The 230686-nt window shown below is 47.8% G+C and carries 227 protein-coding genes, 1 tRNA gene, 3 rRNA genes and 1 riboswitch (2 of these 232 running past the window's edge); of the genes, 57 read left to right on the forward strand and 174 right to left on the reverse strand.

Features of this window, described 5'->3' with window-relative positions; all coding sequences use genetic code 11:
* Together MCG46_RS14435 and MCG46_RS14440 are read right to left on the reverse strand one after the other, a co-directional pair.
* On the reverse strand, window positions 1-208 hold the start of the coding sequence (locus MCG46_RS14435; protein WP_240280586.1) for a hybrid sensor histidine kinase/response regulator. Its footprint begins 2432 nt before the window's first position; 208 of the gene's 2640 nt are visible here — the first part of the coding sequence; its start codon is at window positions 206-208; its stop codon lies beyond the left edge, outside the window.
* A 5-nt stretch (window positions 209-213) separates the two neighbouring features.
* A complete protein-coding gene (locus tag MCG46_RS14440) occupies window positions 214-378 on the reverse strand; it encodes a hypothetical protein (protein ID WP_240280587.1) in 165 nt (54 codons plus the stop codon).
* A 386-nt stretch (window positions 379-764) separates the two neighbouring features.
* On the opposite strand from MCG46_RS14440, the gene MCG46_RS14445 reads away from it, so the two are divergent.
* The gene (locus tag MCG46_RS14445) at window positions 765-2222 is read left to right on the forward strand and encodes a GntR family transcriptional regulator (protein WP_240280588.1); all 1458 of its coding nucleotides are present in this window, start codon (window positions 765-767) and stop codon (window positions 2220-2222) included.
* Window positions 2223-2425: 203 nt separating this feature from the next.
* Here MCG46_RS14445 and guaA read toward each other — a convergent pair whose 3' ends face one another.
* Both guaA and MCG46_RS14455 read right to left on the reverse strand, forming a co-directional pair.
* Window positions 2426-3967: a glutamine-hydrolyzing GMP synthase gene (gene guaA, locus MCG46_RS14450; RefSeq protein WP_240280589.1), complete on the reverse strand. Its 1542-nt coding sequence runs from the start codon at window positions 3965-3967 to the stop codon at window positions 2426-2428.
* Between the two features lie 122 nt (window positions 3968-4089).
* Window positions 4090-5403, reverse strand: coding sequence for an NCS2 family permease (locus tag MCG46_RS14455; RefSeq protein WP_240280590.1), 1314 nt, complete (start codon window positions 5401-5403; stop codon window positions 4090-4092).
* 61 nt (window positions 5404-5464) lie between these two features.
* Window positions 5465-5565, reverse strand: a riboswitch (purine riboswitch).
* A 223-nt stretch (window positions 5566-5788) separates the two neighbouring features.
* On the opposite strand from MCG46_RS14455, the gene MCG46_RS14460 reads away from it, so the two are divergent.
* Window positions 5789-6574 carry a copper homeostasis protein CutC gene (locus MCG46_RS14460; protein ID WP_240280591.1) on the forward strand — a complete coding sequence of 262 codons (786 nt, stop codon included), beginning with the start codon at window positions 5789-5791 and terminating at the stop codon, window positions 6572-6574.
* 522 nt (window positions 6575-7096) lie between these two features.
* Here MCG46_RS14460 and MCG46_RS14465 read toward each other — a convergent pair.
* From MCG46_RS14465 to MCG46_RS14490, 6 genes are all read right to left on the reverse strand, one after another.
* Window positions 7097-8296, reverse strand: a complete 1200-nt coding sequence (locus tag MCG46_RS14465; RefSeq protein ID WP_240280592.1) for a cytochrome c biogenesis protein/redoxin — start codon at window positions 8294-8296, stop codon at window positions 7097-7099.
* Window positions 8297-8370: 74 nt separating this feature from the next.
* Window positions 8371-9201, reverse strand: a complete 831-nt coding sequence (locus tag MCG46_RS14470; RefSeq protein ID WP_240281458.1) for an undecaprenyl-diphosphate phosphatase — start codon at window positions 9199-9201, stop codon at window positions 8371-8373.
* A 127-nt stretch (window positions 9202-9328) separates the two neighbouring features.
* Window positions 9329-9829 (reverse strand): GNAT family N-acetyltransferase, encoded by a 501-nt coding sequence (locus MCG46_RS14475; RefSeq protein WP_240280593.1) that lies wholly within the window; start codon window positions 9827-9829, stop codon window positions 9329-9331.
* Window positions 9830-9956: 127 nt separating this feature from the next.
* On the reverse strand, window positions 9957-10466 hold the full coding sequence (locus tag MCG46_RS14480; protein ID WP_240280594.1) for a methylated-DNA--[protein]-cysteine S-methyltransferase: 510 nt from the start codon (window positions 10464-10466) through the stop codon (window positions 9957-9959).
* A 258-nt stretch (window positions 10467-10724) separates the two neighbouring features.
* On the reverse strand, window positions 10725-11663 hold the full coding sequence (locus MCG46_RS14485) for a TIGR03943 family putative permease subunit (RefSeq protein WP_240280595.1): 939 nt from the start codon (window positions 11661-11663) through the stop codon (window positions 10725-10727).
* 4 nt (window positions 11664-11667) lie between these two features.
* Window positions 11668-12912, reverse strand: coding sequence for a CobW family GTP-binding protein (locus MCG46_RS14490; protein ID WP_240280596.1), 1245 nt, complete (start codon window positions 12910-12912; stop codon window positions 11668-11670).
* A gap of 216 nt (window positions 12913-13128) precedes the next feature.
* On the opposite strand from MCG46_RS14490, the gene MCG46_RS14495 reads away from it, so the two are divergent.
* A complete protein-coding gene (locus tag MCG46_RS14495; protein WP_240280597.1) occupies window positions 13129-13626 on the forward strand; it encodes a hypothetical protein in 498 nt (165 codons plus the stop codon).
* A gap of 135 nt (window positions 13627-13761) precedes the next feature.
* On the forward strand, window positions 13762-14286 hold the full coding sequence (locus MCG46_RS14500; RefSeq protein ID WP_240280598.1) for a hypothetical protein: 525 nt from the start codon (window positions 13762-13764) through the stop codon (window positions 14284-14286).
* A 46-nt stretch (window positions 14287-14332) separates the two neighbouring features.
* Here the strand turns inward: MCG46_RS14500 and MCG46_RS14505 are convergent, their stop codons facing one another.
* From MCG46_RS14505 to MCG46_RS14515, 3 genes are all read right to left on the reverse strand, one after another.
* Window positions 14333-15334 (reverse strand): galactose/methyl galactoside ABC transporter permease MglC, encoded by a 1002-nt coding sequence (locus MCG46_RS14505; RefSeq protein ID WP_240280599.1) that lies wholly within the window; start codon window positions 15332-15334, stop codon window positions 14333-14335.
* A gap of 14 nt (window positions 15335-15348) precedes the next feature.
* Window positions 15349-16857, reverse strand: a complete 1509-nt coding sequence (locus MCG46_RS14510) for a sugar ABC transporter ATP-binding protein (protein ID WP_020224418.1) — start codon at window positions 16855-16857, stop codon at window positions 15349-15351.
* Between the two features lie 78 nt (window positions 16858-16935).
* Window positions 16936-17970, reverse strand: a complete 1035-nt coding sequence (locus tag MCG46_RS14515) for a substrate-binding domain-containing protein (protein WP_240280600.1) — start codon at window positions 17968-17970, stop codon at window positions 16936-16938.
* A gap of 312 nt (window positions 17971-18282) precedes the next feature.
* Here MCG46_RS14515 and MCG46_RS14520 point away from each other — a divergent pair, with 312 nt between their 5' ends.
* Window positions 18283-19299 carry a LacI family DNA-binding transcriptional regulator gene (locus MCG46_RS14520; protein WP_240280601.1) on the forward strand — a complete coding sequence of 339 codons (1017 nt, stop codon included), beginning with the start codon at window positions 18283-18285 and terminating at the stop codon, window positions 19297-19299.
* Window positions 19300-19428: 129 nt separating this feature from the next.
* Here the strand turns inward: MCG46_RS14520 and MCG46_RS14525 are convergent, their stop codons facing one another.
* The 7 genes from MCG46_RS14525 to iadA form a co-directional block, all read right to left on the reverse strand.
* Window positions 19429-19683: a signal peptidase II gene (locus tag MCG46_RS14525; RefSeq protein ID WP_240280602.1), complete on the reverse strand. Its 255-nt coding sequence runs from the start codon at window positions 19681-19683 to the stop codon at window positions 19429-19431.
* Window positions 19643-19936, reverse strand: a complete 294-nt coding sequence (locus MCG46_RS14530; RefSeq protein WP_240280603.1) for a signal peptidase II — start codon at window positions 19934-19936, stop codon at window positions 19643-19645. The genes MCG46_RS14525 and MCG46_RS14530 overlap by 41 nt, the downstream gene beginning before the upstream one ends.
* A gap of 205 nt (window positions 19937-20141) precedes the next feature.
* Complete coding sequence (locus MCG46_RS14535; protein WP_240280604.1) at window positions 20142-20900, reverse strand: SDR family NAD(P)-dependent oxidoreductase; 759 nt, start codon at window positions 20898-20900, stop codon at window positions 20142-20144.
* A gap of 41 nt (window positions 20901-20941) precedes the next feature.
* Entirely contained in the window at window positions 20942-21574 is a 633-nt protein-coding gene (locus tag MCG46_RS14540) for a flavin reductase (RefSeq protein WP_240280605.1), read from the reverse strand.
* Window positions 21575-21930: 356 nt separating this feature from the next.
* Window positions 21931-22470, reverse strand: coding sequence for a methylated-DNA--[protein]-cysteine S-methyltransferase (locus tag MCG46_RS14545; RefSeq protein ID WP_240280606.1), 540 nt, complete (start codon window positions 22468-22470; stop codon window positions 21931-21933).
* 59 nt (window positions 22471-22529) lie between these two features.
* A complete protein-coding gene (locus MCG46_RS14550) occupies window positions 22530-23216 on the reverse strand; it encodes a DNA-3-methyladenine glycosylase family protein (protein WP_240280607.1) in 687 nt (228 codons plus the stop codon).
* Between the two features lie 160 nt (window positions 23217-23376).
* Window positions 23377-24510, reverse strand: a complete 1134-nt coding sequence (gene iadA / locus MCG46_RS14555) for a beta-aspartyl-peptidase (protein WP_240280608.1) — start codon at window positions 24508-24510, stop codon at window positions 23377-23379.
* A 100-nt stretch (window positions 24511-24610) separates the two neighbouring features.
* On the opposite strand from iadA, the gene MCG46_RS14560 reads away from it, so the two are divergent.
* Complete coding sequence (locus MCG46_RS14560) at window positions 24611-25702, forward strand: YdcF family protein (RefSeq protein WP_240280609.1); 1092 nt, start codon at window positions 24611-24613, stop codon at window positions 25700-25702.
* A gap of 114 nt (window positions 25703-25816) precedes the next feature.
* Here MCG46_RS14560 and MCG46_RS14565 read toward each other — a convergent pair whose 3' ends face one another.
* The 10 genes from MCG46_RS14565 to pflB form a co-directional block, all read right to left on the reverse strand.
* On the reverse strand, window positions 25817-27163 hold the full coding sequence (locus MCG46_RS14565) for an MATE family efflux transporter (RefSeq protein ID WP_240280610.1): 1347 nt from the start codon (window positions 27161-27163) through the stop codon (window positions 25817-25819).
* Window positions 27164-27457: 294 nt separating this feature from the next.
* Window positions 27458-28366 carry a substrate-binding domain-containing protein gene (locus MCG46_RS14570; RefSeq protein WP_240280611.1) on the reverse strand — a complete coding sequence of 303 codons (909 nt, stop codon included), beginning with the start codon at window positions 28364-28366 and terminating at the stop codon, window positions 27458-27460.
* Window positions 28367-28377: 11 nt separating this feature from the next.
* On the reverse strand, window positions 28378-29886 hold the full coding sequence (locus MCG46_RS14575) for a hypothetical protein (RefSeq protein ID WP_240280612.1): 1509 nt from the start codon (window positions 29884-29886) through the stop codon (window positions 28378-28380).
* A 15-nt stretch (window positions 29887-29901) separates the two neighbouring features.
* On the reverse strand, window positions 29902-30771 hold the full coding sequence (locus MCG46_RS14580; RefSeq protein WP_240280613.1) for a substrate-binding domain-containing protein: 870 nt from the start codon (window positions 30769-30771) through the stop codon (window positions 29902-29904).
* Between the two features lie 13 nt (window positions 30772-30784).
* On the reverse strand, window positions 30785-32317 hold the full coding sequence (locus MCG46_RS14585) for a hypothetical protein (RefSeq protein ID WP_240280614.1): 1533 nt from the start codon (window positions 32315-32317) through the stop codon (window positions 30785-30787).
* A 399-nt stretch (window positions 32318-32716) separates the two neighbouring features.
* Window positions 32717-33376 carry a hypothetical protein gene (locus tag MCG46_RS14590; RefSeq protein ID WP_240280615.1) on the reverse strand — a complete coding sequence of 220 codons (660 nt, stop codon included), beginning with the start codon at window positions 33374-33376 and terminating at the stop codon, window positions 32717-32719.
* Window positions 33377-33678: 302 nt separating this feature from the next.
* Complete coding sequence (pflA, locus tag MCG46_RS14595) at window positions 33679-34479, reverse strand: pyruvate formate-lyase-activating protein (protein ID WP_240280616.1); 801 nt, start codon at window positions 34477-34479, stop codon at window positions 33679-33681.
* A 6-nt stretch (window positions 34480-34485) separates the two neighbouring features.
* Window positions 34486-34728 (reverse strand): autonomous glycyl radical cofactor GrcA3, encoded by a 243-nt coding sequence (grcA3, locus tag MCG46_RS14600; RefSeq protein WP_020224437.1) that lies wholly within the window; start codon window positions 34726-34728, stop codon window positions 34486-34488.
* A gap of 14 nt (window positions 34729-34742) precedes the next feature.
* A complete protein-coding gene (locus tag MCG46_RS14605; RefSeq protein ID WP_240280617.1) occupies window positions 34743-34982 on the reverse strand; it encodes a hypothetical protein in 240 nt (79 codons plus the stop codon).
* 3 nt (window positions 34983-34985) lie between these two features.
* The gene (gene pflB / locus MCG46_RS14610) at window positions 34986-37043 is read right to left on the reverse strand and encodes a formate C-acetyltransferase (RefSeq protein WP_240280618.1); all 2058 of its coding nucleotides are present in this window, start codon (window positions 37041-37043) and stop codon (window positions 34986-34988) included.
* Between the two features lie 362 nt (window positions 37044-37405).
* Between pflB and MCG46_RS14615 the strand changes: the two genes are divergently transcribed.
* From MCG46_RS14615 to MCG46_RS14635, 5 genes are all read left to right on the forward strand, one after another.
* Entirely contained in the window at window positions 37406-38389 is a 984-nt protein-coding gene (locus MCG46_RS14615; RefSeq protein WP_240280619.1) for a LacI family DNA-binding transcriptional regulator, read from the forward strand.
* Window positions 38390-38652: 263 nt separating this feature from the next.
* Window positions 38653-40542, forward strand: coding sequence for a sucrose-specific PTS transporter subunit IIBC (locus MCG46_RS14620; RefSeq protein WP_240280620.1), 1890 nt, complete (start codon window positions 38653-38655; stop codon window positions 40540-40542).
* Entirely contained in the window at window positions 40539-41849 is a 1311-nt protein-coding gene (locus MCG46_RS14625) for a glycoside hydrolase family 32 protein (RefSeq protein WP_240280621.1), read from the forward strand. The genes MCG46_RS14620 and MCG46_RS14625 overlap by 4 nt, the downstream gene beginning before the upstream one ends.
* Window positions 41846-42790: a carbohydrate kinase family protein gene (locus tag MCG46_RS14630; protein ID WP_240280622.1), complete on the forward strand. Its 945-nt coding sequence runs from the start codon at window positions 41846-41848 to the stop codon at window positions 42788-42790. Before MCG46_RS14625 ends, MCG46_RS14630 begins: the two co-directional genes overlap by 4 nt.
* Before the next feature lie 233 nt (window positions 42791-43023).
* On the forward strand, window positions 43024-44196 hold the full coding sequence (locus MCG46_RS14635) for an FMN-binding protein (RefSeq protein WP_020224446.1): 1173 nt from the start codon (window positions 43024-43026) through the stop codon (window positions 44194-44196).
* A gap of 129 nt (window positions 44197-44325) precedes the next feature.
* On the opposite strand, the gene MCG46_RS14640 is transcribed toward MCG46_RS14635, so the two are convergent.
* The 6 genes from MCG46_RS14640 to MCG46_RS14665 form a co-directional block, all read right to left on the reverse strand.
* Window positions 44326-45240, reverse strand: a complete 915-nt coding sequence (locus tag MCG46_RS14640; RefSeq protein WP_240280623.1) for a sensor histidine kinase — start codon at window positions 45238-45240, stop codon at window positions 44326-44328.
* Window positions 45241-45298: 58 nt separating this feature from the next.
* Entirely contained in the window at window positions 45299-46141 is an 843-nt protein-coding gene (locus tag MCG46_RS14645; protein WP_240280624.1) for an ABC transporter permease, read from the reverse strand.
* Window positions 46134-47048 carry an ABC transporter ATP-binding protein gene (locus tag MCG46_RS14650; RefSeq protein ID WP_240280625.1) on the reverse strand — a complete coding sequence of 305 codons (915 nt, stop codon included), beginning with the start codon at window positions 47046-47048 and terminating at the stop codon, window positions 46134-46136. The genes MCG46_RS14645 and MCG46_RS14650 overlap by 8 nt, the downstream gene beginning before the upstream one ends.
* A gap of 78 nt (window positions 47049-47126) precedes the next feature.
* Complete coding sequence (locus MCG46_RS14655; RefSeq protein WP_240280626.1) at window positions 47127-47792, reverse strand: response regulator transcription factor; 666 nt, start codon at window positions 47790-47792, stop codon at window positions 47127-47129.
* Between the two features lie 34 nt (window positions 47793-47826).
* Complete coding sequence (locus tag MCG46_RS14660) at window positions 47827-48612, reverse strand: alpha/beta fold hydrolase (RefSeq protein ID WP_240280627.1); 786 nt, start codon at window positions 48610-48612, stop codon at window positions 47827-47829.
* An 82-nt stretch (window positions 48613-48694) separates the two neighbouring features.
* On the reverse strand, window positions 48695-49126 hold the full coding sequence (locus MCG46_RS14665) for a GNAT family N-acetyltransferase (RefSeq protein ID WP_240280628.1): 432 nt from the start codon (window positions 49124-49126) through the stop codon (window positions 48695-48697).
* A 135-nt stretch (window positions 49127-49261) separates the two neighbouring features.
* Here MCG46_RS14665 and MCG46_RS14670 point away from each other — a divergent pair, with 135 nt between their 5' ends.
* The gene (locus tag MCG46_RS14670) at window positions 49262-50026 is read left to right on the forward strand and encodes an HAD family hydrolase (protein WP_240280629.1); all 765 of its coding nucleotides are present in this window, start codon (window positions 49262-49264) and stop codon (window positions 50024-50026) included.
* Window positions 50027-50168: 142 nt separating this feature from the next.
* Here MCG46_RS14670 and MCG46_RS14675 read toward each other — a convergent pair whose 3' ends face one another.
* Both MCG46_RS14675 and MCG46_RS14680 read right to left on the reverse strand, forming a co-directional pair.
* Window positions 50169-51215, reverse strand: a complete 1047-nt coding sequence (locus tag MCG46_RS14675; protein ID WP_240280630.1) for an Rpn family recombination-promoting nuclease/putative transposase — start codon at window positions 51213-51215, stop codon at window positions 50169-50171.
* A 322-nt stretch (window positions 51216-51537) separates the two neighbouring features.
* Window positions 51538-52257 (reverse strand): bactofilin family protein, encoded by a 720-nt coding sequence (locus tag MCG46_RS14680; RefSeq protein WP_240280631.1) that lies wholly within the window; start codon window positions 52255-52257, stop codon window positions 51538-51540.
* 303 nt (window positions 52258-52560) lie between these two features.
* Between MCG46_RS14680 and MCG46_RS14685 the strand changes: the two genes are divergently transcribed.
* Together MCG46_RS14685 and MCG46_RS14690 are read left to right on the forward strand one after the other, a co-directional pair.
* On the forward strand, window positions 52561-53259 hold the full coding sequence (locus tag MCG46_RS14685; RefSeq protein WP_240280632.1) for a LytR/AlgR family response regulator transcription factor: 699 nt from the start codon (window positions 52561-52563) through the stop codon (window positions 53257-53259).
* 12 nt (window positions 53260-53271) lie between these two features.
* Complete coding sequence (locus MCG46_RS14690; protein ID WP_240280633.1) at window positions 53272-54588, forward strand: sensor histidine kinase; 1317 nt, start codon at window positions 53272-53274, stop codon at window positions 54586-54588.
* Window positions 54589-54684: 96 nt separating this feature from the next.
* On the opposite strand, the gene MCG46_RS14695 is transcribed toward MCG46_RS14690, so the two are convergent.
* A complete protein-coding gene (locus MCG46_RS14695) occupies window positions 54685-55353 on the reverse strand; it encodes a hypothetical protein (protein ID WP_240280634.1) in 669 nt (222 codons plus the stop codon).
* Window positions 55354-55531: 178 nt separating this feature from the next.
* Between MCG46_RS14695 and MCG46_RS14700 the strand changes: the two genes are divergently transcribed.
* Together MCG46_RS14700 and MCG46_RS14705 are read left to right on the forward strand one after the other, a co-directional pair.
* The gene (locus MCG46_RS14700) at window positions 55532-56083 is read left to right on the forward strand and encodes a TetR/AcrR family transcriptional regulator (RefSeq protein WP_240280635.1); all 552 of its coding nucleotides are present in this window, start codon (window positions 55532-55534) and stop codon (window positions 56081-56083) included.
* A gap of 29 nt (window positions 56084-56112) precedes the next feature.
* On the forward strand, window positions 56113-56508 hold the full coding sequence (locus MCG46_RS14705; protein WP_154238392.1) for a DUF2871 domain-containing protein: 396 nt from the start codon (window positions 56113-56115) through the stop codon (window positions 56506-56508).
* A gap of 136 nt (window positions 56509-56644) precedes the next feature.
* Here the strand turns inward: MCG46_RS14705 and MCG46_RS14710 are convergent, their stop codons facing one another.
* Window positions 56645-57016, reverse strand: a complete 372-nt coding sequence (locus MCG46_RS14710; RefSeq protein ID WP_020224461.1) for a helix-turn-helix domain-containing protein — start codon at window positions 57014-57016, stop codon at window positions 56645-56647.
* A gap of 138 nt (window positions 57017-57154) precedes the next feature.
* Here MCG46_RS14710 and MCG46_RS14715 point away from each other — a divergent pair, with 138 nt between their 5' ends.
* Entirely contained in the window at window positions 57155-57463 is a 309-nt protein-coding gene (locus MCG46_RS14715) for a hypothetical protein (RefSeq protein WP_240280636.1), read from the forward strand.
* Window positions 57464-57622: 159 nt separating this feature from the next.
* On the opposite strand, the gene MCG46_RS14720 is transcribed toward MCG46_RS14715, so the two are convergent.
* The 3 genes from MCG46_RS14720 to MCG46_RS14730 form a co-directional block, all read right to left on the reverse strand.
* Entirely contained in the window at window positions 57623-58840 is a 1218-nt protein-coding gene (locus tag MCG46_RS14720; protein ID WP_240280637.1) for a helix-turn-helix transcriptional regulator, read from the reverse strand.
* 143 nt (window positions 58841-58983) lie between these two features.
* Window positions 58984-60411, reverse strand: coding sequence for an FAD-dependent oxidoreductase (locus tag MCG46_RS14725; protein WP_240280638.1), 1428 nt, complete (start codon window positions 60409-60411; stop codon window positions 58984-58986).
* 294 nt (window positions 60412-60705) lie between these two features.
* Window positions 60706-60781: transfer RNA gene (locus MCG46_RS14730), tRNA-Val, on the reverse strand.
* Window positions 60782-60993: 212 nt separating this feature from the next.
* Between MCG46_RS14730 and MCG46_RS14735 the strand changes: the two genes are divergently transcribed.
* Genes MCG46_RS14735 through MCG46_RS14745 form a run of 3 tightly spaced genes read left to right on the forward strand, consistent with a single transcriptional unit; the run spans window position 60994 to window position 64201 of the window.
* Complete coding sequence (locus MCG46_RS14735; RefSeq protein ID WP_240280639.1) at window positions 60994-62229, forward strand: peptidoglycan bridge formation glycyltransferase FemA/FemB family protein; 1236 nt, start codon at window positions 60994-60996, stop codon at window positions 62227-62229.
* Complete coding sequence (locus tag MCG46_RS14740) at window positions 62229-63458, forward strand: lipid II:glycine glycyltransferase FemX (protein ID WP_240280640.1); 1230 nt, start codon at window positions 62229-62231, stop codon at window positions 63456-63458. Before MCG46_RS14735 ends, MCG46_RS14740 begins: the two co-directional genes overlap by 1 nt.
* A complete protein-coding gene (locus MCG46_RS14745) occupies window positions 63455-64201 on the forward strand; it encodes a sugar phosphate isomerase/epimerase family protein (protein ID WP_240280641.1) in 747 nt (248 codons plus the stop codon). Before MCG46_RS14740 ends, MCG46_RS14745 begins: the two co-directional genes overlap by 4 nt.
* Window positions 64202-64373: 172 nt before the next feature.
* On the opposite strand, the gene MCG46_RS14750 is transcribed toward MCG46_RS14745, so the two are convergent.
* From MCG46_RS14750 to MCG46_RS14825, 16 genes are all read right to left on the reverse strand, one after another.
* Window positions 64374-65459, reverse strand: coding sequence for an SIS domain-containing protein (locus MCG46_RS14750; protein ID WP_240280642.1), 1086 nt, complete (start codon window positions 65457-65459; stop codon window positions 64374-64376).
* The gene (locus MCG46_RS14755) at window positions 65460-66284 is read right to left on the reverse strand and encodes a PTS system mannose/fructose/sorbose family transporter subunit IID (protein WP_240280643.1); all 825 of its coding nucleotides are present in this window, start codon (window positions 66282-66284) and stop codon (window positions 65460-65462) included. It lies immediately after the preceding gene.
* Window positions 66277-67047 (reverse strand): PTS mannose/fructose/sorbose/N-acetylgalactosamine transporter subunit IIC, encoded by a 771-nt coding sequence (locus tag MCG46_RS14760; RefSeq protein WP_240280644.1) that lies wholly within the window; start codon window positions 67045-67047, stop codon window positions 66277-66279. The genes MCG46_RS14755 and MCG46_RS14760 overlap by 8 nt, the downstream gene beginning before the upstream one ends.
* Before the next feature lie 10 nt (window positions 67048-67057).
* Entirely contained in the window at window positions 67058-67531 is a 474-nt protein-coding gene (locus MCG46_RS14765) for a PTS system mannose/fructose/N-acetylgalactosamine-transporter subunit IIB (RefSeq protein ID WP_240280645.1), read from the reverse strand.
* Window positions 67532-67533: 2 nt separating this feature from the next.
* Window positions 67534-68010, reverse strand: a complete 477-nt coding sequence (locus tag MCG46_RS14770) for a PTS sugar transporter subunit IIA (RefSeq protein ID WP_240280646.1) — start codon at window positions 68008-68010, stop codon at window positions 67534-67536.
* On the reverse strand, window positions 68007-70703 hold the full coding sequence (locus MCG46_RS14775) for a PRD domain-containing protein (RefSeq protein WP_240280647.1): 2697 nt from the start codon (window positions 70701-70703) through the stop codon (window positions 68007-68009). The genes MCG46_RS14770 and MCG46_RS14775 overlap by 4 nt, the downstream gene beginning before the upstream one ends.
* A 338-nt stretch (window positions 70704-71041) precedes the next feature.
* Entirely contained in the window at window positions 71042-71572 is a 531-nt protein-coding gene (locus MCG46_RS14780; protein WP_240280648.1) for a LemA family protein, read from the reverse strand.
* Between the two features lie 54 nt (window positions 71573-71626).
* Window positions 71627-72481, reverse strand: coding sequence for a DUF3137 domain-containing protein (locus MCG46_RS14785; protein WP_240280649.1), 855 nt, complete (start codon window positions 72479-72481; stop codon window positions 71627-71629).
* Between the two features lie 173 nt (window positions 72482-72654).
* Window positions 72655-73872 (reverse strand): ABC transporter permease, encoded by a 1218-nt coding sequence (locus MCG46_RS14790; protein ID WP_240280650.1) that lies wholly within the window; start codon window positions 73870-73872, stop codon window positions 72655-72657.
* A 12-nt stretch (window positions 73873-73884) separates the two neighbouring features.
* Window positions 73885-75594, reverse strand: a complete 1710-nt coding sequence (locus MCG46_RS14795) for an efflux RND transporter periplasmic adaptor subunit (RefSeq protein WP_240280651.1) — start codon at window positions 75592-75594, stop codon at window positions 73885-73887.
* Between the two features lie 2 nt (window positions 75595-75596).
* Entirely contained in the window at window positions 75597-76295 is a 699-nt protein-coding gene (locus tag MCG46_RS14800; RefSeq protein ID WP_020224472.1) for an ABC transporter ATP-binding protein, read from the reverse strand.
* Window positions 76296-76700: 405 nt separating this feature from the next.
* Entirely contained in the window at window positions 76701-76913 is a 213-nt protein-coding gene (locus tag MCG46_RS14805; RefSeq protein ID WP_240280652.1) for a hypothetical protein, read from the reverse strand.
* A 225-nt stretch (window positions 76914-77138) separates the two neighbouring features.
* Complete coding sequence (locus tag MCG46_RS14810; protein ID WP_240280653.1) at window positions 77139-78536, reverse strand: FAD-binding oxidoreductase; 1398 nt, start codon at window positions 78534-78536, stop codon at window positions 77139-77141.
* Window positions 78521-79720 carry an FAD-binding protein gene (locus tag MCG46_RS14815; protein ID WP_240280654.1) on the reverse strand — a complete coding sequence of 400 codons (1200 nt, stop codon included), beginning with the start codon at window positions 79718-79720 and terminating at the stop codon, window positions 78521-78523. Before MCG46_RS14815 ends, MCG46_RS14810 begins: the two co-directional genes overlap by 16 nt.
* The gene (locus MCG46_RS14820; RefSeq protein ID WP_240280655.1) at window positions 79717-80520 is read right to left on the reverse strand and encodes an electron transfer flavoprotein subunit beta/FixA family protein; all 804 of its coding nucleotides are present in this window, start codon (window positions 80518-80520) and stop codon (window positions 79717-79719) included. Before MCG46_RS14820 ends, MCG46_RS14815 begins: the two co-directional genes overlap by 4 nt.
* The gene (locus MCG46_RS14825; protein ID WP_020224477.1) at window positions 80517-81194 is read right to left on the reverse strand and encodes a FadR/GntR family transcriptional regulator; all 678 of its coding nucleotides are present in this window, start codon (window positions 81192-81194) and stop codon (window positions 80517-80519) included. Before MCG46_RS14825 ends, MCG46_RS14820 begins: the two co-directional genes overlap by 4 nt.
* A gap of 352 nt (window positions 81195-81546) precedes the next feature.
* Between MCG46_RS14825 and MCG46_RS14830 the strand changes: the two genes are divergently transcribed.
* Window positions 81547-82350, forward strand: coding sequence for a Cof-type HAD-IIB family hydrolase (locus MCG46_RS14830; protein WP_240280656.1), 804 nt, complete (start codon window positions 81547-81549; stop codon window positions 82348-82350).
* 176 nt (window positions 82351-82526) lie between these two features.
* Here MCG46_RS14830 and MCG46_RS14835 read toward each other — a convergent pair whose 3' ends face one another.
* The 5 genes from MCG46_RS14835 to MCG46_RS14855 form a co-directional block, all read right to left on the reverse strand.
* A complete protein-coding gene (locus MCG46_RS14835) occupies window positions 82527-82829 on the reverse strand; it encodes a PTS sugar transporter subunit IIB (RefSeq protein WP_240280657.1) in 303 nt (100 codons plus the stop codon).
* Entirely contained in the window at window positions 82826-84289 is a 1464-nt protein-coding gene (locus MCG46_RS14840) for a glycoside hydrolase family 1 protein (protein WP_240280658.1), read from the reverse strand. Before MCG46_RS14840 ends, MCG46_RS14835 begins: the two co-directional genes overlap by 4 nt.
* Window positions 84289-85569 carry a PTS sugar transporter subunit IIC gene (locus MCG46_RS14845; RefSeq protein ID WP_240280659.1) on the reverse strand — a complete coding sequence of 427 codons (1281 nt, stop codon included), beginning with the start codon at window positions 85567-85569 and terminating at the stop codon, window positions 84289-84291. The genes MCG46_RS14840 and MCG46_RS14845 overlap by 1 nt, the downstream gene beginning before the upstream one ends.
* Window positions 85570-85654: 85 nt before the next feature.
* Window positions 85655-85981, reverse strand: a complete 327-nt coding sequence (locus MCG46_RS14850; RefSeq protein ID WP_240280660.1) for a PTS lactose/cellobiose transporter subunit IIA — start codon at window positions 85979-85981, stop codon at window positions 85655-85657.
* A 16-nt stretch (window positions 85982-85997) separates the two neighbouring features.
* Window positions 85998-87890 carry a BglG family transcription antiterminator gene (locus MCG46_RS14855; RefSeq protein WP_240280661.1) on the reverse strand — a complete coding sequence of 631 codons (1893 nt, stop codon included), beginning with the start codon at window positions 87888-87890 and terminating at the stop codon, window positions 85998-86000.
* Window positions 87891-88388: 498 nt separating this feature from the next.
* Between MCG46_RS14855 and MCG46_RS14860 the strand changes: the two genes are divergently transcribed.
* Window positions 88389-89399, forward strand: coding sequence for an SPFH domain-containing protein (locus MCG46_RS14860; protein WP_020224482.1), 1011 nt, complete (start codon window positions 88389-88391; stop codon window positions 89397-89399).
* Window positions 89399-89599 carry a PTS ascorbate transporter subunit IIC gene (locus tag MCG46_RS14865; RefSeq protein WP_020224483.1) on the forward strand — a complete coding sequence of 67 codons (201 nt, stop codon included), beginning with the start codon at window positions 89399-89401 and terminating at the stop codon, window positions 89597-89599. The genes MCG46_RS14860 and MCG46_RS14865 overlap by 1 nt, the downstream gene beginning before the upstream one ends.
* A 70-nt stretch (window positions 89600-89669) precedes the next feature.
* Here the strand turns inward: MCG46_RS14865 and MCG46_RS14870 are convergent, their stop codons facing one another.
* Complete coding sequence (locus MCG46_RS14870) at window positions 89670-91655, reverse strand: FAD-binding protein (RefSeq protein ID WP_240280662.1); 1986 nt, start codon at window positions 91653-91655, stop codon at window positions 89670-89672.
* Between the two features lie 120 nt (window positions 91656-91775).
* Between MCG46_RS14870 and MCG46_RS14875 the strand changes: the two genes are divergently transcribed.
* Entirely contained in the window at window positions 91776-92651 is an 876-nt protein-coding gene (locus tag MCG46_RS14875; protein WP_240280663.1) for a LysR family transcriptional regulator, read from the forward strand.
* Between the two features lie 225 nt (window positions 92652-92876).
* Here MCG46_RS14875 and MCG46_RS14880 read toward each other — a convergent pair whose 3' ends face one another.
* The 7 genes from MCG46_RS14880 to iolD form a co-directional block, all read right to left on the reverse strand.
* Complete coding sequence (locus MCG46_RS14880) at window positions 92877-94055, reverse strand: metal-dependent hydrolase family protein (RefSeq protein ID WP_154238408.1); 1179 nt, start codon at window positions 94053-94055, stop codon at window positions 92877-92879.
* A 364-nt stretch (window positions 94056-94419) separates the two neighbouring features.
* Window positions 94420-95511, reverse strand: a complete 1092-nt coding sequence (locus tag MCG46_RS14885; protein ID WP_240280664.1) for an ABC transporter ATP-binding protein — start codon at window positions 95509-95511, stop codon at window positions 94420-94422.
* 12 nt (window positions 95512-95523) lie between these two features.
* Window positions 95524-96579, reverse strand: a complete 1056-nt coding sequence (locus MCG46_RS14890) for a transaldolase family protein (protein WP_240280665.1) — start codon at window positions 96577-96579, stop codon at window positions 95524-95526.
* Window positions 96580-96590: 11 nt separating this feature from the next.
* Window positions 96591-98027 (reverse strand): aldehyde dehydrogenase family protein, encoded by a 1437-nt coding sequence (locus tag MCG46_RS14895; protein ID WP_240280666.1) that lies wholly within the window; start codon window positions 98025-98027, stop codon window positions 96591-96593.
* On the reverse strand, window positions 98014-99054 hold the full coding sequence (gene iolG, locus MCG46_RS14900) for an inositol 2-dehydrogenase (protein WP_240280667.1): 1041 nt from the start codon (window positions 99052-99054) through the stop codon (window positions 98014-98016). The genes MCG46_RS14895 and iolG overlap by 14 nt, the downstream gene beginning before the upstream one ends.
* A 15-nt stretch (window positions 99055-99069) precedes the next feature.
* Window positions 99070-99966 (reverse strand): myo-inosose-2 dehydratase, encoded by an 897-nt coding sequence (iolE, locus tag MCG46_RS14905; protein WP_240280668.1) that lies wholly within the window; start codon window positions 99964-99966, stop codon window positions 99070-99072.
* 1 nt (window position 99967) lies between these two features.
* Window positions 99968-101893, reverse strand: coding sequence for a 3D-(3,5/4)-trihydroxycyclohexane-1,2-dione acylhydrolase (decyclizing) (gene iolD, locus MCG46_RS14910; protein ID WP_240280669.1), 1926 nt, complete (start codon window positions 101891-101893; stop codon window positions 99968-99970).
* A 173-nt stretch (window positions 101894-102066) separates the two neighbouring features.
* Here iolD and MCG46_RS14915 point away from each other — a divergent pair, with 173 nt between their 5' ends.
* Window positions 102067-102822, forward strand: coding sequence for a DeoR/GlpR family DNA-binding transcription regulator (locus MCG46_RS14915; RefSeq protein ID WP_020224499.1), 756 nt, complete (start codon window positions 102067-102069; stop codon window positions 102820-102822).
* 23 nt (window positions 102823-102845) lie between these two features.
* Here the strand turns inward: MCG46_RS14915 and MCG46_RS14920 are convergent, their stop codons facing one another.
* The 9 genes from MCG46_RS14920 to MCG46_RS14960 form a co-directional block, all read right to left on the reverse strand.
* Entirely contained in the window at window positions 102846-103781 is a 936-nt protein-coding gene (locus MCG46_RS14920) for a carbohydrate kinase family protein (RefSeq protein ID WP_240280670.1), read from the reverse strand.
* Window positions 103772-105154 (reverse strand): hypothetical protein, encoded by a 1383-nt coding sequence (locus MCG46_RS14925; protein WP_240280671.1) that lies wholly within the window; start codon window positions 105152-105154, stop codon window positions 103772-103774. Before MCG46_RS14925 ends, MCG46_RS14920 begins: the two co-directional genes overlap by 10 nt.
* Before the next feature lie 15 nt (window positions 105155-105169).
* Complete coding sequence (locus tag MCG46_RS14930) at window positions 105170-106222, reverse strand: amidohydrolase family protein (protein ID WP_154238416.1); 1053 nt, start codon at window positions 106220-106222, stop codon at window positions 105170-105172.
* Window positions 106223-106224: 2 nt separating this feature from the next.
* Window positions 106225-106935: a PIG-L deacetylase family protein gene (locus tag MCG46_RS14935; RefSeq protein ID WP_240280672.1), complete on the reverse strand. Its 711-nt coding sequence runs from the start codon at window positions 106933-106935 to the stop codon at window positions 106225-106227.
* On the reverse strand, window positions 106923-107390 hold the full coding sequence (locus MCG46_RS14940; protein ID WP_240280673.1) for a hypothetical protein: 468 nt from the start codon (window positions 107388-107390) through the stop codon (window positions 106923-106925). Before MCG46_RS14940 ends, MCG46_RS14935 begins: the two co-directional genes overlap by 13 nt.
* Entirely contained in the window at window positions 107390-108211 is an 822-nt protein-coding gene (locus tag MCG46_RS14945; protein ID WP_240280674.1) for a carbohydrate ABC transporter permease, read from the reverse strand. Before MCG46_RS14945 ends, MCG46_RS14940 begins: the two co-directional genes overlap by 1 nt.
* Before the next feature lie 10 nt (window positions 108212-108221).
* The gene (locus MCG46_RS14950) at window positions 108222-109127 is read right to left on the reverse strand and encodes a carbohydrate ABC transporter permease (RefSeq protein ID WP_020224506.1); all 906 of its coding nucleotides are present in this window, start codon (window positions 109125-109127) and stop codon (window positions 108222-108224) included.
* 75 nt (window positions 109128-109202) lie between these two features.
* Window positions 109203-110483: an ABC transporter substrate-binding protein gene (locus MCG46_RS14955; protein WP_240280675.1), complete on the reverse strand. Its 1281-nt coding sequence runs from the start codon at window positions 110481-110483 to the stop codon at window positions 109203-109205.
* A 389-nt stretch (window positions 110484-110872) separates the two neighbouring features.
* The gene (locus MCG46_RS14960; protein ID WP_240281459.1) at window positions 110873-111664 is read right to left on the reverse strand and encodes a MerR family transcriptional regulator; all 792 of its coding nucleotides are present in this window, start codon (window positions 111662-111664) and stop codon (window positions 110873-110875) included.
* Between the two features lie 438 nt (window positions 111665-112102).
* Between MCG46_RS14960 and MCG46_RS14965 the strand changes: the two genes are divergently transcribed.
* The 4 genes from MCG46_RS14965 (at window position 112103) to MCG46_RS14980 (ending at window position 114912) form a co-directional block, all read left to right on the forward strand.
* The gene (locus MCG46_RS14965) at window positions 112103-112675 is read left to right on the forward strand and encodes a TetR/AcrR family transcriptional regulator (RefSeq protein WP_240280676.1); all 573 of its coding nucleotides are present in this window, start codon (window positions 112103-112105) and stop codon (window positions 112673-112675) included.
* Window positions 112672-113418: a CPBP family intramembrane glutamic endopeptidase gene (locus MCG46_RS14970; RefSeq protein ID WP_240280677.1), complete on the forward strand. Its 747-nt coding sequence runs from the start codon at window positions 112672-112674 to the stop codon at window positions 113416-113418. Before MCG46_RS14965 ends, MCG46_RS14970 begins: the two co-directional genes overlap by 4 nt.
* A gap of 256 nt (window positions 113419-113674) precedes the next feature.
* Window positions 113675-114214, forward strand: a complete 540-nt coding sequence (locus MCG46_RS14975; RefSeq protein ID WP_240280678.1) for a hypothetical protein — start codon at window positions 113675-113677, stop codon at window positions 114212-114214.
* Between the two features lie 47 nt (window positions 114215-114261).
* Entirely contained in the window at window positions 114262-114912 is a 651-nt protein-coding gene (locus tag MCG46_RS14980) for a flavin reductase family protein (RefSeq protein WP_240280679.1), read from the forward strand.
* Between the two features lie 1059 nt (window positions 114913-115971).
* On the opposite strand, the gene MCG46_RS14985 is transcribed toward MCG46_RS14980, so the two are convergent.
* The 17 genes from MCG46_RS14985 to MCG46_RS15065 all read right to left on the reverse strand — a co-directional run bounded on the left by MCG46_RS14985 (window position 115972) and on the right by MCG46_RS15065 (window position 131021).
* Complete coding sequence (locus tag MCG46_RS14985) at window positions 115972-116544, reverse strand: hypothetical protein (RefSeq protein WP_240280680.1); 573 nt, start codon at window positions 116542-116544, stop codon at window positions 115972-115974.
* Window positions 116545-117313: 769 nt separating this feature from the next.
* Entirely contained in the window at window positions 117314-117499 is a 186-nt protein-coding gene (locus MCG46_RS14990) for a biotin/lipoyl-binding protein (protein WP_240280681.1), read from the reverse strand.
* Window positions 117500-117750: 251 nt separating this feature from the next.
* Window positions 117751-118284 (reverse strand): RNA 2'-phosphotransferase, encoded by a 534-nt coding sequence (locus MCG46_RS14995; protein ID WP_240280682.1) that lies wholly within the window; start codon window positions 118282-118284, stop codon window positions 117751-117753.
* Window positions 118285-118644: 360 nt separating this feature from the next.
* Window positions 118645-119532, reverse strand: coding sequence for an RluA family pseudouridine synthase (locus MCG46_RS15000; protein WP_240280683.1), 888 nt, complete (start codon window positions 119530-119532; stop codon window positions 118645-118647).
* The gene (locus MCG46_RS15005; protein WP_240280684.1) at window positions 119532-120815 is read right to left on the reverse strand and encodes a M20 metallopeptidase family protein; all 1284 of its coding nucleotides are present in this window, start codon (window positions 120813-120815) and stop codon (window positions 119532-119534) included. The genes MCG46_RS15000 and MCG46_RS15005 overlap by 1 nt, the downstream gene beginning before the upstream one ends.
* Before the next feature lie 62 nt (window positions 120816-120877).
* A complete protein-coding gene (locus MCG46_RS15010) occupies window positions 120878-122059 on the reverse strand; it encodes an ATP-grasp domain-containing protein (RefSeq protein WP_240280685.1) in 1182 nt (393 codons plus the stop codon).
* Entirely contained in the window at window positions 122056-122832 is a 777-nt protein-coding gene (locus tag MCG46_RS15015; RefSeq protein WP_240280686.1) for an alpha/beta hydrolase, read from the reverse strand. The genes MCG46_RS15010 and MCG46_RS15015 overlap by 4 nt, the downstream gene beginning before the upstream one ends.
* Window positions 122833-122971: 139 nt before the next feature.
* On the reverse strand, window positions 122972-123727 hold the full coding sequence (locus tag MCG46_RS15020; RefSeq protein ID WP_240280687.1) for an esterase family protein: 756 nt from the start codon (window positions 123725-123727) through the stop codon (window positions 122972-122974).
* Window positions 123728-123732: 5 nt separating this feature from the next.
* Window positions 123733-124923 (reverse strand): ATP-grasp domain-containing protein, encoded by a 1191-nt coding sequence (locus MCG46_RS15025; RefSeq protein WP_240280688.1) that lies wholly within the window; start codon window positions 124921-124923, stop codon window positions 123733-123735.
* Window positions 124924-125213: 290 nt separating this feature from the next.
* On the reverse strand, window positions 125214-126287 hold the full coding sequence (locus MCG46_RS15030; RefSeq protein WP_240280689.1) for a type IV pilus twitching motility protein PilT: 1074 nt from the start codon (window positions 126285-126287) through the stop codon (window positions 125214-125216).
* Window positions 126287-126493 (reverse strand): hypothetical protein, encoded by a 207-nt coding sequence (locus tag MCG46_RS15035; protein ID WP_240280690.1) that lies wholly within the window; start codon window positions 126491-126493, stop codon window positions 126287-126289. The genes MCG46_RS15030 and MCG46_RS15035 overlap by 1 nt, the downstream gene beginning before the upstream one ends.
* Window positions 126486-126905: a hypothetical protein gene (locus MCG46_RS15040; RefSeq protein ID WP_240280691.1), complete on the reverse strand. Its 420-nt coding sequence runs from the start codon at window positions 126903-126905 to the stop codon at window positions 126486-126488. The genes MCG46_RS15035 and MCG46_RS15040 overlap by 8 nt, the downstream gene beginning before the upstream one ends.
* The gene (locus tag MCG46_RS15045) at window positions 126902-127369 is read right to left on the reverse strand and encodes a DUF4860 domain-containing protein (protein ID WP_240280692.1); all 468 of its coding nucleotides are present in this window, start codon (window positions 127367-127369) and stop codon (window positions 126902-126904) included. The genes MCG46_RS15040 and MCG46_RS15045 overlap by 4 nt, the downstream gene beginning before the upstream one ends.
* Window positions 127366-127674 carry a hypothetical protein gene (locus tag MCG46_RS15050; RefSeq protein WP_240280693.1) on the reverse strand — a complete coding sequence of 103 codons (309 nt, stop codon included), beginning with the start codon at window positions 127672-127674 and terminating at the stop codon, window positions 127366-127368. The genes MCG46_RS15045 and MCG46_RS15050 overlap by 4 nt, the downstream gene beginning before the upstream one ends.
* Window positions 127675-127678: 4 nt before the next feature.
* On the reverse strand, window positions 127679-128713 hold the full coding sequence (locus MCG46_RS15055) for a type II secretion system F family protein (RefSeq protein ID WP_240280694.1): 1035 nt from the start codon (window positions 128711-128713) through the stop codon (window positions 127679-127681).
* 15 nt (window positions 128714-128728) lie between these two features.
* Window positions 128729-129631, reverse strand: coding sequence for a transglutaminase-like domain-containing protein (locus MCG46_RS15060; RefSeq protein WP_240280695.1), 903 nt, complete (start codon window positions 129629-129631; stop codon window positions 128729-128731).
* Window positions 129632-129866: 235 nt separating this feature from the next.
* Complete coding sequence (locus MCG46_RS15065; RefSeq protein ID WP_240280696.1) at window positions 129867-131021, reverse strand: AfsR/SARP family transcriptional regulator; 1155 nt, start codon at window positions 131019-131021, stop codon at window positions 129867-129869.
* A gap of 144 nt (window positions 131022-131165) precedes the next feature.
* Here MCG46_RS15065 and MCG46_RS15070 point away from each other — a divergent pair, with 144 nt between their 5' ends.
* Complete coding sequence (locus tag MCG46_RS15070) at window positions 131166-132470, forward strand: GGDEF domain-containing phosphodiesterase (protein ID WP_240280697.1); 1305 nt, start codon at window positions 131166-131168, stop codon at window positions 132468-132470.
* Window positions 132471-132681: 211 nt separating this feature from the next.
* Here the strand turns inward: MCG46_RS15070 and MCG46_RS15075 are convergent, their stop codons facing one another.
* From MCG46_RS15075 to MCG46_RS15130, 12 genes are all read right to left on the reverse strand, one after another.
* Window positions 132682-133164, reverse strand: coding sequence for a COG2426 family protein (locus MCG46_RS15075; RefSeq protein WP_240280698.1), 483 nt, complete (start codon window positions 133162-133164; stop codon window positions 132682-132684).
* A gap of 263 nt (window positions 133165-133427) precedes the next feature.
* A complete protein-coding gene (locus MCG46_RS15080; protein WP_240280699.1) occupies window positions 133428-134879 on the reverse strand; it encodes a GntR family transcriptional regulator in 1452 nt (483 codons plus the stop codon).
* Complete coding sequence (locus tag MCG46_RS15085) at window positions 134866-137454, reverse strand: ATP-binding protein (protein ID WP_240280700.1); 2589 nt, start codon at window positions 137452-137454, stop codon at window positions 134866-134868. Before MCG46_RS15085 ends, MCG46_RS15080 begins: the two co-directional genes overlap by 14 nt.
* Before the next feature lie 35 nt (window positions 137455-137489).
* On the reverse strand, window positions 137490-139433 hold the full coding sequence (locus tag MCG46_RS15090) for an ABC transporter substrate-binding protein (protein WP_240280701.1): 1944 nt from the start codon (window positions 139431-139433) through the stop codon (window positions 137490-137492).
* 1456 nt (window positions 139434-140889) lie between these two features.
* Window positions 140890-141165, reverse strand: coding sequence for a KilA-N domain-containing protein (locus MCG46_RS15095; RefSeq protein ID WP_240280702.1), 276 nt, complete (start codon window positions 141163-141165; stop codon window positions 140890-140892).
* Between the two features lie 6 nt (window positions 141166-141171).
* Window positions 141172-141312 (reverse strand): hypothetical protein, encoded by a 141-nt coding sequence (locus MCG46_RS15100; RefSeq protein ID WP_240280703.1) that lies wholly within the window; start codon window positions 141310-141312, stop codon window positions 141172-141174.
* 59 nt (window positions 141313-141371) lie between these two features.
* Complete coding sequence (locus tag MCG46_RS15105) at window positions 141372-141668, reverse strand: hypothetical protein (RefSeq protein ID WP_240280704.1); 297 nt, start codon at window positions 141666-141668, stop codon at window positions 141372-141374.
* A 221-nt stretch (window positions 141669-141889) separates the two neighbouring features.
* Window positions 141890-143317: a 23S rRNA (uracil(1939)-C(5))-methyltransferase RlmD gene (rlmD, locus tag MCG46_RS15110; RefSeq protein WP_240280705.1), complete on the reverse strand. Its 1428-nt coding sequence runs from the start codon at window positions 143315-143317 to the stop codon at window positions 141890-141892.
* 11 nt (window positions 143318-143328) lie between these two features.
* Window positions 143329-144132 (reverse strand): YihY/virulence factor BrkB family protein, encoded by an 804-nt coding sequence (locus tag MCG46_RS15115; protein WP_240280706.1) that lies wholly within the window; start codon window positions 144130-144132, stop codon window positions 143329-143331.
* A gap of 160 nt (window positions 144133-144292) precedes the next feature.
* On the reverse strand, window positions 144293-145429 hold the full coding sequence (locus MCG46_RS15120) for a DHHW family protein (protein WP_240280707.1): 1137 nt from the start codon (window positions 145427-145429) through the stop codon (window positions 144293-144295).
* Window positions 145430-145444: 15 nt separating this feature from the next.
* Window positions 145445-146788 (reverse strand): MBOAT family O-acyltransferase, encoded by a 1344-nt coding sequence (locus tag MCG46_RS15125; protein ID WP_240280708.1) that lies wholly within the window; start codon window positions 146786-146788, stop codon window positions 145445-145447.
* Between the two features lie 55 nt (window positions 146789-146843).
* Window positions 146844-147389, reverse strand: a complete 546-nt coding sequence (locus MCG46_RS15130) for a DUF4358 domain-containing protein (protein WP_240280709.1) — start codon at window positions 147387-147389, stop codon at window positions 146844-146846.
* A 300-nt stretch (window positions 147390-147689) separates the two neighbouring features.
* Here MCG46_RS15130 and MCG46_RS15135 point away from each other — a divergent pair, with 300 nt between their 5' ends.
* Window positions 147690-148229 carry a hypothetical protein gene (locus tag MCG46_RS15135; RefSeq protein ID WP_240280710.1) on the forward strand — a complete coding sequence of 180 codons (540 nt, stop codon included), beginning with the start codon at window positions 147690-147692 and terminating at the stop codon, window positions 148227-148229.
* Between the two features lie 82 nt (window positions 148230-148311).
* On the opposite strand, the gene MCG46_RS15140 is transcribed toward MCG46_RS15135, so the two are convergent.
* The 14 genes from MCG46_RS15140 to MCG46_RS15200 form a co-directional block, all read right to left on the reverse strand.
* Complete coding sequence (locus MCG46_RS15140; protein ID WP_020224536.1) at window positions 148312-148704, reverse strand: hypothetical protein; 393 nt, start codon at window positions 148702-148704, stop codon at window positions 148312-148314.
* Window positions 148705-148830: 126 nt separating this feature from the next.
* Window positions 148831-149853: an alpha-hydroxy-acid oxidizing protein gene (locus MCG46_RS15145; protein WP_240280711.1), complete on the reverse strand. Its 1023-nt coding sequence runs from the start codon at window positions 149851-149853 to the stop codon at window positions 148831-148833.
* Window positions 149854-149946: 93 nt separating this feature from the next.
* Complete coding sequence (locus MCG46_RS15150) at window positions 149947-150768, reverse strand: HAD hydrolase family protein (RefSeq protein WP_240280712.1); 822 nt, start codon at window positions 150766-150768, stop codon at window positions 149947-149949.
* A 63-nt stretch (window positions 150769-150831) separates the two neighbouring features.
* The gene (locus MCG46_RS15155; protein WP_240280713.1) at window positions 150832-151929 is read right to left on the reverse strand and encodes a hypothetical protein; all 1098 of its coding nucleotides are present in this window, start codon (window positions 151927-151929) and stop codon (window positions 150832-150834) included.
* A 133-nt stretch (window positions 151930-152062) separates the two neighbouring features.
* A complete protein-coding gene (locus tag MCG46_RS15160) occupies window positions 152063-152266 on the reverse strand; it encodes a transposon-encoded TnpW family protein (RefSeq protein ID WP_240280714.1) in 204 nt (67 codons plus the stop codon).
* A gap of 53 nt (window positions 152267-152319) precedes the next feature.
* Window positions 152320-153159 carry an ATP-binding protein gene (locus MCG46_RS15165; protein WP_240280715.1) on the reverse strand — a complete coding sequence of 280 codons (840 nt, stop codon included), beginning with the start codon at window positions 153157-153159 and terminating at the stop codon, window positions 152320-152322.
* Window positions 153156-153899, reverse strand: coding sequence for a phage replisome organizer N-terminal domain-containing protein (locus MCG46_RS15170; RefSeq protein ID WP_240280716.1), 744 nt, complete (start codon window positions 153897-153899; stop codon window positions 153156-153158). The genes MCG46_RS15165 and MCG46_RS15170 overlap by 4 nt, the downstream gene beginning before the upstream one ends.
* Before the next feature lie 115 nt (window positions 153900-154014).
* The gene (locus tag MCG46_RS15175) at window positions 154015-154410 is read right to left on the reverse strand and encodes a cysteine-rich VLP domain-containing protein (RefSeq protein ID WP_240280717.1); all 396 of its coding nucleotides are present in this window, start codon (window positions 154408-154410) and stop codon (window positions 154015-154017) included.
* A complete protein-coding gene (locus tag MCG46_RS19515; protein ID WP_275890984.1) occupies window positions 154394-154528 on the reverse strand; it encodes a hypothetical protein in 135 nt (44 codons plus the stop codon). Before MCG46_RS19515 ends, MCG46_RS15175 begins: the two co-directional genes overlap by 17 nt.
* Window positions 154525-156042, reverse strand: a complete 1518-nt coding sequence (mobQ, locus tag MCG46_RS15180) for a MobQ family relaxase (protein WP_240280718.1) — start codon at window positions 156040-156042, stop codon at window positions 154525-154527. The genes MCG46_RS19515 and mobQ overlap by 4 nt, the downstream gene beginning before the upstream one ends.
* A gap of 106 nt (window positions 156043-156148) precedes the next feature.
* Window positions 156149-156418 carry a DUF3847 domain-containing protein gene (locus MCG46_RS15185; RefSeq protein WP_240280719.1) on the reverse strand — a complete coding sequence of 90 codons (270 nt, stop codon included), beginning with the start codon at window positions 156416-156418 and terminating at the stop codon, window positions 156149-156151.
* Window positions 156415-156885, reverse strand: a complete 471-nt coding sequence (locus MCG46_RS15190; protein ID WP_240280720.1) for a sigma-70 family RNA polymerase sigma factor — start codon at window positions 156883-156885, stop codon at window positions 156415-156417. The genes MCG46_RS15185 and MCG46_RS15190 overlap by 4 nt, the downstream gene beginning before the upstream one ends.
* 81 nt (window positions 156886-156966) lie before the next feature.
* Window positions 156967-157395, reverse strand: a complete 429-nt coding sequence (locus MCG46_RS15195) for an RNA polymerase sigma factor (RefSeq protein ID WP_240280721.1) — start codon at window positions 157393-157395, stop codon at window positions 156967-156969.
* Between the two features lie 502 nt (window positions 157396-157897).
* Complete coding sequence (locus tag MCG46_RS15200; protein WP_240280722.1) at window positions 157898-158434, reverse strand: GNAT family N-acetyltransferase; 537 nt, start codon at window positions 158432-158434, stop codon at window positions 157898-157900.
* 155 nt (window positions 158435-158589) lie between these two features.
* On the opposite strand from MCG46_RS15200, the gene MCG46_RS15205 reads away from it, so the two are divergent.
* Window positions 158590-159489, forward strand: coding sequence for a LysR family transcriptional regulator (locus MCG46_RS15205; protein ID WP_240280723.1), 900 nt, complete (start codon window positions 158590-158592; stop codon window positions 159487-159489).
* On the opposite strand, the gene MCG46_RS15210 is transcribed toward MCG46_RS15205, so the two are convergent.
* The 6 genes from MCG46_RS15210 to MCG46_RS15235 form a co-directional block, all read right to left on the reverse strand.
* The gene (locus tag MCG46_RS15210; protein ID WP_240280724.1) at window positions 159448-161349 is read right to left on the reverse strand and encodes a recombinase family protein; all 1902 of its coding nucleotides are present in this window, start codon (window positions 161347-161349) and stop codon (window positions 159448-159450) included. The genes MCG46_RS15205 and MCG46_RS15210 overlap by 42 nt on opposite strands.
* Window positions 161350-161619: 270 nt before the next feature.
* Window positions 161620-162183, reverse strand: coding sequence for a 3'-5' exonuclease (locus MCG46_RS15215; RefSeq protein WP_240280725.1), 564 nt, complete (start codon window positions 162181-162183; stop codon window positions 161620-161622).
* Entirely contained in the window at window positions 162183-162533 is a 351-nt protein-coding gene (locus tag MCG46_RS15220; RefSeq protein ID WP_020224541.1) for an ArsR/SmtB family transcription factor, read from the reverse strand. The genes MCG46_RS15215 and MCG46_RS15220 overlap by 1 nt, the downstream gene beginning before the upstream one ends.
* A 183-nt stretch (window positions 162534-162716) precedes the next feature.
* Entirely contained in the window at window positions 162717-163694 is a 978-nt protein-coding gene (locus MCG46_RS15225) for a transketolase family protein (protein ID WP_240280726.1), read from the reverse strand.
* Window positions 163694-164536: a transketolase gene (locus MCG46_RS15230; RefSeq protein WP_240280727.1), complete on the reverse strand. Its 843-nt coding sequence runs from the start codon at window positions 164534-164536 to the stop codon at window positions 163694-163696. The genes MCG46_RS15225 and MCG46_RS15230 overlap by 1 nt, the downstream gene beginning before the upstream one ends.
* Before the next feature lie 10 nt (window positions 164537-164546).
* Entirely contained in the window at window positions 164547-165665 is a 1119-nt protein-coding gene (locus MCG46_RS15235) for a 4-hydroxybutyrate dehydrogenase (protein WP_240280728.1), read from the reverse strand.
* A gap of 285 nt (window positions 165666-165950) precedes the next feature.
* On the opposite strand from MCG46_RS15235, the gene MCG46_RS15240 reads away from it, so the two are divergent.
* Window positions 165951-166619, forward strand: a complete 669-nt coding sequence (locus tag MCG46_RS15240) for a GntR family transcriptional regulator (protein ID WP_240280729.1) — start codon at window positions 165951-165953, stop codon at window positions 166617-166619.
* Between the two features lie 249 nt (window positions 166620-166868).
* On the opposite strand, the gene MCG46_RS15245 is transcribed toward MCG46_RS15240, so the two are convergent.
* From MCG46_RS15245 to MCG46_RS15310, 14 genes are all read right to left on the reverse strand, one after another.
* Window positions 166869-167240, reverse strand: coding sequence for a VOC family protein (locus tag MCG46_RS15245; protein WP_240280730.1), 372 nt, complete (start codon window positions 167238-167240; stop codon window positions 166869-166871).
* A complete protein-coding gene (locus tag MCG46_RS15250) occupies window positions 167237-167722 on the reverse strand; it encodes a hypothetical protein (RefSeq protein ID WP_020224543.1) in 486 nt (161 codons plus the stop codon). The genes MCG46_RS15245 and MCG46_RS15250 overlap by 4 nt, the downstream gene beginning before the upstream one ends.
* Before the next feature lie 76 nt (window positions 167723-167798).
* Window positions 167799-168860, reverse strand: a complete 1062-nt coding sequence (locus MCG46_RS15255) for a serine hydrolase domain-containing protein (protein WP_240280731.1) — start codon at window positions 168858-168860, stop codon at window positions 167799-167801.
* A 3-nt stretch (window positions 168861-168863) separates the two neighbouring features.
* Window positions 168864-170012: a GTPase HflX gene (gene hflX / locus MCG46_RS15260; RefSeq protein ID WP_240280732.1), complete on the reverse strand. Its 1149-nt coding sequence runs from the start codon at window positions 170010-170012 to the stop codon at window positions 168864-168866.
* A 155-nt stretch (window positions 170013-170167) separates the two neighbouring features.
* Window positions 170168-171118 (reverse strand): L-lactate dehydrogenase, encoded by a 951-nt coding sequence (locus MCG46_RS15265; RefSeq protein ID WP_240280733.1) that lies wholly within the window; start codon window positions 171116-171118, stop codon window positions 170168-170170.
* 251 nt (window positions 171119-171369) lie between these two features.
* On the reverse strand, window positions 171370-172284 hold the full coding sequence (locus tag MCG46_RS15270) for a TPM domain-containing protein (protein WP_240280734.1): 915 nt from the start codon (window positions 172282-172284) through the stop codon (window positions 171370-171372).
* A gap of 3 nt (window positions 172285-172287) precedes the next feature.
* The gene (locus MCG46_RS15275) at window positions 172288-172839 is read right to left on the reverse strand and encodes a hypothetical protein (RefSeq protein ID WP_240280735.1); all 552 of its coding nucleotides are present in this window, start codon (window positions 172837-172839) and stop codon (window positions 172288-172290) included.
* Window positions 172836-173492 (reverse strand): 5-bromo-4-chloroindolyl phosphate hydrolysis family protein, encoded by a 657-nt coding sequence (locus MCG46_RS15280; protein ID WP_020224549.1) that lies wholly within the window; start codon window positions 173490-173492, stop codon window positions 172836-172838. Before MCG46_RS15280 ends, MCG46_RS15275 begins: the two co-directional genes overlap by 4 nt.
* 281 nt (window positions 173493-173773) lie before the next feature.
* Window positions 173774-174760: a Gfo/Idh/MocA family protein gene (locus MCG46_RS15285; RefSeq protein WP_240280736.1), complete on the reverse strand. Its 987-nt coding sequence runs from the start codon at window positions 174758-174760 to the stop codon at window positions 173774-173776.
* A 175-nt stretch (window positions 174761-174935) separates the two neighbouring features.
* Window positions 174936-175049: ribosomal RNA gene (gene rrf, locus MCG46_RS15290) — 5S ribosomal RNA — on the reverse strand.
* Between the two features lie 95 nt (window positions 175050-175144).
* A 23S ribosomal RNA gene (locus MCG46_RS15295) occupies window positions 175145-178040 on the reverse strand.
* Window positions 178041-178293: 253 nt separating this feature from the next.
* Window positions 178294-179829: ribosomal RNA gene (locus MCG46_RS15300) — 16S ribosomal RNA — on the reverse strand.
* Together the 16S, 23S and 5S rRNA genes form the textbook arrangement of a ribosomal RNA operon.
* 257 nt (window positions 179830-180086) lie before the next feature.
* The gene (locus tag MCG46_RS15305) at window positions 180087-180353 is read right to left on the reverse strand and encodes a hypothetical protein (protein WP_240280737.1); all 267 of its coding nucleotides are present in this window, start codon (window positions 180351-180353) and stop codon (window positions 180087-180089) included.
* 449 nt (window positions 180354-180802) lie between these two features.
* On the reverse strand, window positions 180803-181105 hold the full coding sequence (locus MCG46_RS15310; RefSeq protein WP_020225782.1) for a hypothetical protein: 303 nt from the start codon (window positions 181103-181105) through the stop codon (window positions 180803-180805).
* Window positions 181106-181215: 110 nt separating this feature from the next.
* Here MCG46_RS15310 and tgt point away from each other — a divergent pair, with 110 nt between their 5' ends.
* From tgt to MCG46_RS15335, 5 genes are all read left to right on the forward strand, one after another.
* Complete coding sequence (tgt, locus tag MCG46_RS15315) at window positions 181216-182355, forward strand: tRNA guanosine(34) transglycosylase Tgt (RefSeq protein WP_154240556.1); 1140 nt, start codon at window positions 181216-181218, stop codon at window positions 182353-182355.
* Window positions 182356-182357: 2 nt separating this feature from the next.
* Window positions 182358-183380: a tRNA preQ1(34) S-adenosylmethionine ribosyltransferase-isomerase QueA gene (gene queA / locus MCG46_RS15320; protein WP_240280738.1), complete on the forward strand. Its 1023-nt coding sequence runs from the start codon at window positions 182358-182360 to the stop codon at window positions 183378-183380.
* 22 nt (window positions 183381-183402) lie between these two features.
* On the forward strand, window positions 183403-184086 hold the full coding sequence (locus MCG46_RS15325; RefSeq protein WP_240280739.1) for an epoxyqueuosine reductase QueH: 684 nt from the start codon (window positions 183403-183405) through the stop codon (window positions 184084-184086).
* A gap of 296 nt (window positions 184087-184382) precedes the next feature.
* Complete coding sequence (mgtE, locus tag MCG46_RS15330; protein ID WP_240280740.1) at window positions 184383-185726, forward strand: magnesium transporter; 1344 nt, start codon at window positions 184383-184385, stop codon at window positions 185724-185726.
* A 105-nt stretch (window positions 185727-185831) separates the two neighbouring features.
* Window positions 185832-186752 carry a DUF1848 domain-containing protein gene (locus tag MCG46_RS15335; protein WP_240280741.1) on the forward strand — a complete coding sequence of 307 codons (921 nt, stop codon included), beginning with the start codon at window positions 185832-185834 and terminating at the stop codon, window positions 186750-186752.
* A gap of 23 nt (window positions 186753-186775) precedes the next feature.
* Here MCG46_RS15335 and MCG46_RS15340 read toward each other — a convergent pair whose 3' ends face one another.
* The 4 genes from MCG46_RS15340 to MCG46_RS15355 form a co-directional block, all read right to left on the reverse strand.
* Window positions 186776-187477, reverse strand: a complete 702-nt coding sequence (locus tag MCG46_RS15340) for an HAD family hydrolase (protein WP_240280742.1) — start codon at window positions 187475-187477, stop codon at window positions 186776-186778.
* Between the two features lie 107 nt (window positions 187478-187584).
* Entirely contained in the window at window positions 187585-188280 is a 696-nt protein-coding gene (locus tag MCG46_RS15345; RefSeq protein ID WP_240280743.1) for a TVP38/TMEM64 family protein, read from the reverse strand.
* Between the two features lie 30 nt (window positions 188281-188310).
* Window positions 188311-188469 (reverse strand): hypothetical protein, encoded by a 159-nt coding sequence (locus tag MCG46_RS15350; RefSeq protein ID WP_006060135.1) that lies wholly within the window; start codon window positions 188467-188469, stop codon window positions 188311-188313.
* Window positions 188470-188577: 108 nt separating this feature from the next.
* Window positions 188578-189447 carry a YitT family protein gene (locus tag MCG46_RS15355; protein ID WP_240280744.1) on the reverse strand — a complete coding sequence of 290 codons (870 nt, stop codon included), beginning with the start codon at window positions 189445-189447 and terminating at the stop codon, window positions 188578-188580.
* 179 nt (window positions 189448-189626) lie between these two features.
* Here MCG46_RS15355 and MCG46_RS15360 point away from each other — a divergent pair, with 179 nt between their 5' ends.
* The 3 genes from MCG46_RS15360 (at window position 189627) to MCG46_RS15370 (ending at window position 192169) form a co-directional block, all read left to right on the forward strand.
* A complete protein-coding gene (locus MCG46_RS15360; RefSeq protein ID WP_240280745.1) occupies window positions 189627-190559 on the forward strand; it encodes a LysR family transcriptional regulator in 933 nt (310 codons plus the stop codon).
* A gap of 94 nt (window positions 190560-190653) precedes the next feature.
* Entirely contained in the window at window positions 190654-191127 is a 474-nt protein-coding gene (locus tag MCG46_RS15365) for a hypothetical protein (protein WP_240280746.1), read from the forward strand.
* Window positions 191128-191386: 259 nt separating this feature from the next.
* On the forward strand, window positions 191387-192169 hold the full coding sequence (locus tag MCG46_RS15370; RefSeq protein WP_240280747.1) for a hypothetical protein: 783 nt from the start codon (window positions 191387-191389) through the stop codon (window positions 192167-192169).
* A 41-nt stretch (window positions 192170-192210) separates the two neighbouring features.
* Here the strand turns inward: MCG46_RS15370 and MCG46_RS15375 are convergent, their stop codons facing one another.
* The 8 genes from MCG46_RS15375 to MCG46_RS15410 form a co-directional block, all read right to left on the reverse strand.
* The gene (locus MCG46_RS15375) at window positions 192211-192474 is read right to left on the reverse strand and encodes a helix-turn-helix domain-containing protein (RefSeq protein WP_020225770.1); all 264 of its coding nucleotides are present in this window, start codon (window positions 192472-192474) and stop codon (window positions 192211-192213) included.
* A 469-nt stretch (window positions 192475-192943) separates the two neighbouring features.
* A complete protein-coding gene (locus MCG46_RS15380; protein WP_240280748.1) occupies window positions 192944-193384 on the reverse strand; it encodes a peptidylprolyl isomerase in 441 nt (146 codons plus the stop codon).
* A 57-nt stretch (window positions 193385-193441) separates the two neighbouring features.
* A complete protein-coding gene (locus MCG46_RS15385; RefSeq protein ID WP_240280749.1) occupies window positions 193442-193936 on the reverse strand; it encodes a GNAT family N-acetyltransferase in 495 nt (164 codons plus the stop codon).
* Window positions 193933-195723, reverse strand: a complete 1791-nt coding sequence (locus MCG46_RS15390; RefSeq protein ID WP_240280750.1) for a DUF885 domain-containing protein — start codon at window positions 195721-195723, stop codon at window positions 193933-193935. The genes MCG46_RS15385 and MCG46_RS15390 overlap by 4 nt, the downstream gene beginning before the upstream one ends.
* Window positions 195724-195798: 75 nt before the next feature.
* Window positions 195799-197352: an ABC-F family ATP-binding cassette domain-containing protein gene (locus tag MCG46_RS15395; protein ID WP_240280751.1), complete on the reverse strand. Its 1554-nt coding sequence runs from the start codon at window positions 197350-197352 to the stop codon at window positions 195799-195801.
* A 248-nt stretch (window positions 197353-197600) separates the two neighbouring features.
* On the reverse strand, window positions 197601-197906 hold the full coding sequence (locus tag MCG46_RS15400; protein WP_020225765.1) for a hypothetical protein: 306 nt from the start codon (window positions 197904-197906) through the stop codon (window positions 197601-197603).
* A gap of 14 nt (window positions 197907-197920) precedes the next feature.
* Entirely contained in the window at window positions 197921-198508 is a 588-nt protein-coding gene (locus MCG46_RS15405; RefSeq protein ID WP_240280752.1) for a DUF308 domain-containing protein, read from the reverse strand.
* Window positions 198509-198598: 90 nt separating this feature from the next.
* Complete coding sequence (locus MCG46_RS15410; RefSeq protein ID WP_240280753.1) at window positions 198599-199396, reverse strand: Cof-type HAD-IIB family hydrolase; 798 nt, start codon at window positions 199394-199396, stop codon at window positions 198599-198601.
* A 110-nt stretch (window positions 199397-199506) separates the two neighbouring features.
* Between MCG46_RS15410 and MCG46_RS15415 the strand changes: the two genes are divergently transcribed.
* The 4 genes from MCG46_RS15415 to MCG46_RS15430 all read left to right on the forward strand — a co-directional run bounded on the left by MCG46_RS15415 (window position 199507) and on the right by MCG46_RS15430 (window position 202930).
* Window positions 199507-200304 (forward strand): methyltransferase domain-containing protein, encoded by a 798-nt coding sequence (locus tag MCG46_RS15415; RefSeq protein ID WP_240280754.1) that lies wholly within the window; start codon window positions 199507-199509, stop codon window positions 200302-200304.
* A 63-nt stretch (window positions 200305-200367) separates the two neighbouring features.
* Window positions 200368-201111: a carbon-nitrogen hydrolase family protein gene (locus tag MCG46_RS15420; protein WP_240280755.1), complete on the forward strand. Its 744-nt coding sequence runs from the start codon at window positions 200368-200370 to the stop codon at window positions 201109-201111.
* A gap of 411 nt (window positions 201112-201522) precedes the next feature.
* Window positions 201523-201684 (forward strand): hypothetical protein, encoded by a 162-nt coding sequence (locus MCG46_RS15425; RefSeq protein WP_240280756.1) that lies wholly within the window; start codon window positions 201523-201525, stop codon window positions 201682-201684.
* 82 nt (window positions 201685-201766) lie between these two features.
* The gene (locus MCG46_RS15430) at window positions 201767-202930 is read left to right on the forward strand and encodes a glycoside hydrolase family 88 protein (protein ID WP_240280757.1); all 1164 of its coding nucleotides are present in this window, start codon (window positions 201767-201769) and stop codon (window positions 202928-202930) included.
* 126 nt (window positions 202931-203056) lie between these two features.
* Here MCG46_RS15430 and MCG46_RS15435 read toward each other — a convergent pair whose 3' ends face one another.
* Window positions 203057-203893, reverse strand: coding sequence for a MurR/RpiR family transcriptional regulator (locus MCG46_RS15435; protein WP_240280758.1), 837 nt, complete (start codon window positions 203891-203893; stop codon window positions 203057-203059).
* Window positions 203894-204079: 186 nt separating this feature from the next.
* Here MCG46_RS15435 and MCG46_RS15440 point away from each other — a divergent pair, with 186 nt between their 5' ends.
* Window positions 204080-204508 carry a PTS sugar transporter subunit IIA gene (locus tag MCG46_RS15440; protein WP_240280759.1) on the forward strand — a complete coding sequence of 143 codons (429 nt, stop codon included), beginning with the start codon at window positions 204080-204082 and terminating at the stop codon, window positions 204506-204508.
* Window positions 204505-204990: a PTS system mannose/fructose/N-acetylgalactosamine-transporter subunit IIB gene (locus tag MCG46_RS15445; RefSeq protein WP_020225756.1), complete on the forward strand. Its 486-nt coding sequence runs from the start codon at window positions 204505-204507 to the stop codon at window positions 204988-204990. Before MCG46_RS15440 ends, MCG46_RS15445 begins: the two co-directional genes overlap by 4 nt.
* Window positions 204991-205101: 111 nt before the next feature.
* Here MCG46_RS15445 and MCG46_RS15450 read toward each other — a convergent pair whose 3' ends face one another.
* From MCG46_RS15450 to MCG46_RS15460, 3 genes are all read right to left on the reverse strand, one after another.
* Window positions 205102-206352 carry a metallophosphoesterase gene (locus MCG46_RS15450; RefSeq protein ID WP_240280760.1) on the reverse strand — a complete coding sequence of 417 codons (1251 nt, stop codon included), beginning with the start codon at window positions 206350-206352 and terminating at the stop codon, window positions 205102-205104.
* A gap of 161 nt (window positions 206353-206513) precedes the next feature.
* Window positions 206514-206990, reverse strand: coding sequence for a DUF1648 domain-containing protein (locus MCG46_RS15455; RefSeq protein WP_240280761.1), 477 nt, complete (start codon window positions 206988-206990; stop codon window positions 206514-206516).
* Window positions 206991-207337: 347 nt separating this feature from the next.
* Window positions 207338-209278 carry an FAD-binding protein gene (locus tag MCG46_RS15460; RefSeq protein ID WP_240280762.1) on the reverse strand — a complete coding sequence of 647 codons (1941 nt, stop codon included), beginning with the start codon at window positions 209276-209278 and terminating at the stop codon, window positions 207338-207340.
* 177 nt (window positions 209279-209455) lie between these two features.
* Here MCG46_RS15460 and MCG46_RS15465 point away from each other — a divergent pair, with 177 nt between their 5' ends.
* The 4 genes from MCG46_RS15465 (at window position 209456) to MCG46_RS15480 (ending at window position 214254) form a co-directional block, all read left to right on the forward strand.
* Window positions 209456-210352, forward strand: a complete 897-nt coding sequence (locus MCG46_RS15465; protein ID WP_240280763.1) for a LysR family transcriptional regulator — start codon at window positions 209456-209458, stop codon at window positions 210350-210352.
* A 255-nt stretch (window positions 210353-210607) separates the two neighbouring features.
* The gene (trkA, locus tag MCG46_RS15470) at window positions 210608-211966 is read left to right on the forward strand and encodes a Trk system potassium transporter TrkA (RefSeq protein ID WP_240280764.1); all 1359 of its coding nucleotides are present in this window, start codon (window positions 210608-210610) and stop codon (window positions 211964-211966) included.
* Between the two features lie 12 nt (window positions 211967-211978).
* A complete protein-coding gene (locus tag MCG46_RS15475) occupies window positions 211979-213439 on the forward strand; it encodes a TrkH family potassium uptake protein (RefSeq protein WP_020225750.1) in 1461 nt (486 codons plus the stop codon).
* A gap of 179 nt (window positions 213440-213618) precedes the next feature.
* Window positions 213619-214254 (forward strand): bactofilin family protein, encoded by a 636-nt coding sequence (locus MCG46_RS15480; protein WP_240280765.1) that lies wholly within the window; start codon window positions 213619-213621, stop codon window positions 214252-214254.
* 69 nt (window positions 214255-214323) lie between these two features.
* Here the strand turns inward: MCG46_RS15480 and MCG46_RS15485 are convergent, their stop codons facing one another.
* From MCG46_RS15485 to MCG46_RS15515, 7 genes are all read right to left on the reverse strand, one after another.
* A complete protein-coding gene (locus tag MCG46_RS15485; protein ID WP_240280766.1) occupies window positions 214324-215310 on the reverse strand; it encodes an Rpn family recombination-promoting nuclease/putative transposase in 987 nt (328 codons plus the stop codon).
* A gap of 186 nt (window positions 215311-215496) precedes the next feature.
* On the reverse strand, window positions 215497-216690 hold the full coding sequence (locus tag MCG46_RS15490; RefSeq protein ID WP_240280767.1) for a MalY/PatB family protein: 1194 nt from the start codon (window positions 216688-216690) through the stop codon (window positions 215497-215499).
* A gap of 51 nt (window positions 216691-216741) precedes the next feature.
* Window positions 216742-217920 (reverse strand): NAD(P)-dependent malic enzyme, encoded by a 1179-nt coding sequence (locus MCG46_RS15495; protein ID WP_240280768.1) that lies wholly within the window; start codon window positions 217918-217920, stop codon window positions 216742-216744.
* A 4-nt stretch (window positions 217921-217924) separates the two neighbouring features.
* Window positions 217925-219388, reverse strand: coding sequence for an aspartate ammonia-lyase (locus MCG46_RS15500; RefSeq protein ID WP_154238369.1), 1464 nt, complete (start codon window positions 219386-219388; stop codon window positions 217925-217927).
* A complete protein-coding gene (locus tag MCG46_RS15505) occupies window positions 219385-219828 on the reverse strand; it encodes a DUF523 domain-containing protein (RefSeq protein WP_240280769.1) in 444 nt (147 codons plus the stop codon). Before MCG46_RS15505 ends, MCG46_RS15500 begins: the two co-directional genes overlap by 4 nt.
* Entirely contained in the window at window positions 219825-220358 is a 534-nt protein-coding gene (locus MCG46_RS15510; RefSeq protein ID WP_240280770.1) for a Fe-S-containing hydro-lyase, read from the reverse strand. The genes MCG46_RS15505 and MCG46_RS15510 overlap by 4 nt, the downstream gene beginning before the upstream one ends.
* Window positions 220359-221204, reverse strand: a complete 846-nt coding sequence (locus tag MCG46_RS15515; RefSeq protein WP_240280771.1) for a fumarate hydratase — start codon at window positions 221202-221204, stop codon at window positions 220359-220361.
* Between the two features lie 201 nt (window positions 221205-221405).
* On the opposite strand from MCG46_RS15515, the gene MCG46_RS15520 reads away from it, so the two are divergent.
* Window positions 221406-221909, forward strand: a complete 504-nt coding sequence (locus tag MCG46_RS15520) for a flavin reductase family protein (RefSeq protein WP_240280772.1) — start codon at window positions 221406-221408, stop codon at window positions 221907-221909.
* A 102-nt stretch (window positions 221910-222011) separates the two neighbouring features.
* A complete protein-coding gene (locus tag MCG46_RS15525; RefSeq protein WP_240280773.1) occupies window positions 222012-223451 on the forward strand; it encodes an ATP-binding protein in 1440 nt (479 codons plus the stop codon).
* 36 nt (window positions 223452-223487) lie between these two features.
* Here MCG46_RS15525 and MCG46_RS15530 read toward each other — a convergent pair whose 3' ends face one another.
* From MCG46_RS15530 to MCG46_RS15555, 6 genes are all read right to left on the reverse strand, one after another.
* Complete coding sequence (locus MCG46_RS15530; RefSeq protein ID WP_240280774.1) at window positions 223488-224009, reverse strand: putative immunity protein; 522 nt, start codon at window positions 224007-224009, stop codon at window positions 223488-223490.
* A 74-nt stretch (window positions 224010-224083) separates the two neighbouring features.
* Window positions 224084-225337 (reverse strand): ATP-binding protein, encoded by a 1254-nt coding sequence (locus tag MCG46_RS15535; protein WP_240280775.1) that lies wholly within the window; start codon window positions 225335-225337, stop codon window positions 224084-224086.
* A 132-nt stretch (window positions 225338-225469) separates the two neighbouring features.
* Window positions 225470-225883 (reverse strand): peptide deformylase, encoded by a 414-nt coding sequence (locus MCG46_RS15540; RefSeq protein WP_240280776.1) that lies wholly within the window; start codon window positions 225881-225883, stop codon window positions 225470-225472.
* A 33-nt stretch (window positions 225884-225916) separates the two neighbouring features.
* Window positions 225917-226465 (reverse strand): DUF3795 domain-containing protein, encoded by a 549-nt coding sequence (locus tag MCG46_RS15545; RefSeq protein WP_240280777.1) that lies wholly within the window; start codon window positions 226463-226465, stop codon window positions 225917-225919.
* 14 nt (window positions 226466-226479) lie between these two features.
* A complete protein-coding gene (locus MCG46_RS15550; RefSeq protein ID WP_240280778.1) occupies window positions 226480-226785 on the reverse strand; it encodes an MGMT family protein in 306 nt (101 codons plus the stop codon).
* Window positions 226772-227665, reverse strand: coding sequence for a LysR family transcriptional regulator (locus MCG46_RS15555; protein ID WP_240280779.1), 894 nt, complete (start codon window positions 227663-227665; stop codon window positions 226772-226774). The genes MCG46_RS15550 and MCG46_RS15555 overlap by 14 nt, the downstream gene beginning before the upstream one ends.
* Before the next feature lie 143 nt (window positions 227666-227808).
* On the opposite strand from MCG46_RS15555, the gene MCG46_RS15560 reads away from it, so the two are divergent.
* The 4 genes from MCG46_RS15560 (at window position 227809) to MCG46_RS15575 (ending at window position 230536) form a co-directional block, all read left to right on the forward strand.
* A complete protein-coding gene (locus MCG46_RS15560; protein WP_240280780.1) occupies window positions 227809-228375 on the forward strand; it encodes a chromate transporter in 567 nt (188 codons plus the stop codon).
* Window positions 228372-228929: a chromate transporter gene (locus MCG46_RS15565; protein WP_240280781.1), complete on the forward strand. Its 558-nt coding sequence runs from the start codon at window positions 228372-228374 to the stop codon at window positions 228927-228929. Before MCG46_RS15560 ends, MCG46_RS15565 begins: the two co-directional genes overlap by 4 nt.
* A 120-nt stretch (window positions 228930-229049) precedes the next feature.
* A complete protein-coding gene (locus MCG46_RS15570) occupies window positions 229050-229589 on the forward strand; it encodes a DUF4352 domain-containing protein (protein ID WP_240280782.1) in 540 nt (179 codons plus the stop codon).
* Window positions 229590-229783: 194 nt separating this feature from the next.
* On the forward strand, window positions 229784-230536 hold the full coding sequence (locus MCG46_RS15575; RefSeq protein WP_240280783.1) for a copper homeostasis protein CutC: 753 nt from the start codon (window positions 229784-229786) through the stop codon (window positions 230534-230536).
* A 55-nt stretch (window positions 230537-230591) separates the two neighbouring features.
* Here the strand turns inward: MCG46_RS15575 and MCG46_RS15580 are convergent, their stop codons facing one another.
* A protein-coding gene (locus MCG46_RS15580) for a helix-turn-helix domain-containing protein (protein WP_240280784.1) crosses the window boundary here: on the reverse strand, window positions 230592-230686 show its 3' portion. It continues 394 nt past the right edge of the window; 95 of the gene's 489 nt are visible here — the last part of the coding sequence; its start codon lies off the right edge, out of view; it ends in the stop codon at window positions 230592-230594.

Genomic DNA, 230686 nt, shown 5'->3' on the forward strand with positions numbered 1-230686 from the left:
CATAAAGCTTGACATCCCCGCCTGAAATCACCACCTCAAACGGGTGATTCGAAATAATCTCAGTCTGGTCTGCCAAGCGCGCAGAATTATTAATCGTCATCATCAAATAGCAGAGCATCAGCACAATAAGAATGCCCGTACTGATTCCGCTTATCCGCTGAGTGCGGAGCACCGACTTTTCCTTAGCCGGATCTCTTGTTTCCACCATCTTGTTCAGCGCCTCTTTTCCAGGATGCGGCAGGTCATTAGAGCTGCCGGCACAGCGATCAAATCGGTTAAAAGAAAAGGAACAATTTCATAAAATTCCTCCTTCCGATCATTATTTTTTATACTTTTATCCAAGCGATGAGCAGCCCGCTCTATTTCCCATGCCTTCATCTCTGTTCCTTCCTTGATTCATCTATTTCATACAACAATATCGAATGATCAATGCAGCTTCCTGATTTGTTCTTTTTAAATCACGGTTCCAGTGTCTTCTGTTGATTTTTTCCATTCTGCCTGAACAAAACGTCGCATTTGAATCTGATTTGGATTCTGCGGTTATTTTTTTAGTTCAACTTTACTTCATTACCCTATATTCGCTTGTCACCTCATGGGCTTAGACATCAGTAAGCTCAATTGTCCATATACCCATTTATTAGAGTATATCAAATCGTTTCTGAAATAGCAACCACTACGCAAAGATACGCGCTGGAAAAGGCTTTTTAAAAATGTTATACTAAATTTACTATTCGCAGAATTCCCATAAAAATGGAGGCGTTATTTTGGAAAATAGATTGGAATTATGCCATGTTGTCTATCATGTTTTACTGAATCAAATTCAATTTGGCGCTTATCATTGGAAAGACCGGCTGCCTACGATTGAGGAAACCAGCATGCAGCTTCACGTATCTATGGATACTGTCCGGTCTGCTTATCTGCGTCTGAAACATGAAGGCATTATCTCGTTGTCCAAAAATGTCGGAGCCCGAGTCAAAGTTAATTATAATCATTTAGAAATGGAACAATGTATCCAAATGTTCTTTGCATCCCGAAAGACAGCAATGCTGGATCTGGCTTATTCCATGCGTCCATTATTCGCCAAAGCTCAAGGGATCGGGTTGCGTTATGCTTCTTCCCAAACGCTCAAAGAGATTGAGCAGTTATCCGAGCAAAAAGAGGCCATCCCTCCCTACGCCATGCTGGAACATCTGAATCAAAAATACAGCGCTCTCGGCAATCCGCTGCTCATGCGCTTGGTTTGGCAGACCTTTATGTTTCTTCACGATCCATTCTTCAGCTTAAATGAAAATCTGCATTATTTTGATCAAACGACGGATTATCTGCCGGAGCTTTTAAAACATTGTCAAAGTGATGATGAATCTGCAGTCCAGCTTTCCATCAATCAATCGCTAATCCGTCTGGCAGATGCCCTTGATCAGTTTTACAGGACCAGAATCACCTATCCTACTCCAGAAAAAGAAATCGATTTTGAATGGAGTTCGTATAAAAAAAGTCAGCAGCTTCGTTATTCTCTGGCGATGGATCTGCTTCTTTCCATCAGCCGCGGCGTCTATCCTGCCGGCAGCCTGCTTCCTTCCCAAATTGAACTGGCTGAGCTTCATGGGGTTGGAGTGAATACCGTTCGACGAGCCTTAGAACTGCTTAGCAGCATTGGAGCAATTAAATCCGCAAAATATATCGGGACTCGCGTTCTTCCGTTTGACCAAGTAACAGAGAACAGCGACTTCACAAAACCGGTGCTTCAGCGCAGGTTATTAGATATGACAGAAAGTCTTCAATTTCTTGCCCTTTCCTGTCATGATGTTGCATTGACAACACTGAATGCCTTGGATGCGTCGGCCTTCCAAAATATAGCTGATGAGCTACGCGCCCATAAACAACGGCGCAGAGGTGAGGTTTTATCCTATGTCGTCCTGAGTCTGATTGCGGATGCTGCTCCTTATCAAGCGATCCGGACAATCTACAAGGAATTGCTTCAGCAGTTTTTCTGGGCCTATGCACTATTGGGCATGAATGGAAGTCAGCATACTGTTAACGCTGTTTATGATCCATACTTTGATGACCTGATTCAGATGTTAGAACAGAAAGAGAATTTACAGTTCGCTGCTAGGTTGGAACAATTAATTCATTACGAGTTCCAGCGAACGCAGAATACTTTATCTAAGCTTAATATTCCAGGTGCCGACAATATTCTTTCCTTCCCAGCAAATCCTGCTTAGTCAATTCATTTCGTTTATTCTCTTAATAACGAATGACCGCTGATATTAAGCTGACCTTCGATCTTCTCATGTTCTTTACAACAAGATTCATCTGGATTGATTCAATCAATATTTATATCAAAAAAAATCCTCGATGCAGTAATTCCTGAAAGGTAGATCGCCTTCAGAGATTCCTGCAGTTACTGAGGATTTTTCTTGGTCATCTATTCAAATTCAATCGTTCCCGGCGGCTTGGAAGTGATGTCCAGCAGCACCCGGTTTACATGCGGAACCTCATTGACAATCCGACTGGAGATCACGCTCAGAACCTCAAATGGAATATGAGCCCAATCCGCTGTCATCCCATCAATCGAAGTTACGGCCCGAATCGCTACGGCATAATCATAGGTTCTTTGATCCCCCATGACACCAACTGACTTCATATTGGTCAGTGCTGTAAAATACTGCCAGATGTCCCGTTCCAAACCTGCTTTTGCGATTTCTTCACGCAGAATCGCATCGGATTCGCGCACCATCATCAGTTTTTCCTCTGTGATTTCACCTAAGACACGAATCCCCAGACCTGGTCCTGGGAATGGCTGACGCCAGACCATTTCATCCGGCAAGCCCAGCTCTTTGCCCAACTGCCGCACTTCATCCTTGAACAGCGTATTCAGCGGCTCAATCAGCTGAAACTGCATATCTTCCGGCAGACCGCCGACATTGTGATGCGACTTGATCGTCTGCGCCGTCTGCGTTCCGCTTTCAATGACATCAGTATATAACGTACCCTGAGCCAGCCAGTGAATATTCTCCCCTTCGGCCAGCTTCTTAACCTCTTCGTCAAAGGTATAAACGAACTCATTCCCGATGATTTTCCGCTTTTGTTCAGGATCACTGACGCCCTTGAGCTTATCCAGAAATTTCTTCGAGGCGTCGATCTTTGTCAGATTCAGCTGCATGTTTCGTCCGAAAGTTTCCATTACGCTTTCAGCTTCTCCTTTGCGCAGCAAGCCATGATCAATAAACATGCAGTACAGCTGCGGTCCAATCGCCTTGTGAAGCAAAGCGGCGACAACTGAGGAATCAACGCCGCCGGACAACGCTAACAGCACCTTATCCGATCCCACCTGAGCTCGAATCTTTTCAATCTGCATTTCAATGTAATTATGCATCGACCAGTTGTTCTGCGCCTGGCAAATTTCAAATACAAAATTCTTCAGCATAGCATTGCCAAATTCACTGTGCCGGACTTCCGGATGAAATTGAACTGTGTAGATTTTTTTCTCAGGATTGCTTGTAGAAGCAAATTCACAGGTAGAACTGGATGCATCCTTCACGAATCCTGGTGCCAGCTTGGACACTTGATCGCCATGACTCATCCAGACAATCTGCTTCTTCGGCAGTCCCTTAAACAACAGGGAATCCGTTTCAATCTCAATCTCTGTCCGCCCGTATTCCTTGCTGTCACAGGAACGGACATCCCCGCCGTTCATGTAATGCGTCATCTGCATGCCGTAACAGATTCCAAGAATGGGCAGTCCACTCTCAAAAATTGCCGGATCGCACTTAAAGGCCTGATCATCATATACACTGTTCGGTCCCCCGCTGAAAATAATGCCTTTGACATCTTCCAGCGCCTGAATTTCCGCCAGTGTCATGGTATTGGGATGCAGCTCACTGTAAACCCCGAACTCCCGAATTCGCCGGGCGATCAGCTGATTGTACTGACTGCCGAAATCCAGAACGATAATTTTATCAGCCATCGTTTTGCCTCCTTAGTTATAGAATTGAAAAGTGAATTAAAATAGCAGCTATTCTAATTCACTTTTTCCACGTTTATTTTACCATCGAAAGCTGTGGATTACCACAGAAAATGATGGATGGATCAGAGGATGAAATAAAGCATGAAGATGAGGTCGAGAATCCAAATAATCGGCCGAACTTCCTTCGCCTTGCCGCTGCCCAGCATCACTGCGCCATAAGTGATAAAACCTAACGCAATGCCGTCTGAAATGGAATAGCACAGGATCATCATGATGATCGCCATAAAGCCGGTCGAAGCATAGATGAAGTTGTCCCATTCGATGCCGCCCAGCTGCTGCGCCATCAAAATACCGACAACGATCAAAGCCGGTGCTGTTACCGCACTGGTCACAACCGACAGCAATGGAAAGAAGACAATCGACAACAGGAACAGAATTCCGGTAGTGACCGCCGTTAAGCCGGTCCGTCCGCCAACCTCAACCCCAGAGGTTGATTCAACAAAAGATGTCACAGTCGAAGTGCCTAAGACCGCGCCGACACAGGTGCCGACAGAGTCCGATAACAAGGCTCTTTCAATATTCTCCAATTCCCCTTTTTCATTAACCAAGCCCGCGCGGTTAGCAACAGCGACCAAAGTTCCTGCGGTATCAAAGAAATCGACAAACAGAAACGAAAAGATCACAACGATGAAATCTTTATGGGCAAACAGTTCGCCAAAGCCGCTCATAAATGCTCCCAAGGTCGGCATTTCAAAGTTAAACTGCATGATTGAGCTTGGCAGCTGCGGCATATTCGCTATTCCGCACAATCCGGCGATTACCCCGACAACCGCGGTTCCAATCAGTCCCCAGAAAACGGCTGCCGTGACTTTCTTGGCAATTAAAATTAAGGTAAGAGCCAGACCAAAGATGGCAAGCAGCACCACCGGATCAGTCAGACTCCCTAAAGCCACAAACGTCGATTCGTTCGCAACAATGATCCCAGCGTTTTTCATACCGATAAACGCGATGAAGAACCCAATGCCTGCACCAATTGCCAGTTTCAGCTGCTGCGGAATCGCATTGATGATCATTTTGCGCAGTCCGGTTACGGAAATAATAATGAAGACAATCCCGGAAACAAAGACAGCCGCCAAAGCTGCCTGCCAGCTGTAGCCAAACTGCATGCATACAGTATAGGTGAAGAAAGCATTAACGCCCATGCCCGGTGCTAACGATACCGGATAGTTTGCCAGTACACCCATTAAAATCGAAGCCACACCAGATGCGATGGCTGTTGCCAAGAAAACAGACTGGACCGGCATTCCCGTCGCTCCCAACATACCTGGGTTAACCGCCAGGATATACGCCATCGCCAGGAAGGTTGTGAGGCCAGCCAGGATTTCTGTTTTGACCGTTGTTTTGTGAGAAGACAGCTTAAATAACTTTTCTAACATAATTCCCCTTACTTTCTAAAAAAGCTCACCGCAAAATAAAAAACTTCCCCAAGACGGAAGCAAAAAGAAAAGCTTCCATCGTAGAATGGCGGTTATGGCCGCCATGTAGAAACTCCTGCGCCTGATCCCCAGGAATATACGGTGAACTTTTACGTTTGTCATTATAACAGAGGTTGCTGAAGCTGACCAGTATTTTTCCACGATTTCGCTGCTTTCCGATTCAAACAAAGAAGAGAAAGTCAGTTCTGATCAAAACCCTGGAAAGAATTGCAGATTTCGCTGCGGCCGCATCACTTCTGATTGCACTTTCCAAACAGGCAGGCTACAATGAAAACAAATCGAAAAGCAGAAGGTGAATGCACCGTCTGTCGGGAAGGAGATTGTTATGAAGAAACACATTACCGTCGAGGTTTGCTGCGGCAGCGTCGATGACTGTCTGCTTGCACAAAAGCTGGGAGCCGATCGGATTGAATTAAACCACGCCCTGGAATTAGGCGGAATGACGCCATCTATGGGAACATTCCTGGAAGTCAAACGTCAGGTCAGCCTGCCAATCTGTGTGATGATCCGTCCGCGAGGAGCAGGCTTTGATTATACCGAAGCTCAGTTCCAGGCCATGCTGAAAGACGCTGAACTCTTTATAGAACAAGGAGCGGACGGCTTGGTGTTCGGCTTTTTGAATGCTGATGGAAGCATTCATGAAGAACGAACCCGACAGATGGTTCAAGCAGCCCGCGGCAAAGAAGCCATTTTTCACAAAGCCTACGACAGTACAAAGAATTTGGAAGAGTCATTAAAAACCTTGATCCGCTGTGGAATTACACGGGTACTGACCAGCGGCGGAGCTGTTTATCCGAATATTCTGGAAGGCTGTAAAGAATTGGGACGGCTTCAGGATCTTTATGGTGATCAGATTCAGATTCTGCCCGGCGGCGGTGTTCGTGAATACAATGCCCAGCAGGTGCTGAAGCTCGCGCATACAGGCCAGATCCATTTAACGGCAAAGAATACGCTGATCGATGAATCCACAGGTCATTATCCTACGAAGCAGGATCGCTCAGGGCTGGAATATCTGGCTGTCAGCGAAGGCAATCTGCAAAAAATTATGGAACAGATCCGCGGCTTCGATGATGAGAGTTCTGACACCCTGGCCACAATCTATCCAGGATAAACCAGTTTCACTTTCAACTAAAAATAAAAGACTTTCTACCTGTTCCACTATTTCTGGTTAGCAGACTTGTAAAAGAAACATCTTTCATTTATTATGTAATTTTTACAATTTATAGCTGAAAATGACTTGACAATCATTACTAATCCGTTTAAACTAACTTCCATAAACAGAACTTGATGGTCCTGATCAATGCCTGTTTATATCTAAGTAAAATGAAACTTTAACCTTATGAACAGTTTCCTCTTTTTCCTCTCTTTCATTTTACTTAACCCGCGGGTACTGTGCTTCCTTTCACAGTTCCTGATTCCTGGAAAAGTCGGTGGCTCCGGCTTTTTTTCTTTTTCCTGCGGTTTCTGTAAAATAAAAGATAAACTTCCCTACAGAAATTTATCTTCTTTAACGGCTGATTTCAATTTTATTACAGCTTCAGGAAAAACAGACTCTTTTGAGATCTGTCCTTCTGCTTCTCTTTTCAAAGGGAAGGCCCCTTTTTACAAAAATCAGGACCTCCGTATTTTCGCTTTAATAAGCCTCATTGTTGCGGGCCATTTCAATAATTCTGAGCATGGTTTCTTTATCCATGGCTCCCGGCATATAGCCATAAACATTGCCTTCCGTATTGATCAGATAAGTTGTCGGCAGCCCGGTAATTCCATAATTGTAATTAACCTGGCCGTCTTCATCAAATACGGTCGGAAACGTATAGCCGTTCTTATCCAAAAAGTCGATGACGCCTTGCTTATCCGTTTCCCGGCCCCCAGGCTGATTGACCACCAGAATGACCAGATCCTCAGGCAACTCTTCATACAGCTCCTGCACGGAAGGCAGCTCAGCTTTGCAGTAAGTACACCAGGTGGCAAAGAACTGCAGCATCACGATCTTTCCTTTATATTGGGATAACGTATGCGTATTGCCATACTGATCTGTTAGTGTGAAATCATAGGCCGGGATAACTTCGCGGCCGTTTTCATCTGTCGACGGGGTTGCGGTTGGCTGCCCTCCTGCAGAAACCGTTCCGTTATTCGATTGACGCTGCAGCTGATCAGAAATCGAAGCCACAGCCGGCACACTCATCCACAAACCCATAACGATCAATAAGATTCCACCCAGCTTCATCGCTTTCGGCAGCCAGCTCTTTTTTCGATTCAGCCAATTCAGCGCTTCTTCTGTAAACAGCCCCAGAATCAAAAAGGGAACGACAAACCCGAATCCGTAACAGAAGATCAAAAGCGTACTGCTGGAGGAAGCCGCTGCTGCAACCAGCACAGACGAAAGCATGGGACCAATGCAGGGCGTCCAGGCAAAACTGAACAAGAAGCCCATCGCGTAAGCCTGAATCAAACTCCCGGCTTCCTTGCCCGCCTGCTTCTGCGTCACTCTAAACTCCCGCATCAGAAATGGAATCTGAATCCAGCCTAACTGGACTAAGCCGAAGAATACGATTAAAATACCGCCCAGTAAGGAAATCAGCAGCCGATTCTCATTCAGCCATCCGCTGATCCCTTTCGCCGACATCGCAGCGATAAAAAACACCGTACAGATGCCCAGCACAAAGGCCAGCGTAAAGCCGAAAATATGCAGTCGTTTCCGCCAGCCTGTCAAATCTTTTTTCAGCGCATCCTGACTTAAATAAGCCATATATACTGGTAAAATTGGCAGAACGCAGGGGGAGAAAAACGACAGAAACCCCTCCGTCAGCACAAGCCATGCTTGATTATTCATACATCAAATCCTTCCTCTGCTGGTTATAAAACAAAGGAAAATGCCGTTTGCAACATTTCCCCCTTATGCATTTCTTATTTGATTAAGAAAAAGTAAGCTAAGACCAAAACACCCAAAACAATCCGATAAACGCCAAACGCCTTAAAGTCATGCTTGCGGATATAGCCCATTAAGAAACGGATCGCAAACACGGAAACGATGAAGGCAACGATCATACCGACAAGCAGCACGGAAGCTGTTGCCAAGGAGAAAGCGATCTTCATTTTAATCAGTTTCAGCAAGCTGGCGCCGAACATGACCGGAATGGCCAGAAAAAATGAGAATTCAGCAGCAATCCCGCGGGAACAGCCCAGCAGCACGGCTCCCAGAATTGTCGCTCCGGAACGGGATGTTCCCGGAATTAAGGCCAGCACCTGAAAGGCTCCGATCGCCAGCGCTGTTTTGTAACTCATCTTATCAAAAGAAGTCACACTCGGACGGCGATGCCGGCTCTCTATCACCAAGAAGGCTACGCCATACACAATCAGCATGGCAGCCACGGTAATGGGATTGTAGAAATAAGCGTCGATCAGATCATCAAACAAGACGCCGATAATCCCTGCCGGTACTACGGCGACAATAACCTTCAGCCATAAATCAATCGTGCTGCGTTTTTCATAAGCGTTCTTACGCGGGGAAAACGGATTCAGCTTGTGGAAATACAGCAGCAGCACTGCCAATATCGAACCAAACTGAATAACAACCATAAACATGTCTACAAACTCTTTATTGGCGGCAGCATCCGCCAGCACCGTCAGCGGCATCAGCTCGTTGACCAGAATCATATGCCCGGTACTGCTGATCGGCAGCCATTCGGTAATCCCCTGGACGATTCCCAGCACGATCGCTTTTACCATTTCTATCATCAGATTCACGGAATTCACTCCTTCACTGTTAACATCTTAGCAGACAGACTTCGTTATTATACCATCGAAATGCGCCGGACTCTACCTTTTCCGACGCTTTTCCTGTTTTTTTGAACAGCCGCAAGCCTTATTTTCCGCAATCCAGCTCCATGATGTAATCATCCATATAATAACCGCCGCCAATCGGATTTTTTTCTTCACGCAGCGTAACGAATCCCCACTTCTGATAGACCGCAATGGAATCCGCATTGAAGCGATTCACCGTCAGCTGGATTTTCCCAGTGCCTTCCTTCGCTTCATTTTTCAGGACTGAAAGCACCTGTGATGCCAAACCCAACCCCCGTGCTTCTGCTTTAAGATAAAGCTTGCTTAAAAAGAGATGTTCCGGCCGCCAGGCTGTCGCTACATAGCCGCACAGCTTTCCTTGCCAGAAAACACCACGGTAACGATATCCTTGGCTTGCGATCTGATCCTGCATCGCAGGCAGGGATTGGAAATGCTCAACCATATAATTGACCTGATCCAAACCCAAAATCGGTTCATAATGTTCATGCCAGATGGTTTCGGCCACGGCTGCGATCTGTTCCAGCAGCGCTGCATCGGCATCTCGTAATTCAAAGGCTTCCATAATTTTCTCCTTCTGTTCATTCTTTTCAGCTCTATTTTCAAGCCCGGCTATCATCAACGTTTTGTCTGCTGAATCCATTGCTGCCGCGTTTGTTTTCATGGTGCTCAGTCCGGTTTAATTACTGACTTTACTGTGCGGCTTTCGCCATCTCAGCTTCCCGCTGTTTTTCCACTGTCAGCCGCTCCAGATCCAAAAGTAATTGTTTAATTTCTAATCCTCCGTCATATCCCGTCAGCGAACCATCCGCCCCAATCACGCGATGACAAGGAATAAAGATCGGGATCGGATTGCGATGATTCGCCATTCCGATCGCCCGCACTGCTTTCGGCTTACCGATGCTTTCCGCCTGCTGTCGATAGGTCCGGGTTTGTCCATACGGAATCTCCATCAGTGCCTGCCAGGCTGCCTTTTGAAAATCCGTGCCTTCCGGATGCAGAATCAATTCAAAAGTCTGCCACTTTCCTGCCAAATATTCCTGCAGCTGTGTAAACGCTGACCACAAACAGGCTGTTTCTATGACTTCACATTCTTCCTCTTCCGGAAATTCATGTTCAAAATTCAATTTAACAATCCGTTCGTTCCATTCTTCAATCCGAATCATGCCGAGCGAAGTTCGGCGATAAAAACATGCGCGCATAGATTCCTCCTGATTATCCTACATCCACCCAGGATCACAGCTCCTGCTTCTTGAACAACGGCGGATCCTATTTTTCATTTTACTCTAGCCATGCTAAAAAGAAAAGGTTTGTGCGCTGGCTTCTTTTAATTTCGCCTTCTCACAAGAAGTTTCTGAGTCTATTTCTTCCTGTAGAAAACTTCTTCTTCTCTTTTGTCCTTACCTTTCCCCTTTTTGACATAAGAAAAACGCCAGGAAGTTTTCCTGACGCCAATCCTATCAGCTAAAGTAAACCAGATCGTCCTGCAATTCCTCCGCCGGCTCAATCGCCTGCCCATGCGGAACGACCAGATTGCGCTGATATTCCTCATCATATTCAACGACGATACGGGCAGTGAGGGTAATCCATTCATTAATCACTAATTGAACTGGTTTGTCACTTTTGCACAGATAACCGATCAGCGACGTATCTTCGGCGCAGCAGACCATAGCATAACGGCCGATGACAAACGAACGCTTGTCCTTTTCAATATGAACGACTTTACCCTTAAACCGCACGACTTTCCCATCATATTTATAAGGGTGATCCAATGCATCCATATACCACAAACCATAATCATCATCCTGAATATCAATCACTGGTGCATTGATATCAAAGGGCAGATCATCTTCCGGCAGATCATTAATTCCGCCGTCCACAGATTCATAGATGATCTGCGCACCCTTGTTGATCGCTTTGATATTGCTTCGCAGAAATGACTTTTTCGTATTGGAGTCACAGCGGTTAATTAGAATCATTTCCGAGTGAACCAGCTGATCATACATCAAGGAACGCATGTTGTTGACGTACATCATAAAGGTTTGGGCATCGACTGTGGAAATGATCTGCACCAGCATCCAGTTCAGCGGAAATTCTATATCCAGAAATTCCGTCACGCTCCACATCCCGTTGAATTCAATAAACACCTGCTTGGGGCGGTATTCGTGTTCCAGCTTTTCCAGATAGTCCGCCGTCAGCTGTTCCTTATCCTCAATGTTCACCAGAACCGAATGCGTCTGCTTTAAAAACGTTTTATCAAACTCAACTTCGCCTTGTTCGCAAGCCAGAATCAAGGTCTTTGATCCATCGTTGAATTCCGGATCAGACAGGGTTTCCTTCATCATGGAGGACTTGCCGCTCTCCAGAAAACCAGTAAATAAATATACAGGAACGTCCATAAACCTACCCCTTTACGTGAAACAGCTCTGCCAGCTGAGCTTCATCCAGCTTGGAACCGATAACGCACAGCATGCCGGCAACAGCCGCTGCACCCCGACGAATTTCGCATTCTTCCGGCACCATATCAAAATGCAGCCAAGTACCATCGGTACACGGAACGATGCCTTTGGCCCGCAGAACTGTACCGGTAACCGCTCCCGCAGCAATCTGATCTAAGGCCTGCTGCAGCTCAGCTTCCTGATAAACATGGGCGGTCTGCACACCCCAGCTGGTAAACACTTCATCGGCATCATGGCCATGATGGTGGTGATGATGGTGATGATGTCCGCATCCACATTCTTCATCGTGATCGTGATGGTGTCCGCATCCACATTCTTCATCGTGATCGTGATGGTGTCCGCATTCGCATTCTTCATCATGATCGTGATGATGTCCACATTCACACTCTTCATCGTGATCGTGATGATGTCCGCATCCACATTCTTCTTCGTGATCGTGATGGTGTCCGCATTCGCACTCTTCATCGTGATCATGATGATGTCCGCATTCACATTCTTCATCGTGATCGTGATGATGTCCGCATTCGCATTCTTCTTCGTGATCGTGATGGTGCGGCAGACATTCATCTTCTTTCATCAGCTGTTCCATCAGTTCCTTCTGTTCCATAGCCTCCAGAATCTGTGCTCCACTGATCGCTTCCCAAGGGGTCGTAATGACAACCGCTTTCGGATTCTTTTCCCGAATTAAGGCAAGGCATTCCGCCAGCTTTTCTTCACTCAGCTTCTGTGTCCGGCTCAAAACAATGGTGTTTGCATGTTCAATTTGATCGTTAAAGAACTCACCGAAATTCTTCATATACATTTTGCATTTCGTCGCATCCGCTACGGTTGTGAAGCTGTGCAGCTCCATTTCTGTTTCTGCCTGGACGCCCTGAACCGCACCTATGACATCCGACAGCTTTCCCACTCCGGAGGGTTCAATTACAATGCGATCCGGTTTGAACTGTTCTTCGCATTTTTTCAAAGCTTCGGCAAAATCACCGACCAGACTGCAGCAGATGCAGCCTGAATTCATCTCTTTGATTTCAATTCCAGCTTCCTTTAAGAAACCACCGTCAATGCCGATTTCACCAAACTCATTTTCGATCAGGACGATCTTCTCTTTTGGAAAACCTTCCTGCAATAATTTTTTAATTAATGTCGTTTTTCCTGCGCCGAGAAATCCTGAAATAATATCAATTTGTGTCATGATTCATCCTTCTTTCTTTTTTATTCCGCAGATCTTTTCTACTGTGCCGCTGACTTTTCCGCTCCCTATTCAGGATCCGAATAAGCCTGTGTTCCTTATTTTAGCACTTTCCACTTAGAAATGACAGGTTTCTGCCTGTTCTGTTTCATTGTTGACCGATTTCCCATGTTCCATGCCGCTGTGTTATACTTCTTAACAAGAGAGGAGTTGTTCAATGTGAAAATCCAATGTGAACATTGCGGCGAGAACCTGACGAAAACGGTACGCACGGCTTTTGCCTGTTATGACGCCGGTCCGCTTGAGTGTCCTCATTGTCATGCCCTTCAATCGCGAAGTCTGACAGAAATTGATTTTCTGATGGATCAGCTGCTTACACTGTTGTTGATCCTTGGATTGATCCTGCTGCTGCCCTCGCTTATGCAAGTCCGTTCTGAGCTGTTGCCGTTGGCTAATCTTATCTCATTGGGCGGAGGTATTTTGCTTCTGGATCAATTTCGTTTATTTCTTTATCACTTCTCTCCGAGCATTTCCAGGCCGCTGTCTCCGCAGGCTCAGCTCAGCGTAAAAAACCGTTTCAATGCTTTGCGGCTGATTTATATTGGTATTCTTGTCTTCATTTTCATGGTTTTTAACGCGGTCTTTCCGCTCTTTATCCTGCTTTTGATCAGTCTGGTTCTTGTCAGTATACGGCTTATGTATCTATTGTTTCACTGATTTTTTGAAAGCAGGATATTCCTTGGATTTCAGCTTTTGTTTTTCTAATTTCATCAGACTCTGTTCAGGTCAAACTGCTCATTTTCCGCTATTTTCACAACCTGGAATATGGTACAATAAATCAAGGTGATATCTATGAAAGTTAACTGTGAAAACTGCAAAAAACCAATCACATCGCAGGTCAATACTCTTTTTGAACAATTTGAACCCGGTTCGGTCGTCTGTCCGCACTGTCATCATAAGCAAAAGCGTTATGTCAGCGAAGCTGATTTGTTGATTTATTTCTGTTTCAGCGCCGTACTTTACTCCGCAGTTCTCGTTTTGATCTTCTTCCTGCTGAATTGGAAGATGCAGGCCTGGGTTCTGATCCTGGCTGTCATCTTGTTTGTAATCACTTATTTTGTGATGAAATACGGCAGTGCTCAGATATATGAAAAAGCTTATTTTAAAGCAGATATCAAAAACAAGGTCATTCAGGAAGACGCCAATACCGTGCGCAAACGTTTAAAAACCCAATTTATCCTGTTTATGCTCGTGGCCTTTATGTTTGGGACTCAGCCTGAATTTGTACCATTCTTCTTCATCCTGATCTTTGCCTTTCTTTTGCTTACCCTCATTAAAGTGCGGTTGGCAATACGTAACGAAAGAGCCCAGAAGTAAATTCCGGACTCTTTTCTTTTTTGGATAAATTTCTTTAGGCTGTTGTTTATTTCTTGGCCGTATATTTACGGATATCCAACGCAACCGCGACGATAATAACAATGCCCTGTACGATGAACTGGTAGGAAGTATCGATCCGCAGGTACTGCATCGAAGTTTTCAGCAATTCAAAGACAAGCACACCCAGCAGAATGCCGGATACCTTGCCGACGCCGCCGTTGGTTGAAACACCGCCGATCGTACACGCCGCGATCGCTTCCAGTTCATAACCCAAGCCCAGGTTTACCGAGGCACCGCCGGATTTTGCCGCCAACAGGAAGCCTGCCAGGCCATACATCAAACCCGCCAGCGTATAGATTTTCAATTTCGAACGATTGACATTGACACCGGAGACTTCCGCTGCATTCTCGTTGCCGCCAATCGCATACATATATTTGCCATAGCGGGTTTTGTTATACAGGAACCAGAAGATCAGCCCTGCCGCAATTGCGATCAAAAATAACCACTTAAAGCTGAATTTCCCGATGACAAACATCGGATTGGTTGCTACTCCGGTAAAATCAGAACGCAGGCCGCCGACCGGATCTGCGCCGGAATAAACAAGGTTAATGCCATACACGATTGTCTGCATACCCAAGGTTGCCAAAAACGGCGGAACTTTCAGATAAGCAACAACACAGCCATTCAGCAAACCGAAGAATGCCGTGATCAGCATGACGATCAAAAGCACGACAACTAACGGCATCTGCGGCAGATTTTCAAAGAATTTTGCAGTATAATCCGGCCGCTGCAGCAGCGTACAGGCAATAACTCCGCCGAATCCGACCATTCGTCCAGCCGACAGGTCAGTTCCTTTTGTAATCAGACAGCCGCTGACGCCCAAAGCGATGATAAAACGCGGAGTGACATTGGTAATGATATTGCTGTAATTCGGTCCGCTGAAAAATCCTTTACGGGTAAAACCGACAAAGAGCACCAGCAGGACTAAAAGTATTACGATGGCATTATTGCTTAGAAAATCGGTTACCTTTTTCTTATTGAATTCCATGGTAGTCCCTCCCCTTACATATATTTCGTCGCCAGACTCATGATTTCCTCCTGAGTCGTGGTCTTACTGTCAACAAAACCGGTAACGCGGCCTTCGCACATCACCATGATCCGATCACTCATCCCGATCAATTCCGGCATTTCGCTGGAAATCATGATAATCGCTTTGCCCTGCTTGGCCAGATCGGCGATAATCGTATAAATTTCATACTTTGCGCCAACGTCGATACCGCGGGTTGGCTCATCCAGAATCAGAATCTCCGGATCGTTGGCAAGCCAGCGGGCGATGATGACTTTCTGTTGGTTGCCGCCCGATAGTGACTGAATCTGTGTTTTTGTACTCGGTGTTTTTATGCTCATCTTATCGATGTTGTCCTTCACCAAACTATCCAGCTTCTTGTTATTCAGCACTACACCATAATCAATGTATTTGTCCAGCGAAGCCACGCCAACATTGTCAGAAATGGACAGAACCCCGAAAATTCCGGTAGCCCGGCGATCTTCCGTCAATAAAGCAATACCCTTTTTAATCGCATCCCGCGGATGATGAATCTTGATCGTTTCATTTTTATAGGTAACGGTTCCGGATTCAATATGCCGAACCCCAAACAGCCCTTCCATTAATTCTGTTCGCTGGGCGCCGACCAAACCGCCAATGCCCAGAATCTCGCCTTTTTTTAATTCAAAAGAGACATCACGGAAGCTGCGCGGATCAATCGAAGTAAAGTTTTCAACTTTTAGAACAACCTCACCTGGAACATTGGACCGCGGCGGGAAACGATTAGTCAGCTCACGGCCAACCATGCGCTGAATGATCAAATCTGTCGTTAACTCGCCTGCCGGCCAAGTACCGACGTAAGTACCATCACGCATGATCGTCACTTCATCGGAGATTTTTAGAATTTCTTCCATCTTATGAGAAATATAAATAATCGATACGCCCTTAGAACGGAGCTTATTGATAATATCGAACAGTCCCTCAACTTCGTTTTCCGTCAGCGATGACGTCGGCTCGTCCATGATCACGATCTTGGCATTGACAGAAACAGCCTTGGCGATTTCAACCGACTGCATTTGCGAAACGGACAGCGTTCCCAATTTGACTTTGGGATTGAAATCCAGATTGACTTCTTTTAAGAGGTCTTCCGTTTCCTTATACATCCGCGCATGATCCACCACCTGTACCGGCCCGATTCGTTTCATTGGATAGCGGCCGCAGAAAATATTCTCAGCGATACTGCGGTCCGGAATGGGCTGCAGTTCCTGATGAACCATTGCAATGCCCCGATGCAGCGCGTCGTTGGTATCTTTGATATCCACTTCTTCATCGTTGAAAATAACCTGTCCTTCATCCTTTTTATAGATGCCGAACAAACATTTCATCAGTGTGGACTTGCCGGCTCCGTTTTCACCCATTAACGCGTGAACGGTTCCCGGACGGACATTCAGACAGACGCGGTCGAGCGCTTTAACGCCAGGGAAGCTTTTACTTATATTTTTCATCTGTAAAATATAGTCGCTCATGAATAAATCCCCTTCCTCTTTGAAATCCAGAAAAATTAAGTGTGCGCGAAGGCACACTTAATTTTCGAATTCTTTTACTTATTTGTACTTATCAACGTTTTCCGGAGTAACCTTAATGTAGTCAATCCAGTAGTAAGCGTCCAGCTTATCACCATTTACTGCCATAACGGCGCAGTCAACTGCTTTATGCGACTGATTGATATGGTCGTTCAGAACTGTACCTGTCATACCGCCGGTCGAAACCAGGTCAACGGCTTCTGCCAAAGCATCAACGCCGACCAGATAAATATCTTCACCGACTTTGCGGCCTGCCGCTGTGATTGCCTGAGCTGCGCCCAAAGCCATCGCGTCATTGTTGCAGAAGACAGCTTCAATCTTATCACCATATTGAGTTAAAGCATTCGCTACGATTTCCTGACCCTTTGCCTGATCCCAATCGCCGCGCTGTTCATCTAATTTTTCAACTTTCAAACCAGAAACGGCTTCGTATTGAGAAATCGAAAATTCTGTACGATACTTCGCATCAACATTTTCCGGATCGCCGACAACCATGACATACTGTAAAACACCGTCGCCGTTCAGATCGCCTTTGTTCGGCAGATCCGCGATCAGTTCGCCCTGATACTTGCCTGACTGACGAGCATCAGCGCCGACATAAGTAATCATGCCTGGGAATTTCTTCATATCTTCTTCGCTTGGTTCACGGTTGATGAAAATGCATGGCTTGTTTGCAGCTTCGCACTTATCAATGACGGTTGCGGCAGAAGTAGCCTGGACTAAGTTAATGATCAGAGCGTCATAGTCCTGAGCGATGAAGTTATCAATCTGGTTGGTCTGTTCAGCCATATCGCCTTTACCGTCCTGAATTGTGACCTGATATTCTACTTCGTCAGTATTCAGCGTTTTGAAATAGCTTTCGATTTCCTTCCGGTACAGCGTCATGAAGTTATCATCAAATTTGTAGATGGAGACGCCGATGTTGTAAACTTTTTTGTCGGTATTAGCTCCGCCGTTATCCGTTGGGGTATCATTATTACCGCCGCCGTTGTTGGAGCATGCAGCAAGGGATAATACCATCAATGCTGATGCAAGAAAAGCAAATAGTTTTTTCATCTTTTTCCCTCCGTATAGCTTCTGTATACGCTTACATTCTATGACGTTTCAAGTCGCAGTGTCAATGAATCCAGATAAACTTTCAGCATGTTTTATCTAGTTTTAGTAAAATCTATTTTTATTTAATTCGACAATTAATGTTAAAGAATGCCTTTATCATTGGCTTTTTCCAATTTTATCCAGATTGTAAGATAAAATGTAAGCGGTAACACTTTTAGTAAAACATCAAGTTCATTGTGATTTATTTAGTAAATTATTTTGACTTGTTCACTGAAATTCGTTAGAGTAAGAATGAGAGAAGAGTTGATAACGATGTCTACGATTAAAGAAATTGCCCAGCGGGCCGGCGTATCCGCAGCCGCCGTATCGCGGATACTCAACTATGATCCAACTTTAAAGGTTGCGGAACAAACGCGCCAACGAGTCTTCGATGAAGCGAAGAAACTGGGCTATGTCAAACGTAAAATCAAAACGAAGAATAATTATAATCCGATCCGGATCGGCATCGTGCAGTGGTATTCAATCGAAAAAGAACTGAATGATCCGTTTTACCTGTCGATCCGAATCGGAGCAGAAAGTTATCTAAATCAAAACAACATTGAAATGATCCGTTCCTTTCGCGGCGATCCGGACTTTTTAAGCAAGCTTTCAATGCTGGACGGTCTGATCTGCATCGGCAAGTTCTCCAATCAGGAAATCAGTGAGTTCCGCAAACTGACTGACAAAGTTATTTTTGTTGATCTGTATATGCCGAAAATATTTGTAAACACCATTGTCATGGATTTCCGCACCGCTGTCTTGGAAGGTCTGGAATACCTCAGCGGTTTAGGCCACACCCGAATTGGTTTTCTGGGTGGTATTGAACATACTTCCGACGGCGAGGTCTACTTTGAACAACGATTCCATTGTTATCAGGAATTCTGCCGGCATAAAAACTGGGATAACAGCCGCTATGTCCGACGTGATCAATTCACGGTTGAATCCGGTTATGCGATGATGCTCGACTTGATCGCCGCGCATACGGTCCCAACAGCTTTGTTCTGTGCCAGTGATGCGATCGCGATGGGCGCACTGCGGGCATTGCATGAGAACAATTACCTTGTACCCGAAGACATTTCAATCTTAGGTTTTAATAATAATCAGAATACGGCTTATACGAATCCGCCGCTGACGACAATTTACGCTCCGGCTCGGCAAATGGGCGAGCTGGCTGCCCAGTTTATCACGCAGTTTGCAACGAAAGATAAAATCTATCCGATGCAGATCACGCTGCCGTGTTCTCTGATTCTGCGCCAATCCTGTACTCGTCCGCGTTCAAAAACAAAATAAGCCCTCCTTTGACTCCGTTTTTTATTGAAGTCACTCTTGCTTTATCATTCAGCTGGAAAGATCATCATGACAAGAATTGATTATAGGCAGAAGCTATTCACTTCACCGCAAGCTTCTGTTCAGCCTTGCTTAGTCCTTATTTTTAACAGAGTTTTGATGAAGCCAGGTATGAAACTGATCGGTACAAAAACGAATAAATTCCCGGGCAGAAATTTCCTGATTGTGACGCAGCGCCAAGATAACAAAGAAAACCTCTGAAAGGGTCAGATAAACATCCTTTCCATCAAAAACAAAAAGATTGGGAATCTGCAAAAAGTCTAGGCTCCCGCCCCAGAATATTTTATCAATTAAGCTGCAGAAGCATCCAGCCAAACCACAGATCATGATGATTCTGACAACAATGGTGGTTTTTTTTCCGCTTGATTTTATAGAATCGATAACCTCCCCAATAAAGAAAAAGAATGATCAGATTAATCACGATCAATAGCAATGGATTGGACAACAGCGAAAGAAATTGACCACCGTAGGAAAGCTGCGTGTTCTGGATAGGATAAAACCGCAGCCATCCATCAATCAACGTGAATTCGCAATCCATAAACCGGTTGGCAATCACCAGCTTGATGATTTGATCAAACATGATCAACCCCCGACAGGAAGAACCCATAAACGAAATCGTTTCATCCTTTGACCACCTCGTATTTTTGTATTGGTTCAATTCTATCATAAACAAACTGGATATGACATTATTCGGTTTTTTTATGCATCGACAATCTGTTTAAGACAAAGGAAAAAGCTGCGGGTAAGATTCTTTTCGCAGCTCCATTATTTCTTTGTTGTTCGGTTTAAGGACGCAGGCCTGATCCCCCCTGCAGTGTGATCGTTTCCCCGCTGATATAGGATGCATCTTCACTGGCTAAGAAAAGGCAGGTTCTGCCGATATCCTTTTCCGCATCGCCGAAGCGCCCTAACGGAACACCCTTGATCGTCTTGGCATAGACATCTGGATATTCTTCTTTCCATTTTCTCAGCTGTTCAGTTTCAACTAATGGGCAGACAACGTTGACGTTAATCCCATATTCGCCCCACTCCGTAGCCGCAACCCGGGACAACCCGCGGATTCCTTCCTTCGCCGCGGCGTAGGATGCCTGACCCAATCGACCGGCCAGACCCGCGCCGGAAGCGAAATTGATCACGCTGCCCTGAGTTTCTTTTAAATAAGGGAAAGCTGCACGCATCATGAAGAAGGTTGCATACAGGCCGGAATAGATGGCCAGATCAAAATCCGATTTTGTATGATCCGCTAACATGACACCCGATTTGGAAGCTTGAGCATTGTTGATCAGAACATCCAGATGTCCGGTCATTTCAATCGCCTTGGCAACAACCTTCGCCGCAGTTTCTTCCTGGCCGAGATCCCCGGCGACATAGCCCACACGAATGCCGTAAGCCGATTCCAATTTTTCTTTTGCTTGTGCTAAAGCCGATTCCTGACGTCCGGTAATGACAATGTCAGCACCTTCTTTGGCAAAGGCCGTTGCGACACCGAAACCGATCCCCTTGCCGCCACCGGTAATAATGACTGTCTTTGATTTCATTTTCATAAATTTCTCCTTTTGATTTCTATCGATAAGCTCATCCACGATTACGATTCAATTTTTTCAAAGGCTGAGGCTGGAGCGCTGCAGACCGGGCAAATGAAATCCGGCGGCAGAATTTCGCCCTCATAGACATAACCGCACAACAGGCAACGCCATCCGCTGACTTTTTTCTTCTCTTCCTGATAGCTCGGTGCATTTTTCGGCGTTCTGCCATTTTTCACCTGATGATAATATTCATAAGTCATCACCGGTTCATTATCCAACACTTCACTGCCGACAACCTCGGCAATAAACAGAACATGCGTTCCCAAATCCATTGTCTTTACAACTTTGCAGGAGAAGCGGGAAGCCGCATGTGCTTTAACATAAGGCAGCCCCTGTTCATCCTTTCCGCAATCCAGTCCGGCAAACTTATCCGTATCCCGGCTGCAGTGAAAACCAAACCGACCGATCAGTTCCATATCGGCACTCTGTTGTAAAACGGTAACAGCGAATTTCCCGCTCTTTTCAATCATCTGTTCTGTCGCGTTGTCCTTATTTAAAGTCACACTGACCTGAGCTGGCGAACTGGTCACCTGATTGAAAGTATTGGCAATACAGCCAGCCTGCTTGCCTTCGGCCTCTGTACTGATGATGTATAAACCATAACTAAGTTTGAAAAATGCTTTCGGATCCATGATTGCCCTCCTTTATCAATAATGATTATCATTTTCTATTAACATTATCTTCCAGAACGTTCTGTTTGTCAACAACTTTAATTCCAGTTTTTATCCAAAAAGATCAACTGTGGAACAATGCATTCATCACCAACGCAGATTTACTTTTCTCACGATTCCCCTTTTTTTCGATTTAAACCCTATTTTATCCACAAAACTCACGGACTGAGACAAAAGAAAAACAGATCATCGGAATAATCTGCTTCATTTTTTATCAGCTCTGTCATCCTTTTGACATAGAGTCCTGAGCTTGCGGCGTCAGTCTGACGCGCTCTTTCTGTTCGATCTGGATCACGACGAAACGAAAAATGTTCAGCTTACAGCGCCGTCCCTTTCTTAGGGATGAAAAATTGACTGAGGTCAACGCCCTCCCGCTGGAGCAGCCAGATTTTCTTATCGATTCCGCCGGCATAGCCAGTTAAGCTTCCCTGTGTTCCAACAACCCGATGGCAGGGAATAATAATCGAAATCGGATTATGCGCAACAGCACCGCCGACAGCCTGCGCGGACATGCTTGATACATGGTGACGATTGGCCAGTTCCTGCGCGATCTTTCCATAGGTTGTCACTTCCCCATACGGAATTTCACACAGGATCTTCCATACTTCTTGGCGGAACTGACTGCCCGAGGGCGCAAGGCTTAATTCGCTGATCCGCGGTTGTTCCCCGGCAAAGTAGCGGTCAAGCCACCGTCTAGTCTGACAAAGGATCTCAGAATCTTCTCGATCCTGCATTTCTTCGCGCAGTGATCCTTTATCATACTTCTGCCCTTGCAGCCACAGACCGATCAGCTGTCCCCCGCTTTCCGCCAGCAGTAAATTTCCAACTGGCGAGACATAATTTTGCGTATAGATCATTTTTCTCCTCCTGCGATTTATCTGGATATGGGTCAGACAATCTGTCTTTCCATCGCTTGTTATTTCTGTACTGCCTTTTGGGTCTGCGGTTTCTTTGACTTTGGCGCATAATCCCGCATTCCTTCGATCGCTCCGCCGGCCACCGCCCACAGATACAGACTGGCTGTACTGCTGTAAGGACTGAAGCGCCTTCGATATTTTTCAAACAACCGGCGGTCTATTTTGCGATGATGGTAGACCATCCGCAAACCACGCAGAATGGCCAGATCCCCATAGCTGAATACATCCGGACGTTCAAGACAGAACAACAAAATCATTTCCGCTGTCCACACGCCGATCCCTTTCAATTTAACCAGCTCATCTATCACCGCCTGGTCCGGCAGCTGCTTCAGCTCTTCCAGGTCCAGTTCCCCAGCCTGAATCCTGCGGGCAAAATCCTCGATATATGCCACTTTTTTAAAGGTGATTCCGCACGCCTGCAGGCGTTGTTCTCCAGCCTCCAGGATGGTCGTGGCATTGATTTCTTCCAGATCTTCCTGCATCCGCTTCCAGATTGTCTGCTGCGCCTTCGTGGAAATTTGCTGACCAATGATGTGATGAATGATCGCTGAAAAAAGATCATCATCGACGGTACGTTCAATCCAGCCGATCTGATCGATCACACTGCCCAGTTTGGGATCACGCCGCTTTAAATAATTGATTTCTGTTTCACCGTACCTGAATACAGCTTTTTTCTCTTCACCCATGCCTTAACCTCCGCCTTGATGCCGATCTTATGCTAACTGACTGCTATTAATAAAAGGAAGGAAGTTCAGTATACTGGACTTTTTATCAATATGCCTGCTTGACTTCCTCCACGAATCATGGATTTCTGCGAATTTGAAGTGATTTCCAGTTTTCCGAGCTTTACTCGTAAGTTCCCCGAACAAGGAACTGCCGATCCTTCATCATCAGCTTTCCGCGTGCGATGACGGTATCAACAGCCAGATTTTCATCCAGCAGCACGATATCCGCATCCATTCCTTCCTGCAGCCGGCCCTTGTGCTTCAGCTGCAGCGCGTCGGCAGGATTGCTTGTCACATAGCTCAAGGCTTCAGCCAAATCAAAATGATTTTCCTTCACCATCCGCACCAGCTGTTCATGCAGAGCTTTGACGCTGGACACGCCGATTTGGGTCAGATTGCCGCGATCATCATAATTGGACCAGCTTCCCTGCCCATCCGAGCTCAGCGTAATCCGGCTGTGATCCAGTCCTCGCTGTTTAGCCATTTCGATATAATCCCCGCAGCTTTTTTCCCGGCTCGATCCCGCCGTCAGATCAATCCAGCCGCCCATTTGTAAGAAATCGAGCGCCTGTTCAAACAAGACAGGATTGCGCGTCACATGCGTCGGATGAAAAACCTTCGCCGGAATCGCAGTCTGTTTCAGAGCATCAAAGACCTTGTTCAATCCCTGCGGATCATCCCCCATATGCAGGGTCACAATTCCTGCCTTACCGGAAAGCATCCCGGCCACCCGGACATCGGAAGCCAGACGAATCAGTTCATCCAATGTCACGTTGCTGCTGCGATGATCAGCCAGGGCCAGCTTGACGCCGATCACTTCGTCAATAAACAAGATATCCTTCTTCACATCGCCGGTCAGCGTCACGCTGGGATAACTGTATGAGCCGGTCAGACACACTACGCTGAGTCCTTCCTCTTTCAGCGCTTTCGCTTTGGATATCAAATTTTCCACAGAACGGGAAAAGCCGTCGGTTCCCAACAATCCCACGGCTGACGTGATTCCGCCTTCGATCAAGGCCGAGAGCTGCACTTCCGGTGTTTTGGTATGAAAGCTGCCTTCCCCGCCTCCGCCAGTAATGTGAATGTGCTGGTCAATCAATCCCGGAACCGCGATCTTCCCGCGGGCGTCAATGACCTCTGCTTCCCGGCAATCCAGATGCTCCGCCATCTTCACAATCTGTCCGCCGGCGATCAAAATATCCTGACGTCCCGCAAAATCCGGGGCGTATACGTCTGCCTGTTGTAATACGATCATAAAAACCTCCTGTTTTTCTTTCATTTTAGCACGATGTCGGGTGTCGGAACAGAGAAGAAAGGGTATAATGGAAGCAGAATTAAGCAGGGAGAACTCTCGGATGAATGAACTGATCAATTTTGCCCTCAAAGCCACAATTGTCTACTTCGCTGTGTTTTGCTTATTTTATATCAGTGATAAACGGCGGATCATCAACGGCGTATTGTTAACAATCGGACTCTTTCTAATTCTGGCTGACTTCACGCTGCTCGCCTTGAACACGCACGGTTCTTTCTGGCTGCTTGCGGGGATCGGCCTGTTTCTGTCCGCGTTGTTTTTCTTCCCCATTTTATCCCTGATCCTGGGCACCGTCTTTCTGATCCGTTCGCCGCAGCTGTGGGCCAAAGAAGGCATAAGTCTTCAGCACAGTCTGTCGCTGATCTTTGGTCTGGCCTTCCTTTTGGGCTGGCTGGTCCTTCCCATGGGTCTGTCGCATTCCCAATCACTGCCATGGTTTCTCAATTTGGCGCTGCTTGCGGGCACTGTCCTGTACCTGTATCTGATTTTTACGTTTGTCTGTTACCTCGTATCGAGCTGGCTGTTTAAGCTGAACCGACCGCTTTTGAATCAGGACTTCCTGATCATCTTAGGCTGCAAAGTAAACGACCAAGGCTTAACTCCTTTGTTAAAACAGCGCTGTGATCGGGCCCTGGCTTTTTATCATAAGCAGGAGGCTAAAAAGAAGCGGCTTTTCCCCAGCCGAAAAAAGTCGCTGATCCTGATTCCTTCCGGCGGGCAGGGGCCGGATGAGCCGCGGGCGGAAGCGGAGGTGATGAAGGAATACCTGATGGAACAGGGTGTGCCGGAAGCTCGGATTCTGGTGGAAAACAAGTCCGTCAACACCTATGAAAATATAGTCTTTTCCAAACAGCTTATGGATCAGCAGAAAAAGCGCTACAAATGTCTGTTCTGCACCAGTGATTACCATGTATTCCGCGCTGGACTGCTTTCCCGCAAAGCGGGTATCCGGCGCTGCAGCGGCATCGGCTCACGAACTGTGACATATTTTTCCTACAATGCTTTTTTAAGGGAGTATATCGCCGCGATGATGATGCACAAGAAATTTCATCTGATTGTCGCTGGGATTTTATGTCTGCCATGGATTGTCGCGGCGCTGCTGCTTCTGGCGGCGTTGGTCATCCGTCTGCTGTAAAGGGCAAGAACATTCAGCGGAAGCCGTGTTCAAATCGCATCCAGATTTATTTTCTCAACAGATTTAAAAATAAAGATCAAAACTCCGAAAATCAGGAATTTTGATCTTTTTGTTTTATTCGATGAATTCGCTGATTAACATTCGATCCAGTCTTCGCCGGATTGGCAGCGTGATCAGCAAGGTTGTCACCTCCGCGAAGGTGATGGTCAGCCAGACCCCCAGCTCACCTAAAAACTTCGGGAAGACCGCAAGACCTAGCAGAATGAAGATCAAGCCGCGCATGAGGGCGATCATCGTCGTCACCTTGATGCTTTCCACCGATTGGAAATAATACATCAAAACAGTATTGACCGCGGTGAAGACAAAGGAGATAAAGTAGATCCGCGCGGCCCAGACACCATGATCGATCAGACCGGCATCTGAACTGTTGATAAAGAATCCGATGATCGGCTGCGGGAAGATCAGAATCAACAGATAACAGCCCAGCGAAAAGATTAAGGCACAAATCAGCGCTGTTCTCAAGGTTGCCTGAACGCGTTTGATTTTGCGCGCACCATAATTGACAGAGAGCATCGGCTGAGCCGCCTGCGATATCCCGTTGAAAATTCCCTTGCCGACATAAGCGATATTGGAGATGATCGCAAACACCGCCACGGCATCCTGGCCGCTGACGTCCAGCAGTACGATGTTAAAGAAAATAACGACGCAGCCCAGACTCAGTTCCAGAATAAACGTTCCGGCGCCATTTTTTATAATGCGCTGAAACAGGGAAAAATCCCAGAATGATTTTGTAAACTTAAAGGTATTCTTTTTTAACAGATAATGGAAAATCCAAATGCTCATCGCCACGCACGGTCCCAGCGCAGTGGCTGCGGCAGCCCCGAACAGTCCCCATTGGAAGACTGAAACAAACAGCCAGTCAAACAGGATATTGGTCGCATTGCCGCACACCGCAGCACACATGACCAGCTTCGGATTGTAGTCGGCACGGATGATCACCTGCATCGTGCAGTTTAAAATATAGATCAGCGCAACGCAATGCAGCGGCTGCAGATAATCTTTAACCCCTTGGAGCAGCTCAGGACTGGCTCCCAGCATACGAGCAAAAGCATCAGGAAACAGCAGTCCGTAGGCACTCATCAAAATCCCGATCAAAGCACTGCACAGCACCGTCATTGTCAAAACTTGGTTAACCTGTTCCTTTTTCCCCTTGCCGATCAGCACCGAAATTGTGACTGCACCGCCGACTCCCAGCATCAGTCCCAGCGAGGAATAAATCGTATAGACCGGCATCGCGATGTTGAAGGCGGCCAATCCCTGTGCTCCAATGCACAAACCGACAAACATGACGTCCACAATGCAGTAAATCGAATTGGTCAGCATTCCGACAATCGTCGGAATCAGATAGGACACATACGTTTTTTTAATATCCCCAGACAATAACGTTTGTTCTTTTTCCATAGCTCTCTCCCCATTTCAAAACAGCATTCAGTGTAGCATACCCCTCGGTAAAAGTCACTCCCTTCTGGTAAAAATTTTCTTTATATTCAAGGCTCTTATGGATCAATGATTCAGAAAAGAAAACATGCGGTCACCTTACGAAAAAAATCCATTCGTATTCCTCAGCAGGTACTTTGACAACCGCTGATTTTTCACATCAGTCAGGCAGCTTCATAAGCTCAAAAGATTCCACTCCAGGCAATTCTGAAATGGAATCTCATGAAAGGACAGGCTATAAATCAAAACAGACTCCGGTTAATTGGCCGGCACATACCCTTCTTCTTGGACCAACCTGCGGCCTTCCTCGCTTTTCAGCCAATTGAATAAAATGCGGGCTGGGCTGTCAGGTTCTTCCTCTGCGCGGATTACGGCATAGAAATTGTTGATCAGCGGATATTCCTTGTGAGCGATTGTCTCCTCATTCGGTGCTATACCATCGACTTTCAACAGCTTGACATCCGGGTGATTCACCATTTCCTGAGCGTAATAGTAAACCGAATAGCCCAGCGAAGCTCCTTCTCCATCATATTCGGCAACGCCTTCCACTAACGCCTGCATCTCTTCCGGCACTAAACCTTTGAGTGGTTCCATCGGTTCACGGTCCTTCATCAACAGTTTCAAGAATAAAGCTTGGCTGCCGCTTTGGGGATTGCGCTGAAAGGCCTGAATCGGACCTGGCTCACCGCCGACCTCGCTCCAATCGGTGATCGCTCCGGTGTAAATGTCCTGCAGCTGCGTCTGCGACAGCATATCCACCGGATTGGCGCGGTTAACCAGAAAGACCAGGGCATCCAGACCTACCGGCTGAATTTCAAAATCCATTCTGGAAATTTCCTGCGCAATGTCTTCCGGTGCTTCATAAACGATTAATAAATCGCAGCCATGTTGATACAGCGAACGCCAGGCCGAAGAAGTTTTGCTGACGGAAACCAAAGATTCCGCCGTTTGTCGGTCTGTCCCAGTTGCCCGGCTGTATAAGCCGGCGATTAACGGCAAGGTCGCCGTTGAACCATCGACATGCGGATAGTTCTCAGCCGACAATCCCGCAATGCCTTCCGCCTGCGGTGATGCCGTCGGCATGGGTGAAGAATCAACGGGTGCGGACACGGCAGTGCAGCCAGTCAGAACCAAAACGAACAAGACAGTCAAACTCAATTTTTTCATAAGATTCACCTCTAATCTCCCTGATGATCGGTAAACAGTGAAATACTGGACAGCCGATGCCCGTCCTGATCCAACAATACACCTTCGAAGCCTTGGATCAGAAGCAGTCGATCCACCCCAAGATCGCCGATCTCCGCAACATTTTCCGCAATCTTTTCAAGCTTTAAGTTATAGATATCCGCCCGATGATCATAATTCACATATTTCCAGCAGATAAAATAAGGATAGTGTTTAATTTCCTGATTGTTCCAGTGTTCCCCAAGAGAAATCGTGCTGTATTGCCCAGCTGGAATTAAAATCTGCAGTTCATCATCGATCAACCCTTCCGTCGTCGCATTTCCATCTACTACCGTGAATTTAAATAATCCATCTTCCATTCTTTCAATCGTCTGGATCCCTGGAATCGCCTGAGATTGGATAAGCTCTCCGCTGCGGTTCAGCTTATCCACCGTATCTTCACGCACCATCAGAAAGTTCTGCGCTTCATGGCCATCACGTGGATTGGCGGCTACACTTACATATCCTTCGGCACGTTGCTTCCCATCCAAATCGATCAGCTGATTTCCTTGGCCATAAGAAATTGTCCAGTCACCGACAACCGCCAGTTCGTCATCCGCATAGACAAATTTCGCCGGCGCTTCCCACTTCAGCTGACGGAAGGGATCGATCAGGATTTCCTGCTTTTCATATTCTGATTCACACAGCCAGAGATGACCGCTGCTCTCATCAAGAACCTGAACAAAACCGCCTTTCCACAGAATCTCTCCTTGATCATCATGCAGTTCACTGTTGGACGAAGATCGCCACAGCGACCAGCCTTCCCCGCTTTCAACAAATTGCAGCGATGACACTGCCGTTTTGGTCAGCGATCCATCGGATTGCAGCAAGCCAACTTGTCGGCGGTCAGCATTCAAGCATAAAACCTGACCATTGCTTAACCGATGCAGAGAAACTACATCCTTCAGGATTACTTCTCCCGTCTGTCGGTCCAGCAAAGCCCCTTCCGGATCAATTCCGTTCACTTCCCAGAATGAGTTCTCCGGCTGCTGATACTGAATGACATAATTCAAGAAACCCTCCGGCGCATAGCTGACCTGGGCAAAATCCTGAAGCACATGACCTTCACTATCCGCCAAAGCTGTCTGGGTCAAGGCAACCCGGAACTGCCCATCTGACTTGACATCGGGAAGTGTCGCCTGGATAAGCCGGTAGGCGGTGGTTTTCCCACTGACCAAATCCAAAACCGGTTCAATCTGCGTTACTCCCTCAATAGAATTGCCGTTGACATCGACAATCCAGCGCTGCAGATCGTTGTATTCTAGCGTCAGCACTTGCCTGGGATCCAGATCCTTTAAAAAATTGTCTGTTGAAAAGCTTGGACGAAGACTTTCCGGTTCATCGCTGACATGGGTAACAGAAGGCTTTGCAGAAGCTTCGTTTGGGGGCACAGATGAGGTCTGACAGGCGGCTGCCAACAATCCCGCTGTCGCCAAGATCAGTCCTTTTTTCAGACCGTTCATGGTTTCCATCTCCTTTTATTGTACGGGAACTAAACCGTGTTCACTCAACCACTGCTGGCCGCGTTGACTCAGCAGCCAGTCTGTGATGCCGGCAATCGTTGCATCAGAGGCTGTATTGCTTGCCAGCAGCACCGGCAGCCGCAGCGGATATTTCCCGTTTTCAATCGTCTTTGCATTCGGCAGGATACCCGCGATCCGCAGAATCTTGATTTCCGGCTGCGGATTGACCTGCGTCACCATCTGCAGACTGGAAAAACCCAAAGCGTCCGCCTCGGCATCAAACGCTACGATTTCCTGGCGGACAACGCCGGGACGTTCATAAACCCATTCCAATTCAGGAAGGCGGATCGGCTGTCCCTGCATGATCTGCCGTTCAAACGCGGTCTGAAGGCCACTGTTCTCATCCTGAGCATAAACCCGAATCGCTCGATCCTCCCCGCCGACTTGTTTCCAGTTGGTAATTTTACCAGCATATATATCGCGGATTTCTTCCAGGGTTAAGCTATCGACAGGATTTTCCTGACCGGTCACCATGACCAAAGCATCGTAGCCGATCGTCTGTGCCTGCCACAAAGTATCATAATCCTGCAGTTCTTCCCGCATCAGAGCAGAGGGCTCATAGGCCAGAATCATCCGCGGTTTGGGATTAACCACCTGAATCAGAGTGCGCCAGGCTGCCTGCGTACTGCCGCTGGCCTCGCCCGCGATCCAATCCGGATCCGGACTCAGCTCACGATGCAGCTCATTCAGCAGGGCCTGCAAAGGCCAGGAAGCAGCAGCCAGCGGAAACGCTTCAACCTGATAGGAATTTTCCGGTTCCACTTTGGCAGTACAGCCGCTGAACAACAATCCGAGGATCAGAATTATCCTGCTTATTCGTTTCATCCGCTGTCCCTCCTTAGTCATCCCAGCCTAAGCTGTAAATCGAGCGCTGCACCAGCCACTCACCCTGACCATTGATCAAGCCGGCAGTTTCACCCTGAAGCAGCGCAAAACGATCTTGTCCACGGCTGTAAATTCGATTCGCCCCGGCAAAGATCACATTTCCGTTTAAGTCGAGAATATCAGTCAGTTCTCCCGTTTGTTCACGGCGGACGGCAAGCAGGTAATCCATCGGCTGGATCCAATAATCCTGCAGCGTCGCTATCGAAAGCGTCTCATAGGTTTCTGCCGGAATCACAATCTGCAGTTCGCCATCCAGCAAGCCGGTTCTGATTTGACCTTCCGCGTTATACGCTTCGTAAAAATACAGTCCTTCCCGATCACAGTATAAGCTTGATAATCCGGGGATCGTCTGTTTCTTCAGAACCTGACCGCTGCGGTCGATCAGCATCGCCGTTTCCTTTTCAACCGCTAAAAATTGTTCAGCTTTGGCTTTGGAGGACTGCGGTTGGGCGCTGATCAGATCTTCGCCGCGGAATAATTCATTGCCATTCAAATCCAGCATCACCATTGCTTCTTCCTTCGTATTCGCATCGGTACGGTAAACTAACATCAATTCACCATCAAAATACGTCCATTCCCACTCCGGATTCATAACATAAACCGGCTTCAGCGTTTCCCAGCTGACAATTTCCGTCTGTTGTTTCTGATACGTAATAAAATAGGGCCCATGTAAGCCTTTATAGACTGTATTGACGCGCGGGGCACTGAACTGCGGATTCAGATGAACATCCAGCAGCGTGTCCGTGCGGCGGGCTTCGTTTTCCAGAAAACTGACCGAACTGGCGACAATTCGCCCCTGCGCCGCCTCTGGATCATAATATGTTTTAACTGCCGGAAATCCAGACACAACCTGCCCTTCACGATTCACGACACCTAACAAGCGGCGTTCTTTATCTACCGCAATTAAATTTTCATGATCCATGGCTTTCAGCTGAAAAATACCGTCCTGAACAACGGTCTGCGCTGCCCCGTCGATCAGCGCTGTTCGATAGGTTTCCGGCAGTTCCATCATTGAATCAAATTCATCGGCATAGTCCCGCCGAATAACCAGTCTGCCCATGCCGCCTTCATAAATGACGTCATCCCAATCGGCCAAACATTGATCCTCAAGCGTATACAGTGCCGACTGGTTAGTATAGATCGGCTGATCATATTCATCCACTTTTCCCGTCCAAATCCGGCGGGTTTTCACTTTATACTGCGGCTGGCGCGTCAGCTGATCATAAATCAGCGCTGACTGGGCCTGGGCTTCAATCGTTTCACCATTGCGATTGACCAGCCACATTCGGCCGGGTGTTAATTCAATCGGATAAACACGATTCTGTTCCGTAAAGCTTAAATTCTCATCCTGTAGCGGCGGCTTTGCTTCCCCGTCCGCGGTATTTTCGGAATTCTGCGGAGCTTGGGATACCGAAGTACCGCACCCGCCCATAAACAGAAAGCCGGATAAGAGAAAGCAGTGCAGTCGTTTCCATCGTTGCGCCATTGCCATCCCTTCTTTCTTATTGATTATCCACGGCCACAAATGGCTTGCGGACATTTCTATTTCTTGTGATCTTCTCACCGTGTTTTTCCTGCTCTGAATTGTTAGAAACCAGATTTCCTGCCACAAATAATAGGAGATGGGTTTCACCTTTATTTTACCATTATCCGAACAACCTGACTCTTACACTTTTATTACGGTCATAGAACACTAAATATTTTAATGCAGGAAAAACGTTTCCGGCATCGCGAAAATTAGCTCAGAAATTTCATCTTAATCTGACTGGTTTCTTGATCAAGATGAAATTAAACTCATCAGCCATGTTATGAACGCTAAAATATTCTCTAAGAACACGATAAAAAAAGCTACATGATTTATCAAAAATGTCTCATGAATGTTAGTCTATTCTTGGATTTCAATAACCCTGTCTGTCAGACGACTTAGAACCTCAATCTTCGCTGAGGTCATAGAAAAAGATATTGGGAATTCCAAAATTAAAGCCCTATTTTCTTTAAGCAGAAACACATAATTTAGATAATACTTGTTTTCCGGATAGTTTTGATCATCATAGAGCGCATAGGCCTGTTCTGCATTCCACACAGCCGGCTCCAATCTGAAAAAGTCCTGATCCATGTCGATACTTTTTAGGCTGTCGATCGCGAAACAGCCGCTCTTACATTCTGAAAACCATTCCTGTTCCGCTTTTTTTACGGAAAGCATTTCTTCCTGCATCATGCTGTACGCTTGATTTCCATCCATAGCTTCAACCAATGTTATATTAAGAAACTGATAATGTTCATCCGATAAATCCGAAGTATTCGCGATTCGTAAACGATATAGATTGATATTCTTACGATAAGTTCTATAATCGACACTTTCTGTAACCGAGTTTTCATAACCCAGATCCTTCATCGTCAAGATTACTGGGATATTCTTATCTATGAATGATGAATTATAATAAAGATACGAACTCAGCGCCAAGACACCAAGGGAAATATAACAAATCCATCCGCGCCCGCTAGACATCAATTTATTTATCACTTTCCAAATTTTAAGAAACATGCTTACAAACCTCCCCAAAATATGAAATTTCAATCACTTGTACGATGATGGATTATAGAATAGTTCCCTTTTATCCATGGCCTAAATATCGGTTAGCGGATCGCTGACAAACGAAGACTTCCCATTTTTTATCTGATTTCATTATAGCCTTTTTCCACAAAACACAAAAGACATGAACGACCTGACACACAAAATAAATGTTGCCAATCATGAAAGGACATCCGAAAGGGTAATAAAAAAGAGAAAGAACCGGGTTCAGCTTGCCGCTGCATATCCTGTCCTTCCTCTTTATTGAATCACCATCAAATACCGCGATGGGAATTTCCGCATCCCTCGCTGGATTTCATGGAATTTGCTGCTTTCTCTTTGCGGCGGACTTCGCGCATCCCTTTCAGAATTTCACTTCTTGCCTGACGGGCCTGCTCCATCGTGGCCTGAGCAATCCCAGCTAAGGGATAAGCCAGACCCAGCTGTTCATATTTACTTTTGCCCATTGTATGATAGGGCAGAACATCAACTGCTTTTACGTTATGCAGCGAACCGAGGAATTCCCCCAGCGCAAACAGCTGTGCAGGCGGATTGATCTCCTCATTGACATAGACATGCCGAATCCAGACTGGAATTTGTTTGCCATCCAAATAGCGGGCAAAAGCAAGAATCCGGGCATTGTCCTGTCCTGTCAGCCAGCGATGACACGCTGGATCGATCTGCTTGATATCCAGAAGAATCAGATCGGTGACCGCCATAAGAGCATCCCAAGCTTCCGGATGTTCTGGATCAAACAAAATTCCTGATGTATCCAGACACGTGTGAATGCCGGCCCGCTTAGCCGCCGCGAACAGCTCCCGGACAAACTCAGCCTGACATAACGGCTCACCGCCGGTCACGGTGATGCCGCCGCCGCGGTAAAACGCTTCGTTGCGCTTGTACGTCCGCAGAATTTCTTCCGTGCTCATCCGCTGGCCGCCCTCAGCCTGCCAGGTATCCGGATTATGGCAATACCGACAGCGCATCGGACAGCCCTGAACAAACACAACCAGCCGAACACCCGGTCCATCGACGGTGCCGAAGCTTTCCAGCGAATGAATCCGTCCTTCGCTCATAGTCCGTTAAATTTGTTGGTGGAAGGTTCGCGAAATGACTTCATCCTGCTGCGCCTTCGTCAGCTTATTGAAGTTGACCGCATACCCGCTGACCCGCACTGTCAGCTGCGGATATTTTTCAGGATGCGCCTGGGCATCCAGCAGCGTTTCGCGGTTGAAAACGTTCACGTTTAAATGATGGCCGCCTTTTTCCGTATAGCCATCCAAAAGCGCTACCAGGTTGTCAATCTGTTGATCCATCGTGCTCATACTCGTTTCCTCCTTTATTCCTCGTCCCAATCCAACCCCGACATCAGTGTCGGCGTTTTACAGGCGAGATTTTGTTTTTCACAATCCAGACAGCCCAGTGTTTCCACTTCTTTCACTAGACCCTCATCACTTTTATCAATCTTCTCCAGCCGGACGTTCTGATGATCAACGCTGACGTTGACATGGCCGACTCCTGCGGCAAAAGAACGATCCAGCTGAGCGATCAAATCGTCGATCAGCTGTTCTTGTTTCATCGCTTATTCGTTGCTTTCGATTTCATCCAGTTCCAGCTCAACTTCCAAGTCGCCGGTCGTGATGATTTCTTTGCCTAACGCATTCGGAATGATCGAGAAGGTATTGGAAATTCCGTCCTGGGCATCCGCAAACGGCAGTTTGGAAACCGAAGCCAGTGAAGCGACGGCGCCGTGGCTGTCACGCTTGTGCATCGGATTGGCACCTGGGGCAAACGGTTCGCCCTTCTTGCGGCCATCCGGAGTGGAACCGGTGTTTTTGCCATAGACGACATTAGAAGTGATCGTTAAGATCGATGTGGTCGGAATACCGCCGCGATAGGTATGATTGCCCTTAATATAAGTCATGAAGGTGTGGACAATTTCACTGGCAATCGCATCGACGCGGTCATCATCATTGCCGTATTTCGGGAAATCGCCTTCGACTTCATAATCAACGACAATGCCCTGTTCATTGCGGATCGCCTTAACCTTGGCGTATTTGATCGCAGAAAGGGAATCCGCGACTACGGACAGGCCGGCGATGCCCGTCGCAAACCAGCGCTTGACATCCTTGTCATGCAGAGCCATCTGCAGCTTTTCGTAGCAGTATTTATCATGCATATAATGAATGATGTTCAGGGCGTTGACATAAACCTGCGCCAGCCATTTCATCATCTGCTTGTACTTGTGCATCACTTCATCGTAATCCAGATACTCGGAAGTAATCGGACGGTATTCCGGGCCGACCTGCTTGCCGGAAATCTCATCGACACCGCCGTTGATCGCGTAAAGCAGACACTTAGCCAGGTTGGCGCGGGCGCCGAAGAACTGCATTTCCTTGCCGATGCGCATCGACGAAACGCAACAGGCAATCGTATAATCATCGCCATGGGTAACACGCATCAGATCATCGTTCTCATATTGAATCGAGGAGGACTCAATCGAGGTTTTAGCACAGAAACGCTTGAAGTTCTGCGGCAGACGAGTTGACCACAGCACCGTCAGATTCGGTTCCGGCGCGGTGCCCAGATTCTTTAATGTATGGAGGTAACGGAAGGAAGACTTGGTGACCAGATGGCGGCCGTCGATGCCGACCCCGCCGATCGATTCAGTAACCCAAGTCGGATCGCCGGAGAACAGCTCGTTGTATTCCGGGGTCCGGGCAAATTTTACCAGCCGCAGCTTCATGATGAAATGATCGATGAATTCCTGGATTTCTGCTTCGGTGTACACGCCGTTGTCCAAATCCCGCTGGGCATAGATATCAATGAACGTCGAAGTCCGGCCCAGCGACATCGCCGCTCCGTTTTGTTCCTTGACGGCAGCCAGATAGCCGAAGTACAGCCACTGAATCGCTTCCTTTGTATCCTTAGCCGGACGGGAAATATCATAGCCGTAGATTTCGCCAAGCTTTTTCAGCTCCTGCAAAGCCCGGATCTGTTCTGACAGTTCTTCGCGTTCACGGATGACGTTGGAATACATGATGACCCGCGTGGAATCCTTCTGATGCTGCTTATCCTGAATCAGACGGTCAACCCCATACAGGGCAATCCGGCGGTAGTCGCCGACAATTCGTCCGCGGCCGTAAGCATCCGGCAGACCGGTGATGACATGGCTGGAACGGCAGGCCCGCATTTCCGGTGTATACGCGTCGAATACTCCGGCATTGTGTGTTTTGCGGTGCACGGTGAAGAAATCCACAACTTCCGGATCGACTTCATACCCGTTGTCTTTGCAGGCTTTCTCGGCCATTCGGATGCCGCCGTAAGGCTGCAGGGAACGTTTAAACGGCTTGTCCGTCTGAAAACCGACGATTTTTTCCAGATCAGAATTCAAATAGCCCGGACCATGCGAGGTGATCGTTGAGATGACCTTGGTGTCCATATCGAGCACGCCGCCCGCTTCACGCTCCTGGCGGCTCAGCTCCATCACCTGATCCCACAGTTTCAGTGTCGCCTCCGTCGGCCCTGCCAAAAACGAATCATCGCCGTCGTATGGGGTGTAGTTCTTCTGAATGAAGTCGCGGACATTGATCTCGCGGGACCAGACGCCCTCAACAAATCCCTTGTAGCACTCTTCCATAGTTTCCTCCTATAACTTTTAGTGGGTAAGCTTTCCTGTCAAGACTGACAGGACCGTTTTATTTTACCTTGTTTGAGAATAAAAAAACAGAGGTCAGAAACATCATTTTTCATTGTAATCGGTTACAAGTTTGAAAATGTTGTTAGATAATTTTAACACGCATAGATTATCGAAATAGATCAGCCCTGTCAAGCCGGACACTTCCGGATTCAGACATTATTTTCTGCGCTTGCAAACCTGTGATTCACACTTCTGCCGAATCCATCATTTCCCTTTGACGAAACCGCAGCTTGTCGATACGGCATGCCTTGAATCTCAAGCGGCAGTTATGCTATGATGAAACGCAGAAGGAAGACGACAGAATGACGAAAATAACGATGAAGGAAATCGCTGAATTTGCAGGAGTGGGAAAAAGCACGGTATCCCGCTACTTTAACGGCGGTTATGTCAAAGAAGAAACACGCCTGCGGATCGAGGCCATCTGCCGTGAATATCACTATCAGCCCAACTCCGTAGCCAAAACACTGAAGGCCCGCCATTCCTATCAGATCGGAGTCATCACGCCCTCGATTGATTCCCGCACCAGTGCGCGGGTGCTGACAGCGTTGGATGAACAGCTGCGGCTGTCCGGCTACACCCCGCTTCTAATCAATACCAATCATAATCAAATCCGAGAGCTGTCCAGCTTGGAAAGCTTCAGCCGGATGAATGTTGAAGGCATTATTCTTTTAGCGACTCAGATCACCCCGGAACATGAGCGGATCATTCATAAGCTGCGGCTGCCGGTCATCGTATTGGCTCAGGAAATGGCTGGGGTTGTGACCATTACGCTCGATGATTACGCGGCGGGCTATGATATCGGCCGAAAGATCGGCAAGGCACGGCATCGTGCCGTTTGTCTGCTGGGCGTCAGTGAAAACGATAAAGCGGTTGGAAGGACGCGGAAACAGGGAATCCTTGACGGTCTGAAAGAAACCGGCATCACCCAGGTTGATTTTCTGGAAACGGATTTCAGTTTTGCGGCTTCCCGCCAGGTTGTGCGGGCCTATCTTAAGGATCATCGTCCGGATTGCATGATCTGTGCGACCGACAATCTAGCTATGGCAGCCTTTAAAGAACTGCACACGGCTGGTTATCGTATACCGCAGGATGTGTCGCTGACCGGCTTTGGCGGTTATGATGTCTGTGAAGTGCTGACGCCTTCGTTAACCACCATCCGGTTTGATTACGAACGTGAAGGCCGAACGGCGGCCGAGCTGATTCTGGAGATGATCGCCGGCAATCCGGTTGAATCTGTAAAAATTGGCTATACTTTTATTGACGGGGAAAGCGTTATCGAACGATGATATCGCTTTTTTATTTCTCTTTTTTAGTTGCAGATAAGGGCGGCAAACGCTGACGGCTTCTTCAGCTTGCCCTGCGCTGTTGTTCTGACAAGGAGCTCCAGCTCTTCTGACTTTTTAAGCTTTATGCATAAATTATTTTTCAAAAAAAAGCGGCGCTGCAAAAAAAATTGAAAAATATGGAATCGATCCCACATTTTGTGTTGACATTTTCTAGAATGAAGCTTATATTAAATGTGGGAACGGTACCACAAGGAGGAAGAACCATGAATTATCCATCTATTGCCGCTCAGATTGTCGCCGCTGTCGGCGGCCGGGAAAACCTGAGCCACGTTATGCATTGTGCAACACGCCTGCGTCTGACCTGTCTGGACGAATCCAAAATCAACTCCGATGCAATCGCGGACATCGAAGGCGTTAAAGGCGTTTTCAGCGCCAAGGGACAGTTTCAGATCATCTTCGGTTCCGGCACCGTCAATCAGGTTTGCGACGAAGTGCTGAAGCTGACCGGAAATCAGCCGGTTGTGCAGCCGCAGAAAGAAGCACAGGGCAACGTCGTCAACCGCTTCATCAAGATGCTCAGCGACATCTTCGTGCCGATCATTCCGGCGATTGTGGCTGGCGGCTTATTGATGGGAATCAATAATATCTTTACGGCGGAGGGGTTGTTTGTCAGCGGCAAAACGCTGATTGACCTCTATCCGCAGTTTGCCGACTTAGCCGGCATGATCAATCTGTTTTCCAATGCTGCCTTCACTTTCCTGCCGGTCTTAATCGGTTTCAGTGCAACCAAGAAGTTTGGCGGCAATCCTTATCTGGGCGCGGTTTTAGGGATGATCATGGTTCATCCGGATCTGATGAACGCGTACAGCTATGGTACCGGTGCGGTTGTTCCAATGTGGAACTTATTCGGACTGTCCATCGAAGCCGTCGGCTATCAGGGAACGGTGCTGCCGGTACTGGTCATGTCATTTTTCCTGGCCAAACTGGAAACCCAGCTGCATAAAATCACACCGAGCTGGCTGGACAATCTGACAACGCCGTTAATTTCGATTCTGGTCTGCGGCTTCATCACCTTCCTGGCCATAGGGCCGATGCTGCGCACAGCCGGCAATCTGTTGGCCTTCGGCATCTCTTGGCTGTATCATTCACTCGGCTTCATCGGCGGCGGTTTATTCGGTCTATTCTATGCCCCGATCGTTTTGACCGGCATGCATCACAGCTTCATTGCGATTGAAACACAGCTGTTAGCGGAAGCGGCGGTTACCGGCGGAAGCTTTATCTTCGTCACCGCTTCGATGAACAACGTTGCCCAGGGCGCCGCCGTGCTCGCAGTTTTGGCAACGACCAAGGACACTAAGTTAAAAAGCTTATGCTCCGCCTCTGGAATCAGCGCCCTGCTTGGAATTACGGAACCGGCAATGTTCGGCGTCAACCTGAAATTGAAGACTCCGTTCTATGCGGCGATCATCGGTTCCGCTGTAGGCTCAGCCTATGTTGCCTTCCATCATGTCTTAGCCGTTGCTTTGGGAGCTGCCGGATTACCTGGCTTCATCTCCATCCGACCAGCAGATTGGCCGCACTTTGCGATCGGTTTGGCTTTAAGCATGATTACCGCCTTTGTCTTAACCTGGATCCTAGCGAAGAAGCCGCAGTCTTCACAAGCCGGAAAGATCAAGGCCAAGGCTGAACTGAACAACATCGATGACCAGACCTGCGTGGCTCCGGCTGAAGGGACAGTCAAGCCGATTGAAGAATCCACCGACAGGACATTCCGTGAAAAATTAATGGGCGATGGCTTTGTCCTGTTTCCAGAGAACGGACAAGTCTGTTCACCGATCAACGCTGTCGTCAAGTTCATCTTTCCGACCCGGCATGCGATCGGCCTTGTCCGTGAGGACGGTGTTGAGATGCTGATCCACATGGGGATCAATACGGTTTCTCTAAACGGCGCTCCGTTTGAAATCTTTGTAGAGGAAGGCCAGAACGTCCAGGCTGGTCAGCCGTTAGCCAGAATGGATCTTCAACAGATCCGCCAGGCCGGCTGTTCAGAGGAAATCTGCTGCCTGTTTACTTCCCCGACAGCCTTCAGCTGGACTGCTCAGGGTGCCGTCGCTCAGGCCCAGCCAATCCTTACGTTAGGAGAAAAACAATGAACGATTATCGCTTAACCTCGCACCTGGCGCCAAAACGCGGTTGGCTGAACGATCCCAACGGTCTATGCGTTCATCAGGGAATTACGCATATCTTCTATCAAGCCGATCCGGACAGCTTAACCGGAAAGCGCAAAGCCTGGGGACATTTTACAACGACGGACTTTGTGCATTACACCGACTGCGGATTAGCTATCGAACCGACTGAAGCTTTTGAACAGCACGGCGCTTATTCCGGCAGCGCGATCTCCGTGGGGGATCAGCTACATCTGTTTTACACCGGCAACGTCAAAGAACCGGGAGATCATGATTTCATCCGCTCCGGCCGCCAGCACAATACGATCCATGCGCTCAGCGACGGAAAAACGGTTGAACATAAGCGTGTTGTTTTAAGCAATGCGGACTACCCGGATTTCTGTTCCTGTCATGTCCGTGATCCTAAGGTCAACAAAATCGCGGCGGGCTACGAAATGGTCTTAGGCGCTCGAACCTTGGATGACGAGGGCTGTGTCCTGCGTTATACCAGTATGGATCTTGAACATTGGCAGTTAAACGCGGTACTGCGTTCGCAAACCAAGATGGGATATATGTGGGAGTGTCCTGATCTGCTTCATTTTGATGACGGTGATGTTTTGCTTTGCTGCCCGCAGGGATTGACCCGGCAGGGATATCACTATGAAAATGTCTATGACAACGGATATTTCCTGATCCAACAGGATCAGGCGAAGTCTTACCGCACGCTGGATTATGGATTTGACTTCTATGCCCCGCAAACCTTTGAAGACAGCCGGGGACGGAGGATTCTGATCGGCTGGATGGGACTGCCGGATACCGACTATACGATCCCAACAAAGACCTGGATGCATGCGCTGACCTTGCCGCGGCAGCTGCGTTATGAAGAAGGCCAGCTGAAACAGCGGGTGATCGACGAGCTGCAGCCTACCCATCGGCTGGCGGCAAAGACTACACAAGCACAGGCTCCGCAGGCCTGTGTGCTGAAAATGCAGCCGCAGAAGTCGCTGACCCTAACCATCGATACGCTGAAAATTCAGTATGCGGATGGATTGTTTACCCTGGATTGTTCAGCCTGCGGCGAAGGCCGCACCCAACGGCATGTCGAGCTGCCGAAACTGGATACTTTAGAGCTGTTTCTGGATGTTTCCAGTGTGGAGATTTTCTTAAACGACGGCCAGTTCAGTCTGACTTCACGCTGCTTCTTTGATACAGCCACCCGTACAATCGAGGCTGATTGTGAATTTGATCTGTATGATGCAGTGGCGATTGAAATAGAAAGCAGGGATATTCAGTGAAAAAATTAATTGCGATCGGGGAAGCCTTAATCGACTTCATTCCTTCCCAATCCGGCCGAATTCAGGATATTCCGGCTTTTGAACCGCATGTCGGCGGCGCTCCCTGCAATGTCTGCGGTGCGTTTGCCCGTTTAGGCGGAAGCAGCGCGATGATCACGCAGCTAGGCCAGGATCCCTTTGGCGATAAGATTGTCGATGAACTGCAGGCGGTCGGGGTGGATACGTCGCTGATTGCCCGAACGGCACAAGCCAACACCTCACTGGCCTTTGTCGCCCTGCAGCCGGACGGCAACCGTCAGTTCTGTTTTTTCCGCAATCCGGGCGCGGATATGCTGATGCAGCCGGAACAGCTTCAGTCCGACTGGTTTGAGGACTGCGGCTTCCTGCATTTCTGCAGCGTCAGCCTCGGCGATTTTCCCATGCGTCAAGCTCACCGTCAGGCGATTGCCCTGGCCCGCAGTCATGGGGCATTGATCAGCTTTGATCCGAATATCCGTCTGCCGCTGTGGTCCAATCCCCAAGCCTGCCAAGATGCCGTCCGGGACTTCCTGCCGTTAGCGGATATTGTAAAAATTTCGGATGAGGAACTGGAATTCATTACCGGAACATCAGATCTGCATCAGGCCAAAGACATCCTGTTCCGCAATCCGCAGACGCAGTTAGTGCTTTATACCTGCGGCAGCCAAGGAGCTTATGTTCTGACCCGGTACATCGAAATCTACGAACCTTCCTTCACCGTTGAAGCTCTCGATACCACCGGAGCCGGCGATGGCTTCATCGGCTCTTTCCTCTATCAATGTGCCCGTGATCAAGTAAAGGATTTCAGTGCCTGTTCCGCTGTTCAGCTGCGCCGCTATCTCAAAGCCAGCACGGCCTTCTGCGCCGCCAGCATCCAGCAAAAAGGCGCGATCTCTTCCTACCCTGATACACTGACCGAATAGCCTCTCACTTCTCCCTTAAACACTCCTTTTCAATGGGATTCTGAGGATCTGCTCAGAATCCTTTTTTCTTTCTTTTCAAAATCAGAATTGATTTTCAACTGAAAACGCTTTATCCTTTTAAGCTTTTAAACCAGAAATTTATGATTACATTTCAAAACGCTATGTTCATTCCCTAACAAGTTGTTTTTATTTTTCAAATATGATAAAAGTTAAACAAAGGGAGGAATTAAGAAATGAAAAAACTGCTCACCGTCCTGGCCGCTTGTGCCATGGCCATGGGTTTGACGGCCTGTTCTTCAACCCCAAAAGAAAACACGACTACGCCGACGCCGGAGGGATCTACCGCCCCTGTGGTTGAAAGCTTCGCAGCTGAATATGAAATGGTCGGTACGACCTCAGCAGGTCTGCCGAAAAATGATACTTTCGTTTTTGAAGGCGAAACAACCGACGGCATCATCACAAAATTGAATTTTGATATTATCCGCAACAAGGGTCTGGAAGGCGAATATTCCAAAAAGGATATCATGGGCTACCAGATGAATGTTTCTGATGCCGCCGTTACCAAAATCGGCGATGGCTTTGAACTGACCAATCTGGGCATCAATGGTTACGAAACCAAGTTCGGACAGTATATGATTACAGCTCAGTGCAAGGAATTAACGGATACCACGACATTTAAAGATCTGACGATTGTGAACTATACCGGCGAACAGCTGAATATGGAAGATTCGTTAATGATTTATCAGTATCTGGCCAATGAAGCCAAGATCCAGCTGACTGAAGAAACTCCGGTTAAAGATCTGCTTGCGATCTTTGATCTGTATAAAGACGGAGCTTTTGTTGAAGGCACAAAGCGTGTTTCCTTTGCCGGCTTCAACGGCGGACGCAGCTATGGCGAACAGATCGATGCCATTGCGGATTACATTCTGGCCAATAACATGACGCTGGAACAGGTTTATGAAATGTTCAAGACCGTAAACCAGCAGAGCGAACCAATTGAAGACCGCGATACGGTTACCGGTGCGACAATCGCCTTTGTCGGTGACTTCCAGCGGATGGTCTATGTTGCGATTCATGGTGAATTGTTCGAAGGTGTAACGACGCACAGCACGGCTGAGGGCGTAACCAAAGTGGAAGTCGTAACTCAGGGCTATGCCGGAGAAATCGAAACGCATGTCAGCTTTGATGACAGCACGAAGAAAATCACGGCGATCTCGGTTCGTGACGATCAGGAAACGGATACCGTCGGCGGCCTGCTGACAGCGGAAGGTTCCGAATTCATTCAGAAGCTGATCGACAACCAGGATGCACTGGACAGCGTTGACGTTGTTGCCGGAGCGACCAAAACTTCCAACGGCATGATCAAAGCCGTTCAGTTCGCCGTCGAATACTACAACGGTTTGTAAAAAGAACCGTTGACAAAGTACGTTCGAAACGTGCTTGATCAACAGCATAAAAGCTCCCTTGCCGGGGAGCTTTTTTATGTTCTGTTTTTTTGTCAGCGTCATCCAAGCTCTTGTGCTGCCTGTTCCAGATCAGCCGCGAAGATCTTCTTCAGCGGGAAAAGACAGGGTCAGAATCAATCGGCCGTCCTGCAGTTTTCCCTGCAGACTGCCGCCCTGCTGCTCGCTTAGACGGCGGGTGATGGCCAGGCCCAGCCCGGTCGCCTGCCTGCCTGTATTGACCGTATAGTACCGGTCAAACATTTTTTCCACTTCGGTCCAGCTCAGCGATCCTGCGGAATTGACAAACACGATTTCACCATTCGTTTTTAAAGTTACAGACAAATCCCGACCGCCGTATTTTGCGGCGTTGTCCAATAAATTCTGCAGAATCCGATCCAATGCTTTACTTTCCAGGGTCCGGATGACCGGCGTTTCCGGCATTGTTACTTCCGGCTCAATTCCCTGTTTTTCAAACAGAACATACACGGCCGCCAGATTTTTTTCCAGCACCCGCCGCAGGTCCACGGCCTGCTTGGTTAACGGAGGTGGATCCAACGCGGCCACGGAGTAGCTGAACAGCTGCTCGCTCAGCTGCCTGAGTGTCTGTGCACGTTCTTTTAAAATCGCAAGAATCGATTTCAGCCGCGGACTGGCGGGTTCTTCTTCCGCCAGCTGCAGATAACCTACAATCGCCGTTAACGGTGTACGCAGATCATGTGAAAGCTGGGTTAATGACTGCTTGAGCTGCTGATCCCCCTGCTGAAACTGCCGGCGCTGAGCACGCAGCTCACGCAGCTGATCATTGAGGGCTTCCCGTAAAGCGACGAGATCCCGATCCCGGCTGGCCGTATCGATCAATGTATTGGTTTCCACCTTCAGCCGATCTTCCAGCCCCTGCCGGATTTCCCGCAGACTTTTTTTTATCAAAATCAATTTGACCGAAAGAAAGACGACTGCCCCGATCAAACATCCTGTCAGGATGAAAATTCCACCCGTCATCGTCATTCTCTTTCCTCCCTGCCCGCGCTGCACCAAAAGCCTTTATTATCATCCAAGCAGCATTCTAACGAATCTCCTTACGCTGAAACAACAACAGTCCTATCCCCTGCACTAGGACGATCCCGATCAAAGAGATCGGCGGCAGGACCGCCCAATGGCCGCAGTTTAACCCGCTGAGCTGCAGACTCTGCCCGCTGGGCAGACTGTCAATCACGCCCTGCACAAACCTTCTCTGACTAGGATTGAGATAGCTTGGATTGGCCAAAGTATAAACTTGAGAGCTGCCGTCCCTCATTTCCAGCGCCTCAATCCACTCCGGCTCCTGCAGTTTCGTATTCAAAAAGAAACACAGAAACATCGTAAGCATTACACCGCACAGGCACCCGATCGAGGAAACCGTCCGGGAGCTAGAGAGCAGGCCAACGGCATTGAACAGCGCACAGTAAGCGGCCAGCGCAAGCACGCCGATCAAGGTTCCCAACCCGATCAGCGCACCGCTCAGATGAAACCCGCCGAAGACCGGCCAGCCCACGAGAACAACGATCAGGGCATAGACACCTTGATAGATCAAAGCGACGATCAGACTGACTGCATAATGACTCAGATAGATTTCCGTTCGCGTGCGTCCGATGATTAAAGCATTGCGCAGTGTTTGACTGCTGTATTCCGTTCCGACAAAGAAACTGATCACCGCCGCCAGCACCAGTCCTGCCACCGGAATAAAACTGTCCAAACCATAGCCGTAAAAATAGAGCTGATCCAAGGCGATGCTGCGGCCATTGTTTATCATGGCATAAGCAGAAAAAGCCAAAACCGCCAGGGCATAAAGAATCGTGACGGCCAAACCGTACCAAAAACCTTTTTCATGGATCAGCCGATAGCTTTGAGCCGCGATCATTCTACGCATGATCTTCACCTCCGATCAGCGACAGATAATAGCTTTCCAGACTTTCATCGTGTTCTTTCATCGAGGTGACTGTGCAGCCCTTCTGCGCCAGCTTCAAAATCAGCTCACTGAGCGCGGTTTCGCCATAGATTTCAACCGTTCCGCCAGCCTTAATCCGATAATCTGCCCCATACGCTTCCAGGGTTTCAATCAGAATCTCATTCCCTTCGACTGTCAGTTCCACACATTTCCGACATGCGTTTTCCAATTCCTCAGCAGATATTTCCTTCACCCTCTGTCCATGATCAATAAAACCGTAGACCGTTGCCAGCCGGGCCAATTCATCCAGATTATGACTGGAAATCAGGATCGTCACCTGATTCTGCCGGTTCAGTTTTAAAATCAGTTCACGGACCTCTATCATTCCCTGCGGATCCAAGCCGTTGACCGGCTCATCCAGCACCAGAAAATCCGGACTGCCTGCCAAAGCCAGGGCAATCCCCAGCCGTTGGCGCATGCCCAGGGAAAAGTCCTTGACTTTTTTCCGTCCGGTGTGGCTCAACCCGACCTCCTTGAGCAGTTCATCGATTTCCCGAGTGTCCTGCAGTCCGAGCGTGCGCATCTGCACCTCAAGATTTTCCTGCGCGCTCAGCTGCCCATACAGCGACGGGGTTTCAATCATCGCTCCCATTCTGCGTCGGGACTTGACAATCTGCGGATCGCTGTGTTTGTATCCCATCAGCGTATACTCGCCATAAGAGGGCTGCTGCAAACCACAGATCGTGCGAATCAGCGTTGTTTTTCCTGCTCCGTTACGCCCGACAAAACCATAAATTGCGCCTTTTTCAACGTTCATTGAAAAATGGTCCAGCGCCTTAAAGCTGCCGTATCGCTTGGTCAGATCCCGGACCGTTAACATCATTTCCATTTTTTCTGCCTCCTGTCTGTGCTTTAAGGATAGCGGAAAACAGTTAAGAAATCCGATAAGGAAAACGATAAGATTTCGTTAAGATTGCGGATGAATCCGAAACCCGATTCCCCACACGGATTCAATCATTTCCTGTTCGCTGATTGTGCGCAGCTTAGAACGCAGATGACTGATATGTACCTTGAGTGAATTCTCCATTCCATCCGGCGTATCCTCACTGATCTGATCCAGCATCTGAGATTTGGGAATCACCTGTCCGGGATTGAGCATCAACAGCTTCAAAATTGCCGTTTCCGTGCGGGTCAGCTTAACGCTTTGCTTCCCAACAAAAGCCTGGCGCAAAAGTGGCTTTAAAGTCAGCATTCCGCAAGTCAGGACATCCTCCTGCCGCATTCGCGAAGGCCGCAGCTGCACTTCAATCCGTGCCAGCAGTTCGCGGGGTTCAAAGGGTTTGGTGATGTAATCCACTGCACCGCTGCGCAGCAGCTGAACTTTATCATCGAGATCGCCGCGGGCACTGACCACAATGACTGGAATTTGTTCCGCCAGCGCTAAAACCGCTTCGCCCTGTATTCCGGGAAGCATCAGATCCAGCAGGATCAGATCCGGCTGGCGATGTTGTAGCACCCATTGAGCTTCGGTTCCGGAATAAGCCTGAATGATCTGATACCCCTGCGAAATTAAAAGCTCGGCGATCAGATTGCTGATCGACGGATCATCTTCGACGATCAAGATCGTTTTCATAAGCTGCGCTCCTTTCATTACCTGGCCGCTGAATTCACTGCGGCCGTTGAATCTTGGTTATAAAATCAGCCAGAGCCTGCGCCAGCTGATCAGGATCTTCGTAGGCCATATTATGTCCAACTTCATGCAGAATCTGAACTTCAATCCCCTGACGAGGCAGTTCTTCCGTATCGGGATACGGCAATGATTTTTCACCAAACAAAAATCGCTTTGGACACTTCAGCGCATAAAGACGCTGCCGCCATGACGGTTTGCCACCCAATACAGCATCTGCGGAAAGCCGATGCATCGCCTGCGGGAGCCATGTTGCAAGCGAAATTGCCCAAGTCATTCCGGCTTTAGCTGCGGCATCCAGGATCCGCTGATAACCCCACTCACAAAATTCCGCCTCGCTCAGCTGAGCTGTTTTATAACTGGGCTGATCCTGCGGGCTGGGGTCCAGATTCGCCTCGCTGAGAAGGATGCCGATCACTGATTCGGGATTGTTTTCAGCCACGCTTAGGGCAATCGGGCCGCCTAAACTGTGCCCATAAACGACCACCGGGCCACTGCTTCGCTGCTGGATCAACTCTGTCAGAACTTGAGCATGGGCATCGACTGTGTATGGGAAATCGCGAGGTTTCTCACTCTGTCCCGCGCCAAGCAAGTCAATCAGCCAGAGATGCCGATCTTTCAGTGCCAAGGTCTGTGCCACCCGAGAATAATCCAAAAGTCCGGTGCATCCCAGCCCATGAATCAGGATCAATAAGGGGCCTTCCCCATTATTTTCCTGATACCGCAGCACGGCCTGAGCTGATTCACTGAAAAACGCTTTAAGCATGGATACTCCTTCCTTTCTTATAAACTGAATTAACAATTTTCCTTTAATTATTGCTGCCAGCTTAAATAATGTAATCTTACTGCTATTTCAGCGGCAGGGTAAATTTATAGTGCCGGCACGCCATTCCCTGCCGCTTATAAAACTCATGGCTGGCTGTGCGACGTTGGTTGCAGGCACATTCCAACTGCGGACATCCAGCCTGCGCCGCGATCTTCTTTGCCTGATCAAATAAACATTTCCCTATGCCCTGACCGCGGTAACGCGCATCGACAACCAGTTCTTCAATCTCCGCAATTGCGGAAGTGTGATGCAGCAGATTTTGTATATGAACACTCAAAAATCCTGCCAGAAACCCATTGATCCACGCGGTTCGATAATCAATTTGGGGATTGGACAAATTCGCCCGATAAACAGCCTCAAAGCGCTCTTTATCAATCGGCATTTCCTCCAGCTGTTCAATCAGCGCGGCTACTTGTCCGCAGTCTTCCCATCGTGCAGCCTTGATTTCAATCATCCGTCACTGCCTCCTGTTTCTCTAGTAATTTTCGTTTTATTCATTATATCATGTTTGTCTGCCGGCGTATCCGGCAACCGTTGTTCCCTGGCCATTTGAATGTTATACTCTTAACAATAAAGGGGGATTGTTTTCATGAAATACAAATGTGTTGTCGTCGATCTGGATCAAACGCTGCTGCATAAGGATAAATCGTTATCGGATCTGACTGCCGCAGCCTTCGCTCAGCTGCCTTGCGAAACGGAGATTGTCGTTGCGACTGGACGGGCTATCGTGCGCACACAGAACTATGCCGAGCTGATCCATGCCCGTTCCATGATCTGCACCAATGGTTCGATTGTCTATCATCAAGGTCAGGTCATTTACCGTCAGGAACTCGACAGTCAGAAGCTTACAGACTTGATTGAAGTACTGCGGAAAATTGAAGCGGTCCACATCACACTGTTTTATCCAACCGAAGTATATACAACAAATGAGTATTTCATTGAAAAAGGCGAATCGCTGCGGCTGGATCTCGATCATTTTAATCCGCATGAAATTCAGAAAATTTTTGTCGTCACAAGCAATCATGCGGCAATTCAGACTATCGACTTTTCCGCTTATGGAATGAAAGCTGTCCCGTTGAGTGAAGACGGCAATATCTTCGTTATTACAGCTCAGCATGTCAATAAAGGAAATGCTTTAAAAGCACTGTGCGATCATCTTTCGCTGAATCTGAAAGAAGTCGTGGCATTTGGTGATGACTACAACGACTTGGAAATGATTCAGGAAGCTGGCTGCGGTGTTGCCATGGCGAATGCAGTGCCGGAAATTTTGGCCGCAGCGGATCAGCAGACGCTAAGCAACGACGAAGACGGCGTGGCAGTCTGGCTGCAGAAGCATCGTTCGGATTTTGCGTAAATCTGATCTTTCTTTCATTAATAAAAACAGAAAATTACATCCCGGATCCTGTGAAATTTTCTGGCTATGCAAAAGAACCACGAGTCCATGCAGTCTGTGGTTCTTTTTAATCTTTGCAGCGAATCACAGCTTAGTTTTTTTCTTAATCGTGAGCCGTTAAAACGGAAATCATCTGATCGGTTTGCTTTTTCTGATTAACGGCAGCTATCTGTCGCTGTAAATCCTCCGGTGTCTGGATCTTATCTAACTGCAGAATAAAATCTTCAAGAGCTTCTGACTCTAAACTGTCAATCTGTTTCGCATCAGCCTCGCTGAGTTTCATCCGCTGACCTAACACCAATTGAATCAAGGTTCGCTGTCCTTCCAGTTGACCTTTCATAATTCCTTTCTCATAGACTCTTTGTTCATCCAGTTCGTCAAATTTGGCCCGCATTCTGGCGATCGCTAAACTCGTGTCCCTTAAAAAATCTCTTTTCTTCTCTTCCATCATCGCTATGATTTCCTCCTTTTCAATCAATTCCTGAATGATTTTCTGCTTCTTCTTCGCATGGCTGAACCGGATCATATAGTGGATCTTCTCCGATATCCGCCATTCTTCTATCGGCTTCTTTTCTAAGTTCTCCAGTTTATCCATTTCCACCCACAGGATCCGACACTGTTCTTCTGCCATTCGTTCCACATGGATTTCGTGGAAAAACCGATGCGGATGAAGATAGTCCTCGTAACTTTCTTTTATTTGCGGAATACGGTTGGTAATCATGACCTGAACTACCGGATCAAAATCATATTGATCACCAATCGTGATCTGATCGGATACAATCCGTGCCAGATAGCCCTGAGAACGCAGTGACAAGGAGTCACTCATCTGATAATTCTGAATTTCCAGATTCACCAGCTGTATCCTGCCTTCATCGTCTTCCGTTTCGAGCAGCAAATCGAATCGAATCCCTTTTTCATTACTGTGATCTTTCATTGGTTCCGTATTCTTCATGTCCGCTCGGATAAGCCTGCACTGAAGCAGATCAGACAAATAAGCAATCCTGATTCTTCGCGAGCTTTCCTCTTCCGAGCCGAAGGTGTATCGAAAGACATCATTTTCACGATAATCAAGGATTCTCAGACGCTGATGAGGTGAAACAGAATCTTGCTTTGGCACTTGTTTGTGAGGATAGTTGGATATTTCTGCCATATTGAAGTCCTCCTATGATTAATATTGCAGAAAATCAGAAAAAGCCCCACAAAAAATGGAAAAAATTGAAATAACTTTCTTGAGTACCTTCTTACAAACTTATATTAACTCATTTGAGAACGTTATTCAATCCCTTCTCTCTCTATCCGCAAAATAAAAAGCAGTCATTCACTGCCTTTTATTTGCTATATTCTTACTCAGGATTAAAAAGAATTAGGTAAGATTATAAGGAAAGCTGACCTTAATCTTCCCGCTACTTCTTTACTGCTCCCTATTTAGTTTGGGACTGAAAATGGACTGTCGACCCTGTACAACACGGCACTTATTTCTTTTCCATGCTTAGCTTGCCTTCAACCAATGCGCCTTCATAAACGGAGATACTCTCTGTTGTAATATTGCCTTCCACAACACTGTGATCCAGCAATGTCAGCATTTGCCCACAGTAAAGATCACCGCGGATATGCCCATTGACCGTTACAATCTCAGCCTGAAGGTTGCCAACAACTTCAGAACCTGGCAGAATTTCAATCGTTTTCTCACACAGAATATCCCCGTGAACCACCCCGCCGTTTAAACGCAGAGCTAAGGCCTGGATTGAACCATCAATCTTTCCATCCATGTTCACATAGCCTTCCGTGATAATATTGCCGGTAATTTTACCATGAAACTCCAAATCCGCGCAGCCTTCAAGATCTCCAATTATCTTCATATCCGCTGTAATGATCGTCTTCTGATCTTCACCTTCCGCAGCCTTACGCTCCTCTTCTGGTTCAGCTTCTGAAAGCAGACCCTGCGTTGCAATAGTAATCTTTTCATATTCATTATTTTCGGCCTCAATTTCGGTAAGTTCCGGTATTTCCTGATTATCCGGCAGCATTTCTTCCAGTTTTGCTTCAGCTTCTTCCACTTTAGGTTCCTCCTGTTTCAAGGAATGATCGATAATTTTTTCCTGTTCTTCATCCTTCGTTTTTGTCATCTGTTCCCGTGTGTTTAAAATTGATTTCCATGATTTTTGATTCGCTTTGCCATACTTTTTTGTCATCTTTGCAGCTCTCCTTCTCGCTCTGATCCTAAGGATATAAAAACAGCTCAGCTTGGCCTTTTTATCCCTATTTCCCCTTGCCCCGTTTGGGGATTCGATTTGAAATCAGCTTATTTTAACGCTGGCAAAATCATTCACTGACTGAATGATTGACTGACGTTATTGATCGGTTATTATTTTACCACACAGCAAACTTCAATCCCTGTCCCTGTCAAAAACAGCGCACGAAACGACAAAAATCGCGTTGTTTGGGATTTCCTTCTTTCGTATAATTAAATTAACAAATTCAAGGAGGAAGAAGCAATGCAGATTGCGCTCTGTGATGATCAAGCCGAAGATCTAAAACAGCTGACCTATCTGATTGGTACGCAGCATTTTACGACCGCTTTTTCCAGCGGTGAAGCCTTGCTTGTTTCCATGGAAGAATTTCATGAACGTTATGATCTCTATCTTCTGGATATCTTTATGGAAGGGATCAGCGGTTTAGAATTAGCGCGGCAGATCCGTCGTCTTGATCCGGACGCATTGCTTTGCTTTGTTTCAACCAGTGATGATTTTTATCGGGAAGCCTATAATTTATACATCTTTCAATATTTAGTCAAACCAATCAGTCAGGCGCAGATCCACGAGCTGCTGCAGCGTGCTCAAATGCAGATTCAGCTGCAGCGTCAGCAGCAGATCGTTCTTGAAACGCGGGGAAAATCCGTTGTTGTGCCGTATCATAAGCTGATCTTTGTGACCAGCCGCGGACACACGCTGTTGTTTCAGTGTCAGAACAAAGTGATGTATTCGATTCGTGAAAAACTGAGTGTGATCGCAGAACGGCTGGATCCGCAGATTTTCTTCCGCTGCCATCAAAGCTATCTTGTCAACCTGTATTTAGTCGACAGTCTGGATCAGGATGAATTTCTCTGCGGGGAATATCATATTCCCATTTCCCGCAGCTATTTAAGTCAGGCACGCAAATTGTATCACGAAGTTATTTTTAGGAATCTGAAATAAGGAGGCGATCTTGTGGAAAACCTGCGTGATTTTTCAGTGATCTGGTCATTGGTGCACATTCTCCTTATTTTTATGCTGCTAAGCCGTTCACGGTATTCGCTGCGGGTCACAGTTTCGCTGACCTTATGCTTTATGGGCTGCCTGGTCCTTGCCAACACCTTCCTATTGAATACCCTCGGGATTGACGGCATGGGACGGATCTTTGTCCTCACCTGCACACTGCCGACACTGTTGTTTTATTATTGGATTTCGTGTGACCGCGGATGGAAATTTTGTTTTACCTTCTGCCTGGCGGACACCTGCGCCCTATGGCTGTGCATCACGACCAATCTGCTTGATCTTCTGCTTCATGGTCAGCTTTATATTTTATTTATTACGCGGATGATCGCTTTCCCGCTCGCAGAATATGCGGCATTTCGATATTTGCGCAGACCTTATCAGAATCTTCAAAAGACAGTTTCACAGGGATGGGCAATTTTTACATTAATGGCCGTATTGTACTATGCGTTATTGTGCATCATGCCTAATTGGCCCAATCCGATCATCAACCGTCCAGCCGATATTCCTGCTTTAATCTTAGTTTTAGCTGCGATGCCGGCAACTTATTTAACAATCTTTTCAACCCTGCACAGTCAGCTGCTGCTTTTCGAACGCAGTCAAAAGGCTCGGCAGCTGCAAATGCAGAAAGAAGCTGCCGAGCAGCAGTTGGAAAACCAACAAGCTCTTCGCCAGCTTCAGCATGATATGAAAGCGCATCTGATTGTCTTAAACGGATTACTCGGCGAAGCAAGGATCGAAGAAGCGCAGGCCTATCTTCAGGAAATCAACGCTTATGCGATGGATCAGCGTAAAAAGGAATTTTGTGCCGATCCTTATCTGAATGCAGTTCTGCAGCAGTATTCCGATCGTTTTCTGACATTGGGCGCACAATGGGAATATACCTTAAAGTATCAATCCTTTCCTTTAACGCATGCTGAAACTTGTCTGATTTTCTCCAATGCCTTGGAAAATTGCTGCGACGCACTTCAAGCGCTGCCGCCGTCCCTGCGGGAGGTTTCCGTTCAAACAGATATTCAGCAGAATTACGCGCTGATCCGGATTAAGAACCGATGTGGTCAAAAACTCCAGCTGACTCCGCATCAGCTTCCACCCAGCTGCAAAAAAGACAGCGGGCATGGCTTGGGCCTGACTACCATTCAGGACATTGCCCAGCGGCAGGGCGGCAATATTCACTGCTCAGTGGAAAATGGCTGGTTTATTCTTGACGTGATGTTGAAGCTGGAACCCGTCTGTGATCCCCAAGCATCAGCCGATACCACCCTGGCATAAACAAATACCGCAGATTCAGGATCCGCGGTATTTTTTCAGATTGAGCTGAAGCTTCCAAACGCTGTTTTCTTGTTTGCTTTCCAATGCAGTTCAGACTTATTTTTGCAGATCATGGCGCATCGCAGCATAGCCGATCCAGACTGTCCAAACATAGGCGCAGGTCTTCGGAATCATCAGCATTCCGATCAACGGTACCGTATCCGCCCACAAAACAACCGGAATGTAGAAGCCGAAGCTGAGAATGATGGTCAGGCTCATCCAGCGAAAAGCTCGGTCCTGATGCTGTTTAACACTTTGATAAAACAGTACAATAATCAGCAAACCCATCAAAGCAAACGGAATATTGCGGTATATTCCCCAAGCCAGCGGCGCCTCAGCACTGGTCCAGCCATTCTGCGGAAACAGACACAATCCAATTCGTACCATGGCCAACAGATAGACCGTCCACGTCAGACCTTTTTTTCCTGTAACCTGATAACGCTGGCGCCAGACGTAATATAATAAAACATAGAAAATCGTCATCGTGATCGAAGTGATAAATTTGCCGACGCCCAAAGCCACAGTATAATTTTCCAAGCCGGTCGTACACAACGCGATTGCCCGCGGCACTAAGTGGAAGGCATCTCCCGCCCCCAATGTCACCGCCATAATCCCGAACAGAAAATACTGACGAGATTGACGGCCCTGGCGAATCATGAGAATTCCCAGTGTCGTGACCGTACAAAGATAAACAAGATCAAAAACCGTTTCAACAATAGCCTGCATGGTTATTTCCTCCTTTTATGAACATTGTTCATTATAGGTAGAAAAGCTTATTCTGTCAACACCTATTCCGGTTTTATTTTTTCTGTCCGCAGCCTTTTCCCGAGTGAGCATCAGCGTTGACTTATTGAACGAACTCCCCTATAATGAACACAGTTCATATCATGAAAGGAGTGAGATCTTGCCTAAACTTCTGCCTAATTTACGTCAGACTCTGATTGAAAAAGCGATTGAGCTGTCGCGGACTGGCGGCTTGAGCGGCTTAAAACTAAGAGATTTAGCCCGGGAATGCGATATCGCCTTAGGCACTTTGTATAACTACTACCCCACCAAGGACAGTCTGGTGCTCGATGTTGTTCAGCAATTCTGGCAAAATTGTTTTCATCAGAAAACATTTCCGGAAGGCGATGTTTTAGTTAAGCTGGATTGGCTTTATGCCATGATGAAACAAAGCATCGATGAGTTCTCCGCTGAATTTCTGCATGCTGCTTCAGGTTTATCCCCCGCTGCTCTGGAGGAGGCAAAGACCCGCGAACTGCAAGCGCAGACCCACCTGACACGTCAGCTGGCGCTGGCCCTTCAAACCAGCTTTCCCGATGAAACGGAAGAACAGCTCAATGAACGGGCAGCTTTTCTGTTCACCAGCTTGTTAGGCTGTCTGGAAAATCGTGGTTATCAATACAGCTCACTGCGCCGTTGGCTGGAAGCGTCACTGTCCCATCCTTCAAAATAAAAAGGTTAAAAAGAAAGGTATTGAACACAATGAAAAAATTCATCAACACAGCTTTTATCTACGCGCTGTCTGCCATGGCTGCCGGCGTCTTCTTTCGGGAAGCAACCCGAATGCTGAATTATACGGACCGGACTTATTTATCTTTGGCCCATGGTCATCTGTTTATGCTTGGCACCTTGTTTTTCCTGGTCGTCGCTTTGTTAAGCAAATTCATTGATTTTGCTGAAACTTCCTCTTTCCGCAAAGCTTTCGTTGTCTATAATATCGGCTTAGTCTGGACGGTCGTCCTGTTTTTGGTTCACGGCTGGATGCAGCTGCAGGGCATGGAAGTCGGTGCGATGATCGCAGGAATTGCCGGGTTGGGACATATTCTGTGGGGCATCGGCTTAGTCTGGATTTTAAATCTGATCCGTTCCCGAGCCTAAGTCCCAGCCGCTTTTGCTTCTTCAAGATTGAAAGCGAACTTAAAGAAAGAACTTGATCTGCATGCAGGCCAAGTTCTTTTTCTTATGATCCCTTTACTTATTTTTTTGTCAGTTCTGAACTATCGGGCTGAGGCGATCATTGATCCTGCTCATGCGACGAATACCGGCGCAGCAGCATCTTCATATTGGAAAGCATGTCCGTTAAAATCTTATACTCTGCCGGTGTACAGTCTTTCAGATCTTCCCGAAGATCTTGCATATACATCGAAGCCAGTTTCGGTACGCTGTCCAGAATCAGCTCATCCGGCGTAACATTCAGTGCATTGGCAATGCTGACAAACAGCTCCAAACTGACTTTATTCGTCCCTGTTTCTATATGGCTGATCGTGGGTATTGACACCCCTACTTTTTCAGCAAGCTTGGCTTGGGTCAGTTTTGCTTTTTTCCGTGCTCTGCGAACTCGCTGACCTAAAAGGGAATAATCCACATAATCTTTCTTCTCGCTCATATCCACCTCACAAAAATTCTTCTAAATGATTTAACATTATTGTAACTGGATAAGAAAGCGATTATAATAAATCTGAAAGCAATATTTGCTTCACACTTAATTTTATTGAATTTCAGGCTTTAAATAAAGGAGAAAAAAATGTTAGTAACCGCGGCAACCAATGCAGAAGAAGCGTATACACTCTTAAATGAAATTATCGGGATCGGTGATTTTTCCAGTGCTGATCTTGCGGACTTTCTGATCCTGATCTGCAAACAGGTAGGAAAAAAGGAACGCTCCATTGAAAATCTGACTAACGATTTAAAATATGGAAGCTATGATGAGGAAGACCAGCTGGAATTGATCGAGCTGTTATTTCGTGAGCAGACAATCCTTAAGAATCTGACCGAAGTGATCACAGCCACCAAAGAAAAACTGGCGATTTATGAAGCCTTTGAAAACAAATAAGCATGATCATAGCTCCTGATTCCCATCAGCTTTAACCAAAACGCAACGACAAAACAGAACCGCAGTGCTTGGCCCGGCTGCGGCTTTGTTCATTTCATCAAGTCAAAGCCAGCGTGGAATGGGTTACGAACTTGTTCTGTTTTGCTTCTTGATTCAGTGTTACTGACGATAAAAATCGCGGTATTCCTGCGGCCGCATGCCGGTATTTTTCTTAAACAGGACACTGAAATAATCGCGGTTGACAATTCCCACATTGTCTGCGATTTCCGCAATTTTCATATTGGTTTCCATTAGCAGCAGTTTTGCCCGTTCGATACGCAGACGCGTGATATAGGCGCTCAGTGAAACTTTCAAATCCCGGCTGAAGGTTCGGCTGACATAAGCCGGCGCCAGTCCCAGATGATCTGCTGCTTCCTGCAGACCGATTTCACGCATATAGTTTTGTTTGATCCAGGCCAGGACCTGTTGGGTAATCGGGCTCATCCGCTGATAATCGGCTGCGGCTTCCTGATGAATACGGCGCAGCAGCTGCAGCACGTTTTTTTCAGTTTCTTCGACACTGAAATAACGCTCCAGCCGAAACAGCAGCTGAGCGGAGGGGAGTTCTAAGTTCAGCTGATCTTTCAGCTTCATCGTCAGCCGGTTCAGATCATTAATCACTGCGTAAGCCAGATCAAAATTATAGCTTGGCTTCACCTCTTTGCTGAAAAGCTCATGCACAGCCAGCTCCAGCTTTCGCATGTTCTTATCGAAGATCAACAATTCAATTTGTTCAAAAAGCTCCCGAATTCGTTTCCAGTCCCCTTTTCCTTCAGGAATATCCTGCTGCTGGACAACAACCGGGCGCATATCGAAATACGCCATTCGGCTCAGTTTCCGTACTGTTTCAAACGTGGCGGCCAGCGCTGAATAATCGCAAATCCATGGAGAAAGTACGGTAAAATTAGCCAACGAGGAACGTTGATAGCGTTCATCCTTCTGATACTCGGCTTCTAGGATTTCCATAATCCGTCCGGCAAAAGCCAGAATCTCCGCTTCGCTTTTACTGCCCTTTTTAATCAGAAAAGCAATCTGCTTGGAACCGTCATAATTGATGACGGCATGCATCATTTCAATCTCATCCTGCCTGGCCTGATTATGAATTTGGCGAATAAACGCTTCAAAAATCCGTACGAAATCCTTACGGTTCATGTTCAGCTCAGCCGTATAATATTTCTTGGGCAGCCCTGTCAAACAAAGATAAAAGTCATGGAAATCAAAGTTCAGTTCGGTTTCCACTTCATTCATCATCATCCGCAGCTGTTTTTCAGTCTGACCAAACAAGGCTTCATTGACGATCATCGTCCGGCAGAAAATTTCTTTGTTGTAGACTTCCATCCAGCATCCCTCCTGCTTCATCATAGCATATCTTCAGTCAGAATGAATCGTTTTGTAAAGCACGAAAGAAGCCAGCGCCCGCCGACTTCTTCGTTGTCTTTTTATGGTCCAGAATTTATCGTCCTCCAGCACACCATCAAGCCTTACTGATTGATTAAATGCTGAGCAAGCAGACGTCCAAAGGTGATGTCAATGTTGGTCGGTGCCCCGCCGAACAGACCATCATCGGCACATTCGCCAAGCGCATATAAGCCTTCGATCGGCTGGCCTTCGGTATTCATGACCTGCAGTGTATCATTCACCTGGATACCGCCCAGAGTGACCTGGATGCCCGGCTTTACTTTTACAGCATAGTACGGCGCCTGATCAATGCGTGTGTTCATATTGTTAGTACGGCCGAATTCTTCATCTTTACCCTGATCGAAATAACCACGGTATTTTTCTACGGTTGCCGTCAGATTCTCTGCCGGTACGCCCATCTGATCCGCTAACTCTTCCAGGGTTTGGCCTTCCAGGAAGAAACCGCGGTCCTTAAAATCAGCCAGTCGGGATGAAGTATCAACAGACTTCTGATCAAAAACGATATAGGTATAATCGCCTTCCTGTTCGATCATCCAGCGGGACAGCTGTGTGTAATCCGGATAATAATCATTGCAGAAGCGTTCCCCCTTCAAATTGACAAGAATTCCGCCTTCTGCCCGAGCAACGCTCAAACTGTAGCTGCTTCCGTTCTCATCCGTATAGACTGCCGGATTCATCCGCACCACATCCATATTTGTCAGATTGGCGCCGGCTGCCTTTGCCAGCTGATGACCGTCGCCGGTACTGCCGACAGCGGTGGTAAACGGAGTTCCCGCCCATTGAAAAGCATATTCCTTCACCAGATCCTGATTTGCGGCATAGCCTCCGGTAGCAAGGACAACGTGATCTGCATGAATGATCATTTCACCTTCCGGTCCCTTAGCCTTGACACCCACGGCTTTGCCCTGATCCATTAAAATTTCCGTAACCTGTGTTTCTGTCCGAAGATCAACACCGGCTTTTTCACATTCAGCGTTCAGAATCTTGACCAGCATGACGCCCAGCGAACTGCCGTCTGCGATGCCGATCTGATAGTTGGACATCGGACGTGTCAGATTGGCCCCACGCTCATTCAGCCAATCGATGCTGTCCTGACTGTTTTCCAGCAGGCGCTGTAATTGGTCGGCATTGAAATCCGGATTGGAAGCAACCTGTTTGGCAACATAATCTTCGATGCTCAGCCCCATTCCAGCTTCCTTCTGCATTTCTGTATCCACCGCGACGAAGTACGTGGCGGCCAACAGCGTCGCTCCTCCCGGCATTGCTTGCTTCTCCAACAGAATGACTTCCTGACCGTTATTTTGCAGTTCAATGGCCGTCATCATGCCGGCGCCCCCGGCCCCGACAACCACAGTCGTTGTTGTTTCTTCCTTTGTTTCTGCTTCCGGTTGTTGGGATGGGTCTGGTGATTGTGTCTGCGGATTCCCTGCACAGGCGGTCAAACCGAAGCCTAAAAGTAGGGATAATCCAAGGTTGTAAAGTTTTTTCATTTCATTTCCTCCCTGATACCTGCATTGTAGCATTGATAAACTTTACACAAGTTTTGAATTTTTGACTTTTCCCGTGAATTTTTGACTTTCCTTGTCTAATTTTTAATATGAAATGAGCGGCTGCAGTTTCATAAAGGACAACGGGATTTCTTTTGCAGACTGATGTCAGCCGTACAGGAGAGATATCCGAAGCCACAGCTGCTTTAAGACTTCATTCTGCGTTCACTGTGTTTTTGAATTGGATCAAAATAAACACAAAAAAACTGCCTTATCAGCAGTTTATCTTTATCATCATGGTGGACGCTAAGGGACTCGAACCCCTGACCCCTTCCACGTCAAGGAAGTGCTCTCCCAACTGAGCTAAGCGTCCGGTGCTTTAATATATTACCATTGATCCCTGAAAACTGCAACCCTTTTTTAGCTAAAAAAATCCAAAATCGAACATCCCGCAGCGGCCAATTTTCGGATGTTTTCTGGTTTCTAACCAACAGAATTTCATTCAAATTCCCGCTGGAATTCCAAAACGGGTAAAGAAAGTTAAGGTCGGGTATGCTATAATGAAATATCGGAGGCGAACGCATCATGAATCTGCAGTTTTGTGAGTCAATCACGGGAAAGCAGCTGGACGAATTCACCCGTTCCAGCAGCTGTAATAATATATATCAGACCGAAGGCTGGGCCCAGGTGAAAAAGGAATGGTCTGCCAAGTATGTCGGCATGCGCCAGGATGGTGAATTATGCGGTGCAGCGATGATTCTGTTCCGCAGTCTGCCGATGGGCATGAAATTAGCTTATATTCCCCGCGGCCCGATTATGGATTACACCAATTTCGAACAGATGGAATTTTTCTTATCGTCCATTCGGAAGTTTTGTGCAAAACAAGGAGCCGTAGAATGTAAATTTGATCCGTATCTAATCATTGGCAGCTATGAGCTGGATCAAAAAGAAGCCGCCTGGAACGCCCGCAGTCCGATTCCTCAGCAGCTGGCGAAAGCCAGAGCTCATTTTGCGGGCTATACAAAGCTGCTGAGCGAAACCGTACAGCCGCGCTTTCAGCTCTGTTTTCCCTATCAGGAAAATTGGGAGACTGCCTTTCCGAAAAAGACCCGCGAAAAAATCCACAACAGTTTTGCCAAGGGCATCCAGATTGAAGTCTGGGGCATAGAACATGTTCATGAATTAGCGGAAATGATCGAATACACGGAACGGCGCAAGAATATTCACCTGCGCAATGAAGACTATTTCCGTACGATCATGGAAAACTTTGGCGATCAGTCCTGTATTCTCGCGGCTCATCTTCACTGTGATCACGCGCTGGCCCTGGTGGATCAAAAGCAGCAGGGTCTTCGGGATCATCTTCATGAGCTGGATGAAAAGGCGAACAAGAAACGCAAGCAGCTGGAAAAACAGATTGCGGATCTGGATGAGGAAAAAGCCAAGCTGCGCCAACAGGCTGAAGAAGATGGTTCCGACATTCTGGTCAGCGCTCTGCTTTTAGTGCATGACGGCACAACCTGTGAGCTGTTATATTCCGGTTTAAATGAAAAATACCGCCGTTATCTGGCCGCCTACGCGCTGCGCTTCCGCGGCATTCAATGGGCCTTTGAGCAAGGCTGCACACGATTTAACTTCGGCGGCGTGGAAGGCACACTGGACGATGGGTTATTTATCTTTAAATCATCCTTTGTTCCGAAAATCGACGTCTATCTTGGTGAATTCAGTCTGGCCTGCAAGCCGCTACTGTATCCGATCTGGACAAAGTTATTGCCAAAGGTCAAGGAGTGGCGCCGGCAATGGTTAAGGAGGGAATCCCGTTGATGATCTGTAAACCTATCCCAGCTTCACAGCTGGACAGCTTTGTCCGTATTCATCCTTATGGACATTACATGAAGACCTCGATGTGGGCCAAGCTGCAGAAACAGGATCAGCCGCATTTTTACGGTTTCTATGATCAGGATGAACTGAAGGGAACAGCGATGATCCTGGAGCGGAAGCGGCTGGGGATTCATTACTTTTATGTTCCTTGGGGACCGTGTCTGGATTACAGCGATTCTGATCTGAGTGAACAGTGTCTGCGGGGCTTGATCCAACTGGCGGAAAATGCCAAAGTGGATTTTCTGCGGATCGATCCAAATGTACTCAGAATGGAACGGGATATCAAAGGCAATCCGATTGAAGGCGGAGAAAATCATGAGGATGTCACGGCCTTGCTGAAATCACTGGGCTTTGTGCATAAAGGCTACGGTTACGCCTATAACGGCAGCTGGGTCAACCGCTATACGTTGATCATCGACCTTTCCCCTTCACTTGAGGAAATCGTCAAACACTTCTCAAAAGCCCGGCAGAACAGTCTGCGCCGGCATGCGGTGATCGGTGTTTCAACCCGGCTTGGAACGGTGGAAGATATTCCGCAGTTATGTGAATTTGAACGGCAGCTTTCTCAAATTCAGGGCTTTAAGCCGCATACTGAAACTTTCTTTCAAGATCTTCTGGAGGCTTTCGGCGAACATGCCGTCCTGTATGTCACCGAAATTGATCTGGATCAGATGATCAACGGCATCCAGCAGGAAATTGACAGCGGCAAATATCATAAAGATCCCGAAGCGCTGCAGTCCAAGCTCAAAGAAAAAGAAAAAGCCGCGGACTTAAAAGCCCGGTACGGTACAAAACCGGCGATTGCGGCGGGCTTGTTCCTGCGGTTGGGCGAACAGTCGTGGGATCTCTATACCTACAATCATAAAGATTTCAATTTTATCAAAGCGGTGGATAACCTGCATCGCTTCGCAGTGGAAGATATGAAAAATCATGGCGTGCTGCACTATGATATGTGCGGTTTCTCCGGGGTCACCGAGAAATCCGATCCGCATTTCGGCCTTTACGATTACAAGCGTTCTTTCGGTTCGATTTATACCGAACGGATCGGCGAGTTCGATTATCTCCGGCATCCGCAGCGCACCGCCCGTTGGAAAAAAGCGGATCGTTTCCGCCGCCGGGTAAAGCGCAAACTCATCGCCCTGCATTATGGCAAACAGGAGAAGCAGGCATGAGGCCGATCGGCGTGACCTCCGTCACCTTTCGTGAATTGACCGCGCCTGAAATCATCGCACTGGCAGCGCAAACGGGATGTGCGGGCATGGAATGGGGCAGCGATGTGCATGTTCCGGCAGGCCAGCTGGATTGTGCTGAACGGATCAAAGCTCAGTGCCGTCAACATCAGCTTGCGGTTTTCTCCTATGGCAGCTATTACAAGCTGAATCAAGGCTTGAAGCCGGAAGTCGATTTCCAGGCTTATCTGGACAGCGCCGTCAAATTAGGAGCCCCGCTGATCCGGATCTGGGCCGGACGAACAGCCTCGGCTCAGGCGGACGCCGCTTTCTTTGAGCGCGCCGTTGCCGAGACTCAGCAGTGCTGCGATCTGGCGGCTCAGGCTGGGATTGAGGTCGGGTTTGAATATCACCGCAAATCGCTGACGGACAACAGTGTTTCCGCTGTTCGTCTGCTTAACGCCGTGAATCGAAAAAATTGTCGAACCTACTGGCAGCCCAATCCAGAAAAGAGCGCCGAAGAAAATCTTCAGGAACTCACCGACATTCTGCCCTGGCTGGCAAGGGTTCATGTGTTCAGCTGGAACAGCGATAACTCACGCCTGCCGTTAGCGGATCAGGAAAAGGCATGGAAGTGCTGGCTGAAAATCATTCCTGAATCGGTTCCGCTGATCCTGGAATTTGTCAAAGACGATCAGCCAGCACAATTTCAGGCGGATGTCCATACCTTATTCAACTGGTGTTGATAAACTTATGAAACAACCCATTCACAGTTCTTTAAAGTTTATCATAGATATAAAAAAGCTGTAACTTAATTAGAGGATTAATTCAATTGAAGTCCTCTTTTTATTACAGCTTTTACATCATCAAGCTATTCTTAGATCCCTCTGATTTTCAAGTTACATACTTTATACTCAGTTAACTCAACTTGGCATCGGAATGAGTTGAGAAATATCGTTTTCCGCTCGATCCAACCCCTTTTCCATGGGTTAAATCCGTACCGTTTTCCACCGCCATGAACCAGCAAATTGTTTGAACAGCACAGGCAAATTCCAGGTTTTTAAAATGATCGCTCGCTGTTTCAAAGATGAGATCCGTATCATCCAATCCCGCTTGACCAATCAGGAATCCCTGATGAAATTCAGTTTTAACAAATCGAGCCAGAGCCTTCGCGCGTTCGTTTTCCCGTCCGCCATCATTCAGAATCAACAAACAAATCCGATCATTAAAGCTCAACGTTGGTCCATGCATACCATCTTCAAGTTCATAGCCTACAGCATACAGTTTCGGAATTTCCAAAATCTTCAGCGCACCTTCCAGCGCCACACCCCACAAGGAATCACTGCCATATACCGCAAATAAATCAGCGTTCATCAGTACTTTTCCATTCTGTGCAAACCATGTTTCTACCCGCGGAATAATTTCGCCGTAATTATTCATCGCTTTTTTTAGATCAGCAATATAATCCATAACCTGTTCAGCACAAATTGTATTTAAATACTCCCCGATGGATAATCCCAGAAGTTCAAGTGCAATTAAGCTCGCGCTAAACCCCATCGTCACACATAGATATTCCTCGTCTTTCGCCATAGAATTGACATATGCCATGGATTCTGCGGCAAGAAACTTCTCAGTTTCTGAAGAAATGGCAATCGTTACACAGCCTTTTTTCTTCAGACTTAATTGTGCTTCTCGCGTTGTTTGGGATGTCCCTGACTGAGACATAAATATGTATAGATTCTTTGTATCAAAAACCGTGTGGTTATGCAGAAAATCATTTGAAGTCTCAGCCACGGTCCGCCTACCAGTCACCTTTTCCACAAAACCCCGAGCTGTTTTCGCTTCATTTAAAGAACTTCCTGATCCAATTAGGATAATCTCTTTGAAATCAGGTAGATTTTTTTGAATACATTCAATTGCTGCCTGATTATTCATTGCTCGGTTATCAATTAATTTCTGCAGTACAATCGGTGTAGACTGAATCGTTTCCAATAAAGTTGACATTTAAAACACCCCCAAATATTTTCCAATAATGCCTAATAACAACATTGCGTAAATAATCGTTGTCGATTTGATTCCTTTTCTAAGGCACTGCATAACGCCTAGAACCAAAGTTAACGGAACCAGATTTGGAATGATTCCATCAAACAGCGCCTGTAAACTAAACACGGCTCCACCCAAATTGACACTCAGCGCTAATGGCAACTTAACCATGGTACATGTCATCGCTCCCACGGTCATCATTCCTACTATCGTTGCATATTTTGTGATCTTTCTCAACAAACCGCTTTCCGAAAGATCGCTAACCGCGCTGGTTCCATAAATATAGCCAAAGTATGGACCATAATAGCGTGGGAAGAAACAAATTCCGTTATGAATCAAAATCATTAGAATTGGACCCAGTACATTTCCAGTGGCAGCAAAGCCTAGACCAATTCCGGTAGCAATAGTTCTGACAGAACCCCAGAAAATAGAGTCACCGACACCTGCAATCGGTCCCATCAAAGCGGTTTTTACAGCATTGATGCTGGTTGTGTCAAATTCTGGATTTTTAGCAGCTTCCTTCTCCATTGAAGCGGTTAGGCCTGTGACAAATCCTCCACAAGTAGGGGTTGTATTAAAGATCGTAAAATGACGCTTGTATGCTTCAATTCGTTTTTCTTTATCGGGATAAAATCGTTTAATGGCCGGTGTCATAGCATAGACATAAGCAAAGCCCTGCATTGTTTCTGAATTTTGGCTAGTACTTAGCGCTAAGGTGCGAATTGCCATCTGATTTAACATTTTTCTTTCATCGCCAGGTAGTGCCTTCATTTTATCATTAATCATCAAATAAACCTCCTTTTTGAACTTTCTTCGGTTCTTCTTTATTGGTTTCAAAGAAAAGGATCATTGCCAAAACGATACCGAATATCGCTACTGGCAGCAAACCAAATCCAAAATAGGTTACCATTAAAAAGCCTAAAATATAATAAACCGCGGATTTACCTGTCCACATATTTCTAAGCAGCATCGCTACTCCGACAGCAGCAATCATTCCACCTCCCACACTTAATCCATCCATAAATGTCGTTGGGATCATTGCAATTACTGATTCAATTGTATTCGTACCTACTGCCATCAATGCGATAAACACAATAATTGCACGTGGCAACATCATAATCGTTGAATTTAAAACCAAAAACCATTTAAATTTTCTGTCTTCATCCTTTTCAATGAGTTTCATTGCCAGTGGATTGATAAGAATTCTTATCGGATTCAACAAAGTTTTGACCATAATAATTAAGGTTGCAACTGGAATGGCTAAAGCAATGGCTGTTTCAATATTCTGATGATTCAGAATAACAAACGCTGTTCCTATCGCAGTCCCTGACATTGCATCAGGAGGATTGGAATTTCCGATTTGCGCAACGCCGATAAAAACCAGTTCCAACTGAGCACCGCACATAACGCCAGTACGCAAATCCCCTAGAATTAAACCCACTAACGTTCCAATCACTAATGGTCGATCTAACATTGGCTGAGCTAGCCATACATCGGACATCCCTGCCAGGTATACAACCAACGCAATCAATAATCCCTGTACTACCATATTTTTTCTCCTATTCTAATATTTTTTTTACATCTTTAATCTTTTCAGAAGGTACCATCTGATATTCTATTCTTTTCACGTCCTGAAACATTGAAATCAAGTCCTCTGCGTCAGCTTTAGTGATTGGCGTATTGGAATCCAGTTCAATTGTTCCATCTTTAGAAAATACTCGGCCTAAATTCAGATATTGAATTTGGCGAGTTCCTTCTGAAATTCTTCTTGCGTCATGAATGTTCTTCACGAGTAAAAATATCTGCATTTTTTTCGTTTCCGGATTATTAATTAAATCTATCGCTTGAGCTATGCTTCTGATCGCCATTTGAATACCCTCTGGTTTGGACATCTTCAAAGCAAGCTTTGCAATCTCATTTTGCATGATCTCATCATTTGCGACTAGAATCGCATCCGGATTGATCGTATTGACCCAAGTGACTGCTACCTGGCCATGCAGCAGCCTTTCGTCGATTCTACAAATCTTAATCAAGTTTATTTCCCTCCTTTCTCTGTTTCCTGTCTACTGCTAAAATTGAATTGAAATCCCTCCTCTCTTTCTTTCTGAAGCATTTTCTCTAACCGGTTACCATCAAATATCTCACATGTCTTCAGCGCTAAAGACATGATGGTGCTCATCAGATCAAAACTGTTTTGATCGTTATCCAAGGATACTGCGATCTCCAACACCAAAGGCAAAAACATGACGGAAATCAGTGTTACATTGGGATAAATACAAAGTTTAATCAGTTCATTAAAAACACTGCCGCCTTTGATATCTGTAATTAAAATAAATTCATCAGTCTGGAAATGTTGAATTTCCGTCTCGATTTCCACCTTGATTTCATAGGGGGAAACATAATCATCCAAGTTATAATCCTCTATCCGACTATCATCGATCGCGATCATTTTAACCGCTGACTTCATTCCTTTTGCTAAACTGCCATGAGATGCCAGAATCAATCTTCTCATTCTCTATTTCCTCCATTTTTGTCCTTTGTATTTTGATACGTAAAACCATTTTCGATGTAATCATGCAAATAAGCAATCTCAGCTAATGAAATTTCAATGTTGTAATGCTTCATCAGCTCCTGAAAACAAATTCTAAATAGATGGATGAACTGTACTTGTTCTTTTTGAAATTCATCAAGATCCTCATGTGGAATTTCTGGCTGTTTCGTTACAAGCCGTTCAACCATACTGCTGATATGTAGATAAAGTCCTGCCATCACTTTACTACTAAATTTTTGTTTCAATTCACGCTGAAGCTTTTTTAATGCCTCATCAATGAAATTAATTAGCGTAGTTGGATTCAAAATCGTCAGATTCTGCATAATATTCTCCAAGGAAAAGTTTCTAAGCAAATTGGCATTGAGCTGTTTTATTTCCTCATTACTCAACATATTTTTCATTAACGAATACAATCTTTCCAAATTTTCTACGGAAATAATATCCTCTAAGGCAATATAAGGTGCAATTTCAATTTGTGTTGAATACGTACCCACAATCATAATCACATCATATTTTTCAACTAGCTTTTTCGCTTTTTCCTGATTCATGAGATCAACATAGTCAAAAGTGATAAATTGAATATCGGTTTTTTTCGGCATGCTCGTTTTGAATATCTGCATGACACGTTCAGTTGATTGAAGACCTGAATCGAACGTAAAAACAATCGCTTTCTTTTTTACTTTGCTTCCAAAAACATGAGATGTCAGATGATTTGCCTTCGCAGCTGTATCTAAAATTTCCTGAATAGACTGGTTATGAATAATTCCATATCCCGCAGAAAGTGCTGTCTTTGTCGAAATATTATTAATCATTCCGACGTTCACCGATGCATAATTGGCAACCTCCTGCCCAATTTGTTCTAATGATCCCATATCAACTAACAAAATAATTTCCTTTGAGATAGCCCGCGATAAGATGTAATTTCTAATCTTCATAACAATTTCATTTGTATTCGTTTCTAACGGCATGTCAATCCCTTTAAAAACATAAACACCAAGTAAACGATTAACACTTTCTGCAATTGACGTTGCACTCGAATAGCCATGTGCAACAAGAATTCCAATTTTGTTCAGTTGTTCTAATGCCATTGCAGCGCCATTTAAGTTCATTGCCAAATACAGCTTCGACATAAAATCCATACGCATTTCCAACATACTAAAAATACGGTTATCAATTTCGTTTAGAAGTGTATTTTCCAAAAAGTAATTATTCTGAATAAACACGTCTAATTCATTAATAAAATCAATATTTTGAATTTCCCAATTCCTAATATTGATATCAATGTATGTATTCTCAAAAAGAAATCGGGCAAGCATTTTCATTACACTTGAATCAATTACTGAATTATATTTGCTTTCGATTACTTCGAAAATACTTTTTACGACATTCTCCATTATCTGTATTTTGTTATCATTTTCTTGTTTTTCAAAAACCAAGTAATCACAATATTGATTCAATTTCAAATCAACATATTTTAGAAATTCTTCAGCGGGACTTTGGCATTGACGTTGTCTTTTAAATTCTTCTTTGATTTCTTCTGCTGTCGTAATCAATCTATCATGAAATAATAACGTACTTAATTGTTGCGAACTGTACAATTCCTGCTCAGCATTCCCTTCATATCGAATTTCTTTTACTATTTCAATGGGCAGATGATAGTAAAAAATACATATTTTGTCGGGATGATCCTGTTCTTTATTGGCGTTAACTATTAGAGTTTCTATAGTTTGATTCAAAGTAATCAGATTCTGTGCGTAATCAAAGTGAACAAGTGAATAGTGAGCCAACCTTGAAATATAAATTTGCTTCTTTAAATTGTGTTCACAAAGTTTTATTTTTTTTACAATGAACGCTTCTCTTTCTTTTACCGGTCGCTCAATTAATCGTGGTAGATTAAAACTGAAATCGATCTCATTAAATAAAGAAGTATCAATTAAATTTTCATCACTCACTGTAAAAATTAACCAATTTAGTTTTAGTTCTTTCTGATTCAATAAGTTCTTAATTCTAAAAATAATTTCTTTTTGAATTTCTTTATTTACAACACCAAAATTTTCGAAAAGTAAAAGCCCATTCTTCGTTTTATAAAAAAGTCCAGTTATCGGATTAAAAATCAACTCCTGATAATCATGATTTCCTTCAGTGCAACTGATTTTTATCATCTCTTTCATTTGTGAATCTTTGGAGCATAAAAATTCATAAATGATTTTTGCAAGATACGATTTTCCCGTTCCAGCTTCACCACAGAGTAAAAGAATGTTTGTCTTTTGATTATAGATCATAGATTCAACAGCTGTCATCAGCTTTCTTAGTGATCCGTCTTTACCGATTACCTGCAAAAAAGACTGTTCTTTTTTGCTGATCTGATTCAACTCATTTTTGAATTCAGAGATACTAATATATTCACTGGCAGATATTTTTTTATCTAGTTCATTTTCGATCATTAAACGATCAAAATAAATCACTGGGCGTGTTGATATTTTAATCAGTTTTTCTTCAATAAACAGTGTATTCAAGTATTTTGAAACCACAGATCTTGATAAATGGAATTGATCCGCAATTTCTTTTGTATTTTTACTGATCACACCCGTTTTAAGAAACTGCAGCGTTGCATTTTTTATGAGCTCATGAATCTGTTGTTTGCTCTCCTGCATCTTGCCATCTCCTTTTCATCAAGATTTTAACTTTGATTCCATTTTATATAGAGAGCGTCCGCCCGTCAGGATAGTTGTTAATTTTGCACACTAATTCACTAAATATGCACACTAAAAGAATCGATAAACAAAACAAAACGATTGTTTAGCGTTATTCCTATAGTCTTTATTTAGTGTGCATAAAATAGTCATAAATAAACATTGATTTAATTAATTCGAGAGTTGCAATAGGGTGCTTTTTATCACTTCCATTCGATGTTTAACTTGATTTCAAAAAAAAATCCAGAACTAAACCGTCTGGATGTCTTCGTTTATTTTTATTCATGGAGCTTTTAGAACTACAGATAGATTTCCAAATTCTCGTTTTTTTCCGTTTCCGCCTGGAAAAAGGCTTTTGCTTCCGCATGGATCCAGCCCGCGATCAAACTGGACGGAAACATCTGAAGCTTTTCATTATACCGTGCCACGTTCGCATTGTAAGCGCGGCGGGCGGCCTGCAGATGTTCCTCGACGTCCGCGATCGTTTCCTGAAGCTGCAGAAAATTGGCGGAGGCCTGTAACTGCGGATAGCCTTCCGCTACCATCAATAACTGTTTTTGCACCTGGGTATACTGATCCGCCAGCGCTTCTTTTTCGTTCAGCGTCATTGAAGTGCGCAGCTTCGTCAATTCAGTCAGTACCGCCTGCTCGTGCTTGGTATATCCGCGGACGGCTTCCTGAATGTTCATCAGCGAGTCATAGCGCTTTGCCAGCGCTACATCAATCCCTGACAGCGCTTCCTCACATTTAATCCGGCTGCGGATCAGTTGGTTATAGAGTCCAATTCCCGTACCGATTACAACGATGAGAACACCTAACAAAATAATCATAATTTATTCCCCTTTCTCTGTCTGCCCTCCCTGCGGCGAAATTTCTGTTCCTATTCAGGCCAGCTGAAGCAAGTCGATCAATTCACAGATCAGTCGGGCTTCCTTGCGGATTTCGTTCAGCTGCGGCAAGGTGATCGCCGAAAATACCGGCGGCTCAAAGCTGTTCTGCCGATTGTCCACCGCGACATGGAACTGCCGGTCGAAAAAGCCATAATACATCCGGCCGGCGATTTCCCGTTCCGCCTGTTCCAGCTTTTCCATAAAATGCGGCGTCAACAAATAAAAGGCTTCCTGTTCATCCTCGGCATAGATCTCAAACTTCTCATTGAACGCCTCATTTTCCATTTCAATCCGTTCCGTTTTTAATCCGCTGAACCATCCGCCCGGCTTTCCGTTGGCAAGAAACTCTTTTTCCCGCACCAACAAATAATGGCCAAAATTCTTGGGAAAATCAAATACCATCCACGGACCTTCAAACAACGTTGTCACCGTCGTCGTCTTCCCGGTATGCGTCACCTGCTGAGTTAAAACATCACTGCGGCGAAACGGACAGCCATGATAACTGCCAGAGAGCTGATCATCGCTGAAAAAACGGTTGCCGGTAGGGATAAAATGAGCTTCCTCCACCCACTCCTGGTTAAAGCCGGCATCCGCGTTCAGCTTGACATCATCGAACATTTCCCGCAGAACCGCCAGCACGATTTGATTTTTATACGCTCGGACATATTTCGGCTTCTCCGTGATGTTGATCCACAAGATCAGAACCAACCCCAAGACACCTGTCAATACGCCGAAGGAAAAGCTGGAAAATAACAGGAGTACTCCCACGCCTATCAGAACACCTCCCAATACGGTTACGACCATAATTCGTTCCCGCTGATGATTCAGCTGCACTAAAATTTCATCCAATCTGATCCCCCCATCCTGATTTTCATTATAGCATGCGGCTGACGCACAATTCATGTTCGTAAGAAAATTGTCAAACTCTTTGGGCAGTTCGTCAGACTTGACCATCAGAAAACCGAAGCTCTGGATCAAGGATCACTTTGGCTTCGGTTTTTTTCATTCTTGACAAAAACAGATTAATCCCGGCGCAGCGCTTCAATCGGCGAAAGATTGGCAGCCTTGCGGGCTGGGACAATCCCGAAGAAAATGCCGACAGCGGAAGAAAACAGGGTTGCGATCAGAATTGTGGACAGGCTGATCCGCGGGGTCAGCGGCATGACCAGGCAGATCAATTCTGCTCCGCCGATCCCCAGAATAATTCCGATAATGCCGCCGATTGCGGTAATGATCGCCGATTCAGCGAGAAACTGCCACAAAATCGAACTGGTCCGCGCGCCCAGGCCTTTGCGGATACCAATTTCCCGGGTTCTTTCCGTTACGGATACCAGCATGATGTTCATAACACCGATGCCGCCGACCAGCAGACTGATCGCAGCGACAAATGAGATGAAGGTGGTGATCATGTTCAGCACTTCATTGATCTGTCCCATCTGTTCGTTGAATTCCTGCATCAGGAAGGCGCCTTTGCCTTGGGTTTGATGACGGCTGTCAAGCAGGCTCAGCGCCGATTGAGCTACCGAAGCGGAATATTCATTGCCTTCGGAGATAATATAGATGCTGCTGAAATCATCCGTCCCCATATCAAAGGACTGCAGTGCCGTATACGGCATTTCCATCGAAATTGGCGCGCCTTCATACGTTGAGGAAACAAACGTCCCCTCAACATCCTTGCGCACCCCGATAATCCGAATGTCCTTGGTAATATTCATAATCGAAGCTTCAATCGACATGCCGACGATATCTGCTGTGCCAAACAATTTCTTGGCATCGGATTCGCCGATCACGCCGACTAAGCGTCCGCCTTCAAAATCAGATTCATCAAAATAGCGCCCATGCAGCATCGGCTGCACCGACATCGCATTCATATCCGGATTGCCGCCGCTGATCGACAGATCAAAATTGCCTTTTTGGGTTAAGGCATTGCCCCATGCGCCCAGCGTCGGCGTCACCCCTTTAACGTGGTCGATTTTCGTGCGGATCGTATCGATGTCCTTTTCCGTAATATACGCCGGTTCCCCTGCTGTATAATTCTGACTGGCATAAATGTAGATCTGACCGCCGGCAATGCTGTTGAGTTCATCGCTGATCGTTCCTTTAGCGCCGTTGCCGATCGCCATAATCATGATAACGGAAGAGATGCCGATAATAATTCCCAGCATCGTCAGAATCGACCGGCCTTTATTCGCCCGGATATTCTTGACCGCCATCTTTACATATTCAAATAGCTGCGTCATCTGCGGCCTCCTTTACTGCTGGACAGGCGTGACCTGCAACCCCTCCTGCAGTCCGGCCGCGGCGCTCAGCACGATCAGATCGCCTTCGCTCAGTCCGGAGCAAATTTCCGCCTCGTCATCGGAAGTCACGCCGATCTCAACTGACTTGCGGATTAACAGACCGTTTTCAACAGCATAGACAAAGCTTCCCTCACGATCGGTATTGATCGCTTCCACCGGAACTAACAGCACGTTATCAGCTTTGGCCGTATTGACGGAAACCTTCGCTTCTACGCCTAAGAAAATGTTGTCATCCGGATTGTCGAACCGTACCTGAGCATGGATTACCGGTGTTCCCTGAGCATTGACCTCAGCGACCTTGCTGATCTTTTCCACCGTACCGGTATATTGTGAACCGGCCAGCGTAATCTGGGCTTTCTGTCCGACTGCGATCTTTTCCAAATCGTACTTCGTGATTGAAATCTCAGTCATGACCTCGCGGTTGGAAGCGATCGTGATCAGTTCCATACCTTCGGATGTCGCGGCGCCTTCCTTGGTGTTGACCTTGGTGACAATGCCGGAGAATTCGGCCTTGATCCCAGCTCGTGCCAGCTGCAGCAGCTCTTGGGTGCTCATCGCAGCCAGTTCGCTTAAATTGGTATTGGCCTGCAGCTGAGTCTTCATTTCGTTGGAAAGAATCGCAGCCTGGGCTGAATCGCGAACGCCTTCCCGCTTAGCCAGCTCGGATTCCTTCTGACTTAATTCGGTCGTGGCTTTTTCCAGGTCAGCCTGCAGCTGGACAACCTTTGCCGCCGCATCACCAGAGGCCCCCTGCAGCTGCTTGATCTGGTCTGCAATTTCCTGCTTCCGCTGCTTATGAGAATCCATTGTCGTATTGAGCTCAGTCAGCTCGCCTTGCAGGCGATTGATCTCCTGCTGCAGCCTTTCGATTTCAGTGCTTGGATCCTCTGTCGGAGCCGGACTTGTGGAAGGATCAGGTGAGGATGGATTAAGCAGGGCATCCAGAGCCGCCTGATTCTGGTCGATTTCTCTCTGTTTTTCACTGATCTGCAGCTCCAGCTGAGCGATTTGACCGTCTAAATCTCCCGCTTCTTTCTGCAGTTCGGCAATTTTCTGTTGGTTGGCGGCGTTGCTGCCTTCCTGTTCAGCCTGTTCTTTTTGCGCTTGGGCCAGCTGATCTTTTAATTTACTGACACGGTCACGCAGATCGTTGGCTTCGGCATAAAGCTTTTCGGCATCATGCTTAGCCTGGCTGTATTCATTGGCTTTTTCATTGCTTTTATTCAAGCTGTCGTTATATCCGCTGCGCGCCGCGGTCAGCTCCAGATTGGCTTTCTGCACCTGTTCCTGAATCGAATCCAGATCATAACCGACGATCAGATCGCCGGCGCTGACGTTATCTCCTACTTCCAGCGGCAGCTTCGCAATGTTCGCGCTGACCGGTGAAAAGTAGGTCTTCTCAGATAAGGAAGAAACCAATCCGCTGGTATCCAGCGTCTGCTCTACATTACCGCGGGTAACCGAGGTCACCGCCACCGTTGGCAGCATGGGCTTGCGTGTTAAGTTGGAAACGACGACATAGAGAACGAGCAGTCCGACGGCGCCCAGAATCAAGGTTTTCTTCTTCGGCAAAGTCAGCCTGTGTTTTTTCTTCTCTTTTCCCGGCTTCTTTTCCGGTACTGTCGGTTCAACTTCAATGACTTCTACTTGCTTTTCTTCCATCTTTACTTTCCTCCCTCATTGTTTATATCGGAATCGATCTGGCCGTCGCGAATATGAATAATCCGTTTTGCCTGGGCGGCAATCTCATTGTCATGCGTAATCAGAATGACGGTTCGTCCGCTGGCATGCAGCTGCTTCAGAATTCCCAGAATCTCTTTGCTTGAAGCTGAATCCAGGTTGCCTGTCGGCTCATCCGCTAAAATTAACGGCGGAGCGGCGGCAATCGCACGGGCAATCGCCACACGCTGCTGCTGACCGCCGGACATCTGGGAAGGCTTATGATCAAGCCGGTGACCCAGCCCGACTTTTTCTAATGAAGCAATCGCCAGCTGACGCCGTTCCCGTTTGCCAATACCGCGATAAATCAGGGGAACCTCAACATTTTCCACGGCCGTCAGATTGGGGATCAAGTTAAATCCCTGAAAAATAAAACCGATTTCACGGTTGCGGATATCCGACAGTTCATTGTCGCTCAGCTTGGCCACATTCTGGCCGCTCAGATAATAATCACCTGAAGTCGGTACATCAAGACAGCCCAGCTGATTCATCAATGTTGATTTTCCTGAACCGGACTGCCCGATGATCGCCACCAATTCACCGCGGTTAATCGTCAGATTGACATGATCCAACGCTCGGACTTCCACTTCTCCCGGATTGTATATTTTACATAGATCCCTGATTTCAATTAAAGCTTCAGCCATGAACTTCCCTCCCTGTCATGCTTAAATCGATCTCCATTATAAAGTCCAAGGCTTAAACCCATCGAAAGGAATCCTAAAGAACTTTATAAGATTTTTGTATTAAGACAGTAACACATTAATACATCATTGAACTATTGTCAATCCTTTTTTTACAAATTTCTGATCTTTTTTCTCATATATCTTTTTCTTTTTTTTCTTATTTATCTTTCTTGAAGCTTATTATATTCTGATTTTCGTAAAAAGCAAGCCCCCTTTTTCCAGATTCTGCCTGATATCAACATTATTGTACGCGCGGATGTTACGCTTCACCATGGATTTAACTTGCAAATAACGAACAATCCTGTCACATTCCCTAAATACAGAAAAACGCGGGAACTGCCGATGAAGTTGGCCTTGGTCCCACGTTTAAATCACGCTTAAAAATTGTTCGATCTGTTCCCGCAGCCACTGAAATCGGGTTAACGAGTGAATCTCAAACACGATCAGCTGAGCTGCAGCTAGCACTATCAGCCGCTGTATTTGTTCCTGCAGCATCATCGCCAGAAAAAAACCACCCCAGGTGAGATCCCTGCACAGGCGATCAAACGGAACCTGAGTTTTGGTAATCTGCCGCTCCATCGCAATGATCTTCTGCCCTAGAGGACAGGTCAATTCTTTTTCTGCAAAATGAACTCACGCTGACTGCCATTCACAGTCATTCCGCTCCAGAGCTTCGATTACACAATCTGAAAATGCCGCCTGATGACGCCTAGTGAAAAGAAAAGACCCCAATCTTTCCAGGGTCTTCCTTGCTTTATCTTCTGTTCTAATGATAGGCTTCACTGATAAACTCTGCAGGCAAGGTCATTCGACAACTTTGCCCGGATTAAGAATGCCGTTGGGATCAAAGGCAGCTTTGATCCGCCGCATCAGCTCGATCTGAGCCGGCTGCAGCGATTGTCTGAGATATTCCCGTTTGGCATGGCCGATACCATGTTCGCCGGACACTTGGCCCTTCATCGCTGCGGCTTTAGCATATAACGCATCCATGCAGCGCGTGACCTTTTCCTGCCATACTGCTTCTTCGAGTGCATCCTTCAGCACGTAGATATGCAGATTGCCGTCCCCCGCATGGCCAAAGCTGCGGATCCGTATGTCCTCCTGCAGCGACAGGTCACGGGCGAATTGGCAGAACTCAGCCACCTTGTCGATGTCCACAACAACATCACATTCATCCATCTGCGTCGTTGAGTTTTTAATCGCCTCCAAAAAGGCTCCGCGGGCATCCCAGATGCTGCTCTGGCGCTCCTCCGTATCGGAGATAAAGACATCTTCCGCGCCTTCTTGCAAAGCCAGCTCAGCGCAGTCGTGGATCATCGCCTGCATTTCTTCCGGGGTATTGGCGCTGTATGAAACGATCAGGTAGGCATTGAACTCCTTATTGGGGAAATCCTTGCCGAGATAATCCTGAGCATCCTGGATGACTTCTTTTTCCATGAATTCAATCGTCGTCGCCACTGCCGGCAGCCGCATGATCTTCGGCACCAAGGTCAGTGCCTGGCCTAACGTATTAAACGGAATTAACAGCGACGTCATCGCACGCGGTTTCGGAAGCAGCTTCATGATAATTTTGGTGACTACCGCCAGCGTTCCTTCTGAACCAACGATCAGATCCTTTAACGAATAGCCGGAGCTGTTCTTCGAGGTCTTGCCGCCCAGCATCAAGACACTGCCATCCGCCAGCACGACTTCCAAGCCTCGAACATAGTCGCGAGTGACGCCGTATTTCACAGCCCTCATACCGCCGGCATTGGTCATCACATTGCCGCCGACCGAAGCGCTCTTTTCACCTGGATCGGGGGCATACAACAGATTGTGATTGGCGGCTTCCTCAATGATTTCCATTAACAGCACGCCCGGCTGGATGACGGCGTTCATCGTTTCTTCATCGATTTCCAGAATCTGATTCATCCGCATCATCGACATCACGATCCCGCCGTGCGTCGCCACGCAGCCGCCGCATAAGCCGGTTCCGGCTCCGCGGGTGGTGACCGGCAGGTTTTCTTGATTGGCATAAGCCAGAATCTGCGATACTTCCTCAGTACAGCCCGGCTGAATGACCAGTTCCGGGTCAAAACAGCCGTAGTGGGTCATTTCATCGTGCGTATAATCAGGGTGAATTTCATCGCTGACGCTGACATATTGCCGTCCGACAATCGCGCTCAGCGCCTCGATATCTTTCGTTTCTAGTTTGCGGAACATACGGCTTCGCCCTCCATTTCTTTCAGCATATTTTCGGCAATGAGTCCGGCATCGCCAACGACGGCTACATGCGCCAGGTCAAAGATCGGAGCCTGCGGATCGGTGTTGACCGCAATGATCTTCTCTGCGCCCTTCATGCCGGCGGTAAACTGAATTGCCCCGCTGATGCCGAAGGTCAGAATCAATTTCGGTTTGACTGTTCGGCCCGACAAGCCGATCTGCTTTTTGACATCATACCGGCCGCTTTCCACAAAAGGCCGGCTGCAAGCCATCTGGGCATGCAGACGCTGCGCCAGGGTTTCGATCAATGCCAAGGTTTTTTCATCCTTCACTCCGCGTCCCACTGCGACGAGAATTTCAGCATCGGAAATACTGACCTCCTGCTCCTTCTTTTCAATCTTCAGCCATTCGATTTTGGAATCCAGCTTGGCCGAATCAATGGAACAGGATACAACCTGGCCAATTCGGGCTTGCTTCTGAGCGGCATCCATCACCTTGTACCGCACCGTCGCAAACTGCGGCCGATGATTGGTATTCAGGATCTGAGCCATAATGTTGCCGCCAAAGGCCGGACGAATCTGTACCAGATCCGTATTTTCACGCATCTCCAAAACCGTACAGTCTGCGGTTAAGCCGGTTCTGAAACGGGCGGCTGTGCGCGGCGCCAGCGAACGGCCGCTGACCGTAGCCCCGACCAGCACGACTGTCGGATGGCTGCGCTGGATGCAGTCTTCAAACACTTCGGTATAATTATCCGCACGGAAATATTTTAAGCGTGGATCTTCATAGAGGTACACGTTGGCTACCCCATAATCCAGCAGTGAATCCGCCGCCGCTTCAATCTGATCGCCGATCATCAGGCAGTTGACCTGTTGACCGATGACCTGTGCCAACTCCTGCGCCTTACCGATCAGCTCCAGCGTCACCGGATGAATCCGGCCGTCACTGTGTTCAACGTAGACGAGAATATCATGCCACTGGGACTTATCAATCTGCGGCTGAGGGGCATCAGTCTGTTCGCTGATAGCCTGACTTGGACAGTTGCGCAGACACATCCGGCACATTTTACAGGCGGCATTGATCTGGACCTGGCCATCGACCATCGCCATCGCGTTAAACGGACATTGCTGAATGCATAAACCGCAGCGCGTACATTTTTTCGGATCAATCACTAAGCCGCTCATGCGTTCTCCTCCTCCCACATTTTATCTTCTTTCAAAATTTCTACCAACCGCGTAGCACTTTCTGCTTCCGTCCCTTCCAATCGCAGGGTTTTCACATCATGGGTCGGCGTAAAAATTCGCTCGACCTGCGTCGGGGAACCGGACAGACCGATTCGAGCAGGATCCAGAGTCCTGCATTGAGCTGCGCTCAGGGTATGAATCGGATTCTGCGCCGCTGCTTTGGCTCGCTTATACGACGGCAGATTGGGCTGGAAAATACCTTTTTCCACTGTGATCAAACATGGATAAGGAATTCGTGCGACCGCCTCAACTTCCGTCAGATCCTGTTTGACGACTAAGGCTTTCTCATCCACGTCAATCAGTTCCGTAACCCAGCTGATATGCGGTATCCCCAAAACCTCCGCCATTTCCGGGCCAACCTGAGCGGTATCGCCGTCGGTGGTCTGCTTGCCGCACAGAATCAAATCGACATGCTCGATCTGACGGATTCCGGAAGCAATTGCATAGGAAGTCGCCAGCACGTCGGCTCCGGCAAACTTGCGGTCCGTCAATAGCCAGCCTTCATCCGCACCTAAAGCAAACGCCTCCTGTAGCACCGCCTTCGCAGCTGGCGGTCCCATCGTGATCACATGGATTTTCGCTCCCGTTTTCTTTTGAATCTGCAGCGCGGTTTCCATCGCATACAGATCATACGGGTTCATTTTGGTTTCAATGCCATCCCGTTTCAGCACGCCGGTTACCGGATCAACTTCGACCTTCTGCGTAGCCGGAACTTGTTTTACACACACAACAATGTTCACTTTTCTGTTTCCTCCCTATTTTCTTCCAGCTGCAGATGCCGCTTCATCAGCTCCGCCGCCGTTTCCGTTTGTCTGGCCGCAATCGCCCGGGTCAGCTGTTCGTGCTGGTCGATCAGAATCGCCAGTGAGCTATGAGTTGAAATTTGCCGGCGGTTGTGCGCGACGGAATATTCCATCAGACTGCCGACGCTGTCCAGTGCGATTTTTAACAGCGCGTTGTGGCTGTTGTGCACCAGCGCCTTGTGAAACTGCAGATCCAGCTTGGCAGCCTGCGCTTCATCCTCGCATTGACGCATCGCACTCACCAATTCCATCAAGCCCGCATCCTCACCTTTTTCCGCAGCCAGCTCCGCCGCTTTGATTTCCACAGCCAGGCGGAACTGCGCAATGTCCTGTTCACAGCCCTGCTGGGCGAACAACAGCGGCGAAATCCGCTGAATAAACGGTTCGATCTGAAAGGCTGTGACGCGGGTCTTTTCTTTGGGCCGAATCCGCACAATGCCTAACAACGCCAGCACCTGCATGGCTTCCCGCACACAGCTGCGGCTGACGTGATAGAGCTGCGCCATCTCCCGCTCAGACGGAAGCGCTTCTGAAATTTTCAGCCGGCCGCTGCCGATCTGGCTGATCACATCATCGACAATCATCTGCGAGTTCTTTTCCTGATTTTCCATAGTTCACCCCTAACTGGTCAGACCAAGTTAATTCCATTATAGAAGAACTGCTCGAAAAATGAAAGCCCTTACAGTTAATTAATTCTTTCACGAATCGTTTTTATCGAATTCAGTGCATTACGACATTCCCCGCTTTCCAGTCCGTAGAATATCCGTTTATCTTCGCTGGACAAAAACCAGAAGCATTGACAAAACAGCCTTCAAAAATCGGGCAGTTTTCTTCATCTATAGCATTCCATGAAACAATATTTCAGAGAAGCATTATATTTTACGAATAAAATCTTCAAAAGCTCTTTTCACAAGATCGAAATCACGGTATGATAATTCACAGAGGAGAGTTCAGAAAACAAATATGGAAAATGTTAAAATGTTGATTTTGGATATCGACGGCACCTTAATCGCCCGCGGTTCAGAAACGATCCGTCCAGTGGTTGTTAAAGCGCTGCATCAGGCGCAGGCCCAGGGAATCAAGCTGCTGATCGCTACCGGTAGAGCTTACTACTTCATCCAGCAGGATGTTCACGACACTCTGAAACCAGATTATTATGTAACGATCAACGGTCAATGCCTGATTGAAACTGGCAAGGGCATCATCGAAAAGCATGAAATTCAGGAGTCCACCATGCTGAAGCTGAACAAGCTGTGCGATGAACTGGAACTGGGCGTCGGCTATAAGTTCGATGAATCCGTCGTCTGTCAGTCGCACTTTCACAAGTTTCACTGGGGTTATCTGAAAGGCAAGGACGTCGGCAGTCTTTTAATCGACGACACTGCCGAACAAAATTATCAGAAGACGCATGGTTTGCCTATGGGCTTATTTATCATCGGAGATGAGGAAAAAGTCGAATCGATCACCGATCAGTTCCCGGAGCTGACCTTTACCTGGAGCTATCCGCAGGGCTATGACATTTACAGCACCGGCAACGATAAGACAACGACAATTGAATCAGTATTAAAACGCCTGGGTATTTCCTGGGCGGAAACAATGGCTTTCGGCGATGGCGAGAATGACATTCCAATGCTGCAGAAAGCCGGCGTTGGGGTCGCTGTAGCTAATGCTAAAGAGAATGTCAAGGCGGCCGCGGATTATATTGCGCCATCGGTCGATGAAGACGGTGTAGCGGAAGCCTTGAAGCATTTTGGCATTATCAGCTAGCCTAGCTTTTCCGTTCAATGACGTAAACAGTACGAAAAAAGCTCGGTCTCTGCCGGGCTTTTTTGTGTGTTCTGGCTGATTATTAGGTTTATCTTTGTACAAAGATTGCCGGAACTTCCTGTTCTGTGGATGTTCCTTTTCTCTGATTCTAATCTTTTTAATCCGGATGGATCATCTTATTTGCCAGCGATGCGAAGAGCTTGTTCCAGAACCTTTTTCCCATCCAGCATCCCGTAAGATGATGGGTCAATGACTTCAATCGGAATCTGACCGTTCGTCGCTTTCACAAACCGGTCTTTCTGATATCTGGCCTGAGGAGCCAGCAGAATCACATCATAGTCCAGTGTAATCTGACTGGATTCATCTCTTCCCAGCGCCTTAATCTCCGCTGGAATCTTTAACGCCAGAGCTGCGTTCTGCATATTGGTCACCAGTACGCTGCTGGACATCCCGCTTGAACATATAATCAGTATTCTCATCTTTCTTTTTCCTTTCCCAGGCCTTCGCCTTGTGTAGCTATAACGTTTTTATACCATGAATAGGAATCTTTTTTTATTCTCTGTCCGCTGCCTTGGCCCGCATCATTCAGATCGACATAAATAAAGCCATACCGCTTTTCCATTTCTCCCGTGCCGCCGCTGACCATATCAATCGGTCCCCATTCCAGATATCCGATGATTTCGATGCCGTCTTCCTGCGCCCGCAGCACTTCCATCAGATGCTCTTTTAAGTATTGAATTCGATACGGATCATGAATCCTGAAAGTGTCCTTCTCCTTCACAACTTCATCATGCGCCCCTAATCCGTTTTCAACGATAAACAACGGTTTTTGGTAGCGGCTGTATAATTCTTTACAGGAAATGTAAAGACCCAGCGGATCTTTCGTCCAGCCCCATTCCGATCTTTCCAGATAAGGATTGACAGCGGAGGCAAACAAATTGCCGTCGGTAATATCCAGCTGTTTCTCAGCACAGACCACGCTGCTCGAATAATAGCTGAACGCCAGAAAATCAGCCTTCCCTTTCTTGAGTATTTCTGCATCCTCTTTCGTGACAGTCAGTGTTGCATGATATTTTTCTCGCACACGCCGGGCATAATAACCATAATCACCTCTGATGAAAACATCAGAATAATAGTAAAGATGTCTTTCCATTTCTTCAAGGTTATAACAGATATCTTTAGGATTGCAGGTATACGGATACGAAAGCTGCATTGCGATCATACCCCCAATTCTGGCGTCGGGTATTATTTTATGACACAGGATGACCGCTTCCGCACTGGCCAGCAGTTGATGGTGGGCGGCCTGAAACAACATCGTCATCGCTTGATCTAGATTCGGATCAGTCTGACATCCAGCAAAAGGAGAATATCCGCCGGGTCTGAAAGTTCCGGGATCCGCCACACCGTTGATCTCATTAAACGGAATCCAGAGTTTCACTTTCTTCTTATAGCGTTCAAACACAGTCTGGCAGTAAGTCTTAAAAAAACCGATTACGCGTCTGTCTGTCCAGCCGTTGTATTCCTTGACGATATGCATGGGTATTTCAAAATGAGATAAGGTGACTAACGGCTGAATATGATACTTTATCATTTCATCAAACAGCGCATCGTAGAATTGCAGTCCTTCCTCATTTGGCTTTTCATCATCCCCATTGGGGAAGATCCGCGGCCAGGATATCGACGTTCTCAGACACCGTATACCCATCTGAGCCATCAGCGCAATATCTTCCCGATAGTGATGGTAAAAATCAATTCCCCGGCGATTGGGATAATTTTTCTGCGGGTCCTCCTTAAAACTAAAGTCCTCTCGGAATACGCTTGACATCCCATGGGTGTAATAGTCATAAGCGGCAATACCTTTTCCGCCCTCATTCCAGGCGCCTTCGGTCTGTAAGGCGGACAATGCCCCGCCGATCAGGAAATCCTCAGACCACTTCATCAGGCTTCCTCGTTGGATTCAACGGCAGCCGCTTCTTTTTTAATTAAGTCCTTATCATAAGCTTTAAAGAACGGCATCCAGATCAGCACCTGGACTACAACAAGTCCCAGCTGCAGAAGCGTTCCCTGCCATCCATAATTGAAAAACGCCTTCAATCCGATCGGAATCGTAAACGGAAGCTGGATGCCGTTGGAAACCGGAACCAGCCCGGTCATCATGCTTAAATAAGCGATGATAATTGAAACGACCGGCGAGAGTACAAACGGCACTAACAGACGAATGTTAAAAATAACAGGAGCACCAAAAACGACTGGTTCATTAACATTGAATAACGCCGGGATCGCTGACATTTTTCCCACCGCTTTGTTCTGTTTCGATCGGGCAAAGATCAGCATGCAGATGACCAAACCGATCGTTCCTCCGGAGCCGCCGATACAGGTGATCTGATCGCGGAAGCAACTGTCCAAAATTGCCGTTCCCGTGCTGCCGTTGAGATAAGCCAGATTATTGGCTGCCGTATTGGCCAGCAGGAACGGTTCAAAAATAGAGCCGATTGTCCCTGGCGAAATGCCGAACCAGTAGGTAACGTTGCTGATCACAATTAACAGAATAATCCCCGGCACCGAAGTTGCCAGTTTGCCCAGCGGAGCACTGATGACGCCAATAATAAAGGCATCCAGGTAACCATACGGCGTCAATCCAAAGATGACCCGAATCATAAGGAAGACAAAAATCAGCAGAAATTCTGGAATTAACGCGCTGAACGATTTGGATACGAAGGCCGGTACTTCTTTTGGAAGCTTAATCGTCCAGCCTCGCTTTTCGATAAAATGGAGTAATTCCACTGCAATGATAGAAACGATCAAAACGGTCAGAATCTGACTTGTTCCAAAACAGCCGATCACGGAAATGGCATCGCCGTTAAACGGCATGATCAGGACATAAGCGATTAAAACCGCGCTGATCGTATAAACCTCGTTCATTTCATACGCTTTGGCCAGACTTCTGGAGATCCCGATTAAAAACAACAGGCCCACCATTCCCATCGTGCAAAAATATCCGGTCAGGATCGTACTGTTCCAGGCATCACCAAACAAGGAAACGACAAACTGTGTAAAGGCAGGAATCGGAAAATTCATCAACAGGGCAAATAACGAGCCGATCATCATCACCGGCATGGCCAAGAACATTCCCTCTTTTAAAGCGTTGATGTAACGGTTGCTGTCAAGCCATCCCACGATCCCGGATAGTCGCTCTTCAAAATGATCTAAAAATTTCATAAATTATCTCCTTTTCCATAGGCTTTATGAATAAGTTTGCGATATAATATAACCTTTTACAGAATACTAATGCTTTCTCTACATTTCAGTAATGAATGTCCGCTTTCTTTTCATTCTCAACTTCTTCGATGTAGGCTATAAACTCACTGGCCAAATCAAAGGTGACGATTGCATTGGTCAAATGATCCTGAGCATGCACCATCAAAATTGACAATTCTATTTTTTCACCACGGCATTCTCGCTGCATCAATTCATTTTGTAAACAATGAATCTGAAGAATTTTAGAATCCGCCTGATTCATCAGTTCACCGGCAGTTTTAAAATCTTTTTTTCTGGCGTACTGGATCGCCTGAATGCAGTCACTTTTTGCATCACCGGCATTCATGATGATCTTCATGATTATCTCCTGCATGTTTATCCTCTTTTCTTTATTGCATTGGTTTTACTTCTTCAATAATTTCTTTCAAAACAGAATACTCCGGGTTCTTAACAAGCCGATCAATGATCGTTTTATTCATAACAATTTTGGAAAGACAGCGATACATTGAAGTCAGGTTGTCATTTTTAGATTTAGCAATACAGATCAGAAAAACCACACGAACCCGCTTCCCTTCTTCCCATAAAACCGGATTTTCAAGGACGGACACACAAATATGGGTAGTGCTGGAAACCGCCTTTTCCGGATGCGACATCGCTACATCATTGCAGAACACCGTATTTCCAGCTTCTTCACGCCGCAAAACAGAACTCAAAAGGTCAATACAGCCGATTTTTCTTTCCATTTGATCGCACATCCGTTTCAATATCTCTGCTTTATCCGTGCTTTTTTCAAAACAAAATAAATCTGGATCGAAGTATTGAAGCACATCTGTCTGTTCTTTCTGTTTGAAGATCTTTCTGATAAAGTCAATCTGTTCATGAATGCTGAGCGAAGTCATCTGCAGTATCGGTACAGGAAGCTCCTGCTTGATATGAACCATGGAGAAAATATAATCAATATGGGTGAAATCAAAGGTATCAATCTGCGTGACATCCAGAGAATGCACCTCGTTGATATAATCACTGAATTCAGCTTTGACTTGCTGCTCAAAAAGCATCGAATTCATTCTCCCATAAGCAGAGACCAGGCAAATATTGCTCTTAGTTTTCTGCGTCTTTCTTTTTTCGAGCGCCAAAGCGAATGCAAGAGAAATATAGCCAATTTCATCTTCACTGAGTATTTGACGGCATCGTCTCTTTATTTCTTTGCTGGCATACAGCGCCATGACATTACATAAAGGAAATTCTTTCTTAATATCGTTCAGGATTGGATTTTTCGACGAGATTCCCCACTTGATTCTTGCCTGCAATGGGATCAGATGCTGACATAATGATATTTTTAAGTCTAGATCATCCCGGAAATCGATGCCAAAGGCGTCGTAAACATCGGCCAGCATGTCATTGGCCATTTGAATTGTCTGTGAATCAAACAACAAATTCCCATTTTTTTCACCGGTAATCGTTTGTTTGGCCCTCAGTAAAATGACGAGATAGTCTTTTTCACTGACGGGCAGATTCACCTTGACGATCTGCTGCAGAGATGCAAATAGAAGTTCGGCGATCTTCCAGATTCGAGGTTCCACTTGTTCACGGTCAGAGATTTCGATTTCTTCAATGATCTTCTGTTTTTCCAGCCGGCCGGCTGTAATGTACAAATGGATCAGAAGATCGTTAAAGGCAATCGCTGAAACATGAAACTGATTGCTTTCCAGGCCTTGTTTTAATATCTTCTCCAACTTTTTCTTCCGTCTGTCACTTTCGATAAAAGTCAGATCATCATACAAGGGCCCCTCCTTAGCGGTATCCGCAAGACAGATCCGTTTATCAAACTCGCTGCCGATGATTCGAATTCCATAATAGGGTTTTCTTTCCAAATTCAGATTGTAAGAATTCAAACGCACCTCAACGTCTTTGATGTCATTGGTCAGCGTTGCATAGGAGACAAATAAGCTTTCAGATAGTTCAGTCAGTTTCACGTACTCACTTTGAATCAATTTCCATATCATAAAATTGATTCGCTCCAAAGGAATGGTGGGAAATGAATCATCCTTGGATGAAAAACAGTTCAGATAAACAGCTTTGTTTAAAATATGCAGCAGATAGCCGCGGCCTTTCCTGGAAACAATCTCCGCTCCATATTTTTCCGATTCCTGGTTTATTTCTTTTACCAGGTTCTGTACAGTCCTTGAAGAGACGCCGATCTCCAAGGCAATAACCTCTGCTTTTAAGAACTCGGTTTCGGATAATAAATAGAGTATCCTCGTTTTTTGTGATAATTTCAAAGTTGAGTTCCTCCTGTTTTTCCCTGCAGTTCATTTCCTGATTACAATTTACAATGAAATATTTTGTTAATCCATCTACATTTTTTCGCTTGTCACAAGCGAAAAAAATAAGACTCCGCGATTATCGGATAGGTGTACTCGAATGTTCATACAGAACAGAGCGCATCAAGAAAGAAACTGAATTAAATCTCCCTGTTTTCTGGCACTGTTTGCTATATTAGCTTTATCTTTATCGATTCCTGATTCAAAGTATTATCATTTCAATTTTATCGTTTTTAAAGTCCATCGGATCATTCGGCTTTATGGAAATATTTACCATCTTCTTCAATGCAGTCTGAGCGACGATAGAAAATACAGTGAGAACAAAGCGGAAAATCATGTCAGCAAGTCGGACCTAAATTCCTTTTAAACCCAATCTTACAGCAGTTAATTCTGAAAGAGCTTGACAGTTAATCTTTTTGATATCATAATGATATCATCAAGAGGAGGAATACCAAGATGGAAGAAAAAATTTTAAAAGCAAAGAAAGGTCTGATGCCCCTGATCCTGCTGCTTGCAGCCTATGTGCTGGCGATCGTTGCCTTGATCGGCGGTATTTCAATTGTGGATAACCATGCTTTCGGCAATGTTTTGATTGCCATCGGATTAGTGTGGATAATCCTGGGCTGGATTCCATTTATGGGCGTCAAAGTTCTAAAGCCTCAGGAAGCGCTGGTGCTGACGTTGTTTGGCAAATATATCGGCACATTGAAAGAGGAAGGCATTTATTATGTCAATCCGTTTGTATCCGCGGTTAATCCTGCCAGCCGGACAACATTACGGCAAAGCGGCGACGTCAATTCCTCAGAACGTGCGATCGTTACTTCCAACGGCGCTCAGAATCAAGTGACCCCGACCAAGAAGATCTCGCTGAAAGTCATGACGCTGAACAACAACAAGCAGAAGATCAATGACTGCCTGGGCAATCCGATCGAAATCGGCATCGCCGTTATCTGGCGTGTTCATGACACAGCTAAAGCTGCTTTCGCTGTCGACAACTACAAGGAATTCCTGTCGCTGCAGTGCGATGCAGCGCTGCGGGATATCGTCCGGGTCTATCCGTATGATGTCGCGCAGAATGTCGATACGACTGGCGATGGCGAACCGGATGAAGGCTCATTGCGCGGTTCCAGTGAAATCGTGGCGGCACGGATTCGCGACGAAATTCAATCCCGCGTACAGGAAGCCGGACTGGATATTATCGAAGCCCGGATCACCTACCTGGCCTATGCTCCGGAAATTGCCGCCGTTATGCTTCAGCGGCAGCAGGCATCCGCGATTATTGATGCCCGCAAGATGATCGTCGACGGTGCTGTGGGTATGGTCGAAATGGCACTGAACAAACTGAACGAAGGGGGCATGGTTGAGCTGGATGAAGAACGAAAGGCCGCCATGGTATCCAATCTGCTCGTCGTCTTATGCGGAAATAAAGATGCTCAGCCCATTGTGAATTCAGGAAGCTTATATTAGTGGCCGATCAGGAAAAGAAACAAGTGCCGCTGCGTATTTCCAGCAAGCTTTACGCTGAGATTGCATCCTGGGCAGAAGATGATTTCCGATCCTTGAACGGACAGATTGAATACCTGTTGACCGAATGTGTCAAACAGCGTAAGAAAAACGGCTCCCCCCGGCCGGAAAAATTAGATGAAGGGATTAAACTGGATCTATGAGAAAAAGCCGCATGCATAACCACGCGGCTTTTTTCTATCCTTTTTATAATCGAATAATGGATTTTATGAATCAGAGATCCTCGCCTAAAATTGTTTTAACAGCGACGCGGCCCTGGGTCATCGTCCGACCAACCGCAACTCCGACAAAGTATTCCGGATAGTTGCCCGCAAAGAAGCTGCCGGAACAATCGCCGATTGAATAAAGACCCTCAATCACTTGATGATGCGTATCATAGACCTGACATTTCGGGTTAATCCGCAGACCGTCGCAGGTTGTCAGCAGGCTGCCGCCTAAGAAACAGCCATAATACGGCGCTGTATTGACCGGCCGCATCCGATAAGCTTCTTTTCCGAAATCCTCATCAACGCCTTTGGCGCACAGCTCATTGTAGCGCTCTACGGTTGCCGTCAGATTTTCAGCAGGAATACCCAGTTTTTCTGCCAATTCTTCAATCGTATCGGCTTTAAAGATCAAACCTTGTTCAACATAGCTTTCCAGCATCGGGATGATGCCGTTGCCCTGTGCGATATTGACCGAGATTTGTGCACAGCCATATTGATCATAAGCCAGAATCGCCTCTGTGACGTTCGCATCCATGATCGCCGCATAAACACCATCCGTCTGCAGGGAAGCCGCATGGTTCAGGAAATCATACGGACAGGATTCGTTGGCAAAACGGAAGCCCTCTTTATTCACTTTCAGATGCGGCTGGGTACCAGGATTAAACTGATAAACCGTACCTGGGAAAGCAAGATTTCCCTGACCATCATCGACATAGCCCGCTTTAACGCCCGGAGCGACCAGACCGCGGTCAAAAATCATCGGCGCATCCGTCGTATCCATCTTAGCACCGGCCCAAATGCCGGCACGAATTCCTATTCCAGTATCCGGACCATAGTAGCTGTTCGCTGTAACGCACTCATTAACAATCGGCGCCAATGCCTTGATCATCTTCGGATTGCCTGGATAACCGCCGGTTGCCAAAATTACATTCTTTGCATTGATTTTTACATAAGCTCCGCTGGCATCCGTGAAGATCGCGCCGGATACTTTTCCGTCAGCATCCTGTACCAGCCGAACCAAGGTCATGGAATAATTGACTTCATAGCCTAAATCCTGAATATGCTTTTCCAGAAAGCCATTGCGTTCGCAGCCCATCGAAGCTGCAAATTCACTGCCCTCCGGAGCGTTGACTGTATGCCAGATCGAAGGAACGTAATATTCCATATTGTTGCCGCCGACATGGTTATCATGTGCGATATTCACCGACGCTGTCAAACCCAGACTTTCCAGGTAGCTGATCATTTCAGCACTGTTGTTCATCCACATCTTGATGACTTCCATATCGCATTTGTAGGAAGCATAACGGGCAATCTCATTCAGCAGGCGATCCTTCTGGACGGTGACGCCGGCTTTTTTCATAGCTTCAGTATCCAGCGCCCCAATCCAATGACGTGTATCCCCCAGCGTTTCATTCTGTTCGCAAATCATGAAATCCATCTTGGCATCCGCAGCGGTTGCAGCAGCCATCATCCCGCCATTGCCGGCACCAATAATCAACAGATCGGTATCATGGGTCGAAGCAATCTGCGAATCCGCAATCTGTGGAGCTTCGCCTAACCAGTCCTCAGAGTCAGCACCACTATTTTCAATTAAAGCCTCAGCCAATCCTTGGGCCTGCGCTATACAGTTGTTGACTGCTTTCTTCAGCGCTGGAATGGTAATGTCGGCAGTCGCTGCGGTTTCCACATCGGCTGACTGCTTCTCAACAATCAGCTTGGCTAATTCGTCGGCGGCCGCCTTGCCGATTGATTCAGTTTCTCCTGAAGCTTCGATCGCACAATCGGTAATCTTATCCGCACTGAACGTCAGCTCTACTGTCATATAGCTGGAATAGCCTTTGACAACTGCGGAATAGGTTCCTGGCGTATAGATTCCTTTGGCCGCCGCGGGCGCATCGTTGGCACAGCCGGTCAGACTGACGGCCGCTAAGCCTAAGGCACTGGCCGCTGCCCCTTTCAGGAAATCCCGGCGGGTAATGCTTTTTGAACTCATCTTTCTTTCCTCCCTTGTTTCAATATGTTCATTATTTCACATAGGCTCTTGCAAAAGAAGTCTGAATTTCTTATTATTGTTATAAGGCATTCCTTATAACAGAAAGAATGGAGGAACCCCATGCTGAACCCTCAATTAAATACGTTTATTCAGGTTGCGGAAAACGGCAGTTTTTCCAAGGCCGCGGAGAAGCTGTATATTACGCCCAGTGCTGTAATTCAGCAAATCAACAATCTGGAAAAAGAGCTGCAGGTCAGCTTATTCATTCGTACACGCCATGGAACTCAGCTGACCCCGGCGGGTGAATATCTGTTTCAGCAGGCCGGCTCCCTGCTTCAGACCTGCCGTGAAATTGAAGAAAATTTGATAACGCTTCATCGCCGCGGACAGCGGAAAATCACGGTCGGTACCAGCTTATTGATGAAATGCCGGGTCTTTTATCCGTTGTGGACACGTTTTCAAAAAGCGGTTAACGATCAGATTGACGTTGAGATTCTTGATCTTTCGCTTAATAAAGAGGCGTATAAGGCTGATCTCTTGGAAGGGATTTATGATGGTGAAGCCTGGCAGCTGGACCGCCAGTTTCTTCCTTTATTTCAGGTTCCCATTGCCTGTGCCGTTGCGCGGAATCATCCGCTGGCCAATAAATCCTGTTTGACCTTTGAGGACATGCGGCCTTACACGCTGGTAACGATCCATTCAAACATGTCAGAGGAGCTGGATCGCCTGCAGCAGGAAGCCAAGGTGCAGGGAATTCGGGTCATTGAGGTAAAACGGTATGATTTATCCGTCTTCAGCCGGTGTATCGTTCATCAGGACTTACTTCAGACACCGCTGTGCTGGAAAGACATCCATCCTGACTTAATCACCCTTCCCTGTGCCTGGAATTACTCGTTGGCTTATGGCTTTCATTATGAACAAGAACCCAACAGCGCTGTTCGGGAATTCATGGACTTTGTTCGCCGAATTAAGGAAACGGAAACGCTTCATCTTTGATTAAGCCAAAGATCGGTATTCCAATAATCATTCGTTCTATTCGCTATAATGTCATTTTTTACGAGTAATCAAAATTGCTTTTTTCCTGCATGCTTGGCATATTTCCTATTTTTTCCGATATTTTAGTTTTAGCCAATCTTGATGATCTGAAATGTGCTTAAATATAGAAAAACCGCGTGGCTTACGCGGCTTTCTTCTATTCATTATTCAATAGGACTAAATGGCTTAGCCTTTCAGCTTTTCACCAGACTTAAAGACTGCACAGACCTTACGGACACAGGAAATATCAGCTAACGGATCACCCTCAATCGCAATGATATCCGCTACTTTTCCGACTTCAATCGTTCCGTAATCCTTCAGCACGCCGATGCAGTCAGCACCGTTGCGGGTGGAAGCTACAATGGCATCCATCGGCTTCATACCGTTAGCGACCATCAGTTCCAGTTCAAATGCGGAATTATTATGGAAGTTGTACGGCGTACCGGCATCCGTCCCCATCGCAATCTTTACTCCTTTGGCATAGGCTTTTTTAAAGCTTTCGATATGCGCATCCACGACCATGTTTGCTTTGCGCAGCACATAATCCTTCATCCCTTTTTCAACACCGGCATCCAGAATGCAGCGCGGCGCGGCCAGCGTCGGAACCAGATACGTACCATGCTCAACCATCCAGTCAATGCATTCGTCATCCAGGAAAATGCCATGTTCAATGGAATCAATCCCGGCATGCAATGCGTTTTTAATTCCCTGAGTTCCCTGCGCATGCGTCGCTGTTTTGCGGTCGGCTTTATGCGCTTCATCAATCGCAGCTTTCATTTCTTCCATCGTCAGCTGAGCGCTGCCCGGTTCCACGCCTTTGGTCATTACCCCGCCAGTTGCCATGATCTTGATCAGATCGACACCCTGCTTCAGCAGTTCACGGGCATGCTTGCGGCATTCATCCACACCGTCTGATTCCAGACCGCTCTTCCAGCCATGACCGCCGGTCATCGTAATCACTCTGCCGGCACAGTACATATGCGGTCCAACGATCTTCCCTTCTTCGATGCATTTCTTAATTTCCAAATCATAATACTTTTCAGATCCCAGTGAACGGACAAATGTTACACCACTGTCAATATAATCGCGGGCATTCTTCATTCCCCACCAGGCCTTTTCCATGGTTGTCAGCGACTCTTCTTCCTCATCGCTGATCCCCACGGCAGACAAACTGTGCACATGACAGTTAATCATACCCGGCATGACCGTTTTATCACTCAGGTCAACCCATTCCTCATCGTTTTTGCCATGGAAGTCTTCGATCTTGACGACGCGTCCATCTTCGATGCAGACTGCCTGGTTCTTTTTCGGCTCTGCTCCAGTACCATCAATGAATGTTCCTGCATGAATCCAAAATTTTTTCATTTTCTACTCCACCTCATTCGTTTTCTTAACTTTCATTATAACGCATTTTCTGTTTCAGACAACTTGAAAGTTTTTTCATTGATTTATAGTCTGAGTGCAATTAGAATGACATTGCCTTAACAATAGCATATTGTAAACCAATAAAACTGATTAACGCTTGAACGCATAACAGAAGACTTTTATTATTAAAATTGCACACAGATATTTAATTGCTGTGTATGAATTTAATAACAACATGTCATAAAAATCCATATCGACTAAAACAATCGTATAAGTTTTCGAATACCTGAACGCTAAACTATTGCTGAACTATTCTACATTTTAATTCACCTTGAGGTGAAAAAAGAGGCTGTTAGGCCTCTGTTTAAAAAATCGCTTTTTCCGTTGCCTGATCAAAGAGATGGATTTTGGAAAGGTCCATCGCCATGGAAAGATGGGAATGAGGGTCTGCCTCCGTCCGGGCAGAAACTTTGGCCACAAGCGGACAGCCTTCCAAAGCCCCGTGCAGAATCAATTCATGGCCCAACAATTCGCAGACCTCCACCTCAAAATCAAAACTGGAGGATGGATAAGTTTCCGCAACAATTCCTTCACAATGCAGATCTTCCGGACGGATGCCGAACACTACACTCCGTCCCTCTGCTTCCTGCAGAGCCTTTGCATACATCATCGGCAGCTGAACACGATAATTTCCCGTACAGAAAGCGCCTTTTTCAATCTTGCCGGGAATGAAGTTCATCGCCGGAGAGCCGACAAAGCTCGCAACGAACATATTGACTGGATGATTGTAAATTTCCTTCGGCGTTCCGATCTGCTGGATATAACCGTCCTTCATGACGACAATCCGGCTGGCCATCGTCATGGCTTCGGTCTGATCATGCGTGACGTAGATCGTCGTTGCCCCCAGCTTCTCATGCAGCTTGATGATCTCCGAACGCATCTGCACACGCAGCTTGGCGTCCAGATTGGACAGCGGTTCATCCATCAGGAAAACCTTGGCATTGCGCACGATTGCCCGCCCCAGTGCAACCCGCTGCCGCTGGCCGCCGGAAAGTGCCTTGGGTTTGCGTTTGAGATATTCTTCGATTTCCAGAATCTTCGCCGCTTCCTTGACACGTTTGTCAATTTCTTCCTTCGGCATTTTCTTCAGCTTTAATCCGAAGGCCATATTATCATAGACGCTCATGTGCGGATACAAGGCGTAGGATTGGAATACCATGGCGATATCGCGATCCTTCGGCATCACATCGTTCATCGTCTTGCCGTCGATCACCAATTCGCCGGAAGTGATTTCTTCCAAGCCGGCAATCATGCGCAGGGTTGTGGATTTACCGCAGCCGGAGGGGCCGACAAAGACGATAAACTCTTTATCTTCAACGTCCAGATTGAAATCAAACACTGCCTGAACCTTATTGTCATAGATCTTATTAATATTTCTTAAACTGACCGTGGCCATGTCGCTTCCTCCTTATTTCATCATGTAGCTGCGGATCAGCCTGACTAAATCGTCATAGCCGCCCAAAAACTGGTTCATCGTCGCTAAGAATGCTCCGTAATGTTCAAATTCTTCCGATTTCAGTCCGTCTTCCAAATAAGCTTTCTTGAATTCATCCAGCTTCATTAATTCAGCCATCAGCTTGGGATCCACCGGCGTGCCGATGTTGTTTTTGATTTCCACATCGCTGTTGTTGTACTTGCGCTGCCAGTCGCTGGTGATCGTCAGCACGATATCCCCGCCGATGAATTCTTCCCAATGATGCTGATTACGGAAGGCGGCCACTAACAGCTTAGTGCGGTAGCCGCGTTCTTGATATAAGCGGTAAGCATTCTTGACCACCGCGACCCCAGCCATGTCTAGCGCTTCGGCACTGATCAGCACATCTTGCTGCTTCACCCAGGCTTTTAAGTAATCGTCCGTTCGGCCGGCCATGATCGTGCAGACCGGATGCATTTCGGCGGTCGGCAGTCCTTCAGCTTCCCGTCGGGCCAATCCGCGCTCAACCGCTTCTGCCACCGCAATCGCCTGGGCGCAGGTGAAGGAAACCGTCGCGTTGATGCTGATGCCGCGATAGGTTAATTCCTCGAACGCTTCGACGCCGGCTTTCGATGTTGGAGCTTTGATTTGAGAGTTGGGAACGACCGCCGCTAACTCGCAGGCCTGCTCAACCATCTTGTCCTTGCTGCGGTAGAACTTGGCGTTGGTCTGAAAGGAGATCCGGCCCTTCTGACCCCGGCTGGCTTCAAACAGTGGCAGTAAGAGCTTGCTGGCCTTGGCACCCAGGGCTTTGATTACATCCCAAGCCACTTCATCTTCGGTATAAGCCGGATGATCAGTGATAATCGTTTTGATCGTTTCTTCCCATTGCGGCAGTTCTTTCTTCAGGACATTGCCGACGATGACCGGATTGGTCGTCGCACCGCTGGCGCCGTTGTCGATCGCATACTGCAGTTCCGCGCAGCTGCAGGAATCGTTCCAGACTTCGGTCTGCGGAAACTGCGTGACGGTTTCATATAATTTATTCATTCGCCGTCCTCCTAACTCAGCCAGTCCTTTTTATCCTTGGGATTCCATTTCGTCGTGACCTTGCGCGTCGTTGTCAAAAACGACAGCGAACCATAGCCGGTAATATCACCATATCCAAACTTAGAGCCTTTCAAGCCGCCGAAGGAAAACGGATCGCGCGGCACCGGAACGCCGATGTTGACCCCCAGCATGCCGCTGGATAATCCCAGCACCGCTTTCTGAGCATAAAGTCCGGTATCTGTAAAGATCGAAGCTCCGTTGCCATACGGCGAACAATTCTGATAAACAATCGCCTCTTCCAATGTTGCAGCCTTGATAATTTCCAAGGTTGGTCCGAATACTTCTTCTTCCGGCATCAGCTCGATATCATCATACAGAATGACGCTCGGACCAATATAATAGCCGTTAGGATCCCCTTCAATTTGAGCTTTTCGACCATCGACAACAAGGCTGCCCGGAGTTTTCTCAAGATATTGACATACCTTGTCCACGGCTTTTTGGGAAATCAGCGGCGGACAATCCCGCCCAGCAACCATTTCTTTGGATAGTGTGATGATCTGATCAATGACAGCGTCGCAGTGACCGATCGCCAGCACCACCGAGGCCGCCATGCAGCGCTGGCCGCTCATGCCGTAAGCGGCGGAAGTAATCTCTTTCGCCACGATCTGCGGGTCGACTTCCTCGGTCACCAGAATATGATTTTTAGCTCCGCCCATGGCCAGACAGCGTTTCAAGCTGGCTGTTGCCCGTTTGTAAACCAGTTTGGCAACCGGGGTTGAACCGACAAAGGTCAGGGCGTCGATATCCGGATGATCGCACAGCGCTTCCACAACTTCCTTCTCACCGTTGACAACGGAAAGCAGACCGTCCGGCAGCCCTGCTTTGGCAAACAATTCCGCGATTTTCATCGCTGTGATCGGCGTGGCTTCACTCGGTTTCAGAATGACCGCGTTGCCGCAGACCAAGGCGTTGGGTATCGTCCACATCGGCACCATCAGCGGAAAATTAAACGGGGTAATGCAGGCGAGAACACCGACGGGAAAGGTCATTTCCTTGACTTCAATTCCACTGCTGACAAGTTCGGTCCTGCCCGCGATCACGGCAGGGATGCTCACCGCAAATTCGCACAGCTCCACAGCCTTGGCGACAGCGGCCTGTGATTCAGCTAACGATTTGCCGTTTTCCTGCGTGATGATCTGCGCCAGTTCTGCTTCATGATCCAGCAGCTGCTGACGCATCGCAAACAACACTTCGGTGCGTTTCTTATAGGTCAACTGCGCCCATTGCTTTTGGGCTGTCCGGGCTTTGGCCACGGCCTTATCGATCATCGCTGAATCGGCATAGCTGACCTCACCGATCACCTGACCGTTTAACGGACTGGTAATCGGATGGACAGAAGCGGGGTTATGCAGGGCTTCGCTGCCGATTTGATTATTAACTTTCCACATATTCTATGCCTTCTTCCTGCTTGATTTCCGCCATGGTTACCGGACGATGCTCATGCATGGATTTCGCTGCCGCCTTCGCCATCAGCACCGGGATCAGGCCGTCGACTCCTCCGACAGCGGTCGGTTTGTTTTCCCGAATGGCCCGCGTGAAGCTGATAATCTCCTCGGCAAAGGACTGCATGTAGCGTTCCAGAAAGAAATACAGCGGCTTTTCAGATTGGATTCCCTGTTCATCGCTGAGGATCAGTGTGCTGGCCGTATCATTCTGCGTTGCGGCGCTGCCCTTGCTGCCAAAGACTTCCGCCCGCTGGTCATATCCATAAGCAGCCCGGCGGCTGTTGCTGATGCAGCCAATCGTTCCGTTTTCAAACCGCAGCGTAATCTGGGCGCTGTCGATATCCCCAAGCTCCTGAATTTGCGGATTGACCAGCGCTTCACCGACAGCGTACACCTCGGTGACCTCACTGCCGGATAAATAGCGCACCATATCGAAATCATGAATCGTCATATCCATAAACATTCCGCCTGATACCTTGACATAATCCAAGCTGGGCGCTTCAGGATCGCGGGAAATGACGGTGATGAAATGCGGTTGACCGATCCGCCCCTGCTCGACAGCCTGACGCAGTGCTTTGAAATTATGATCAAAGCGGCGGTTAAAGCCCACCTGGAAATGAACGCCGGCCTGTTTCACGGCTGTGATGACCTCTACGATTCGTTTGGGATCCGGATCCACCGGTTTCTCACAGAAAATATGTTTTCCAGCCTTAGCGGCTTCAATTGACAATGCGGCATGCGTATTGGTGGAGCTGCAGATCAAAACGGCATCCAGACGAGGATCCTGGATCAGTTCCTGCGTATCTTTCCCGCATTCCAGGATTCCTAATTTCCGGGCTTCGGCTTCCATTTCAGAATTCATAAACGGATCGCTGACCCGCAGAACGCAGGCGTCCTCAACCCACGTCTGAATGCTGCGGGCATGAACTTTGCCGATCCGGCCGAAGCCGATGATTCCAATGTTCAACATTTTTCATTCCTCCTTTTAACAGCCAGTCTTTTCCCGGATAAATGTCCGGGCCTTGATGGCGTATTCCAATGGATTGGCTTTGGCCGGATCCTGTTCCGCTTCCACGACCATCCAGCCTTCATACTGATGCTGCGCCAGACAGGCAAAGATCGGTTCAAAATTGATCACGCCATCCGAGGGTACGGTAAAGCTGCCGGCCCGCACGCCTTCCAGAAAGCTGAGCTTCTCACAGCGCACTTTTTCCAAGATCGCCGGCCGGACGTCCTTAAGATGAACGTGAACTACCCGGTTGATATGTTTTTCCAAAACACGCATCACCGCTTCCTGCGTTCCTTCGGAATAATAGAGATGACCGCAGTCGTAAAGCAGGCCTACCTGATTTGAGGTGTGTTCCATTAAATAATCAATTTCGGCTTCGGTCTGGACGCCAGTGCCCATGTGATGATGGACGCCCAGCTTCATGCCCTTTTCCGCCGCCAGTGCTGCCAGTTCTTCAAAGCCTTCGATCACAGCCTGCCATTGGGCTTGGGTATAGACCGGCTTGGCATCGAAGATCGGCAATGTCGTGCCCTGAATGCTGTTGCCCTGCTCGCTGATCCCGATGACTTTGGCTCCTAACGCATGCAGGAAATCGCGATGTTCAATAAATTTCGCGATTGTTTCCGCTTTCTGACCGCGGGTGAAATAGGTGGAAAACCAGGCGTTGCAGATCTGTAACCCGCGCAGCTTCAGCGCTTTTTCCAACACTTCCGGATCGCGGGGATATTGGTTTCCGATCTCGCAGCCCGCATAGCCGGCCAGCGCCATTTCACTGATACATTGTTCAAATGTGTTCTCCCTGCCTAAATCAGGCATGTCGTCGTTGGTCCAGGCAATCGGCGCAATGCCGATTTTCACATGATTCAGCTTCATCTTAATATCTCCTTGCCTTTTCGCGCTGACTCTGCAGCTGCTGGTAGGCTTCCTTTACCTTCTCAAACGGACTGACCGAAGCCAGACCGACGTTCCACCAGGCATCATAACCATCGCTCATCGTCTTAGGCAGCACCTTGATGTCAATCAGGACGCTGTGCTTAGCGCGGGCTGCTTTGATCAGGGCCTCTTCCAGCTCTTTCTCACTGCGCACCGTCCACGCTTCACACCCATAACCGCGGGCTACTGCCGCATAGTCAATCGGAATATAGCTGCCGTCGAGTTTTCCGCTTTGCCGGCTGCGGTAACGGAAATCCGTACAGAAACTTTCCAGACCGTTGGACATCTGCAGATTGCTGATGCAACCGTTGCTCATGTTATCGAACAGACAGACCGTGATCTTGGCATTTTCCTGCAGCGAAGTCACCAGTTCGCCATGCATCATCAGAAACGCCGCATCGCCGACCATCGCATACACCTCACGCTGCGGCTGTGCCAGCTTGGCGCCCAACGCGGCTGCAATTTCAAAGCCCATGCACGAATATCCATATTCCACGTTGTAGCTGTTTTCACTGCGGCTGACCCACATCCGCTGCAGATCGCCGGGCAGCGAACCGCTGGCAGCGACGATTAACGAGGAAGGCGCAATTTTCTCATTGATCAGTTTGATCGCGGCGGTCTGTGACAGACAGGACGCTGTCATCCGCTGATATTCCTGCAGCTGCTTTGCATAGTCGTTTTTGATCTCCGGCTGCACTTGTTCGGAATGCCGCACACGGGTAAAACGTGCGACTTCTTCATTCCACTGCCGTTTTACCTTACTGATGCCGATATCATTTTCATGATGATAGTGATGCTGGCGCAGGATCTGAGCCAGCTGCTCCAAAGCCACCTTGACGTCTGCCTTGATCGGCAGCGCGTCCATTTTTAAGCTGTGAAAATCCGACAGATTGATCTGAATCAGCTTGGCTTGGGCAAACAGCTCCTTGGATCCGGTCGTAAAATCCGTCAGCCGCGTGCCCAATCCCAGAATTAGATCGCAATCACGAACATAACGGTTGGCCGCCAGATTCCCGGTGATGCCGATCCCGCCCAGATTGTAAAAGAAATCCGAGGTCACGGTGGATTTGCCGGCCTGCGTTTCCGCCATCGGCAGCTTGAACTCATTGCAGAATTCGCGGATCCTTGCCCCGGCCTCACTGTAACGGCAGCCGCCGCCGACAATTAACAGCGGATTGCGGGAATCCAGAATCTGATAGGCCGCTTTGTGCAGCATCTCGCTGTCGGGAAGCGTGCGGATCAGCGTATGGGTTCGTTTCATAAAAAAGCTTTCCGGGAAATCCCAGGCTTCCCCCTGCACATCCTGCGGCAGGGCGATCGTAACCGCGCCGGTTCCCTGCGGATCCGTCAGTACCCGCATCGCGTTGATCATCGCGCTCATCAGCATCTCCGGCCGCACAATCCGATCAAAATAACGGCTGACCGGACGGAAGGCATCGTTGGTCGTCAAGGACAGATCATACGGCTGCTCGATCTGCTGCAGCACCGGGTCAGGCTGGCGGGTAGCGAAGGTATCCCCCGGCAATAACAGCAGCGGCAGATGATTGGCCGTCGCCGTGGCCGCCGCCGTCACCATGTTGGCGGCACCCGGACCGACCGAGGAAGCCACGGCGATGATCTTGCGCCGCTGATGCTGCTTCGCAAAGCCAAGCGCCGTATGCGCCATCCCCTGTTCGTTGCGTCCCTGGAACACCTTCAGTCCATGATCTTCATGAAGCAGCGCTTCGCCTAATCCCAACACGATTCCATGACCGAAGATCACGCTGACCCCTTCCACAAATTTAGTTTCTTTTCCATCCAGGCTGACATACTGCTGATCCAGAAACCGAACCAGCGCCTGCGCCGTTGTACAATGCACTGTTTTCATTCCTTACCCTCCCGATTGCTCCGTCCGTACATGCTTGCTGATGCTGATGCCGCTCGCCTTCGCTGCTGAAAGTCCCTTTTGTTTCATCGGACTTTTCAAGCGAAACAATGCGGGCGCTTGATTCCTCAGGCTTCATTTCATATAATGAAAACAAAGTCGAGGATGCTGAAGCTATGAAATATAACCGTTTAAATGAAATTGAACTGTATTTATCGCAGAAACAATATGCGTCGATTGAAGATCTTTTGGAAAAATTCAATATTTCCCTGCAGACGCTGCGGCGGGATCTGAAAGAGCTTCAGGCCCGCGGCATCATCACCAAGGTGTACGGCGGCGTGTTGTTTAAGCGCGGCAATTCCGTTCAGCTGGATCTCAGCCAGCCGGCAGCTCATTCGACGATCAACATTGAAGAAAAAATTAAGATTGGCGAATTGGCCGGATCCCTGGTTGAAAACAACGATATCATCTTCATCGACTCCGGATCCACGGCCCATTACATCGTTGATTTTCTCGCCGACAAAGAGAACATTACCGTCGTTACGCACAGCCTCGACGTCCTCAATGCTGTAAGCAAATACCCGTCGATCCATTGTCTGGCCTTAGGCGGCGCCTATCATCATGAAAGCCGTTCCTATTACGTCGATACCGATACGATGCGGTATCTGTTCAACAAATCCTTCATCGCCACCGTCGGCTTATCCCTGCCCCGCGGCTTAACCAACATGAACTTCTACGAAGCCGCGGTCAAGACCAAGGTCATCGCCAACTCAATCAAAAATTACGTGCTCTGCGATCATACCAAATTCAACGTGACCGCCTTCAATAACTTCGCTTCACTGGAAAAAATTGAAGGCGTGATCACGGATGAATGTCCGCCGGACAATTACCTGAATTACTTCAAGCGCAGCAATATCCAGCTTTTTTATTAACTGATGGGTCAGATTACTCTCCATTAAAGCTCAAAGTGGGTGACTTCCCGGGCCTTGGGACATTGCTTCCAATAGTCCTCGATCATCTGTAAATTCAGATCCCAGCGGAAGCAGCCCAGCACTTCCGTGCACAGACCGCCCATGATGTTGCCATAGCGGATGCAGTCCTCCAACGGCAGCTCATGATATAGCCCATAGATCAGACCGGTCAGAAAGTTGTCGCCGGCACCGGTCGGATCAATCGTCTTAAACGTTAAACCCGGCACGTGGATATACTTGGAATTCAGCTTAGCGATGCAGCCCCGCCGTCCAAGTTTGACGATCGGGGTTTTTGTATACGCCTCCAGCCGATCCAGCATCGCCAGCGGATCGTGCGTACCGGTCAGCTTTTCCGCTTCTTTTTCGTTGGGTGTGAAGTAATCGCAGACCTTGAGATGCTCGCCGATCTTCTGAAACGACAGATCATCCGTCCAGCCGACATCGAACACGAGGATTTTGCCTTCTTCCTTCAGCTTGCGCGCGACCGATAAATCCTGCGGACAGAAGCAGATGGAACTGGATTTATAAAATTCATAAATGGTTTCCGGCCCGCAGTCCAGCTCATTCGCCCCTTCGTTGTAACAGACAAAGCTGCGTTCAGCTTCCGTCGTGATCACGCAGGTCACGACCACCGGATGTTTTTTTCTTGTCTGAAGTGTTTCCACATAATGAAAGCGGATGTCGTTCAGCAGATCGCTGGCAATTCGCGATTGAAAATCATCGCCGAAATACGTTCCCAGCTTGACCGGAATTCCCAGTCGGTTCAGCATGATCGGAATAACCATCGGTCCCCCACCCAGCTCGATCTTAAAATCGGTTGCGAATACTTCTTCTCCCTCATTGGGAAAACGGTTGATATCTTTATAGATGAGATCGACGTTCATCTGACCGATCACGGCCACGATTTTACTCATTTCCATGGCGGCATCCCGTCCTTTTGACTTTCCTTTAGGAAAGCATCGACCAGTTTTTCCGCCAGATCAAGATTGGCAACCAGCGGATGGATCAACAAGGCTTTCACGGCCAGATCCCGATCACGATTTAATATCGCCCGGACAGCGGTGCGCTCATATTCCTTCATCGTCTGAATCAGATTCATGATCGGCTGAGGAATGTGCGGCTGACCGATGGGATGGGCGCCGTTGTGATCAATCCGGCAGGAGATTTCCACGACATCCTCATCCCGCAGTCCGGCAATCGCACCGCGGTTGGGAACGGAAAGAATCATTTCAACCGGTTCATCCTGGGAAAGCGCCTTGACAAAACGCAGCGCTACCCCAGCATAGCCGCCTTCATCCGGTGTGGATAAAAATTCCTCCACGCTGGGTACATCGTAATGCCGCACACGGGCCTTGCCGGATTCATTCATCATGTAGTGATTTTCCCGAATGTTATAATGCTCAAAGAAAATCCGGAACGCTTTTTCAAATTCCTGATCGGGATCGACATTTTCCAGCGCCTTGTTCATCATCGTGTTGACGCGTTCAATCAGCTGCGCCCGTGATTCCCCGGCCTGTCGGCTGGATTGAATGACCTTGCGGGTGTAATAGTAAAAATACAGATATTCGTTAGGCAAACAGCCATCGGTCATTTTCAGAACCTGCGGCTCAAACAGCCGCATCTCGGTTTTGACAAACAGGTTAGGATCTGTAAAGATCGGCTCGGTGACATCCTTGCCGTCGACCTGAAAATGGGTAAACCACGAGAGATGATTCAAGCCGAAGCATTCACAGGAAAAGTGGTTTTCCGCCACATTGAGCATCGCTGCCAGCTGCTTGACAAATTCGCTTGGGGCATCGCAGATCCCATAAACCGGATAACCGCAGGAATTCAGCGCCTGGGTGACAATTCCGCTGGGATTGGTAAAGTTGAAGATCAGACAGCCGGGATGAGCCAGCTGCTTGATTTTTTCGCAGTAGTCCAACAGCACCGGAATCGAGCGCATCGCCATCGCGAAGCCGCAGGCACCGGTCGTTTCCTGCGCTAATAAACCAGTCTGACTGACGATTTCCTCATCCCGAACGCGGCTGTGATCGCCGCCGGAACGAATTGTCGTGATTACGAAATCCGCGTCTGTTACGGCTTCCTCTACGCTGCGGGTCAGCGTGACCTTCAGCGCGGGGGCGATGCGGATCGCGATCTGCCGGGCCAGTTTGCCATACCGATCCAGCTTGGCTTGATCGACGTCCATCAGCACGACTTCCGTCAGATTCGCCAAACCGGCATTGCAGGCAATACTCTTGGCCAGAAAACAGGATCGGACGCCGCCGCCTCCCAATACGCACAGTTTCATAAGAGTTCCCCTTTCTTACAGATAACGGGCAATTTCTTCCTTAAAGAAGTCGATATCGGCAGTGATCAACGCTTCTTCCGGCAGCCCTTTGGCCTTGGCGTACAGGGTGTCGGCATAGGTCAGCACCGCGCGGACATCAAGCGGTTTGCCCAAGCTGTTGAACTTGTAGTAATTGTTATGATAGAGATCATCCAGCACCGCATCCGGCAGATCCAGACCCCGGCAATGTTCCTCAAACGCCGTAAATTCTTCCTTGGTTTCCAACACCCGCTGCAGGCAATCCACTGTCTGCTGCCAATGATCGGAGAAGGTATCCGTACCATAGAGAATCTTATGGGAATAATCGCGGAAGAAATCCCGCCATAAATCTACATCCTTGGCAAAGTTCTCAAACATTTCCCAGCCCGGCGTGATATCGAAATACAAATTTGGGTAGCGGTCAAGCATTTCACAGCACAATCCGTGCTGATCGGAAATGAAGAAGAAATGCGGAATGCACAGCTTCAAATTGGGATGTTTGCGCAAAAACCCGAAGGTTTCCTGGTCAATTTCCAGCTTTTTCGGAAATGTCCCGTCGCCGTAGAAATTCCCCTTGCCCACAGCCCACTGCGGAAGCAGATCGGCATGCCAGAATTCCATCGGATCGTTGATATGATACAGAATTGGGAACTGACGTTTAGCGGCATAGTCGAACATCAGGTCGTAGGCTGGATCATCCAGCCGGCGGTTTAAGCGCTTGCGGATTCCCGGCTTGCCATCGAGCATCTTGATTCCGTCATAGCCCATTTTGTCAAACATCTCGATCTGCGCCCGCAGATTTTCCCCGTCCGGCAGCTGCATGCCGTCATAGTGGAACGAGGCATACGCTAAGGTGCGTCCCTGACCTTTCAGTTTCAGCAGCGCGCCCATCAGATTCTGCGTCAGCGCGCGGCTGCCGATTAAGGTACAGCCTAAGAATGTCCAGTGATCATATCCGCAGGTTTCAACCATGTCGAAGCATTCCTGAATCTTCTCAGGATCAAACAGGTGGATGTGACAGTCGCTGATCGGTCTTCTAAATTGCAGCATGATTAATTCCTTTCCGTTGTCGGAACGATTTTTTCCGGCAGCTCATAGTCGTCGTGGGGCAAAAGCTCATAGGCTTTAACCCATTCAAAACGTTTGTAAAGCCGAAAGCCTTCGGCGTAGCGGATTTCCTGGCGCCGGCACTGCAGCGCGCGGAAACGGTTGACGATTTCGATCATTTCCTTCGGGTCTTCGCTGAACTGCGACTGATGCTGACGGGCCATTGCAAGCTTGGTTTCCATGAATTCAGTAATATCCACATAATAATCCGGATTAAAATCGACCCCGCAGGCTGTATCGGCGAAGAACACCGGCGCCCAGGCGCTGTTGAGAACTAAGCGCGACAGACAGCGGTGATCATTGTGGTAATCGTTGGGGGCACAGGTGAAGATGACGTCCGGATTCAGCTGTTCCATCACCGTGATGACCTTTTCATAACAATCCCGATCCTCGATCAGCCGATGATCCTCCAGATCCAGAAAAATGGGTTCAACGCCCAGCATAGCGCAGGAACGTCGGGCTTCAGCATGACGTAGAGCCACGATTTCCTCAGCGCTGACGGAATCAGGAAGATGTCCCCGACCCCGCCGGCCATCCATGGCAATCACCACATGCACCTCATGCCCCTGGGCTTTGTATTTCAGCAGGGTGCCGGCAACCAGTATTTCCATATCATCCGGATGCGGCATCATCGCCACGACTTTTAATTGACGCATAAGGCTCCTTTCTGAGCGCGCTTTTCTGTTTTCAATTCGCGGAATACAGCGCGGCAGGCTGCAGCTTTCATCAGCCAGGTGGCGCTCATAAACAAAATCGTCACGGCTTCAATTCCCCAACCCCAGCGAGCTTCCGCAAAACTCAGGCATTGATAGATCATCGAGAAGCCGATCCAAAGATAGCTGTAACGAGCGCTGGGTGAAGTCCGAAGCGTTCGTACTGGATAAAGCATGACCACAAGAGCTGTGTTGATAACAAAAAGCAGGGAAGGCAGCGAAGCGCACAGCTGCAGTATTCCTTTCTGCGAATCCAAGACTTCCAGCTGATACAGATCCTGCGCCGGATCGATCAAAAGATAAGCATTATTCTTTAAGATCAGGGTGATCAGACCCGCGCTGATCAGCAGGGAGAACATCCCCAGAATCAAGGTAACCCGATAAACTTTCTTTTTCATCAGCCCTTCACCCCGGTCTTGGCGATGCCTTCAACAAATTGTTTCTGGAAGATCATGAAGATGATGATCATCGGCAGAACAGAAATGACCGCGCCGGCCATGACCTGTTCATAGTAAGTCGTATGCTCGCCGATCAGCATCGCCAGACCGGCAGACAGCGTCATTTTTTCGATCGAACGGTTGACGATGATCGGCCACATCAGATTTTTCCAGGTGCTCAGCATCGTCATGATGCCCAGCGCCACTAAGTTCGGCGTGACTAGCGGCAGCATGATCTGCCAGTAGATCCGAAAATACGAGCAGCCGTCCATCCGCGCGGCCTCATCCAGATCCTTCGGGATGGTCTGGAACGCCTGACGCAGCAGGAAAACGCCGAACACGCTGAACAAGGACGGCAGCACTAAAGCCGTTAAGGTATTGGTGAGCTTCAGCTGCACCATTAACCGAAACTGCGGAATCAAGAAGATCTGACCCGGCACCATCATCAGTCCCAGCATGCCGATAAACAAAATGTTCTTAAATGGGAATTCCAGCCGTGCAAAGGCATAGGCTGCCAGAGAAACGATGAACAGCTGTCCGGCAATCGTAACGAGGGTGACGACAATCGTATTCCAATACAACGTCAAAAATGGGAATTTGTTGTATACGATCTCATAATTGACCCATTGAATTTCCTTTGGAAACATCTGCAAAGGAATCCGAATCGCTTCCTCATAGGTCTTGATCGAGGTCAGAAACATCCAGACAAAGGGGATCAGCATGATCAGCGCAAAGATCACCAGCGCTGCATGAAACAGAAATTTAACTTTATTCTCTTTCATAAGGACCTCCTTAATCGTAATTAACCCAGTATTTCTGGGCTACAAACTGGACGGCGGTGATCGCCAGAATAATCAGGAACAGAACGACCGAGATTGCCGAAGCATAACCACGGATATTCTGGGTAAACGCAATTTCATAGAAGTAGCTGACCAGGCTCATCGAATATTGATAAGCTACGGTATTTCGCTGAATCATTAGGAAGATGAAATCAAAGATCTGCAGGATATTGATCATCGACATGATCGTAACGAAGAAAATCGTTGGGCTTAATAACGGCAAAGTGACCTTGAAGAAAATCTGCATTTTGTTTGCGCCGTCGATTTCCGCCGCCTCATAATAAATCTTAGAAATTCCCTGCAGCCCCGCCAGCATGATGATGACCTGATAGCTGACCATCGACCAGACCAGAACGATCAGAATGGCCCATTTTACAGTATTGGGATCACTCAGCCAGGCAATCGGCTGTCCGCCGAGCTTGACAATGATGTAGTTCAGCAGGCCATACTGGTAGTTCATCAGCCAGCGCCAAAGCAGGCCGATCGCTGCCGGCATCGTAATCGCCGGAAGAAAGATCGCGGTGCGGTACAAGGTTTGACCCTTGATTTTCTGGTTGAGCAGCCAGGCGATGACTACCGAGAAGCCAACGACTAACGGGACGCCCAGCACTGTGTAAAACAGCGTGTTTTTTAAGGCCGTCCAAAACAAAGGATCGTTGAACAGCCGAATGTAGTTGCTCCAGCCGACAAAGGTCGGCGGTCCGAAGGCACCAACTTTATTGAAGCTGAAATAAATATTTTGAATGAAGGCAAAGAAGTAAAAGATCAGTAAGCCGATCACCATCGGTGCAATAAACAGATACGCCGCGCCGGCTTCCTTGACTTTTCGTCTGGAAAATTTCAGTTTGTTTGTACTCATGGGACTCCTCCTGATTCCAATGAATCAGAGTTAGGCAAAATCAGCTTTGCCTAACTCCGGATCTCGCATAATAAATTAATTCAGCTGATCAAGCACCGCCTGCGCCTTGGCTGCTCCATCCTTCAGCGCCTGTTCGACCGGCTGCTGACCTGAAAGGGCCATCGCAATCGCATCGTTGACGAAGGTGTTCCATTCAAAGTTGCCGTTGGTCGGATATGGGAATCCGGTCTTGGTCACGTCGGCAATCACCTGCGCGTCGATATTCTTGAAGCTCTTGACATATTCTTTCTGAGCTTCAAAGTTAGCCGGGAAGTCGATACCATTCTGTGCTTCCACGCTCATTGCTTCTGCCCCAGTCAAGTATTTGATCAATTCCCAAGCTTCTTCCGGATGCTTGGTCTGGGATGCAATCGCATAGCCTAAACCGCCCAGAACTGACTTGTTGTTGACTGCCATGGAAGGCATCGGAATTAACTGAATCGCACCGTTCTGGCCTAAGCTTGACGTATCCAAAACGGAGGCTTTCCATGAACCGATAAAGACGATCGCGCCCTGTCCGGAAACAAACAGATCTGTTCCTTTGGTTTCGGATAAAACAGTATACGGAGCCATCATTTTCTGATCCATCAGATCAACCATCTGCTGGATTGTGTCGATTCCTGCCGGTTCTGCGACGCCGGTCTTCTTCCCGTCTTCAGACAGATAAACCGCACCGTTTTGTTCAAAGAAATTGACGAAGGAAGGCTGAGCATCCAGTTCCATGACGATCGGATATTCCGTGCCGCCTGCCGCTTCAATCGCATCGCGCAGCTGACCGGCAATTGTCCGCATATCATCCCAAGTCCAGCCCTCTTTCGGGAGCTCGACATTGTACTTCGTAAAGATTTCGGTATTCAGCGCGACATAGACGGCATCCAGCCCCTTCGGCAGACAGTATTGTGTGCCTTCATAATTGAACGCCTGAACACGGGCATCGACATACTGCGTCAAATCATAACTTTCTGCCTGAATGAATTCATCCAAAGGCTTTAAGACGCCGCCTTCGACATATTTTGGCAAATACGTGTTCATCCACATAACGTCTGCGGATTCTCCGGATTCCAGCGAAGCATCCAGCTTCTGCCAGTAGTTGCTCCACGGAACCTGTTCAATGGTTGCAACGATTTCACCGTCATGCAGTTCATTGAATTTGTCGATATTCTTTTGGATAACTGGTGCCTGAACCTCATCCCACAAGGTAAGGCTGATCTGTACCGGACCGGAGGTTGTACTTTGTCCGCCATTGCCTCCATTAGAACAAGCGGACATGACTAAGACCATAAAGCTGCAGAGAAGAATGCTGAGTAATTTTTTCATAATAACGTTTCTTCCTTTCCGTTGGCGTCAGTGTAAGCGATTACATTTGAAAGTGTCAAATTTTGTGTGCTCTTTTCTTGGTATTGTGTAAGAATTATTTTTGTATTTTTTGATACTCTTTTGATACTTTCTTGACTATTTCTTTTGTCTTTTCTTATTTCCCGCATCTCATGATCAACAAAAAAAACCGTTCAATATCCACGGTTTTCTCGCCTTTTTCTATATTTACTGAATTTAGAATCTGATCATTTTGATTTTTGCCGATTTCCAAAAACTTTTTTTACGCTCCTCTGTGCTTTTTTGAAATTCGCATTCAAGTTAGTCAAAAAAACTTTTATTCGCAAGAACTTTATAGCAACTCTATTCATAACTTTATATTTCATCAAGACTTATAAAACACCGGAAACACCGATGCCATGAACAAAACGGCCAGCCCGCATATAGCTGATATAAATCCGCCCGACAATATCCTCTTGGATCGGTTTCCCGCGCCGCTCACATTCGGTAATTAAAGGCAGAAGATCCTGGCGTGTAAGCTGAAAAGGGTCCGCAGCTTCCAGCATATACTGCACTGTTTCCCCTCCTGGTAAAACTGTCATTTCCGCAGGCAGATCCAGTCCCAGCTTATTTTTATTGCGCTCCAGAATTCCCAATCCGATACACACATCCAAGGGTTTTCGATCCTGGATCAGACTTTCAATACCGATTTTAATGGATACGTAGGAAAACGGCATGTTTTCTGCCAATAACTCAATGGCTTCCAACAGCGCCGGCGTCATCTTGGCCGAAGCGCCAAAATTCCAGACATTATAGCTGTTATCCCGATAATAAAGGGAAAAAGCGTTGCGGTATTGGGTGACCATTTTAAAATATTCCTGCATTTCTTTTAATCGCTGCAGCTTAATTTCTTGTTGGTGAATTTGCTTTTCCAGTTCAAGTTCATGAGTCCCTACCCAACGATCAATTTCTTCCAGTTCCTCATTTTCAGCATTTAGTGATTCCTGGATGCTCATATCAAAACTGCGCAGCATCTGCGCATGATAGATTTTCAGCGCATCCTGTGCGGTAAAATTACGGTAATTGTTGTCCTGACGTTCTCCCTGAATCAGGCCCATACGATCATAGTAACGAACTTTACTGCTGACAATTCCCAGCTGTCTGGCAAACTCATTCACCTTCATGTCCTTCACCTGTATTCCTTCTGTTTTACTATCTTGGCTTTCATCTTAAAACGAATGAAATCTCCGTTTTCATCCGTATCTCTTTCTTTTATTTAAACATAGTTTTCTTAAATTTTCAGATGATTCTGTTATAAATTGAAAAAAAATATATCGTTATCACTTTAAATTTTATCCTGATGTGATCAAAATTGAATTTATTCTTTTTATAATATTATAAATGTAATTGTTTATGAAGAAAATATGAAAGGTTGGAACAAGGATAAACGATTATCTATTAAAGCATTATATGGAATTATTTTATCGTTTTGATCGTTAAAATGATGGTTAAGTCATTCCCATTATTTCTTTTTATTCATTAAACATTTCTTAAATTGACAAAATTTTAAAGCAATATATAATTATAGTTATATAACATATGTTATATATAAGGAGGAGAATATGCCGCCAAAAGCCAAGATCACAGAAGACCAGATTGTTGCCGCTGCCTTAGAGATCGCCCGTGAAACCGGGGCCGAGAATATCAATGCCCGAACTGTGGCCAAGAAGTTAAACTGTTCGACTCAGCCAATCATGTATCATTTCAAAACGATTGAACAATTGAAAAAAGCCGCGTATGCTGCGGCAGATCAGTATCACTCTGAGTATTTAATGAATTTCAAAACGCCACAGGAAGGCATGATGCTTGGAATGGGGTTAAATTATATTCGTTTTGCGATTGAAGAACCACATTTGTTTCGTTTTCTTTTTCAGTCAGGTTTCACCGAAGGAAATAGTCTGCTTGAAATGATCAGCTCTGAACAGCTCATACCGATTCTTTCAGCAATGCAGACAGCGCTGAATTTAGACCAAGCTCAGACGAAAGAAGTTTTTTTGAATCTCGCCTTCATAGTCCACGGTTACGCAAGCCTTATCGCCAACAAGGTTCTGAAGTTTGATGAGCAGCTGATTTCCGAGCATTTAAAACACGCTTGCAGAGGGGCTGTTTTAGCCGCCGGAGAAGAGAAGAAATGAATAAGCGGGATGCTCAGAATGAGCTGACTTTTGCTTTGAAATGGATTGCAGTTTATTGTATTTTACAATCACTGGCCAATCCGATCAATGAAATAATTGGGATCGCAAACTCCGCAAGCGCAATTTTCTGTGCTGTGCAGGCAGTCGTTCTATTCTCTTTATTGAAGAAAAAGAATCAGCTTAAACAAATTGGACTTTGCCGCTCGCCTTTTCCTGCTCGGCAATTTCTTTATTATGTTCCGTTAATCTTGTTATCAACAAGCAATCTTTGGAATGGTCTGAAAATCAATCTCTCTTCTGCGGAAATACTCTGTCATATTGTGTTAATGCTCGGCGTTGGATTTTTAGAAGAAGTCCTGTTTCGAGGTCTGCTTTTTAAAGCCCTGGCAAAGGACAATGTTAAAACCGCAGTGATCCTTACAAGCGTGACCTTTGGCCTTGGTCATTTATTAAACCTGGTCAACGGCAGCGGCATGGGATTAGTATCCAATCTGTTTCAAGTCAGCAGTGCGATCGCTTTGGGTTTTCTGTTTGTCTTTTTGTTTTATCGCGGTGGAAGCCTTATTCCCTGCATTGTTTCCCACTCTACGATCAATATCCTCAGTGCCTTCGCGAACCAGACCGGTTTAAGCCTAGAAAAACGACTTCTCTTCAGCTTTATAGAATTGGCAATCCTTATCAGCTATGTTCTAATGTTGTCTAAAACACTGCCGGATAAGCAAGTTTCTTCCCAACACGATTGATATGATTTTGCTGCTAATTGTCCAGCAGAAAAAATAATAAAAAATGGCACTTATTCGAGTCGGTCAAGCCGGTTAAATTAGCCGCAAATACGCATAATAGCTATGTTTTTTTAGAAATAGGCTATGAGCTGAAAAGTGAAAATGATGCCCTACTTGGTGCTCAAGTAAAACGGATACTTTATAAAAAGTTCTAAAACATGGGCATCTATATTTGACAGATATAGAGCAAAGTATTAGGATTAAGAAAATATGGAGTATGACGCATTTAGTGGATAAGGCGTGGAATGACAAATCGGGTGCTGGCGAGGTGATTAAGTATATGGTTGTTAAATTTGGGCAATACATAGTTGATCTTGATATTGAAAAAACAAAATACTTTTATGAGAATGCAGAGCCAGTCAGTAAAGGTTGTTCATGCGATGGTTGCTTGAATTTTGAGAAAGCCATCGATGTGCTCCCGCAGACAGTAAGAGAGTTCTTTGCTAATCTTGGCGTTGATATGAGCAAGGTATGTGAATGCTACGTAAATTGCACAAACGAGGATGGAACACTATCATATGGCGGCTTTTATCATATCTGTGGCACTTTGTTAGATGGAGAGAGTGCGTGGAAAAAAATAAGTGATACAACTTCATGTTGGGATGAAAGTGCAACATTTTCTGTTTCTTCTAATTTCCATATATCTGTTCAAAAAGATATTGCCCTATTGGAAGCAGATTTTCCGCTTCCTGCTATCCAACTTGAATTCTCTGCAAATATTCCTTGGGTGCTTGAAAAAGAGAACACATACAAATAATGGTAGAGCGAAACCAATAACGAATCATATAATTGAAGGAGAGTAAAATGAAAAGAGAGTATTCAACTATACCAAAATCGATGTCTGAAATGGAAACGTATGGCTTTTCATGGATGGAATTTGTGACGGCAATCCCGTCACCTTTGTTTGTTGTAACCACCTATAAATCCAATGGAAAGCCTAACGCATGTCTGCAATCATGGGCATGTTTTAATGGAAGTCCCCACGGTTTCTATGCAATCTTATCAAGTGTTAATAAAAGCGGTCATTTATATCAGAGTATACGAGAAACAAATGAAGCCGTTATTAACTTTCCATCGCTAGAATTTTATGATAAGTGTAGCGATACGATTGCAAATAATGGGTTTGATAACGATGAAATCGCATTGTCTGGGTTGACCTCTGAAAAAGCTTCAATCGTAAATGCTCCGATGATTAAAGAATGTTTTCTAAACTTAGAATGTCGTTATTTATGGGAGCGTGAAATAATTGAGGGTAGCTCTCATGTTTTGATGTGTTTGGAAATTGTTAATATTTGTGCAGAAGAAAAATATTTAGACGAAGTTGTGCATGGACGTTATGGTGAAGAAGGCTTTCTTTACAATATTCATTATCCTGTAAATCCGGAGAATTTCAATGGTAGATCACATGATTGGATCGCAACTTTAAAAAAATCAAAAGATATGGGCGAGTATTGAACAAACCGGGCAATTTTGCGCAACGAAAAATAGCAGCAGCACCCGTCCTTGTATTACAAATAAGAGAGCAAAAGCAACGCGTGCTTTCGCCCTTTCTACATCATGAGAAAGTCACGAAAGTGGAAAGTCCTTGTTTTAACAATGTCATTTAGCTAAAGATAAGGGAAAATATAAGAAGTACAGAAGAAGGAGTTCTGTACTTTTTAAATATTCATAGAAATGAAAAAAATCAATTAAGAGGTCAATTAAAACACAACCAAAAGAAGATATACAACCCTTTTGTGATGTGTTTTTTCGAATGATTCTGTTATACTTTTAGTTATGGTTGGCCTAAACCAACAGTTTTGAATATCTCGTGGCTGTTTTCATCTGTTGCAGTGACTATATAAACTTGCTTATAAGATTATTCTCCATAGACTCGCTGGCTCACCTCTGTGGCGGGCTTTTCTTCTTTCTGGAGTACTCCCTTTTGTTGATTCAAGTTTATAAGTTTCATCAAACTCGATAAATCCAACGCACTGATCTTCTTGTTCAGCGATGATTTTTTTATAAGGGAATCATCAAACGATGCCTGTGATTGAAAACTGTAGTAAGCTAAGTCTAATTTGGCAGCTGTTTTTCACATAGGAACCTAGGATAATGTGTCAGTAAAGATAACGATAAGATCATCAACATTGATATGGAGTCATGATATAATTACATGCAAATCAAACGCAAACTTTCGTTGACATACCCTGATAAATACCTTTGTTTTCCTCGGGCAAAGCCTTTCTTTATCATCAGTGTTTCTTGATTATAAAGCGGACATTTACAAGGCTTCTCACTCCATATTTGTAGGTTCAATTGAACCTATCCATTAGTTTGCATAGGATATGTGCTTTTTGACTGTCGGATAGTTCTCTGAATAATTTAATAAATTCTTGATCACACATTATAATTTACTCTTCTATCATGTAAATTATAATCCATTTCATTGAACTAGGCTGTCTCATTAATCGGATAGTCTATCTCTTTTTTTTAGATCCGCAATTCGTTAACTAAGCCAATCTATTATAGTATTCATAGTTCAATATCCTTAACATAAGTTGGCGAGGCAATTTGATGAAATTCAACTTCAGTTACTGCATCTCTTTTAGTAGTAGTGTCTCCTAATGCATTAAATGCGTTAATAATATTTGTGATAATTTCTTTCTCGTTGTTTTTATATTGTTCAAGAATACTAATTTTTTCTAATTTCCAAAAGACTTTTATACCGGTTTCAGAATTTCCTTCAAGATCGAATCTTCCATATATTTTACTAATTATTTTTTCTTTGCTAATTAATACTAATTTTTTAGGTAATCCTTCAGAATAATAATTACCTTGTCCACCCAAGCTAATTAAAATCATTTTCTTTTCATGATCAATCGCCCATACACGTTGTGCAATTAGTTGACCTTTAAAATTATAAATACTATATTCGATAGGTTTATTGTTATAAGTAAGTTTAAATGATTCTAGCCATTCTCGATCCGGACCATTTAAAGGTATTAATTCTTTTACAAAAGTCATAATTTTTTCCTTTTCTTTCTTTATTTTTTCTCTGAAACTTGATGCAAATCTTTTTTTAATAGGGGCTAAAAAATAATCCAATACACTTCTCCTAGTTACCTTCACCTCCATACTACCCGTTAGTCCTGAAAAAGTTTAATTTTTAAATTTGTGTTATCTATATTAGCTCTGATTAAATAAACACTTTCAAACTTTTCATGGTTAAATGCTGAAGGATTTATATAAGTAATTTTTCCTGGAATTGTCCCATAGGATATGCATCTAATTTTATTGCAACCTCCATATTCAAATCTAGGTTGGCTACATCTCTATTTAAGACATAACCTTCTACTTCAGTTGGTATTTCATCAGAGACTATGCTTATTAAAGCTGTACCTGGATTAGTAATAGAACCTGTTGATATATTTTCTATTTTTGTTATAAATCCTGTTATTGGGGACACTAAATTTTGATAATTCTTATTTAATTCCGTTTTGTCTTTATCTGAGGTTATTGTTGCAAGCTGATCGATAATTGTTGAAATTGCTTTGGCTATTTCTGCCTTATAGTTTAGTTTACAATTTTTCAGGTTTTCTTTTGCTAATGCTTCACCACTTTCTCTTTACTTTATAACTAATCGCTGTGCTTCATAATCAGGACCCCCATATTGCTCTAGCATCTTTTCAGCTATTTCGCTTTTTAATTTTACATTACTTAATGCTAGTTCGTATTGTTTTAGAGTACTTTTATATAGAGCTTCTATAGATATTATTTACTGTATGTATTTTCCTGTATCTACATCATAATCTTCAATATTGATATCTGAAATGTCTGCATCATCATATATTTTTTGGTACACATCTAGCTGAGTTTAAATAATTGTATTTTGTCCTGTTACTCTTCCGATATCGACATTTAAAATATCGGAATTTATAGTTATTAAAACTTCTCCTCTTTCAACATATTGCCCTTCTGTTACAAATATTTTCTCTATTATTCCCCCGGTATGTAATTGTACAAGTACAATATTCCCAGGCGGTACTAGTCTTGCAATCATAGGTACAATTACATCTACTTTTATATACCTTGCCGAAATAATACTACAAATAATCTATAATTATGGCATGAAATCATATTTGAGATCTTCATCTTTTTGTTTTGTATGTCTTATAATGTAGTCTTGTATACGCTTATTCACTTATATCCCCTCTGCTTTGTTGATTATATAAATGATAATATAATTCTTATACTGTGATGGAATTCACAGGTGGCCACAGAAAATGATTTAGAATTCAGTTCATGATGTTCTTATCGTTTTTTCAAATATGCCGTAGGTACACGCTGTGTCAGCCATACGCCATTGACAGATAAAAAGAACACATAGCCCTCTTCGTGCATCCGTCTGGCATCAACCGCATAAACAACCGGCTTGCCATGCCGGCTTCCAACCTTCAGTGCAGTTTGGAAATCGGCAGATAAATGAACATACAATCGCGATTTACTGATCAGGCCTTCCCGATCAATGCTTGCGACATACTTTTCGCCTGTTCCATGCCACAAAACTTCCGGTGGCTGGACTTCTTTTAATTCTACGTCAACCGGTATTGAATGACCCTGATTCGCGCGGATCAGCGTTTTATCATCGTTAAAAGCATACCGGCCTTTCTCATCTTCGGCAACAAGCTTCTCCAGAAGTGTTTGATCCATGAATTGTGTTTTGCGGATTCCAGCAATCAGCTCATCCACCTTCGCCCATCCGTGCTCATCCAGCTGAATGCCAATGACCTCCGGTTTGTGCCGTAAGATCAGACTGAGATATTGACCTAATTTTTTCTCATCCATCGTCCGTTAACCTCCTGACTCTCTCTATCCTAATATCTATAATCGCTTTCTTCTCCTGTTTTGAACGATTTCTTTAAAAATGAACGAAAAACAGTGAAATTGGCAGAAAGCATTCATTTTCATGCATATGATAAAATCTATGATATAATATTTGATCTTTTTCTGAATGATTTTGGCGAAAATCATTAAAAAACAGGGATTTTTACAAAAAGCATTCATTTTCAATCAAAAACTTTTTAGTATGCTATAATTAATTATTTTAACCTATGATCAAAAAAGCAGCGTCATCTCAGGCAGAGTACGCTGTTTTCCTTGATTCTAAGCCTCTGTGACAAGTTGAATAAAAGTCTGAGCTTGTCCTCACCAAAACGCCTGGGGCAGTTCATCCACGATTTCTCTGCGGCAGCCACTCAGTGGATCCGTCCAGACACATTTCCAAGCATGCAGCTTCATCCTGCCTTGAACAGGCCGGGGATTATACAGCGGATCATTGATGATCGGATGCTGAATCGAAGCCAGATGCACACGGATTTGATGCGTTCTGCCCGTTTCCAGTTCACAGCGGACAAGCGTCTGATGCTGCTTTTGACGGCATTGCAGAACCTCAATATGCGTACACGCTGGCTTTCCTGTGGACGAGATGCGATATGCCTTGGCCTGGTGCCGATCCCGGCCAATCGGTTGATTGATTGTCAGTTTTTCCTTTGGCTTCATCACGCCACTGACCACTGCCAGATAGGTGCGGTAAATTTGCTTCTGCGCCAGGGCTTGATCCAGACGGGGCTGAAAAAACGGACATTTGCTGAACAGGACGATGCCGCTGGTTCCTTCGTCCAGACGGTGAATCGGGCGCACCGTACAATGCTGACCTGTGCGGTGATAATACGCTGCCACCTGATTCGCCAGGGTTCCGCTCTTCTGTTTATCATCCGGATGCACAATCATGCCGGAAGGCTTGGACACAGCCAGAACCAGCTCATCCTCATACAAAACCGTAAGCGGCTGATCCCACGGGACAAAATCCGGCTCCTCCTGCTGAAATACCTTCAGCGCAAGCCGATCCGCCGTTTTTAATTTTACGTTTTGCCGGACAGGCTGACCGTTAAGCAGGATTCTCTGCTCAGTTTCCAGCTTATACCGATAAGCTTTGGAACACGACCACGCCATTAAAAAGTCCGCAATGGTCTGTCCCTCGGCCTGCGCTGGAATGCTCAGATTCAGCCAGGGACTGTCAATTTGAAAATCCATTAATCCCGACCTTCCGGAAACAAATAGCCAGCCTGTTCAAACAGCGTATCCAGATCCAGCGGATTGGGTTTCCAATCCTGCGGCCTCGGTTGTTTTAAAAAGGCTTCGGCACAGGCCGCATGCGCTGCCGCGCCCTTCCACAGCACGCTTTCGTCCAGATCATGGCGGGAAGTATGCACGTCGGCCGTAATGCCGCGGGCTTCATTGCGCATTCCCAAAAAGGCATACACGCCCGGCATCCGCTGCAAATACAAAGGAAAACTATCCGTTCCCATCCACGGCTCAGCTTCCATCACCGCCGCTTCTCCCAACAGCTCACGGCAGACCTCGGCCGCCGTTTTCGCATAAGCCGCATCATTGTTCAGCGGGAAGCCTGGGGCGTTTAGTTTCTCAAAATGCGCGGTGCAGTCGTACGCCTCGGCAATATGTTCAACGACATGCCGCAGCTTGGCCTGGAAAGCCAGACCGACCTCACGATTATAAAACCGCACCGTTCCCTTAAACAGACAGGTATCCGGGAGAATATTGGATTTGGTTCCGGACTGAATCAGTCCGGTCGAAATCGTCAGCGGCTCAAAGGGACTGACCGTCCGCATCCGCAGCGCAGTCAGCGCCTGACCAATCGCCGCATAACAGTCGATCGGATTGATGCACAAGTCCGGACGTGAGCCATGTCCGCCGCGTCCCTGCAGCCGAACATGAAAGGAGAACATGCCCGCCATTAACGGACCTGCCTGAATTTGCAGTGTCCCGGCTGGCGTATGTGGAGAAACATGCAGACCGAATACACTGTCTGGATGAATTCCGGCTTTTTCCAGTGCCTTCATGATGTGGTAAATATTCATCGTCGCTTCTTCACCCCGTTCAAAACACAGAAGCACCGTTCCTTCTAAGTCTTCCCGATGGGCTTGAAGCAGCTTCGCCGCCGTCAGAAGCATCGCTGTATGTCCGTCATGACCGCAGGCATGCTGCACGCCTTTGACCTCACTGACACAGGATTTTGGCAGACCACCGCCGTTGGCCGCCTCTTCTTCAATCGGCAAGGCGTCAATATCCGCTCTTAACAAGACCGTTCGGCCAGGTTTTCCGCCTTCAATCCAGCCCAGTACCCCGCCATGCTCAACAACTTGGGTGCGGATTCCCTGATCCTTCAAAAACTGATCAATCAGCGCGACCGTAGCTTCCTCTTTCGAGCTTAATTCCGGATGCCGGTGCAGCTTTCGGCGCAGATCAATACAAAGATCACTAAGCGCCAAAGCCTCTTCGTTCCATTGGATTGCCATTGTTTTCTCCTTTATCTCATTCCTGTTTTTTGCTTTGTTGTTTTGTTCATTCCGCTTTGTCGTTAGCGAGTGCAGTCGGCATAGAAATCAAAAACCTGCTGCTCGGTTCGGAAGCGGGCGATCAGCACCTCGTCGCCCATGGCCTCAGCCAGCGCCGGATCCATCGCAATTCGCTGCACAATCGCTTCACGATAGTGTTCGACAATCCAGTCCGTCGAATGTTGATAGTGCTGTTCTTTGCGCCGGCCGACAAACACGCTGGAATACGGCCGTTCTGGGTTGTAGCACGGTTCATGATCAATCAGCGTATCAGCCCAGATCTGATAGATATCAATGTCATTGGCATAGTCAATCATATCCGGCAGAAACCCTCCCGGCGGCCGCATGTTGACCTCCAAGCCGATGATATCGCCCTTTTTGCCAAGCCCTTCCTGATCGCAGTCGAGACGGAAAAATTCTAGGTGGAAAAAGCGGTCGCGTACACCAAAGGCCTGCAAAGTCCGCTCCCCGGCGCTGCGCAGATCCTCCGGTACATTTTTCAGCGAATAACAGCCGATCGGCTGCTTCTCATTGACTGAATCCATGACGGACCCTAGATAGACATGACTGGTGGCAAACACGACCTTGCCCTGATTGTTGATAATCCCGTCAAAGGTACAGACAGTTCCCTGCACGAATTCCTCCACAATCATCCCGGAATGCATCGTTTTCAGCATTGTTTCCAGTTCTTCCGCGTTGTGAATGCGCATCGTATCGCTGGCTCCCACCCCGCGGTCAGGCTTAGCTACCATGGAATAATGCACCTGCCGGGCGAACTGGCGGATCGCTTCCGGATCCTCGCTGATCAGCCAGCGTGCTGTCGGAACACCCGCTTCGGCATACTTCGCTTTCATCAGCGACTTGTGCTGACAAACATTCAGCTGGGCAGGGAACATGCCGGTTGTGACATGAAACATTTCACGTAGCTCTGCGTCCAGATTCAGCCAGTATTCATTGTTGGATTCAATCCAGTCAAGCTTGCCGTACTTCCATGTAAAATAACCGCAGGCCCGGATCATCTGATCCCGATCGGTCATCGAATAGACACAGTAAACATCATCCAGAACCTCGCGCAGGGAAGCCGGCAGCGATGATTGGGGCGTGTCGACAATCCCCAGCACACGCACGCCGCGGTTCTTCAAAGCCCGGGCAAACAGCCAGTAATTCGATGGAAAATGTGGTGATATTAAAACAAAATTGATCATTCAGCGTCCTCCCAACACCGTTCAAGGATGCCTAATTCTTCCATCCAAACCGGTGTTTCTTCTTCCCAGCACGCTTCGCAATGCGTGCCTTCCGGATAGCAATGCAGATAAACTGAGGCTTTCGCTTCCAGGATCTGCTGCACGGTGCAGTTATCAGCCGTCACCTGCGCCAGATCTTCCTGGGAGCCGGTTTCCATCCCGCCCCAGCTGATATAGAACTGCGTGTTTTCCTCGATCCAAGCCTCATCCAGATCCCTGCACAGCGGCTCCATCACTAACCCCAGATATGGCGACAGACAAGCCGCCCGGCTGTAAACCGCACTGTAGCGGCCGCCGGCATACAGTGCCATCAAGCCGCCCATCGAGCTGCCGCCGATAAAGGTATGTTCACGATCGGTCAGCACGGGCAGATTTTCATCCACCCAGGCCTTCAGCTCACCGCTCATCCAATCCAGAAGCAGTTCCCCCTGCCCTTTCACTTCACCCCAGGCAGGATCAGAAAAATCATAGGGGGAAAACTCCCATAAACGGCGGTTGCCCTGGTGATTGCATTCAATTCCCACAACCACTAACGGCAGTCCGGTCTGATCGAGATAATCTTTTAAGCCCCAGCTTTTTCCATAGGTTGCTTCCTCATCCAAAAACAGATTGTGGCCGTCAAACATATACAGCACCGATACTTTCTGTCCTTCGGTGAGCGTGTCGGGTATATACAAATGGAGTGTCCGTGCTTCTTCCAACGGCGTAATCCATGTCTCCTGTTTTATCAGCATGGTTTTGATCCTCTTTTCTAGCCGGAAGCGTCCGGCTGACGATCTCATTGTAGTGAATTTTCAGCTTGAACGCAAGTCTGAAAACCCTTGGCCAAGAATCAGAAACCGCCGGGAATCCCCGACGGTCAGCATTTCACCCTTAACAAAGACGGTTCATAAAATACGGGAATTGTTTCCGCCACCATGGCCAGTCATGAACCACGTCCCCTCCCCAGTAATCGATCCAGGCCGGGATATTTTTGTAGCCTAACAGCTCCTGCATCCGGCGCGTATCCTGCTGAGCTTCCTGTTCCCAATCGCCCTGACCGCAGCACAGAACGATGTCGCAGTGCCGATATTTCTCCACATACGGATGATCGGCAGGCATCTGATCCAGGTAATCGATCGTTGAATTGTTGTAAACCAGATCGTCCATGTAGCTGCCGAAATACCACTTGCTGGAATAAATTCCGCTCAGTCCGACGGTGCCATTGAACAGATCCGGCCAGCGGAACATGAAATTCACGGCATGCAAAGCGCCCAAACTGCAGCCGGCCGTTAAAATACCGCTGGCACGCTGACCGTCGTTGGACCATTGATTAATTTCAAAAATCCGCGGGGCTAATTCTTCTGTAATGTAGCGGGCATAAGCTTCATGCCGCTCAATCCGGCCGCGGCATTCGCGGTCAAAGGCCGCCCAGGTTTCCCAGTCGATGCTGTCGCAGGCAAACAGCTGAAGCCGTCCCTGCTCCAACAGTTCCTGCACCGCCCCCACCATGCCGAAGTTTTCAAAATCATAGAACCGGCCGCTCTGTGCCGGAAATACTAAACAAGGCCGTCCGGAATGACCGTAAACCTTAAATTCCATCATCCGGTCAAGATGATAGCTGTATTCGTTATAATAGGCTGTATGCATTGTTCTTACTCCTTGCTCATTGTAAAATCTACGAATTCCATCATGGCCTCATAATCCGCAAAGCGGGCAGTAATCATATCGTTGCCCATTGCCGGGGCGAGAACTTCCGGCATCGTTTCAGCCATGACGATGGCTTTTTCATACCGCTGATGGACTTCCGCGAGTGTATGCTGATAAGCTAAGCGATGACGCCGGCCGGTATAAACACAGAAATACGGCCGATGTGACGGGTCGAAATAACCATGATCATACGCAACCATATTCGCCCAAATTTTATAAACATCGATATCATTGGCATAGTTCATCATGTCCGGCGTATACCCTCCCGGCGGACGCATGTTGACTTCCAGGCCGATTAAATCACCGCATCGCCCCAGTCCTTCCTTATCTTCCGTCAGCCGGAAGAATTCGCAATGGAAAAACCGGCTCTGCGTAGGAAAGGCCGCGATCACCCGCTGACCCGCTTCTTTCAGATCTTCCGGAATTTCACGCACGGAATAATAATAAATATCTTCTTCATGATTCACGATCTCCATAATTGGCCGCGGGAACACATGCGAAGTTTCAAAAATCGGCTGGCGCTGCCGGTCGGCAATGCCGTCATACGATTCGATGGAACCTGGTACATATTCCTCCATAATGTACTGCACCTGCGGCAGATGATCATAAAACTCATGCAGCTGATCCTCATTTTCCAGCTTGTAGGTCGCATTGGCGCCGACACCGTTGTCCGGCTTGACAACCACCGGATAACCAGTTTGTTCGACAAATGCCAAACCCGCCTCCCGATCAGAAACCAGATGCCAACGGGCTGTTCTGATCCCGGCTTTTTCATACAAGGCTTTCATCTGGCTCTTGTATTTAATAAAAGAAATGGCTTCGTTGCGCACACCGCTGGTCACATTGAAATCGGTGCGCAGCTGCGCATCCTGCATCAGCCAGTATTCGTTGTTGGATTCAATCCAGTCAATCCTGCCATAACGAAACGCAAAAAAAGCACAGGCCTTATAAACCTCATCATAATTTTCCAGACTTGAAACCTTGTAGTATTCCTGCAGGCTCTGTTTGAGGTTGTCCTCCAACAGCTCATACGGGGCATCTCCGATGCCCAGCACACGCACTCCGTTCTGTTTTAAACAGCGGCAAAAATTCCAATAGGTTTTCGGAAAGTTCGGCGAAATAAAAATAAAATTCATGGCTATTCCCCACCTTTATCTTAATTTTATTGTAGCAGAATTGAACTAGTTTTTAAATTGAATGCCGGCTAAAAACAGACAAATTCTGAAATATTTCTGAAAGAAATGAAAATAAAGACATAGATCGTTCAGACAAGGGGATATCGCCCAACCATCCCGAAATCAATAAGAAAAGGATATCCGCTTTTCTCACTCAGATATCCTTTTGTTCTTTGAATTGTTTATGGTCTCACTCCGGTCATGGTATTGATTCCCGCAGCACGGCAGTCCAGCTGTTTGCCCTGCGTTTTTCAGATCAGATTTGTGGCAGCCAGACGTTTGCGCATTAAATCCGGATCTGAGCAGGCCAGCAGTGCGGTTTCCTTAGTAATCCGTCCGGCTTTCAGCAGACTCAATAAACTGGCGTCCATTGTGACCATGCCGTCGCGGGCGTTGGCCTGGATCGTGTTGTCGATCTGATGAATCTTATTTTCCCGGATCTGCGTCTGTACGGCATTGTTCACCTTCATAATTTCAAAGGCTGGGATCAAGCCGCCGCCGACTGCCGGTACCAGCTGTTGGGAAACGATCGCCTGCAGCACCATCGACAGCTGCACGCGAATCTGCTGCTGCTTTTCAGCGGGGAAAACATCAATGATGCGGTTGATCGTATTCGCAGCTCCGGTTGTATGCAGCGAAGAAAACACCAGATGTCCGGTCTCCGCTGCTGACAGAACCGTCTGCATCGTTTCCAGATCGCGCATCTCACCGACCAAAATCACATCCGGCGCTTCGCGCAGCGCCGCGGTCAGAGCGTGGATATAGTCCGGCGTATCCTGGCCGATCTCCCTCTGGCTGACAATGCTTTGCTGATGCCGATGCAGCACTTCAATCGGATCTTCGATCGTAATGATATGCCCGCTGCGGCTGCGGTTGATCGCGTCGATCAGACAGGCCAAAGTTGTGGACTTCCCGCTTCCAGCCGCACCGGTGATCAAAACCAGGCCTTTTTTCAGATGGGCAAAGGAAAGAATTTGTTCATCGATGTTGAGCTCCTTCGCATCCGGCAGGACAAAGCGAACGACCCGCAGCACCGCGGCCAGAGATCCGCGCTGGCGATAGACATTGACACGGAAACGCCCCATTTGCGTCAGTGAAAATGAAAAATCATCTTCCCCGGTCTGCTGCAGCCGGTGCATCGTCCGATTCTGACTCAGCTTGAAGATTTCCTGGATCATCGTTTCCGTCATTTCCGGTGTCAGCCGCTGATCATCCAGCCGGATCATCTCCCCGTTGATTTTGACTGTCAGCGGCGTTCCGGCAACAATAAAAATATCTGAAGCCTGACGCTCAACCGCCGTTTTCAGCATCGTTGAACACTCCATCAGCGATTCTCCCCTCTCTGTTCAATCTGGGTATAACTGACCTGCATCCGGTTGATGGCTTTATCGCTCATTTTCAGCTGCGCACTCGCCTGGACATAGGACAGAACGGCAAACGTCGTCATGCACAAAAGACAAAACAACATCAATAACGGAGCGATGCCGGTGCCGATATTCACTGCCGTCTGAGTGTCATGATTCTCATTCATGCGCTTCTGCCTCCTTAATCGGGTTCAGTTCCAATAATAACCGTGCATCGCGAACCCGAATCACGCGCAGGGATGTTTCAACACTCTCATTGTGGACCTGCCGAAGGATTTCAATCTGATAGACACCCTTTTCCTGCGGCATTCCGGTTTCATCACTCTGCCACATACAAAACTTCTCTGTGCAAAGTTCGGGAAACAGCTGATCCAATGGCGTATTGGAAGCATAGCGCAGCTGTTCCGCCAGCGGCTGAGCCAGCCGCAGCGCCTGATTCTGATCTAAGGCCAGCTGATGCTTCTGATCGGCCAGCGCAAACAAACGCACGCATAGCACAGAGCCTAAGGCGAAGCAGAGGATCACAAACAACAGTTCACCTAAGAAATAAAACGAACTGGAACGCTGACGTATTTTCATTCCGCTCCCCCCTTCAGGATCAGGCTTAAAGTGGCGGAGGGTCCCTGATCATTCTGCCAGCGCACCTGCAGCCGGTCAGATTCAAGCTCAAAGCTCAGCGGCTGACTGGAAACTAGGATTTCTCCGGCAGTTAAGTCGAGTTCATGCTCTGTCCCCGTCAACAGCTCCATCAGTGCGCCGTTTTGATAATAAAACAGAGTTTCATAAGTTCGGCCTTCGATTTCTTCCTGAATCACCAGGCATTCAGTCCCGGCCCATTCCCGCACCGCCACTTGATCCGCCGGCACGTTCTGCAGACGGTTGAACAGAACAAGATAGGGCAGCTGCACCTGATCATCTGCCTGCTGCTCACGCAGCATCGACTGATAAAAGCTGGCACAGCGTTCAATCGTTACAAAGGAGCAGCCGACAAACAGCAGCATCAATAACAGCATGAACACCATTTCAGTCAGCGGGCGCTTCATCGAACCGCCCCCTTCCGGTACACCTGAACCTCAGGCTTCATATTGGAGCCGAGCGATTGGTAGAAAACATTGTATTTTTCGCTGTCAATCACCACGCCGTAGTTTTGTTCCAGATAACTGATTTCCTCCGGATAGCTGCCTTCTAAGGCGTAGCACAGCACAGCCGCCTGCTCGATCCGCTGCTCAATCAGCTGGGCTTCCTCATTGCGGATCTGACCTGAAGTCTGGTTCAGCGCATCGCCAAGTCCCCACAGGATAACCGCAAAAACCGCGGCGGCCATCATGATTTTTCCAAATCGTTTCATCGGCTTACCCGATACTGGACATGATGTTCATCAACGGCAGCATGACCGACAGCAGGATCGCGCCGACAATCACCGACAGCAGGACGATCATCAGCGGTTCAATCGTATTGAGAAATTGATTCACGGCAGTTTCCGTATCTTCATCATAGCGCTGCGCGACCTGGGCGATCATCTCATCCCCCCGGCCTGCCCGCAGTCCAATCCCAATCATCCGCGCATAGGCTTCTTTGAACAATCCGCAGTCCAACAAAGCCCGATCCAGATTTTCCCCGGCCGCGACTTTCTGCGTGCATTGCTGAATCTGCTTTTTGACTGCCGGATGTTCGATCAAACTTTCGACCCCCTGCAGCGCTTCACTGATTTCTACACCGCTGCGGGTAAACAGCGACAACGCAAACGCCGCCTGCGCCAACGCCAGTTCACGGCACACCCCGCGGATCAAAGGCACACCCGCTAGCAGCGCGGTAAGCGATTGTTGGGGATTGCGGATATGCCGCCAGCCGATCCAGGCTGCACCAAAAAGAGCCAGCACGGCCACTGCGGCCGCCCCCAAAATCAGCGCAGTCCCCGCCTGCATCAGCATCTGTGCCGATACCGGCAGTGATACGCCAAGATTGCGCAGCACCTCATCAAAGACCGGCAGCACCTTGAACAAAATCACACCGACGACCACTAACACCATGATTAACAGGATCAGCGGGTAGGTCAGCGCGTTTTTCAGATTGATCCGAATCTTTTCCATGCGCTGATAATACTGGGACAGCGCTTCCAGCACCTGATCCAGATAGCCGGTCTGTTCACCGATCTGAACCATCCGGATCATATAGGAATCAAACGCTTCCGTTTTTGCCAGACTCTCCGCCAGCGTTTCTCCCAGCTCTACTTCATTCTTCATTTTCAACAGTGCATCATGCATTTCCGTATCCGGCTGGTCGTTGGCGATGACCGCCAGGCCTTCTTCGCAGGATAAGCCTGAGCTGATCATCATAGCCAGCTGCTGACACAACAATGCACATTCATTTCCGGAGATTTTTTTCATCGTTTCCTGCCCCCTTTAATAACGATATTTATCATGATATTCGCCCTTGTATTTCATCTGGGTTGAGGCATAAGTCGGATCCATCCGCGTCCATGTTTCCTTTTCAAAATAGATTTCCGGGTTGATCCAACCCGCACCGCGGACATAGACTTCTACCCAGGCATGATAACCTTCGTCCACATAGCCGGTGATCAGCCGCGTCGGTATCTGCTGAACCCGCAGCATCGCACTCATCAAGGCCGCATAATCAAAGCAGATCCCTTTGCCTTCCGCCAGAGTCTCATCGACAATCGGCAGCACGTACTGATCTTTGACTTTTTCAACCTTATCCCAATCATAGCTGACATGACCGACCACATAGTTATAAATCGTCAGCACCCGCTCCAATTCTGTCCCGCAGGTCTGCGTCAGATCAAAGGATTTGAGGACGCTGGCTGACTGCGGCGTATAGTTCACGATCTGATTGGGATACAGATACGGCAGCGTTTCCTCCGCCAGCTGCACATCCAGCGTCTGTTTAAACAGGACAGCATAGCGCGTTCCTTCAATGTTCTCATAGCCGCGAAGCTCATACTGCCCGCTGCCCTGAGTCAAAGGATAAGTGATATATTCCCCATCCCGATCAATATCGTACGGATATTCCTCGCCATCCTTGATAATCTTCAATTTCAGGCGGCGATGATCGGTGCTTAATGTTTTCACCATAAGATAGCCTTGATCGGTATGGCTGGCGTCAATCTGAATCAGACTGTCCCCCAGGATGACATTTCCGGATGCTTCCGGAAGCCGGATTTCTGAAGGTGTGGGAGCGGGCGTCTGTTCCGTCGGCGTCGGATATTGCTGATCTGCTGCAGGTTTTCCGGAGGAGCCGCAGGCCGATAGCAGCAATACCAAAGCCAGCCATCTGCGTATTTTCAAAATCTGCCTCCTCCTTTCCGTCTTTTCCTGTTTTATTATAGCACAACCCGGCTGATTCCCAAGCCGCAGTTCACGGCCGGACCGATCCTTCCAACCACCGCATTCAAGACCTTCGAAAGCGAGGCAGGCCGTTTTTTCGTGCAGAATTGCCGCTTGTCTTCAACGTTTTTATTATGCCAGAAGGAAGTTAGAAAACCGTTAGAATTCAAGGAAATTCCGGAATAATTTTGATTTCTCAGCCTTGCCGGCTTTTTTCCTTCAGCTGCTCATATTCATAATTCAGCCGGCAGCGTGAAGACGGAATTTTTTTATAAAAACGCCGTGCCAGGCGGTCCATGACCAGCGCCGTATCTTCTTTTTGCCGCACATTCATCAGAATGCCGAACTGGGTCTTGCTGAAACGGGTATAAACGTCGTTTGCCCGCAGCCCGGAACGAATTATCCGATTCAGCTGATCTCCGCTGTCCTGGGTGGATAATTTCGGATCCGTGACCTTCAAGCTGGCGATCACCAGCACAGCCGGCTCCTGATTCCGGCTTGCCTCCAACCGTTTATTCTGTACCAGCTTGGCAAAAACCGGACGTTCGCAATAAAAAGCAGCTGGCTCTGAGGTACTCTCCAACTCTGCTAAGTAATCGATCGGCGTCAGCTCCTTCTCCTCATTATCAGCTTTTACAAAGTAGACCAGCGACTGACTTTGGCCTTGAAATTCCATCCCAAACTCCTTGTAGAACGAGTCGGATATCTTTTCGTAATGCTGAATCGCCCGCGCATATTTTTTCTGGTCCAGCAGAATTTTCAAATACAGATAATTCAGCTGATCCTGATACTGATCCAGCTGCAGAGCCTTCAACAGTAAAGTTTCCGCCTGCTGGGTGTGCTGCTGTTCCGCCAGTGCCTGGGCAGCCGTCTGAACACGCTGCAGATACAGCTGCCAGTATTGTTCGCGATACGTATAAATCCAGCTTTGATCCAAACCGGGAAGAAATTCTCCGGGATACAGCTGCACCAGTGCTTCCGTCTGTTCTTCGTTCAAGGATGAAACATCCAGCGGAACGCTCAGAGCATCGATATCCAAGCTCAAATTCGCGCAGCTAAAACTGTAACCGCCGCGCTGCGTCAAAATCCAGCTGCCCGCTTCCGGAACTGGCAGTTCTTCCAAACATTTACGCAAACGATGCACTGTAAATTTCATCGCATTGAGCGGATTTTTTGAATCTTCCCAAAACATCTCGATCAGCTTTTCTTTCGTAACCAGGATATTATGATTCAAACAAAGATAAGCAAGAAAAGACGCCGTCTGCTTGCCCAGACAGTCGATCAGATCAATTGTCTGGTCCTGACTTCGCAAAATAAACCCGCCGAGCATCTGAATTCTAATCGTCTCCATACTCTGGCCTCCCCACGTAATGCACCCCTATTATAGAGCAATCCTCATGATTTTTGTAACTTCTGAACGCGATTTGTTAAAAATATTTTGGTTATCAAATTGTAGATGATATAATAAAAGACAGTAAAAACGGGGGTGTTTTTCATGGCCCATCGCATCCATCGTCCCTTATCTTCCGCCTCATTCACTGTTGACCAACAACACCCAAAACAGCTTTTTTATCAACAAAAGCGGCAGTTCCCCAATTCACTGGTTTTGATGATCATCGATATCAAAAAGTTCCAGCGCATCAATACCCTTTACGGCTATGCAGCCGGGGATGAAATTCTGCGGCAGGTTTATGCCGTGCTGCAGAAGCATCGGCATCCAGAAGAGGCACTTTTCCGTTTGGCAGAAGATCAGTTTTTGCTTTTTCTGCATGATGAAACCAATGAGATCACCCTTGAGCGACTGCTCGTCATTGACCGTGAGATTTATCAGCTGCATTATCAGGGACAGTGGCTGCGGCTCTTGTTGTCCTTCGGTATTCATCGGGTGCAGCCTGGCGATGAATATCAACAGGCTTTGGATTATGCTGATAATGCCCGGCGTTATGAACCGGATTATTCACGCTACAGTTCCTCTTATGAATTTTCCAGTCCTGCGATCCAGGATCCGATAACTCAGCAGGCACAGATCGAAACGTGGATGCATCCCGCTCTGGACAAACCAGAGTTCGTCGTTTTCATTCAGCCGAAAGTCAGATTAAACGATGGCCGAATTGATGGCGGGGAAGCTTTGATTCGCTGGTATCACGACGGAGTGCAGGTTCCGCTGAATGTTTTTCTGCCCATCTTTGTCCGAAATACCTTTATCCGTAAAATCGACCAGTTTGTCTTCGATCAGCTTTGCCAGTGTTTTACCCGCTGGTTAGATCAAGGTTTGCCGATCGTCCCCATCAGCTGCAACCTTTCGCGACCTTCCTTTATGGACACTGAATATCTCGGCGAAATCCTGACGATTTTTAATCGTTATGCGCTGCCGCAGTCACTGTTTGAATTTGAATTGTCGGAAGAAATTGAACTGAACGGCGAAGCCACCTTATTGGATTCCATGCATGAAATTCAGAAACGGGGATTTTCCTGTTCCCTGGATGACTTCGGGGCTGGTTATTCCTCACTCAGTCTGCTCAGCTCACTGCCGATTTCCATGATCAAGCTGGACCGCAGCTTTTTCAATGAGCCGTTGGATGAAAAGAAGCAAATTGTATTGCGCGAGTTGTTGACGATCCTGCGCGGATTGGGAATGCAGACGGTAGCCGAAGGTGTAGAATCTCAGGAATACATTGATTTCCTTCGGACACACGGCTGTGATTTCGTTCAAGGATTTTATTACAGCACGCCGGTGCCGATTCCGGAATTTGAGCGCATGCTGATTCAGCAGCCCTTTCTTCGCAAGAAAGGACTGTAACGCGCAGGAAAACAGGAAAACGAAAGTAAAAGGATCATAATGAAGTGTTTTTAGTTCTTATGCAGCTAAGAGATCATCAAAGACATAGAAAAAGGAACGGTAAGATTACGCAGTTCACCGCGCATCCTTTCGCCGTTCCTTTTTTTGTTATTTACGATTCATCCAACTTCGAGTAAGAACCCGTTCTATAACATTATGACAGAGCCTTTTTTTAACCTAAAATAAAGTGATTGAGCGCTCCGAATAAACCTGCGCTGGCTAATCCCATGATGATGCCGGCTAACAGAACACCGCCCATGACAGCCATGACACTGGATTTAAAATCCATATCCAGAAAACTGGCAGCCAGTGTTCCTGTCCAGGCACCGGTACCCGGCAGCGGAATTCCAACGAACAGCAGCAGCGCAATAAACAAACCGCGGCCGGCTTTGGCCTGAAGTTTTTTTCCGCCCTTTTCGCCTTTGTCCAGGCAATAGGTGAAAAACTTGCCGATCAGCGGTTTATCCGCGCCCCAGATCAGCACCTTGCGGGCAAACAGGTAGATAAACGGAACCGGCAGCATATTGCCGACAATCGCGACAAGATAGGAAGACCACAGCGGCATCCCGAAAGCCTGAGAGTAAGGAATGGCTCCACGCAGCTCAATCAGGGGAACCATGGATATTAGAAAAACTAAGAAATATTTTTTTAACATGCTTGAGTACTCCAATTCTTTTTTATCTTTACAGCATTGCCATTGTACACGAATTCAAACTAAGATACAAGGCAAAACCATGTTTCTTAAGGGTTTCTTAGAAATTTCCAGCATCGCTTTATCCAGGCGTGGATTCAGTGATCAACGATCAGATCCCGATCTTTTTTCAGGAAGCATCATTCAGATGATGAAGGAAGGGGAAAACGGCAGCGGTCTGCAGCTCGCCTTAGGCTCTCCCTTTTCGCTTGTTCAGCCTAATGGCTTTATTTCCACAGCGACCGACCATCGTAAATGGTTGCCGCCGCCTCATAATAGCCCAATTGGCGGCAGGCCTCGATAACCAGACGGTAAATACGCTCAAACAACGCTGCGCATTTCTCCGCAAAAGCCAAAGGATCGCCACTGGCCAGCGTTTCGATCACTTCCAGACACTGTTCATGAACGGATACGTTCAGTTCATTTTTTTCAGTATTCAGCAACCCCGGAAGTGAACGCCCAATCTTGAAATTTCGTTGTAAAAGGGAATAAATCAAGTCTAAGGTTTCGTTATGCACATGACTGATTATAAAATCCAGCAGCAGGGCCGGTGTCCGCTCATACAGATAATCCGTCGTCCACAGTCGATTTACCTCGGCTTGAAGCGCAGCGATTGAAGCTTCATCCATCGCTTCTGCGGCGCTGGCCGCAATTCCTTCCATCGTCAGGCTCAGGCATTCCAGCGTATCCAAATAACGGCGGACATGGCAGGCGATCAGCCGCGGTTCAATCGTGATCGCTTCGATTTCCTTGCGATCCATCTCAACAAAGATCCCCTGGCCGCGCACCGCTTTCACTACCCCCCATGACTGTAAAATCTGAATTGCTCTGACGGTGGTATTGACGCTGACGCCATATTGTTTTTGCAGCTCTTTATGCGGAGGCAGCTGGTCCTTTTTGCGGTATTGACCGGCGTCGATCAGTCCGAGAATATCCATATACACGGCGGAATACTGGACATCATTATTATCCAGGCTTTGTTCAAGCTGGGTTCTGTCAGGCAGAATCGGACAATCTGAAATGGCCCGAAAGGCCGGAATGCCGCCGTCTACCACACCATAAATCTCAGAAAGATCATCAAATACAAGCGCCTCCAGATCCCCTCCTATTTCAATCGCCTGCAGCAAAGCCTGCAGCTGCTGCCAGTAGCGTGTGCGGATCTGAGGGTTATCATACAACGGATTTAAATCAGAAAGTCCCAGACTGTCCACGATGCGCAGAATCAAAACATTTTCATTCCGGGCTACAAAAAACCGCAGAAACTTTTTAGATAACTTCCAAAACGTAAAAGCATCGGCATCCTTCATGATTTCCAGAATCTGCCGCGGCACTTCTAAGTCCCGCTGGGTACAGAGTGAAATCCCATTTTTTATCAATGGATAGCACAGCAGAACCCCGGCTTTTATTCGATCACTGGTCAATCCGGCATCAATCCGTTTTAAAGCTGACAGCGTCGCCCGATGTCCATCATGAGGCCGCCGGACAACCGGTCTTTTCCGCTGTTCCGTTTCGATGAATCCGTTTTTTTCCAGCAAGGCCAGGGCATGCCGGATCGTCTTTTCGGAAGTGCCGAACTCCTGACTTAAATCCGCGCGGGACGGAAGTGCAGTTCCTTCTTCAAGCAGACCGCTTTCGATTCTGTTTTTGATGATCTGAAAGATGCTCTCATACATCGCCATGCGGGTTTTCCTCCTCAGTCCTGTGTTTTATCTGCGGCTGCAGCAAAGGCAGACAGGCCGCAAAGATATCCTTCATCACAAAAGGTTTGGCGATATGCGCGTTCATTCCGCTGTCCATACATTTTTGAATATCCTCACGGAAGGAATTGGCCGTCATCGCGATGATCGGCACACTCGCCGCATCTTTTCGGGACAGCGACCGCAGCGTCCGGGTCGCACTGTAACCATCCATCACAGGCATCTGCACGTCCATCAGGATCAATTGATAATACCCTTCCGGTTTCTCACAGAACCGATCCACAGCTTCCTGACCATTCATCGCAGTATCGATCTGAGCCCCCGCATCCTGAAGCAGATCCAACGCGATATCCAAGTTGATTTCATTGTCTTCAACAACTAGAATCCGAATTCCGCTTAACACCTGGGAAGGGTCCGCATGTTTAGCTGTCGGCCTCTGACCTGCCAGCTCCAAAAACAGTTCAGCAATTCCTGAATGGAAGACCGGACGGCAAAGCGTCGCCGAGATGCCGCATTGTGCGGATGTCTCATCCAGTTCATCCTGATCCAGACCCGTTAAGATCAGTTTGAGCTCTTGATTTTTCCCTGCGTTTTTCATTTGCGGGATCAGCTGCGGCATCGCTTCCGAGAAATCCCAGCGGATAAAACAGAATTCATACGGATTTCCCGTCTCCGCGGCTGTCCGCAGACACCTCAAAGCTTCCTGTTCGGTGAATGCAGAATCGGTTTGTAAGCATTCCTTATTCAATACAGCCGCAAGATGGGCATTGGATTCTTGGTTTTGATCCAGAATCAGAACCCGCTGTCCGTGTCCGCAGCCTTCCTCGGCAGGTTTCTTTTCCAAAGCAAACGGAAGATCGACAGTGAAGACGCTGCCAACGCCGATTTCACTTTCAACCTGGATTGACCCGCCCATCATTTCCACAAAGTTTTTGGTGATCGGCAAGCCCAAACCCGTTCCGCCATACTGACGGACGATCCCGCTGTTTTCCTGCGTAAAGGCTTCGAAAATACGATCTATATTCTCTGGGGCAATGCCGCGGCCGGTATCTCTGACTTCAAAACGGATCCAGAGCTGATCCGCTTCCCGGCGCTGTGTCAGCTTCAGATAAACATGCCCGGCTTCCGGGGTAAACTTCATTGCATTGGAAAGCAGATTCGTCAGAATCTGATTCAACCGCAGGACGTCACCAATGAGATTTTCTTCAACTTCTCCCACAAGCACAATCTCATAATCAATCTTCTTATTTTTTGCCTGAGTGTAGAAAACCGTGGTCAAAGTCCTTAGAAGCTGGCCTAAATTGAACGGTTCCGGATGTAGTTCAACCTTGCCGCGCTCAATTTTAGACATGTCCAGAATATCGTTGATCAACGACAGAAGATGCTGAGAGGAGAGCGTGATCTTTTCCAAACAATTACGAATCCGATCCGGTTCCTCAATGTGATTCTTCCCAATTTCAACCATCCCGATGATGCCGTTGAGCGGTGTCCGGATTTCATGCGACATCTGCGACAGGAAGTCACTTTTTGCCCGATTGGCTGTTTCCGCCCGTTCCTTTTCCTTCATCAGCAGCTGATTGTTTTTCTTTTCACTGCGGTTCAGCAAAATAAAGAACGTAAACACAGTGCCTAAAATGATGAAAAAGATGCCAATGCCCACGACGATGATCAGACGGCTTAAATAGGAAATCTGATTGTTGACTGTATCGTAGGCCATACTTGTCATCATATACCAATTCGTTCCAGAAAGCGGGACATAATAAAGATAATCATGATGAGAGCCCAGACTGAGCAGCGTCATGCCGCTCTCGCGCTGATCAATCGCCTGCAGCAGTCCTTCCATATCATAACCCTTGTCAAAACGGGCCTGCTGCTGATAGATCGTAAACAGATTCGAGCCATAGACGTTGTTTTCCATGAAATTACTTTTGATGATAAAATCTCCGTTCACCGTCACGATGTTGGTATGCGAATTGGTTTCTTTTTCGCTGTCCAGTCCCAGCTTGGTTCCAATATCCGCGGTTGGAATTCCCACGATGACCGCGACTAACTGTTCGTCAGCATACGTAACCGGCATCATTGGCGTTCCTAATAAAATCATATCGCTTTCCCATATGGATTCATTGACCGAGATTACTTTCCCGCTTCCCCGCAGCAGCTGATCCAATCCCGAAATCTTCGACATGGCAGGCACTACGCCATCGCAGGAGTAAACCAGCCCCTGATCGCTGATCAGTGCGATATGAACGAAATCATTGTCAATCTGCGCCCGTTCGAGAAAACGTCTTAGACTTGCCTCGTCCTTCAGATCATCCGGCTTAATTGCGCTGGCCAGCGTTCGGATCTGGGCAAACTGGCTGTCCAGATTGGTATTGAAATGATTGCTGATCTGCGTTGTCATTTCATGCAGATAAACTTCACTGATATTCTTAACGGTTTGTTCCGATTCACGCTGAACGCGCAGGATGGCAATACCGCTTAAAATAGCGGTCATCAAAAGCAGCGCTGAAACAAAAATATGGATTTTATAATTTTTATTTTTTCCGGACTGCTTCATCAGCGTATCCTCCCTTTTCAAAACAGAGCAGCAGCTTACTCTGTAAGCGCCAAATCCGTAATTCTGCCCTCCAGCTGTGCGTTGACCGCTGTACTTCCGCGGGTTTCAAAATAAAGTTTCATGGCATCACGATAGGTCAGTCCGGTTTCCTTCACCAGTTTGACATTGCCCTGCGGCACATTTTCATCATAGAGATTGAGCATTGTATAACCATCTCCATTGCCTTCCGCATAAGTCCTTGAACCTAACATATAATCGGTGAGGGCCACTTGGTAATATGCAGACCGATCCAGTTCCTTCCCCTCATTGAGCGTGACACTGATCAATCGGCTGCCAACCGGTTTCCTGCTGTCAAATGTATACTGCATTCCTGCAGTTTGCAAGAACCGTCCGCCCGGGAATTCTTGATTACAGGTGGACACACTGTTCTCCAACATCGACCACAAGGTTTGACCATCCATCTCAACAACCAGAATTTCATTATCGAAGGGACAAACCACTGCCAGATCTCCGCCGTAAACGACACCTTGATAAAAGCTGGCGCGGATGCCGCCGCCGTTGACAACCGCCAGCGGAGTTTGCGAAGCCGCTGCCACACAATCCGCTACAAAATTGCCGAGCGCGGTTTCCTGACGCCGGACATTGAAATTTTCCAATAACAGATCCTGCTCCATGTTGCCGACAATTGAAAAATCATAGGCTGATTCATCCGTGCCTTCATAATAGAATTGATCTATCGCCCGCAGAGCTTGTTCCACGGTGCATTGGTCATTCATAATATTTCGGACATAACCGCCAAGATATTCCACAGTTTTGCCTGGGAATAAAACATTGTAGATATAGCCGGATTCCACATACGGCTTGACGCTGTCCGGGATCGCCTGCTGGGTCTGATCAGCAGCGCGCAGGCAGGAAATACCGGCTCCCAGATCCTCCATCAGTGCCGTCTGGCCCTCCGGGGTGGAAAGCAGATCCAGAATCCGCTTGCACGCTTCCTGTTTTTCCTGACTGATACTGCGGTTGACGCCCATCAGCGCGGTTGGGGAAAACAAAAACCAGGGTTCGTTCCCTTCGTCACTGAAAAGCGGCAGCATCTTGTAGGTATACGCTTCAGCTGTACCGGCCCCCACTTCCTGCTGATTGCCGGATACACATTCATAATAGAGCGCGGAATCTCCGAATGCCGCCGCCAATGTCCCTTTGCTTAACCGCTGCCGGCAAAGAATTGTATTGCGCTGTCTGGCGATCGCGGCCGGATCCATTAACCCGGCCTCAATCAGAGAATCCGACAAATCAAAGCTTGATTCCCAAACTCCTGTAAATGTGGCTTGTTTATGATTGAAATCAGCCAACCAGTTAACTCCGGCTACTGTCCCCAAAAAATCCGGAACCATACATCCCACATAAAATAAACCGATCGTGTTATTAAAGTCGCTCATGATGGAGAAATTAATATTATCCTCGCCGATCCCCAATCCCATTTCTTTCAAGGTGATCAGCGATGTTACGAGTTCCTCATTGGTAGTCGGCAAAGGAAGGCCTGCCTGATCAAATAGAGTTTCATTCACAACATAGCCGCTGTAGACGCCCGGCAGCGGAATGAGATAGGTTTTTCCTTCCAGCATCGTGGCATTCATAATTGTGCCGTCATAGGCCGTGCTGGCTTGGGTATCACTGAGATCCAACAGATACTGCTGTACTAGATCCGTATCCAGCTGCGGAGCCAAGACTAAATCCGGTCCGATCCCTTTTTCCAATCGGCGAAGCTGTTCACTGGCATAGGGATGGATTTCAACCTGCAGCTCCAAATCCTCATAAACCGACTCGACCAGTGCTTTCACCTGTTTAAAGGGATAGGAGTAAAGAATTTTGATCACAGTCTTTTCCTTTTCAGCCTGCGGGCTGCAGCCTGTTATCGAGGCCAGCAGCATCACTATACTCAATAACCAAACACTTATTTTAGTCATTCTGCGTTTCATGGAATTACGCCTTCTTTCTGTATAATCAGCGGTCCGGATGCAGGAAGTTGACTCCTTTGCCGCTATTGAACCTTGATCTTAATCTTATAATTTCTTTGTGTTTTGCATAATTCTTCAAAAAAACTTACCTCATGCTATTCCCAATTCATCATTCACTCATCATAACGGCAATCTATCTTTTACCTGATTCTGATTTTCGCCCGGATTCATAGAAGTTCGGATATCAACGTAAAAATCTTGGAACCTTGTCCAAATTATTATAGAATAAAAGCCTTATCATTACAACCGCCAATCAAAAGACGCAGCTGTATTTAAGGATGATTAAGCCCATATTCTGCAACAACTTTTTAATGATACGGCTCCGTCTACTACTTTTCAGCTAATACAGGATATATCCGTTATAGCAGCAATGATATATGGCATTCACATCATCTCATCCCCTCGAATATCATTTCAAACAACACATTCAACCTCCAAAACAGGACTGTCAAACCAATTCTGCTAGCACCAAAGATCGATTTATATTATTGGAAATAAAAAATGGAATTTCATACAATCAGACATTGATCTCCACTTAACCTTTAAACTATTTTAGCTTCATAAGCTTAGTACAAAATTGTTTTTCTGAATATGCTGAAAGTGAAAACAACGAAAATGAACCACACTTACATTTTTTAAGTTCAATCCTACCTCCATCACAGTTTGATCCAATTCTCTCAATAATTTTCTTATTATGCAGAGAAATCATGTACACTCGATAGTTCTTTTCGTTACACCGATCTTTTAAGCTAATTCATCCGCTGTATACTCGGAGTCTTAAATTAATAAAGAAACAACCTTCTTTTCTTTTTTATTTAACGAAATATTACCGAAATTATTGCCGACATTTATACCGACATTTATACCGACATTTATACCGACATTTATACCGACATTTATACCGACATTTATACCGACATTTATACCGACATTTTGGCGATTATGTATTAATTTTCTCAACATAAAATCGCAGTCATAAAGAAAAAAACAAACTTTCATCATGATATTAAAATAAGTTTGAAAGACTTGGTCAAGGATACCGTAATTTTGAACATCTTCAAACACAATTTTTATATGTAACCTGAAACAATCTCGTCATAAAAGGATCTTGTTCTTCGAATCCGTTCAATATTCCGTCGAGGATGAGTTTATTTGATCACATAACAACATGCACAATGAAAACCACTGCACTTGCAATACTTTAATTATTTTTTTCTTCAGTCCCCACAGAAGAACACTCATGAACTTTGATGATCGTGTAAAGAAAAAGGCCTTGTGAATTGCTCCACAAGACTTTCTACAATTCTTCGCAATATAATAGTGTCACACCTTTTTTTCTTTGTCAGTACACCTTTTTTATCTACTTTCAGAAGAATTATCATTGGCAATGGCAATTTAAGTATTGTGTTTTGTTAAATCATACGAATGCCTTCTCACCGGTATGGATATACTTGTACTCTGTTTTCTTTAACTTTCCAATAGCATCTTCAATGTAGGCATATGTTCCGCCATAGCGTCCTGCTTTCGAGACAATGCCGATGGCATTCATCTGTTTAATCCATTTTGTCGGTGTCATTACAAAGCGATATAATCCTGCCTCATTTTTAACCGCCTCGAATTGCACACGGTTAAAATCTGGATTATGCAATTCTTCCCATACACCTAAAAATTCTATTGTATTACGATTGCGCATCCAGTTTTAAATCACAAATCTTGGGTCATCTTCATTTCTATATTTTGCAATATCCGTTAATGAGATAAATTCATTTTCAAAATTTGTTGTGTAGATACCAATATCAATACCTTTTGCATGAATAGTTTCCTTAACAATCTTCGCCATAACCTTCCTTTTCCCCATCTTAAACTAAGGTCAAATATTTCCTTTACCCTTTGCCTAATTTATAAATCATTTTCCTTTTTCAATTCATCCTCATTTTCCCACATTTCCCGATACGCTTCAATATAAAGCTTAATGCAGCTAGGATATATGTACAAATACCTTCTACACACTTTTTTATACAATTCCAGTATTTTTTCATCACATGCAAAATCCAATAGATAATCAAGCAAATGTGATAATTCATCTTCTGACGCAGTTCTGCTGCACACATCTTCAACCAATGGTAAATAAACCTTATAGGCTTTTTGATGTGTTTGAACTATCTGCTCTGCAATCTGATAAATCTCTTCATCCATTAGCTTTCCTCAAAATATTTAAGTGCCTCCGTTATTGCTTCTACCTTTTCTTTCGGTGGATGCTTCCTCGGATGTTTTAATTCTTCTACCATATTAGGCGCATCATACACTGTCAGTCCCAAAGACCTTTTCACCTCTGCAATATATGCAGTATGCACCTTAAATCCATATTTTTTCTCTACATATTCCTGTATCATTTTATATGTGATTTTCAGTTTCGGTTAGTATTTCTTTGCACGCTCTGCAATCTTATCCAAGGGTACTTTCCTCTCACCCTCCCCAAATTCAATCTTTACATTTAAATGGCTGTCTGGTGATTTGTGGGACAAAAGTACAATGGTTTCCACATGCGCCGTATTCGGGAACATATCAAACGGAATCACAGTCTTAACCTCATACAGATCCTTCAGTTCCTTTATGTTCTTCCCCAAAGTTGCTGGATTGCATGAAATATAAACAATCTGTTCAGGCTGGCATTGACGCAGACTTTCGATCATGGCTCCGTCCAGTCCGGTTCTTGGCGGATCCACAACGACCGCATCAATTTTCCGCTTTCTACTGATTTTTTTCATTTCCTCAGCCGCATCCCCACAAACAAAACGAACATGATCGGCCTGATTCAGCCGGGCATTTTCATTCGCATTGTCCACAGCTTCCTGAATGGATTCAATGCCGATGATCGTTTTTGCTTTGTCTTTCAGCATCAGCGAAATTCCGCCGATACCGCTGTAAGCCTCCACCAGAGTTGTGCAGGGCTTGATCAACGACGCCGCTTTTTGATAAAGCTGACAGGCCTGCGGACGGTTCAGCTGAAAGAAGGAAGCACAGGATAAATTAAGCTGCAGCTGACCTAACTGAACCGGCAGCCGATCCTCACCCGCCAACAATTTCCAGCGCGATGAAAACAACTGCCGCGAACGCTTATCCGGATTGATATTCTGCATCAGACAGACCAATCCTGATATTTGTTTCAGCTTCTCGATCAAACCTGAAGGCAGCACAGACTTGCCAGTGACCAGCACACACTGAAACTGGCCATCTAAATAGCGCAGCACCAACGTCCGCAGACCCGTTTCCGTTTTGGGATCATAGGCGCTTAGTTTAAACTGGTTCAACAAACCCATAATCTGTTTCCGCAGCGCTTCCAGATGTTCATCATGAATCAAGCAGGAATGGATCGGAATGATCCGATTGCTTCCCTCTTCATACAAACCGCTGACCAGCTGACCGTGTTCCTGACGGATCGGCAGCTTGCATTGATTGCGGTATCCCTGATGAAGCGGACTGGCAATGACCGATTGCACCAAGCTGCGTGGGAGCCCGGCATATTTGATCAAGGCTTCCTGTACCAATTCCCGTTTCATCTGCAGCTGCGCCTGCGGCTGTAAAATCATTAACGGGCAGCCGGAACACCGTCCCTGAACAGAGCAGGCGGGAGTAACCCGAAGCGGACTGTCATTCAATCGCTTATTGATCCTGCCTTTAGCATAACGTTCCTTTATTTCAGTCAGACTGATTTCAGCCGCTTCCCCCGGCAGCAGCTGATCGACAAAGACCGGCTTGCCTTCCAGATAACCGATCCCTTCTCCATTGATGCCGAGTTTCTTCGCCGTCACGCAGACGGACTGTTTGCTTTTCTTATTTTCCATCGGTATCCCCCTTATTTTAATAATGAAAACGGAAAGATTTTTTCCAGTATTTTAACCGCCGTCACGTAATGCTTTAGCGGCTGTACCATATCTTTTTCCACAAACACCTGATTAACGCAGAATCCCAGATAAACGATGGAAGCGATGATGTACACGCTCAGAAACAGAATGACCATCGAAGACAGCGGACCATAGATGGATTCATAACGAGTGAAATGATTGATGACAAAGAAGAAAAACGTTCCCAAAAGCGACATACAGATCGTAGTGAACAAAGCGCCGGGAGCGACAGCCCGCCATTGATAATTGCGAAACGACAACAGTCGGTAAAAGATACAAAATCCGAAAAACAGCACGGCCACCTGCGTCAGCAAGCCGGTAAATGGGAACTGCTGCAAAACAAAAACCATCAAACCCAAAATGACTAACAGAACGATGAAATCAATCAGTGACACACCGCGCATAAACCACTGCGGCAGCTCTACTTCATCCAGATGGGCGGAGATCATCAGAAATGAATAGATCGCACGGGAGGCTACCCATAAAGAAACCACGATAAAGAAGATCAGCGGAATCAGCTCCACAGGAGAATTACTCAGGAAAAAGTCGATAAATGGACTCAACAGATCCTCTGGAATATATTGTTCCGCAAAGGTCAGTATACTTTCCAGACCAGCCGGTGACCAGCGAAAGAAAACAACTAACAGCGCCGCCAAAGGAGCCAGTGAAAGCAGCAGCGAATAGGACAGTGCATAGACAAAGGTTGTACCGTCATAAGAAGTAAACATATCATAAACCTGCAGGATCTTTTTCATCGGGTTCTCCTTTCCACTCTACTTTCTATTTTACCATCGCTGTCCGTAAACGAACAGCGTTTTCCCCAAAGAAGAAAGCCAGAGATGCCTGGCTTTTTTCAACGTATTCTGCTGCTTTGGGAAATCATTTTTCACATTCTGACTGCTCTGCAGATCCAGCTTATTTCAATAAGCTCAGATTGGTATCGGTACAAAAATTATCCACACTGTAAACCAACAGGATCCGATCCGCGCCCATCTGTTTTGCCAGTTCAGACATCGGCAGCCGATAATAGCGCAGATCCGCCATCGTGATCGAACGGAAATGCGGCGCTAAATAAGGAATCAGCACATGGGCATAAGAATCCTTGATGACCAACAGCTTCTCATTCGATGAACTGGAAGTTTCTATTTCTGCAAGCGCATGATTGCCATCGAGATAAACCATGTATTTATCTTTCTCCGCTAACCACTTCAAACTGAACAGTGAAGTGTCAGTCTGAGTTTGATCATAAACCACCTGAACCGTCAACGGATCGGTATAGCTCCACGTCCACACTGGATCGCCGCGGTGCCAGAAAGCTCCGGAGCGGGAATACTGCGTCCCCTTGAACCCTTCTGCCGCCAGCTGATAGGTAAAATCCTTGCCCGGCTGCAGGGCCGTTTGCCCCCAGGCAGACATCAGTGCTTCATAGCCCGCTTCCGCGCCCAATGCCGTCCAATGATGATCGGTTTTAAAGTACAAGGTTTCTTCAGAATTGAGCCGCTGCTTCTGTTGGATCAGAGCTGAGCGGACGTCGATGATCTGAACGGAAGTCAGCTGATCTTCCAGACTGTTTAATAAAGCATTCTGATCGGTATTGTACGCTCCGCCCGGCAGCTTGTCCTTTTCGATTTCCGCCGCTGTCGGCACCAGCATGACCGAAACCGGGATTTCCGACTGTTCGGCAAAAGCATTGATCTTTGCAATGTTTTTTTGACTTTGCGTTAAGTCCTGAATATCGACCTGTCCGATCAGCCAGTCTTCATGTCCGAAATAGACATTTTGGTTTTCGATTTTGCCCAGCGCTCTTTCACTTGCCGCTTTTACTCCGATCCAGGTATCCCGGCCGATAAACTGATCGGTGAACCATTCTTCCAGATCCGCGGTGTAATTGTCAAAGAAGAAACGCTTCCAGCTGAACTCTGGGAATTGTGCCAATACCCGGTTTTCCGCATCCGAGAAGGAGCGCTGTTCCGTAAACAAATTGAAGATGGAAAACCCGCCGAGAAAACCGCAGAACAGGATTATTGTCAGTCCTTGGATTTTTTTATTCATCATCCTGCCTCCTCGCTAAAATCGGAAATACAAAAATGGATTGTAGGACGCATCGACCAAATAAGCCGTACACAGCACTAGCCCCGCCGCCACTAACAGCGGTACGATCCACTCACCGCGCCTTCCGCGGATTTTCGTCTGATAGACCGTTCGGCCCAACGGCAGGCTGGCCAGGACCATCAACAGTAAAAGCAGCCCATAGTCCCGCAGATAAAACACCGTTCGGGCATTGATCAAACTCACGGATCCTAACCCCAGCATCATCTTAAGATAGGCCAGGCCCGCATCCAGATCCGTAAACGCAAACAGCACCCAACCCAATAAAATCAGGATTAAAGCATAACCATGCTGCAGCACAGCCGGCAGCCGATCCAGCAGCGGCTTGAGGAAGAACTTTTCCACAATCAGGATGACGCCGAAATAGATGCCCCACAGCAGGAAATTCCAACTTGCTCCATGCCAGAAGCCGGTCAGCAGCCACACAATCATCAGATTGCGGATCTGCTTTGCCCGCCCCTGCCGGCTTCCGCCCAAAGGGATGTAGACATAATCGCGAAACCAGGTACTTAACGAGATGTGCCAGCGCCGCCAGAATTCGGTAATCGAGCGGGAAATATACGGATAATTGAAGTTTTCCAGAAACTCAAAGCCGAGCATCTTGCCCAGACCGATTGCCATATCGCTGTATCCGCTGAAATCAAAGTAGATCTGGAAAGCAAAAGCGATGATCCCTAACCAGGCTCCGACCACGCTCATCTCACTTTTCGGCAAGGTTGACAGCGTATCCCACAAACTGCCGATCGCGTTGGCCAGCAGCACTTTTTTAGCCAGACCGCAGACAAACCGCTGAATTCCCTGGACAAACTGATCTGCCGTTTCCTTGCGGTGATCCAGCTGCTCGGCAATATCTTTATAGCGGACGATCGGGCCGGCAATCAGCTGCGGAAACAACGTGACATAAGCCCCAAAAGAAACAACGCTTTTTTGAACCGGCGCCTGTCTGCGGTAGACGTCGATCGGATAGGACATCGTCTGGAATGTATAAAAGGAAATACCGACCGGCAAGGACAGATGCAGCGGACTCAGCGGCAAGCCGAGTGCCTGCAGATTAAGAATGAAAAAATCAGCATATTTAAAAAAGCCTAAAAGACTTAAATTGAAAATGACGGAGAACCAGACAAACCGCTTCGCTTTTCTTCGATCATCACGATAATGATCGACCATCCGGCCGTTGACATAATCGACCAGTGTGGAGATCAGCATGATGAGAATATACACCGGCTCCGACCAGCCGTAGAAAATTAAGGAAACGGCAAAAAGACAAAAATTCCTGGCGTGCAGCGGTGCACATTTAAGCACCACCAGCACGACAGGAAGATAACCAAAAAGAAATGGCAGACTGCTGAAAACCATGTTACTGTGCGGATGCGTTCAGACTGTCGGTAATGTCTTTCAGGATCGCATCGGCCTGATCCGCAATCACAATTGCGATCACATTGCCTTGTTCTAGCGTTTTCCGGTTTTTAACCAGCTCATACTGTTCCGGAAGATACGTTGACCAGGTTTGTTCGATCGTTTCCAACCGCTTATCCAGTGCCTTTTTTACTTCTTCCAGTTTTCCATCCTGGGCTTCGACTAAAATAATCTCCGTCGCATGCACATTCATCGCCGGCATGAAGATCGCATAATCCTTAACCAGGTCGCTGGACAGACCATACATATCCATTAAGACCGTATCGTCGACATCCATCGACATAGGAAGCTGATATTCATCGTTGCGGCGAATAGCTTCCATAATTCCTTTCAAGCCTTCCGCGGTTTCCGGCGAAGCACTCGGCGTCATCGTCGGTTCCGTTGACGGGGTAACGCTCGGCGTCGGTGTTGGCTGCGGATTCTTCTTTGAGCAGCCTGTCAGCATTAAACAGCTGACTACAATACATCCAATGATTAATTTTTTCATTTTTAAATCCCTCCGTGGCATTAGCATGCCCCTTGCCGATCACGGGTATACCCCGGATCGTATGAGAATTATATCAAAAGCGTGTTTAAAAAACTATCCTTTGACCTGCTTTGATTTCTTAACTTTTCCTTAACGGAATCAGGAAGCAACCATCCAGGCTTTGTCCCCGGATAAAAGGAATGCAAGAACTGTTTTTAACATCCGTTGAATTTATCAAGAACAGGCTTAAAAATACGTTGATGGTCGCAGAAAAATGTTAAACTAAAACTAGAATAGACTAAAGATACGGAGGGAAAACGCATGAAAAAACGAATGGGTTCCGCGCTTTTTAAAACGATCCCTTTTCTATTCTTTTCGCTGATGCTCGTTTTTCTGTTATCCTGGACTTTCGTTCCCTATCTTCAGGAAAATGCTGCCCGACATGATTTTACTGATTATACGATTTTAGTAAAAAATGAGGCTCTGAAAAAAGCCTTTCCCGATTCCTTTATGGATCTGGCCTGGCAGCCTTCAGAAGAAGAACGGGATTGGATCCTGGCTTTTCTGCGCCAGCTCAAACCTGTTCAAACAGATGATTACAATCAAAGCGCGGACTTATTTGTTCTGACCGATCATGATCCGCAAGGGGTTATTCTTTATCATGACGCTTTTCTTTACCGCGTATATACGGCTGGAAAATCTTATCAAGGCCAGCCTTTGCTTATCATTTATAAAGAAAGCATCAACGGGCAATCGCTAAAGCTGAAAGAATCGGTGTATTACCGCAGCGAACAGGACGTGGATGCCTGGATGGATAATCTAGCCATGATTCGCGGACAAGTTGTCGAATACCCTTACTGATCTTAGGAATTAACCTCTGTCCTGTCCTTATCCATCAATTTCAGACCAAAAGAAAAACAGCACTCGGCTGTCTTACCCTCAATTAGTCTGTTAATCCCCACTCCGGAATCTCGTTGCCGCGGCGGACTAAAATTGTTTTCTGGAAATCGGTCTGATTCAAGAACCGCAGGATTAAATCTTCTTCCGCTTTTGTGCAGCCCACCAGCAATTTTACATCAATTTCTTTCTGTAAAATATCCGCGGCGATCACTGCCGTTTTCACCATTGAGGATTTTTCACTGCCGCGAAAAACAGCGATTCCCCCTTCATTCGTATCAGCTGCCAGATCGACATAATGACCATAGTCTACCGGATAGATCAAATTCTTATATTCCGGATGCTGCTCGCCCTGTTTCCGACTTAAAACAAATTTACTGGAAAAGACGAGGGTATCTATCTTCTGCCAAAAGAACGCATTGTTTTCATAATTGCCCATTGATAAATCTCCTATCTCTTTTGTATTATATCGAAAATGAAAAGACTTGTAAATCATTAATCATTCTTTACAAGTCAGTTTGAGGCTTTTTTACAGCCTTTTATGAAAATTGTTTACGCGATTTTCTTAATCGACGTGCACATGATCGCGGGTAATCTCAGCAATCGTACTGCAGCCCGACATGATCATCGTTTCGCGCAGTTCATCGCGAAGCTTATCCAAAGCTAAACGCACGCCGTCCTTGCCGCCGCCGACTGCGGCCAAAGCTAACGGCCGGCCGATCAAAACGCCGTCAGCGCCGAGCGCTAAGGCTTTGAACACATCCAATCCGGTACGGAATCCGCCGTCGACTAAAATCGTGATCTGACCCTTGACCGCCGCTGCGATTTCCGGCAGCACTTCAATCGTGGATAAAGCATCATCCAGCACGCGGCCGCCATGATTGCTCACAACGATCGCATCCGCCCCCGCTGCTACACATTTCCGTGCGCCCTCGACAGTGAGTACGCCTTTGACGATGAGCGGAATTCCGCCCGCCATGGCCTTCATTTTCTTCAGATCGGCAACGCTCTTGTTGACTACCGGCGTCGTGCCTTTGCGCAGCAGCACCAGACCTGCGGCATCCACATCGGTCGCCAACGCAAGCACCTTCTGTCCCTTGAACCGGTCAATCCGCGCCTGCACGCCTTCTTCGCACCATGGTTTGATCGTAGGGATGCCCATCCCCTCATGATCCAACACCGCCTGTAACGGCTTGGCGAACAAATTGTCAATATCAATGCCGTCGCCGGTAAACGCCAGCGTGCCGGCTTCCAGACAGCCTTCTACCGTCGCTTTGTTGTATTCTTCCTCACTCATCTCAGCACCGTAGTTATTCTTAATTCCGGCAACCGGCGCACAATAAACCGGCAGGGCAACCGGATGTCCGAATAAGGACGATGTTGTATCAATTTCTTTGTTCTCAACTAAAACGTCCATTTGAATCCGAACGGATTTCAGCTTTTCCACATTGCGGATAAAGGTACTGCCGCTGCCTTTGCCGCCTAAACCTGGGATTTCCCCCTTGCAGGCTAAGCCGTTACAGACCGGACAAACCCGGCACTTCGGCGCTTTTCTCTTTGCTTCCTGAAGCATTTCTTCTAAGGTCATTCTCTGCCAACCCCTTTCCCTGTTTTTCATTATAAGAGTCCCGCTCTTTGAAAACAAGCAGTATTTGACAGAATTCGCTCTGGTCATCCAAACTCAGTGGCTCCGGTCCATTGCTGCGGCATTCTCCCTTTGAATTAAGGCCAGAGCCTCAGCCACAGAAGCGACAGTCCAACGCGCCTGTCTTTGAATTTCAGGTTCTGCCGAAGCCATGCAGAAACTGGCTGGAAAAGTCTCGAAGCAGGTTAAATCATTGTAATCATCGCCGATCACGGCAACTTCTTCCTTCTTTAGTCCCAGCTGGACTGCCGCTTCAAGAATACCACGGGCTTTATCCACCTGCTTATCCGTGATCATCAACGTTCGCGGACTTGTCCATATGCCATGCAGCCCGGTCGAAGCCAGCCGCTCTCTGATTGCCTGCGCGGTGGGGGCATCGGGATACACCGCGAAGATCACCGCGATGGAATCATACTTGGAGCGTGAGTCCCATTCCACAACCCGGCGATGATCCTGAATCAGTCCCAACGGATTTTCGCAATAACCTCGGACAAGCGGAAAGGTCAGGTCATAGACCAGGAAATCATTGTCCGGCGTCACCATTAACACCCTGTTCTGCGGCTGATCCCCAGCCAAGGTTTTCCACAGCGGTTTGATGTCCTGTTTGGACAGCGGATGCAGCTGCAGTGTGCCTGCCGTCTGAATTGCCGCACCGTTCCAGCCGACGATGGCCGACCAAGTGCGGCGGCTGAAATGGCGGATATAGCCTGGCGAACGGGAAGTCGCAATACCGGTCAGACCGCCGGCTTTTTCAAAGCGGATCAGAGCCTGTTCGTTTTCGTCGCTGATCCCGGCAGTTTTCTGATCTTTAATCCGCAGCAGTGTTCCATCCAAATCCATCATTACACATCGTATCATCCTGTTTCCTCCTGCCCTTATTATTTCAAAGCGAAGGAAGAAAGACCAGGGGGCAGTGTCAGCTTACAGACATGCTTGTTGGATCAGAGTGCAGGCCATTTGGGTTTCCCCAGCCTCCACCAAAGTCTGAAAGCGCAGCAAAAGCAGTTTCTTCTGCAGCGGTCCGGCCAGCGGATCAGGCTGTAAGCTGAATTGAATGAGCTGCTTTAAATCCTGATGGAGCAATGCTTCAATCCAGCGGAAGGTCGTATCCGTCTGCTTTTTGCGGCGGCATTCTGCCAAGCCCCGGTCAATAAAAAACTGACACTCTTCCGGCCGATGGCACTGATAGGCTGCCAGCGCTCCACAGATCAGCAGAGCCGGTCGGTGAATCACCTCAACACAGGCCTGGGCATGAGCTAAAGCCGCTTCCGGCTGATTCAGCAGCAAAGCTGCCAGCGCCAATCGCTCTTCCGCCATCAGCCGGGCATGCGGACATTGAAACTGTTCAGCTTCCTGCCGCACCCGCAGCGCCAGAGCCTGGGCATGAGCGGGCTCATCGTTTAAAAACAGATCGATCTGATGGATCCGCGTGTGAATCGCCCGAACGAAATATCCGCCATGGGAAAACTGATCAAGTGCTCTCTGGTTCATCAGCAGAGCACTTTGCGGCTGATGCAGACGAATCAGGCAGTCGGCATGATGATAATCAATCAGGGCTTTAACGCCTTCATCCTGTCCTGATTTTGCAGCTTGGATCAGCCAGTGCAGCGCCGATTCTACTTCATCCAGCGCTTTCTCATGAATTCCCAAATATAACTGGTACCAGCATAAATCTGTCCCTTCCAGCCCTGCTTGCATCTGCATCAGAGCCTCCCTCAGCGCTAAGGTTTCCGCACTTCGATTCTCACCCCGGCTGACCTGAACGATCCATCGAGCGAGAAGAAATTGAGCGCAGTGGCAGCTGGCCATCAGACTTTCCCGGCGTGCATTCAGCTGTTCAGCCAGCTGATCCCGCACCTCCATCCGAAAATCGAGAATGGCCTGATACAACGGCGCCAGGCTGAAATCCGGCTGCCAGATCAAGTCAGGATCATACGGCAGAGCCAGTTCGCTGAACAGCTTGCGCAGCGTGTAATCCGCCGGCCGCTGCACGCCGTTTTCCACATCGCTTAAATACATCGCGGAAATACCTGTTCGCTGCGCCAGAGACGAAATGTCAAGGACTTTTTAATCAAGTTCACAAAATATTCACGGATTCGACAAGGCGGGCCGGGGTGCTATTCCCCGGCCCGTCCTTGCGCCTGTCTGCGGTTCACATCTGCTGAATCTCATTCCGCAACATGCGCTTGATTTTGTCGCTCATGGTTTCGGTGCTGGTGGTGCTGAAATGGACGCGCACCTTGTAGGTGGTCTTGCCGATTTTCTTGACAAGGGCGGGCGCGTCCTCCCGCGTGATGGGTGCGGTGTCTGCGGCGGTGGCGCTGATGGCGGCGGTGCTGGTCTGTTCGTTGTTCATAGGCGCTCCTTTCGGTGACGGCCTCGCCGGTAGGGGCGGGCCGTGGGTGGTGGTTAGTCGTTCAAAAGCCGGGCGGCCTCGTCTTTGTTGGCGGCGGCGTTGCCCTTGCGGTAGTTAGGGCCGTTGAAGCATATCGGGGTGCAGCGTTCGAGAACACGGTCATAAATCCGGGCGTGTGCTAAGTCTTTCGGCGCTTGCAGCTCGGCAAGCGGTAGATTCGTCGTGATGATGAATGGCAGGCGGCTTAAATAGCGGCTGTCAACCACGTTGTAAACCTGTTCCAGCGCGTATTCTGAATTGCGCTCAATCCCTAAATCGTCGATGATTAACAGGCTGAAATGGTGAAAGCTGGCAAGATACCTGTTCCTGTCCTCGCTGAACATTCCCGATAGGCTGTTGAGTATCTTTGAGAAGTTTGTCATCAGCACAGGGACGGCCTGCTCGGTGAGTGCGTGGGCGATACAGGCGGCGGCAAAGGTCTTGCCGGTTCCTACGCCTCCCCAAAGCAAAAGCCCCTGTCCGCGCTCTTTCATGGCGGCAAAGTGTTCCACATAGCGCCGGGCGTACTTCATGGCCGGGTTCTGACCGTCGTCCCCGGCGAAGGTGTAGGCCAATAGCGCCCGGTCTTGTAGGGCCGTCGCTTTCAGCCTGCGGATTCGGTCAAGGCGTTCCTGCTCCCTGCGGGCGGCCTCCGCTGCCTCCCGGCGCTCCTTTTCGCACTGGCAGAGACAGGGCATAAGCCGCTCCATCTCGAAAAGCATCACGCGGCATTGTTTGGCCGTGTGGCACTTGCCGCAAAATAACAGGCCGGTTGCCGGGTCGGTGTAGTCCTCCGGCGCGGGCGTCGCTGCCGCCGCGATACCGTCCATCATTCTTTCCAGCTCGTCCCTCATAAGCTCTCGCCCTCCTTGTAGGTGTAATCAGGCAGGCCGCCGCCCTTTGCTCCGCTGGCGGCCTTATGGCTGTCCTCGCTGGCCCAGCGCCGGATTGTGGCGGCATGGCTCTTGTACCTCTTGCCGGTGGATTCCATGTAAGCAGACAGCTTTTCGACGTACTTCTCCCAGCCGGTGGGAAACTCCGCTTGCAGCTCGGCAAGCTCCTTGTCCGTCAGCAGAACATTTTCATAGCGGCCATAGGCGCGGGCGGGCTGTCCCTTTTTTAACTCTCTCTCTATCTCTTTCTCTATCTCTAACTCTATCTCTATCTCTGGTGGACGAATGTCGGACAAATGTCCGCCATTTGTCCGCGCCGGTAAAAGCGCCCGGTTTTGCTGCCTCGCGGCCCGCTTGCGCTCCCCCTCGGTGGAGGACTGGCCGATCAGCAGCTCAATGTTGCTCATGTAGTACGCGCCGCCGTCCAGCAGCTCCACAAGACCCAGCTTCAAGAAGATTTGCAGGGCGCGTTCTACGGTTCCGATTTGCTGGCGGGTGATGGTGGCTATCATTTGCGCCGTGTAGGGAATATCCTCGTCAAGCTGAAGCCTGCCGCCGTGCTTCAGCGATTTTAAGTACAGCTTCAGCAGAATGTTGGAGTACAAAACGCCGTCCTGCATACTTTCCAGCAGGACGATGGAATCCTCGTCAAAATAGCTCTCTTTCAGTTTCAGGTAGTAGTATTTTCGATTGTCGGACATGGGGTGTCCCTCCTTTGGGTGTGAATGGGGTCTGTATGCCTTTAGAAGCCGTTTTCCGGGGGCAAAGGGTAAACTATACCGCCTCCCCCTCGATAAGCGCCCGGAAAGCCGCTATTTATGGGCCTTTTTCAATGCCTAAAGCGTGACATTTCAGCCGTTGTTTCCGCTTGCGCTGGGCGGCCCCGATTCGCTTCATGCGTCCGGCGCACTCCGGGCAATACTTGGCCCGGTTGGAGGCGGGGACGAATAGCGCCCCGCAGACGGCGCAGCGTTTGGCCTCGGCCCGGTGAAGCAGGGCCGTTTCAAGCTCCCTGTCCAGCGGCAGGACGGCGGCCCGGAACCAACGGCAGAGCAGGGAATAGGAAATGCTCTGGACGCAAACGCACTCGTCCCCGTCGTCCAGCGCGATACAGTTCCCGCCGTCGTAGTTGCAGCAGGCGCGCACAAGCCGCCGCGCCCGACGATACTGTCCGTAGTCCATGATGGGGATTGCTTCACGCTGCCTGTTCATCGGCGGGCCGCTCCTGTTCCTCCAACTGCATGGCCGCCGCTGCGGGCGTGGGCGGGGTGGGCGGCAAGGGCAGTTGGATAGTCATGGTGATGGTGATATTCAAAATCGTTTCTTTCATCGTTCCTGTTCCTTTCGTCTGGATTGTTCGGTTTTGGCAAGCTGCTCGGCGGCCTTGCGCAGCTGCTCCACGGCCTTGACTTCCTCCCGCATGGCCCGCATTTCTTGATAGAGGGCGTCTTTCTTCGCGGTGAGGGTGTCGGCCTCGGCCCGCCATTGTTTGGGCGTCACGGCCTCGCCGGTGGCCTTTAGGCCGTTGAGATAACGGGCCGCGCTCTCGAATAAGGCAAGCTCCGGGCCGTGGCGCTCCGCAAACTTTTCACGCTTGCCGGGCTTTAGGCTGTCAAGCTGGCGGCGGGTTCCCTTGTGCTGCTCGTATTGCGCCCATAGTTCCAGCCGTTCCGTGAGGGCGGCAAGGCGGCGCTCGGCGCTGGTGATTTGTGCCCGTAGGTCGTAGTAAGCGCCGTTCATGGCCTCGACTTTTTCATAGAGCTGTTGCATGGAAGTAATGCCGTTGGCCTGTAAGAAATTGAACAGGGCGGCGCTCTCTTTGAGGGCTTTCACTTTGCCGTACCGGGTCGCCGGTTGGCTCATTTCCTGCCGGGCCTGCCATAGCTGCGCCATAACGCTTTCCTTGCCCTGCGGCTTCGCGGCCTGCTCCTTAGACCAGTTATAGAGGCGCGTCACGCGGGCCTTAATCTCTTTCAAGAGCTTGTTGTCGGCGGCAATCTGCCGGTTGACGTTCCCCTTGTCGGTGGCAATCCCGCGCCGCTCCATGCGGGTGGCGGCCACGCCTAAATGGACGGTGGGCAGCTGTTCCACGCCTTGCCGTTTGTAGCTGCGGTGGTCGATTCGCTCCGGCCTGCCGGTCTGCTCCAACGCCCGGTTGGCGTACTCGGCCCACGCCGCCCGCCACTGTTCAGCCTTGTCTTTTTCGTTCCAATCGGTGGTATCAGCGCGGTGGTTCTTCCAGCCGCCTTTGCTGTCGGGGATTCGCTGGCCGCGCTCGTCAAGGTCGTACTCCTTGCGGCACTTCGCGCCCCATTCGCCGGATTGCTCCAATGGCCGCATGGTAAGCATGATATGGGCGTGTGGGTTGCCGTCCCCCTTGTCGTGGAGCGCAAAGTCGGCGCACATTCCGGCGACGACAAAGTTATCCCGGACGTAGGCCCGGACAAGGGCAAGCTGGGCCGCCCGGTCAAGCTCGGCGGGCAGGGCGATTTCAATTTCCCGCGCAAGCTGCGCCTTGCCGGATTTCTCGATTTCCTCCACGCTGTTCCAGAGGGTGGAGCGGTCTTGAAACGCCGGGGGCGCGTGGGCCGGTAGCAGGATTTCCGAATGGACGATACCGCCCTTGTGGGTGTAGTCGTGGGTCTGGCCGTCCCATTCGTTGGTTAGCTTCTGGCCGCTGCGGTAGGCGGCTGCGGCAACGGCTGAACGGCCCTCGCTGCGCTTGATGATTTTGATGGTACAGTGATAGATTGCTATGGTCGCCTGCCTCCTTTCGGGTGGGGATAATCTGGCCGCATGGGACGGAATAGCCGCGCAGCGGGTGTTCCGTCCCGTGTGGCTCACTGGGGGTTTGGGGCGTGTAGCGCCCCATCGCGGCCAAAGGCCGCAACGCTCCCGGCAGGGCGCACACACCGGAACGGTGTATAAGTGCGCCCTTGTCCCAAGGGAGCTATCGCGCGTTCCCGGTTTTCGCTGATTTTCCGGCGGCTTCTCCGGCTCCCGGCAGGCGGGAGAGGGAAAGCAGGAACGCCTTGACTTGTTCGCCGGTCATGGCGGCCACGGCGGGAAAGGCGCTTTCCAGAATGGCCCCGCGCTCAATCAGGCGGTGCGTCCGTTCCCGGCGCTCGGCGTTCGCTTTCTTGTTAAGTAAAATCTTCTGGCGGTTTTGGAGCTGGCGCAGCTGTGTTTCAACCTTTTGCTTTTCTTCCGGCAAGTTCAAAAATTGTCCTCCCTTGTCCACTTCTTTTTCTTGAAATACTTTTGCAGCTTCTTCACGGCCCGGCGCACGGAATCGCTGGCCTGTGTCTGGCCTATTCCCTCGGCCTCGGCAATCTCCCGGTATTTCATTTCCAGCATGTAACGCATGTGCAGGCGGCGGGCCTGCGTGGGGGTAAGCTGGTCGATGGCTTCCCGCAGATGTTCCAACAAAAGCTCATGCGCCGCTTCTTCCTCGGCCTGTATCATGTAGTCCTCCGGCGACGGCTGCGCCCAGCCGATGGCGTCATTCTCGATACCGTCCTCGCAGTCGAGGGAGAAATACGCCTTGTGGTAGAACATCTTGCTTTTGCGGTTGTTTTCCTCCCGTCGCAGATGGAGCAGGGCGTCGGCTATCTCGTCCGGCACTTCCACGAAAACGTCCGTCTTGACAAGGGGGTAGTAGTAGCGTTTCAGATTGATAATTGTCATGGGCTGACCTCCTAAAATGGCAAGAGGGACAGGCAGTGAAGCCTGTCCCTCTCGGTGATGGGGCGAATGTCCCTCACTTGGTTAGCCCGAAAACGGCGTTTCGTGGGGTCTGGTTTTGAAAAAATCTTGAAACTTTTTTCTGGCCGCCTCCACGGAATCCCGCACGGCATATTTGGAGCAATCGTCCAGCCGGGCGATCTGTTCATAGCTCAAGCCGTCCAGCGCGTAGAGCAGGAATCGCCGTCGCTGCGCCTCGGTGCAGCTTTCCAGCACGGCCATGATTTCCTCCCGCGTTTCCCTGCGGCAGACGTATTCCTCCGGCGTTTCCTGATGGGGCGGGCGGCCCTCCGTGGCCGCTATGTACTCGTCAAACTCCCGTATGTCCCAGTGGCGGCGCTGTTCGTGGGCAAGGTTCTCCGTCTTATGGTCTGCCCGGTCTAAACACTCGTAGACCTCGACGCTGACCTCCACGGACAGGGCTTGTCCGTTTATTTTGATGTTGACTTCCATCTGTCTTTCCTCCGTTTCGATTTGGGTTTGCGCGAATCGGAACGGGGGCGGCGGGGAGCGGCAGCGGGGCCGAACATCGGGGCAAGTTGGCCCGAATCTGACCGGCTGGAAAAGGGAGGTTTCCGTCCCTCCTATATCAGATTTTCTTAATTTTTCGTAAACTGGCGGCCCGGTAAAAACAGGTGCGCGGAATCTCTGCAAATATCCCCGGCGTTCGGCTGCAATCGCAGACGAATCACAACGGAATAGCTTTTGTTTTGTCGCATAAAAATAGGGCGCAAGTGATTGGTCTTTCACTTGCGCCCTGCTGGGCGTTTCCGCTATTCTGTTGTGGCTTTTCCCCCGATTAGGGGGTAAGGCGAAAGGGGTATTTGCTCATGGGCGGCCCTCCTGTGGCCGCAAAAAAACAGCGGCCTTGATTTCTCAAAACCGCCGTAAAAAGGGCAGGGAAATGGGCTGCTGCACGACGGCTTTTTTTCTTTGCCGTCGTGCGGCAGATTAATTAAACTATTCCTTTGTCGCCAGCATCTCTCTTAAGCATTTTTTCATAAGCATATTTTACACTGTTGTCAAACCATATCGTCCCGCAGTAGTCAAAACCATTCTTTGATAAAACATGCCTCATAATCGCATTATTTTCATCGGTATCGACCCGAACGCTGTAAAATCCTTTTTGAATACATAGCTTTTCAGTCAACCGAAACGCAATACTTGCTATACCTTGTCCCCGGTAAGCCTCGGATATTGCCATACGATGGATTACCGCATATGGACAGTCACTTTTCCAATTACCTTGTAGCATTTCATAAGACGCCTCTCCTGCAAAATCAATGCAGAGATATGCCGCAGTTTTGGAACCGTCCGCAATAAAATATCCACACCCATGCGACAGATCCTCGCAGATGGTTTTCATATCCGGATATCCGGTCTGCCACTGGTCAATCCCTTGCGCTTTCAAAAACCCTTTCGCTTCGTCGATCAACACCATTGCCGTTTCCGCTTCTTTCTTGTCTGCTGGTCGTAAAAAAAAGCGTTCCATAAATAGTTCCTCCGTCTTTTTGTTTTTATTTCTACTAAGAAATCGCACTTGCCCTTCTTCCTCTTGTCTGCTATAATAGCACACAATAATACAACAAACAAATCAAAATATTTATAGATATATTTCAATTATTTTGAAGTATTGGAGGACGGCCTATGGAACTTAAATATTTAAGAACATTTCGCACAATTATTGATGAAGGCGGTTTTTCTAAAGCTGCTGAAAAGCTGAATTATACGCAATCTACAATTACGTTTCAGATGAATCAGCTTGAACGTGATTTATCCACAATTTTATTTGAGAAAATTGGTAGGAAAATGGTTTTGACAAAGGCAGGAGAACATTTGATTCCTTATGTAGATGAAATTCTCCTGTCTGTGGATAAGTTGTCTTTTTTAGGCGAACGTTTATCAGAATGCCAAGGAGATATACAGATTGGTGTTGGTGAAAGTTTGCTATGTTACAAGCTCCCCACCATTTTGAAGGAATTTCACAAGCAAGCGCCGAAAGCCCGTTTGTTCCTGCGCTCTATGAATTGTTATGATATTCGAAATGAGCTTTTCAGCGGGGGATTAGATTTAGGCATATTTTATGAAGATGTGGGAGGATTTGGCTCAAATCTTACGGTTAAGCGTTTAGGTGATTATCCGGTCGTTTTGGTAGCGTCAACCGAAATAAAAAACAGATACCCGGATTTTGTGACACCTGACAGAACGATTCCGACCCCGCTCATCATCAATGAACAGAATTGTATATTTCGACAAATTTTTGAACAATATCTTCGTGATAAATCAATTATTCTCGACCATACGATTGAGTTGTGGAGCATTCCAACAATCAAAAATCTTGTTAAAAACGATGTGGGCGTTTCCTTTCTCCCCGAATTTACAGTAAAAGAGGAATTAAATTGTGGTGAATTGGAGATAATTCCAACCGATATTTCAGGTACAAAAATTACTGCCGTTTGCGCACACCACAAAAACAAATGGATCAGCCCACTCATGCAACTGTTTCTAAATTTGTGTGATAAGTTTACCTGCGGCGCGGCCCTGTAACGTGCCTTTCTGCGGCTCCTGCTGCGGTACGCTGCCTGCGATATAGAACACGCCTTTTGCCATATCCTCGGCGCGGAGGGCGGCTTTCTTGGCCTCCATCTGCCGCCGCTTCTCGGTCTTTATCCTGTCCTCGTATTCTTTTTGCTTGCCGCTGGCTTTGCGGCGCAGATAGTTCTGGTGCAGCCTGTCCTTGCGTTCCTCTTTCTTGCGCATGGCCTCCTGTTCCTCCGGGGTGAGGGTGACTTCCCCAAAGTGGGGCGGCACATAGCGGCCCACAAAGTTGAAGTAGATTTCAACCTCCTGTGTGGTTTCTATGCTGCCCTTGCGGGCGCGTTCATGCACAAGGATTTTCTCGACAAACTCATTTAACATGGTGGTCGTCATGGTGTCGAAGTTCTCGTATTTCTCCACAAGGGCGATAAACTTTTCCGCCGATTTCTTGCTCTGCTCAAAGCCGCTGATTGCCTTTTCCAGCCCGTCAATCTCACTGGAAAGCTCGTCCTGCTCCTTGGCGTACTGCGCGTCAAGGGCGGCGTATCTGGCGTCTGGCAGACGGCCTAAAGCGTTGTCCTCGTAAATTTTGCAAATCAACTTTTCAAGCTCCCCGGCCCGCTTCTGCGCCGCCGCAAGCCGCCGCTTTTTCTTGGTGATGTCGGTAGCCTGCTGCGTCGCCTGTGCCTCTTGCACGGTCTTGATAAACTCGGCCCGGTCGTTCTTGGAGTAGTCCGCGATAGCCTTTAGCATATCGGCAATCAAGGTCAATACCACGCTGGCGTTGATTCGGTGCTGCGTGGTGCAGCGCGTCCCGATGGGGTACTTGCCGTACTCGGCGCAGGTGTACTGTGGGATTCTCTCGCCATTGTAGGAGCGGTGGACGTACATCTTGCCGCCGCAATCGGCGCAGTACATGAGGCCGGTCAATGGGTGAATCTCCCCGTAGCCGTCCGGGTAGCGCCGGACGTTGGCCCGGATTCGCTGCACGTTGTCGAAGGTTTCTTGGTCGATGATGGCCTCGTGGGTGTTCTCAAAAATCGTCCATTCGCTTTCGTCCACGTAATGGCTTTTCTTGTCCTTGAAATGCTTGCGGGTCTTGAAGTTCACCGTATGCCCTAAGTATTCGCGCTTTTTGAGGATTTGAACGATGGTGGACGAACACCAGCCGCAGGGGTCTATTACCGTCTTGGTTTTGTTCACGCCCTCGCCGTGCCGCGCCAGATGGACGGACGGAATTTCGATTTTCTGCTGGGTAAGCAGCTGGGAGATTTGGTAGGGGCCAAAGCCCTCCATTGTCAAACTAAAGATTTGCCGGACAACGGCGGCGGCCTCGTCGTCGATTACCCACTGTTCCCGCTTCTCGTCGGCCCATAAGTAGCCATAGGGGACTTGCCCGGTCATATGCTTGCCGCTCATGCCCTTAGCCTTGAAAACGGACTTGATTTTCCGGCTGGTGTCACGGGCGTAAAACTCGTTCATGATATTTCTGAACGGGGTAAAATCGTCGTCGCCCTTGTCGCTGTCAACGCCGTCGTTGATGGCGATCAGCCGGACGCCTTGCTGCCGTAGTATCTCCATGACTTGGCCCACTTTGAGGTAGTCGCGCCCTAACCGGCTCATGTCCTTGACGATGATTGCCTCCACGCGCCCGGCCTCGACTTCCTCCATCATGGCCGTAAAGCCGGGTCTGTCGAAGCGGGTTCCAGAAATGCCGTCGTCCGTAAAGTGGGTAGGGTTGGGAAAGCCGTTGCGCCGGGCGTATTCCTCCAACATATCCTTTTGATGGACGATGGAATTACTGTCGCCTTGCAGCTCGTCGTCGCGGCTCAATCTCTCGTACAATGGGGTAATTTTGTCGTTTCTCATGTTCGCGTCCTCCTGATATGAAATATGCTCTAAGCACTTCACTAACCATGAGAAAAACCATGATTAAGAAGTTGCTTAGAGCATATAACACCAGGTGCGCAGTGATATATTCTGATCAATTCGATTGTGTCTTAACATCACGCCCAAGGCTTTTTTAGGATATTCCATGCTTTCTGCTCCTTTTTTCCTTTTTATTAATCGCTTGCCTGCTGACTCCCTTTTGACAGTCAGAAGCCAGCCAAGATGACAAAAAGTCTGCCCGCGGGCAGACTATTCCAGAATCTTTTTTACGGGAATCTGACACGCCTCTGCCAGCGGCAGCGGCTCATAGATCTGCATCAAATTCATCGTATTCGCCACGATCAGGGCACAGCCGCGGGCATCGCTGCCGGCGTCATGGTGATCCAGCTGAATTCCCATATAATCACAAACATCGTTAAGCCGATGATGACTGAGGTAAGGATAGACCTTGCGGCTCAGCCGAACCGTACAGAAATAAGGAACATCCGGAATTTCCAGGCGGTACAGTGAACAACAGCTGGCCAGCACCTTCATATCAAACTCTGCATTGTGAGCGCACAAGACACCGCCGTCCAGCCAGGGTTTAAGCTGATTGTAGATTGTAGGAAAAAACGGGGCATCCGCAACCTGAGAAGAGGTTATGCCGTGAATATCAATAAAGGAAGGATAGAACGCATCATAATACGGGTGAGGCCGGATCAGCCAGCTGTCGCTGAACACCATCTCTCCCTCATCAAACACCGTCAGCCCTACGGCACAGGCGCTCATCGAAGAAGGATTGGCGGTTTCAAAGTCAATCGCTGCCCACTTCATTATTCGCGAACATGATCCAGAGCTTTCTGGAATATTTCTTCAATATGATCGTCATCCAGCGAGTAGTACACCACTTTGCCATCCTTGCGGCTGCGCACCAGCCGGGTTTTCTTGAGTGAAGCGAGCTGATGCGAAACGGCAGAATGTGTCATCTTGAGCAGCACAGCCAGATCGCCGACACACATTTCCCGCTCAAACAGCGCTTTCAGCACTTTTAAACGGGTCGAATCAGCAAACATTTTAAACAATAACGCCAGATCCTCAAATTCACTTTCGCTGAGCATTTTTTTCTCGACTTCTGCTACAATCTCAGGATGAACGATTTTTTCCTGCAATTCTTCCTTCTCCATACGCTTCACCACCAATGGTTTTATTATAGCACATTCCGACGGTTTTCGGGCAAGGAGGGAAGGGTTATGAAGTGAATCGGTCTGGAAAATGTTGACGATCAAGAAATCTTGAGTTCTTAGTCTGAAGAATTGAACACACGAATGACAAGGATGCCACGGCCGCTTTTCACGGCTGCTTTAAGGTTAATGATGTTCCGCAGCTTTGAGGGCGATGATTTTGCGGGCTTGGGTGAGAATATCCTCAACCGTCATGTGGAAAACTTGTTTCAGATACGGCAGCGTTCCGACTTCACCGAAGCGATCCTGCGCTCCCATCCGGATCATCCGGCACGGAGCTTCCTCGGCCAGCACTTCCGCAACGGCACTGCCCAGTCCGTTCAAGATATTATGGTTTTCAATGGTGATGATCGCTCCGGTTTCCTGTGACGCCCGGACAATCGCTTCACGGTCAATCGGCTTGATTGTAAACATATCCAAGACCCGGGCTTGAATGCCTTCCTCAGCCAGCAGCTGAGCTGCCCGGCAGGCATCCGCGGTACAGATGCCGCTGGCAATCAAGGTCAGATCGGATCCTTCCCGCAGACAGTTGGCCTTGCCGATTTCAAAAGTAGAGCCTGGCTGATAAATCTGTTCGCTCTTTTTGCGGGAAAGCCGCAGGTAATAAACACCGAACAAATCTTTGGTTTGCCGCAGCATATCGGCTAAGACAATCGAATCTGTCGGTTCAATCACGGTGACCGTCGGAATTGAACGCATCACTGCAATATCTTCCAGCGGCATGTGCGTACCGCCGTTGCTTCCGGCAGTAATGCCCGGATCCGATCCGATAATCCTGACGTTGAGCTTGGCATAGGCGCAGGAAACGAAGACCTGATCCATCACCCGGCGCGTCGCAAACGGGGCAAAGGTATGGGCAAACGGAATCAGACCCGTTTCTGACAAGCCGGCTGCAACACCGATCATATTGCTTTCCTGAATGCCGCAGTTAATCGTGCGTTCGGGATGGGTTTGGGCGAAGTTCGTCATTTTAATCGAGTTAATAATATCGCAATCCAGATAAATGACGCGCGGATCCGCCTGCGCCAGCTGTTCCATGACTTCCGCAAACACCTCGCGCATTTCTTTTTCTTCTGTCTGGATCACAGAGCAACATTTAAACATCAGATTTCCTCCTGCAGCCGTGCGATCTTCTGATCGAGAAATTGCTGCGCTTGTTCGATTTGATCAGGACTCATCGTCATGTGATGATTGTAGAAAACGCCTTCGGCAAACGGACAGTCTTTCCCCTTGATCGTATGCAGAACGATCATCGACGGCTGACCCTCTCTGGCTTTGGCATTTTCAATCGCCTTGAGCATGGCCGTTATATCGTGGCCGTCCACCTCCTGACTATACCAGCCGAAGTCCTCGAACTTCGTTCTGAGATCTCCGACGTCGCAGATATCCTTGGTGTAGCCATCCAGCTGTTTTTCATTGCGGTCGATAAAGGCAATCACATTGCCCAGCTTCTGCGTCGAAGCAAACAGTGCACCTTCCCAAACCTGTCCCTCGTCGCATTCTCCATCGCCCAGGATCAGATAGACCGTAGCGGAGTTGTTTTGATAGCGCAGTCCCCAGGCCAGACCCAATGCTGTTGACATGCCCTGGCCCAGCGATCCGGTCGTCATATCCACGCCGGGAACGCGGTTTTTGTCGCAATGGCTGGGCAGATGTGTACCGGGCTGATTGACAGTGGGGATCCACGCCCGCGGAAAATAGCCGCGTTCAGCCAGCGCCGCGTACAAAGCCGGGCCGCAGTGACCTTTCGACACCACCATCCGATCCCGTTTCTCCCAACGGGGATTAGCTGGATCAATCTGCATGACTTCGCCATATAAAACTGCCAATACGTCCGCGATCGACATGGAACCGCCGACATGGCCAGCCCCCGTTCCGGCCATTTCCGCTAAGATCGTCTTGCGGATGCGGGCCGCCAGTATTTCTAATTCCTGTATTTTATTCATTTTTCTGCTCCTATTGATTATAAATACTTTCGTAAATCGCCAGCATGTCCGCTTTGCTTAAAGGGACACAGTTGTTTTTTAACAATCGCTGCTGCCCTTCGATTACGCTGTCGGCAAAGCCTTCCAGTTCATCCCGACGGATGCCGTATTCACACAGCGGCCGGCGTTTAAGAATCGTATTCATCAAGGTGAATAAAGCGTCCAAGCTCTGATCGGCGGGAACCTGAAGAATTTCACTTAACAGATGCTTCAGATCAGTCAGACGACCCTCAGGTTCCAGTTGTTCATATTTTCTACATACCGCTTCAAACAACAGCTGATTGGCTTCGCCATGCGGAATATGGTATACCCCGCCTAAAGGATAACTTAAAGCATGAACTGCCGCACAGCCGGCGTTGCCGAAAGCAATCCCGGCATAGTTGCTCGCAAGCAGGAAGTCTTCTGCCTGCTCGCACCAAGATTCTTTTCCATTGGCCGCGGTCTTTTGATAACCGGAAAGAATCAGCCGGATGGCTGCGGTGGAAAACAGTTGGGAGTAAACCGTGGCTTGGGGAGAAAGGAAAGATTCAACCGCATGGATCAGGGCATCAATCGAACTCGTTGCGAATACCTGATAAGGCAGAGAACGGATCAGCTGCGGAATCAGAACAGCCTGTGCCGGATACAGCCGGTCATCGGCCAGGCCTTTTTTGGTTTTCCGCTTGGTGAGTTCCGTGATGGCCACATTAGTCACCTCACTGCCGGTACCGCAGGTCGTCGGCACCACGATCAATTCCCGCCCTTGGGTAAATTCATCATTTCCGCTTAAACAATCGTCCAGAGTTCCCGGATAATCCAGTGTCAGAAATTTCGCGATATCAATGATCGTTCCGCCGCCTACGGCGATCAGCCGGCGGACGTTCTGCGGCAAATCGCGGCGCATCGCATCAATCTGCCGGTCTGTCGGTTCTCCCCGGCCGTAATCCTCGGCAATCATCCGCGGGACATCCGAAAATTGAGGCACCTGCAGAGAGGCAGTTAAGAATTGACTGGTTAAAATCAGGTCCTGGCCGGTAAGCTCGAGGCTTTGGGCGAATTCTTCAACGGTGGAAAACTGGGTGATTTTTGTTCGCAAAACAAATTCTTTCATGGCATTCCTCCTGCGCCGCAGCACAAAACGACGCGTTTTCAAGAAAGAAGAAACAAAACTGATGCAGCTTTTGTCTCTTGATCTGATTTCATTATAGCTTAAAATGTCGACAAGTCAATATAATTGTATACAATTCATATAAATAGAATTCAATCTTCTTTTTTGTATACGATTCATTTGCTTCTTCTCCAGGAGAATGCTATACTTTTCCTAGCTCTCTGAAGAAAAAAACAAAAGGCTCCTTTTATCGGCGCCTGCAATCATAATTCGTTCGAGGTGAGAAACATGAGTAAAAATGCATTGAGCAATGAAGTGTATCACTTCATCTTAGATCAAATATTCAGCTGTCAGTTAAAACCGGGTGAGAAGATCGCCGAAGTCACCATTGCCGAACAGTTTGGGATCAGCCGCACGCCGATCCGTGAAGCGCTGCGCCTATTAAGCAACGACGGACTGATCGATCTGGTGCCTAACCGCTATGCCGCGGTCGCTCAGTTTACCGATCAACAGATTCAGGAAATCGGAACGATCCGAATTTCCCTAGATGTCCTGGCCCTGCGTCTGGCCATGCTTAACGGCAGCCGAAGAGAAATGTTGGAGCTGCGGGATATCGCACAGAGTTGCTTTGCGGCTTATCAAAATCAGGATGGAAGGCTGCGCCGGCGCTTCGACGCTGATTTTCATACGAAGCTTTCCCAAATCAGCGGCAATGAATTGTTATGTAAAATGCAAAATGAGCTGTATCTGCGAATTCAATTTATCCTGCTGCATCAAAGTCAGCCGGAAGAAGAGGAAGAGAAACACCTGCTTCAGCACTTTGAGATCGTCGATGCGATGCTTCAAGGGGATCAACAGAAGGCGTTATCCGTCATCCTCGATCATCTGCTTGTCTTCTATCATCTGGAAGACACGTATCCCAAGGACTTCTTTCTTCTTTCCCCAGCATTGAAATAAACATTCAGTAACCGAATGCTTGAAGTCTCCTCTGCGGACAAATCGTTGGACTAAGTCCATTCTTCCAGCCAGTCCGTTTCGTTTGAGAACTTCCTTTCTCCACGCAAAAAAGACCGTTTCCCTTCTCCTTCGGCACGCTGCTCCTGCTGATAAGTTTGGGTTACGGTCTTTTCTTTTTGAATTCAGATCCGGTAAGCGTTGATCCAGCGCAGCCCCTCTGCTTTGCGGAAACGAACACTTCCTGCCTGCTTATTTTTTAGCCGGTACAATTTCGATCCAGTAGCCATCCGGATCTTCTATGAAATAAATGCCCATTCCCGAATTTTCAAAGCAGATCACGCCCATCTCCTGATGAATGCGGTGCGCTTCTTCAAAGTGATCGGTTGTGAAGGCCAAGTGGAACTCACACTCACCCAAATCATATTTCTCTGTCCGGTCTTTCAGCTCTGTCAGTTCCAGCTGAAACTGACCCAGATCATCTTCCAGATAAATCAGCTGGAAGCTTCCGTCGGCCGCGGTATGTTTGCGGGCGATATGCAGCCCCAATGCCTGTTCGTAAAATTCCAGCGAACGCTGCATGTTCAGCACGTTGAAGTTAAAATGATTAAACGTAAATTTCATATTTTCTGCCGGGAACTAGCGGTTGACCGCCGGCGCCGTGCCGGTTTCAACTGCCGTTCTTTTCCTTTCGCATAAATTTTAAAATAAGGTACGATTTTATTGCGGTTGAAACATTCAATTGTTTCCGTCTGGCCATCGGTCAGCTGCAGCCATAACTGATCCTCATTGTTATGCTTCTGATACTGCCAAAGCAAGATTTCATCCCAATAAATCAACATACATTCATCACGGTTTTTCCGATTATACAACACGAGAAACTCATCCGTAAACTGCATTAAAATTCGGTCGGGCATCACCAGCAGCGCATATGAAGAAATCGCCAGTAATACAACGCCCATTATGGCAATGGTGGATCCGGAAATAATGAAAACTCCGGAAACCAGCATCAAGGCCAGCAGTGAACCGATCGGTTTCACCTTGACTTCATTCAGCACCTGCATTTCTGCGGGCAAATTGCGAATTTTCAATACTTTTGATTTCACAGAAAGAGCTTCCTTTCTTTTTCCAACATCCTTATTATACCGTGATTTTTTAACTCTGCGTGATTTTCACATCACATCACAAAATGTCGTCGGTTGCCTGGAGTGCTAAATTGTGAATCTGATTGCGGACGGTCAGAATCTTGCCGTTGGAACGGGTTGGATGAACGCGGTTGGCCAGCGTTACAACCCCGATCCCCAGTTTGAAGTCGACAATGATCGACGGACCGGAAAAGCCGGTATGATACAGGCAGGCATCGCTGGTGTAGTCGCCTAGAGCGTAATTGGGATCGGAGAGAATCCAGCCGATGGAACGCTTCTCATTCAGACCGGTTGTCTGGCATTTCTGCAGAAGCTCGATCGTCCGCGGACTGAAATAACGCTTATCGTTATAAACACCGCCGTTGAGCAGCATCGAGATATAATGGGAAATATCTTCTAAGGTTGAGAATACGCCGGCATGACCGCTGACGCCGCCCAGCTTGAAGGCCTTGCCGTCATGGACGACTCCGCGTACTACACCGCCGCGGCTTTCCATCACTTCTTCCGCGCAGCAGCGCTCCGCCAGCGACGGATCCGGATTGTAACAAGTTTCCCGCATTTCCAATGGTTCAAACATGACTTCTCTGGCATAGCCGTCCAGACTACCTTTCAGCTGGGCGATGACCAAACCCAACAGAATGAAATTGACGTCGGAATATTGAACCTGAGTTCCGGTCGGATATTCCAGCTCCATCTTCCATACGGCTTCGATCATTTCATCGCGGTCCTTCATCAGCTTATATCCGTTGATATCCGCAGGCAGACCGGAGGTATGCGTGATGCAGTCCTTGATCGTCAGTTCTTTCTGGCAAAACTGCGGCAGGATCTCCGCAATCTTTGTTTTCAGCGTGATCGCACCTTCTTCAATCAGCTTCAGAATGCAGGTCGTCGTTACCAGTACCTTGGAGATCGAAGCCAGATCGTAGATCGTATCCAGGCTGTTAGCCTCTTTTTCAGGAACCAGCTGCTTATAACCCACGCTGCATTTCCATTGTTCATCCTGAGTGATCACCGCGCAGTTGCAGCCCGGAAAGGTACCGTTATCCACACAGCTCTCTAAATATTGTTTTAATGCTTCCAGTTTCTTTTCATTCAACATCGCTCATTCTCCTCTTTCGTCCTCATTATAGCTTAGTTCCGATAAAAATTCATCCCCTATTTCCGGTTTGGCCAGCGACGTTAAATCCAGCCGTAAAAGCAGTTCTTGGATCAATTCTTCCAGCCCCTGGCCGGTCTGACAGCTGATGAGAATCCCATCCTTGCGCGGCCACTGTTCAACCCGATCCGCTTTGTTGAAAACCAACAGCCGATCCAGCTGCAGAACCTGCAGCCGGCGCAGCGTCTGCATGACAACTTCATGCTGGAATTCCCATTGCGGATCAGAGGCATCGATCACCTCCAGCAGCAGATCCGCTTCCTGAATTTCCTGCAGCGTCGATTCAAAGGCGTCGAGCAGAAAATCAGGCAGATCCCGGACAAAACCAACGGTATCACTGAGCAGAATTTCAGCCCGTCCGGCCAGTTTGATTCTGCGCGTCGCTGAATCCAGCGTCGCAAACAGCTGATCTACCGCGTCGACCTGCTTTGTGGGCGAAATCGAACGAAAGGTGAGCAGCGCATTCATCAGCGAGGACTTCCCAGCATTGGAATATCCGATCAGGCATACCTGCTTCAGTCCGCTGCGGCGGCGTTTCCGGCTTTGGACAGACTGTTGAAGCTGCAGCTGTTTAAGCTGGGCATGAAGATCCCGGATTTGTTTTTCGATTGTTCGCCGGGAGCGTTCCAGGCGCGTTTCCCCGGCTCCGCGGTTGCGGACGCCGCCGCCCTGCTGCTGATCGGCATGGATCTGACCGAGAACCAGACGCGGCAGCTGATAGGCCAGCCGAGCCGCTTCCACCTGCAGCCGCGCCTGGCGAGTGCGGGCCCGCTGTTCAAAGATTTCCAGAATCAGCGCACTGCGGTCGATTACAGACAAAGCTAATTCCTGACTGAGATTGCGCAGCTGAATTCCGCTCAGGTCATTGATAAAAACGACGCCTTCCGCCTGTTCTTCCGCACTGATCTGTTTCAGTTCAGCGACTTTACCCGATCCGATTAAGGTGCGCGGATGGGTTTTCTGTCCCTTCTGCGACACACGGGCCTTCACTTCCATGCCGCAGGCTTCGCACAACATCGCCGCTTCGCTGAGCTTCTGTTCCCACTCGGTTTCGTTCTCCTGAATTCTTAGTCCTGCCAATACGATAGATTTCATTCCGGTTTGCCCTTTCTTATGTCTCAATCACGATCTTTTCCTGAAACGGCGTTAACCTGACCGCTGCTTTGATCGCTTTGCCCATCACAAGAAAATCGGGCCAAGACCCGATTTTCCTCGTTCTTCTTGCTTCGCACAGCCGCATGCCGCTGTCATCAGCACAGGATCGGCGCGATGGTTGAATCAATAATCTCTTTCAACGTTTCACAGCTGGCATCAAACTTCCCCTGATCGACTTCATTCAGCTTCAGTTTGATGATCGTTTCCACGCCGGAGCGCGTAATGATCGCCGGCACGCCGATATACAGCCCTTCCTGACCATACTCCTGATTCTGATAACAGGAGACTGTCAGAATTACATGTTCATCGTCCAGGATGGCCCGCACTAATCGATTCAGCGATAAGCCGATTCCATAATATGTTGATTTCTTGCGGTTAATGATTTCATAGGCGGCCTGCTGAACCTGATGGTAAATTTCGTTGAGGTCCTGCAGATCGCGATGATTCTCATCCAGCATTTCCAATAAGTTCTTGCATCCAATATAGGCATGTGTCCATGGCACAAAGCTGGAATCGCCATGTTCACCCATGATGTAAGCATGAATGTTGCTTGTGGAAATCCCCAGATATTCGCTCATTAAATAGCGCAGCCGGGCGGTATCGAGAATGGTTCCGGAACCGATGACGCGATTTTTCGGCAGACCGGAAACCTGCTGGGCAACATAGGTCATCAAATCGACCGGATTGGAGGCCACTAACAGAATACCGTCAAACCCAGAAGCCATGATGTTTTCCGTGATGCTCTTCATGATCTTGGTGTTGACCGCCGTCATATCCAACCGGGTCTGACCGGGCTTCTGAGCGGTACCGGCTGTGATTACCACCATTTCCGCATCGGCACATTCTTCATAACCGCCGGCTTTAATGATCAGTTTGTTGCGGGCATACGGCAGACCATGCTGCAGATCCATCGTTTCCCCGATGGCCTTTTCTTCATCGACGTCCACTAAGACCAGTTCATCAATTCCGCCTGTGGTCAAAAACGAATACGCCATGCTCATTCCGACAAAACCCGTGCCTACCAAAACGATTTTTCTGTCTTTCATAAGAGTTCAGCTCCTTTTCCAGGGTATCTACCCTTCTCTATTCTTTATTGTAACAGGATTGCCGGGAATCGGGGGAACTATGCGCTGAAAACCTTGTGAATCTTTTGAATTTCATATTATTTTGAGATTTCTGTCATTTTTATCTCAAGACTTGCTGAACAACGAAAAAAGGCAAAGGGAAACCCGCTCTGCCTATGTTATGCAACACTCGTTTATAAGTCTGAGCTTGATCTACAATGAGACAGAGCTGTTTATTTCCGACGGCCAGCTCCGCCGCCTCGGCTGGCACCCCCGCCGCCGCGGTTCATCCCGCCGCCAAAGGAACGGCCGGCTCCGGAAGACCGAGATGCAGATCCGCCGCCAAAAGAACTGCGGGTAGAAGAAGAACGGTAGGTTGGACGCGGTTCACGCGGACGGCGCTCCGGCCCCCATGGGTCCATTGGACGCGGACGAGGTCCGTAATAACGGCGGCGCGGACGGAATACCGGGCCGCCATAATAACGCCGGCGGCGCGGTGTAAAAGCGGACAAAAGTACGACGACGATCACAAAGACGAAGAGCATAAGGAAGATAGCAGGCAGCATCCCAAAGAAGCTAAAGGATGAATGTGCGGTATAGGGCGTTCCTCCCCCGCCGCCTTGTGACGGCGCGGTGTTGACCACCGGTGTTCCTGCCGTTTTTTCTAGTCGCTGCGCCAGAGCCTGCACTGTTTTTAAAGCACCGCTGCTGTAATTGCCCGCGGCAAACTCCGGTTCCAGCACGGAATCCAGAATGGTTTGGATTTCCGAGGTAGGCAGGGTCTTTTCCAAGCCTTTGCCCTGGAGACAATAATAATCCTCTTCCCCGATTGCCAGCACCAGCAAGACGCCGTTGTTATCCGCCGCGCTGCCGATCTTCCAGCCATTGAACAGATCATAAGCAACGTCGTCAATCGCCTCGCCGTTCAGAAAATCAAAGGTAGCAACAACAATCTGCGATCCATTTTTAGCTTCCAGCGTTTGATTCGCTGAACGGATGGCCTCTGCATCCTGACTGTTGATCACATTGGCATAATCAGCAACATAGAAGTTTTCCAGCGGCTGCGGTACGGTAAAAGCGCTGATTGTCCAGATGCTGAGCGCGATCATCGCCAGAAAAGAAATCAGTCCCTGTGCGAGCTTTTTCATAAACTATCCTCCAATTTGATAAATATCCAGTGAACTGGCCGTCAGCTTTTGCAGCAATGACGGAAACCAGCCGGCCGTGTCCTTCAAAACCGCAGCGGCTTTCTCATGATAGGGATCGCGTTCAATCCGATCCTGACTGGCCAGATATTCCGACATGAAACCGACGACATAGGCTTCGTCTTTCTGCGAAAGCGAGGCTTCTAAAAGCGCTGAACTGAGTGAAGCAAAGGCCGTATCCAGCTTGGTTTCCAAGCGCCGGCGTTCACTCATTGAGCCTGCCTGATCCAAATTTTCCGCGGCGTTTTCTACCGCGATGATCAGCGAAGCGTTGATCGCAGAATCATATCGGCGGGCAATGGTCACACAGTTGCGGGCCGTATTCTGCTTGGCCTGGATATCCTGAGCGATCGACTGGCCGTCATGATCCACGCCTTCCGTATATACAACATCCAGCTGCTTCTGCATCGAACTGAATGTCAGCCTGGCTTTGCCCCAGGCACTGCCCAGAACCAGGAGGACCGCCAGAATAAAAGCGGTTTTCTGCGTCATTTTCATGCCTTATCCTCCTTTTGTCCCGGCGATACTAAACCTTGCTTGACCAGCAGCGTTTCCAGCACATCACTGTCGGCCTGAATTTCCATTGACTGATGTTCATGCAGATCATCCCACTGCTTAACAAACGCTTCGGCGCACAGCTTCACAGTTTTCTTGATATTCTGACGGGAATTCTGAATGTTCTGCGTCTGCAGCGGATCCGCTTCCAGCTCATCATAGGTTTCCAACAGCTTCGTCAGCATCGGCAGGTAATAATCAACCAGCCGGCGAGCCTGATCGTTAAAGCGCTGCTGCTTTTCCATTTCCTCGACGATCTGACGGCAGACAGATTCAATCTTCCGCAGATCCTGAGTCATGGCCGGATCCTCAACCTTCGCGGCTGCCTGCTGCAGCCCAGTTAAGGCAGAACGGGCCGCCTCCAGCTGCTGAAGCTGCTGTTGCTGCAGCGGAGTCAGCGGAATCTCCACTTCGATTTCCTGATCCGGAATTTGATGGCGGGCAATCCCATAAGCGATCCCGCCAGCCGCAAGTGCAGCTAGATAGTGCCAGAGCTGGATCATCGGCAAAATCAGACAAACAATCGCCCACGCCAAAGCAGCGATGAGAATAGGCCAGGGCGAAGGCTTTCGGATGATTTCTGTTTTCCCAGTCATGTTGTACCTCCTGTTGGGTTGTCCTGCGGGCTTGAATCTTGTCAGATTGGGTTCTCGATTAAGCCGACAGCGGCAAGTTTCTAGGTCTCGTTGTTCTGCAGGAATTGCAGAATATGCTTTCTGTTGAAATTCTGGACAAGCAGCACTCTCCAACATCTGTTTTCTATTGTATCGTATTCCATGCCGTTTTTCCACCGAAAGCGAAGTTAGATCCTGAAACAGCCTGTGATCGATTCCAGCCCAAACAAGGAAAAATCCCTGTTGCCAGGGATCAATTGATCTTATTTCTGATCAGCCGCGAATCGAACGCCAGCCGCTAAACGCGCGGTATGGACAAGTTCCATGACCTTATAGGAATATTCAAGCTTTTGATAACAGCCTTCATAATCCTCGTTCTCGATCATCTGCTTGAAGTTCTTGACCTCAAAGTAATGTCCGCCATGGCCTTCCATCAGGTCGATGACTTCCGGTTCTTTCGCGCCTTTCAGCCAGACTTCCGCTTTCGCGCAGACGGAAGACGCGCTGTGAACGACGATATATCCGTTGTCGCCCTGCAGCTGACAGATATTTTCACTTGCGGAATCCTTGCAGCCGATACCGCAGGCCAGAAAACCATCATAATCAAAAACGAGAATGCCCGAAGTATCAATGCCATTGGCTGCGATGTTTGGAACATACTTCAAGGATTTTGGCGCACCGAATAAGCCGATAATAAAGTGCGCGTTATAAATATTAATGTCCATCAGCGCGCCGCCGGAAAACTGCGGATTGAAAACGTTTGGATTTTCATTGTTTTTAAACTTGTCAAACTTGCTGGAATACTGGGAGAAATTGCACTGCACCATCTTCAGTGAGCCCAGTTCGGCAATCCGTTCTTGAATGACCTGATAGTTCGGATTGTACGGTACCGTAATCGCCTCAAATAAGAAACGGTGATGTTTCTTGGCAGTTTCAATCAAGGTCCGACATTCCTCAATTGTGGAAACAAATGGTTTCTCCAAAATGACATTCTTGCCGGCTTCCAACGCCTTTATCGCTTGCGAATAATGCAGACTGTTGGGTGAAGCAATATAGATGCAGTCCAGTTCTTCATCATGAAGCATTGCATCCAAATCCGTATACACCTTCGGCATGTTGTATTTGTCAGCCAACCGCCGACCGGTTTCCTCTTTGCGGGAATAGACTGCGGTACATTCTAATCCGTTGTCCTCAAAGGCTGTGTTCAGCCACTCTGTAATCATGCCTGTGCCAATCGTTCCCATTTTCATTTGTAATCACCTCTGCTCCTATTGTAACAGAACCTGTCCGCTTTGTCTTGAGCACGGGATAAAAAAACGTTGAATTCGTAAAACGAATGAAGTTTTAATTCAAGGGACAAGAAAAAACAGGGACTTTCCAAGCAAAAGAAGACAAAAAAAGTTCCCCGGAAAAGGGAACCGAAGAACCTGGCAACGAGCTGCCTTCACTATGGCAGGCATAGCTATTCTCGCCGCGGAAATGCTTAACTTCTGTGTTCGGGATGGGAACAGGTGTGACCATTTCGCTATCGTCACCAGATCGTTTCAGGATTATTCCCTGAAAACCAAATAACAGTTGCTTCTAGAAAGTCTTGCTCTTTCTTACTTTGTTATGAACGTTTGTTTTTTCCTCATGTGATTAAATCCTCGACCGATTAGTATCAGTCAACTCCACACATCACTGTGCTTCCATCTCTGACCTATCTACCTCGTCGTCTTCAAGGGGTCTTACTTTCTCTAGGAAATGGGAAATCTCATCTCGGAGTCGGTTTCACGCTTAGATGCCTTCAGCGTTTATCCGTTCCCCACTTAGCTACCCAGCTATGCATCTGGCGATACAACTGGTGCACCAGCGGTGGGTCCATCCCGGTCCTCTCGTACTAAGGACAGCTCTCCTCAAATTTCCTACGCCCACAACAGATAGGGACCGAACTGTCTCACGACGTTCTGAACCCAGCTCGCGTACCGCTTTAATGGGCGGACAGCCCAACCCTTGGAACCGAATTCAGCTCCAGGATGCGATGAGCCGACATCGAGGTGCCAAACCTCGCCGTCGATGTGAACTCTTGGGCGAGATCAGCCTGTTATCCCCAGGGTAGCTTTTATCCGTTAAGCGACGGCCATTCCATTCTGCACCGCCGGATCACTAATCCCGACTTTCGTCCCTGCTCGACTTGTCTGTCTTGCAGTCAAGCACCCTTCTGCATTTGCGCTCGTCGATTGATTTCCAACCAATCTGAGGGTACCTTTGGGCGCCTCCGTTACTCTTTAGGAGGCGACCGCCCCAGTCAAACTGCCCACCTGACACTGTCCCTTACCCGGTTCACGGATATAGGTTAGAATTTCAATCAACTAAGAGTGGTATCCCAACGTCGACTCCATTGAAACTGACGTCCCAACTTCTTCGTCTCCCACCTATCCTGTACATACTTGATCAAAACTCAATATCAGGCTACAGTAAAGCTCCATGGGGTCTTTCCGTCTAGTTGCGGGTAACCTGCATCTTCACAGGTACTAAGATTTCACCGAGTCTGCTGCCGAGACAGCGCCCAAATCATTACGCCTTTCGTGCGGGTCAGAACTTACCTGACAAGGAATTTCGCTACCTTAGGACCGTTATAGTTACGGCCGCCGTTCACTGGGGCTTCAATTCAATGCTTCGTGTTGCCACTAACACATCCTCTTAACCTTCCAGCACCGGGCAGGCGTCACCCCCTATACTTCGTCTTGCGACTTTGCAGAGAGCTGTGTTTTAGTTAAACAGTTGCTTGGGCCTCTTCACTGCGGCTCTTTCGAGCGCCCCTTCTTGCGAACGTACGGGGCTATTTTGCCGAGTTCCTTGGCAACAGTTCTCTCGCTCACCTTAGGCTTCTCGCCTTGACCACCTGTGTCGGTTTTGGTACGGGCCGCTCATTGATTTGCGCTAGAAGCTTTTCTTGAAAGCTGGCATCGCCGTCTTCGCTACTAGGTCGCCCGTTCGCTCCTCATCACGCCTTCAGATTGACAGCCGGATTTGCCTGACTGCCTCCTACCTCGCTTGATCCGGAATCCATTTACCGGTCCGGTTAGCCTTCTTTGTCACTCCATCACTCAATGCGCGGGTACAGGAATATCAACCTGTTTTCCATCGACTACGCTTTTCAGCCTCGCCTTAGGTCCCGACTTACCCAGGGCGGACGAACCTTCCCCTGGAATCCTTGGTCTATCGGTGTGCAGGATTCTCACCTGCATCTCGCTACTCACACCGGCATTCTCACTTCCATGCGCTCCACCGCTCCTTCCGGTACGGCTTCGACGCCCATGGAACGCTCCCCTACCCAATGACCGAAGTCATTGCCATAGTTTCGGTATACTGCTTAGCCCCGGTTAATTTTCGGCGCAGGGTCACTCGACTAGTGAGCTGTTACGCACTCTTTCAAGGGTGGCTGCTTCTAAGCCAACCTCCTAGTTGTCTGTGCATCCCCACATCCTTTTCCACTTAGCAGTAATTTTGGGACCTTAACTGATGATCTGGGCTGTTTCCCTTTTGACCATGGACCTTATCACCCACAGTCTGACTGCCGAAGATGACATAATGGCATTCGGAGTTTGATTTCATTCAGTACACCTTGACGGCGCCATCATGAATTCAGTGCTCTACCTCCACTACCCTTACTTCGACGCTAGCCCTAAAGCTATTTCGGGGAGAACCAGCTATCGCCGTGTTCGATTGGAATTTCTCCGCTAGCCACAACTCATCCGCCAACTTTTCAACGGGGGTCGGTTCGGTCCTCCAGTTGGTTTCACCCAACCTTCAACCTGGTCATGGCTAGATCACTACGGCTTCGGGTCTATCTCATCGTACTCTCGCCCTCTTCAGACTCGCTTTCGCTTCGGCTCCGTGTCTTCCACTTAACCTTGCACGATAACATAACTCGCCGGTTCATTCTACAAAAGGCACGACATCACCCCTTAACGGGCTCTGTCTTCTTGTAAGCATATGGTTTCAGGTTCTATTTCACTCCGCTCCCGCGGTTCTTTTCACCTTTCCCTCACGGTACTGGTTCACTATCGGTCATGTAGGAGTATTTAGCCTTTCCGGATGGTCCCGGATGCTTCCGACAAGGTTCCACGTGCCTCGCCGTACTCAGGATTCCACTAGGTCGTCTTCCAATTTCGATTACGGGGCTTGCACCCTCTTTGGCGGACCTTTCAATGTCCTTCTTCTATCGGTTAACGTACCACGTTGTGGTCCTACTACCCCAGCCCTGAGGCTGGTTTGGGCTCTTCCCCGTTCGCTCGCCGCTACTGAGGGAATCATTCTTATTTTCTTTTCCTCCAGGTACTAAGATGTTTCAATTCCCTGGGTTCTCTCCTCATGAGCTATGTATTTACTCATGGGTAACGCGACATTACTCGCGCTGGGTTTCCCCATTCGGAGACCGACGGATCGATGTGTGCTTACCACTCCCCGTCGCGTTTCGCCGTTAGCTGCGTCCTTCTTCTGCTCTACATGCCTAGGCATCCACCATACGCCCTTATTCATTTAATCACGCGTTCCTGTCTTGACTGCGAGTCGTCCAGTTACGCTTTTCTTTCTTAAGAACTGTTCAACGTTCAACTTCAAATATCTTGTTCTGATTTTTGAAATCTTTTCAACTTTTCAGAAAGATCATGTCTTTCTATCTGTTTTCTGTTATTCGGTTTTCAAAGAACAATCACTGCACTGAGAAATCTTTCGATCTCTCAAAACTAAACAGACTTACTTTTCCACAAAATCCAACTTTTCTCGTCTTTCTCCTTAGAAAGGAGGTGATCCATCCCCACGTTCCCGTAGGGATACCTTGTTACGACTTAACCCCAATCATCAGCCCTACCTTCGACGGCTCCCTCCCTTACGGGTTAGGCCACCGGCTTCGGGTATTGCCAACTCTCATGGTTTGACGGGCGGTGTGTACAAGGCCCGAGAACGTATTCACCGCGGCATGCTGATCCGCGATTACTAGCGATTCCGGCTTCATGAAGTCGGGTTGCAGACTTCAATCCGAACTGAGACGGACTTTCTGAGGTTTGCTCCACATTGCTGTCTTGCTTCTCGTTGTATCCGCCATTGTAGTACGTGTGTAGCCCAGGTCATAAGGGGCATGATGATTTGACGTCATCCCCACCTTCCTCCGGTTTGTCACCGGCAGTCTCTCTAGAGTCCTCAACTTAATGTTAGTAACTAAAGACAAGGGTTGCGCTCGTTGCGGGACTTAACCCAACATCTCACGACACGAGCTGACGACAACCATGCACCACCTGTATTCAGGATAACCTCCAGCATATCTCTATGCCTTTGCCTGATATGTCAAGACCTGGTAAGGTTCTTCGCGTTGCGTCGAATTAAACCACATACTCCACCGCTTGTGCGGGCCCCCGTCAATTCCTTTGAGTTTCACACTTGCGTGCATACTCCCCAGGCGGAGAACTTATTGCGTTAACTGCAGCACTGAGTTTCCCCAACACTTAGTTCTCATCGTTTACGGCGTGGACTACTAGGGTATCTAATCCTATTTGCTCCCCACGCTTTCGTGCATGAGCGTCAGTTACAGGCCAGGCAACCGCCTTCGCCACTGGTGTTCCTCCATATATCTACGCATTTTACCGCTACACATGGAATTCCATTGCCCTCTCCTGTACTCTAGTCTGACAGTTTCTAAGGCTGTATGGGGTTAAGCCCCACGCTTTCACCTTAAACTTTTCAAACCGCCTGCGCACCCTTTACGCCCAATAATTCCGGATAACGCTCGCCACCTACGTATTACCGCGGCTGCTGGCACGTAGTTAGCCGTGGCTTTCTGGTAAAGTACCGTCACTCCCATAGCATTCCCTCTATGAGCCGTTCTTCCTTCACAACAGAGCTTTACAACCCGAAGGCCTTCTTCACTCACGCGGCGTTGCTCGGTCAGGCTTTCGCCCATTGCCGAAAATTCCCTACTGCTGCCTCCCGTAGGAGTTTGGGCCGTGTCTCAGTCCCAATGTGGCCGGTCACCCTCTCAGGTCGGCTACGTATCATCGCCTAGGTGGGCCGTTACCTCACCTACTAGCTAATACGCCATAAGCTCATCCATCCGTGTTGTATCCCAACTTTAATTAGTCCCTGATGCCAGAAACTAACCTATCCGGTATTAGCAGTCGTTTCCAACTGTTATCCCAGGCCGATGGGCAGATTGCTTATGTATTACTCACCCGTTCGCCACTCCTCGTAAAGAAGCAAGCTCCTTTACAAAGCGTTCGACTTGCATGTATTAGGCACGCCGCCAGCGTTCATCCTGAGCCAGGATCAAACTCTCCATTTGTTCGAGTTTGTTTAGCTCGTTTTATATCCTCTGTCCTAAGACAGATTCTTTATGAATTGACGTTGTATTTTTGTGCTTTTCTTCCTGTTTAGTTTTCAAAGATCGACGCCCTCTCGCGAGGTGCTCATTTATATTACCAAACCCACTGTTTTCTGTCAACAACTTTTTAAAGTTTTTTCATTTTTTTGTTCACTTTTTGCCTTCCTCTTGATTCCATCTGCTTGAAATTCATAACAACGCCTTATTTTCAAGGGCTTTTACGAATTCGTTAAGGATTTCATTCCTGGGTCCTTCTGTTTTTGAATTCCTTTCTGATTCTCTATTTGTGCGTTTTTCCTGTCTTGTTGGTTCTTGTTATTATGTCGGTCTTTCTCAGTCCCGATCTTCCTGAATCTCTTTCGTGCTGTCTTTTTCTTTCTCTCTTTTTCTTTCTGACTTTCAACAGCCAGGAACTTAAGCTTTGTGTCCCTATCAAGAATTCGTTTTTTCCAAGCAGTCCTTTTTCTCAAATTCTGCTTCAGCATCTTTAAGACTCTGCATTGAATCTTTTCTCCATTATTGAATCCTTTCCATCACAAAGGCTCGGATACTATCACCCAATGAAAGAGATCGATTCGCCTGACTGGATAGGTTCGGATACACTTTCCTATCAATGAGGTAGGACATCCTTATCTTTATGATTCAATCCTGGATCCTGTGTGATCGGATTAGCAGCATCACCCCTATACGATTTCGCTTATTCCACCAAACTTTACGCCCTTGGTTAATCTCAGCTCCAACAGAAAAAGCAAGGTTATCCCATCCTTGCCTGATCTACTCCGATGTTTTTTTCCTGTCTTTACTTCTACAAAACTCAACGAACACTCAGTCCTAATATAATCTGTCCTATATAATAGGATGAAAAGACAATTCTGTTTGCTGCGGTTTCCTGCCATTCCTTTTCTTCTCTGGCTGATCAAAACCCAATCCAACGTTAAAACATCGCATCAAGGAAATCCTGTTCTTCTTCTCCTTGTCTGAGCTGCTGGATCTGCTGCTCCAGTTCGGCTACCGTCGCTAAACGCTGCTGGATGTAAGAAGACAAGGCGGCGATCTCTTCACTTTCCTTCTGATTTAAAAAGCATTGATAAGTCACCTTTCCCAGCTGCAAAGTTGTCTGGAGGATTTCCTTTTTGCATTGTTTGATTGTTTTTTTACGTTTGTAAATTTCGATCCGCAGATTAAAGTGCCGGCGTATCTTAGTGATCCATTGAATCTCTTCTTTATTTTCTTCCATCATTCAGGCCTCCTCTTGCTCTAGGCTTATGCCGGTGAAACACAGCTTATTCCGGCTTTTCCTTTCAGGGTTGGGTCTTTTATGTTAGAATAGTGGCGGTGAAAAAATATATGAGTGCAATTCAATTTGAGATTACCCATGTGTGCAAACAGTCAGGTGCCCGCTGCGGCATCCTGCATACGCCGCATGGCGACGTAGAAACGCCGATGTTTATGCCTGTCGGCACCCTGGCGACGGTGAAATTCCTGTCGCCGGAGGAAATTAAGGCTTTGGGGGCCGGGGTCATTCTGGCCAACACTTATCACTTGTGGCTGCGGCCGGGTGAAGACATTGTCGATAAAGCCGGCGGCGTCCAGAAATTTATGAACTATTCCGGACCGATGCTGACGGACAGCGGCGGATTTCAGGTCTTTTCGTTGGCAGATCGGCGCAAAATTAAAGAAGAAGGCGTTACCTTCAAGAGCCATCTGGATGGTTCCACCTTATTTTTAAGTCCGGAAAAATCAATTCAGATCCAAAACAAGATCGGAGCGGACATCATCATGAGCTTTGATGAATGTGCGCCTTATCCTTGTTCCTACGATTACATGAAAAACAGTGTTGAGCGGACGCTGCGCTGGGCAAAGCGCGGCAAAGAAGCTCACCAGCGCCCTGAGGAGCAGGCCTTATTCGGCATTGTACAGGGTGGAGAGTATCAGGATCTGCGCGAGATGTGTGCCAAAACCCTGGCGGAAATGGACTTCCCAGGCTATTCCATCGGCGGCACCTCGGTCGGCGAATCGAAGGAAACGATGTATAAGATGATTGATTACAGCGTCAAATACCTGCCTTGGGAAAAACCGCGGTATTTGATGGGCGTCGGGTCCGTCGATGCGATCCTGGAAGGAATTCTGCGCAACGTCGATATGTTCGACTGCGTCCTGCCGACTCGGATTGCCCGCCACGGTACCTTGATGACCTCGCAGGGTCGGATCAACATTAAGAAACAAGATTATGAGGAAGATTTCGGTCCTCTGGATCCGGAATGTGACTGCTACACCTGCAAAAATTACAGCCGGGCCTATCTGCGGCATCTGTTCCGCTGCAACGAAGGTTTGGGCAGCCGTTTGATGTCGATCCATAATCTACGGTTTCTGTTAAGCTTGACAGAACAAGCCAGAAAAGCGATCCGGGAAGACCGCTTCGGTGATTTTAAAGCTGAACTGTTTAAAAAATACAACCTGAACAGTGTCGATTCGAGGGGGTTCTGACAATGAAAACAAGTGAATTTGATTTTGATCTGCCGCAGGAGCTGATTGCGCAGACGCCGCTGGCAAACCGTTCGGCCTCACGGCTGTTGGTTCTGCATCGTGCTACCGGTAAGATTGAGCATCGGCATTTCTATGAAATTGTGGATTATCTGAAACCAGGCGACGTTTTGGTACGCAACAACACCCGTGTCATTCCGGCACGTCTGTTCGGCACCAAAGAGGAAACTGGTGCGCATGTGGAACTGCTGCTGCTGCGTCAGGATGGGGATGAATGGGAGTGTCTGGTCGGCAATGCTAAAGTTGTCAAGCTGGGCACGGTCATTTCCTTTAACGAAGGCGAGCTGAAAGCGGAATGCATCGGCATCGGCGAAAAAGGACTTCGGCAGTTCCGGATGATCTATGACGGAATTTTCTATGAGATTCTTGAAAAGCTGGGCAATGTCCCGCTGCCGCCTTACATCAAGGAAAAATTAAACGATCCGGAACGCTACCAGACGGTTTACGCCAAGGTTAAAGGTTCCGCCGCTGCACCGACCGCCGGACTGCATTTTACGCCGGAGCTGTTTGATCAGTTAAAGACCATGGGCGTCGAGGTGGAGGACATTACGCTGCATGTCGGCTTGGGTACATTCCGTCCGATGGATACCGAGGATATCGCCGATCACCACATGCATTCGGAATTCTTCATGATGGATCAGGCAACAGCCCACCGGCTCAACCAAGCCAAAGCGGAAGGCCGGCGGATCATTGCGGTCGGCACGACCAGCTGCCGGACACTGGAAGCGATCATGAGCAAATACGGAGAGTTCCGCGAATGTCATGAAGATACGGATATCTTCATTTATCCTGGCTATACGTTTAAAGCGATTGACGGCTTGATTACCAACTTCCACCTGCCTAAGTCCACGCTGGTCATGTTGGTCAGCGCCTTTGCGACCAAGGAGCAGATCATGAAGGCCTACCAGGCGGCGATCGATGAGCAATATCGGTTCTTTTCCTTCGGCGACAGCATGTTTATTGAATAAGCGTATGGAGAAAAACAATCCAGTGATTCAAGCAAAACCGAAGATCAACTACTGGAAGATGAGCGTGGAGGAAATGGCGCGGATTCAGGCTGAGGGAAGACATCCCAAGCTGCTGATGCATGCCTGCTGCGCTCCGTGCAGCGCTTTCCCGCTGGAATTTCTGAGTGGCGTCTTTGCAGTGACGATCTATTACAACAACTCCAACATTTATCCGGCGGCAGAATATCAGCGCCGCTTAGAAGAACTGAAGCGTTATCTGGACGAGGTCAATCCCACACTTCCTCATCCTGTCCAACTGATTGTCCCGCCCTACCGCAATGAGGAATTTACGGCTCGGCTGGCGGTGCTCAAGGACGTGCCGGAAGGTGGGGGACGCTGCTTTCTGTGCTATGGCCTGCGCATGGATGAAGCGTACCGTTATGCCAGCGAGCATCATTATGACTATTTCACGACAGTCATGACGATCAGCCGGCAGAAAAACAGTCAAAAGCTGAATGAAATCGGCCGCCAGCTGTCGCATAAATATCCGGATGTCCCTTACTTCTATTCTGACTTCAAAAAGAAAAAAGGCATCGACCGGGGGCAGGAACTGTCGCGGCTGCATCAGCTGTACCGTCAGGATTACTGCGGCTGTCTTTATTCCTATGAGAAACGACAGGAAGACAAGCAACGAAAAATCGAAGAAACTTCAGCGGATCAAGTCTGAAGTTTCTTTTCTTTTTTCAGCGATCTTCCTTCTGTGACCACGAATTGACTGCAGGGCTTCGGCTTTTGTTTTACCCGCGAACAGCTTTTCACTTGCCAGCAAACTGGAAGAGAGGGCAGAAAATAAATGCCGGAATGGTTGTTTTGCCAGGCAGAATAAGTCTATAATAAAATCATTGAGAAGCTTTTCTACCTTGGCTTTTAAATTGGAATCAGCAACACTGCGCTTGCCGGCAGTTTGAGCACGAACAAGAATACAGCTCAGCCCCGGTGCTTTTACGGATGAAGGAGAACGCTATGAAACTGGAAATCAGCAAAGAGGAACTGCGGAATTTTCTGCTGCACGCCACCGATGAACAACTGGCGGAAATGATTGAATTTATCCATCCGGTCGATATTCTGGAAGTCATCCATGAATACAAGGCAGATGAAGATCAGATCATGAAGCGGCTGCCGTCGGAGATTCTGGCGGAAATTGTCGATGAGGAAGAAGACGAGGAAAAATACGGCCTGTTATCTCACTTCTCGGATACCGAACAGCGGGTCATCCTGGAAGAAATGTCTTCCGATGAAATCACCGACTTGGTCTCAGTTCTGGATGAGGTGGAATCGGAAGAAGTCTTAAGCAAGATGAACGTCGAGGACCGGCAGGAAGTCCGCACGCTGCTGAGCTATGATTCGGAAACCGCCGGCGGTTTGATGGCGACGGAGTTTATCTGTCTGTCTGATCAAATGAGCGTCATGCAGACGCTTCTGTATTTGCAGAAAGAAGCGCAGGATGCAGAAATGGCTTATTATTTATATGTCGTCGATCAAAACAAGGTGCTGACTGGGGTTGTCTCACTGCGTGAAATCGTAGCTCACAGCTTTGAAACTTTGATCCGCGACATTGCCAACCCCAACGTCATCTCAGTTCCGGCGCCGACCGATCAGGAAGAAGTCGCGCGGATTTTCAGCAAGTATAATTTCTTAATGATGCCGGTCGTGGACGAACAGGATCGCATCCTCGGCGTCATTACCGTCGATGACGTCATGGATATCATCGAAGAAGAAAATACCGAGGATATTCATCGTCTGGCGCAGATCAATGAGGAAGAAAAAGTTGACGGCAGTCTGATTGAATCATTGAAAAGCCGTCTGCCGTGGTTGTTTATCAACCTGCTTACCGCCTTTCTGGCCTCCTCGGTTGTCGCCGTTTTCTCCGGTACGATTGAAAAAGTCGTCGCTTTGGCGGCGGTCAATCCGATCATCGCCGGGATGGGCGGCAACGCCGGAACACAGTCTTTAACGATTGTTGTCCGCGGTATTGCGCTGGGTGAGCTGACCGGTGAAAATGCCCGGCGGGTCTTCTTCAAGGAATTCGGCGTGGGCGTTTTGAGCGGCGTGAGCATCGGTCTGGTTGTTGCCTTGATCTGCGGCCTGATGCAGCGCAATCCGATCTTCGGTCTGGTCGTCGGCTTGGCCATGCTTTTGAACATGGCGTTTGCGACGATCGCCGGGTATGCGGTGCCAGTCATCCTGAAAAAGATCAATGTGGATCCGGCGCTGGCTTCTTCGGTGTTTGTCACCACCGTGACCGATGTGCTGGGCTTCTTCTTTTTCCTCGGATTGGCGACCTTGTTCTTACCATTTTTGATGTAATCCAAGCGCAGCCTTCCGATGATTTCGAATTCAGCGGCAGTCAAAGGACTGCCTTTTTTGCGGTGGTTGTGCTATATTTTTAGACAGATCAAGGAGGTGGGATAAATGATTCTTTGTTGTTCCCAGCGTACCGATCTTTGTGCCTTTTACAGCGACTGGCTTTATCGGCGGTTTCAGGCGGGCCTTGTCGATGTCCGCAACCCCTTTGCGCCGCATCAGATCCTGCGGCTGGATTGTTCACCAAGTCAAGTGGATGCGATAATTTTCATCACGAAAAATCCAACTCCAATGTTGGATAAGATGGATGTCTTCCGCGAATATGCGGTGGGTTTTCAGGTTACCGTCACGCCCTATGGGTCAGAAATTGAACCGGGACTTCCCGACAAACGGATCGTCCTGGACAGCTTCCGCAAGCTGGCGGACCGGCTAGGTTCTTCGCACATGATCCTGCGGTATGATCCGATCTTCTTCTCCCCGCGGTATGACGAAGCGTTTCACCTGCGGGCCTTTGAGCGCTGCTGCAAACAGCTAAACGGAGCCTGCTCACAGGTGATCCTCAGTCATCTGGATTTCTATAAGAATACCCGCCGGCATCAGCGGGAGCTGAACTGGCTGCCGGATTCCCTCGACCGCTTTCGGCAATTAGTGCCGCAGCTGGCGCAGATCGGCAAACAATACGGCATGCAGCTGCAGCTCTGCGCTGAGGATCTTGATCTTCAAAGCGCCGGAATTGTCAATCGCAGTTGCATGGACGCGGCCTGGCTGGAAGTGTTGACCGGACGAAAACTAGATTATCCCCAGACTCAAGCTCGTGCGCATTGCCATTGCCTGCAGGTCACTGACCTGGGTGAATACAACTGCTGCGCGCATCATTGCCGTTATTGCTACGCCAACTTTGACGAAGCGCAGATTGCCTCAAGGATGGCACAACATGATCCCGAATCGTCTTTGTTGATCGGTCATCTGCAGCCTGATGATCAAATTATCATGAAAAAAAAGTCTGAACGGCAGCTTCGCCTGTTTTAGACTTTTTCTTTTTCGATTCTTTTTTACAGTGTTTCAATTTTCTTAAGCAGCTCAGCCAGCGTTCCTTCAAACTCACATTCCACCGGCAGCTTTTCCGTGTTCAGCAGACAGTCGGTAATCAGCCAGCCTTCCATTCCGAGCGAACGGGCCGTCATGTCTTCTTTGACGTCGTTGCCGATCATCACGCACTGCTTTGGATCCAGCTGCAGGCGGTTCAGGATCTCCTCATAGTATTTCGGATTCGGCTTGCAATAGCGGCAGCTCTCAAAAGTCGTGATCCAGGCAAAATCATTTTGGTCCAATCCTGCCCAACGAATTCGGTTCTCTGTCGCAATCCGCGGAAAGATCGGATTGGTCGCCAGCACCAGCGTATATCCTTTCGCCTTCAAAGCGCGGACAATTTCATTGGCCAGCGGCGTCGGCGCGCAGGCTTCCACTGCTTCATTAAACTCGTTTTTATAATAATCAAAAAATTCTTCTTCCAGCGTTTCATGGTGCAGACCTGTTAATTTATCAAACACCTGCCAGAACACCTGTTCGTTGGTCGCCCGGCCATCGTTCATAATCATCGCGCCGGTGCCCTTCCAAATCGTATCGACTAACTGCTTAGGGTCAATCCTGTCTGCCATTTTCTTTGCCAGCCGGGAAAAATAGCTCTGGACAAATTGATCCTGATCCATCGGCAGCAGCGTGCCGTCCAAATCAAATAATAACGTTTTTTTCATAGTGAGATTCCTTTCACAATGGTTTCATTATACACAAATTGGCAATGAAAGAAAAGCGAACAATCCGATCGGATTGTCAAAATGGCTTAACGGTGAAAGCAAAGGACTCAGCGCCGCCCTGCCCGGCCTTGTGAAGAGTGGTGTTTCTGCCACAGCGTCGCCCCCACGGCGGCAATGACTGCCACCACCGCCACGATGACCGCTTCCCACATTCGTCCTTCGATCAAAAAATTGCCGATCAGCGTACCAGCCAGAACCGGAATGATCGAACCCACCGTGCAGGTAAACAGAAAAACCGGCCAGCGAATATCAGACACAGCTGCCAGATAAGGCTTCACCAAATTTGGCAGGATCGGCAGCAGAAACATCACAAAACAATACAGTTCTTTGTTTTTTCCTGCCAGCCAGTGATGAAAGCGATCCAGCATCTGAGCGATTCGCGACTGCGGCGAGAGCTGATCCAGCAGTCTTTCCGCAAACAGATAGACAATGCCGTTGCCCAGCACCATTCCAATCAAAATCACAGCAGTCCCGATCAAAGGACCATAGCTTGCCCCGGCGGCCGCCTGCAGCGACAGCGCCGGAATCAGGGAAGTCATGACCTGCACTGCCTGAAGCAGAATTAAAAACAGGACGCCGTTGATCCCCAATGCCTCAAAATATTGTCGGATGGCCTGTTCGTCGCCGCTTTTTAACAGCTGGTTCACCGCCGGAAGAAAATCGACGACCGCCAGCACGATCAAAAGCACGCCCGCCGCTGCCGAAATCATCTGCAGCCGGTTCCACTTTCGCTGCTTTCTCATAAAGAAAAAATCACCAGGAAACCCAGTGATTTAAAGATGAATAACTTCCTGTGTCGTTTTGACGATCATCGTAATATCTGCGCCTGTTACATCAAAATCAACATCTTTCACCGTTAAGCTGATTTCCTTTAACAGTTTCTCTGCCTTTTTCTGCGCGAGTTCATTCAACTGTTTAAACTCAATTTTCATATCTAACACCTCGTTTCTATTTTAACATGAAAGATTCACTTTGAATATAGCGGAATTCTGACAAGTTTTGTCGAATTCTTTCCATTTCGTTCGGATTCTGACCTTTACTTATTCAACTAAGCGCTTGATGAAATTGCCTGTGATCTGCAAACCTTCATTGACGATGATGAATGCTTTGGGATCCATCTGCGTGATCATCCGCCGCAGTTCGTTGACTTCATCCTTGGATACAATCGTGACCAGCACCTCGGTTTCAGTCTGCGTATAGGCGCCCAAACCTTTCCAGTACGTCACGCCGCGAACAAAATCCTTTAATATCTTAGTTTTTATCTCCGGATTTTTCGTGAAGATCATCAAGCTCATTTCAATATTCTGCAAGTGAACTTTATCCAGCACAAACGAATAGACCGCCGCATAGATAATACTGTAAATCGCAATCGGCAGATCAAACAAGAACGCGCACAGACAGTAGATCAGCGCATTAAACGCCAGCTGAAGCTTACCGACACTGAACGATTTCCAATGCAGCGCCGCATATACGCCTAAGATATCCGTGCCTCCGCCGCTGGCGCCATGAACCAGCGTCATGCCGATCCCCAGCGCTCCAACGATCGCCCCGATGATGAGCGAAGCCAGCACATCGTCCAGAATTGGCACGACCGGAATCGGAATCAGTGAGAAACAGATCGTCTGCGTAATCAGCGAAAGCAGTGTGCCCAGAAAGAATTTCCGGCTGAGCGAACGGTAGGCCAGAATAAACAGCGGAATGTTGAACAGAAAGTTAATCACGCCAGCGATATCAAAATTAAAGCTCAGATTCAGCCGGCTGGTCAGCACCGTTCGGATGATCTGAGCCAAACCGACAATGCCTCCGTTATAAAGGTTCACGGGAACGACAAACAAATTAATCGAGGCCGCAAACAAGGCGGAACCGATAATAATCATCAAATATTCATAAACTTGCGAGTGACGCTTCATGGCCTGATCCTCCTATTGGATAATAGAACCTCTCCTATTTTATATGAACCCCGACGTTTCTTCCAGTCTATTTTGTACGATTTCATCAAAGCTTTTTTGATTGTTCAAATCAGGACAATTTTCTAACCGGCTTATCAATTTTATGATATGATAAAAAGGAAGAGGAAAGAGGTTTTCTTATGGATGTAAAAGCATTGTCTTATTATGTAGCGATCGTCGATCAAAAAAGTATCAACAAGGCGGCAGAGCTGCTTTACATCAGCCAGCCTGTCCTCACCCGCACAGTCAAGGCGCTGGAAGAAGAGCTGGGTGTCCAGCTGTTGATCCGCAATAACCACGGAATTGAAATCACTTCCATTGGCCAGAATTTATATTATTATGCCCGCAGCATTCTTTCTCAGTTTGAGGAAATTGAACGGCTGAAGAAAACTTTTGATCCCTGCATCGAAACTCGGCTGCGGGTTTCCACCGCGATGATCCTGCTTCAGGATTCAATTGTCCAAAAGTATTTTTTATCTGCCAACAGCGATCATTCATTTATCGATATTCGGGAAACGGGCATTGAAGAAGCGATCAACAATGTCCGCAATCAGGCCTCCGAGATTGCGATCCTGGCCCTGAACACCGTCCAGTATCGGACATTGCAGAGAGTCTGCAAGATTCATGAACTGGAAATGCACGTCATTGACAAAGGTTCAGTTTATGTTCATTTATCCCAAAAGCACGCGTTAGCCCAAGCGGATACAGTGAAAGCTTCTTCGTTATTGTCGATGATCTATCTGCATACCCCGGAAGATTTCTTCACCCGGCTGAATTATACCGTCAAAATCGGTGATACCGAGCTTTCCCAATTCAAACGGATCATCACGGTCAACAACTATCATACGATCATCAACTTGCTGAAACACAGTGATGCCTTCATGTTCGGCAACCGCTGGCAGATTGAAGATCTCAAAAAAGGCGGGATTGCCAGCATCCGTTTGGAAGACGATCATATTCAGCGGCATCTGGTCTGGCTGCATCGGCAGCGGCAGGCTTTATCCGATGAAGCACGCTTATTCCTAAACCTGTTCCTTGCCCCGCTGAATCAGTCTGTTCCAGCAAAAGCATAACCAGGCTATACTTTATTGGCATTACCCAAAATCGACACTTTCCCCTATAATAAAAGCGTAGACATAATTCATGATTATGAGGAGGAATATTATAATGAACAAAAAAACAATTCTTGGTTTACTGACCGGCGCCGCCATCGTCGCCGCTACAACAGGGTCTTATGCAGCATGGGATACATTGACCGCTGATGCTGCAGTTAATGTGAAATTTAGAAAGTCTGTTACAGTAACTAATAAATTAGGTACAGTTACAGAAACTACCAATTTAGGAGGAACCCCGACTTATACTACGACCATGGAGCTTACCGCGAGTGATGTTCCATCTGGAACAACCGCAGAATGGACTTTAGTACCAGAAGTTAAATCAGGTGATACAGATGTTACTGGGCAAGTAGATGTGAAGTTTAACGATGAAAGTAGTAGTAAAGTAGATGCAACGCTCACTGCTCCAGATCAAATCACTGTAACAGTCACTCCTCACGACGACGCTGTTAGCGACTTAGCTGATAAAGATGTATCTGTTAAGATTACAGCAACTTTAGGTGAAAAAGCAGCCTCAGGAGAATAATAACTAAATATAAGCCATCCTCGGATGGCTTTTTTAAAAGAATCTTTAACTATAAAGCAATAACTGGTAAAATAAAGATAATTGTGGGGATGAGAACATGGGAATTAAGAAAAAGTGGAGAATAAAACCAAAGATCATAAATTGGGTATTCCGATTGTTTTCTTCTGTTTTAATTTGTTACATTTTAGGCATGTTATTTTTCCCCGATACGATGATCAATTTAACTGGATTTCAATTCTACACTGTTTTAACAGGAAGTATGGAGCCAATAATTCCAACTAATTCCTTAGTTTTATCCAAGCGTATTAAATCCGATGAAGAATTAGTTCCGGGTACAATTATCACCTTTCATGCTAATCGGCTAGGCGAAGATATCGTGTTAACCCATACTCTTGCAAAAGTAGAGATGCAGGATAATGGTCGGTTACGGTATTTCACTCAGGCTTACGCTTATGAAGGACTGGATGATTATGAAACCTATCGGCAGGATATTGTCGGAATCTATGTGATGCATGTTCCTTTTCTCGGAAAAATCGCATTCTTCTTCCAGAGTCCTTATTCCTGGTTCATGATACTGATTGTTGTAGGAATTCTGCTCTTATCCTGGATCGTGCAGCTGCTGATCGACCGCAATGAATTGATTGGGAAACGAAATGCGGATAAGCTTACAGGTGATCTGAAGGAGATTGAACAGGCTGAGTTTGTCTTTGACAGTACGACGATTCAGAATTCATATTTGGTCGTAAAGGGTTTGGTTGTCTATCAGGGACAGTGGCAGACGCCGATTGCCCGAATTGATTTCATGAATGAGAAATATGAGATTCTGGATACCGCCTTGCTGTATCTGCGGCCAAAGAAGTCCAAGATGGATCACAAACTGAAATGGGTGGCGATTGTCAAATATGACAAGAAGATTAAATATCAGGATGCGCATCTCTATTCCTTGGATTATCCGTTGACGGAGCTTGAGAAAAAACGGCTGAAAAAAACGATCAAGAAAAACAATCGGAAGTTAAAAAAAGCAAAGCAAAGGGCAGTCTGAAAAAAGACTGCCTTTTTGATAGATGGGAGTAAGAAAACGCGTCAGCCCATGACTTCGTTTTCTTCTTCGACGAATTCGTACAGATTCATAGCTTCAAAATCGCAGAATTCAGCAATGGTCATATTGAAACCCAGAGCTAATTGATGAATTGTTGCGATTCCTGGATTTTTCGTATGTCCTTTGATGATGTTTTCTAATGTCGACGTGCTGACGCCTGACATCTCCGATAATTTGTAGTATGAAATGTTACCTCTTTGTTTGCATAGTTCTTTGATTCGATTGGAGATTAATGTGACGTATTCCATGATTCAGCTTCCTTTCTTTTGTTTTTTGCGGTTCTATGATAGCAACGTCATTTCCCAATTATTCCCATATTCGGGAATAGATTTCATCAAGGTAATTGATTCTGAAAGAATAGCTGAAAAAGAGGTCAAAGAATGAGTTGAATAATTAACGATAAGTAAGGATTTCATTGGCTTTTATCATAAAGAAACGATCGAGAAAAATAAAGTTGTAAACTTTGTCTATTCTCAGCGGATTTCCGATTAATATCAATTACAACATCTAACACTCTCTATTTTCCAGTATTATTAGGCCGTTGTCTATTTAATATTTTCCAAACTTTTATTCTTTTTTAAACTACGTTTTTCAATTAACCTTGAAAAATGCGAAATGCGCGGCTGAAAGAATGAGAAAACCAACATGGACAAAAGAAAAACTCTGCTCATCCCATTGTCATTGCTTTGGGAGAAGCAGAGTATCGTTTGAGAATAACTATTCTTCAGTAATTTCGACTTTGGTCATGACATCGCCATTGCGCATTGCCCGAACTGCTCCAAGATTATCGGTCACCTGACCAAAAACCGTATGAACACCGTCCAGATGCGGCTGCGGGTCGTGACAGATGAAGAACTGACAGCAGCCGGTATCCTTGCCGCGATGAGCCATCGACAGCGCTCCCGCAACATGTTTATGCGGATTATTTTTTGTTTCGCATGGAATTGTGTAGCCTAAATCGCCTGCCCCTGTGCCATAAGGACAGCCGCCCTGGGAAACAAAATGGGGAATGACACGATGGAAAGTCTTACCGTTATAATACCCTTCTTTAATCAGCTTAACGAAGTTAGCGACGGTGATCGGCGCTTCGTCCGGATACAGCTCAAATGGAATTTCTGCTCCGTTAGCCATTGTAATTTTACCTTGAATTAAACCCATAGTTTGTTCGCTCCTTTTCTTTCTTTTTTATTTTACTCTATTTCCGAAATCCTTGCATCAAGATTTGATATCGAAATGACAGCGCAGGATTGTCTGCGGTGTACCCATGATCATCGTTTGTTCGACTGGATCTTCAACAAACCCGCAGCGTTGATAAAATTGACGGGCATTTTGATTGGATTTCAGAACCCAGCAAAGAATCCTTCGGTATCCGCGCTGACGCAGCTGTTCGATCCCGGCTTCAATCAGCTGCCTGCCGATTCCCTGATGCTGAAATTGCGGAAGAAGGTACAAAGCTGCGATTTCACCGCATTTTTCTTCGGTTTCTTCCGCCTCGCTGATCCGCACAAAACCGACGATCTGGCCGTCTTGTTCCGCCAGCCAGATGGAATCGCAGCCATTCTGAATGAAAACGTTATAGCTGTGCTCAGGCGTGCGGGTTTTCAGGAATTCAGGATCGATCAATCCCGCATAGGCAGCCTGCCAGCTCAGCGAATGAACATTGGCCAGACCCCAGGCGTCCTGGGGAATGGCTTTACGAATAATCCTCATTTCTTTGTTTCCTCAATCCAATTCTGGATGTCCTGTTCGATGAAAGCAAACGGGCGCGGGCCTTGATCGAGGATGACTTGGTAAAAGGCCTTCAAGTCGAACTGATCCTGCAGCGCTTCGCGGGCCTGATCCCGCAGCTGTTCCATTTTCATCTCACCGATGCCATAGGGCAACAAGATGCCAGGATTGGCAATCAGATCCAAATAGATCTGTTCCGCCGCCTCAGCATAGCCGAAATGGCTCAGATAACCTGCCAGATCATCCTGACTCCAGCCTAGGCCGTTCACGCCTAAATCGCACAGGCATTGCAGATAATAACCGTACATGGCGTTGATCTGCAGGGCTTCAATCAGAGCTTCATCCGTAATCCCCAGCCAGCGGTAAGCTTCCAGGGCAATGATCTCGGCCCAGCCTTCTGTATAAGCAATTTCAGAAAGCAGACGGCGGATCGGGTGCGGATCGGTGGTTTGGAAATAATTGTGTTGGTAACAGTGGCCGGGGAATCCTTCATGGGCCAGCGTTAACCACAGGGTTTCAGCTTTATCCTGATAAGCCGGATTGACCTTGACGATATTTTCGGTTTCCTGATCCAGCGGCGGGATCAAATAATAAGCAATGGTGTTTTCACTGGCGATGCTGGCATCAAGATAGCTGACAGTGTAGCGGATCTGCGGAATTTCCGGAACGATTTCCGACATTTTCTTTTGATATTGCTGCAACAGTGTTGAAGCTTCCGTAAGCGGGAATTCCACATTTTCAAGCTTATCAAGAAGCTGGGGATCTTGTTGGAGCAGAGTTTGCATCCGCTGCAGTTTCTGAAGCATGAAGCTTTCCAGCTCGCTGGCCAGTTCTAAAATCGTTTGATCGCCGGCGGTTTTGGACTGCATTAACAGCTGATAATACGCCTGACCTTGTTCGCCATAAGCCGCAGCCAGGCCGCCCTGTCCCTTGGCGCTGCCGCGCAGCTTTTCCAGTGTATCGTGGACATGATGAAGGCTCGGCAGATAACTTTCTTTCATGATCTGTTCATTTTTATCAGCATAGTTTTGACGCTGGTCCGCGCTTAAGGCTTCCAGTTCGCCTAACTTCTCCGCAAAATTGACAATCAGAACATTATCATCGACCTTTTCCACAAACCGGTCGATTTCGGCCAGGGTGCTGTCCAGAGCGCTGTCCTGCAGGAAATATCCGCGCTCGGCCTGGGCTTGGGTATACGTCAGGGCTTCATTCAGATACCGTTCAACATCGGCTAACAGCGTCAGATACAGCTGAACATCGGCTTCCGAAGTGATTCTGAATTCCAGGAAGTTCTGGTTTAAGGCACTGATTAATCCTTGATTCGGCTCAAATAAAAACTGCAGCGGCGCATAGCGGGTCATGGCTAAAGATTGTTCAAGATCCCGCTTTAAGAGCTGATAATTCAGCTGCTGAACGGGAGTAAGGGTATCCGGATCAAACTGCTGCAAATTGTTCAATGCGGCTTCCATGGCTTGTTTATTTTCAATCTCGCTGGCTTCACTCAGACTGCCCAACGTGGTTGGAACATCCTGAATCCCCAGCGCCGAAGGATCCGTCAGTGAAAAGTGCAGAGTCAGTCCGTCCTGTGTCAGCTGACGGCGGGTTTCCTCCATGAGAAACGCATCAAAGGCTTTTTGAACTTCTGTAACTGCTGCCTGTGCCTCCGGTGCTGGAGCCGCTTGCTTTTTAGATTGAAACAGCGCGCAGCCGCTGCCGGATAAAAGCAGCAGTGCCGTTGTGAGTATCAGTCCGATTTTCCTTAGCGTCATATTCTTCCTTCTCCTTTAGATGACGGAAAACCCGTCATCCATAGTGTAGCATCCCGGCGCGCAAACCATACCTCACTAACGGCGCAGACTGACTTCACTTAAATCCCAGACGGCATCGGCCAGATCGCTGTAAAATTCTTTTTCATGGCAGACCAGCAGAACCGTTCCCGGATATTCGGCGATAGCCTTGTGCAGTTCGTCTTTGGCATCCTGATCGAGATGATTGGTCGGTTCGTCGAGAAACAGTACATTGTAAGGCGTGTTCAGCAGCTTGCATAAACGCAGCTTAGCCTGTTCTCCACCGGAAAGCACCATCACCTGACTTTCAATTTGATCGGTGGTTAATCCGCAGCGGGCCAAAGCACTGCGGATTTCATATTGAGAATAGGCCGGATAAGTTTCCCACAGCTCTTCAATGCAGGTGCGGCGAATCGGCTCGGTGATTTCCTGTTCAAAATAGCCGATTTCCACATGCTCTCCCAGCTGGACGGTGCCTTCAAGCGGTTCGATTAAGCCCATCAGGCTTTTCATCAGCGTTGTTTTTCCTAAACCATTAGCACCGGTGATAACAATTTTCTGGCCTTTTTCCAGCACCCGATTCATCGGTTTGGAGAGTGGTTCATCATAACCGATGACCAAATCGCTAGCGGAAAAGATGACCTTGCCCGGCGTTTTCCCCATTTGAAAGCGGAAGGTCGGCTTGGGTTTCTCCGCATTCAGCTCAATCCGTTCCATCTTAGCCAGTTTTTTCGCGCGGGAATTGGCCATGCCGCGGGTCGCCACACGGGCTTTATTGCGGGCGACAAAATCCTCCATGCGGGCGATCTCCTGCTGCTGCCGCTGATAGGCCGATTCCAGAGCCAGTTTGTTCTGTTCATACAGCCGATGGAATTCATCAACATTGCCGACGTAACGGGTAAGCCGGCAGTTTTCCACATGGTAGACGAGATTGACGACCTCGTTGGTAAACGGCAGATCATGTGAAATCAGAATGAAGGCATTCTCATAGTTCTGCAGGTAGGTTTTCAACCATTGGATGTGCTGTTCGTCAAGATAGTTGGTCGGCTCATCCAAAAGCAGGATATCCGGTTTTTCCAACAGCAGTTTCGCCAGCAGGATCTTGGTCCGCTGACCGCCGGACAATTCGCTGACATCCCGATCCAGACCGATATCGCTGAGTCCCAGCGCCTGCGCGACTTCCTCAATCTTGACGTCAATCTGGTAAAAATCATGATGTTCAAGCGTATCCTGCCATTCACCGATCTGTTCGAGCAGCTCATTCATTTCTTCTTCCGTACACTCCATCATCTTCGCATAGCCGTCGTTGATCTGCTTCTCTATATCAAACAAGTCAGCGAAAGCCTGAGCCAGTGCATCGTGAATGGTCATGCCTTTTTCCAGAACGGCATGCTGATCGAGATAACCGACCTTGACGTTCTTGCTCCAAATGATCTTGCCTTCCTCCGGTTCCAGCTTGCGCGTAATGATTTTCATAAACGTGCTCTTGCCTTCGCCGTTGGCGCCCAATAAACCGACGTGTTCGCCTTTCAGCAGACGAAACGAAACATCTTCAAAAATACTGCGGCCGCCAAAGCTGTGGCTGCAGTGCTCCAGCGTTAAAATACTCATACTCTAATCCTTCCTTAGTTTTATAAGATAACGGATTCAGTGTACCCAATGGAATCCGGGTTGTCAATTCTATCCTGAAAATCCCGCGGAATGAAGTGCATTTTCTGAAAAGTGTGAAGTAAGAGGAGAAGGGAAACATCCAAATAAATTCTAGATCCATATCTCATGGATTTATCTTCCCTTTGATCAGCCTAATGAAAAAGCTGCCTGGACGGCAGCAAGATCCTAGACAGATCTATTTTCGTCAATTACTCAATATTCTTCAATACAGCCAGCTGACGCTGCAGTTCTGAAATTGTTGCCTGAGAAGTGCGCACCTGTTCCAGCCAGTTTTCCACATCCGGCATATCGCGGTTTTCTTCCCGTGCTGAGGCATAAGTCCGGCCAATTTCCAGATAGGCGGTATTCAGCATATCCTCATACGTTTTCAGCTGCCGTTTCAGTTCAATCTGGCGCTTGGTCTGATCCAGCTTGTCCTTAGCCAGCTCCGTGCCTTTTTCCGCAGCTTGCGTCACGTTTTGAACAATCTTTTCCGCCTGTTTTTTGAAATCCATTTTCGATTCCTCCCTTACCGATTTTTAAACGAAAGCATTTCGATGAACAGCGCAATGCCTCCTAATATACAATATGCCGCAATCAGCGTCGTGAGCACGATCGCCGAACTTAACGGGCTGATCAGAAAACCGATGCCGGCAAGGATTGAAAGCAAACCACCCAGAATCGCCATTCCTGAACCTGCGACATGGAAATAATTTAACTTCATCGCATAATCCAGCTTATGAATTCCAATCAGCAGCGCACTGATCCCCAAAATGAAAGACAGCATCGTGATGACCTGCCCGGCGTCAGCACGCAGAAGCAGCACTGCGATCAACAGATCCAGCAGACCCCGAACAATCGTCAGGCTCTGGCGAAACAGGGTGCTGGTGGAAAGGTAATCGACGATTTCCAGAATTCCGACCAGACCTAAGATCACGGCGATTCCCCGCTCAATCCACAGAACAATCGACTGCGGACAGAGCAGCAGCGCAATTCCCAACAGGACTAACGCAGCAGCCAAACCTAATCCTAAGCGGCGCAAAGACCGCAGCTTGCGGTTAATTTTATTCTGCATTTCGTAAAAGCTTTCCTGCTGTCCAGAATTATAGATAAACATAAAACCGTCTCCTTATTTCTCCAACGTATTTCTAACTTCCATTATTCACTTCTTTAACGCGTCTGTCAATCGGCGGAAACATAGATAAGCTCAGCAGCTTAACAGCTCATCAATCAGATCGGCAACCCCTTCCTCTCGACAGCTTGCCAGCTGCGACCAGCCGCGGTCTTTCAGTGATTGCGATGCATTGGCAACGATGTACGGATGGCCGACGATTTCCAGCATACTGATGTCATTTTCACTGTCGCCGACGGCATACAGTTCGTTCAGATCCAGCTTCAGCTTCTCTGCCAGAGCCTGAACGCCGGCAGCTTTGGTCTGATGCTGATCGTGAATTTCAAGCAGCAGAGAACTGGTGCGTACTAGATGCAGGCCGAAGAATTCCGGCTGCAGCTGATGCTGCAACATTGTAACCTTCGCTTCATCCGTTTCATCAATAAACATCAACAGCTTAACAACAGCCTGAGGATCAATTGACCTCCGGCGCACAACCTTAGGATCTTTCAAAAATTCCAGATGATCAATTTGATCCTGCGGCATGCGTCGATTAACGACAATTTCATCTAATGTATACACATAATAAGGAATAAACAGAGCATCCATAACCTCCATGCATCGCTCGCTGCGTGCTCCCACACAGGCCAGCCGTTCAAAGCGGCCGGTGGAAGGTTCTGCCAGGATTCCGCCGTTGGAAGCGATATGCCAGCCTTCCCGCATATTCAGCAAAGCAATCAGATCATTCAAAGCACAGGCATTTTTACCGCTGGCAAACACCAGCCGATGCCCCCGGGCCAGCCAGCGGCGCAGCGCTTCTTCACTGCGGGGCTGCAGTTCTTTCATGGCTTCAATCAACGTGTTGTCAATATCCAGAATTAATGTTTTCGGCATGATTTCTCTCTCCTTTTATATTTTTTCTTGGCAGGTTGTTCGTTAGAATTATTTTACCGTTTTTTCTGCAATTATGCTACACTATCCACAGAAAAGAGAGGTTGTTCCTTATGATTCCATTCCTATGTCCGGTCTGCGGTCTGCCGTTGACGCTGAACCAGTCCGTTTATCAATGTGAAAAACGCCATAGCTATGATCTGTCGCGTTTTCATTATGTCAACCTGATCCGTTCGTCAAAAAAGATTCATGGCGATAATGCAGAAATGGTGAAGGCGCGGACACGGTTTCTGCGCAGTCAGGCGTATCAGCCGCTGAAAGCAAAACTCACTGAGCTGATTCAGGCTGAAAATCCCAGCGCGGTTCTGGATTCAGGCTGCGGCGAAGGGTATTATACTGAACTGTGTGAAACGTTGGAAAATTGTGAATGCTTTGGTGTGGATTTGTCCAAGGAAGCCTTAAAGCAGGCTGGACGCAGCTGTCCTTCCGTACGGTTTGCCGCGGCCTCTGTCTTTGAACTGCCGCTGCCGGATCATTCGCTGGATCTGATTTGGTCTTGTTTCGCTCCGCTGGCCCTGCGTGAGAATGCCCGGGTTTTGAAAGATCAGGGTAAGCTGATCGTCGTGGGACCTGGCCCGCGGCATTTGTGGGATTTGAAAAAGGTTTTATATGATACGCCCTATCTCAATCCGCAGGAAACCCTTAGCTCGCCTGATTTTGAACTGGTTGATGAACAGACATTAAGCTATACAATTCAGCTGGATACAGCCCAGCAGATTCAGGATCTCTTTACCATGACTCCATATTATTACAAAACCTCAATTCAGGATAAGCTGAAGTTGGAAGCTCTAAGCCAGCTGAGCACCGAGGTCGAATTCAACCTGCGGACATTTCAAAAGAAATCAGCCTGAATCCTAAAGCCGTGAACAAGCGTCAGTTAACATTACCCGGGAAATAATCGAGGTGAAAATTCAATGCTTATTACCTTAGCTTCCGCCGTGTCCGCAACAGGACAGATCTCGCAAAACCTGAAACAGATTGAAAAGATTTTGAGCGAACATCCCGATCAAGACTTCGTACTGTTTGGCGAGGCGTTTATCCAGGGCTTTAACAGTCTGAATTTTGATCCTGAGCAGGATCGGCAGATTGCTCTGGATCACGATTGCGAAGTTCTGCAGCGTTTGCAAAGCTTGGCCAAAACATATAACTCCGGCCTTGGCGTCGGTTACCTGCGTTTTCACAACGAAGCCTGGACAAGCAATTACCTGGTGATTTCCAGGCAGGGAGAAATTTTGCTCGACTATGCGCGGATGTCGCCGGGATGGAAACTTCCGGAAGCGGATCCATCCATCTATCTTGAAGGAAAGCAAAGCGGCACCTTCACTTATCAGGGAAAACAGATCGGCGTACTGCTGTGCGGTGATGGCTGGACAGACAATGTTGTTTCTGCATTGAAAACACAGCGGCCGGATTTTGTTTTCTGGCCGGTATATGTTTGTTTCTCCTTGCCGCAGTGGCTGCAGGAACAAGTTGAAGCCTATGCCGTTCAGGCAAAAAACTTCGCCAGACATGTTTTTCTGATCAACAATCTGGACGAACCTAATACGGCCTATCCGTCGCTGGGCGGCGCTTTCTATTATCGAAATGGACAAATTCATAACCAACTCACCTTAAATAAGGAAGGCTGTCTGACGCTTCAACTGGACGATGAATCATGATGCCGGCTTTATTCTAAAAAGCTGGCTGGAACCGCTTTGAAGTTCTCCTTCACTTCGATGCCGTTCTTCACTTTTTCAATAGCGCAGAGTGAAAATTCACATTTCATTCACTCATCCATGTGAAAATTCACTTTTGCTTGACACACAAATTGAAGTCTTGGATTTCTCCTCGAAAGTGAATTCAGGACTTTTATACTTGAGTTGTTATGGATTTTTACAGGGACTGTGCGGAACACCTAGGATCCAGCTCCTATTTTCAAGACTTATTCTTATGCCCCAGAAAACGCTTGAGGAGCCTTGCTTCTTGAACATCTGCACCATGGTGACAGGCTCATCCTCAGAGAGCTTATCCTAATCGATCTGACACTCATCACAGAAGCATCTTCAGCATTCCTCAATCGGATTGCTTTTATGTTTCGTACAACGCAACAGATGCAGCATCTTCTTGCCGCTGAAGGCAGGCCATCCGATGGGTGTCGATTCGGCGGCGTTCTGGAGGTTTTTATGGATGGAGCGGAGGTTTCTATTCGGGTCTTCGTTAACCGCTACTCCCTTTCCATGGGGGATAGTTGACTTTTCATTTCATCTTGTATACAAGGTTGTTGAACTTCTTGCATAAACTTGCTACAATAGGGACATAGAGAGGAGATTTCTCATGAACTTTGCAAACTATCCTGAACTGACCGACACTGAACTGAACGAGGCGATCCATTACGCTGTCGAGCAGGTCCGCAGCGGCCTGAACGACTTCACCACAAGTATGAAGTATCCCAACAGCGTCAACAATTTCTATCCGCAGATGGACAATACCGAATGGACCAACGGTTTCTGGACCGGCGAGGTCTGGCTGGCCTATGAAGCCACAAAGGAAGACTGCTTCAAACAGACCGGCTTAACCCATGTAGACAGCTTTTTAGACCGTGTCAACCGCAACATCGTTCTGGAACATCATGATTTAGGCTTCCTGTACTCCCCTTCCTGCGTCGCAGCTTATAAGCTGTTAAAAGATGAAAAAGCCAAAGAAGCGGCATTAAAAGCCGCCGACAAGCTGATCACCCGGTTCCAGGAAAAAGGCGGATTCATCCAGGCCTGGGGACCTCTAGGCGCCAAGGATAATTACCGGCTGATCATTGACTGCCTGCTGAATCTGCCGTTATTGTACTGGGCTACTGAAGTCAGCGGCGATCCAAAGTACCGTGAAATCGCATTGAAGCATATTCATACGGCGTTAAGCGTGGTCATCCGGCCGGATTACTCAACCTATCATACCTATTTCTTTGATCCGGAAACCGGCAAGCCGTCGCATGGTGTTTCGCATCAGGGCAACCGGGCTGAATCAGCCTGGGCCCGCGGACAGAGCTGGGGCGTTTACGGTCTGGCAATCAGCTACAAATATACCCGCAATCCGGAATATCTCGATCTGTTCCGGCATGTTACGAAATATTTCATCGATCATCTGCCAAGTGATCTGATCCCATATTGGGACTTTGATTTCACCGATGGCAGCGATGAACCGCGCGATTCCTCCGCCAGTGCCATTGCCGCCTGCGGCATGCTGGAAATGGCGAAGTATGTGGAAAAAGCGGAAGCCGATCAGCTGATCAGCGATGCTAAACGGATGATCAAAGCGTTATACGATCACTGTGCGGTCAAAGATCCGAAAATTTCCAACGGTCAGCTGCTCAACAGCACTTATTGCCGCAGCACGCCGACCAATGGCTGCCGTCAGCATGGCGTCGATGAATGCTGCAGTTGGGGCGACTATTTCTACTTTGAAGCCCTCACTCGCTTAAGCAAAGATTGGGAAATGTACTGGTAATTCTGATTTGTTTCAAGAACAGCGTCATTCATGGCGCTGTTTTTCTTTCCAATTTAGTCCTGAGAATAATAAAAGCACCGAGCCCAACACAGGACGGCGCTGACGTTCAGTCCGCAGCTCTTTGAGCTACAGATAGGTTTTCTTTTTTCGGTATTGCCAGAACCGCTCATAATTCTGCTGAAAATAAGCCGAGAAAAGCAGATCACAGAGAAACTGTGCGGAACAGGAAGATGAGAAATTCGCGATTTTCATCTGCGGATTTTCCTTACTGCACAGATACAGCCGATAATCCGCAAAATAATGCAGCTTCTGATCCAACCGGCTGGAAATCAAAATGATCTTTACTTTACGAAGCCGCAGTTCCTTTACACATTCAAGCATGTAGCTGGAAATACCGGCATAGGAAACAACCAGCGCGGCGCTGCCTGCCTCGGCACTGCTGCACACCAGCCGGCCATCAGCGAATTCCGACGGCACATGAATATTGACGCCGATTTCCTGCAGCTTCTGCATCAGGCTTTGCCCAATCAGAAGATTGCTTCCGCTGCCGATGAAAAAGATCCGCGGCGCCTGCGTCAGAACCGAAACGACGGCCTTGAATTCCTGAATATCGAGCATTCTTATCGTGTCGTCAATCGTCTGTTTATAAACATTAGCCAGGCTGTTTGTCAGATTTTCCAGACTGTCATCCGCACCAAACGGCATACTGAAATCCACGTTCCGATAGCGGCTGAGTTCCTCATTCAGCTCTTTGGACAAGCGCAGCTTCAGTTCGTTAAAGCCTTTGACCTCCAGTTTTCGGCACAGCCGAAAAACGCAGCTGACAGAAACATGGCAGCGCTCAGCCAGCTGATGATAATCCATGCCTACGGCCTCTGTTGTCTGGTTAAGCAGATATTCCGCGATCGTCCGTTCATTCGCGCTCAGCGAATGCGTATTTCTCAACCGTTCCCGAATATTCATAAGCGTCCCTCTTTCATTATAGAAAGTGTGTCTGGTTTTGCAATCAGAACGGCAGAAATGAAAATATTTTTTCAATCAATCGCATCATTTTGACAATCAATCAAAATCCTTTCTCAACAAATAGGTAAAGTCTGTTCACGAAGAATCCCTTGGTTATAATGAAGACAGAGACAAGGAGATGAGTTTATGCTTGGAATCCTGATTTGCGGACATGGCCGCTTTGGCGAAGGTCTGATCGAAGCGGCGGAAATGCTCTGCGGGCCGCAGCCTTATCTGCAGGCCCTGAACATTGATCTGAGCGACGATCTTGAGCTATGCCGCCAACGGCTGGGCACTCAAATTGAAGCCTGGCAGCCGGATACCGATGAGATTTTATGTTTATGCGATATGCAGGGTGGTTTCCCCATGGAAGTCTGCCTTGTGCAGCTGCCGGATCAGAAGGTCAAGATCATCACCGAAGCAACGCTGACTTTACTGACTTATCTGCTGGTTCATCGTAACGGCAGCCAGTCCGTGCAGCAGTTAGTCAACAATGCATTGCTGGAAGCCAAAGAAGCGATCCATGTCATCGACCCGCAGATCTTATTTGCGGATCAGAGAGGAGAAGAATCATGAGTATTGTAAACATCCGGATTGATGAACGCTTAATCCATGGTCAGGTAGCCGCCTATTGGACCAACATGCTGAACGTCACCCGTATTCTGGTTATCGACGATTTGGCAGCCAAAGATGATATTCAGAAAATGGCTTTAAAAATGGCTTGCCCTTCCACGGTGCGATTATCCATTTTGTCTGCCCAGCGCGCTGTCGAGCGGCTGAATGAGAACGCCTATGACAAGGATCGGCTGATGATCGTGATGCGCGGTCCGGCGACGGCCAAGGAGGTTCTGGATTTAGGCTACTTTATGCCAACGATCAATGTCGGCAACATTTCCAACAAGCTAGGTTCAACGCGGATTAAACATACTGTCTGCGTTACACCGCAGGAAGCTGAGATTTTCCGCTATCTTGAATCCAAAGGCGTCAAAATCACGATTCAGATGGTTCCTTCAGATGAGAAGCTGGACTTCATGCCGATGATTACCCACATTCATTGATCCCTTTTTTCCATAAGTGCGCTTGAAAGCGTCAAACCCAGTCTGGCTGCAACCTGGACTGGGTGTTTTTTATTTCAGCTTTTTCAAACGGTGCTCGATTCAGCAGCGGCTTTAATAAGCCACTCGAACATGGTCCCCGCTGCTTTGACTTTCATCACTCAGCAAGGCCTGGATCCAGCGTTTCCAGATCGTATCCGGACCGCTTGTCTGCCATGTTTGATATCCAGGATGCTGAAGCAGCTCGGCGCGGACTTGATCCAGCTGACCCTGGCGATAGCTGAGCATGGTCTGCTGAAACAGATCCTCCATCGAAGCGCGCTGTTCCTCGGTCAATTCCACATCCTTCAGCGTCGAGTCAAGCGTGTTTTGGTTGACTGCCCACTGCGCGGCATAGGAATAAGCATAAAAGTCAAGCAGATCCGGGTTGGATGATCCCTGGTCTTGAGCCCAGGCGGCAACGTCGATGGACTGCTGCGTGTACTGCAGCACGGCCTCGGTGCTGATCGCAATTTGACCATAAGTATTGGGCCAGGCAATCGGCATCGGCAGAACAATCTCGGTCAGGCTTGATTCTCCATCCGTTTCCGTTTTGATATGTCCGGTATGCCGGTGCCCGCTGATGTGCGTTTTTATTCCAAACTGCTGAAAAAGCGACTTCACCGCATCGGCATCGCTGACAACATCCTCGGCGGCGGTCACCGTGTGATCAAGCAGATTGTGATGGCTGAACGACAGCATCAGCCAGCCCGCCTGCTGAGCCTGTTGAGCTAATTCCCGCAGCCACTGCAGCGTGGAAGCCGACAACGTACCGTCACTGGCGCCTGGACGGACAGCATTCGTATCCAGCATCAACAACAGTACACCGGATTCCGTCAGTTCGGCATAGCTCAGTGAATTCGGATCCCGCGCATAGGCCTGATCATAGCCAAATTCATGATACAGTGCTTCAAATTCATCTCGTGTCACCATGGCCAGATCATGATTGCCGCAGATCACCCGCACCGGCACGGTCTCATTGACTTTCCGCAGCAGCGCCGCCATTTTCTGATGATCCTCTAGATCCCCCTGATTGACCAGATCCCCGGTCAAAATGATGCGGTCAGGTTTGGCCTTTTGCATCTGATCGAGCATCGCGGTCAGAATCGCTTCATTATAGATCATCTGCGGCACCACTGAAACCTGGGATTCCAGCCGTTCGCTTTGATAATGGGTATCGGATGAACACAGCAGCGTCAGCGGCTGGCTCAGTGCAGGCGGCAGCGGATTGTCCTTCCAAGAAGACAGAGACGGCTGGGATTGAACCGTCGTGCAGCCGCTTAATAAAAGTGACAACCCCAAAACTTTAAGCCATATTTTCAGCATCTGCGTTTACCTCGGGTTCTTTTGAACATCAGTGTGATTTCTGATCTTTATTGTAGCGAAATCTCAGACGGATTGCCATGAGTTTGCCCTGAAAGATCACAACAAAAAAGTCCGTCGGACACAGCGGGCAAAAATAAAATCTGTCTGATTCGATGGAGTCCTCAGCGATACTTCCGCGCCGTGTGCATCAGCCAGAGGATCGCGATGATGACCAGCGCAAACATGACCAAGACAAAACCGAGGGTCAAAGCGATGGGCAATGAACGTCCGCTCATCATGAACGTTTCCAGAAGCGCAAACCAGAAAATCACCAAAACCTCCAAAATCGAAAGGATTTTCAAGGTCACGGCTTCCAGTGCCTCCTGATTCTCTGCGGTGATTTCCGCCGGAATATTCCACAGCTGCGGACGGCGGCTGACCCAGTTCAGCCCTGTAAGCATCAGGATGGAAAGCCCCGGCAGCAGAAGTAATTCGAGCTTGCTTCCCCAGCGGTTAATTTCCCCGGCGGCATTGTAATGAGCCGGAATCTGGCTGGGCAGCGAGGTCCATTGCCAAAGCAGCATAGTCAGCTGGACAAGGATGAGAATCCAACCGCCAAAATGACAAATCTGATGAAAACGTCGGGCTTGCAAACGCATGTTTAATCCCTCCTGATTCGGATAAAACAACGCCTTGTCCCGCTTCTGAGCGTTGAACAAGACATCAGCTCTGCTTTCTATTGTAAAAGGATTTTCCTCTGGAAGCAATCAAAATCCATTTGAAGCAAGGCTGAATAAAACAAAAGAGCCTGTCCCGTAAAACTTGGGAAAGACAGACTCTTGTCAGGAAGTCATGAAACTGAATGGGTCATAATTGAAATTCGGCTGCTCAGCAGGGGGATGCTCCGCAGCCGAATCCGAAAAACCAGGAAGCAGGAAATCCAGGATCAATCAAGAATCAGACCTTGAACTTTCCAGCTGCATGTTGGCTGAAAAAACTAAATGATTTATTTGAAGATGGCTTTTAAGGCATCGAGCAGGTTGTTGGAATCCAGCGTCGCTCCGGAAATGGCATCCACTTCCACATTCTGTCCGGTGATGACTTCGTCAAAGAAGGCTTTCAGCTGATCGTCTTCCATAAACATGTTTTCACGGCCGGAAACGATTTCCAGATTCGTGATCTTGCCGCCTTCGACAGTAGCCCGCAGCGTATATTCGCCATGGTTGCCCTTGATCAGCTGATCATAGGTGCCGTCAGGTTTCTTTGTGATATCAATCTTTTCTTCCACTTCACCGCTGACTTCTGCGGTTACTGTGGAACGTCCGCCAAACGCCGTATCCGCAGCTGCCCGGCCGGTGGCAATGGCTTCGGCCAAAAACATTCCGTTCTGATACAGGTTGGAAACATACGAGCCTAATTCACCAGCTTCATACAGATTAGGGATCGGATTATCGTTCCAATCCAGTACCTGCGCCTTAACGTTGCGTTCCGCACCGCCGGTTGTTGCGACCAGCGTCGGCGTAATGCCGACCGCATAGAACGGTGCGGTATCAATCGGTTCCATTGTTTCAATACTGCGGCCAAACGCATCATGACCGGATTTGCAGCCGGCGTTGTAAGCGTCAATCGTCGCCTTCAAAGCCTCAGGATCACGGCCTAATTTGCCCGCCAGCTCTTCAATTGTATCCGCTTTAATAATCCAGCCCTTGGCAATTTCTTCGGAGTTGTCATCTGACCAAACATAACCTTCGGTCGTGATCGGCCAGCTCAGCCACTTCGTTACGATCGCACCGGCAGTCCGGGTTTTCTCGTCAAAGATCAGATCGACCGGCAAAGCCCGATCATGCGGCAAATCAACATAATGGCCGTATTCCTTGAATTTCATGTGCTGACGATGATAGGCAGCGGATTCGTTGTAGAAACGCTGGTTGTCCGCACAGACCTCAATCCAGCTCTTGCCGGCCATTGAGAAATTGCGCATAAAGGTTGCTTCATGATCCGGAACCTTGATGCCCAGCCAGAATCCGCCGGACTGCGTCTGGTTTTTCATGTGCCAGATCTTGGCGCCGGTATTCATCAGGGCATGGATGCCATCGCCGGTGTTGCCTGGCGTTCCGCCGGTATAAACCAGATCCATCCCGTGGAAATCCCGCTGCATCTGTAAATTGTTCTCATATCCACCGCAGGCTAACAGTACGCCCTTGTTGGCTTTGATGCGGATTTCCTTTCCGTCCGCGCCTTTGGCGACAACACCTTTGACTTCTTTGGTCTCCAGATTCTGAATCAGACTGGTGAAGGCTGTGGAAAACATCAGTTCAATATTTTCCCCGCGGTCGCGGACAGCCAGATCAAAGCCTCTCCAGACTCCGCCGTATTCAAATGTGGTTCCAGCTTTGCGGACATGTGCGGAACAGCCCTTGAAACTGGAGCCGTCCAGATCCGGGAATTCGGTAACTAAAGAACCCCAGGCCACCGGCCCGCCCCCGACATAGCCCAGCTCATAGCCGACCTTATCCACAGTAGCCTGAATCCAGCCGCGCTGATCGGAGAATTCTTTGGCCATGAAATCAATGTATTCTTCCGGAATTGGATTCGGCTGGCTGCATGCGATCAGATAGCGTTTGAAGGTATCCAGATCATCCGGTGCCGGTACGATGACGGTCTGTCCGGAAGCAATCGAGTTGCCGCCGGCCTGGGCTTCTTCCATTTTTTCCAGAATACAGATCTTCGCATTCGGATCAATGTCGTTGGCTTCCAAAGCGGCTGCTTCCCCAGCCAGGCCATAGCCGACGATCAGAAAATCACATTCCTTATCAAACTTGTCATCCGTCGGTGCCGCTGTCGGCGCCTCGTTGGTGGAACAGGCGCTCAAGAGCCCCAGAGCCGCAGCCCCCGCGACGGTCGCGGCGCTGCCTTTCAAAAAGTCCCGTCGAGAAATATTCTTCATTTTCTTTCCCTCCTTCAGCTTCACATTGTGAAACTTTTGTCGATTTCATTATAGGGTTGCAAGCCCTTTCAAACAATCGAAATACTTTATTGATTAATAAAAAAATTTTATTATTAATCAAAAAATCTGATACAATAGACATAACAAGTTCATCAAAGCACAAGGGAGGGGATGTCGTTGAATACTAGTCAAATCCGTGCATTTCTCACTGTGGCTCAGACCTTAAGCTATGTCCGGGCCGCAGAATTGCTTTATACAACGCAGCCAGTCATCAGCTATCAGATCAAAGCACTAGAAACGGAGCTGGGTGTCCAGCTGTTCAGCCGCACCCGCCGCAGCGTCGAGCTGACACCCGCCGGAGTGTACTTCTATCAGCAGATGGAACCGTTGCTTCTGCAGCTGGAAACGATCGTCCAGACCGTTCAGTCGATGAACGCGCAAACGCCCAAGCTTCTGAATTTATTGGTCCGGCGGCTGGCGGATTACGGCAAGCTCACACAGATCATAAAAAATTATTCGGAAAGCTGGCCGTTAGTTCATGTCAACATTCTGACTCAGGAGAACCGCGGCAGTCGCCAGCTTCTGGTTACGGAAGAAGTTCAAATGGCCTTCTGTTACCAATATGAAGTCGAAACCGATCCGAAGCTGAAGTTTCTGCCGCTGATGGAATCGCAGTACTATGTGCTCGTCAGCAAGGCCCATCCGCTGGCCGCCTACAAGTATTTGACCTTCGACGACTTAAAGGATCAGAAACTGATCCTGGCCAATACCGAGCTGCATAAAAATCCGCGGCTGATCTCCCAGGCAGAGCTGAAAGAAAAAAAGATCATTGTGCAGACGATCTATACGAGTTTTGACAGCATGCTGATCGCCGTGCAGTCTGGGATCGGCTTTACCATCCTGCCGTGTTCCCGTTCCAAGAAATTTTCCGGTCTGATCAAAATCCCGCTGAAAGACGTGAAGCCGATGCCGCTGGGCCTGGCCTGGTACGCACCGCGCACAACCCCGGAAATCGAAGGATTGATTAACCTGGCACAAAAACTGAACCAGGAACAGCCGCCGACAGTCATTTAAACCGATAAAGGCTGCATGGAATTCATGATTCCTCTCTGTCCATCCTCCAAGTTCATTTTACCGATCCCATTTCAGCGGAGAAACCGAGGCTTAACGAAGCGCTTCTCCGCTCTTTTTGTATTTATTTTGAACAAAAAAGAATGTCTGCGTCATGCAGCGCCATGATTGCGCCGGAAATCCTTATTTTTATTTTGACGGATAATCCGCATTTGATTACAATAAGACTAATGAATGACAACATTTGGGGGAAACGCTATGAAAATCCTAGTATTGGGCGCCGGCAAGGTCGGCACGACGATCATTGAAGCGCTTTCGCAGGAAAATCATGAGATTAAAGTGATCGATAAGAAACAGGACGTTTTGGATTCTTTGGCCAACCGGCTGGATGTCTTATGCCTGCAGGGCGACGGTATTCAGTATTCGACGCTTGCCGATGCGGGAGCGGAGGAAACCGACGTTTTAATCGCGGTGACTTCCCGGGATGAAACAAATATGCTGAGCTGCATCATTGGGAAAAAGGCCGGCGTGAAGCATACCATCGCCCGTGTCCGGAATCCGGATTTCTTTTCCCAGATGCTTTATATGAAACAGGATCTCGGCATGGAAATGATCATCAATCCGGAATTGGCAGCCGCCGATGAAATCGCGCGGGTCATCCGAATTCCCAGCGCTTTAAAAGTGGAAACGTTTTCCAGCGGACGTGTGGAGCTGATTGAAATGAAGCTGAAAGAAGACAATCCGCTCAATCACAGTCAGCTCAGTACGCTGTATTCCGCCTTCGGCGTCAAAGTATTGATCTGCACAGTAGAACGAAATGGGAAAATTTTGATTCCGGACGGCAGTTTTGTCTTAGAGCAGGGCGACCGAATCACGATCACGGCCAGCCGCGAAGAACTGGCTGAATTTCTGCGGCTTTTGGGCTTATCACGCAGTAAGATGAAAAACGTATTGATCATCGGCGGCGGACGCATCAGCGTCTACCTAGCACGGCAGCTGGAATTTATGCGCTGTCAGACAACGATTGTGGAAATGAACGAGGAGCGATGTCTGGAATTGTCTGACCTGCTTCCTCATGCCACAATTATTCACGGCGACGGCACGGATCCGGAGGTGCTGCACGAAGCTGGGTTTAACTGCTGCGATGCGGCAGTGCTGCTGAGCAGCATGGATGAGGAAAACTTCGTTTTGGCGATGTATGCGGAAACCTTTGACACGCCGAAAATCATCTGCAAGATCAATCGCGACAGCTATGCCAGCATCCTGCAGAAGGCCTTGCCGGAAGCCACGATCATCTCGCCGAAGAATATCACCGCGGAAGAAATTATTCAACAGATCCGCGCCCGGCAGAATGCTTCCGGCAGCCATGTTGAAACCTTATATAAGCTGGTTTCCGGCAAAGCGGAGGCTTTGGAATTCACGATCCGCAAAGCCAGCGGACATCTGAACATCCCGCTTCAGGATCTGCCGCTGAAGTCCGGCATTCTGATTGCCTGCATTCTGCGCAACGGGCGGCCGCTGATTCCTAACGGGCAGTCCTGGCTGCAGCTCAACGATCATGTCATCGTCGTGACGACCAATTCCAATTATGATGATCTGGAAGATTGTTTTGATTAAGGGGGACTTCCGATGAACAAGCGGTTGATTTTATTTCAAATCGGCAGCATTCTGATCCTGGAAGCCGGACTGATGCTGCCCTCATTGGGCGTTGCCCTGCTGCACAGCGAACAAAGTACAACGGCGTTCTTCTTCAGCATCCTGATTACTGCCGGAGCCGGCCTGCTGCTGAAACTGTTCCCGCCGCAGGATCGTCGCTTCGGCAGTCGGGAAGGCTTGGTCATCACCGGACTGGCCTGGATTCTCGCTTCCCTTTTCGGTGCACTGCCCTTTTATCTCAGCGCTCAGATTCCATCCTATATCGATGCTTTGTTTGAAACCGTGTCCGGGTTTACGACCACCGGCAGCACCATTCTTGCAAATATAGAAGTCCTCGATCAAGGACTGTTGTTCTGGCGCAGCTTTACGCACTGGATTGGCGGAATGGGCATTCTGGTTTTCCTGCTTGCTATTTTACCGCAGAATAACTCGCATTCCATGCATCTCATGCGCTCAGAAGCACCGGGGCCGGAAGTGTCCAAATTTGTGCCGCGGCTGCGGGATTCGGCAAAAATCCTGTATCAGATTTACATCCTGCTTACGCTCATCATGGTCGGCTGCCTGCTTTTCGCAGGAATGCCTTTATTTGATTCCCTCTGCACTGCGTTTGGAACCGCGGGTACCGGCGGCTTTGGGATCTGGAATGACAGCATCGCCCATTACGACAGTGTGCTGATTGAACAGATCATCGCTGTTTTTATGGTTATTTTCGGAATTAATTTTTCCCTGTATTTCTTCGTCTTTACCGGAAAGCTGAAAAATGCGTTCAAAAACGAGGAATTTCATTGGTTTCTTGGTATTATTCTGGCCGCAATTCTGATGATTGCCGTCAACATTATGCCGCTGTTCGATGGCTTTTGGACAAGCTGGCGGCATTCCTCCTTCGCTGTGACGTCGATCATCTCGACCTCCGGCTTTGCGACGGTCGACTTTAATCTGTGGCCGACCTTTTCAAAAATAGTTTTGTGTCTGTTAATGATGGTCGGCTCCTGTGCCGGCAGCACTGGTGGAGGAATGAAAATCGTGCGGATTGGAATCTTGTTTAAGAGTCTGACCCGGGATTTAAAAAAGTTCATTAATCCGCGGATCATCCGGCGTGTCCGCTTTAACGGACTGAGTATTGACGAACACGTCGTTGCCGGGATTCAGTCGTATTTCGTCATCTATATGCTAATCATCCTGGCTTCCATTTTACTGATCTCCCTGAACGGTTTTGATATGACCACGACCATCACTTCGGTGCTGACCACGTTCAATAATGTTGGTCCGGGATTGGAAATGGTGGGGCCTACCGGGAACTTTTATGATTTCAGCGGATTTTCAAAACTGATTTTCTGTCTGAACATGCTTTTGGGCAGACTGGAGATTTATCCGCTGTTATTTTGCTTCACCTTATCTGCCCAGAAAAGCACAAAATTTCAATCCACTTTCTAACGTCATTCCCGTAATAAAAGGAGCGGCTGACTCAGCTTAGGATCAAATTATTCTCTGACCTTCCCTCCAGTCCTGCCCCCCTTTTTTGTTTGTTCATGAATCTTAAGATTTTTTCAGATTTCAAGAATTGACTTTCCAGGTAAAACTGGAATAATGGATACAGAACAAGGAGGGCATATATGTTTAGAAATCGCAAAAAACAAGAAGAACTGGATGATGAACCAGCATTCTTTGAAAACGTTGCTGAACCGGCAGCGGAATTGATACCCCAGCCAAAACAGGAGGAAGTGGATAAAATGGAAAATAAGCAGACGATCAGCGCGGAGGAATCCGTTTTAACCGAGGATGTCACCGTCAATGGGAATCTGGAATGCGACTGCAATCTGACGATTCTCGGGACGGTTAACGGCAGCGTTCGCTGCGGCAGAGATTTGTTGGTCAAAGGACAGATTCACGGTGATGTTTCAGCCGCAAATCTGGAACTGCGCAATGGGCAGATTGAGGGGAATGTGGATTGTGAGAATTCACTGACCATGGACCGGGAATGCAGTATCCGCGGCAATGTCACCGCCGCAGAATGTCTGACAGACGGCCAGATTTATGGCAATCTGACGATTGCAGAAGATCTGCATGTTCAGAAGAACGCTTGGATTGAAGGTGATATCACCGCAAAGCAGTTCAGCGTGCTGCAGGGCGCTCATCTGGAAAGTAAGATTGTTATGCTTCAGCATTTGGCCGAAGAAGAAACAGAATCCGATCAGGAAACGGAAGAGGTCTTCCACACCGAAGCAGAAGAGGAAGAAGAATCAAATTAACGTCAAAAGGCACGCCCAGGCATGCCTTTTCTTTTGAATTCTCTTTGTCTGCGAATGCAGAATACCACTTTAATTTTCCAGGCTTTCCATCATCCTTTCAGTGATTTCATCGGCCGTCAATTCCGGGTGTTGTGAAAAACAGTTCAGGATCTTTGCGATGACTGACTGATCTTCGTCTAAAAGTTCAGCAATCTCTGATTCGCTCATCCCTCTCTTTACATTTCTCAGCGTTTGCTTAATGACCTTGCTTAATTCCCCTGCCGCTTTGCCTTGTTCGAATGCCTTTAATTTCATCGTGCATTCATCCATCTCTGCCAACCTAAGCATGGTATCGTAGAAATAGGCCTCATAATCCGGAGTTAATTCGCTCATCTTTTTTACCACCTTTCTGATTTCTGCATCCTGCTCACTGATTTTCGCGATCCACGGCCACTTTTCAGGCCACTTTGAACAGCCAAATAAAATTGCCCACCGCTGCAAACCATCCAATTCCTGGATCGGCTTATCATTCAGCACATCGACTCTTCCTGTTTCCATAATACTCAAATGAGTAACTTCTGTCAAGGGAATCTCTGATTTTTTAAAGCGTATTTCTGATTCATCGGTAATCATTCCAGGAATCGGGAAGAACGCATAATCTGCGATTAAAATAAGCCACGCTTTTTTCAGATTTTTATAGGCTTTCCCTCTTGTCTGCTGCCCAGCCAAAAGACGTGCCGCATAATATTGAAAACGTTTTAAAACATCTTCAAAATCACCTTGCTTTTGAATTTCAACCGCAAAAAGAATTTCATCATTAATTATCCCATGAATATCATAGCGAATAGCCTTCTGCTTGTCATAATCAACTTTTTCCTCATTGTTTAAGATTTTCAATGTATCAATCGTACAATAATTCCATTTCATCAGGAAATCTTTAAGACATTCAGTATCCTCTGGATTCCCTAAGATATTTTTGATTAACCAATCGTCCAACAATGAAGGAACTTTCGCATTTTGCTTCATTGCTCTGTAGTACGGTCTTTTTTCATTGATAAGAAAAACTTCTGTTTGCATTTTCTCATCTCCTTTATCTTTAATATTGCGTTTTTTTGAAAAAAGCCCCGCAGGTTATTAGAAAAAGTGAGATTTTTTACCTTCTATCCGGAATTTCAGCATTTGCTGATCGCTTCCAGCGAAAAGAAAAAAACAAGACATTCCAGCTTGATTCTCCGCTGAACATCTTGTTTTCTTGAATTTCAGTTACGCCGCCGCGGGATTATTCTGATACGCCGCTGCCAGCCGCATCAGACTTTCTTTTAGCAGAGAAGTCGGACAGGCCAGATTGATCCGCTCAAAGCCGCTGCCTTCCTCACCAAACAGATACCCTTCATCTAAGAACAACAACGCTTTCTTTGTCATGAATTCTTCCTGTTCATCTTGATTGGTGAAATAGGCCCGCAGATCAACCCACAACAGATACGTTCCTTCTAGTGGAGAAACAATCGCTTTCGGAAAATGTTCAGCGAAGAAATCCACCGCGGTTTTCCGGTTGGTTTCCAGCAACGCAAGCAATTCATCCAGCCAGCCTTCACAGTGTCGATACGCCAGCGTTGCCGCTTCGTAAGCCATGATATTGAGATGACCATTAATATAACAGCTCATTGTCGCTTTGTAGGCTGCGCGCAGATCGGGATTGGAAATCACAATATTGGAGCATTGCATGCCTGCCAGATTGAAGGTTTTGGATACCGACGTGCAGACGATCATCCGGTCGCTCAACTCTTTCGACAAGGACGCGAATACAGTATGCTCATGCCCCGGCAGGATCAGATCGAAATGAATTTCGTCGGAAACGATCAGGATATCATGCTTCAGGCACAGCTCGCCGACCTTCATCAACTCTTCCTTCGTCCAAACACGGCCGATCGGATTATGCGGACTGCAGAAGATCAGCATTTTTACATTGGGATCCGCCAGCTTTGTTTCCAGATCTTCAAAATTGATCGAATAGACCCCATCCTGATTGATCAGACTGCTGGTTACTGTGCGACAGCCGCAGGCCTCAATCGTCTTTTTAAACGGATAGTAAACCGGCGTCAGAATGGCTACCTTTTCCCGCGGCTGCACGAAGGCGCGCACCGCAACATTGATCGCTGTCACTACGCCCGGAAGCAAGACCAGCCAGTCCTTGTCAATCGTCCAATGATGGCGGCGCTGCATCCAGTTCACCGTTTCCGTGTAGTAATCCTCTCCGGCATCGGTATAGCCTAAAATCCGATTGTCGAGAAACTGCTTGAGTCCTTCGGTAATCTCCGGCGGATTTTTCAGTTCCATATCCGCGACAGACAGCGGCACAATCCCCTCCGGCACTTCCGGATTGTGCTTGCGCATGCCCTGCCATTTACTTGAATTCTGGGGCTGACGGTTGATTCGGGTCGTGAAATCATAGCTCATATTCTTATCCCCACTTTCTGACTTCGCTTTGTCAATGCTTAAAAGACTTGCTTATTTACGGATATAACCGCTCTTGATGCAGGCTTCTTTGACGGCCTGCGACACGGCGGGAACGACGCGGGAATCAAATGGCGAAGGAATAATATATTCTTCCGTCAACTCTTCCGCCGGAATCAGATCCGCAATGGCCTGAGCCGCCGCCAGCTTGACTTCTTCTGTGATCCGGGTGGCCTTCGCATCCAGCGCGCCGCGGAAAATACTCGGGAATGCCAACAGGTTGTTAACCTGGTTCGGGAAATCAGAACGTCCGGTAGCCGCGATCAATGCGCCGCCTTGCTTTGCTTCGTAGTAATCAATTTCCGGCGTCGGATTGGCCAGTGCCACGATAAAACAGTCCTTATTCATCGTCGCGATATCCTCTTTGGTCAACAGGTTGCCCTTGGAAACACCGATGAACACATCCGCGCCGACCAGCGCTTCTTTTAAGTTTGCCGGACTTTCACCATGCAGGTTGGTATACTCCAGAAGTTCCTGCTTTAATGGATTATAGCTGTCCTTCTTTTCCGGATGCAGCACACCCTTGGAATCAAAGGCCAGAATGTTTTTGAAGCCATAATTGAACATCATTTTGATAATCGAGCTGCCAGCGGCACCGACGCCGTTGACGATGACCTTCATGTCCTCAGCCTTCCGGCCGGTTAAGCGCAGACCGTTGATCAGCGCCGCCAGAACGACGATTGCCGTACCATGCTGATCATCATGGAATACTGGGATGTTCAGCTCTTCAATCAGCCGCCGTTCAATTTCAACACAGCGAGGAGCACTGATATCTTCCAGATTGATCGCGCCCAAGCCCGGAGAGATCAGCTTGCAGACCTTGATGATTTCTTCCGGATCTTTAGAATCCACACAGATCGGGAAAGCATCCAAACCAGCGAAACGATGCATTAACAACGCCTTGCCTTCCATGACCGGCAAGCCCGCGACCGCGCCGATATCGCCTAAGCCCAGCACCGCTGTCCCATCGGTCACTACGGCTACGGTATTGCCTTTGCCGGTATAACGGTAGGCATTTTCCGGATCCTTGTTGATCTCTAAGCATGGCTGGGCAACGCCCGGCGTGTAGGCCAGCGTCAGATCTTCCGGAGTTTCACAGGGAACCTTCGGTTCGATGGATAATTTGCCATGGTGCAGTTCGTGCAGTTTCAGTGCGTCTTCATAAACAGTCATTGTGTTATCCCTCCACTTTTTCTTTCTTCTTGTTTTTGGCTAAACGTTTTTTGCCCGGAATGCCCGGCTTGGTCATTTCCTGAACATCCATGATGATTTCCAGATCATGCTCAGTAATCAATCCGCTTTCCAACAGAACCTCGCGCAGCGTGCGGTTCTCAATCAGCGCCTGCTTGGCAATCCGGCTGGCGTTGGCATAACCGATATGCGGAGCGAAGGCCGTGATCGGCGATACGGAACGTTCGACAAAGAACAGGCAGTTTTCCTTGTTGGCCTTGATTCCGTCAATCGCATTGATGCGCAGCGTATGACAGGCATTGGACAGAATTTCAATCGACTCAAACAGATTTTTAAACAGCACCGGTTCAAAGACGTTCAGTTCCAGCTGCCCGGCTTCGGCGGCTTTGGCAATCGTCACATCGTTGCCGATGACATTGAAGCAGGCCTGGTTGCAGACCTCAGCGATGACCGGATTCACCTTGCCCGGCATGATTGAGCTGCCCGGCTGCCGATCCGGCAGCTTAATTTCCGCCAGTCCAGCTTTCGGACCAGAGGCCATCAAGCGCAAATCGTTGCACATCTTTGACAGGTTGACCGCCAAGACTTTCAGCGCACCGGAGGCAAAGGCCAGCGTATCGCAGTTGCGCGTTCCATCGACCAGATCCTTCGCCGCGGTCAGCGTGATGCCGCTGATTTCGGAAAGCACCGGCACGATCAGCTTCTTGTATTTTTCATCTGCATTCATACCGGTACCCACGGCGGTCGCGCCCATATTGACCGCTTTTAAATCGTTAAAGGCGACGCGGATGCGCTTGATATCGCGACCGACCATCGTCGCATAGGCATGAAATTCCTGACCTAAGCGGATCGGTACGGCATCCTGCAAATGCGTCCGTCCCATCTTGATCACACCGTCAAATTCCTTAGCCTTCTTCAGCAGGGAATGCTGCAGCTCACTCAGCTCGTTAAGCAGCACCTCAACTAAGGCCAGTGCTGTCAATCTTCCGGCAGTCGGAAATACGTCATTGGTTGACTGACCAAAATTGATGTGATCGTTAGGATGAATATAATCATAGACACCGATCGTGTGACCGGCCAGCTGCGCCGCGCGGTTGGCGATGACTTCATTGGCGTTCATGTTGAAGGAAGTTCCGGCCCCGCCCTGAATGCAGTCGGTGATAAACCATTCATCCAGCTGCCCGCTAATCACTTCATCACAGGCCTCCGTAATGTATTTTAATCGCTCGTCATCCAGAAAACCGCATTGGTTGTTGCAGTAAGCACTGGCCTTTTTCACCTTGCCGATCGAACGGATCATCTGCGTGTGCATCCGTCTTCCGGTAATCTGAAAATTCGTCATGGCCCGCTGTGTCTGCGCGCCGTATAAGGCATTCTTCGGGACTTCGATTTCGCCCAGTGAATCATGTTCCCACCGGAACTGATCTAGGGTTTGTTCTGTTGCGTTCATGCGTTTTGTGAATTCTCCTTTTCTTCTTTCCATTCCTCTTCCGTTAACACCCGGACGCCGTGTTGAGAAAACAATTCGGCAGCGATGCCGCTGCCCGGCTTCAGCGTGCGGGTAAAACTTCCATCATAAATTAAACCTTTTCCACAGGAGGGACTTTTGGACTTCAAGACAGCCATTGTGATCTTGTTTTCCTGAAGCAAAGCCAGTGCTGCTTCCGCGCCTTTTTGAAAAGCCGCGGTGCATTCTTTCCCCTTCTGGGTACAGACTTGGTTTCCTCGTCTTTCACAAGGATCGCGGGGAATTTCAAGACCGCCCATCACTTCCGGACAAATCAGAATAGCTTCCCCCTGTTCCACCAGTGCTTTTAACCCTTCCACGGTATTGGCTTTGCCGTCATAGCGGCAGGCAACCCCGCCTAAACAGGCACTGATCGCGATCATTCAAAATCCTCAGCGTACAAATCGTTTCCCTGCGTATCAAAGCAGACAAAGACCGGGAAATCTTCGACTTCCAGCCGCCGGATCGCTTCGCTCTGCAGATCCTCAAAGGCGATCGTTTCCGCCTTTTTCACGCGCAGACCCAATAACGCGCCAGCGCCGCCGACCGCTGCGAAATAAACCGCTTGGTTGCGGATCATCGCGGCTTTGACTTCATCGCTGCGTTTGCCCTTGCCGATCATGCCGGCTAAACCCAAATCCAATAACTGTGGAGTATAGACGTCCATCCGGGTAGCCGTGGTCGGACCGGCACTGCCGAAAATCATGCCCGGCGGCGTCTGCGTCGGTCCGACATAATAAATAATCTGTCCGCGCAGATCAAACGGCAGGGGCTGACCTTTGTCGAGCAGCTGCTGCATCCGCTTGTGCGCCGCATCGCGGGCAGTATAGATCACACCGCTTAAAAGCACCTGTTCCCCGGCCCTTAAAGACTGACGATCTTCCATCGTCAAAGGCAGCTGAATTTTCTTCATTTACAGCACCACCTTTTTATGCCGGGTGACATGACAGTTGATATTCACGGCCACCGGCATTCCCGCAATGTGCGTCGGGAACCATTCAATGTTGACTTTGAGCGCTGTCGTCCGGCCTTTTAAGCCCATCGGGCCGATGTTGAGCTGATTGATCTGTTCCAGACATTCGCGTTCCAGCTGACGGTATTGTTCATTCTCATTTTCGCTGTCCAGCGGTCTGCACAGCGCACGTTTGGCAAGATAGGCCGCATAATCCATCGTACCGCCAACGCCGACCCCGACGACCATCGGCGGACAGGCGTTCGGTCCTGCCAGTTTGACTGTTTCCACAATGAATTCACGGATGCCTTCGACGCCCTCGGCTGGCTTGCACATCTTAATCCGTGAGCAGTTTTCCGAGCCGAAGCCCTTGGCCGCGCATTCGATGACAACTTGATCGCCTTCCACGATCTCGGTATAGATGACCGCCGGCGTATTGGTCAGCGTGTTCTTCCGCTCAAACACCGGATCACTGACCACAGAATTGCGCAGATAGCTTCCCTGATAGGCCTCCTCGACGCCCTTGTTGACGGCCTCCTTTAAGGAACCGCCAATAAAATGCACATCCTGTCCGATGCTCAGCCAGACCACCGCCATGCCGGTATCCTGACAGATCGGCAGCCGCTTGGTTTTCGCCAGTTCCGCGTTTTCCATCAGCAGCTCCAGTGCCTGCTTGGCTCTCGGCTTGTCTTCCTTTTCGGCATAGGTGACCAGTTTCGTCATCACGTCGTCAGGATATTCAAAAGCGATGCCGCTGCAGCAATCCCTTACGATTTCCTGTATTTTTTTGACTTCAATTTCTCGCATACTCCTAAGCCCTTTCTGTTTGTTATTGTAACACAAACAAAACGGGGAATGAACTGCTTAATCCCCGCATTCCAGGATGTTCCTGATTCTGATGTAAATTCTTTCAATAAGGAACGCAGCTCTGCTGAAATCACTTTCAGAAACAACATTTCACTCCCATTTTCACAGCCTTGGGAATACAATAGAAAAAGAGGTGAGAAGATGAAAAAAATTGAGATTGAACAGCTGGATAAGAATCTGATTTCGATGATCCATAACGACTGGGCCGTCCTGACCGTTCCCGATGAAGGCAAGGTCAACGGCATGACCGTCAACTGGGTACAGATGGGATGGCTGTGGAACAAGGCTGTCGTCACGGTGTATGTCCGCCCGCAGCGGCATACCTATCCATTGATCGAACAGAATGAGTGCTTTTCGCTGGCTTTCTTCGATGACGATCAGCGGGATAAGCTGGCGTATCTCGGTAAGGCCAGCGGCAAAGATGCAGATAAGCTGGCGCATGTCGGCTACACGACGACCGTGCTGGACGGCGCTCCCTGCATCGATCAGGCACGGCTGGTGCTGGTTCTCAAGAAGCTGGCAGCGATGGAGCTCACCGGCAGTCAGTTTGTGGACAAAACCGTAGAAGCAGCCAGTTATCCTCATCAGGACTATCACAAGGCTTATACCTGTGAGATTGTGGCGGCCTATCAAAAAGAAGCTTAAATTGATTGAACCGAGTGTTTAAAGCAAAAACGGCAGCGATTTTGGAAAGTCCATGCTTTCCAGGTTCTGCCGTTTTTCTTCTGTTTCGTCGTAAAAATATGCATGGGCGCAGATTTTAAGTCATTAAAATATGCATGCTTGCATATTTTTACGTTCAGTTTTATACTTATAACAGGAACTCAAACTATTTCACTTATTCAGGAAGGAGGTTCAGATATGTTAAGAAGAAAAATCCACCAACAGTTACTGGACTGGAAAGTGAAAAAAAAGAAAAAGAGTTTAATTATCAGCGGTGCTAGGCAAGTGGGAAAAACGTTTATTATCCGTGAATTCTCAAAAGAATATGGGTCTTTTATTGAACTCAATTTCCTTGAAAATCCCTCATTGATATCGGTCTTTTCCGGTGATTTAGATGTTGAAACATTGTTGACGAATCTATCGTTTTATTTTAAAAAATCAGCATTTATCCCAGGGGGTACGCTCATTCTTTTTGATGAGGCTCAAGAATGCCCGCAAGCGATAACTTCCTTAAAATTTTGGACATCAGACGGTAGATTTGATGTTATCGCAACCGGATCCGCTTTGGGCATGAATTACAACATTCCAACTTCCTATCCGGTAGGCTATGTTGAATATTTAGATATGTATTCCCTGGACTTTGAAGAATTCCTATGGGCGAACCAGATCAGTGACCAACAAATTGATCTTCTGAAGTATCATTTCACTGAAAGAAAAAAAGTCCCTGTGTTCCTGCATGAAAAAATGATGGATTACCTGCGGCTTTACATGGTCATTGGCGGAATGCCGGAAGTTGTGGATACCTACATTCAAACCCATGATTTATCAGAGGCGGATGCTCGGCAGCGAACAATTTATCGTGATTATCTCTATGACATTGCCCGTTTTGCCCAATCCGATATCAAAATCAAAGCCGAAAATTGTTACAAATCCATCCCTTTACAGCTTTCAAAAGAAAACCATAAATTCCAGTATAAAATCGTTGAACATAAAGGAACAGCCAGAAAATTTGAATCCAGTCTTGACTGGTTGGAAAACGCTCATTTTATTAAATCGGTTTACAATGTATCCAGTCTTTCCTACCCTTTGGAAGCCTTTACGATCCAGGATAACTTTCGCTTGTATCCCACCGATATTGGATTATTGATTTGTTATTATGATTTTGCCCTTAAAAAAGCCATTTTAGAAGATAAAACGATCAGCGATTTACCGCAGAGTCTCATCCTAAAAACGGCAAAAGGCGGATTATATGAAGCGCTGGCAGCCGATTTTCTAATTAAACGGGGCTATCAGCATATTTTTTTCTATAAACCGGTCAACAGTACGTTGGAGATCGAGTTCTTAATTACCAATCAAGATGGCATAATCCCGATTGAAATTAAAGCGGGAAGAAGCAAAACAAATTCATTAGATATTCTATTGAATCAGGCTTCCATTCCTTTCGGATATAAAATGGCGGATCAGAATATCGGCGTCAGTGAAAAGAAAATTACGTTGCCGCTATACATGTTGATGTTTTTGTAAACAGGAAGCCCTTGTGCTTCCTGTTTTAGTGTTTGGCTAACAATGCCATTGTATTTTAACGGGATGGGGTTCATCCTGGATAGCCTGAGCGGAAAGCGAGGCATGGGCCTGCCGCCAGAACTGACGGGTTAAAGCGTCTGTTTCCTCAGACGAGAAATTCAGGCTCTGATCATAAATCCAAGCCGCCGCGGCATAAAACAAGAAACCTAACGCGTTCGTCGGGGTGGTCAGCGTTCCGCATGCCGCAGCGATTGCCCGAGCCGCGGCTTGGGCGATCGGATCTTCTGTCTCCTTGGCAATCTGATTGGCTTCTTTAATCAGCGGCTTCATTGTTTTCCCCGGTAAGCTCTGCAGGGCGGTCTTTAGACAGGCGTCCAAAATCACACAAAGACGTTGGCAGTCCGCTGCCTTTTTACAATAAATCCCCGCAATCCTTTCCTGAACAAATTCCAGCGCCCAACAGGCCAATGTGGCTTCGCTCTGGGTTTCAATTAGCCGCATCATCGCAGTACATTCCGGCGAATGGATATCGCCCAACATTTTTCTTAACTTCGCCATTGTTTTTCTCCTGTTTAATTAAATCAATATGCCTTCACAATGATCCAGCTCTGCATGTGTCAACTTTTTGAACATTAGAATTCTAGGCTATTCTCATTCAACAAAAAGTATTTCATTCCCATAATCACAAATCCTTCATCATTATGCCATGGTTTCTTTGTCCCATTCACAATGACAATTTTTTTAAAAGAATCAGGTATATTACGCAACGAATTAAACTCTTGAATTTGTTTTTCTTTAGAGGCCATGTCATATACAACTTGAATATAGTATCTCTGATTACCTTGATTTACTACAAAATCAACCTCTAATTGTTTATGGATGCGTTTTCCTTCTTTGTTATTATCAAAAATTTCGACAACCCCCACATCAACATTGTATCCTCTAATCAGCAATTCATTATAAACAATATTCTCCATAATATGAGTAGGTTCCTGCTGTCTAAAATTAAGTCTGGCATTTCGTAATCCCAAATCAGTAAAATAATATTTCAGATTAGCGCCAATATACTTTCTTCCTTTGATATCATACCGGTTGGCTTTAGAAATCAAAAATGCTTCTGTCAAATGATCGATATGATTGGAAATCGTTTTGTTTGTGTATGTCATCTGCCGTTCGCTAGCAAAAGTATTTGCAATTTTAGATGGATTTGTTGGAGCACCAATTGCAGAAGCAAGTATATCAACAAGAACACCAATCTCATCTACACTTTGAATTTTATTTCTTTCAATAACATCTTTTAAATAAACATTAGAAAAAATATTCTTTAGATATTCTGCTTTCTGTTGCTCACTAGGAAAACTCATAATCTGCGGCAATCCACCAAAAATCATATAATCATCCCAAGCATCATCATAATCCCCATCATAAGCAGAATAAAACTCTGCAAAAGAAAGGGGATAAATCTTAATTTCATCACCTCTACCACGGAATTCCGTTACAATATCACTGGATAGAAATTTGGAGTTACTGCCTGTAACGTACACATCAACATTACTCATACGAAGCAGACTATTTAATACTTCCTCAAATCGTGGCATAAATTGAACTTCATCTAAAAGAAGATAATACTTATCATCATCTTTCATAGAATCTTTTATATACTTAAAGCACACCTTTGGATCTCTTAACTCTTCATTTTCGATACCATCCAATGCAATCTCAATGATGTGATCTGTATCAACGCCATTCTCCAACAAGTATCTCTTAAAAATGGTAAATAGTAAAAAAGACTTACCACATCTGCGAATACCAGTAATCACCTTTATCATTCCATTATCTTTTCGTTCAATCAGCTTATTTAGATATAACTCTCTTTTAATCTCCACTACATCATTCCTCATTTCTGTGCATTTGCACTTTTTTTAGTAATGCTATTTTACCATAAAACATTCTTAGCATCTATATCCATTCCTATTTTTTTGTGCATCTGCACGATTTTATGTAATGCCTCAAAAGAGTTATATAATAATCCCCTCCAGATGATCCAGCTCATGCTGAATGATCTGAGCCGGGAAGCCGCTGAATGTGCGCTGCTTCTGCCTTCCCTGTTCATCCTGATACTGCAGCTGGATCTTTTCAAATCGCTGAGCTTGACGCACGCCCTTTAACGATAAGCAGCCTTCCTCAGCCGTGTATTTTTTTCCGCTTGTTTTAATAAGCTGGGGATTGATCATCACCACCGGCTGTCCCTCAAGCAATATCGCGATCACCCGTACCGGACGGCCGATCATATTGGCCGCCATCCCCACGCAGTGATCGGCATGAGCCATTAACGTATCCCGCAAATCCCGCGCTATATTGAAATCCTGCTCTTGCGCCGGACGGCTGATCCGGCTTAACAAAATCGGATCGGTAACAATCTCACAGATCATAAAATCAATTTCCTTTCTTTAATCCATCTCACTTCAGCCGCGTGCCGGCTTTTTTATATTCCGCTTCAAGAGGATGCTGTGCTTCTCGGCCGCTTGCTGAAACAAATCGACGGCCAGTTTTGCTTTTTCCTGAACCGAAGTCAGCGACGCATTGGCCAACTGACTCATACAGACCTGCAGATCCGCCAGCGGCAGCAGCGTAACCGCCAGACAGTAAAAGCTTTTGCGGCGGCCATCATTATAATGTTCCAGCAGGTCTTCCAAAATTGTCCGTTTCTTCTCCATCTGTTCTTCAAACGCTGATGCGCCGAGCTGTTTCAGCTCATCCAGATCTTTCAGCCGGTGACGGCAGGTCACAAAGGAAACCGTATCTTCGGTACAGGCCATCTTCTCACATGGATAATTTTGACATTGACAACAGTATTCCAGATTGCCCTGTTCTTCGGCGCATTTTAACAAGCCGCACCTCGACTTTCCCGGTGCTCCGCAGCCTGGACAATGTCCGCCCAGATACAGCGTGCAGCAGCCGCAGACCAGACCGCACAGAGAGAACATCGGATACTTCCGTTCTTTCCCTTTCATGTCTTGTTCTCCTTTCATCGCAGTTTCCATTGGTATCTGCGCATATCTACACAGCCGTTGGGCTTAAATTCAACCCCTTCCGCCTCTAACAAAGAACGCTGCTGATCCCAATCCGGTGCGGTTCGCCCCTGACTGTTGACAACGCGGTGACAGGGAAAGTCACCGTAGAAGTGGGAATGGGAACAGGCTTTGCCGACATGCCGGGCATGCTTGGGATAGCCGGCAAGCTCAGCGATCTGACTGTAGCTGGCCACCTGACCGTAAGGGATCTCGCTGATCACCGCTAAAACTAACGCGTCAAAATCTTCATTCATCGTCATGCTCCCTCCCCGTTTGGCGAATGAGCTGCTTCCAACAGCGAATCGCCTCTGATTCAAATTTGTCGCGATGTAAGATCATCCAGTTCTGATTCTCCAGCTCAATGCCTTCAATTTGGACTTCCACAAGCTTTCCTGTCTGCAGCGGCTTCTGCACCATCTCCTCGGGAAGCAGGGCAATTCCCAACCCGGCTAAGGCTGCCTGCTTCAAAGCCTGCGAATTGACGCTTTCCCAAGTCGGTTTGATTTGAAGCTGATGCAGCCGCAGCGCGCTGTCCAGACTGTCGCGGATCGCGCTGCCCGGCTCACGCAAAAGCCAGTTCTGCGCTTGCAGCTGATCTAAACTCAGCGTCTTGAGCTTTGCGGCAGGCAGATCATGACGACACACAAAGCTCAGACGATAGCGTGAAAACGGCAGCTTGAAGAGGCTGTCTTCTTCGCATACCCCTTCGGTAAAACCGATATCTACTTCGTTGGCCAGCACTTTTCTGATGATTTCGGAAGCTCGGTCAACCTGAACCTGAACCGGCGTCTGCGGACACAACGTGCGGAATTGCTGAATCAGAGAAGGCAGCCACATGTTGGCAATCGTGATGCTGGACCCGATCCGCAGCAACGCCTGTTTCTCAATCCCAGCCGTACTTTGTTCCAGATCCTCAATCGCTTCCAAAACCTGAACAATCTTATGATACAGCTGCATTCCGCGCTCGTTCACTGTACAGCGCCGCCCAATCCGATCCAGCAGCGTATAGCCCAGCTGTTCCTCCAGTTCCACGACGACATGCGATACCGCCGGCTGACTCATATACAGCGCCTTGGCCGCGCGGGTAATGCCGCCCTGTTCCACAATTATCCGAAAGACCTTCATCTGCCGAATTGTCATCCCGCTTCCTCCTTTTCCGCCGAGTTATTTCAGTCTGGCCATGCTTTCTTCTATCATAACTAAATAGTAATGCAAAAGATAGATTATTGCAATTTTACTTCTGACTTTATTTTGCGGATAATCAATAAGGAAGGAGAATTCTCATGCATTCATGGAAAACAGTTTTTTGGCTTTTTGGAGTTAATTTCTATATCAGTATGTTTACCTTTGGCGGCGGATACATTGTCATTCCGATGATCCGCAAAATTTTTGTTCAGCAGAAACAGCTCTTCACCGAAGCTGAGCTGTTGGAAATGGCAGCGATCGCACAGTCCTCCCCCGGAGCTATTGCCGTGAATCTGTCGGTTTTGGCCGGACGGAGAACGTACGGCCTTGCCGGAGCCTGGATCAGTGCCCTGGGAGCCGTTCTGCCTTCGTTTCTTATTCTCGCGCTGATTTCCTCCTGTTATGATGCGTTTCGCACACAGCCGCTGATCAACGCTTGTCTTAAAGGCATGGAAGCCGGCGTCGCGGCGTTAATCGTTGAGCTGGTCGCCGATATGAGCGCAGCGATTTTCAGACAGAAGCAGAAGCTGCCGCGTGTGATCCTGCCGGTTACCTTTCTGTGTGCTTTCGTCTTAGAAATTCCGGCGATGACGCTGCTTTTATTCTGGTGCTGCGTTTCCCTTGGCCTCAGCATCATCCGCCATTGGAAAGGAGACCTTATATGAGTTTAATTCTGGACTTGTTTCTTACTTTTTTAAAGATCGGATTGTTCAGCATCGGCGGGGGATATGCGACACTGCCCTTGATCCAGCAGCAGGCCGTTGTTGTCCATCCATGGCTGACACTGCAGGAATTTACCGACATCATCACAATCTCACAGATGACGCCCGGACCGCTGGCCGTCAACACCTCGACGTTTGTCGGGATGCGCTTAGCCGGAATGGCGGGAGCCGCTGCGGCAACCGGAGGCTGCGTCCTGTGCGGAATTGGAATCAGCTTAGCTTTGCAGCACTTTTTCCGCCGCAACCAAAATCAGCGGGCAGTGCTGCAGCTGTTGGAAACGCTAAAATCCGCTTCCGTCGGGCTGATCGCCGCTTCCGCCGCCACGATCATCATGATCGCGTTGTTCGGCGTTTCCTCTTGGAAACAAACGCTGCATTTCAACCCTTCAGCTTTTCTGCTCTTCCTGCTGGCCCTGATCAGCATTCAAAAATGGAAACTCGGCCCCATGCCGATCTTAATCCTCAGCGCATTGGCCGGTTGTTTTTTCTACCTGTAATCCATTTCCTTTGGAAATAAACGTTTCCAAATTGAACAAAAGCGCGTAAAATGGAAAGTGATGAACCACCGATCAGAAATCTAGGGAAATTCTGACATTTACAAGCAGGAGGAGAAAATGATGAGAAAACTTACCGCAGCACTGCTTACTTTAGCTTTGCTTTTTACAGCCGGCTGTTCCGGTTCCGGCAAACCCAATAAGGAAACCGGCAACATCATCGCCCGTCATTCCGCTGAAGAGGAAGGCGTCTACTATGGGGAACTTGGCGATACGATGCGCAACGAATTCTTTGACTTTATCGTGGAAGACGTTGAACTGACCGATACTTTCGGCGGGTATACCGCAAAAGAAGGGATGCGGCTGTTATGCGTCACGGTGAAAGAAACCAACACCTTCGATGATGCGCTGCCGATGTTCGATACCGATTTTGTACTGACGTGGGAGACGACGGAGAGCTTGATTTACCCGTTAGTCAACCTGAATGATAAAGCGGTCATGCCGGAAGAATTTGAGCTGGCAAAAGGCAAATCGGTGACTTACAAGCTGGTATTTGAAGTGCCTTCGGAGGAATCGGAATTCCTGTTTATTTATCTGGAAGAATTTGATACAGAGGAAACCGGTGATTTCTTCGTCGTCACACTGCGGCCAGAAGTTCAGTAAAAATTTTTCATTTCATCAGGCAGAAGCGAAGGAATTCGGGATAACAACGAAGCCCTGCCGCGTTTCTGCCTTTTTTATTTATTTTCGATTGGGCGCATTCCGCCCCGACAGACACGGATGATGAAATGCTTTGACGGCTTGCACTCTGATGGTAAGACCGTTACAATGAAAGTAATAAAAAGGAGAGAACTTGCATGAAACCGAAAATTGAAATTTGCTGCGGAAGCGCGTTGGATTGTCTGGCCGCGCAGGCAGGAGGAGCCGATCGGATTGAGCTGAATTCTGCCTTGGCTTTAGGCGGACTGACGCCGACACTGGCGAATCTGATCGAAGCCCGAAAGAAAGTGACGATCCCGATCATCACTATGGTGCGCAGCCGCGGCGCTGGTTTCTGCACCAGCGAGGCTGAGTTTGAAATTCTATATGCGGATGCCGAGCTGCTTTTAACGCATGGCGCGGATGGGCTGGCCTTCGGCGCGTTGCATGCGGATCGAACGATCAACGCGGAACAAACCCGGAAAATGATTGAGCTGGCGCATCGTTATGGCAAAGAATTTGTCTTTCACCGAGCGTTTGACTGCGCTGTGGATTGGGATGTGGCTCTTAGTCAGCTGATCGCATGGAAAGCAGATCGCATTCTGACCAGCGGCGGTCAGGCCAAAGCCGAGCAGGGTATGGACGTCATCGCAAGGCTGCAGAAACAATATGGCGATCAAATTGAAATTCTGGCCGGCAGCGGTGTTCATGCGGGCAATGCTTTAGGTTTGCTGAAACAGACCGGGATTCACCAGCTGCACTCCTCGTGCAAGGACTGGCAAAGCGATCCGACAACCTCCGGCAATCATGTCACCTACGCTTATGCCCCTGCACCGCACGAACTGGATTATGAGATCGTCAGCGAACAGAAAGTGCGTGAGCTGACAGCGGCCGTGGCTGAACTGAACTGACTCTGCCGATTCAATTTCGCAAACAAAAACCGATTCCTTTTCCTGCTTCACCAAGTTAAGAATCGGTTTTTTTCTTTTTCCGGGATCGGGCCGGCTTCTTTGTCAGCTCTATGGGCGGCTCTGGTTCCAGCCATTCCTCCTTATCTTCAT

The sequence above is a fragment of the Holdemania massiliensis genome (assembly GCF_022440805.1).
GTDB classification, from domain to species: Bacteria; Bacillota_I; Bacilli_A; order Erysipelotrichales; family Erysipelotrichaceae; genus Holdemania; species Holdemania massiliensis_A.

What these genes read in the sequence shown, in the direction of transcription:
- MCG46_RS14440 (WP_240280587.1), bottom strand. Translation starts at nt 378, where the DNA reads ATGAAGGCATGGGAAATAGAGCGGGCTGCTCATCGCTTGGATAAAAGT.
- guaA (WP_240280589.1), bottom strand. Translation starts at nt 3,967, where the DNA reads ATGGCTGATAAAATTATCGTTCTGGATTTCGGCAGTCAGTACAATCAG.
- MCG46_RS14455 (WP_240280590.1), bottom strand. Translation starts at nt 5,403, where the DNA reads ATGTTAGAAAAGTTATTTAAGCTGTCTTCTCACAAAACAACGGTCAAA.
- MCG46_RS14460 (WP_240280591.1), top strand. Translation starts at nt 5,789, where the DNA reads ATGAAGAAACACATTACCGTCGAGGTTTGCTGCGGCAGCGTCGATGAC.
- MCG46_RS14465 (WP_240280592.1), bottom strand. Translation starts at nt 8,296, where the DNA reads ATGAATAATCAAGCATGGCTTGTGCTGACGGAGGGGTTTCTGTCGTTT.
- MCG46_RS14470 (WP_240281458.1), bottom strand. Translation starts at nt 9,201, where the DNA reads ATGATAGAAATGGTAAAAGCGATCGTGCTGGGAATCGTCCAGGGGATT.
- MCG46_RS14475 (WP_240280593.1), bottom strand. Translation starts at nt 9,829, where the DNA reads ATGGAAGCCTTTGAATTACGAGATGCCGATGCAGCGCTGCTGGAACAG.
- MCG46_RS14480 (WP_240280594.1), bottom strand. Translation starts at nt 10,466, where the DNA reads ATGCGCGCATGTTTTTATCGCCGAACTTCGCTCGGCATGATTCGGATT.
- MCG46_RS14485 (WP_240280595.1), bottom strand. Translation starts at nt 11,663, where the DNA reads ATGGACGTTCCTGTATATTTATTTACTGGTTTTCTGGAGAGCGGCAAG.
- MCG46_RS14490 (WP_240280596.1), bottom strand. Translation starts at nt 12,912, where the DNA reads ATGACACAAATTGATATTATTTCAGGATTTCTCGGCGCAGGAAAAACG.
- MCG46_RS14500 (WP_240280598.1), top strand. Translation starts at nt 13,762, where the DNA reads ATGAAAGTTAACTGTGAAAACTGCAAAAAACCAATCACATCGCAGGTC.
- MCG46_RS14505 (WP_240280599.1), bottom strand. Translation starts at nt 15,334, where the DNA reads ATGGAATTCAATAAGAAAAAGGTAACCGATTTTCTAAGCAATAATGCC.
- MCG46_RS14510 (WP_020224418.1), bottom strand. Translation starts at nt 16,857, where the DNA reads ATGAGCGACTATATTTTACAGATGAAAAATATAAGTAAAAGCTTCCCT.
- MCG46_RS14515 (WP_240280600.1), bottom strand. Translation starts at nt 17,970, where the DNA reads ATGAAAAAACTATTTGCTTTTCTTGCATCAGCATTGATGGTATTATCC.
- MCG46_RS14520 (WP_240280601.1), top strand. Translation starts at nt 18,283, where the DNA reads ATGTCTACGATTAAAGAAATTGCCCAGCGGGCCGGCGTATCCGCAGCC.
- MCG46_RS14525 (WP_240280602.1), bottom strand. Translation starts at nt 19,683, where the DNA reads ATGATCTGTGGTTTGGCTGGATGCTTCTGCAGCTTAATTGATAAAATA.
- MCG46_RS14530 (WP_240280603.1), bottom strand. Translation starts at nt 19,936, where the DNA reads ATGTTTGATCAAATCATCAAGCTGGTGATTGCCAACCGGTTTATGGAT.
- MCG46_RS14535 (WP_240280604.1), bottom strand. Translation starts at nt 20,900, where the DNA reads ATGAAAATGAAATCAAAGACAGTCATTATTACCGGTGGCGGCAAGGGG.
- MCG46_RS14540 (WP_240280605.1), bottom strand. Translation starts at nt 21,574, where the DNA reads ATGGATCCGAAAGCATTTTTCAAACTTAGTTATGGTTTATACATCATC.
- MCG46_RS14545 (WP_240280606.1), bottom strand. Translation starts at nt 22,470, where the DNA reads ATGATCTATACGCAAAATTATGTCTCGCCAGTTGGAAATTTACTGCTG.
- MCG46_RS14550 (WP_240280607.1), bottom strand. Translation starts at nt 23,216, where the DNA reads ATGGGTGAAGAGAAAAAAGCTGTATTCAGGTACGGTGAAACAGAAATC.
- iadA (WP_240280608.1), bottom strand. Translation starts at nt 24,510, where the DNA reads ATGATCGTATTACAACAGGCAGACGTATACGCCCCGGATTTTGCGGGA.
- MCG46_RS14560 (WP_240280609.1), top strand. Translation starts at nt 24,611, where the DNA reads ATGAATGAACTGATCAATTTTGCCCTCAAAGCCACAATTGTCTACTTC.
- MCG46_RS14565 (WP_240280610.1), bottom strand. Translation starts at nt 27,163, where the DNA reads ATGGAAAAAGAACAAACGTTATTGTCTGGGGATATTAAAAAAACGTAT.
- MCG46_RS14570 (WP_240280611.1), bottom strand. Translation starts at nt 28,366, where the DNA reads ATGAAAAAATTGAGTTTGACTGTCTTGTTCGTTTTGGTTCTGACTGGC.
- MCG46_RS14575 (WP_240280612.1), bottom strand. Translation starts at nt 29,886, where the DNA reads ATGAACGGTCTGAAAAAAGGACTGATCTTGGCGACAGCGGGATTGTTG.
- MCG46_RS14580 (WP_240280613.1), bottom strand. Translation starts at nt 30,771, where the DNA reads ATGAAACGAATAAGCAGGATAATTCTGATCCTCGGATTGTTGTTCAGC.
- MCG46_RS14585 (WP_240280614.1), bottom strand. Translation starts at nt 32,317, where the DNA reads ATGGCGCAACGATGGAAACGACTGCACTGCTTTCTCTTATCCGGCTTT.
- MCG46_RS14590 (WP_240280615.1), bottom strand. Translation starts at nt 33,376, where the DNA reads ATGTTTCTTAAAATTTGGAAAGTGATAAATAAATTGATGTCTAGCGGG.
- pflA (WP_240280616.1), bottom strand. Translation starts at nt 34,479, where the DNA reads ATGAGCGAAGGACGGATTCATTCGCTGGAAAGCTTCGGCACCGTCGAT.
- grcA3 (WP_020224437.1), bottom strand. Translation starts at nt 34,728, where the DNA reads ATGAGCACGATGGATCAACAGATTGACAACCTGGTAGCGCTTTTGGAT.
- MCG46_RS14605 (WP_240280617.1), bottom strand. Translation starts at nt 34,982, where the DNA reads ATGAAACAAGAACAGCTGATCGACGATTTGATCGCTCAGCTGGATCGT.
- pflB (WP_240280618.1), bottom strand. Translation starts at nt 37,043, where the DNA reads ATGGAAGAGTGCTACAAGGGATTTGTTGAGGGCGTCTGGTCCCGCGAG.
- MCG46_RS14615 (WP_240280619.1), top strand. Translation starts at nt 37,406, where the DNA reads ATGACGAAAATAACGATGAAGGAAATCGCTGAATTTGCAGGAGTGGGA.
- MCG46_RS14620 (WP_240280620.1), top strand. Translation starts at nt 38,653, where the DNA reads ATGAATTATCCATCTATTGCCGCTCAGATTGTCGCCGCTGTCGGCGGC.
- MCG46_RS14625 (WP_240280621.1), top strand. Translation starts at nt 40,539, where the DNA reads ATGAACGATTATCGCTTAACCTCGCACCTGGCGCCAAAACGCGGTTGG.
- MCG46_RS14635 (WP_020224446.1), top strand. Translation starts at nt 43,024, where the DNA reads ATGAAAAAACTGCTCACCGTCCTGGCCGCTTGTGCCATGGCCATGGGT.
- MCG46_RS14640 (WP_240280623.1), bottom strand. Translation starts at nt 45,240, where the DNA reads ATGACGATGACGGGTGGAATTTTCATCCTGACAGGATGTTTGATCGGG.
- MCG46_RS14645 (WP_240280624.1), bottom strand. Translation starts at nt 46,141, where the DNA reads ATGCGTAGAATGATCGCGGCTCAAAGCTATCGGCTGATCCATGAAAAA.
- MCG46_RS14650 (WP_240280625.1), bottom strand. Translation starts at nt 47,048, where the DNA reads ATGGAAATGATGTTAACGGTCCGGGATCTGACCAAGCGATACGGCAGC.
- MCG46_RS14655 (WP_240280626.1), bottom strand. Translation starts at nt 47,792, where the DNA reads ATGAAAACGATCTTGATCGTCGAAGATGATCCGTCGATCAGCAATCTG.
- MCG46_RS14660 (WP_240280627.1), bottom strand. Translation starts at nt 48,612, where the DNA reads ATGCTTAAAGCGTTTTTCAGTGAATCAGCTCAGGCCGTGCTGCGGTAT.
- MCG46_RS14665 (WP_240280628.1), bottom strand. Translation starts at nt 49,126, where the DNA reads ATGATTGAAATCAAGGCTGCACGATGGGAAGACTGCGGACAAGTAGCC.
- MCG46_RS14670 (WP_240280629.1), top strand. Translation starts at nt 49,262, where the DNA reads ATGAAATACAAATGTGTTGTCGTCGATCTGGATCAAACGCTGCTGCAT.
- MCG46_RS14675 (WP_240280630.1), bottom strand. Translation starts at nt 51,215, where the DNA reads ATGGCAGAAATATCCAACTATCCTCACAAACAAGTGCCAAAGCAAGAT.
- MCG46_RS14680 (WP_240280631.1), bottom strand. Translation starts at nt 52,257, where the DNA reads ATGACAAAAAAGTATGGCAAAGCGAATCAAAAATCATGGAAATCAATT.
- MCG46_RS14685 (WP_240280632.1), top strand. Translation starts at nt 52,561, where the DNA reads ATGCAGATTGCGCTCTGTGATGATCAAGCCGAAGATCTAAAACAGCTG.
- MCG46_RS14695 (WP_240280634.1), bottom strand. Translation starts at nt 55,353, where the DNA reads ATGCAGGCTATTGTTGAAACGGTTTTTGATCTTGTTTATCTTTGTACG.
- MCG46_RS14705 (WP_154238392.1), top strand. Translation starts at nt 56,113, where the DNA reads ATGAAAAAATTCATCAACACAGCTTTTATCTACGCGCTGTCTGCCATG.
- MCG46_RS14710 (WP_020224461.1), bottom strand. Translation starts at nt 57,016, where the DNA reads ATGAGCGAGAAGAAAGATTATGTGGATTATTCCCTTTTAGGTCAGCGA.
- MCG46_RS14715 (WP_240280636.1), top strand. Translation starts at nt 57,155, where the DNA reads ATGTTAGTAACCGCGGCAACCAATGCAGAAGAAGCGTATACACTCTTA.
- MCG46_RS14720 (WP_240280637.1), bottom strand. Translation starts at nt 58,840, where the DNA reads ATGGAAGTCTACAACAAAGAAATTTTCTGCCGGACGATGATCGTCAAT.
- MCG46_RS14725 (WP_240280638.1), bottom strand. Translation starts at nt 60,411, where the DNA reads ATGAAAAAACTTTACAACCTTGGATTATCCCTACTTTTAGGCTTCGGT.
- MCG46_RS14735 (WP_240280639.1), top strand. Translation starts at nt 60,994, where the DNA reads ATGAATCTGCAGTTTTGTGAGTCAATCACGGGAAAGCAGCTGGACGAA.
- MCG46_RS14740 (WP_240280640.1), top strand. Translation starts at nt 62,229, where the DNA reads ATGATCTGTAAACCTATCCCAGCTTCACAGCTGGACAGCTTTGTCCGT.
- MCG46_RS14745 (WP_240280641.1), top strand. Translation starts at nt 63,455, where the DNA reads ATGAGGCCGATCGGCGTGACCTCCGTCACCTTTCGTGAATTGACCGCG.
- MCG46_RS14750 (WP_240280642.1), bottom strand. Translation starts at nt 65,459, where the DNA reads ATGTCAACTTTATTGGAAACGATTCAGTCTACACCGATTGTACTGCAG.
- MCG46_RS14755 (WP_240280643.1), bottom strand. Translation starts at nt 66,284, where the DNA reads ATGATTAATGATAAAATGAAGGCACTACCTGGCGATGAAAGAAAAATG.
- MCG46_RS14760 (WP_240280644.1), bottom strand. Translation starts at nt 67,047, where the DNA reads ATGGTAGTACAGGGATTATTGATTGCGTTGGTTGTATACCTGGCAGGG.
- MCG46_RS14770 (WP_240280646.1), bottom strand. Translation starts at nt 68,010, where the DNA reads ATGAGAAGATTGATTCTGGCATCTCATGGCAGTTTAGCAAAAGGAATG.
- MCG46_RS14775 (WP_240280647.1), bottom strand. Translation starts at nt 70,703, where the DNA reads ATGCAGGAGAGCAAACAACAGATTCATGAGCTCATAAAAAATGCAACG.
- MCG46_RS14780 (WP_240280648.1), bottom strand. Translation starts at nt 71,572, where the DNA reads ATGATTATTTTGTTAGGTGTTCTCATCGTTGTAATCGGTACGGGAATT.
- MCG46_RS14790 (WP_240280650.1), bottom strand. Translation starts at nt 73,872, where the DNA reads ATGACGCAGCTATTTGAATATGTAAAGATGGCGGTCAAGAATATCCGG.
- MCG46_RS14795 (WP_240280651.1), bottom strand. Translation starts at nt 75,594, where the DNA reads ATGGAAGAAAAGCAAGTAGAAGTCATTGAAGTTGAACCGACAGTACCG.
- MCG46_RS14800 (WP_020224472.1), bottom strand. Translation starts at nt 76,295, where the DNA reads ATGGCTGAAGCTTTAATTGAAATCAGGGATCTATGTAAAATATACAAT.
- MCG46_RS14805 (WP_240280652.1), bottom strand. Translation starts at nt 76,913, where the DNA reads ATGGAGCGGCAGATTACCAAAACTCAGGTTCCGTTTGATCGCCTGTGC.
- MCG46_RS14810 (WP_240280653.1), bottom strand. Translation starts at nt 78,536, where the DNA reads ATGTTCCGCAAACTAGAAACGAAAGATATCGAGGCGCTGAGCGCGATT.
- MCG46_RS14815 (WP_240280654.1), bottom strand. Translation starts at nt 79,720, where the DNA reads ATGAGCGGCTTAGTGATTGATCCGAAAAAATGTACGCGCTGCGGTTTA.
- MCG46_RS14825 (WP_020224477.1), bottom strand. Translation starts at nt 81,194, where the DNA reads ATGGAAAATCAGGAAAAGAACTCGCAGATGATTGTCGATGATGTGATC.
- MCG46_RS14830 (WP_240280656.1), top strand. Translation starts at nt 81,547, where the DNA reads ATGGAAAATGTTAAAATGTTGATTTTGGATATCGACGGCACCTTAATC.
- MCG46_RS14835 (WP_240280657.1), bottom strand. Translation starts at nt 82,829, where the DNA reads ATGAGAATACTGATTATATGTTCAAGCGGGATGTCCAGCAGCGTACTG.
- MCG46_RS14840 (WP_240280658.1), bottom strand. Translation starts at nt 84,289, where the DNA reads ATGAAGTGGTCTGAGGATTTCCTGATCGGCGGGGCATTGTCCGCCTTA.
- MCG46_RS14845 (WP_240280659.1), bottom strand. Translation starts at nt 85,569, where the DNA reads ATGAAATTTTTAGATCATTTTGAAGAGCGACTATCCGGGATCGTGGGA.
- MCG46_RS14850 (WP_240280660.1), bottom strand. Translation starts at nt 85,981, where the DNA reads ATGCAGGAGATAATCATGAAGATCATCATGAATGCCGGTGATGCAAAA.
- MCG46_RS14860 (WP_020224482.1), top strand. Translation starts at nt 88,389, where the DNA reads ATGGAAGAAAAAATTTTAAAAGCAAAGAAAGGTCTGATGCCCCTGATC.
- MCG46_RS14870 (WP_240280662.1), bottom strand. Translation starts at nt 91,655, where the DNA reads ATGAGTTCAAAAAGCATTACCCGCCGGGATTTCCTGAAAGGGGCAGCG.
- MCG46_RS14875 (WP_240280663.1), top strand. Translation starts at nt 91,776, where the DNA reads ATGCTGAACCCTCAATTAAATACGTTTATTCAGGTTGCGGAAAACGGC.
- MCG46_RS14880 (WP_154238408.1), bottom strand. Translation starts at nt 94,055, where the DNA reads ATGAAAAAATTTTGGATTCATGCAGGAACATTCATTGATGGTACTGGA.
- MCG46_RS14885 (WP_240280664.1), bottom strand. Translation starts at nt 95,511, where the DNA reads ATGGCCACGGTCAGTTTAAGAAATATTAATAAGATCTATGACAATAAG.
- MCG46_RS14890 (WP_240280665.1), bottom strand. Translation starts at nt 96,579, where the DNA reads ATGAATAAATTATATGAAACCGTCACGCAGTTTCCGCAGACCGAAGTC.
- MCG46_RS14895 (WP_240280666.1), bottom strand. Translation starts at nt 98,027, where the DNA reads ATGTGGAAAGTTAATAATCAAATCGGCAGCGAAGCCCTGCATAACCCC.
- iolG (WP_240280667.1), bottom strand. Translation starts at nt 99,054, where the DNA reads ATGTTGAACATTGGAATCATCGGCTTCGGCCGGATCGGCAAAGTTCAT.
- iolE (WP_240280668.1), bottom strand. Translation starts at nt 99,966, where the DNA reads ATGAAGCTGAATCATGTGAAAATCGGCATTGCGCCGATTGCCTGGACC.
- iolD (WP_240280669.1), bottom strand. Translation starts at nt 101,893, where the DNA reads ATGAAAACAGTGCATTGTACAACGGCGCAGGCGCTGGTTCGGTTTCTG.
- MCG46_RS14915 (WP_020224499.1), top strand. Translation starts at nt 102,067, where the DNA reads ATGAAATATAACCGTTTAAATGAAATTGAACTGTATTTATCGCAGAAA.
- MCG46_RS14920 (WP_240280670.1), bottom strand. Translation starts at nt 103,781, where the DNA reads ATGGAAATGAGTAAAATCGTGGCCGTGATCGGTCAGATGAACGTCGAT.
- MCG46_RS14925 (WP_240280671.1), bottom strand. Translation starts at nt 105,154, where the DNA reads ATGAAACTGTGCGTATTGGGAGGCGGCGGCGTCCGATCCTGTTTTCTG.
- MCG46_RS14930 (WP_154238416.1), bottom strand. Translation starts at nt 106,222, where the DNA reads ATGCTGCAATTTAGAAGACCGATCAGCGACTGTCACATCCACCTGTTT.
- MCG46_RS14935 (WP_240280672.1), bottom strand. Translation starts at nt 106,935, where the DNA reads ATGCGTCAATTAAAAGTCGTGGCGATGATGCCGCATCCGGATGATATG.
- MCG46_RS14940 (WP_240280673.1), bottom strand. Translation starts at nt 107,390, where the DNA reads ATGAAAAAGAAAGTTTATCGGGTTACCTTGATTCTGGGGATGTTCTCC.
- MCG46_RS14945 (WP_240280674.1), bottom strand. Translation starts at nt 108,211, where the DNA reads ATGAAAGAGAATAAAGTTAAATTTCTGTTTCATGCAGCGCTGGTGATC.
- MCG46_RS14950 (WP_020224506.1), bottom strand. Translation starts at nt 109,127, where the DNA reads ATGAGTACAAACAAACTGAAATTTTCCAGACGAAAAGTCAAGGAAGCC.
- MCG46_RS14955 (WP_240280675.1), bottom strand. Translation starts at nt 110,483, where the DNA reads ATGAAAAAATTACTCAGCATTCTTCTCTGCAGCTTTATGGTCTTAGTC.
- MCG46_RS14960 (WP_240281459.1), bottom strand. Translation starts at nt 111,664, where the DNA reads ATGAAGGTGAATGAGTTTGCCAGACAGCTGGGAATTGTCAGCAGTAAA.
- MCG46_RS14965 (WP_240280676.1), top strand. Translation starts at nt 112,103, where the DNA reads ATGCCGCCAAAAGCCAAGATCACAGAAGACCAGATTGTTGCCGCTGCC.
- MCG46_RS14970 (WP_240280677.1), top strand. Translation starts at nt 112,672, where the DNA reads ATGAATAAGCGGGATGCTCAGAATGAGCTGACTTTTGCTTTGAAATGG.
- MCG46_RS14975 (WP_240280678.1), top strand. Translation starts at nt 113,675, where the DNA reads ATGACGCATTTAGTGGATAAGGCGTGGAATGACAAATCGGGTGCTGGC.
- MCG46_RS14980 (WP_240280679.1), top strand. Translation starts at nt 114,262, where the DNA reads ATGAAAAGAGAGTATTCAACTATACCAAAATCGATGTCTGAAATGGAA.
- MCG46_RS14990 (WP_240280681.1), bottom strand. Translation starts at nt 117,499, where the DNA reads ATGATTGCAAGACTAGTACCGCCTGGGAATATTGTACTTGTACAATTA.
- MCG46_RS14995 (WP_240280682.1), bottom strand. Translation starts at nt 118,284, where the DNA reads ATGGATGAGAAAAAATTAGGTCAATATCTCAGTCTGATCTTACGGCAC.
- MCG46_RS15000 (WP_240280683.1), bottom strand. Translation starts at nt 119,532, where the DNA reads ATGGATTTTCAAATTGACAGTCCCTGGCTGAATCTGAGCATTCCAGCG.
- MCG46_RS15005 (WP_240280684.1), bottom strand. Translation starts at nt 120,815, where the DNA reads ATGGCAATCCAATGGAACGAAGAGGCTTTGGCGCTTAGTGATCTTTGT.
- MCG46_RS15010 (WP_240280685.1), bottom strand. Translation starts at nt 122,059, where the DNA reads ATGATCAATTTTGTTTTAATATCACCACATTTTCCATCGAATTACTGG.
- MCG46_RS15015 (WP_240280686.1), bottom strand. Translation starts at nt 122,832, where the DNA reads ATGCTGATAAAACAGGAGACATGGATTACGCCGTTGGAAGAAGCACGG.
- MCG46_RS15020 (WP_240280687.1), bottom strand. Translation starts at nt 123,727, where the DNA reads ATGCATACAGCCTATTATAACGAATACAGCTATCATCTTGACCGGATG.
- MCG46_RS15025 (WP_240280688.1), bottom strand. Translation starts at nt 124,923, where the DNA reads ATGAATTTTATTTTTATTTCGCCGAACTTTCCGAAAACCTATTGGAAT.
- MCG46_RS15030 (WP_240280689.1), bottom strand. Translation starts at nt 126,287, where the DNA reads ATGGAGTGTTCAACGATGCTGAAAACGGCGGTTGAGCGTCAGGCTTCA.
- MCG46_RS15035 (WP_240280690.1), bottom strand. Translation starts at nt 126,493, where the DNA reads ATGAATGAGAATCATGACACTCAGACGGCAGTGAATATCGGCACCGGC.
- MCG46_RS15040 (WP_240280691.1), bottom strand. Translation starts at nt 126,905, where the DNA reads ATGAAAATACGTCAGCGTTCCAGTTCGTTTTATTTCTTAGGTGAACTG.
- MCG46_RS15045 (WP_240280692.1), bottom strand. Translation starts at nt 127,369, where the DNA reads ATGAAGCGCCCGCTGACTGAAATGGTGTTCATGCTGTTATTGATGCTG.
- MCG46_RS15050 (WP_240280693.1), bottom strand. Translation starts at nt 127,674, where the DNA reads ATGAAACGATTTGGAAAAATCATGATGGCCGCCGCGGTTTTTGCGGTT.
- MCG46_RS15055 (WP_240280694.1), bottom strand. Translation starts at nt 128,713, where the DNA reads ATGAAAAAAATCTCCGGAAATGAATGTGCATTGTTGTGTCAGCAGCTG.
- MCG46_RS15065 (WP_240280696.1), bottom strand. Translation starts at nt 131,021, where the DNA reads ATGGAGACGATTAGAATTCAGATGCTCGGCGGGTTTATTTTGCGAAGT.
- MCG46_RS15070 (WP_240280697.1), top strand. Translation starts at nt 131,166, where the DNA reads ATGGCCCATCGCATCCATCGTCCCTTATCTTCCGCCTCATTCACTGTT.
- MCG46_RS15075 (WP_240280698.1), bottom strand. Translation starts at nt 133,164, where the DNA reads ATGTTAAAAAAATATTTCTTAGTTTTTCTAATATCCATGGTTCCCCTG.
- MCG46_RS15080 (WP_240280699.1), bottom strand. Translation starts at nt 134,879, where the DNA reads ATGGCGATGTATGAGAGCATCTTTCAGATCATCAAAAACAGAATCGAA.
- MCG46_RS15085 (WP_240280700.1), bottom strand. Translation starts at nt 137,454, where the DNA reads ATGAAGCAGTCCGGAAAAAATAAAAATTATAAAATCCATATTTTTGTT.
- MCG46_RS15090 (WP_240280701.1), bottom strand. Translation starts at nt 139,433, where the DNA reads ATGAAACGCAGAATGACTAAAATAAGTGTTTGGTTATTGAGTATAGTG.
- MCG46_RS15095 (WP_240280702.1), bottom strand. Translation starts at nt 141,165, where the DNA reads ATGCGCAATCGTAATACAATAGAATTTTTAGGTGTATGGGAAGAATTG.
- MCG46_RS15100 (WP_240280703.1), bottom strand. Translation starts at nt 141,312, where the DNA reads ATGGCGAAGATTGTTAAGGAAACTATTCATGCAAAAGGTATTGATATT.
- MCG46_RS15105 (WP_240280704.1), bottom strand. Translation starts at nt 141,668, where the DNA reads ATGGATGAAGAGATTTATCAGATTGCAGAGCAGATAGTTCAAACACAT.
- rlmD (WP_240280705.1), bottom strand. Translation starts at nt 143,317, where the DNA reads ATGGAAAATAAGAAAAGCAAACAGTCCGTCTGCGTGACGGCGAAGAAA.
- MCG46_RS15115 (WP_240280706.1), bottom strand. Translation starts at nt 144,132, where the DNA reads ATGAAAAAGATCCTGCAGGTTTATGATATGTTTACTTCTTATGACGGT.
- MCG46_RS15120 (WP_240280707.1), bottom strand. Translation starts at nt 145,429, where the DNA reads ATGAATAAAAAAATCCAAGGACTGACAATAATCCTGTTCTGCGGTTTT.
- MCG46_RS15130 (WP_240280709.1), bottom strand. Translation starts at nt 147,389, where the DNA reads ATGAAAAAATTAATCATTGGATGTATTGTAGTCAGCTGTTTAATGCTG.
- MCG46_RS15135 (WP_240280710.1), top strand. Translation starts at nt 147,690, where the DNA reads ATGAAAAAACGAATGGGTTCCGCGCTTTTTAAAACGATCCCTTTTCTA.
- MCG46_RS15140 (WP_020224536.1), bottom strand. Translation starts at nt 148,704, where the DNA reads ATGGGCAATTATGAAAACAATGCGTTCTTTTGGCAGAAGATAGATACC.
- MCG46_RS15145 (WP_240280711.1), bottom strand. Translation starts at nt 149,853, where the DNA reads ATGACCTTAGAAGAAATGCTTCAGGAAGCAAAGAGAAAAGCGCCGAAG.
- MCG46_RS15150 (WP_240280712.1), bottom strand. Translation starts at nt 150,768, where the DNA reads ATGATACGATGTGTAATGATGGATTTGGATGGAACACTGCTGCGGATT.
- MCG46_RS15155 (WP_240280713.1), bottom strand. Translation starts at nt 151,929, where the DNA reads ATGTATTTAAGCGATGTGGAAAACGGCGTGCAGCGGCCGGCGGATTAC.
- MCG46_RS15160 (WP_240280714.1), bottom strand. Translation starts at nt 152,266, where the DNA reads ATGAACAACGAACAGACCAGCACCGCCGCCATCAGCGCCACCGCCGCA.
- MCG46_RS15165 (WP_240280715.1), bottom strand. Translation starts at nt 153,159, where the DNA reads ATGAGGGACGAGCTGGAAAGAATGATGGACGGTATCGCGGCGGCAGCG.
- MCG46_RS15170 (WP_240280716.1), bottom strand. Translation starts at nt 153,899, where the DNA reads ATGTCCGACAATCGAAAATACTACTACCTGAAACTGAAAGAGAGCTAT.
- MCG46_RS15175 (WP_240280717.1), bottom strand. Translation starts at nt 154,410, where the DNA reads ATGAACAGGCAGCGTGAAGCAATCCCCATCATGGACTACGGACAGTAT.
- MCG46_RS19515 (WP_275890984.1), bottom strand. Translation starts at nt 154,528, where the DNA reads ATGAAAGAAACGATTTTGAATATCACCATCACCATGACTATCCAACTG.
- MCG46_RS15190 (WP_240280720.1), bottom strand. Translation starts at nt 156,885, where the DNA reads ATGACAATTATCAATCTGAAACGCTACTACTACCCCCTTGTCAAGACG.
- MCG46_RS15195 (WP_240280721.1), bottom strand. Translation starts at nt 157,395, where the DNA reads ATGGAAGTCAACATCAAAATAAACGGACAAGCCCTGTCCGTGGAGGTC.
- MCG46_RS15200 (WP_240280722.1), bottom strand. Translation starts at nt 158,434, where the DNA reads ATGGAACGCTTTTTTTTACGACCAGCAGACAAGAAAGAAGCGGAAACG.
- MCG46_RS15205 (WP_240280723.1), top strand. Translation starts at nt 158,590, where the DNA reads ATGGAACTTAAATATTTAAGAACATTTCGCACAATTATTGATGAAGGC.
- MCG46_RS15210 (WP_240280724.1), bottom strand. Translation starts at nt 161,349, where the DNA reads ATGAGAAACGACAAAATTACCCCATTGTACGAGAGATTGAGCCGCGAC.
- MCG46_RS15215 (WP_240280725.1), bottom strand. Translation starts at nt 162,183, where the DNA reads ATGAAGTGGGCAGCGATTGACTTTGAAACCGCCAATCCTTCTTCGATG.
- MCG46_RS15220 (WP_020224541.1), bottom strand. Translation starts at nt 162,533, where the DNA reads ATGGAGAAGGAAGAATTGCAGGAAAAAATCGTTCATCCTGAGATTGTA.
- MCG46_RS15225 (WP_240280726.1), bottom strand. Translation starts at nt 163,694, where the DNA reads ATGTTTAAATGTTGCTCTGTGATCCAGACAGAAGAAAAAGAAATGCGC.
- MCG46_RS15230 (WP_240280727.1), bottom strand. Translation starts at nt 164,536, where the DNA reads ATGAATAAAATACAGGAATTAGAAATACTGGCGGCCCGCATCCGCAAG.
- MCG46_RS15235 (WP_240280728.1), bottom strand. Translation starts at nt 165,665, where the DNA reads ATGAAAGAATTTGTTTTGCGAACAAAAATCACCCAGTTTTCCACCGTT.
- MCG46_RS15240 (WP_240280729.1), top strand. Translation starts at nt 165,951, where the DNA reads ATGAGTAAAAATGCATTGAGCAATGAAGTGTATCACTTCATCTTAGAT.
- MCG46_RS15245 (WP_240280730.1), bottom strand. Translation starts at nt 167,240, where the DNA reads ATGAAATTTACGTTTAATCATTTTAACTTCAACGTGCTGAACATGCAG.
- MCG46_RS15255 (WP_240280731.1), bottom strand. Translation starts at nt 168,860, where the DNA reads ATGTTGAATGAAAAGAAACTGGAAGCATTAAAACAATATTTAGAGAGC.
- hflX (WP_240280732.1), bottom strand. Translation starts at nt 170,012, where the DNA reads ATGAAATCTATCGTATTGGCAGGACTAAGAATTCAGGAGAACGAAACC.
- MCG46_RS15265 (WP_240280733.1), bottom strand. Translation starts at nt 171,118, where the DNA reads ATGAAAGACAGAAAAATCGTTTTGGTAGGCACGGGTTTTGTCGGAATG.
- MCG46_RS15270 (WP_240280734.1), bottom strand. Translation starts at nt 172,284, where the DNA reads ATGAAAAAGCTCGCACAGGGACTGATTTCTTTTCTGGCGATGATCGCG.
- MCG46_RS15275 (WP_240280735.1), bottom strand. Translation starts at nt 172,839, where the DNA reads ATGAAAATGACGCAGAAAACCGCTTTTATTCTGGCGGTCCTCCTGGTT.
- MCG46_RS15280 (WP_020224549.1), bottom strand. Translation starts at nt 173,492, where the DNA reads ATGACTGGGAAAACAGAAATCATCCGAAAGCCTTCGCCCTGGCCTATT.
- MCG46_RS15285 (WP_240280736.1), bottom strand. Translation starts at nt 174,760, where the DNA reads ATGAAAATGGGAACGATTGGCACAGGCATGATTACAGAGTGGCTGAAC.
- MCG46_RS15305 (WP_240280737.1), bottom strand. Translation starts at nt 180,353, where the DNA reads ATGCTGAAGCAGAATTTGAGAAAAAGGACTGCTTGGAAAAAACGAATT.
- MCG46_RS15310 (WP_020225782.1), bottom strand. Translation starts at nt 181,105, where the DNA reads ATGGAAGAAAATAAAGAAGAGATTCAATGGATCACTAAGATACGCCGG.
- tgt (WP_154240556.1), top strand. Translation starts at nt 181,216, where the DNA reads ATGAGTGCAATTCAATTTGAGATTACCCATGTGTGCAAACAGTCAGGT.
- queA (WP_240280738.1), top strand. Translation starts at nt 182,358, where the DNA reads ATGAAAACAAGTGAATTTGATTTTGATCTGCCGCAGGAGCTGATTGCG.
- mgtE (WP_240280740.1), top strand. Translation starts at nt 184,383, where the DNA reads ATGAAACTGGAAATCAGCAAAGAGGAACTGCGGAATTTTCTGCTGCAC.
- MCG46_RS15335 (WP_240280741.1), top strand. Translation starts at nt 185,832, where the DNA reads ATGATTCTTTGTTGTTCCCAGCGTACCGATCTTTGTGCCTTTTACAGC.
- MCG46_RS15340 (WP_240280742.1), bottom strand. Translation starts at nt 187,477, where the DNA reads ATGAAAAAAACGTTATTATTTGATTTGGACGGCACGCTGCTGCCGATG.
- MCG46_RS15345 (WP_240280743.1), bottom strand. Translation starts at nt 188,280, where the DNA reads ATGAGAAAGCAGCGAAAGTGGAACCGGCTGCAGATGATTTCGGCAGCG.
- MCG46_RS15350 (WP_006060135.1), bottom strand. Translation starts at nt 188,469, where the DNA reads ATGAAAATTGAGTTTAAACAGTTGAATGAACTCGCGCAGAAAAAGGCA.
- MCG46_RS15355 (WP_240280744.1), bottom strand. Translation starts at nt 189,447, where the DNA reads ATGAAGCGTCACTCGCAAGTTTATGAATATTTGATGATTATTATCGGT.
- MCG46_RS15360 (WP_240280745.1), top strand. Translation starts at nt 189,627, where the DNA reads ATGGATGTAAAAGCATTGTCTTATTATGTAGCGATCGTCGATCAAAAA.
- MCG46_RS15365 (WP_240280746.1), top strand. Translation starts at nt 190,654, where the DNA reads ATGAACAAAAAAACAATTCTTGGTTTACTGACCGGCGCCGCCATCGTC.
- MCG46_RS15370 (WP_240280747.1), top strand. Translation starts at nt 191,387, where the DNA reads ATGGAGCCAATAATTCCAACTAATTCCTTAGTTTTATCCAAGCGTATT.
- MCG46_RS15375 (WP_020225770.1), bottom strand. Translation starts at nt 192,474, where the DNA reads ATGGAATACGTCACATTAATCTCCAATCGAATCAAAGAACTATGCAAA.
- MCG46_RS15380 (WP_240280748.1), bottom strand. Translation starts at nt 193,384, where the DNA reads ATGGGTTTAATTCAAGGTAAAATTACAATGGCTAACGGAGCAGAAATT.
- MCG46_RS15385 (WP_240280749.1), bottom strand. Translation starts at nt 193,936, where the DNA reads ATGAGGATTATTCGTAAAGCCATTCCCCAGGACGCCTGGGGTCTGGCC.
- MCG46_RS15390 (WP_240280750.1), bottom strand. Translation starts at nt 195,723, where the DNA reads ATGACGCTAAGGAAAATCGGACTGATACTCACAACGGCACTGCTGCTT.
- MCG46_RS15395 (WP_240280751.1), bottom strand. Translation starts at nt 197,352, where the DNA reads ATGAGTATTTTAACGCTGGAGCACTGCAGCCACAGCTTTGGCGGCCGC.
- MCG46_RS15400 (WP_020225765.1), bottom strand. Translation starts at nt 197,906, where the DNA reads ATGGATTTCAAAAAACAGGCGGAAAAGATTGTTCAAAACGTGACGCAA.
- MCG46_RS15405 (WP_240280752.1), bottom strand. Translation starts at nt 198,508, where the DNA reads ATGTTTATCTATAATTCTGGACAGCAGGAAAGCTTTTACGAAATGCAG.
- MCG46_RS15410 (WP_240280753.1), bottom strand. Translation starts at nt 199,396, where the DNA reads ATGCCGAAAACATTAATTCTGGATATTGACAACACGTTGATTGAAGCC.
- MCG46_RS15415 (WP_240280754.1), top strand. Translation starts at nt 199,507, where the DNA reads ATGATTCCATTCCTATGTCCGGTCTGCGGTCTGCCGTTGACGCTGAAC.
- MCG46_RS15420 (WP_240280755.1), top strand. Translation starts at nt 200,368, where the DNA reads ATGCTTATTACCTTAGCTTCCGCCGTGTCCGCAACAGGACAGATCTCG.
- MCG46_RS15425 (WP_240280756.1), top strand. Translation starts at nt 201,523, where the DNA reads ATGTTTCGTACAACGCAACAGATGCAGCATCTTCTTGCCGCTGAAGGC.
- MCG46_RS15430 (WP_240280757.1), top strand. Translation starts at nt 201,767, where the DNA reads ATGAACTTTGCAAACTATCCTGAACTGACCGACACTGAACTGAACGAG.
- MCG46_RS15435 (WP_240280758.1), bottom strand. Translation starts at nt 203,893, where the DNA reads ATGAATATTCGGGAACGGTTGAGAAATACGCATTCGCTGAGCGCGAAT.
- MCG46_RS15440 (WP_240280759.1), top strand. Translation starts at nt 204,080, where the DNA reads ATGCTTGGAATCCTGATTTGCGGACATGGCCGCTTTGGCGAAGGTCTG.
- MCG46_RS15445 (WP_020225756.1), top strand. Translation starts at nt 204,505, where the DNA reads ATGAGTATTGTAAACATCCGGATTGATGAACGCTTAATCCATGGTCAG.
- MCG46_RS15450 (WP_240280760.1), bottom strand. Translation starts at nt 206,352, where the DNA reads ATGCTGAAAATATGGCTTAAAGTTTTGGGGTTGTCACTTTTATTAAGC.
- MCG46_RS15455 (WP_240280761.1), bottom strand. Translation starts at nt 206,990, where the DNA reads ATGCGTTTGCAAGCCCGACGTTTTCATCAGATTTGTCATTTTGGCGGT.
- MCG46_RS15460 (WP_240280762.1), bottom strand. Translation starts at nt 209,278, where the DNA reads ATGAAGAATATTTCTCGACGGGACTTTTTGAAAGGCAGCGCCGCGACC.
- trkA (WP_240280764.1), top strand. Translation starts at nt 210,608, where the DNA reads ATGAAAATCCTAGTATTGGGCGCCGGCAAGGTCGGCACGACGATCATT.
- MCG46_RS15475 (WP_020225750.1), top strand. Translation starts at nt 211,979, where the DNA reads ATGAACAAGCGGTTGATTTTATTTCAAATCGGCAGCATTCTGATCCTG.
- MCG46_RS15480 (WP_240280765.1), top strand. Translation starts at nt 213,619, where the DNA reads ATGTTTAGAAATCGCAAAAAACAAGAAGAACTGGATGATGAACCAGCA.
- MCG46_RS15485 (WP_240280766.1), bottom strand. Translation starts at nt 215,310, where the DNA reads ATGCAAACAGAAGTTTTTCTTATCAATGAAAAAAGACCGTACTACAGA.
- MCG46_RS15490 (WP_240280767.1), bottom strand. Translation starts at nt 216,690, where the DNA reads ATGAGCTATGATTTCACGACCCGAATCAACCGTCAGCCCCAGAATTCA.
- MCG46_RS15495 (WP_240280768.1), bottom strand. Translation starts at nt 217,920, where the DNA reads ATGACTGTTTATGAAGACGCACTGAAACTGCACGAACTGCACCATGGC.
- MCG46_RS15500 (WP_154238369.1), bottom strand. Translation starts at nt 219,388, where the DNA reads ATGAACGCAACAGAACAAACCCTAGATCAGTTCCGGTGGGAACATGAT.
- MCG46_RS15505 (WP_240280769.1), bottom strand. Translation starts at nt 219,828, where the DNA reads ATGATCGCGATCAGTGCCTGTTTAGGCGGGGTTGCCTGCCGCTATGAC.
- MCG46_RS15510 (WP_240280770.1), bottom strand. Translation starts at nt 220,358, where the DNA reads ATGAAGAAAATTCAGCTGCCTTTGACGATGGAAGATCGTCAGTCTTTA.
- MCG46_RS15515 (WP_240280771.1), bottom strand. Translation starts at nt 221,204, where the DNA reads ATGCGAGAAATTGAAGTCAAAAAAATACAGGAAATCGTAAGGGATTGC.
- MCG46_RS15520 (WP_240280772.1), top strand. Translation starts at nt 221,406, where the DNA reads ATGAAAAAAATTGAGATTGAACAGCTGGATAAGAATCTGATTTCGATG.
- MCG46_RS15525 (WP_240280773.1), top strand. Translation starts at nt 222,012, where the DNA reads ATGGGCGCAGATTTTAAGTCATTAAAATATGCATGCTTGCATATTTTT.
- MCG46_RS15530 (WP_240280774.1), bottom strand. Translation starts at nt 224,009, where the DNA reads ATGGCGAAGTTAAGAAAAATGTTGGGCGATATCCATTCGCCGGAATGT.
- MCG46_RS15540 (WP_240280776.1), bottom strand. Translation starts at nt 225,883, where the DNA reads ATGATCTGTGAGATTGTTACCGATCCGATTTTGTTAAGCCGGATCAGC.
- MCG46_RS15545 (WP_240280777.1), bottom strand. Translation starts at nt 226,465, where the DNA reads ATGAAAGGGAAAGAACGGAAGTATCCGATGTTCTCTCTGTGCGGTCTG.
- MCG46_RS15550 (WP_240280778.1), bottom strand. Translation starts at nt 226,785, where the DNA reads ATGACGATGAATGAAGATTTTGACGCGTTAGTTTTAGCGGTGATCAGC.
- MCG46_RS15555 (WP_240280779.1), bottom strand. Translation starts at nt 227,665, where the DNA reads ATGACAATTCGGCAGATGAAGGTCTTTCGGATAATTGTGGAACAGGGC.
- MCG46_RS15560 (WP_240280780.1), top strand. Translation starts at nt 227,809, where the DNA reads ATGCATTCATGGAAAACAGTTTTTTGGCTTTTTGGAGTTAATTTCTAT.
- MCG46_RS15565 (WP_240280781.1), top strand. Translation starts at nt 228,372, where the DNA reads ATGAGTTTAATTCTGGACTTGTTTCTTACTTTTTTAAAGATCGGATTG.
- MCG46_RS15570 (WP_240280782.1), top strand. Translation starts at nt 229,050, where the DNA reads ATGAGAAAACTTACCGCAGCACTGCTTACTTTAGCTTTGCTTTTTACA.
- MCG46_RS15575 (WP_240280783.1), top strand. Translation starts at nt 229,784, where the DNA reads ATGAAACCGAAAATTGAAATTTGCTGCGGAAGCGCGTTGGATTGTCTG.